We start from the raw sequence: 192,771 nt of genomic DNA on the forward strand, positions 1-192,771 counted from the left end.
TCAATGCCAACAACCTGCCGAACCTGATCTTCCTGCTGGTAGCCGGCGGCGTGTTCAACGCCGTCCTGGTTCCCCAGATCATCAAGGCCAGCAAAGCGCCGGACAGGGGAGCGGACTACATCAGCCGGCTGCTCACGCTGGCTGTCCTGGTGCTTCTCGGCCTGACGCTGCTGGTCACCCTCCTGGCTCCCGGGGTCATTGAGCTGACCACGCAGGGGTATTCAGCCGAACAGAAATCACTCGCGGTCTCCTTCGCATTCTGGTGCCTGCCGCAGATTTTCTTCTACGGCCTGTATGCCCTGCTGACGCAGGTACTGAATGCCAATGGAGCGTTCGGTCCTGCCATGTGGGCACCGATCCTGAACAACATCGTGGCCATTGCCGGCCTGGGCATGTTCATCTGGATCCTCGGGCCCAACGTCACGAATCCCCACACCCTGGACAACTGGGGACCGACCCAGACCTTACTCGTTGCCGGTTTCTCCACCATCGGCGTGGTGGCTCAGACGGCCATCCTGCTGATTCCGGTGTTCCGGCTCCGGCTGGGTCTCCGTCCGAAGTTCGGGTGGCGCGGGGTGGGCCTGGGGCAGGCAGCGAAACTGAGCGTCTGGACGCTGCTGACTGCCGCCGTCGGCCAGCTTGCCTTCCTCTACGTCATGCGCATTGCCACCATTCCGGGTACCGAGCGGCTGCGGCTGGAGCGGGCAGGGGATCCGGCGGCCAACTTCCTCCCGGGCAACGCCGTGCTGGAGGTGGCCAGCCAGCTGTACCTGCTGCCGCATTCCATCATCGCGCTCTCGCTGGCCACCGTCCTCTTCAACCGCATGACCCGCGCCTCCCAGGACGGTGACCGTGCCGGACTGCGCGACGCCCTTTCCCACGGGCTCCGCACCATGGCGGTGGCCACGGTCTTCGGGGCGCTGGCCCTGTTCGCGCTGGCCGGCCCACTGGGCATGTTCTTCTCCGGCGGCAAGGTGCAGGACGGGGTGATGCTGGCCCAAACGCTCACCATCCTGGCCCTCAGCACGCCGTTCATGAGTGCCAATTTCATGATGTCCAGGGTCTTCTACGCCAATGAGGACGCCCGCACGCCGTTCTATATCCAGTTAGTACTGGCGATCGTCAACGTCGTGGCGGCCTTCGCCATCCAATTCCTGCCCTTCGACCAGATCATCTTTGCCATTGCCATCCTCTATACGGGCGGCAACATCCTTTCAGTGGTGGTGAGTGCGTTCTTCCTCCGCCGCTTGCTGGGTCACCTGGACGGTCCACGCGTTGCCAATTCCTACATCCGGATGGGCTATGCAGCGCTCGGCTCCGCCCTCGCCGGTGCCGGCGCCCTGTGGCTCATGGGCAGCTACAGTGCCGACGGTTTCGCCTGGAGCGGCAGGATCGAGGCCCTGGTGACCATCGTCGTCGTCGGGCCTGTGATGCTGGTGGCGTACCTGTTCCTGCTGAAGCTTTTCCGCGTCACGGAACTTCGGGACCTGCTGCAACCGTTTCTCGGCCGTCTCGGCCGGGGATCCGCTGCCGCACCGGCGGAAGCCGCCGGTGGCGCGGCTGCTAGTACCGGGACGGCCGCCGCAGCTGCCCGGGAACGCACGACGCCGGAACGCGCCACGGTTTCGGTGGACACCGGCCTGATCCCCCGGATTTCCGGCGAGTTCGACTCCGCGTCGTTCCGTGCGGGACCGCAGGTTGATGAACCTACACCTCATCCTGAGGCGCAGCCAACCGGTTCCGCGGGGGGATACCTTCCGGCTGAGGAACAGCCCAGCACGGCACGGGGGAGCATCATGCGCGAGGAAATCCCGCTCCCGGGACGCCGGACCTTCCAGGGAACAGCCGGGCGCAACCCGTACTTCAGCAGGCGGTCCGAAAGGAATCGGCGCCGGAAGAAAAGGTGACACCACCGCGGTTTCACTGCGCCTGTCTCACGCGGCCGTCACACACCATCGGCTAGGATCAGAAGCTAACCAGGGTTGTAGTAACAGACCAGAAATTAACCGGCTAACCGGCGTATCCGCTTTGGCATGATCGAGGCGGCGATTCCCCGGACAGTCTAGGAGGAACCCGTGTCCCACCCGATCGATGTTGGATCAGTGCTCGGCGGCCGCTACAAGGTCACCGCTACCGTATTGACCTCACACGACCATGATCTGGTGCTGGACGGTGTTGACCAGGTCCTCAACCGTCCGGTGAGCATCCTGGTTGCGGGTCCCGACAACACGGAGCAGGTGGCCCAGAGCGCCCGCGAGGTTGCCACCGGTGAACGTCCCGGGCATGTGCAGATCCTGGACCTTGGCGTCAGCGAATCCACCACCTACCTGATCACCAACCACACGTCAGCTGCCGACCTCCTTGACCTTGTGGTTGCCTCCAATCCGCCCTACGTGGAACCTTTTTTCACGGACACCCTGGGCAGCGAAATATTCGGTCAGGCCCGTTCACACGAGCCGGAGACATATGACGGCCAGTACGACGAAGAAGAGGTCGAAGCCGGCTACATCAACTACGGCAACCACCAGCCTGCCGTCCAGAACCGCAAACCGTCTTCCCCGCCGGTTGTCCCCGCTGTAGTGCCGCCCCGCGCCGCACCGGTGCGCCCGGCGTCGGCACCCTCCGTTGGCTCCCCCGGATCCGACAAGGCCGGGTCGCGCGGAGCCGGTGCCGGTGCTGCAGCCGCGGCTGGAGCGGCGGGACTCGCTGCCGGAGCGGTAGCGGCCGGCAAGTCATCCCGGGGGCCGTCTACTGCACCGCAGGCGACCACGCCGCAGCAAGCCGTTCCGCAGCAGTCCGGAGCCAATGGCGGGAAGAACACCGAAGCCATCAGCACCCAGGCCCCTGCCGCGGAATCACCCAAAGTCTCCTTGTGGGCAAACAAGGACGACCACTACCCGGAGGAAGAAGCCCCCTCCACCGGGCCGGCCAGGCCCACCCGGGATCGGATGGCCGCCACCTTCCCGGCCTTTGCCGGCCGCGGTGGCGACGACGAAACAGACGACTACTACGACGACGAAGAGCCTCCGGAGCGGGAGCCGCGGTCCATGCGCTGGCTCGTGGGAGGGCTCCTGGCTGCCGTACTGGTGGTGGGTCTGATCTTTGCCGTATCCAACCTTGGCAGCCTGTTCAAGAGCGAACCCCAGAGCAATCCCGCTCCGGGAACTTCCAACAGCTCCACCGAGCCGCAGGCCAGCGGGGAGCCCACGTCCACCCAGACGTCAGCCCCGGTGGCAGGTCCGCCGGCCGTCGAGGGTGTGAACCGACTGGGCAACTTCGATTTTGCCGCGACCTACGACGGCGACCTGACCAAGACGTTCGACGGCAACGCGGCAAGCTACTGGTCTGACATGGAGTTCGCCACGGACAACTGGGGCGGCCTGGCTGCCGATGTTTCCCTCGTGGTGAAGCTGAAGAGTCCGTCGAAGGTTTCATCCATCACGCTCAACCAGCTGGGCGGGTCCGGAGGCAACATCAGCGTCCTGACGAACGACCGTCCCTCCATGGAAGGCGCCAAGCAGGTCGGAACCAACAGCTTCACCTCACCTGACCTGACCATGCCGCTTTCTGAGCCTGTCACGGCGCAGTACGTGATTGTGTCCATCAAGAACTTGCCCAAGCTGGCTGCACCAAAGACCCGCTTCGGCTACGGCCTCCGGCTTGCTGAGATCAAGGTTCAGTAGCAACGGGGTTCAAGTAGCAACACGGTTCAGTGGCATCCTGGTTCAGTGGCATCCTGATGTTTGGAAGACACGTGCCCTGCGGTTCACGCGGGGCCCGGTAATACGGCGTCTCCAGTCCTGCAAGGCGGTACCCTGAGTGGTGGCGCCTTGCTGGTCTACCTCCTTGCCCGGAATATTCAGGTTCAACAATGGGTTGTGCCATGTGGCCGGCCAGCAAAAGCAGGCGCATCGACTAAGGAAGAGGTTCACCGTACAGTGAGCACCGCAGAAAACACCGCGTCCCAGGTACGTGATGTCATCATCGTCGGCTCCGGCCCTGCAGGCTACACGGCCGCAGTCTATACGGCCCGAGCCAACCTGAAGCCGCTGCTGCTTGCCGGTTCCGTCACTGCCGGCGGCGAACTGATGAACACCACCGATGTGGAGAACTATCCCGGGTTCCCCGAGGGCATCATGGGTCCTGACCTTATGGAGAACTTCGAAAAGCAGGCCGCCCGGTTCGGCACGGAGATCCAGTTCGAGGACGTCACTGCCCTGAAGCTCGACGGCGACATCAAGACGGTCACCATCGCGACGGGGGAGACGTTCCAGGCCCGCGCTATTATCCTGTCCACCGGATCGGCGTACCGCGAGCTGGGGCTCCCGAACGAGAAGCGACTTTCAGGCCATGGCGTTAGCTGGTGTGCAACCTGCGATGGTTTCTTTTTCAAGGACCAGGACATCGCAGTCATCGGCGGCGGCGACTCCGCCATGGAGGAAGCACTGTTCCTCACGAAGTTCGCCAAGTCCGTCACGGTGGTTCACCGCCGCGACACCTTGAGGGCTTCCAAGATCATGGCCGACCGCGCCCAGGCCCACGAGAAGATCAACTTCGTGTGGAACACTGGCGTTGAAGATGTACTCGGGGGAGACAAGGTCACCGGCCTGAAGTTGAAGAACCTGGTGGACGGCACCGAATCCGAACTGGCTGTGACCGGCGTCTTCGTTGCCATCGGAAATGATCCCCGCACCGACCTCGTCAAAGACACGCTGGAAATCACCCCCGAGGGCACCATCGCAGTTGAAGGCCGCAGTTCCAGGACGAGCGTGCAGGGTGTGTTCGCCGCCGGCGACGTTGTGGACCCCACGTACCGCCAGGCCATCACTGCCTCCGGCTCGGGCTGCGTTGCAGCCATCGACGTCGAGCACTATCTCGCAGACTTCCACGCCTAACAGCGCACCATTGATCCGAAGGGAAACAACAAGGTAATGAGCAACGCAAAAGACGTAACGGACGCAAGTTTCAGCACGGACGTACTCTCGGCCGACAAGCCGGTCATCGTGGACTTCTGGGCTGAATGGTGCGGTCCCTGCCGCAAACTGGGCCCCATCCTGGACGAGATTTCGGTCGAGTACAGTGAGAAGGTTAATGTTGTCAAGGTAAACGTTGATGACAATCCGGCGATCGCAGCAGAGTACGGCATCACTTCCATTCCCGCCGTCTACCTGTTCCAGGGCGGCGAAGTGAAGAGCACCGTCATCGGCGCCAAGCCCAAGCAGTTCTTCGAGAAGGAATTTGCAGACGTCCTGTCGTAGTTCGTTGACCGTCCGCCATTAGCGGTGGCCATCACCAATACCACGGTGATGGCCACCGCTTTTTTGTTTTCCGGCCTCAGTGTCGTCGGCGAGGCGGCGCGGAGTTGTGGGCCGTTCTCAACCGGGTAGACAAAATGGGGCGGGGAAGAGGGGTCCTGCTGCAGGCGAGATCTCTTTCGGCGCGGCTGCGGCTGCTGGTCAACGCTGACGGGTTGTTTCGACTGTTCCTTTTCTTCAGGACCACTCCACGGTGTCGCTAGCCTTTATCCCTTACCCCGGAGTCGCGGGGCTGCGCCTTTACCACCGGACGTGGCACGGGTGGCCTTCCGGCGAGGATGCCTTCTGGCTGATCTGGAAGTTCCCGCGGCGCCGAATGAGCGACGATCGGAATGTGGCGACTAGGCCGTCACGGGCGATGCTCCGATTGTCGTGGCAGCACTGGATCAATTGAGTCTCCTGCCGAAGGGCGGCCATTTGGCTCGCGGAGGGTAGCGGTGGCTCGCAGAGCCAGGCTGTTTCGCGTGGACTGTTTCACGTGAAACATCGCGACACTGTGAGGGCGACGCCCAGGCGCGTGTGATCCCCGCGCGAGTGATGAGGGTCTCCGCCGTTCAGCTACAGTCGTATTCCAGCAGGACTTTGCACGGCAACCGGGTCAGATCACAAAATGTGTACTCAATGATGTGAAGGCATCTTCCTCTTGGACATCCCGGGCGCGGGCGGATGTTTCACGTGAAACATCCCGCTAGCACGGGGGCGGTGGCTCCGGCGCGAGGCTCGACAGCCCACCTCATTCACGCAGGGGCGGTCTCTCGGCAAGACGCTCCGAGATGACCGTCAGACCACGTATGTGTAAACCGAGCGGTGGCAGCGCATTGCCCAGTTGAACATCCGGCGTGGTGGCGGATGTTTCACGTGAAACCAAGTCGCGTCTTTTCGCTCTACCTGAACCAAGCACACTGAAATGACGCCACAGTGCGGGGCTGGCGACCGACCCATCGATTGTCTTTTTGGTACAGATCCAAGCCTTGCAGGTTCGCTCAGTTTGACCACATCTAGCAATGTCCTCACATTGATGTCTGCGTCAGTCACTACAAGCACCGATTACTCCACCGAAACTCGGCCGAAATTGCCAACTCCGTTGTATTTGATGTGGAGTCAGGTCCAGACATGTGCGAGACTACGAAAAAATGCCGACAAATGGCGGAATTGGTCACAAAGCTGAAATCCCCTGATGCGTCCTGTGGCGACTCTGGCGAGGCAGGGTCTGGCCGACCGCCGAGTCTGTACAGTGGATAGGCTCGGCGTCCCTAGTAGCACCTTCTGGTCACCAGATCCGCTAACAATAGGCGACTACAAGCCTTCGCCACGGCCTAGGATCCGGAATGACATGTCCGTTCGTACCTACTCCCGGGATAGGTCCCTAGACTCAACTGGCGCTCCCGGACGTAGGTATGGATGCCGAGAGTTGTCTGCACGACCAGGAGGAGCACAGCGCCTGCCCTTGCACCGGAATGACAAGGGAATCTGACCGTCCATGGAAGCCCTCGCGGACGTTTCACGTGAAACATCCAGAGTCCTGGGGAGTTGAGCCACCCGTATTCTGTTTTCCCCGCGCCACAGGGCAATGAGTCGATCTGAACGCAGGCCATTGTGAGGGGTGACGGGTCAACGCTTGGCTATCGATCGCCCGGGAGAACAGCGAAGCCCAACTTTTTCCCCCTCGCCCCCTGGAACCATGGATGCTGGCAAATGCTGCGGAAAGAAGGCGGCAACACTGCAGCGCGGTAGCAGCCAGGACCGATTCGAACGGACAGACTCTGAAATTTGCAACGCCAGGGCAGGGCGCCCAAGGCTTGCCGCTCAGCAATTCATGCCCACTTCTCGGACCTCAACGTCGGCGGGTGGGCGTTAGGCATTGGGACTCCTCTGGTAATGACTATGCTCGCGGAGCTCATCCAGCACTCGAGAGAACGGCCTCCAAGCTATCCGGAGCGGCCTCGGATAATCGGGGGTGAGCGGGGTGGATGGGTCCGACTATGTTTCACGTGAAACCCAGACAGCTGATGGGTCTTGGTAACCGATCCGGTTTTCACTGTCATGTGGCGGTGCAGCGCGCGGCGGCCAAGGCCCAGCAGGCGTCGTCGGCAAGCGTCGCTGGAAAAGTATTTGGTAGCTGTCACTGACTTATCACACTAAACCACAGCAGCTGACTCCGACCCCCCTGGCTTCACCCGGAGAAGCTGTGAATCCCTTTGGCCGTAGAAGGCCACGCTTACCGCCCGCCCTACAAAGAAGGCGTATCACCGGACGGCCGGAATGCCCATTCATTCGCATCCCAACCCACCCTAAAGGTACGAATCCAAGAGCACACAGCAGCTACCAGGCCGGTAAAGCGGCTCGCTCTTGGATCAGGCATTGTGATCCGATGGGTCTCCAAGCGCAAATAATCGCGTTGCCGCAAGAATGGACGAGCTCGGCAGTGTGGGGATTGTCTATGCACCGCGCCGTCCGAATGCCTCGACAAGCTTGGGAACCATTAGGCGGCGGCAGCCATCCGACTCCGAACGACCCTGAGGTTGGCCTGCGCTGTCCCTGGACGCGACGAATGGCCCTGTCTCTGAATCGCAGCACTGGGCACGCAGGAGGCCGGTCCAGGCCATTGCTGGGGCAAGGTTGCATGCGGCTGAGGTCGTACCCTTCATCTCCGGGGGAGCGACCCCTGCAGATCGTCGTCCGATCTGCCCACAACTAAGGACCTCTGAGCTGACCGTCGACTGCCTACTCCGACCCGCTGAATTGCACCTTCACTATTGACTCACGCAGCCCCGCCGACCCACGGGAAACCGTTGGTGTAGCTGGCGGGACCAATGTGGGCCACGCCTGATGCGAGGGTGTGACCGCCTTGTCAGCGAGGGCACCTCAGCGAAAACAGTGACCGTGCCAAGCAGTGACATTCCATCTCGTGCGAGGACCGTAATATCTGCTTGGCGGGGCCGACCTCGGCCTATCGTCGCGGGACCCATTCGGCTTCGCTGCAAGGCGCCCTGGTACCCACTCTTCCTGCAGAGTCGATAACGACAGCCACCCGGAGGCCGTTCTCTCATCGATCAGCCCGGAACACAAGACAGTGCGTACGGTCTTTCACCCACGATGATTCGAGTAGTAAGCCAGGGAATTGACCCACCGCTTTGTACGCAAATGACCAAACGAAGGTCGGCAGGTTGGGGGCACGGTCGCTGAGGCAATGGACCTTGATCCGATCTCATCTGTCCCACAAATGGCCGTCCTCGGATCTGCGGTGGAGTTCGCGGCACTGCTACGGGTCACACTACGAGTCACATGGGCCACGCATTTGAAGCACCGGGGGAAGACTTCCGCAGCTCCGAAGGAGGATTTGCCGCCGGCCTGTAGCACTCCTACAAGCAAGTTTTCCCCAGTTGCCGTGGACCTTTCCACACAGGATATCCACAAGCTTATCCACAACCACAATCCGCAGCGCCTGGTTGTGATTCGCACCATGCTCCCCAGCGCAATTCTTCCACTTTCGAAAGTGACGGGAGTCACGGAGTGCACTCAGAGTGAAGCGAACTAAGTCACCCCGAAATCCAAGATCAAATGGGCACAGAAGAAGGCAAATTGGGATGGATTCTCGTGTTTTGCACGTAATCTCGAGTTCCACGCAACCCGCGGTGATGTTTCACGTGAAACAACGGCGGCATATGACATGCCGGGGCATCGCGGCTATTAAAGCTGGGTCGCCGAACCCCGCCGCAGCCGCGACCGGAGTGGCGCTCTATCCACAAAGTTATCCACAGCGATATCCACCGGCTTATGCACCGACTTATGCACCGCCGAACAAACTACACAAGTCACCTAGCGCAGGGCAAGGATAACTAGCGCAGATCGAGGGAAGACTCTTCCACAACGACCGAACCGTGGCACCGACCCCTGACGGGCGTTAACGAAGCTCCAGGGTGGCGACTAATCCTGGTTTGATCTACCGCTGCCAGAAAGGGGATTCCAAAGTACGGCATAGCGATCGAACCGTCGACATGTGCTGCAAGGTGGCTCTTGGATAGCCCCATGTCCCGTCCACACCTCGCCGGGTCTGTGTCCAGGCCTGCAATCTTTTTGAAGTTCCAGGGCCGGAACTACGAGCAGTCGCTCCTCGGACAGGCTTAGCGTTCATTGATCCCAGCAAGCATCAAATTCCCGAGGTTCGGATCGACACTTCCGATTCGACACTTGGTCGCGCCAGGTGGGCCGGCCGCCAATAGATCATCACGACAGGTCCTGTACTCGCTACCCGGAAACCGCAGCGATCCCAGATACAACCAGCGGGCACCAGGCAAGATGCTGTCAACGTCCGCGTACGTCAGCGCCTACCCGCGGGGGAGCCCTGACGGCCTACGGAGGTGCGGACGACACGGGCCAGCCATATGCAGTCCACGGCGTATCAATGGCTTGCAGACTCTCCAGCCACTCCTCATGTCCGGTGTTGGCATCCAGATGGGTCATTCGCCGGTCGCACTACGGCCCCATGCGGGCGAAGGTACGGGTCCATGTACTCGCCGCCGTTCGTTACAGCTCCCGTGCGAGGTATGTCCAGATCAGCACCAGGAATTACTGACCGGCATGCCATCCGCTCGAGAAGACCAGCGAGTGCACGACCATCAGACAGGTATTCGAATGTCGCTTGCTGACGAGCCCTATATGGCTGATGCCCGAAACCGGCCACTGCACGTCCACCCGTCGCCCAAGCTGATCTAATCTTCATCCTCAGTGAGACACTCGGAGATCTAGCATCACCCACCGCCGTGTCCTACCGTTTCACGTGAAACATCCACCGGCCCCTTGTTTGAAGACGCAAAGTGGTGGGCAGTCGGATCTGTATCGCTCCTGATGTGTGACGGCGGGGATCGTGGGACGACTCGGCGAGAGCGGTCTCTCTAGAACCACCTATATGGGCAGGATGCAGCCTTCCGATATGATCCGGCAACCTCGGCCTGACACACAGCAGTTGGTACGAATTTAGCCAAGAAGACCACTGCCCACCTTGGAGTCCGCGACTCAGCCGGCCTGGAGGAACACATCCAGGTGCAACGTGTGGCCATGGATATCCGGATCCACACGGATCCCGAAGCAGGGGGAGCACCTGCGTGCGGAACTGCCGAATGTTGGCGCGTGCGTAACCCGAGATCACTCAAACCCCAATTCCGATCTCCAGCGGCCGCGCCGCCCGTCGCGCCAATTCCTCACACCCGAAGACTGCGTTGGCGTCGTTCCCGTCATCGTTGCAGCCTGCGATATTTGAGCCGCCGTCAACGCGGATGTAGATAGTTTGGCTCAAGAATTTAAATTGGCTCTAGAATCCATAGGTCCCCAGCGGTCTGCGGTCCCGCGCTGTTGAAGCACCCAGTTGCTGCAACTGGATGCGGCTGGTTCGGTTTCACGTGAAACATGACAATCCGCCGTTGGAGACAGGGGACTCAGGATAGGCTCCGTTTCCTTCCAAATGGGAAAGTCCCCGTGGAGTTTCTCCGAGGTCGGCTTGGCCTGCGGAAGACGCCGATAACCCCTACAAGGTGCCGAAAGTGCGCCTCACTGACCACAAGCCAACACATATCCCTTCGACAAAGTCCAGGGGGGCAAATGCATCGACTTTGATCACCGGAGAAACGCCTCCTGAACTTATGCGGCATCACCACGTCAGGATGGGCTCTGTTCCTGCGCGGAACGTGGCAGACCGCCCGTGAACACGGACGCTGGCACACCGCTGACGAATGCACGTTGAACTCACATTTCCGCGGGCCCTAACGCTGTTCATAACCTCAGGCCACAACTACCAAGCGTCTGGCACATCCGCAGGGTCCACGGGGTCCACGTGCGGTCAGCGGGGCGCGATTCTGCCGCCAGCCGGTTGCAGTGCGGCCGATGGAGGCAAATTCGCGACGCTCTGAAGTCTGGGCGCCACAGTGGAGGCACTAGGAGGATCCATGGTCCGCTATGAGCCGTGGCCCACTACTAGGCGCCAAAGGCCCCCACACGGGGTCTCAAAGCACCTGGAACGCTCCTGATGCCTGCCCGTGGGCGCAGGCTGCAACAGGCTGCAGGAGGAACACCATGGTCAGGGAGCGAGCCCGAACTAGGTCCTATCCCAACCCCAAGCCCCAAGTCCGCCAAAAAGTGCCATGGACTCAGGTCAACCAGGCCACAAATCCTGATCCAACCAGACCGAGGGTCAACGATTTACCGGGGGCAAACGAAAGGGCCTGTTTCACGTGAAACAGGCCCGCTCGGATCTCGGAAAGAGTTTAGTTCTCGGCACCAGGGGTGAGCACATCCATGATCCGGTTCAAATCCTCAACGCTGGCGAACTCAATGCTCACCCGCCCCTTCCGGGCACCGAGGGAGATCTTCACGTTGGTATCCAACCGATCCGACAAGGACGACGCCAAGTAGTCCAGTCGTTCATGGCGGGCCCCCGGACGGGGAACATTGTTCTTGGCCGGCGCACCCGGACTCTGGTACAGGGTTACGGCTTCCTCAGTTGCACGAACCGACATTCCCTCGGCAACGATCTTCTGTGCCAGGCGTTCCATCGCTGCTGCATCGGGAAGGGCAAGAAGCGCGCGGGCGTGGCCTGCAGACAGAACGCTCGCAGCCACCCGGCGCTGCACCAACGGCGGGAGCTTAAGTAGTCGCAGCGTATTCGATACCTGCGGGCGGGAACGGCCGATGCGGTCGGCAAGCTGCTCATGCGTTGTACCGAAGTCTTCCAGCAGCTGCTGGTAGGCCGCGGCCTCTTCAAGAGGATTCAGCTGACTGCGGTGGAGGTTTTCGAGCAGCGCGTCCCGAAGCAGGTCATCGTCAGTGGTGTCCCGGACAATTGCGGGGATAGTTTCCAGCCCCGCAGCCTGCACTGCACGCCAGCGGCGTTCACCCATGACGAGCTCAAACGGTTCGCCACCTTCTTCGGTTGAAGTGCGGACCACAATTGGCTGGAGGACGCCTATTTCGCGGACGGAGTGGATCAGCTCCGCCATGTCGTCCTCATCGAAGACGGAGCGGGGCTGTTTGCGGTTCGGATGAATGTCACCGACCGGAATTTCGGCGAACCTGACTCCTGGAACTTCTACCAGTTCCGGTCCGGCGTCAGTGACATCAGTGGAAGCTGTTGAACCAGTCCCATCTGCTCCAAGCTCATCACTGTCAGCTTGCTTGTCCTCGTCCGGCTTGGCTGCAGTTTTCCGGGCTGTAGTCTTCGGCTCAGGCGATGCCATGCCGGCCGTCGATTTCTTTGCGGCAGGGGAAGCAGAGCTCGCCGTATCCTCTTCGATGAGAATCGCTGCAGCAGTAGTAGGCGTCTTCCGGGCTTCCGGAAAAAACAGGTCCACTGGTCGTGAGGGCGCAGCACCATTGCCGGAAGCGTTAGCCGGAGCGGAACTTGGAATGAGTGCGCCAAGACCGCGACCAAGGCCGCGTCGCTTATCGCTCATGGATAAATCCCTCCAATGGAAGAGCCCGGAAGACCCGGCTCTGGCTAGTGCAATTGTTGAAAATTCTAACGTTCAGCGATTTCCGCTGCGGCTTCCAAATAGGAGAGTGCACCGCTGGAGGACGGGTCGTAGGTCATCACAGTCTGCTGGTAACTGGGTGCCTCGGAGATCCTCACGGAGCGCGGCACTACGGCACCGAGGACCTGGTCCGGGAAGTGCTGACGGACCTCGGCAGCCACCTGCGCTGCCAGGTTCGTCCGGCCGTCGTACATGGTGAGAAGGATGGTGGACACAACCAGGTCCGCGTTGAGGTGCTTCTGAATCATCTCGATGTTCTTCAACAACTGGCTGAGTCCTTCCAGCGCGTAGTACTCGCACTGGATGGGAATCAGGACCTCGCTGGCGGCGCAGAAAGCGTTCACGGTCAAAAGCCCGAGGCTTGGCGGGCAGTCAATGAAGATGTAATCCAGCCGGGCCTCGCCGGCCTTCTGGCGTTCCTTGGCATAAACGTCAATCGCACGCCGCAGCCGCTGTTCCCTGGCCACGAGGGAGACAAGCTCAATTTCAGCGCCGGCCAAGTGGATGGTGGCAGGCGCACAAATCAGGTTGTCGATATCCGGGCACGGGGCCACAACGTCCTTCAGGGGGACATCGTTGATCAGGACGTCATAGATGCTGTCGACGTCCGCATGGTGTTCAATGCCCAGAGCGGTGGACGCGTTGCCCTGGGGATCAATGTCTATGACCAGGACATTCAGTCCGGCAGCGGCGAGAGCGGCTGCAATGTTGACCGTGGTGGTTGTCTTGCCAACCCCGCCCTTCTGGTTCGAGACCGTGAAGACGCGGGTCTTCTCCGGTTTCGGAAGCTGCCGGCCGAGCAGCCGTTCGCGGCGTTTGTTTTCGTGCGCCAGTTCGCGGGCGATGGGGCTCGAGTCATCAATGGAGTCCATGATGTTCCCGCTGACCGAATCGGACGTTTCACGTGAAACTGCAGACGACTTGGAGCGGTTCGTAACCGAATTCAGGTGATTCCACGAGTCGGTCGGCGCGATTGAGGGCGCAACCATGGCCCGCGCGGACCCCAGGGACACAAACGGGGGTATCCGCTGTGTGGAGGCTTCGCTACTGGTCACTGTGACACACTCACTCTCATTCGGCTTGTTCTGCCGTTCACTAGCCTAACTGCTTCCCCCAAAAGTCCTGTGGCACCGGGCCAGAGGCTACGCAATCTTTTGCGTCTTATTAACGATGATTCGAACCACAGTGGTGGGTTCCTCGAGGAGATCCTCGCCGACTACCACCACAGACGTCTGAACACCGCCAAGCTTGCGGATGGCCTTGGCAGCCTTCTCTATTTCTTCACCGGCGCTGCGGCCCTTGATCGCCACAACTTCACCCTTCCCCGCGAGCAGGGGGATGGTCAGTCCGGCCAGGTTGGACAACGCGGAAACCGCACGGGCGGTGACGACGTCGGCATTCACCATTCCCACGGCAAGTTCAGCGCGGGTTCGCATCACCGTCACGTTGCTCAGTCCGAGGTCGTCCACGACCTCCTGGAGCCAGATCACCCTGCGTTCCAGGGGTTCGATCAGGGTCAGTTCAAGATCGGGACGCGCGATTGCCAGGCACAGCCCCGGCAATCCGGCGCCGCTCCCCACATCCGCGACGTGGCTGCCCGGGGCAATTTCCCGCTCGATCACAGCGCAATTCAGCACATGACGGCTCCAAAGTCGCGGTATTTCGCGGGGGCCGATCAGGCCCCTCTCAGTCCCCGACGTAGCCAGGTGCTCCACATAGCGCTTGGCCAGGTCCAGGCGATCGCCGAAGATCGCCTCGGCGGCCTTTAGTTCGGCGGGAGTAATGTCAACCATTGTCTGCGTCCCGGCGTCTTCAGTCTGCGGAGACAACGATGTGCCTCCCGGCACCTTCGCCTTCAGATTCGCTGACGAAGCCGAGGTCGGCCACGGCATCGTGGACGATCTTCCGCTCATAAGCGCTCATCGGTTCCAGTGCCACAGCGTTGCCGGACTCCTTCACGGAGGCGACAGCGTCCTCTGCAATCTTCTGCAGGTGGCCCGCGCGCTCCTGGCGGTACCCGTTGATGTCCAACACCAGACGGGAACGGTTCTCCGTGGCGGAAAGGACCGAGAGCCGGGTCAGCTCCTGCAGGGCCTCCAGCACCTCGCCGTCCTGGCCAACCAGGCTTTCAAGTCCCGCGGACTCTTCCTCAGTCACGATGGAAATGTAGGTCCGTCCGTTGCGGACCTCAATGTCGATGTCGCCGTCGATGTCGGCAATGTCCAGCAATTCCTCAAGGTAATCTGCCGCGACGTCGCCTTCTTCTTCCAGCCGGCTCGCGGAAGAACCCTTGCCCGCATCCGGGGTCTCATCCCGGGCGTCATCCTGGTCTTCAACGGACTCGGCGGAAACGGCGTTTTCGGTGCTATCGACAGACATTACTTCTTCTTCCTGTTCTTACGTTGTGGCTGGATGCGCTGGCCCTTGGCCTCGGCGACCGCGGCAGCAGCGGCGGCTTCAGCCTCGACGTCGGCCTTCTTGCCTCCCAGGATGGGCAGGGCCGGAAGGCCCTTGGCGGCGCGGCGCTCGGCGAGGGCCTTGGCGGCGGGGGATCCCGGCGTCGGCATGCGGCGGATGACGAAGAACTGCTGTGCCATGGTCCAGAGGTTGGTGGTGGTCCAGTAGATGAGGACACCGATGGGGAAGTTGATGCCGCCCACGCCAAAGACGATCGGCAGGATGTAGAGCATCATTTTCTGCTGGCGCATGAACGGGCTGGCCATGGCCTCTTCGGACATGTTCTTGGCCATGATCTGCTTCTGCGTGATGAACTGCGAAGCCGTCATGGCAAGGATCATCACGATGGACAAGATCCAGACAGAAGTCAGGTTGCCCTCGCCACCATGCAGCAGCGATGCGGACAGCGTGGCCCCGAAGATGGTGGACTCATCAAACTGAACTACCTGGTCGTGGCTCATCGCCCCGATACCGAGGCCCTTGTCACGGGCCGTGCTGATGCCGGAGAGCACGGTGAACAGTGCGAAGAAGAACGGCATCTGGATCAGCATGGGCAGGCAGGCAGAGAACGGGTTGGTGCCGTGCTTCTTGTACATGGCCATCTGTTCCTGCGCCATGGCCTGGCGGGAAAGCTGGTCGGTCTTGCCCTTGTACTTGTCCTGGAGCTTCTTCAGGTCCGGCTGCAGCAGCTGCATGCCGCGCTGGGCCTTGATCTGCTTGACGAACACGGGAATCAGGGCGGCACGGATCACCAGCACCAGCCCGATGATGGACAGGGTCCACGTCCAGCCGGAAGCCTCCGGCAGGCCGATGCTGCTCAGGCCCTCGTGGAAGCCCACCATGATGATGGAAACAAGCCACTTGAACGGAAACATGATTGTTTCAAAGAAGTCCATACGTTATCCCTATTCGTTAGGCCGCAGTGCGGCCTTCTCCATCAGACTGCGCAGCCAGGTACTTGTCCGGGTTGTTCAGTACAACAATTGTGGGGGTCTGGTGTTCAGGCCAGTGGCGGTGGCCGGCGGGGACGTGGTCCACGCCGCCGGCGTTCCAAGGATGGCAGCGCGCCAGGCGCCGGGCTGCCAGCCAGCTTCCTTTAACGGCGCCATGCACCGTGATCGCTTCGAGGGCGTAGGCCGAGCACGAAGGAAAGAAACGGCATACCTGGCCGTACAAGGGCGAAATCACCTTGCGGTAGGCCATCAGCAGCAGAATGAGAAAGTTGCGGGGCAGGTTCCAGAGGGTCTTGCCCACCAGAACCGCTGCCGGTGTGAAGGAACGGACGACGGCGGCAATGGAGTTACGCACGCGGTGTCCCTTCCTGTGTTGTTTGCCGTGAAACCGCTGACGCGGCCCGAGGAAGGCGGCCGCCGAGCCGTTTCATGGTCGTTTCCAGAGCGGCGTTGTAGTCCGCCAGCAGTTGGTTCCAGCTGGCAGACGAGGCCGCAGGCAGTGCCCGGACCACAATGGCGAACCCGGTACCGTATTCCTGCAACGACAAAGCACCGGCTTCCCTCAGTCTCCTCTTAACGAGGTTCCTGACAACAGCGTTCCCGACACTCTTGGAAACGATGAATCCGATCCGGCTTGGTTCGTCCGCAGCAATAGCTACCGTATATAACACTACGTTCCGGCGTCCATTGCGGACGCCGGAACGTACAGTTGTTGAAAAATCGGTTGAAGTCCTCAGACGGTTCCTGGTGGCTAGCACCGTCAAACTCTCAAAGGGGTGTTGACCGACGAGTCAGTGTATTTAGGCCGACAGCTCGGTGCGGCCCTTGCCACGACGGGCTGCCAGGATGGCACGACCGGCACGGGTACGCATACGAAGGCGGAAGCCGTGCTTCTTGGCTCGACGGCGGTTATTCGGCTGAAAAGTCCGCTTGCTCACGTTAGTTACTCCAGTGGATCAAAGGTGCGCCCACCCGATCAAAAAGGGGAAGAACTGGCCGACGCTAAGTTTTGTATATGCACGCTGCCCTCGGCTCGTAGGACGCAGAACGTCAGAGAGATTCAAATGAGGTCGAAAAGCGGACACAAAGGACTTCACAACGTTAGGCCAAAAAGCGTCCCCTCGTCAAACCGGGGTGGTCCTCACCATCCTGCACCGGCTGTGGTTAACCGCTGCCCACAGCCTGTGGATGAAGTGGCTCACAGACCCCGTTTTAGAACCACAATGGTGTAATTATCCACAAGGCTCAACCCAGCTATCTTCTAGGCTTTTCATCCCCTAGAGTGGCTCAGTAGCCGATTATCCACGCTCTGTGCATAACCCTGTGGATTAAGCCCGAACCAGCCCGCCTGGTTTAGCTTGTGGCTGCAGGTAATGCAGGCAAGCAAGTTTGAGGAACTGATTGATGACAGTAGACGAAGCCAACCACGCGAATACTGTCGGAAGTTCCTGGCGGCGGGTTGTGAGCCTTCTGGAGCAGGACCACCGGGTTTCACCCCGGCAGCGCGGCTTCGTAATCCTCGCCCAGGCGCAGGGCCTGATTGGCTCCACGCTTCTGGTGGCAGTGCCCAACGAACTCACCCGCGAAGTGCTGCAGACCCAGGTCAAGGAAGCCCTTGACGACGCCCTGCACAACGTTTTCTCCGACGACATCCGGTGCGCCATCGACGTCGACACAGATCTGGTGCCCCTGCACACGGAGCCGGAGCCCGCCGTCGAACTTTCCCTGGCCACTGACCCCACCGTGGAACAGAAGCCGCAGCCCATGCTGCCGAGCACGTCCCACGAATTTGGCCGGCTGAACCCGAAGTACGTTTTCGACACGTTCGTGATCGGTTCCTCGAACCGGTTCGCCCACGCCGCCGCCGTCGCCGTTGCCGAGGCGCCGGCAAAGGCCTACAACCCGCTGTTCATCTACGGTGATTCCGGGCTGGGCAAGACGCACCTGCTGCATGCGATCGGTCACTACGCCCGCCGGCTCTACAGCGGCATCCGGGTCCGCTACGTGAACTCCGAGGAATTCACCAACGACTTCATCAACTCCATCCGCGACGATGAGGGCACCAGCTTCAAGACCACCTACCGGAACGTGGACGTCCTGCTGATCGATGACATCCAGTTCCTGGCTGGCAAGGACCGCACGCTGGAGGAGTTCTTCCACACCTTCAACGCGCTCCACAACAACAACAAGCAGGTTGTCATCACCTCCGACCAGCCGCCCAAGCTGCTCGCAGGATTCGAAGACCGAATGAAGTCGCGCTTCGAATGGGGCCTGCTCACCGACATCCAGCCGCCGGAACTGGAAACCCGGATCGCGATCCTCCGCAAGAAGGCCCTCAGCGAGGGCCTCTCCGCACCGGACGACGCTTTGGAATACATCGCGTCCAAGATCTCCAGCAACATCCGCGAACTTGAAGGCGCCCTGATCCGCGTCACCGCCTTCGCCAGCCTGAACCGCCAGCCGGTGGACGTTGCACTCGCTGAAATGGTGCTCAAGGACCTGATCACGGACGACGGAGCACAGGAGATCACGTCGGCGCAGATCCTGACCCAGACGGCCGACTACTTCAAGCTCAGCATGGAGGAACTCTGCAGCAAGTCGCGGACCCGCACCCTGGTGACCGCGCGACAGATCGCCATGTACCTGTGCCGCGAGCTGACGGACATGTCGCTTCCCAAGATCGGGCAGGAGCTCGGCGGCCGGGACCACACCACAGTGATCCACGCAGACCGCAAGATCCGTGAGCTGATGGCCGAGCGCCGTGTGATCTACAACCAGGTTACGGAGCTGACCAACCGCATCAAGCAGCAGCAAAGGGATTCCTAAGCCCGGCTTCCGGCCCGCCTCCTTACCTTATTAACAGGCGCATGTGGATAAGCCTGTGGATAGTTAAGGGGACAACCGCGGTTAATGGGCTTAAAACCCTTAAGGCATCTGTGGATCAGCGAATCGGCCAAAAAAGTTGTCCCCATCCACACCCTGTTTAAAACCTGCTTCGCCCACAACGGATGAACAGGGCTTAACCGCGGGATCGTGCCGTGAAACAGGGTTATCCACAGTTTCCACAGCAGTTATTAACACTACTAATCCCAAAAAATTGAAATTCCCTCAAACAACAATCTCGTTCCCTGGCACACACAGCCTCGGGGCCTCGGCCCGAAAGGGCCAGCGTCCCTGCCGGGGATGGGGAAAACCTCAATCTTCCGGCTAAGCTGTCAGCAGCGCTCCCATCCTTGGGTCTGTCTGTGGTTCAGCAAGCGCGGACCATGCAGGTTCCGGTGTCCGGGGGCAAGGTTTTGTGAACTCCCTGCGGGAGTTCCCGTTCAGAAAATGGCAGCAGCAATGAAAGGCGGCACCCTTCCGTGAAGTTCAGAGTCGAACGGGACGTCCTGGCAGAAGCCGTCACATGGACCGCCCGGTCGTTGTCTCCGCGGCCGCCGGTTCCGGTGCTTTCCGGGCTCCTCCTCAAGGCCGAGGCCGGCACTGTGAGCCTCTCGAGTTTTGACTATGAAACCTCGGCCCGCCTGGAGATCCCGGCTGACATCAGCGTTGAGGGAACCATCCTGGTTTCCGGACGCCTGCTCGCAGACATCTGCCGCAGCCTGCCGTCAGCTCCCGTCGATGTCGAAACCGACGGCAACAAAGTCACCCTCACCTGCCGCCGCAGCAGCTTCCACCTGGCCACCATGCCCGAAGCCGAATACCCTCCGCTGCCGGCGCTGCCCACCATCAGCGGAACAGTCCCGGGTGATTCCTTCGCCCAGGCCGTTTCCCAGGTGATCATCGCTGCGAGCAAGGACGACACCCTGCCGATCCTGACCGGTGTCCGGATGGAAATCGAGGACGACCTCATCACCCTGCTGGCCACCGACCGCTACCGGCTGGCCATGCGCGAAGTACCCTGGAAGCCCGTCACGCCGGGCATCTCCACCAGCGCCCTGGTCAAAGCCAAAACCCTCAACGAAGTTGCGAAAACACTGGGCAACAGCGGCGACATCAACCTCGCACTGGCAGATGACGACAGCCGGCTGATCGGCTTCGAAAGCGGCGGACGCACCACCACCTCCCTGCTGGTGGATGGCGACTACCCGAAAATCCGTTCGCTGTTCCCGGATGCCACCCCGATCCACGCCACTGTGCAGACCCAGGAACTGGTCGAGGCCGTCCGGCGCGTTTCCCTCGTTGCCGAGCGCAACACCCCGGTCCGGCTGGCATTCACCGAAGGCCAGCTCCACCTCGACGCAGGCACCGGTGAAGACGCCCAGGCTTCGGAGGAACTGGAAGCACAGCTGACCGGCGATGAGATCACGGTCGCTTTCAACCCGCACTACCTCATCGAAGGCCTGAGCGTGATTGAAACCAAGTTTGTCCGGTTCTCCTTCACCACCGCGCCCAAGCCGGCCATGATCACCGCCCAGGCTGACGCCGACGGTGAAGACCAGGACGACTACCGATACCTTGTCATGCCGGTGCGCCTGCCCAACTAGGCAGCAGTTGATGTCGTAATGGGCCCCTCAGCGACATCTAACCCGACCCATTTCGGTACACCATCGCAGCCCTCCACCACACCAGCGCAGAAAAGAGATCCTCCCGTGCACATCGGATTAATCGGCCTTGGAAAAATGGGTTTCAACATGCGCGAGAGGCTCCGCAAGGGTGGTGTCGAGGTCACCGGTTTCGACCGCAACCCTGAGGTCACCGACGTCGCCACGGTGGACGACCTCATCGCCGCCGTTCCCGCTCCCCGTGTCATCTGGGTCATGGTTCCGGCCGGTGAAATCACCGATGCCGTGATCACGGAGCTGGGTTCCAAGCTCGACGCCGGGGACCTGGTGATCGACGGCGGAAACTCCCGCTTCACCGAGGACCAGAAGCACGGCGCCGCGCTGGCCGAGAAGGGCATCCGCTTCGCCGACTGCGGCGTATCAGGTGGTGTATGGGGCCTGCAGAACGGTTACGGGCTAATGGCCGGCGGCGACGCCGCCGACATCGAACGGGCGATGCCCGCGTTTGATGCGCTGCGTCCCGAAGGCGACCGGGCGGACAGCTTTGTCCACGTTGGCGGAGTCGGCGCGGGACACTACGCCAAGATGGTGCACAACGGCATCGAGTACGGACTCATGCAGGCGTACGCCGAGGGCTACGAACTGCTGGCGGCGAAGGACATCGTCACCGACCTGCCTGGGACTTTCCGGGCCTGGCAGAAGGGTACGGTTGTGCGTTCCTGGCTGCTGGACCTCATGGTCAAGGCGCTGGATGAGGATCCGGGCCTGGCTTCCATCGACGACTACGTCGAGGATTCCGGGGAAGGCCGCTGGACCGTTGAAGAGGCAATCGCCAATGCGGTTCCGGCACCGGCCATCACTGCGGCGTTGTTTGCGCGCTTCTCCTCCCGCGAGGACAATTCCCCGGCCATGAAGATGGTGTCCGCACTGCGACACCAGTTCGGCGGGCATGCCACCCGTCCGGCCAAGTAACGGCAGTCCGAGCAGTCCGGGAATCCTGAAGACGGCGTGTACCTAGAAAAGCTTTCGCTGACCGATTTTCGCAGTTATGCCCAGGTGGACCTCACCTTCGAACCAGGGGTGACGGTCCTGGTGGGGTACAACGGGATCGGCAAGACCAACCTCATGGAGGCCATCGGGTATCTGGCCACCCTCAGCTCGCACCGGGTCAGTTCGGATGCCCCGCTGTTGCGTTTCGGCACCGAGCGCGCGCTGATCAGGGCCAAGCTGGTCCGCGGCGAGCAGTCCACCGTGCTGGAACTGGAAATCAACGGGAACCGCGCCAACCGCGGACGCATCAACCGCAGCAACCCCGTCCGTGCCCGGGATATCCTCGGCATCTGCCAGACAGTGCTTTTCGCTCCGGAGGACCTCGCACTGGTGAAGGGAGATCCTTCCAGCCGCCGGCGTTTCCTGGACGAATTGCTGGTCAGCCTCGTACCGCGCCACTCCGCCACCCGGACTGACTATGACCGTGTCCTCAAACAACGCAATGCCCTCCTCAAATCCGGCCGGGCCGGGAAGTTCACCTCCGGGCACGAGGCCACCCTCGATGTGTGGGACCAACACATGGCCCGGGCCGGTGCGGAACTGCTGCACGCGCGGCTGGAATTGGTGGAAACGATCCGTCCCCACCTGAAGGCCGCCTACGCCCAGCTGACCGACGGGTCCAAGGAGGCGGACGCGATTTACCGGTCAACGCTCCAGGGCATGATGGACGACGACGGCGCCGGCGCGGCTTACGCTGCGGAACCCGCCGCCGTCGAACGCGTAGAGGACCTCCGGTCACTGACCGTTGACGAACTGGCCGAACGCTACGTTCAGGCTCTTGCGGCGTCCCGCCGCAAGGAGCTGGAAAGGGGCGTTTCCCTCGTTGGTCCGCACCGCGACGACGTCGAACTCATCCTCGGCGAGGCGCCCGCAAAGGGGTACGCATCCCACGGCGAAACGTGGTCCATGTGCCTTTCCCTGCGCCTGGCGTCCTACTATGTGATGCTCGACGACGAACGCACCGGCGGCTCCGCTCCGATCCTGATCCTTGACGATGTGTTCGCTGAGCTCGACGTCCAGCGCCGGCGTAAACTGGCGGCAATAGTATCCGGCGCCGAACAGGTGCTGGTGACTGCTGCCGTCGATGCCGACATTCCGGAAGAATTGGCCGGGCGGCGGGTGAAGGTGGTCCCCGGAGGAATCGATGAGTCGGAATCCCGATGAATAAAGATGCTGGCGGCCTGCAGCCGGGCCGCGATCCTGACGACATCGATGCGCCACAGGCAGCGCTCAACCGGATGCGCGAGGCGGCCGCTGCCCGCGGTGAAATCCGCCGGAAGTACCCGCCGCCCGCAGGCGGAGCGAAAAAGCCAGGACGCAGCGCCGCCGGAACGCGTGGTTTCACCCAGTTCCACGGCACGGGCCGCGACCCGCTGGGCCTTGGCAAGGTGGTGGGACGGCTTGTGGCCGAACGGGGCTGGACCTCCCCGGTTGCGGTCGGGTCCGTAATGGCGGAGTGGAGCACTCTTGTGGGTCCGGAGATTTCGGCGCACTGCACGCCGGAGAGTTTCACCGACACCACCCTGCACGTGCGATGTGATTCCACGGCGTGGGCCACCCAGCTGCGCCTCCTGAGCTTCAGCCTGCTGGAGAAGTTCCGCACGGAACTGGGAGACGGTGTTGTTACCAAGATCCAGGTCCTGGGACCGGCGGCGCCGAGCTGGCGGAAGGGCGGCCGAACGGTCAACGGCCGCGGTCCCCGGGACACGTACGGATAGTTCATGCCGATGGCGGCGGGCACGATGCCCGCCGCCGCTCCCCGCGACTCTTGAAAAATGGCCAAACGGCGTGTAGGGCGCTCTAACGCCCCTTGGCCGTATAGGAACCCAGAGATGGGACCCCTGGAGCCTTGCAGGCGGAGCCAATGGCCAGCCAGCGCCATCTTCCCGCGCGTTTGCGGCCCTGGAATGCGGGATTACGCTCTCCCGCACGGTAGAATCGTGGTAGATAACTGGGCGCCGGTGAAACGTTGACTGAGTCCGTTTTCCGGCGCTTTTCCTGCGGCCGGGGTGCGGTTCCGCCAGTCAACCAAGTAATCGGCGTTATCAGTGACGTGCCTGTTGGCAGGAGCCCCTTCTATCGGAGACGGTGACGGCCGGCCATACGAATACAGAGGAGTCGAAAGCGCCTGTGGCTAACGACAATGCAGATATCCCGGCAGTGGAACCCGCAGCTGAGGATGCCCGTACAACTGACGCGCCGGCGAAGGCAGCCGAACGCAAGGAATACGGTGCGAGCGACATCACCGTCCTTGAAGGACTTGAAGCTGTTCGGAAACGTCCCGGCATGTACATCGGTTCCACGGGACCGCGCGGACTCCACCACCTGGTGTATGAAGTGGTGGACAACTCCGTAGACGAAGCCCTCGCGGGGTACTGCACCCACATCGAGATTGTGCTCCAAGCCGACGGCGGCGTCAAAGTGGTTGACGACGGCCGCGGCATCCCGGTGGACATGCACCCCACCGAGCACAAGCCCACGGTTGAGGTTGTCATGACCATCCTGCACGCCGGCGGAAAGTTCGGCGGCGGCGGATATGCCGTCTCCGGCGGCCTGCACGGCGTGGGTATTTCGGTGGTTAATGCCCTCTCCAGCCGGGTGGATACCGAAGTCCGGCGCCAGGGCCACGTCTGGCGGATGTCCTTCGCCGACGGCGGCAAGCCCCAGGGCAGCCTGGTCCAGGGTGAAGAGACAGACCAGACGGGCACCACCCAGACCTTCTACCCGGACGCAAGCATCTTCGAGAGCACGGATTTCGATTTCGAGACGCTTCGCGCCCGCTTCCAGCAGATGGCGTTCCTCAACAAGGGCCTGCGCATCACGCTGACGGACGAACGCCGCGTTGCCCAGGAGAACTCGGAAGACGAGGATCTGGATCTCGACGCCGTTCCCACCGACGGTGAAGTCGCCGCCGAATTCCGGACGGTTGTGTACCAGTACGACGACGGCCTTCTGGACTACGTGAAGCACCTTAACTCCGGCAAGAAGGTCGACGTTGTCCACGAGGACGTCATCGCCTTCGAAACCGAGGACAAGGAACGAAAGATCGCCCTGGAAATGGCGATGCAGTGGACCAACGCGTATTCCGAGAGCGTCCACACCTATGCCAACACCATCAACACCCACGAGGGCGGCACCCACGAAGAGGGCTTCCGCGCCGCGATGACGTCCCTCATCAACCGCTATGCGCGCGAGAAGAACATCATCAAGGAAAAGGACGACAACCTCACCGGTGATGACATCCGCGAAGGCCTCACCGCCGTTATTTCCGTGAAACTGGCGGAACCGCAGTTTGAAGGCCAGACCAAGACCAAACTCGGCAACTCCGAGGTCAAGGGCTTCGTCCAGCGCGTGGTCACCGACGGCCTGGGCGACTGGCTGGAGCGCAATCCCGGGCCGGCACGCGACGTCATCCGCAAGGCGATTTCCGCAGCACAGGCCCGAATGGCCGCCCGCAAGGCCCGCGACAACGCCCGCCGCAAGAGCCCCCTGGAGTCCTTCGGTATGCCGGGTAAGCTTTCGGACTGCTCTTCCAAGGACCCGGAAAAATGCGAGGTCTACATCGTGGAGGGTGACTCCGCCGGCGGCTCGGCAAAGCGCGGCCGCAACCCGGAGACCCAGGCAATCCTCCCGCTGCGCGGCAAGATCCTGAACGTTGAGCGCGCACGGCTGGACAAGGCCCTCGGCAACAACGAGGTCCAGTCCATGATCACCGCGTTTGGTACAGGCATCGGCGAGGACTTCGACCTCGCGAAGCTGCGCTACCACAAGATCGTCCTCATGGCCGATGCCGACGTCGACGGCCAGCACATCACCACGCTCCTGATGACCCTCCTGTTCCGCTACATGCGCCCGCTGATTGAAAACGGCTACGTGTACCTGGCGCAGCCGCCGCTGTACCGCATCAAATGGTCCAACGCCCCGCACGATTACGTGTACAGCGACCGTGAACGCGACGCACGGCTGGTGGCAGGCCAGGCCGCCGGACGCCGGATTCCGAAGGACAACGGCATCCAGCGCTACAAGGGCCTTGGCGAGATGGACTACACGGAACTGTGGGACACCACCATGGACCCGGACCACCGGACGCTCCTCCAGGTGACCATGGATGATGCCCTCGCTGCGGACCAGATCTTCACCGTGCTGATGGGCGAGGACGTTGAGTCCCGCCGAAACTTCATTCAGCAGAACGCCAAGGATGTCAGGTTCCTGGATATCTAACGACGCTGGTAAGCGCCATAAATATTCTTGGATCGACATATACCTGAAACGGAAAATATAGACTATGAGTGACGAAACACCCGAGGTTCCCGGCGACTCTGCCGGTCCCGTCGAGCCCGTCCTGGAAGGCGACGTGCTGGTCGACCGCGTGGAGCAGGTGGACCTGCAGACGGAAATGCAGCGCTCCTACCTCGACTACGCCATGGCCGTCATTGTCGGCCGCGCGCTGCCGGACGTCCGTGACGGACTCAAGCCCGTGCACCGCCGCGTTCTCTACGCCATGTTCGACGGCGGCTACCGTCCGGACCGCTCCTTCAACAAGTGCGCCCGCGTGGTGGGCGAGGTCATGGGCCAGTACCACCCGCACGGCGACACAGCCATCTACGATGCCCTGGTGCGCCTGATCCAGGACTGGACCATGCGCTACCCGCTGGCGCTCGGGCAGGGCAATTTTGGTTCACCCGGCAATGACGGCGCAGCAGCACCGCGGTACACCGAAACCAAGATGGCCCCGCTCGCCATGGAGATGGTCCGTGACATCGACGAGGAAACCGTCGATTTCCAGGACAACTACGACGGCAAGAACCAGGAACCCACCATCCTGCCGGCGCGCTTCCCCAACCTGCTGGTCAACGGCTCCTCGGGCATCGCCGTCGGCATGGCCACCAACATCCCGCCGCACAACCTCCGCGAGGTTGCGGACGGCGTGCAGTGGTACCTGGCCAACCCGACGGCCAGCCGCGAAGAGCTGCTGGAAGAACTCCTGCTCCGCATCAAGGGACCGGATTTTCCCACCGGGGCAACCATCCTGGGCCACAAGGGCATCGAGGACGCCTACCGGACCGGACGCGGCTCCATCACCATGCGTGCCGTGGTCAATGTGGAGGAACTCCAGGGACGCACCTGCCTGGTGGTCACCGAACTGCCGTACCAGGCCAACCCGGACAACCTGGCCATCAAGATCGCCGAACTCGTCAAGGACGGCAAGATCTCCGGCATAGCCGACCTTCGCGATGAGACGTCAGGCCGTACGGGACAGCGCCTGGTGATCGTGCTCAAGCGCGATGCCGTGGCCAAGGTGGTGCTCAACAACCTCTACAAGCACACCCAGCTGCAGGACAACTTCGCGGCAAACATGCTGGCGATCGTTGACGGTGTGCCGCGGACGCTCAGCCTGGATGCCTTCATCCGCCACTGGGTCACGCACCAGATGGATGTCATTGCACGCCGGACCCGTTACCGTCTGCGCAAGGCGGAAGAAGAAGCCCACATCCTGCGTGCGCTGCTGAAGGCACTGGATGCCCTGGATGAAGTCATTGCCCTCATCCGTGCGTCCAACACCACGGAGGCCGCCCGGGACGGCCTGATGCAGCTGCTGGACATCGACGAGCTGCAGGCCCGGGCCATCCTGGATATGCAGCTGCGCCGGCTTGCCGCCCTGGAACGCCAGAAGATCCAGGACCGCCATGCCGAACTCGAGGCCCTGATCGCGGAGTACAACTCGATCCTGGCCTCTGAAGAGCGCCAGCGGGAGATCATCAGCACCGAGCTTTCCGAAATCGTGGCGAAGCACGGGGATGACCGCCGCACCAAGATCCTGATGGGCTTCGACGGCGACATGTCCATGGAGGACCTGATCCCCGAAGAGGAGATGGTGGTCACGATTACCCGCGGCGGTTACGTCAAGCGCACGCGCAGTGACAACTACCGCTCACAGCAGCGCGGCGGCAAGGGCATTAAAGGTGCCCAGTTGCGCGGGGACGACGTCGTGGAACACTTCTTCGTCACCACAACGCATCACTGGCTGTTGTTCTTCACCAACCTGGGGCGCGTCTACCGTGCCAAGGCCTACGAGCTCGTGGAAGCAGGGCGCGACGCCAAGGGCCAGCACGTGGCCAACCTGCTGGCCTTCCAGCCGGACGAGCACATCGCCCAGGTACTGGACCTCCGCGACTACCAGCACGCCCCCTACCTGGTGCTGGCCACCAAGCGGGGCTTGGTCAAGAAGACCCGCCTGGAGGACTACGACACCAACCGCTCCGCCGGCGTCATTGCCATCAACCTGCGCGACGGCGACGAACTCGTCTCCGCCCAGCTGGTCTCGGAAACCGATGACCTGATGCTGGTTTCACGGATGGGGCAGTCCATCCGCTTCACGGCCACGGACGATGCGCTGCGCCCCATGGGCCGTGCCACCTCCGGCGTGACGGGCATGAAGTTCCGCGAGGACGATGAACTGCTGGCGGCCGACGTCGTCAAGGACGGCTCGTTCGTCTTCATCGTCACCGAGGGCGGTTACGCCAAACGCACCGCGGTGGAGGAGTACCGACTCCAGGGCCGAGGCGGCCTCGGCATCAAGGTTGGAAAGTACCAGGAAGAGCGCGGTCACCTTGTGGGTGCCCTCATCGTCCAGGAAGAGGACGAAGTCCTGGTGGTCATGGAAGGCGGCAAGGTGGTCCGTTCCTCGGTGGCCGGAGTGCCTGCCAAGGGCCGTGACACCATGGGCGTCATCTTCGCCAAGCCGGACAAGAACGACCGCATCATCGAAGTGGCGCGGAACAGTGAACGCGGACTTGAAGGCGAGGAGGCCGAAGCCACCGACCCGGAAAACCCGGCCGAAAGCCCGGCTGCGGCCGGGGATGACGTAACGTTGGCTGAAGGTGCCGGACCAGATAGCGGGTCCGCAGAGGCAGATTCAGCACCGGCCGTGGAATCCGACGAGTCATCGGACGACGTTGAGCTGGACGAAGAAAATACCGGAGGTAACGAGTGAGTAATTCCGACTCATATCCCAAGCCGAACAGCAACACTCCCGGCGGGATCAGGCAGCCGGCGTCCGCTCCGCGCGTGAACGCCCCCGTACGTCCGCAGCAGCGGCCTTCGACGCCGGGTGCCCCGGCGCAGCGCCCGACGGTCCCCGGCCAGCGTCCGGCGCAGGGGCAGCGTCCCGGTGTGCCCGGCCAGGCGCCCCAGGGCCAGCGTCCCGGAGTTCCGGGACAGCGGCCTGGTCCGGCAGGCCAGGGTACCCCTGGCCTGGTGAAGCCGGCACCGAAGGCGAAAGTACGCCGTGCCCGGCTCCTGGTCAGCAAGGTGGACCCCTGGTCCGTGCTGAAGATGGCTTTCCTGCTGTCCGTTGCCCTCGGCATCGTTACGGTCGTTGCGGCGATCGTCCTCTGGACCGTCCTGGATCTGACCGGCATCTTCGACCAGGTGGACAGCCTGCTCGGCACGCTTGCAGGCTCCGAAGGCGGCGGATTCGAGCTGAAGAAGGTTGCTTCCCTGGGGCAGGTGGCTTCCTTTGCGGTCATCATCGCCGTCGTCAACGTGGTGCTCCTGACCGCCCTGTCGATGCTCTCGGCGGTGCTGTACAACATCTCTGCCACCCTGGTGGGCGGCATCGGCGTGACCCTGACGGACGACTAGTCCGCGGAATTTTGCCGGAATTAGCCCGGCAAAATGCCTCGATTTGAGATCGGGCCGGGATGTGCTGTAAAGTCATGTCTCGGCCCGATGAGGCATCGGGGCGTATAGCTCAGGCGGTTAGAGCGCTTCGCTGATAACGAAGAGGTCCCAGGTTCAAGTCCTGGTACGCCCACGGAACCTGCACAGGTTTTGGATATGGTCCGGATAACACCGGACCGGAACGGGGTGCATGTGAAGAAGTTGCTGGTTGTTGCAGTGGCTATCGCAGGCGCGCTGCTCGTCAAGAAGGTGCAGGAATCCGAGGCCCGGAAAACGGTCTGGAGCGATTCGACTGACAGAGTCGAATAGTCCGGTTCCCCGGTACGGACGCTGGTAAGAAGCGTTCCGGAACTAGGGTATGATTGACGGGTTGCTTCTTATGGGGGCATGGCGCAATTGGTAGCGCACCTGCTTTGCAAGCAGGGGGTTCGGGGTTCGAGTCCCCGTGCCTCCACCATAAGGAAGGTCCCGGAACGCGGTAACGCGGTCCGGGACCTTTTGCTTTGCCCATTGTCCCTGGCGGCTGGCGGCGGCACTCCGGCGGCACCATTACTGTTGGAACGGTGAACTTCTTCCTCGCCGCTTTGGGCGTGCTCGGCGTGGCCTCCTCCGGCCCACTCATCGCCGCAACGCTGGGCGCCACCACGGTCAGCGCCCTTGCCATCGCATTCTGGCGGAATGCGATCGGAGCCGCAGCGATGGCCACCCCGGTTCTGGTGTCCAATCCCCGCCAGTTCGGTATGGTGACGGCCCGCGAGTTCCGGTGGTCGGCGCTTGCCGCCGTCGCCCTGGCACTGCACTTCGCCTGTTTCATCACCTCCCTCCGGCTAACGTCCGTAGCGGCGGCCACTGCCCTGGTATGCCTTCAGTCCGGCTGGATCGCTGTCTTCCAGCTGTTCCGGGGCGTACGCCATCGCTGGCAGGTTCTGGTGGGCCTGGGAATGGCCTTCGGCGGCGTCGTGGCCATCACGGGGTTCGACGTGGGCACTTCTCCGGACGCGCTGCTGGGAGACCTCCTGGCGGTGGCAGGCGGTGCCCTGGCAGGCCTTTACACCCTCGCCGGCGGCAAGGCACGCGAGACCATGGGCACGGGAACCTACACCACGCTGTGCTACGGCATGTGCGCGGCCCTGGTGGCGCTGCTGGCACTCTCAACGCAACAGCCGCTGGTGGGATTCGAGTCCGCCGGCTGGCTGGGGATCCTCGCCATCACCATATGCGCCCAACTCGTGGGGCATACGGCCTTCAACCATCTGCTGGCCACCATGAGCCCATTGCTGGTATCCATGATCATCCTGCTGGAAATCCCCGGCGCGGCGTTGCTGGCGGCAGTATTCCTGGACGAGACCTTGCCGGGCGGCACCTACGCGGGGCTGGCACTGATTCTGGTTGGTCTCGCCGTCGTGGTGGCCGGCCAGCGCCGCAGAAAGCCGGCCCGCCCCGGCGAAGCCCGCCTGGCGGAACTGGGAACAGACTGAAGCCCGGTCGGGCCAGCCGAAAGGCCACGTTGATGGCCTGCTGCTGAACCTACTGGCCGCCGCGGCGCACAGGCTGGGCGGAATTCACCGTGTGAATGGCGCGCAGGAGTTTGGCCGGGAAATATACCGAGAAGAACACCACCATGGGCGCCTTGAGGGCCATTTTCTTGACGTTGTGGGCTTTGTAGGTCCGGTCGAAGCGGGTCACGTAGTACCGGTAGTCTCGCGGAGAGTCCTCGAGGCGGCGGGCGGACATGCCGGAGACCATCTGCGGCCAGTACTGCACGCGCAGGTCATGCTCAGCCAGGTGCAGGGACAGGTCGATGTCCTCGTGCATCTCGTCCTTCTCATCCCGGCAGGTTTCGTCGCGGATGGTCTCCCAGGCCGACCGGCGCAGCGCCATGTTGGAGCCGAACAGGAAATGGTATTGGTGCTTGGCCAGCTTGAGCATCAGCTGGCGCATTTTGTCATCCGCCTTGAGGCCGAAGCGGCGCATCGGCATGTCGTAATAGACCACGGGGCCGGTGGCAGCCTGGACGGACGGGTCAAGGAAGGCCTTCTGGACCTGTTCCACCCAGTCCGGTTCCACCACGGAGTCCGCGTCGATCCGGCCAAGTACGTCGCCGGTGGCGTGGTTGAGGCCGAAGTTGCGGGTCGGTATGAGGCCCTGGTGCTCGTCCTGGCTCAGCAGGATGACGGGACTCTCGGGATATTCCTGCTGCATCTGGCGCACGATGTCCGCTGTACGGTCCTTGGACATGTTGTCCACGACGATGATCTCGGCGGCCGGCACGGACTGGTAGATGGCCGCAATCAGGCACTGCCTGATGACGCTTGCCTCGTTGTAAGCCGGTATGACGATGGATACGCGCGGCATAAGCGGAGCGTCGTGCGAGGCATCCTCGGCGGATCTATCGGGTGACATCACCACAAATTTAGCACTCTTGTGTGCCGCAGCCCGGGACGGCGGGTGAAGGTAGGGGAAACAACAGAGGAGTCCCGCACCCTTGGGTGCGGAACTCCTCTGCTCTAGTGCGGTCCGGTGACGGCCGGGTTCTAGCTGTCGGTTGCCTTGGCGGAACCGTTGTTCATGCCGGAGGCGATGTTTTTGACGGCGGTCTTGGCGTCCGTGGCTACCTTGGCTGCCTCGTCCTTGGCATCCTCAGCGCTGTCCGCGGTCTTCGCGGCGGCGTCGTCGGATGCGGCTGCAGCCGAGTCCGCTGCGTCAACAGCCTTGTCGCCGGCGGCAGCCGTGAGGCTCATGTCATTGACGGATGTCGCGTTGACGTCGCTGACGGTCGTGGCAGCCGCGGGGGCGGACGCGGGTGTTACCGGAGCGGGAGTCTTCCAAGGGTCCTCAACGGGCTTGGAAGCCTTCCATGCGGCTACACCGGCGGCGACGGCTGCGGCGATGACGCCGAAAATCAACAGTCCGCGGTGCTTGGGCTTCTGCGGCTTGGCTGCCTCGCCGGTGACAACGCGGGCGGCCTCGGCGGCTGCAGCCTTGAACTGGTGGCCTGCCGCCTGGGCCTGATCCTGGATGGAGTGCACAACGCCGGAATCCGCAAGCCTCTGGGCGACGGCGTCCACGTGGGAAGGTGCGCTTTCCAGAGTGCGGTGAACGGCCTCCGAAGCGTGCCCGATCTGGTCCGAGAGCCTGGGCAGGTATTCCACTACGACGCGGTCGCGGGCATTCAGGATCACCGGGGTGGCCTTGTCCAGCGCCTCGTGGAGACGCGGGGTGGTGCCTTCCACGGCATCGTGGATCTTCGGCGCGAGGTGCGCGAGACCGTCCTGGATGCGCGGCGTCACGGTGGCAACGCCGTCGGCCAGGTTGTGGGCTGCCGATTTGAGCCCTTCCTGGATCTTCGGGGAAGCGGTGTCAATGCCGTGCTGCAGGCGGGGAACCGCCCAGTCCACGGCTGCTTCTACGCGGGGGGCTGCCCAATCCTTGGCGTTCTCTACCGCGCTGCTGACTGACTGCTCCAGGTCACGGGCAATACGATCCGATTTCTTCACAACTACCTCCCGATTAATGTGACGGTTCTGTTGTTAGCCTACGTGGATTGCCCCGCACCGGCTATTCTTGAGGGCCATTTCCGGCTGATTTCACCTAGCGCGGAACTGCCCGGCAGGCCTGATGCGCAATAGCCCGACGTGGAACAATGGGCCTATGACTGCCATCGCAACAGCAAAAGCAACCATCCACACCAGCCTCGGCGACATCGTCGTCAACCTCTTCGGCAACCACGCGCCCAAGACGGTCAAGAACTTCGTTGGCCTGGCCACCGGTGAGCAGGCCTGGACCCACCCCGAAACGGGTGAGGACAAGACCGGAACACCCCTGTACAACGGCACCATCTTCCACCGCATCATCAAGGACTTCATGATCCAGGCCGGCGATCCCCTCGGCCGCGGTGTGGGCGGACCGGGCTACAAGTTCGACGACGAAATCCACCCCGAGCTGACCTTCAACCAGCCGTACAAGCTGGCCATGGCCAACGCCGGCATCCAGATGGGCAAGGGCACCAACGGCTCGCAGTTCTTCATCACCACCATCCCCACCGACTGGCTCCAGGGCAAGCACAGCATCTTCGGTGAAGTTGCTGACGAGGAATCCAAGAAGGTCGTGGACGCTATTGAGGGTGTCCGCACCGGCATGGGCGACCGCCCGGTCGAAGACGTCGTTATCAACAGCATCGACGTTGAGCAGCTCTAACACCCCATGACTTACGGAATTCCGGCGGCCGAGCCGTCCGCGCAGATTCCGGTGTGCCCCAGGCACCCGGACAGGCCTTCCTATGTCCGGTGCCAGCGCTGCGGGCGCCCGGCATGCCCGGAATGCCAGCGGGCGGCCGCCGTCGGATTCCAATGCATTGACTGCGTCAACGAAACAAAACGTACGACGCCGGCGGCCAGGACCGTCTACGGCGGTACCGCCGTTGGCGGCCGGCCCCTGGTGACGTTCGGGATCATTGCCGTCTGCGCGCTTGTCTACGTGCTGCAGTGGATTGTCCCCAACGACGGGATTTACCAGGACTTCGCTTTCGCCTCGGTTTACGCCACCACCGAGTACGGTGTCTTCGAGCCCTGGCGCATGCTGACCTCCGCCTTCCTCCATTCGCAGGGATTCCTCCTCCACATCGTGCTCAACATGTACATGCTGTGGATGTTCGGGCAGGCGCTGGAGCCCTTGCTCGGCAGGCTCCGCTTCCTCGCCCTGTACGTTATATCCGCCATTGGCGGTTCGGTCGGATTCTTCCTCCTGACACCGGCCCTTCCCCCTTCGGGAGTCGTGGGCGCCTCAGGCGCCATCTTTGGACTCTTCGGCGCCATGCTGGTGGTCCAGCGTCACCGCGGCGGCGACACGAAACAACTGTGGGTGCTGATAGCCATCAACGGCGCCATCGGCTTTATCGTCCCGCAGATCGCCTGGCAGGCCCACCTCGGCGGCGCGGTGACCGGTGCTGCCTGCGCCGCGGTCATCGCCTATGCCCCCCGCGGTCCGCGGCAGCGGGTCTGGCAGGCGGCGGGCCTGGTGCTTGTCTTCGGCTTGCTCATTGGCGCCACCTGGCTGAAAGCAGCCGCTGCCTAGACAGCACAGCCGTTCCGTCACAGCCTTCCGTTCCCACCCGTGTGCACTCCGGGTGTGGCTCCGGCATCTGTGCCATCAGAAAACGTCGGCTCTCCTTGGCTGTGCCCTCTGTGCGTTCTCCCTCTCCACAGGGCACCCCCTGTCTTCTTAGGGCAAGCCCCCGCTCCGGGCACACTCCCCATCGTCCCCATGCTTGCGCCCCCACCCGGGCACACCCGCGCCCCGGGCACGCGCCCTGCCCCAGACCCGCGCAGAAGTTTTCCACAGGTCTTATCCACAGTGTGTGTAACTTACATGCTTGTAGTTCAGAACCGCTCCCCCACATAGACCTTGCGAGCTAGGCATTTGCACTGCCGACAGCTTGTTCGGGGTTAGGGGTTGTCCACATCTGTGGATAAAGATGTTCGGCAGGGGTGTGCTTAAGTGGACAACTTTGGCGCTGCAGCAGGTGGGCCAGACCGCCGCAGCGGAGAAAAGCGGCTTCCCAGGCTCAAGTTGCGCCCCAGCTGCGGCCTTCTCAACAGGTTATGCACTCTGTTAATAACTGTCGCGTTCGAAACCGCCGACTGTAATTCCGCGGTGGGAAGCCGGATCTGAGGCATCGCGGCAAATTATCCCCCGTCTTATCCCCACCTGTGGATAACTTCTGGGGATACCGGGGGTTTTAAGTGGATAAGTTCACCGATGGGTGTGCTCTCAAAAGCAGGGAGCGGTTATCCACAGGGAATCCACACTGTTAATAACTTTCAACCCTGTGATGAGCGCGGGCGAGGGTCCGTAGCTGGCCATGACCCGGGGAAGTGCCGCTTTGGTGGTCCAGGATTATCAACAGTGTGGATAAGTTTCCCCACAGGCCGGGATAACTTCGGGGAAGTTAGGTCCAGACGCCGGACGAGCCGCGGCGGTGGCTGTCCACAAGGTGGGTGTCTATTATGCCGACCGCTTCCATGAGCGCGTGCATCGTGGTGGGTCCCACAAAGGCGAAGCCCTTGCCGCGCAGGGCCTTGGAAAGGGCAATGGATTCCGGCGACGTGGTAGGAACCTCCGCATGAGTCCGCGGATTCGGTGTGACCTTCGGCTGGAAGCTCCAGACAAAGTCCACCAGGCCGCCCTCGTTCCGCAGCGCGATGGTGGCGTTGGCATTGGTGATTGCCGCCCTGATCTTCATCCTGTTTCGAACGATGCCGGCATCGAGCATCAGACGCTCCACGTCATCATCAGTAAAGGCCGCAACCGCCTCGGGCTCGAAGTTGTGGAACGCTGAGCGGAAGGCCGGCCTTTTGCGCAGGATCGTTGCCCAGGACAATCCTGCCTGGAAGGCCTCCAGGCTGATGCGCTCGAACATTCCCTGCTCGTCGCGGACGGGCATGCCCCACTCAGTGTCGTAATACTCCTGCAGCATGGCATCCACGGCGGCCCAGGGCGGACGGGCCAGACCGTCGCTGCCGATGATGGTGCCGCGTTCGTCCGGGCTCATGTGGGTTCCTTAGCTTTCGTGCACGATGTTGCTGCCTCCAGCATATTCAGCGGCCCGCGCCGGACATGCCCGGGCGACGGTGCAGTTGATAGCCGAACGAGCACTCTCACATTATGCTGTGGCTCTGATCACAAATTACTGGGAGGTACGTGTGAGGAAAACTAAAATTGCCGTGGCTGGCGTTGCGGGGGTCGTTCTCGGGATGCTGAGCATCCAGGCCCCGGCCGTAGCCGCACCGCCTGTCGACGACGGTTCAAACAATCCCGCCGCGGCAGTCCGGCAGGACAACCGTCCCGGACCGCGGACGAAGGAACTTGTGGAAAGGCGCAAAGCGGCCCTCGACAAGGTGTCCAAGGGGCAGGCGAAGGCCAATGACGACGGCGTGGTCCAGCTGGCGCCGGACAAGTTCGCCGAGGTCGAGACCGCCAAACAGGACAAGATCTTCACAATCCTGGCCGAGTTCGGCGACCAAAGCTCGGGCCGCTACGGTACGGTACCGGGCCCGCTGCACAACAAGATCGCCAAACCGGACCGTTCCGTGGACAACACCACGCTGTGGACCGATGATTTCAGCCCCGCGTACTACGAAGAACTCTTCAACGGCAGCGGCGAATCGATGAAGGGCTACTACGAGGCCGTTTCCAACAACGCGTACTCGGTAACCAACACCGTGACGGACTGGGTCAAGGTGCCCAACAACGGGTCCTTCTATGGCGACAACGCCACTGAGGACACCGGCGGTGCGTGGGCTTTTGTCCGGGACTCCGGCAACGCCTGGTGGGATTCCCAGCTGGCGGCCAGCAAAACACCGGCCGAAATTGACGCGTATCTTGCACAGTTTGATGTGTGGGACCGCTACGACTTCAACAACAACGGCAACTTCGACGAGCCGGACGGCTACATCGACCACTTCCAGGCAGTCCATGCCGGTGAGGGTGAGGAAGGCGGGGGCGGTGCCCTGGGCGAGGACGCGATCTGGTCCCACCGCTGGTATGCCTTCGGTAACCAGTTCGGTTCCACCGGCCCTGACGGAAACCTTGCCGGCGGAACCCGGATCGGTTCCTCGAAGTACTGGCTGGGCGACTACACGACCGAGCCCGAAAACGGCGGAGTGGGCGTCTTCGCGCACGAGTTCGGCCACGACCTGGGACTGCCGGACTTCTACGACACTTCCGGCGCTGCCACCAACAGCACGGCCTTCTGGACCCTCATGAGTTCAGGGTCCTGGCTGGGCCACGGTTCAGCCGCCAACGAAGGAATCGGCACCACCCCTGGCCTGATGGGACCCGAAGAGAAACGCTTCCTGGGTTGGCTGGACCACAATGAGGTCGAGCTCGGCACGAGCGGCGACTTCATCCTGAACCCGTCGCAGCTCCAGGTTGACGGTAAGGACCAGGCAGTCCGGGTCAACCTGCCGGATAAGACCACCACCACCAACTACACGGTTCCCTCCTCGGGGTCCACCGCGTGGTGGACCGGCAGCGCGGACAACCTCAATGGTTCCCTGACCCACGCCGTCCCGGCTCAGTCGCGGGTGACCGTCACGGCGAACGTCTGGTACGACATCGAGGCAAACTACGACTACCTCTACGGTGAATACTCCACAGATGGCGGCAACACCTGGCAGTCCGCCGGGCGTCCGCTCAGCGGATCGGCAGCCTGGGGCCAGGCGCGCTACTCCTATGACGCGGGCGGCCTCGAATCACTCTTCCGCTTCAGGTACCAGACCGACGGCGGCGTCCACAACCCGGGCGCGTTCATCGACGACGTGAAGATTTCGGCCGGAAAGACCGTCATCCTCAGCGACGACGTCGAATCCGGCGCCGGGAAGTGGATCGCCGAAGAGCCGTGGCAGCTGAGCACCGGCTCAGTAACGAAAACCACCCCGCAGTACTACCTCGTGGAGAACCGCGAGTATGTGGGTTTTGACGCCACGCTGGCAGAAGGACCGTACGCCTTCACCAGGGGCATCAGCGCCCCGAACTGGGTGGATTTCTTCAAGTACCAGAACGGCATGCTGGTCTGGTACATCGACGAGTCGTACGCCGACAACAACGTTTCGGCCCACCCCGGTGCCGGCCTGGCGCTGCCGGTGGATGCCCGGCCCACACCCTTCAAGTGGTCCGACGGCACCATGCCGGGCAACAGCCGCCAGCCGTTCGACGCCACCTTCGGACTGGAAGCAACGGATCCGCTGTGCATCGCCAAGGAAGTGCAGTCCGGCACAAAGCGTGATCCGGGCTTCGCCTCACTCGACGCCTGCGCCGTGAGCAGCGCAGCGATCAGTGTCTTCAAGGACATTGACCCGCTGGCTTACTACAGTGCGGACAACCCCTACGGAAGCGTCAAGGTGGCAGGCCACGGCGTGGAGATTTCCGTAACGTCCGACGCCGGTTCCGACCTTGGGATCCGCGTGGTCAACCCGGCCCAGAAATAAGCCAATAAACAAAAAGTCGGACCGGCACAACGTGCCGGTCCGACTTTTTTGTGTGAAAGTTATGAATCAGGAACGCCAGCGGGTGGTCATCAGGAAGCCTGCAATAGCAATACCGAACCCGGCCACGATGTTCCAGGATTCCCATTCCCTGACAGGGAGGGCGCCCTCGCTGATGTAGAAGGTGATAATCCACAGCAGGCCGATGATCATCAGGCCGAACATGACGGGCTTGAACCACACGGCGTTGGGCTTGTAGGCCTGCGATGCAGACGCCGGCTTTTCGGTGTCGGCGTTCCTCTTTCGTGGCTTTGACTCGGGCACGGGTCCTCCTCGTCGGGCTGAATCAAGGGCGGAGCCTTCGGCTTGATATCCTGCAGGAAGGAACATGCCGGCGGGGTTGGCGCCTTTGGTCAGGTCTGAATTCTTACTAGCAGCCAATTCTAGCTGTAGTTCAGAACACACCGGCGCCAGCCCGAGCCGCCAATTGAGGAGACCACGTGGTGTTGCTGGAGAAGGAGACGACCGCTGCCGCGCCGGCACGCGGCGTCGGGGTTCTCCGGAAACTGGTCCAGGTTGTTGGCGAGCTGCTGATCACGGTGGGCGTCATCCTGCTCCTGTTCGTCGCCTGGCAGCTCTGGTGGACCAACGTGGAGTCCGATGCGAAGCAGGGCGAAGCCATTAAGAACTTTGCCCAGGAACTGGGCGGCACCCCGGCTCCCGGAGCGTCCGGCGACCCCGGCACTGCGGCATCCGGCCCCACCGACTTCGGTCCGCCGAAGGTCGCCGAAGCGCCCGGACACGGCCAGACCATTGGCATCATATACATCCCCCGTTTCGGCCCGGACTATACCCGGCCCATCGTCCAGGGAACGTCCACGGACGTCCTGGACACGCTGGGCCTTGGCCATTACAGCGATACCGCGATGCCCGGGGCCACTGGAAATTTCGCGGTGGCCGGCCACCGCCAGACGCACGGTGCCGTGCTGGACAACATCCACACCCTGGTCCCCGGCGACAAGATCTACGTCCAGACCAGGGACGGATTCTACGTCTACGTCTTCCGGAACAACCAGATCGTGCTCCCCTCGGCCACTGACGTGCTGCTCCCTGTGCCCACCCGGCCCGCAGCGCGGCCCACGGAGGCCTACCTGACCATGACCAGCTGCAACCCTCGCTTCGGCTCGGAGGAACGCATCATTGCGTACTCCCTCCTGGAGCGCTGGCAGCCCGCGTCGGCGGGACCGCCGGCTGAAATCGCGGCCCAGGTGGCCAAGGCACTCGGAAAGGGCTGACGCCATGTACGGATGGATATTCCGCCACCTGCCGGGTCCGTTGTGGCTCAGGATTGCGACATCACTGGTGCTGCTTGCCGGCGTGCTGGTATTGATGGTTCAGTTCCTCTTCCCCTGGATGTCACAGTTCACCCAGTTCACCGACTCAACGATTGGTTTAGTAACTCGACAATGAGCACCACCAAGATCCTGGTCGTAGACAACTACGACAGCTTTGTTTACACCCTGGTGGGATACCTCCAGGAGCTCGGCGCCGAGACGACAGTGGTCCGTAACGACGACGTCACGCTCGCCGAGGCAATCGAGATGGCCGAGGCGCGCGACGGCATCCTCATCTCCCCGGGGCCAGGCACCCCCGCGGAGGCCGGCGTCTGCATTGACCTGATCAAATGGTGCGGCAACCACGACAAGCCGATGTTCGGCGTCTGCCTGGGGCACCAGGCCCTGGCCGAGGCCTACGGCGCCACGGTGACGCACGCCCCTGAACTGATGCACGGCAAAACGTCCCTGGTGGAGCATGAAGGAGCCAACGTCTTCGCCGGACTCCCCTCCCCTGTCACGGCCACGCGATACCACTCCCTGGCGGCTGTCCGGGAAACCATCCCGGACATCCTCGAGATCACCGCCCAGACGGCAAACGGCGTCATCATGGGGCTGAAGCACCGGACTGCACCGCTCTGCGGTGTCCAGTTCCATCCGGAGTCCGTCCTCACGGAAGGCGGCTACCAGATGCTGGGCAACTGGCTGGAATCCCTGGGCATGGCGGGAGCGGCCGAACGGGCCGCCAAACTGAGCCCGCTCATCCAGCACTAACCCGCTGGAACTACTTCGCCGGCACTAGCCCCGGTCCCGGTCCCGGTCCGTCTGAGTGGGCGTAGGCGTGGGAGTAGGGGTAGGAGTGGGCGCCGGCGCCTTGGCAACGATCACGCTGATGGTTTTCCCTTGCTCCACCAGGGCGTTGACGGGATCGCTCTGCTCGGTCACCTTGCCCGGTTCAACCTCGGAGTTCTCGACTTCCCGCACTGCGATGTTAAGGCCCAGGTTCTTGAGGGCGGCCTCTGCTTCCGGCTGCGGCAGGCCGCGGAGTTCGGGCATGGCCACCTTGCCGGTGGACACCACGATTTCCACAGTGGTTCCGACGGCCACCGACTCACCAGGAGCGGGCTTGGTGGTGATCACAAGTCCGGCAGGCACCGTGGCGCTGTTAGCCATGGTGGTGCCGGGGGCACCTGCAAGGCCGATCTGGCGCAGGACGTCCCGGGCCGCTGCTTCCGTGCGCCCTGGCAGGTCGTCCGGAATCTTGACGGCGCTTGGACCGTCGGAGATGTTCAGGGTCACCTTGGAATCGGGTTCCATGGAAGTTCCTGCGGCGGGAACCGTGCCGATGGCTGTCCCCTTGGCGACGGCGTCGTGCGGAAGCCTGCTGATGGTCGGGCTGAACCGGGCGTTATAAAGCTTCTGCAGTGCCTCGGTTTCCGTCAATGAAGTCACCGTCGGGACGACGACCTTGGCCACCGGAGGCGGCGGCTGGTTCATCATGTTGTAAAGCCACAGGCCGCCGCCTGCCAGGACCAGCAACGTGAAAATCACCAGGGTGGCGATCCACGTCCGACGGCGGGACTTCTGGCGGGGGGTGCGCTCACGTTCCGGCGGGAATCCAAGCGGAAGATCGATGGACTCCGACGGTTCATAGACCTGGGCGGGAATGGGCTGGTCGTCGCCGAGCGTGTCGTGGACAGGCTGGAGCCGGCCGCCCGGTGAGTCGTCCAGGAAGCTCGCACCGGTCAGCGAATACGGCGCGGCCTGGGCTGTCCGCCCTGCGGCCGGGACCGTGTTGACGGGATCCGTTGAGTCATCGCCCGCCACCTCGGGCACGGGAACACCGTTGCGGGCACTCCTCAGGGCGCGCTGGAAAGCAGCCGCATCCTGGAAACGGTCTGCCCGGTTCTTTTGCAGGGCCTTGGCCAGGACGCTGTCCAGGGCTTCTGAAACATCGGGGTTGAGGCTGCTTGCCGGTTGGGGCAGTTCGCGGACATGCTGGTAAGCGACGGAAACGGGACTGTCACCAATGAAGGGAGGCCGCCCCGTGAGCATTTCGTACAGCAGGCACGCTGCGGAGTAAAGATCGCTGCGGGCGTCCACGGTCTCGCCGCGCGCCTGTTCCGGTGACAGATACTGCGCGGTGCCCACCACCGCCTGTGTCTGCGTCATCGTGGCGGAGGAATCGGCCATGGCGCGGGCAATCCCGAAATCCATGACCTTGATGGTGTCCGAGTCGTCACAGAACATCACGTTTGCCGGCTTGATATCCCGGTGGACGATTCCCGCCCGGTGGCTGTATTCCAGGGCCGAGAGCACGCCAAGGGTGAAATCGATGGCGTGATCGATGCTGACTTCCTTAGCACGGATCAGATCCCGAAGGGTCTTGCCGTCCACGAATTCCATCACGATGTAGGGAACCCGGACAGTGTCCTCGGGGCCGCCCGGGACGGCGTGGTCCCCGGTGTCGTAGATGGCAACGATCGAGGGATGGTTCAGCGCGGCAACAGCCTGGGCTTCGCGCTTGAAGCGCGCCTGGAACTGCGGATCCCGGGCAAGGTCCGGCCGCAGCAGCTTGATGGCCACCGTCCTGCCCAGCCGGGTATCCACCCCGCGATGGACATCTGCCATGCCGCCGCGGCCGATCAGCTCACCGAGTTCGTACCGTCCGTTGAGGACGCGCTGGGTATTCACTGGGAGGCTGTCCTCTCTGTGCGACGGGAGACGGGGTGAGTCCGGCATTGGTGCGCCCTAGTTCGACGTCGAGGTGCTGGGTGTGGACAGGACTTCCTGGGCGAGGTGGTACGTCACCACGGAACCGGGGGACACTTCGCTGCCGGCTCCGGGTTCCGAACGGACGAAGGTCCCGGCCGCTTGTCCGGCGCTTCCGGGCACATCCTCGCCCTTGACCCAGCGCAATCCGGCGTCTTCAATCGCCTTCTGTGTCTGAGCTTCGCTGCTGCCGACGCCGATAGCCGGTACCGCGGAGGGCTTCTGGGTCGGCTCCGGGCCCTTTGAGTACGTGACCGTGATGGTGTCGCCGGGACTTACCCGGCCTGAAGGCTCGATGTTGGTGACCGTTCCCTGCGCTGCGTCGCTGAAGACCGGGTCGCCAACGACTGTCAGGCCCAGGCCAACGAGCTGGCTGCGGACGCTGTTGTACTGCTGGCCCAGGTAGGCGTCCGGAATCAGGTTGATGGTTTCCGGAGTCGACTGCGTGGGAGTGGGCGTCGGGCTCGCGCTCGTGGATGTGGGGCGGGCAGAGGTGGTCGTTGGCGAGGCGCTGCTGGGGCTGGCGCTGGTGGACGTCGCTGAAGACTCGGCCGGGGACGGGGAGAAGATGCCTGCCTGGGTCAGCAGGACACCCACCAGGGCGAAGAGGACGAGCACGATGAGGGCGATGAGCGGCCACGTCCACGGGCTGCGGCCCTTGCGCTGCGGCTCGTCCACGGGTTCGTCGTAGCGGTCCTGTTCCTCTTCCTGCTCCCAGGTGCGTTCGGCAGCCAAGGCGTCTGCGCGCGACAGCGTGTTGCGCGGACCTGTGGCTCCGGCAGCCGCTCCGGCGGCGAGTCCTGCGGCCGCACCGGCGCCCGCGGCGCCGACCACCGGAAGTGCGGAAGTCGTCGTCGTCGATTTGTCCTTTTCGGGGGATTCGATGACCCCGGTGGCGGCGGTGGGAATGTCCACCGGTGCGGTGATCGGCCCCGTGGCCGCTTCGAAAAGCAGCATTCCGGGAACGGCCGCGTGGGCAGCAGCGACATCCCCGTTGCGGATGGCTTCCGCTGCTTCGGACAGCTTGATGGCGTTCGCCGGGCGGTTCTTGGGATCCTTGGCGAGCATGGACATCAGAAGCGCGCGTACCGGCGTCGGCAGTGTTTCCGGCAGCGGCGGCGGCGCATCGTTGACCTGGGCAAGCGCGATGGCGATCTGCGATTCACCGGAGAACGGGCGGTGCCCGGTGAGGCACTCGTAGCCGATGACGCCGAGCGAGTAGATGTCCGAGGCACCCGTGGCGGTCTGGCCGGTTGCCTGTTCCGGTGCAAGGTACTGGGCAGTTCCCATGACCTGTCCGGTCTGGGTCAGCGGAACCTGGTCCGCCAGCCGGGCGATGCCGAAGTCCGTGACCTTGACGCGCCCGTCCGGTGTGATGAGCAGGTTGCCCGGCTTGATGTCCCGGTGCACCAGGCCTTGGGCGTGGGCCACCGAGAGGGCGCGGGCCGTCTGGGCGATCATGGACAGCGTCCGGTCCGGCGAAAGGACCTGTTCGTGTTCAATGATGCTGCTCAGGGGCTGGCCCGGGACCAGCTCCATGACCAGGTAGGCGGAGCCCTCTTCTTCGCCGTAGTCAAAGACGTTGGCGATGCCAACGTGGTTCAGCAGCGCCGTGTGGCGCGCCTCGGCACGGAAGCGCTGGAGGAACCCGGGATCGCCCGTGTACTCCTCTTTGAGCACCTTGATGGCGACAATCCGGCCGAGGATAAGGTCCTTGGCTTTCCAGACTTCTCCCATGCCGCCAATCGCAATACGCGTGGTCAGCTGGAATCTCCCGCCGAGGGTGATTCCTGATGTAGGCCTCACTTATTCAACACCGCCTCAAAAATCTTCTTCGCGTTCGGACTGGTTAGCTGTGCGCCGGTGGTGATGTCCACGCCTTGCATGACGATGGTCACCGACACTTGCGGGTCGTTGGCCGGGGCGAACCCGGTAAACCATGAATTGTTCAAGCCGTCGGTTCCCAGCTCGGCAGTGCCGGTCTTGCCGGCCACCTGAACGCCTGGTACGGCCGCGCCGCGGCCGATGCCTTGGCTGACCACGCTGGTCATCCATTCGGTGATCTGCCGCGAAATTTCCGGGCTGGTGGACGTCCGAAGGACTTCGGGCTGGGGTTCGCTGATAATGCGCAAATCCGGAGACCGCACCGTCTTGATGAGGTTGGGCCGCATCTGGACGCCGCCGTTGGCGATGGCGGACGTCATCAGTGCGATCTGCAGCGGAGTGGCCCGGACATCGCGCTGGCCGATGGCGGACTGGGCCAGCCCTGCCGCGTCCAGTTCCTCCTCCGGGAAGGCCTTCTTGGCGTAGTCCAGCTTCAGCTGGTCGCCGAGGTCCTCGCCGAAACCGAACTTGGCCGCCTGTGCCGCGATCGCCTCCTGGCCCAGGTCCCGGGCGATCTCCGCGAACGGAGTGTTGCAGGACTGCTGGAGGGCGAAGGCGAAGCTCGCCGTGCTCTGGGTGTAGCAGTTGCCGCCGGCGTAGTTCGGCAGCTTGTATTCGATGCCGGGGAAACTCATCTCGGCCGGGTTGGGCAGCTCACTGTCCTTGTTGTACTTGCCGGAGCTGAGCGCCGCGGCGGTGTCCACGAGCTTGAAGACCGAACCCGGTGCCAGGAGGGCGCCGGTGGGACCGCTGACGTTCTGGTTCAGGTTGATCCCGGGGATTTTGTTCAGTTCGTTGAAGTTGGCAGCCTCGGCGTCAGCATCCTGTGTTGCGATCAGGTTGGGATCGTAGGACGGTTTGGACACCATGGCCAGGATGTCACCGGTCTTGGGGTCCGTCACCACGATGGAGCCCCGCTGGCCGTCCGGGATCAGGTCGTAGGCGAGCTTCTGGATCTCGGGGTCCAGGGTGAGTTCCACCGAAGCTCCCTTGGGCTGGTTGCCAAGGAAAAGCTGGCCGACGCGGTCCAGGAAAAGCTGGTCCGAGCTGCCGGCCAACTGCTCGTTAAGGGCACTCTCCAGACCGGTGACACCGTAGTTCTTGGAGAAGTAGCCCGTGATGCCGGCATACAGTTCAGGTTCCGTGTAGGTCCGCTGGAACTTGCAGCTTTCGGAAGCGGCAACTGACTGCGCGATGGGCTTTCCGCCCACGATGATGGCCCCGCGGTCGTTGCAGTAGTTCTGCAGGATGGCGCGCTTGTTCCAGGCGTTGGCCTGCAGTTCGTCGGCACCCACAACCTGCACATAGCTGAGGGCGCCGAAGATCAGCGCGAACATGGCGACCGCGGCAATCCATGAATTCCGGATGGCATGGTTCACAGTTGTTTCACCGCTTCAGTTGGCGCGTCGGGATGGGCGGAGGAAGGTTGCCGTGCTGGCTGTTTTGCCGGACGCGCCGGCGACGGCGGAACAGGCTTCTGCTCGCCGGGTTCGCCGGGCTCTGCGCCGTGCGGCATGGGAGTGGTGTCCACCGGGCCGCGTGCGGTGTGCGAAATCATCAGCAGCAGGCCAACGATGATCCAGTTGGCCAGCAGCGAGGATCCGCCGGCCGCCAGGAAGGGGGTGGTGAGGCCGGTCAGTGGAATCAGGCGCGTGACGCCGCCGATCACCACGAAACACTGCAGGGCGATGGCGAAGGACAGCCCGCACGCAAGCAGCTTCCCGAAGGCGTCCCGCGTGCCCAGTGCTGCCCGGAAGCCCCGCGTGAACAGCAGCAGGTACATCATCACGATGGCGAAGAGGCCGATCAGGCCGAGTTCTTCGCCGAAGGAGGCAATGATCATGTCGCTGTTGGCGAACGGCACCAGGTTAGGCCGCCCTTGGCCGAGGCCGGTGCCCACCAGGCCGCCGTTGGCCATGCCGAACAGGCCCTCGACGATCTGGAGGCTGCCGCCGTACTGCCGTCCATAGACTTCGTCGGTGAAGGCGTTGAGCCACCCGTCGATTCGGAGGCCCACGTGGGAGAAGACCCGGGACGCAATGAAGCCGCCGCCGAGCAGCAGCCCGACGCCGATGATGACCCAACTGATCCGGCTTGTGGCGACGTAGATCATCACAATGAACAGGCCGAAGAACAGAACCGAAGAGCCGAGGTCGCGCTGGAAGATCAGCACTCCGATACTGACCAGCCACGCCGTGATCATGGGGCCCATGTCCTTGAAGCGCGGGAACTGGAGCGGCCCGATCTTGCGGCCGGCCAGGAGGATCAGGTCGCGGTTCGACGATAGATACCCGGCGAAGAATATTGCCAGGGTGATCTTGGCAACCTCGCCCGGCTGGAAGGTCATCGGGCCGATCTTGATCCAGACGCTGGCTCCCAGGATTTCGCCGGCGGAGACGCCCGGCACCAAGGGCAGGATCAGCAGCAGGGCGCTCACGGCAAGGGAAATGTAGGTGAAGCGGCGCAGGATCCGGTGGTCTTTGAGGAACCAGATGACGGCGATGGCGACGCCCATGGCCACCAGCGTCCAGCGGAGCTGGTTGTTGCCGGTGTCTTCGCCCACGCGGTCCAGGCGGTGGATCATGGCCAGGCCTAGGCCGTTCAGCGCCACCACGAGCGGAAGTATTACCGGATCGGCATACTTAGCCCGGATACGCAGCACGATGTGGAAGATGAGGGCGGCTGCCGTGAGGAGGCTGGACTGGAACCAGAAGTCCTGGTCAAAGGCCTTATCCTGGTCAACGCCGACGAGGGCATTGGCGCCGATGCCCACGGCAAGGGCAAGGATCAGGAGTGCCAGCTCGGCGTTCCTGCGCGGCTTGGGGGTGGCCTCAATCTGTGTCACTTGGCCTCCTCACAAGCATTGGGGGACGGGCTGGGACTTGCTGACGGTGCGGTTGTTCCGGGTGGCGCCGCTGTGCCGCCGGGCGCCGGGGCGGCCCCCGAGGCGGAGGAAGTGGCAGTGGCTGTGGGGCTTGCGCATTCGTTTGCCGGTGACGTTGTGCCGGTCAGGTCGAGGTTCTTGACTATCCGCTGCGCGTCGTAGAGGTCGCGTGCAGGAACGGTCTGGCGGACCCGCTGCTGGGAGAACTCGGGGAGGTCCGACATGCGGATCTCCGTGACTGTCTCCAGCGTTGAGAGCTGGATGGGGCCCAGTCGCTGCGAAACGCCGTTATAGATGGCAACGCGCTGGTCGTATTCGCCGATGTAGTAGCGCGTCTGCGTCCAGGCATAGCCAAGCCACAGGCCGACGCCCAGAATGACGAGGAGGGCCGCGGCCGTGGCGATCGTCACCCAGCGGCGCGGCTTGGCGGCGGGCTTGTATTCGTCGGTTTCTTCGCGGTTTTGATCGGACTTGTGGGTGAGTACGGTCGCCGCGCGGCGCGCAACTGTCCGGCCGGCAATCGTGGGAATGGACCCGGATTCTGCTGCCGCGGCGGCCGCACCAACCAGCTCATGCGGTCGGTTGGACAGTTCCTCGCGGAGCACGGCCGCGGACAGGTGTTCGCCCAGATGCGGGTCCGTGCTGGTGGTCGGTTCACCGGGTTTTGAAGCGGGTTCGGAGCCGGCCCCGTCCGCATTGGAAGCGGTGTCGTCCGTCTCTCCGGCGGGCTTCGGCGGTGCGGCATCGGAAGGGCCGGGCTGGCTCTGGGCGTCCGTCTTCGTCGCGTCGACGCTGGCGGCCGGCGGCGGAACGACTTCGACGGCGGCCGTACGGACGTCGTCGGGCGTCTCTTCCACGATTTCAAGCAGGACCACGGTGACGTTGTCAGGCGCGCCGGCCTCGAGCGTGAGGTCTACGAGGGTTTCCACGCATTCGCGCAGGTCCCTGGTTTCGCGGACCGTGCGTTCCACCACGTGCCCGGCAACATAGTTCAACCCGTCGGAGCAGAGCAGCCACCGCTCGCCGGGTTCGACGTCCATGGTGGCAAGATCCAGCTCCGGGCTGGCGTCGACATCGCCCAGGACCCGCATCAGTACGTTCTTGTGCGGGTGGGTTTCCGCTTCCTCGGGGCGTAGCCGGCCTTCGTCGATGAGCCTTTGGACGAACGTGTGGTCCACGCTGATTTGTTTGAATTCGCCGTTGCGCAGCCGGTAGGCCCGGGAGTCGCCGATGTGGGCGAAGTGCAGTTTGCCTTCGGCGAGCAGGAGGGCCGTCACGGTGGTACCCATGCCGGCCAGCTTGGGATTGATGTGGACCAGTTCAGACAGGAGGGAATTCGCGGTCTGTATTTCGTCCGCCAGCACGGTTCCGGCGTCGCCGTCGTAGTGCCCGTGGTCCAGATGGAGCATGTCCAGCACAGTCGCCGCGGAGGCCACATCGCCCCCGGCATGGCCTCCCATGCCGTCGGCCACGATGGCCAGGTGCTTGCCCACATAGGCGGAGTCGTCATTCTTGGCGCGGATGCGTCCCACATCCGAGCGGGCGGCATAGCGCATGATGAGCGGCCGCTTCGGGGTGGGGTCCTTGTCGGCGGGGTTTTCCGGGGCGGCCACGGCTATGGCCTCAATTCGATGACCGTCTTGCCGATTCTCACGGGGACACCGAGCTCCACCGGGAGGGCACGGGTGAGTTGCTGATTGGCCAGGTAGGTGCCGTTTGTCGAGCCAAGATCCTCGATGAACCAGCGGCTGCCTTGCGGGAAGAGCCGGGCGTGCCGGCCCGAAGCATAATCGTCCTCAAGGACCAGGGTGGCCTCCTGGGCGCGGCCCAGCAGAATGGGACTGTCCGCGAGGGGGATCGTGTGGCCTTTGAGCGGGCCTTCCGTGACCACCAGTTGGCGGGCCTGCTGTTTCGCGGGCGGGGGTGCTGTTTCCGCCAGTTCGGGGTGCTTGCGCACCTGACGGGCAGTAGGAGCACCCATTGCCGCTTTCCTGCCGATCATCAGGTCCCTGCGCATGGCGGACACGATGCTGAAGATGAGTACCCACAGCAAGAGGAGGAATCCGAACCGCAGGGCCGTAATGGTCAGTTCGCTCACGGGCGGCCACCGGAGTTGGCGGGCAAAAGGCGGAAGATGATTTTGGTCCGTCCCATCGTGATGGTGGAGCCGTCAGTAAGGTCGACGCTGCCGACGACCTTGTGTCCGTTGACGTAGCTGCCGTTGGTGGATCCCAGGTCTACGGCCTCTGTGGTGCCGTTGGTGGTGCGGATTTCGAGGTGGCGGCGTGAGACCCCGGTGTCGTCCACCAGGATGTCCGCCTCGGACGACCGGCCCAACACGATGGACGGGGCGTTCAGCGAGTAGCGCTGGCCGTCAATGTCCAGGACGGGCTGAAGCCGCACCGGCTGGCGGCTCGGTGCAGCGGGGACGTTGTTCCTGGGCACGGGCGGAGCCGCAGCGGAACCGGACGCCTTCTCCGTTTTCGAATCGATTTCGAAGTCGCCGGCACGGATTTCCTCGTCGCGCCGGAAGGAAATACGGACCGATCCCCGGAGGGTGTACCCCTGGCTCCGGACATGGTTGATGACGACGTCGCAGAGTTCTTCGGCCAGGGGCGTGCCCCATTCCTGCGCCCGCTTAAAATCGTCCTCGCTGAGACGGACGTCAAAAACGTTAGGGGCGAGGGTGCGGCCGGCGGCGATGGTGATGGCCTTGTGGTCCACTTCCCGGCGGAGCCGGCTGGCGATTTCCACAGGCTCAACCTGGGCCCGCGAACCGGTGGAGAAGACACCGCGGACGGCCTTTTCGATGCCGCGCTCGACTTTGTCCAGCATTCCCATGGCACCTCTCCTCTCCTGACGGCTGCGGGGCAGCACTCGTTTCGGAACTCAGTTCACAACATTGCCGGGAGTACGCCGGGGACGGGCACTCCTACATCTGATACTACTGGCCGGGGCTGTGAATGACCTTAATGCACACCGCCGGGGCGGCCAGAATAGTTCACGGCGGCCCGGGCTGGCGCGGGCTGCACCGCATCAGTTCAAGCGTCCAGGCCGAGGCATGTCCGGTGCGACAAATCGTCCGGACAGGGTGGCCGCTCGGCCCGATTGGTGTTTTGCCGCAGTTGTCCGTTATGCTTGATCTCGCTGCTTTTACAGGGCTGGGACTCCGGAAAACCGGGCTTCCTGCCGGGTGAAAGAAGTTGCGCGCGAGTGGCGGAACGGCAGACGCGCTGGCTTCAGGTGCCAGTGTCCGAAAGGGCGTGGGGGTTCAAATCCCCCCTCGCGCACGCAGATGAAGAACCCCGGTCTAAGGACCGGGGTTCTTCTGTTTTAAGGGCCGGGCCCTCCAGCCTGGAATTCAGCCACCGCCACGGGGTTTCCCCGGTTCGGCAAGAGGGCGTCCCCTAAATGACAGTTAACTTCGCTGAAACGGCCGAAGCAGATTCCTGAAACAACTGTTCCATAGTGTCGGTGCCAGACGGCCCGCGGGGGCCGCTTATGTGACCGCCTCCCCGATTTGGAGTAGAAGAATGACAGCTTTCAGTTCGGAAAAAGGCCCGCTGCGCCCATCACGGCGGATGGTGCTGGCAGGATTTTCGTCGGCGGCGCTGGTGGCCCTGACCGGCTGCGGAGGTGAACCGGGCGCCACCGCGCCGGCTTCAGGAGCGGCTTCCGGCGCTGCTGCCGACTTCGGCACCCTCGAGGTCCAGCTTTCGTGGCTGAAGAACGCGGAATTTGCCGGCGAATACTTTGCCGACAGCAAGGGCTATTACAAGGAAGCGGGCTTCAGCGCCGTCAACCTGATCGCCGGAGGCCCGGGAGGGGCGTCGGCGGAGACTATGGTCCTTTCCGGCAAGGCCTTGGTGGGCACGTCGTCGCCCGTGGGGGTTGCTCCGGTTGTCCTCAACGAAGGCGCGCCGCTGAAAATCATCGGCTCCACCTACCAGAAGAACCCGTTCACCATCGTTTCCCTGGCTGCCAACTCGATCACCGCCCCGGAGGACCTGGTCGGCAAGAAGATCGGCGTCCAGGCCGGCGTCAATGAGACGTTGTTCGACGCCTTGCTGGAGGTCAACAAGATTGACCCGTCGAAGGTCACCAAGGTTCCCGTCCAGTACGATCCGCAGCCGCTGCTGAACGGCGACGTCGAAGGCTTCTTCGCCTACCTGACCAATGAAGTGCTCACCCTGGAGCTCGGCGGGCACAAGACGGCGGTCCTGCCCTTTGCGGACAATGGCCTGCCTTTCATTGCCGAGAGCTTCGTGGTCACGGACGAGTCCATCAAGGACAAGAGGCCGGAACTGAAGGCGTTCCTGGCGGCAACTATCAAGGGCTGGAAGGACGCCCTGGCCGATCCGGATGAATCCGCACGGCTGGCCGTTGAGGTCTATGGCAAGGAGCTGGGCCTGACCATGGCCAAGGAGAAGGGCCAGGCCGAGGCCCAGAACACCAAGCTCATAGCCACGCCGGAGACGGACAGCAACGGCCTGTTCACGGTGTCCAAGGAGCTGGTGGACAAGAACATCGAGATCCTCAAGCTCGCCGGCTACGACACCACCGCCGACGCGATCTTTGACCTGAGCCTCCTCGATGAGGTCTATGCCGAGAACCCCGACCTTAAGTAGGACGCATGACTGACGTACGCGCGGAAGCCGTCGCCGGAGGGCTGCTGTCCGGAACCGGCATATCGCTCAGCAGTCTGGGCAAAAGCTTCCGGATGGGCCGGAAGAGCGTGGTGGCGCTGGAGAATGCCAACCTTATGACGTCCAAGGGGACGTTCCTCTCCCTGCTGGGACCTTCCGGCTGCGGCAAGTCCACCATCCTGAGGATCCTCGCCGGCTTGGAGACGCCCACCACCGGTGCAGTGACAGTGGACGGCCACACGCCGGCGGAGCTGCGGACGCGGCACGAACTTGGGATCGCTTTCCAGGATCCGGCGCTGCTGCCCTGGCGGAGCGTGGTGTCCAACATCCGGCTGCCCTTTGAGGTGGCTGGCCTCCCCGTTGATCACGCGATGGTGGATGACCTGGTGGAACTGATCGGGCTGAAGGGTTTCGAGAAGGCCAAACCGGCCCAGCTGTCCGGCGGTATGCGGCAGCGGGTGTCGATTGCACGGGCCCTGGCCCTCAAGCCGTCGGTGCTGCTGCTGGATGAGCCGTTCGGGGCGCTGGATGACATGACCCGGCAGCGGCTGAACCTGGAGCTGCTGAGGATCTGGACGGAGAAGCCCGCCACAACCTTAATGGTCACCCACGGCATTGCCGAGGCCATGTTCCTTTCCGACGTGGTGGCCGTGATGAGCGCCCGTCCCGGCCGGATCAAAGAGATCATCACCGTGGACCTGCCGCGGCCGCGCACCCCGGAGATGATGCGGACACCGGAGTTCCACGCGCTCTGTGATCGGGCCTCCGAACTCCTGTTCGGCGACGCCGGCGCGCCCCTTGAGGAAGAGGAGTCACCATGACGCGGTCTTTCCTGTTAAGTACGACGGCGGTGCGGCCGCTGCCGTCGTGGGCTGCGGCCGTGATGGGGGTGGCGGCCACTATTGCGCTCTGGTGGCTGGCCGCTGCGACCTTGTTATCCGGAGTGGGTGCCGCTGCGGACGGATCCGGCGGAGCCGTGCCGACGCCGCCGGAAGTCCTGGGACAGCTGATGCGGGACGGCGCCGGGTTCTACTGGCCGAACCTTGCAGTGACAATGGCGGAAGCTTCCGCGGGGTACCTGTGGGGGAACGCGGCTGCCCTGCTTCTGTCCGCGAGTGTCCTGGTGCTTCCGTTCCTGGAACGGCTGGTCACCCAGTTGGCGGTGATCAGCTACTGCCTGCCCATCGTTGCCATCGGGCCCTTGGCCTTCATCGTCATCGGCTCGCCCGCACGCGGGGAATCGTCGGGCACGGCGGTGCTGTTGGCCGGGATCTCGGTCTTCTTCACTACCGTGGTGGGTGCCCTGGCGGCGCTCAAGAGCGCGGACCGGGCAAGCTTGGACCTCGTGGCTGTCTACGGCGGGGGCCGGCTGAAGCAGTTGGTGAAGGTGCAGCTCATCTCAGCCCTGCCCGGAATCCTGAACGCTTTGAAGATCGCCGTCCCGGCCGCCGTCCTGGGTGCTGTCCTGGGCGAATACGTGGGCGGCGTTGACCGGGGGATCGGCCCGGCCCTGGTGAATGCACAGCAGAATCTTGAGATTGCCAGGGCGTGGGGTGTTGCCCTGGTGGCGGGACTGCTTGCCGGTGCCGGTTACGGCGTCTTCGCGCTGCTGGCGCGATTCGTGACCCCTTGGTCCTCCGGACGCCAGGCGGGGTCATGAGGCCGGGATCGGCGGCCGGGATGGCTGCACTGAAGGTCGCGGGCCGCGCAGCCGCGGGCCTGGTGGTTTCCCTGGCCGTGGTGCTGCTGCTGTGGGTCGCCCTGCTGAAGGTCTTCAACATCTCGCCGTTCGTCGGCAAGGGCCCGCTGGACGTGTTCAACTTCCTGTTCTCTGTGCCGGCAGCGGAGAACAACCGGCAGGTCATCCTGCAGAACCTCGGCCAGACCATGGTTGACACCTTCCTGGGGTTCGCCGCGGGCCTGGTGGGCGCCGTGGTTATTGCCGGTGTGTTTGTGCTGTTCCGCGGGGTGGAAAACGCCCTGATGCCGGTTGCCATGCTCCTGCGTTCGGTGCCGCTGGTGGCCCTGGCGCCCATCATCATCCTGATCTTCGGCCGGCAGGAACCGGCGGTCGCGGCCATCGGCGGGATCGTGGTGTTGTTCCCCGCCCTCGTCACGATTGTGTTCGGCCTCCGCTCGGCGTCACCGGCCATGCTCGAAGTCATCGATGTCTATGGCGGTTCACGCTGGACCGCCCTGCTGAAGGTCGCCTTGCCGTCGTCACTGCCGGCATTCTTCACCGCCGTGAAAGTGTCGATTCCCGGGGCGATCACGGGCGCGCTGTTGGCGGAGTGGCTCGCCACCGGCAAGGGAATCGGCTACGCCATCATCTCTGCTGTGTCCCGGGCAAGGAACAACGAGGTGTGGGCATCGGTGGTGGTGATCACCCTCGTGTCGATCATCCTCTATACCGTGGTGGCGCTGCTGGAGGAGGCCATGCTGCGGCGGTCTGGCCAGGCTCCATCGACGTCCGGGTGATCCGCCGTCGTCGTCCGTTCCTTGAGGAAGTACACCAGGCCGGCGGCGAGGGTGGAGGCCGCAGCCAGGGCGAACAGTCCCGGGACCACGCTGCCCGTCTGTTCCTTGATGATGCCGAAGCCGAACGGGGCCACGAAGCCGCCCAGGTTTCCGAGCGAGTTGATGATGGCGATGGCCGGGGCGAGGACCAGTGGATGCAGGCCTGACTGGGGGATGGTCCAGAACAGCGGTGATGCGCTCTTGAAGCCCATCGCGGCAACGGCCAGAAACACGAGGGCCAGCACCGGGGTGGCGACGGCCGCCGCGAACGTTCCAACTGCGGCAACGAGCAGGGCAACTACCAGCAACGGGCGCTTGGACTTTGCCCGGTCCTGCCACTTGGCCGCGAAGTACATGGCGAAGACGGCGCAGACCCACGGAATGGCGGACAGGAAGCCGACGCTCAGGTCCGTGGTGCCGGGGATCTGCTTGACGATGCTCGGCAGCCAGAAGGTGTTGGCGTAGATGGACAGCTGGACTGAGAAGTAGATGCCGCAGAGCAGGAGGATCTGCGGATTCAGCAGCATCTTCCAGCGGTTGACCTTTTTATCCGTGCCGCTTTTGCCGGCCTCGCCGTTGGCACTGGTGTGCTGGGCGTCCTCACTGGCAATCGCGCTGATGAGGGCTGATTTCTCCTTGAGGGTCAGCCACTTGGCATCCTCGATCCGGGCGTCGAGGAGGAAGTACACCGTGATGCCGACAACCACGGAGAGCAGTCCTTCGAACCCGAAAAGCCACTGCCAGCCGCGGAATCCCAGCGCGCCGTGGAGGCTGAGCAGTATTCCGGCGATGGGTCCGGACAGTGCCGCGGCAACCGAGGAACCGGCAATAAAAATGGCAGTCGCCTTGCCCCGCTGACCGGCCGGGACCCACCGGGCGAAATAGAAGATGACGGCGGGGAAGAAGCCCGCCTCAGCCGCACCGAGGAGGAACCTCAGAACGTAGAACATCATCTCGTTCTGCACGAAGGCCATCAGGAAGGACACGATGCCCCAGCTGACCATGATGCGGGTGAGCCATATCCTGGCGCCGAACTTCTCCATCATCACGTTGCTGGGCAGTTCAAAGATCGCGTAGGCGATGAAAAACAGGCCCGCCCCGAAACCGTACGCGGCGGCGCCGATTCCAACGTCGGCCTCCAGGTGCTCGTGGGCGTAGCCGATGTTGGAGCGGTTCAGCTGGTTGCAGACGAGCATGACCAGCATGATGGGCAGGACGCGTCGGAAGAACTTCTTGGTGGCAGACGCCAGATCCGTGACAGCGATGTCGACAGACTGCATGGAAAAAATCCTCTGTATCGATGAATTGAGCTCGCTGCGGGAACCGGGAAGCCAGCCCTTTGTGGTCCTCGCCACAGCGTCACCTAGACTTTATTCACCTTCCGCGATGCACGTCCAACACGTTTTTTACATTACTTGATACCCGGAGGGCACTGTCCGGGCACACCGGGGCTCAGGAGCGCGGTCCGACGTCAGCCTTGACCGCAGTGACCGGGCAGCCTGCCTCCAGGATGACCCGCTGGGCAGTGCTGCCCAGGAACAGCTTCCCCACGGGGGAGCGCCGCCGGACTCCGATCACTATCAGCTCAACGTCCTCCTCATAGGAGGCATCGATCATAAACTCCGCTGCGTCAGTACCTTCAGTAGGGCGGAGCGATGCCTGAACGCCCGCTGCCGCTGCCGCGGCCATGGCGTCACGGATGTCAGAGTCCGCCTCCGCGGACCCTTCGCCCGCCACGGGACCCATAATCTGCAGGGCAGTCCTGCGCAGCGCCGCCTCCTCAATGGCGGCACTCAGGGCCGCGCGGCCCTCCTGGCTCGCGACGTATCCCACTGCGACGCTCATGCCTGCACCGCCGTCAGGACGGTACCCGTGGCCACGAACTGCCGCAGGTTGGCGAGCGTAAGTTCCGCCATCGCGGCCCTCGTTTCGTGAGTCCCGCTTCCGAGGTGCGGCAGCAGGACCACGTTGTCCAGGGCGAGGAGGTCTTCGGGGACCTTGGGCTCCTCCGCAAAGACGTCCAGCCCTGCACCGGCCAGCCGCCCGGCGAGCAGGGCAGCCACGAGGGCGTCCTCATCCACCACAGTTCCCCGGGCGATGTTGATCAGGTATCCCTCAGGCCCGATCGCGTCGATGACGTCGGCGTCCACGAGTTTGGCCGAGCCGGGCCCGCCGGCTGCCGCGACAATCAGGACGTCGCAACCGGCAGCGAGTTCGCGCGGTGAGGCCTTGTACTCATAGCTGACCCCTTCCACCGGGTTGCGGCTGTGGTAACTGATGTCGCAGTCGAACCCCTCCAGCCTCCGGGCAATGACCCGTCCAATGCGGCCGAGCCCGAGGATGCCCACCTTCTTGCCGCTGGCCTGGGTGGCCAGCGGGAAGTTGCCCTTGCTGAGCCAGTCACCGCGGCGGACGTAGCGGTCCGCGGCGCTCACCCGGCGCAGGACGTCCAGGTAGAGGGCGATGGCCGTGTCCGCCACGCAGTCGTTGAGGACATCGGGGGTGTTGCTGACCGTGATGCCGCGCCGGGCTGCCTGGTCAACGTCCGTGGTGTCATAGCCGACGCCGAAGTTGATGACACCCCGGAGGTTGGGAAGGGCGGCCATCAGCTCCGGTCCGACGCCGAACTTTCCGGAGGTCACGGCCACCTCGAAGGAACCGCCGTGGAGCTGCAGGAATTGTTCCCGCTCCGGGGTGGAGTCGGGGAGACGCACGGCGTCGTACTCGCTCCGGATGGATTCTTGGACGGATGGCATGAGTGGCCCTACCTGCAGGACGGCGATGTTCTTCATATCTGCACCCTAGGTTTCCGATCCATACGCGTCCAACATGTAAATGGCATTGTTCGATGCCCGAAGTGAATCGATTGAAGTACTCCGGCGGAACCGCGCGGATTTCCGGCAGCAGTGGCGCCCGTCACAGGGCCGGGCGGACGTGCGCCGGCCCCGTCGGGCGCCCCGGGCCGCCGGCAAAAACCTTGTGGAGCCCTGGGACCTCAACTAGCTTGAGTCCAGCGCGGCCCGACACACCTGATCTTGATGGCTGGTTCCACTGGTGCAAGAGCAACCCCTGCCGCAAACACCCCAATTCGGAGGAATCCAATGACGTCTTCTTCAAAGCCCCCATTTCCCGCCTTGCTCAAATGGCCTGCCCTGGCATCCGTCGCGATGCTCGGTCTTAGCGGCTGCTCAGTAGCCAATTCCGACGCCGGCGCCGCCTCCTCGAATACGGTGCGCGTGGTGCTCGGCCAGGAACCGCCCACTTTGGAAGCCTGTGAGTCGAACCTGACCTCCACCGGCGTTGTGGTGCGCTCGAACGTCACCGAACCGCTCATTGAGCGCAACCCGCAGAGCGGCGAACTGGAGCCTAAGCTCGCCACCGAATGGAAAGCCACCACCGATACCGAGTGGACGCTCAAACTGCGAGAAGGCGTGACGTTCCAGGACGGCACGCCGTTCAATGCCGAAGCTGCCGCCTTCACCATCGAAAGGGCGGTCAACTCCAAGCTCGGCTGCAACGTGGAGGGCTATGTCTTCGGCGACGCGGACCTCGCCGTGAAGGCCGTGGATGCCACCACCCTGACTGTGACCACCCCTGAGCCTGACCCCATCCTGCCGCTGCGCCTCTCGTTCCTCGAAGTGGTTCCGACGTCCACGAGCGCCACGGAAAAAGTCCGTGAGCCGATCGGCACGGGTCCGTACAAGATCGAGAAGTGGGACGCCGGCCAGAAGATCACGCTGTCCAGCTGGGACGGCTACTGGGGCGACAAGCCGGCCTACGCCAAGGCTGAGTACCAATGGCGTTCGGAGAGCTCAGTGCGCGCCGCCATGATCACCAGCGGTGAGGCTGACCTTGCCATGGGACTGAGCCCGGACGACAGCATCGGCGACCTGGGAGTGGACTACCCCAACAACGAGACCGTTGCCCTGCGGCTCGACGCCAACGAGGCGCCGCTCAATGACATCCGCATCCGCCAGGCCATCAACTTCGCCATCGACAAGGAGGGAATTGTCAACTCGCTCTACCAGGGCAAGCACCAGGTGGCTGCCCAGCTGGTTCCCGAAGGCATTGTGGGGCATAACGCGGAACTGAAGGGTTGGCCTTTCGACCTGGACAAGGCAAAGTCCCTTGTCGCCGAAGCCAAGGCCGACGGCGTTGATACTTCCGCGCAGATTTCGATGGTAGTCCGCAGCGCACAGTTCCCGAAGATCACTGAACTCGGCCAGGTCCTCCAGGAGCAGCTGAGCCAGGCCGGTCTGAACGTCAAACTGAAGATGCTCGAAACCAGCCAGCACCTGACGTACCAGGTCCGTCCCTTCCCCGAAGATGAGGGCGCGGTGGCCCTGATGACCCAGCATGGCAACCAGGCCGGCGATGCCGCCTTCACAGTGGACCAGTACATGCTGTCCACCGGGGCCCAGAGCTACTTCGGCACCCCCGAGTTCGACGCCATGATCAAGAAGGCGGATGCGGCCTCCGGCGATGAGCGGAAGAAGGACTTTGAGGAGATCTTCGCTTACCAGAACGACAAAGTGGTCCAGTTTGCCCACATCTCGCACCAGACCGGCATCATCGGCAAGGCCAAGTCCGTGAAGTACACGCCCAATTCGTCCAGTGGCGACGAGCTGCGTGTTTCGGAAATGACTCCGGCAAACTAGCGCGGACCTGGAGATAAGGACAGCCATGCTGATCTACTTGAGAAAGCGGATTGTCTCCAGCGCTTTGCCGCTGGTGGTGGTGATTGTTGGTGTGTTCGCGCTGGCCAGGATGACCGGAAACCCGGCCAGCCTGTACCTGCCGCTCAATGCCACTCAACAGATGCGCGACGATTTCACCGCACGCAACGGTCTGGACCAGCCGCTGCTGGTGCAGATGGCCGACTACTTCGCGGGAGTGCTCCGGCTCGATTTCGGGCAGTCATTGCGCACGGGGCAGGATGCCGCAGCCATGGCACTGCGCGCCTTCCCGGCCACCTTGCAGCTGGCCGCCACCACCATGGTGCTGGCTGTGCTGCTGGCGCTGGTGGTCGGCTGCTGGGCTGCGCTGAAGCCGAACGGCATCGCGGACCGTATCTCAAGTTTCGTCTCCATGGCTGCCGCTTCGATCCCGGATTTCTGGCTGGCAATCGTGGGAATCTGGGTCTTCGCAATCACCCTGGGCTGGCTCCCGACATCAGGTGTGTCGGGGGCCGGCGCCTGGGTATTGCCCATCGCCACGTTGCTCCTGCGGCCGTTCGGCGTGCTGGTCCAGATTGTCCGCGGTTCCATGGTCTCCGCCCTCTCGGAGCCCTACATCAAACTGGCCCGCAGCCGCGGAGCCGGCGAACTCCGGGTGGTGACGCACCATGCGCTGCGCAATGCGGCCGCCCCCGCGCTGACGGTGGCCGGCGACCTGACCGTTGGCCTCGTCAACGGCGCCGTGGTGGTGGAGACCATCTTCGGCTGGCCGGGTATTGGAAAGCTCATGATCGATTCGATCCTGCAGCGGGATTTCGCTGTCCTGCAGGCAGCCGTACTGCTCACCGCCGTCGCGATCTTTGCCCTGAACATCCTCATCGACATGGGGTACGCGCTGCTGGACGCGCGCGTCCGTCCCGTCACGGTTAAGGCTTAGGAGTAGCCATGAAGACTTCACTGACCGAGGGTGCGGCGCCGGAGCACGCGGCCGACGAGCACCAGAACGAAAAGAAGGCCGGAAACCAGGACGGAAAACTGAGCCTCTTCCGCCTCCTGCTCAAGGACCGCTTTGCCACCGTCTCTGCGCTGATCCTGGTCTTCATCGGCCTGACCGCCCTCGTGGGCCCTGCGCTGATGGGTGATTTGGCCACCAAGCAGAACCTGCAGTTCGCCAACAAGGCACCATTCACGCTAGCCCACGGCTGGGAGTACTTCCTCGGGAGCGACTCCCTGGGCCGCAGCATGCTGGCCCGCCTGGTCGTAGCCAGCCGGACCACCCTGTCCGTCGCTTTGCCCGCGGTGGCAGTGGCCCTCATCGTTGGCTCCCTGTGGGGGGTGTGGGCCGGCTATCACCGGGGCTGGCGGGAGAACGTGTCCATGCGCATCGCCGACGTGATCATGAGTTTCCCGTCCCTGCTGCTCGCCGTCGTCGTGCTTTATGTGTTCAGCCCCAGCGCAGCGAACATCGTGCTGATCCTGGCCCTCACCCGCATCCCTATATACCTGCGCACGGCACGCGCCGAATCGGCGGAGCTCCAGAGCCGGACATTTGTTGACGCGGCGCGCACGTTCGGCGCCAAACCCAATGCGATCATAGTCCGGCACGTCATTCCCGTGGTGTTGCCGACGCTCCTGACGCTGGCCACCCTCGAGTTCTGCTATGTGATGCTGGCCGAGTCCTCACTAAGCTTCCTGGGCATCGGCATCCAGCCGCCGGACGTCAGCTGGGGCCTGATGGTGTCCCAGGGTCGTCAATACCTGCAGACCGCCTGGTGGTTGTCGATCTTCCCCGGCGTTGCCATCGTGGTCACGACCATTGCCGCCAACGTCCTCGCCGCCTGGCTGCGGATCGCCACCGATCCGGCCCAGCGCTGGCGCCTCGCACTTCCCCGCAAGCGGCTGATCACCCGTATCCCAGCCAAGGAGGCACAGCCGTGAAAACAGCTACCGACCAAGCGCCAATCCAGCGCACCGGCGATGCTGCCGGCACAGCAGCAGGGCAGGCGAAGGCACACGACGTCGTCCTGCAGGTCCGCGACCTTGCCGTGGACATCCGCACACACCGAGGCACCGTGCGCGCCGTCAACAGCGTGGCTTTCGAGGCCCGCGCCGGAGAAACCCTGGCGCTGCTCGGCGAATCAGGGTGCGGAAAATCCATGACAGCCAAGGCACTCGCCGGGATCATGGATCCCGTTTGCGACCTGGCTGACGGCGAGATCGTCCTCAACGGCACCGACCTCGCCGCACTTAGCGCCAGGGAACGGCTCAAGTTTGCCGGGCCCGAGCTGGGCATCGTGTTCCAGGACGCCCTGACTGCCCTGAACCCGGTCTACACGGTGGGCACTCAGCTGGGCGAGGCCTTCCGCATCCACCGGGGGCTCAGCGCCAAGGAAGCGCGGGTTGAAGCGATTGACCTGATGAGGCGCGTCGGAATCCCCGAGCCGGAGTCCAGGGTCAATTCCTACCCGCACCAGTTCTCCGGCGGCATGCGCCAGCGCATTCTCATTGCCATGGCCGTGGCCCTCAACCCGCGCCTGCTGATCGCCGATGAACCCACCACCGCCCTGGACGTCACGGTGCAGGCGCAGATCATGCAGCTTCTGCGGAAGCTCCGCGAGGAGGGCCAAATGGCTGTCATCCTCATTACCCACGACCTTGCGGTGGTGGCCGAGGAAGCCGACTCCGTGGCTGTGATGTACGCCGGCAACGTGGTGGAGAGCGGACCGGTATCGGAAGTTTTCGCCGACCCGCGCCATCCCTACACCAAAGGGCTGCTGGAATCGGTGCCCGTCCACCTGGAGCGGGGCGCCAAGCTGAAGTCGATTGCCGGCAGCCCCCCGGAGCTCCATGACATTCCCGCCGGCTGCGTCTACCAGTCCCGCTGCCCGCTGGTGCAGGACATCTGCCGGGTTGAGCGGCCCGTGCTCCGCCCGGTAGCCGGAGCCCGCACCCCGGATGCCCGCAACCCGGATGCCCGCAACCCGCTCGGCAGCCCCGCCGTCGCCGGCGACCCCGTGAACATTCCGTCCGGCAAGGAGCCACGGCCTGCCCGTACGGCCGCCTGCCACTTCAGCGAGGAGATCAACAATGCCTGAGCCGCTTCTCAAAATTGACGGCCTGACCAAAACGTTCCACGTGGCGAAGAGCGCCAGCGGCAACACCCGGCTCAAGGCCCTGGACGGAATCAGCCTGACAGTAGGCCGGGGGGAGACCCTCGGACTGGTGGGCGAATCCGGCTGCGGCAAATCCACTTTGGCACGGACCCTGATGATGCTGGAAACACCGGACGAAGGCACCGTGAGCTTCGAAGGAACCAACCCCTTCGGGCTCCGCGGGAAGGAACTGCTGGGCTGGCGGCGGCGTGTACAGATGGTCTTCCAGGACCCGTTTGCCTCCTTGAACGCCCGGATGAACGCCGGCGACATCATCGCTGAGCCGTGGGCCACCCACCGGGCCCTCTACCCGACGTCCCGGGAACGCGACGCCAGGGTCCGGGAACTGCTGCACATGGTGGGGCTGCGTCCTTCCGATGCACGCAAATCGCCGCAGGAATTCTCCGGCGGCCAGCGCCAGCGCATCGGCATCGCCCGGGCCCTGGCCTTGAACCCGGACGTCATCATCCTCGACGAGCCGGTCTCGGCCCTGGACCTTTCCGTCCAGGCGCAGGTCCTGAACCTGCTCAATGAGCTCCAGCAGGAACTCGGTGTTTCCTACATCTTCATCTCGCACGACCTGACCGTCGTCCGCCATGTGGCGGACAGGGTCGCCGTGATGTACCTCGGACGGATCATCGAGACCGGGGCCACCGAGGAAGTCTTCGAACACCCCCGGCACCCCTACACGGCGGCCCTGATGTCGGCGTCGCCGAAGCTGGACGTCAGCGGAACCAGGAGGGACAGGATCGTCCTCCAGGGTGAGCTGCCCTCTCCGCTGGATCCGCCGTCGGGCTGCCGCTTCCGGACGCGCTGCTGGAAGGCGCAGGACATCTGCGCTGAAGTATCGCCGGAACCGCAGGTCCTTGCGGCTCCTGACGGCACGAAGCATATTGCCGAATGCCATTTCCCGCTCGATTCCCGCAAGGGCCTGACCGGCGCCGCTGCAACTGCTACTGCTACCTCCGCTGTGCCCGTCCAGTGACGGATCCCGAGTGACAGCTGCCGAGTATGCCGTCATCGCCGGGGTGATCTTCCTGGCCGCATGCCTGCAGGCGTCCAGCGGCTTCGGCATGGGCATGCTGGCGGCGCCGGTGATCGCGATGGTGGATCCGGCACTGCTTCCCGCTACGCTGATCGTCCTTGCGCTGTTGGTGACCGTCATGGTGACCGTGCGGGAACGCCAAAGCCTGGACCTCCGGGGTACTGGCTGGGCCCTGGTGGGCCGGATTCCCGGGAGTTTCCTGGGCGCGTGGCTGGTGGCGGCGCTGTCGAAGGACGGACTGGCCTGGGTGGTGGTGGCCGTGGTGCTTACAGGACTGGTGCTGGCGGGCAGGGGCTGGGCTCCCCGGCCGGCACCGGCCACCCTGATCGCTGCCGGCGCGGCCTCCGGCATCATGGGCACGGCCACTTCGATCGGCGGACCTCCCATGGCATTGGTCTGGCAGGGACATGATGGTCCCAGGCTGCGCGGCACCATGAGCGCCTTCTTTATGGTGGGTTCGACAATTTCGATGGTGATGCTTTGGCTAACCGGTGCCGTCACGGCAGAGATGCTGGCACTGGCGCTATGGATGGTTCCGGCGGCTGTTGGCGGCTACGCCGCATCCCGGTATGTCAACCGGTTCCTCAACCCCGCGCGCCTGAAAGCGATTGCCTTCGGCGCGTCGGCGCTGGGAAGCACCCTGCTGATCGTGCAGCTGGTCCTGTAGCTATCGAGCTGAAACGGGACGCGCCACCAGGTTCACCAGCTCCTCGCCGCGGGCGAGCCGCCCGATGTTGGCTGCAATATCGGCCGCCCTGCGTTCAAACGTGATGCGTGCATGGCCGGAATGGTGCGGGGTCAGCACCGTGTTCAGCAGGGATGCGAAAGGCAGTTCCGCCGGCGGAACGACGCCGTCCGCGGGGGCTCCCCACCAGACGTCCAGGCCGGCCCCGGCGATGCGCCGGTCCTTCAGCGCTGCATACAGCGCCGCCTGGTCAACAACCGGGCCGCGGGCCACGTTGATCAGGAAAGCCGACGGTTTCATGGCAGCCAGTTCAGCCGCCCCGATCATCCCTTCCGTTCCGGAATCCAGCGGTACTGTGACCACCACGACGTCGGACGCGGCCAGGAGCTCATGAAGCTGGTGATCTCCGCCCACCCAGTCGAGCCCCACGCCGTCCGGGAGACCGGCGTCGGGGTTCCGCCGGACAGCGCGCACCTTCATGCCCAGCGCCCCGGCCACGCGGGCCACTTCGGCGCCGATGGACCCGAGGCCCACCAGTCCCAGTGTCAGGTCGGCAAGGACGGGGTGGAACGGAACGTCGTCGGCCGTGGCAATAGTGCGCCACTGCCCCTGGCGGACTTCGCGGTCGGCATCGGCAACCCTGCGCGACAGCATCAGGGTGACCATCAGGACGTGCTCGGCGATGGGCCGCGCGTGGTGGAAGGTGTTGGCCACGATCGCCGACGGTGCCAGGTGCGGGAAGGAAATCTTGTCGTAGCCTGCGCCCGTGACATGGACCAGCCGCACGCGGCCGGCAGCCTCCCCTTCCACGGAGCCGAGGGAGGAGCAAACCACGACGTCGGCGTCCGCCAGGGCGTCCAGCCGCCGTTGGGGAGTCCAAGTCGCCGCCATGTCCCACTGGTGAGTGCCGCCGTCGGCCTTCAACCGGTCCTCGAAGCGGCTGATAATCGGGTCGGTGACCACGATCTTCAGTGATTCACGGCGGTCCGGAGCCTGGCCCCCGGTGGTTACCATCGGGGGCCCTGAAGCTCGTAGGAGGGATGCAGGCGCTGCATGTAGCCGGTGTCGTCCCGGCTCCTGATCCCGCAGTCCAGGTACTGGCGGTGCAGGCGTTCCAGGGCGTCGCGGTCCACCTCGACGCCGAGGCCCGGGCCGGTGGGGACCTGGACGGCGCCGTCCTTGAACGTGAACACACCGCCCGCGATGACGTCCTCCGACGGGTCCTTCCAGGGCCAGTGCGTGTCGCAGGCGTAGTCGAGGTTGGGGGTTGCCGCCGCCAAATGGACCATGGCGGCGAGGCTGATGCCAAGGTGGGAATTGGAGTGCATGGACAGGCCAAGGCCGAAAGTCTCGGTGATGCCGGCCAGGAACTGGGTCCGGCGGAGGCCGCCCCAGAAGTGGTGGTCCGAGAGGATGACGTCCACGGCGCCGGCCGCCACGGCAGGGGCCACATCCGCGAAGCTGACCACGCACATGTTCGTGGCCAGGGGCATGCCGACCTCGCGGCGGACGGCCGCCATGCCTTCGATGCCTGGTGTGGGGTCCTCAAGGTACTCCAGTACGCCGTGCAGTTCCTTGCCCACGCGGATGGAGGTCTCCACCGTCCAGGCGCCGTTGGGATCGATCCGGAGCGGAAGGTCGGGGAACTCCGCACGGAGGGCCTGGATGGCCGCAATCTCTTCTTCCGGTGCGAACACGCCCGCCTTCAGTTTGAGTGCGCTGAAACCGTAGCGGTCCACCATGGTCCGGGCCTGCTGCACAATCCCGGCCGGGTCCAGGGCAGCACCCCAGGCGTCGTCTTCCTGACCGGGGTGGGCCGCCCACTTGTAGAACAGGTACCCGCTGAACTGCACGGAGCCGCGGACGGCGCCGCCCAGGAGGTCGCTGACCGGCCTGCCAAGCAGTTTGCCCTGGATATCCAGCGCTGCGACGTCGAACGCGGACAGCACGCGGTCGGCTGTGCTCGAACCGGTGACCATGCCGCTCATGCCGTGGCCGCCCTGGATGGTGTCCTGCTGCAGTGCCGTGGCGATCCGGCTGCGCAGCACGTTGATGTTGAAAACGTCCGTGCCGGGCACGGCCGCAGCTGCGAGCCGGAGCCGGGCAATGTGGCCGGCATCGCCATAGGTTTCTCCGAAGCCCGATACGCCGGCATCCGTCCGGACCTCCACGATGGCCCGCAGCGCGAACGGCTCGTGAACGCCAACGGTGTTCAGGAGCGGCGGGTCCTTGAAGGCCACCGGCGTGATGGAGACGCCCGTAATCCTGGCCTGGTTGACGTACTGGGCGGGATCGTATGCCTGGTCCACAGCGCTGTGCTCCTTGGGTTGCCTCGGGGGTTGATTTACCTGCTCCGTTCACCGACCATAAGGGGAGTCATCGATCCAAGTCCAAGCTAATTTGCGCACTCAACAATTCAGCAAAGGTATGAATGTTTTCCCTACCGCAGTTAGAGGCGTTCGTGGCCGTCGCTGAAGAGCTCCACTTCGGCGCCGCGGCTGAGCGGCTCAACATGACCCAGCCGCCGCTGAGCCGCCAGATCCAGATGCTCGAGAAGAAGCTGGGAACCCAGCTCTTCGGCCGCACCAGCAGGAAGGTTGAGCTGACCGCCGCGGGTGCCACCCTGCTGCCGAGGGCACGCCAGATCCTGGATATGTGCATCAAGACCGACATGGATGTCCGCCGGGTGTCCTCCGGTGAGGCGGGCGCCATCACAGTGGGCTATACGGCCATCGCCGGCCAGAGCGCACTGCCGCTGATGCTGCGGCGGGCTGCGGAGGGGATGCCGGGAGTGTCCTTTATGCTTCGGGAACTGGTCTCAACGGACCAGATGGACGGTTTGGTGAAGGGCAGCGTGGACATCGGCCTGTTGCGGCCCATCGTCGCCCGGCCGGGTGTGGTGTCCCGGCCGCTCATGCAGGACCGGCTGGTGGTGGCGCTGCCCGAGGGGAGTGCGCTGCTGGGCAACATGGCGCCGCGGCAGGGGGAGCCGCTGCCGCTCGGATCCCTGGACAGGCTGCCGTTGCTGATGTACTCCACCAAGGAGGCCCGGTACTTCCATGACCTGGTGCTGCGGCTGTTCGCCAGCGCCGGCGCCCACGCCAACATCACCCAGTACGCCAGCCAGGTCCCGGCGCTTCTGGCTTTCGTCCAGGCCGGCCTGGGGGTGACGCTTGTCCCCGCCTCGGCCATGGCTTTCGCCCCCGCCGGAGTGGAATTCCGTGAAATTGACGGTCGGCACGGCATCCAGCAGCTGAACCGCGTGGACCTGGAGCTGGCGTGGAACGAAGAAACAGCCAATCCCGCCGTCCTGCGGCTGCTGCGGCTGATCGACACGCCTGAGCGGCCGGCTGACTCCAACGCGTGAGCTCTAACGCGTGAGCGGCAGGCGCTGAACCGCACGCGCCGCCAGCAGCGGCGACACGCGCCCTACTGGCGTCCGGCCCTGAGCCGGCGCCTTGAGTTGGCCAGGTGGCTGCGCATGGCAGCCGACGACGACGGCACGTCTCCTTCCGCGATGGCCGCGTAGATGGATTCGTGCTCGTGGACCACCTGTTCGAAGTGCTCGCGGGCATAGTGTTCGTCACCGGTCATCAGCCGGGTGCGGGGCATCGCGATCATGGTCTGGCCCAGTGATGCCAGGCAGTCCGAGTAGAAGGGGTTTCCGGACGCGGCGGCGATGGCCTTGTGGAATTCGTAGTCGGACTTCATCGCGTGCGCCGGGTGGTCGCCGCTTGCGGTGAACTCTTCCAGTGCGGTCAGGATCGCTTTTAGCTGCCGGTCCGTGCGGTTGCGGGCGGCCAGGGCGGCAGCTTCTGCCTCAACGCCCATCCGGAACTCGAGCAGGTGGAGCCGGTCCTCGAGGCTGGTCACCGGCCGGCCGCCGGAGGAGTGCGGATCACCGGGGCGGGGCGGGGTCAGCGCGAAGCTGCCCCGCCCGCGTTCGGTTTCCACCAGGCCCTCGGCTTGGAGCCGGGTCAGGGCTGCCCGGACCACCGTGCGGCTGACGCCGAACTCGCCGATGAGGGTGTTCTCGCTCGGCAGTTTGTCGCCGGGCTGGATGACGCCGTCAACGATGCGCGTGCGAAGATCGGCGGCGAGGTCCGCGGTCAGGTTCCGGCTCATGCGTTCAAGGTTACGCGCCGAACTCCACGGAATCGGTGGTCCAGGCGCGGGCCTGGTCGCTGAGGGTCACGCCGAGTCCCGGGCGGTCCGGAACCAGCATGCGGCCGTTCTTGGTTTCGAGGCGCTCGTTGAACAGGGGGTCGAGCCAGTCGAAGTGTTCCACCCACGGTTCGCGGGGGTAAGCGGCGGCAAGGTGCAGGTGGATTTCCATGGCGAAGTGCGGTGCGAGGCCCAGGCCCCGCTCGTCCGCCAGGGCGGCCAGGCGCAGGAACTGGGTGATGCCGCCGACGCGGGGTGCGTCGGGCTGGATGATGTCGCAGCCGTTGGCGTTGATCAGGCCCTTGTGCTCGGCCACCGATGCCAGCATCTCGCCGGTGGCGATGGGCGTGTCCAGGACGTTGGCCAGGTGCGCGTGGCCCTCGAAGTCATAGGCGTCCAGCGGCTCTTCGATCCAGATCAGGTTGAATTCCTCCAGCTGCCGGCCCATCCGAAGCGCGGTTGCGCGGTCCCACTGCTGGTTGGCGTCCACCATCAGCGGCACGTCCCAGCCGATGTGTTCGCGGATGCCGGCCACGCGGCGCAGGTCCTCTTTGCTGTCGGGCAGGCCAACCTTGATCTTGATGCCGCCGATGCCGTCGTCGATGGACTGGGTGGCGCGGGCCTTGACCTCATCCAGCGAGGCGTTGAGGAAGCCGCCGGACGTGTTGTAGGTCTGGACGGAGTCGCGGTAGGAACCCAGGAGCTTTGCGAGGGGAAGGCCGGCGCGCTTGGCCTTCAGGTCGTAGAGGGCGATATCGATGGCGGCAAGGGCCTGCGTGGCCACACCGGAGCGGCCCACTGATGCGCCGGTCCAGAGCAGTTTGGTGTAGATCTTGCCGATGTCGTTGGGGTCCTCGCCGATGATCCCCTCGGCCACCTCCTTGGCATGCGCGTACTGGGCGGGGCCGCCGGCCCGCTTGGAGTAGCTGAAGCCGATGCCGCTGTGGCCCTGCTCGGTGGTGATTTCGGCGAACAGGAAGGCCACCTCGGTCATGGGCTTCTGGCGGCCGGTGAACACCTTGGCATCGCTGATCGGCACGGCGAGGGGCAGCCGCGCGGTGGAAAGTTTGACATGGCGGATGAGGTCTACGGTGCTCAAGGGGGCTCCTCGGAATCGGAAGGGGGCTACGTCGCCCGCACTTCTTATGCTACAAGTAAAAAACTTGTAATACAAGTGGATGCGGCGGAAGAAGCGGCCGGCGGCTTAGGCGACCCCCACGCGCGAGTCCTCCTCGACCCCCGGATCTGCGACTCCGAAGTTAGATGTTGAAGCTGGGCCGGAGGCAGCGTCGTCTTGCTATGTCTCGCAACCCGCGCTCGATACCGTGTCATCGCTGAGTCTTGAGAGACACCTCAGCGGAGGCAAGGGACGATCTCGACCTGAAACGCTGGAGCGCCGATATTGACCCCAAAGGCTGGGCTGCCGCCAGAGATCGAGTCAGGTTGGGATCTGAGACTTTCTCCAGCCATTGTCAGAAATGCAGAATCTCACCCTATTCCGGCAGCATTTCGGCTTCCTGCCTGACGTCAGATTGGGGTGTGCGCCAGCCAGACGCTGAGGCTATTAAGTGCATTATCGAACGGAAAAGCCGGAGAAGGAACGTCGGCGGCAGATCCGAGATCTCGGAAAGGTGATGAGCTCAAACTGCTCTTCGGCGCCTAATTCGTGGCTGAGCAGGCGTCGAACACATTGCTGCTCATTCCGTTCCCAAGTCAGCCCTTGCCTTTGAAGCCCATACGTCCATTTTCGCTTCCAGAGACCTGAGGTCGTCCTGGAGGTTTGAGGAAACCTGATTGAAATCCAGCGTTTGCGTAGATTCGCAATTCCGGCCCTCCAGCCCGCAACTGAAGTTGTTGTACATGTTTATGACGGATCGCTGGAGAACGACCGTCTCGAGTCTGAGTTCATTCGGACCCACGAGCCTTATTGCCGCCTCGGACTGGAGCACGCTGCGTAGGGCAGGCTCAGTGTCAGTATGAAGTTTGATGAGATAAGGATCTTCCGATGACTTGTGCGGGAATCCGGCCTGCGCGGCAGCCAAGTTGCTCCACAACGTGTTGGAAAGCTGTTCTATATCTGCGGTGTATTTTGAGTAGGCCTGTTGGCGGTTTGACCGGAGGAATTCTGTTTGAGCTTGAGTACGTGTCGCTTCGCTCTGCCATTGCGTGGCAACAAGGGCCACGGTAGGCCCGACTACCGCGGAAACTAGGGCTGTTGTTGCTGCGATGAGTGCGAGTTTTGTCTGTTTGGAGTCTGAAGGTCCGCTTGCTTCTGCCATCTCTGCAGAATAGTCGGAGTGGGGCTCGCATTTCCCTGGCACGAAGCAATCGCCAAACGCTACCGGGTCAGGGCCGAAGCGCACGCACGACGCTAGCCCTCCCACCATGCGCTGTCTCGCTCGGTAGGATTCCAGTTTTCGGGTCCGCAAGCGTCAGCCGATTCAGTGGTCGCTGGCGTGTATCCTGCTGGCCATACCGTGGTTTCATCGTGGCACGTCCCTGCTGCTCCAGAGCTATCCAAGGTTGCGCCCGTCAGGATCGCCCCGCGCAGATCAGCGTGCGCGAGTTTAATGAGCTCAAGATGAGCATCCGTGAAATCGGCTCCGCGCCCGTCAATGCCTTGCATGTCTGATCCCACGAAAGTCGCGCCCCGAAAATTCCCCGTGGCAAGTGTTGCTTGGCGGAAATCGACGTCCTTGAAGTACGTTCGCTGGGCGCGAGTCCGCGTCAAATTGGCGCGGCGCATGACGGCCTTGAAGACGTTCGACTCATCCAAAGTGCCGTCCGTGAAATTGGAGTCTGAGAAATCGTCCCAGGTCAGAAACTGGTTAGACAGGTTCATACCAGCCAGATCAAGGCCGTTCAAACGCCTGGCCGGCCCCGGATCGTCAGGCTGCGAGCGAACGAAGCGAAGATTCTCGATGCGGATGGCTTGATCGGCAAGTTGCTTGGCTGCTGCTAGTTCGCGCTGCGCCCGACCGTCGTCGATGGATTCCTGCCTGTTTGCGACGATGAGCCCAGACACCGTACCGACTGTTACGCCAACGATCGTGGCGACGAGGATGTCACGTACGATGGTCTCCCGCAACCAGGTCGCAAGTCTCTGCGGCTGGCGCGTTCGCGTTTCACCGGCGGGCGGCGGCGCTGCCTGGCTCATTGGCCAAGACTAACTGCGCCAAGACACGACTTGGCCACCTGGAGCTGTCTTTCCAGAAATGAGTCCGAGGTCGAACAGGGTCGCAACGAGGGCACCTGGCCGTAGAGCCCTCTGCGGGCGAGATTTGTTCGTCGACGCCAGTCAACCCGGCCGGCGCGAGGAAGGCACAAAACCGCCGGAGGACGGTTCTCACACTACTTCTATTCCCGTGCTTCAAACGCCGATAAACGACGTTCGTCAGTCTGGGGCGCCCGGGGATTGGCACTGTTGGAGGGTCAGCGGCCCGAGGCCCTACCCCAGCAACCACGCCACCACCAGCAACGCACCGATGCTCAACAGCGTCGTGCAGAGGATCACGTCGCGGGCCACGGTCATGCCGCGGCCGTAGGGGGAGGCGAAGAGGAACACGTTCTGGGCAGTGGGGAGCGCGGCCATGATCACGCTGGCCAGCAGGTGCTGCCCTTCCAGTCCGAAAACAAAGCGGCCCAGGACCCAAACAACCAGAGGCATCCCGGCAATTTTGAGGAACGTGGCCACCAGTGTTTCAACCCGGCCGTCGTCTTTCTGCAGCGGGGCCCGGCCGGCGAGGGACAGCCCGAAGGCCAGCAGCACCATGGGCACGGCGCCGCCGGCGAGCATGTCAATGGGTTTCTGCAGCAGGTCCGGGGCGGTCCACCCGGTCAGAGCTACGGCTGCGCCGAGCCCCGAGGCGATGATCATCGGATTGGCGAAAGGCGTGACCAGCAACTTCTTCCACGAAACCTTTGATCCTGACACCAGGCCCAGCACCGTGAGGTAGAAGGGGGCCATCACTAGGATCTGCACCAGCAGCACCGGCGCAACATGCTGCGCCGTTCCGACGGCGTAGAGCGACACCGGAATGCCGATGTTGTTCGCGTTGGCGTAGCTGCTGGCCATGGCGCCGACGGCTGTTTCGGCTGCAGGCCGGCGGAAGAACAGGAAACTTGCCAGGCAATAGAGGAGCCCAACTACCGCTGCCGAGAGCAGCGCCAGCGGGGCGTCCGTTCCGAGCGCCGCCCGGATGTCACTGCCGGCAACCACTGTGAACAGCAGCGCCGGGTTGGTCACGTAATAGGCGGTGCGGGTCAGTGCGCCCTGGACTTCCGGTCCCAGGACGCGGAGCCGGGCAGCGAAATAGCCCACGGCAATGACGGCGGAGACGATCAGTATTCCGGAGACAACGCCGCCCAAAAGTGCGCCCTTCTATTCATCTGTAATTGTTGGGTTCCCGCACGGCCGTCTCCCCCTGGCGGGAGGAGGGCTGGCCGTGCGGAAGCTTCAAGTTCGCGCGGACCGCTACCTCACCAGGCAGGGGCGCTTCGGATCGAAGGACCAGCCGTCGACGTAATACTGCATCCCGATGCTGTCGTCCCGGGCGTCCAGCCCGTGCTCCAGGTACAACTGGTGTGCCTTCTCCAGGGCATCGCGGTCCAGCTCGATGCCTAGCCCGGGCGCGTCCGGGACCTCGATGGCGCCGTTCCGGATCTGCAGCGGGTCCTTGGTGAGGCCCTGCCCGTCCTGCCAGATCCAGTGGGTGTCCAGCGCGGTGATCTCGCCGGGGGCTGCTGCACCGGTATGGGTGAACATCGCCAGTGAGATGTCGAAGTGGTTGTTGGAGTGTGAACCCCAGGTGAGCCCGAATTCGTGGCAGAGCTGCGCCACCCGGACCGAACCGTGCATGGTCCAGAAGTGCGGGTCCGCCAGCGGAATATCGACGGCGTTGCTGCGGATCGCGTGGGACATCTCCCGCCAGTCGGTCGCAATCATGTTGGTGGCCGTCTTGAGCCCGGTGGCACGGCGGAATTCCGCCATGACCTCGCGGCCGGAGAAGCGCCCTTCGGCGCCGCAGGGATCCTCGGCATAGGCCACCACGCCCTGCATCCGCTTGCCGAGCCGGATGGCTTCCTCGAGAAGCCAGCCGCCGTTCGGATCAAGGGTGACGCGGGCGTCGGGGAAGCGCTTGGCCAGGGCCGTCACCACGTCCACTTCGTCGTCGCCAGAGAGCACGCCGCCCTTGAGCTTGAAGTCGCTGAAGCCATACCGTTCCTGCGCGGCTTCGGCCAGGGCCACCACCGCAGCAGGTGTCATGGCCTCCTGCCGGCGCAGCCGCTCCCAGCGGTCCGACGGCGCCTCCTCCACCAGGTACGGCAGGTCCGTCCGCCGGCGGTCGCCGATGAAGAAGAGGTAACCAAGCATCGGAACCGAGGAGCGCTGTTGCCCGTCGCCGAGCAGTTCGGCCACCGGTACGCCCAGGAACTGTCCGTGCAGGTCCAGCAGGGCGGATTCGACGGCGGTGACCGCGTGGACGGTGGTCCGAAGGTCGAAGGTCTGGAGCCCGCGGCCGCCGGCGTCGCGGTCCGCGAACTCGGCTGCGATCTCGCGGAGCAGAGAGCGGTAGCGGGCTACCGGCTTGCCCGCGATGAAGGCCCCGGCCTCCTCGATGGTGGTGCGGATCTTCTCCCCGCCGGGAACTTCACCCAGGCCCGAGCGTCCGTCCGAGTCGGTAATGATCACCACATTGCGCGTGAAGAACGGTCCGTGCGCGCCGCTGAGGTTCATCAGCATGCTGTCGTAGCCGGCCACGGGAACTACCTCAACCTTGGCGATGGTGGGCTGGAGGCTCATGCGTTGACCTTATCTTCTGCATCGGCTGCGCTTTCCACGACCCCGTCGATCCGGCGGTTCAGGTGCCAGGGGTTGGCGTCCTGCAGCGGTGCCGGGAGCAGTTCCTGGGGCAGGTTCTGGTAGGCGACCGGCCGCAGGAAGCGGTTGATGGCCAGCGTCCCCACGGAGGTGGTCCTCGTGTCGGATGTTGCGGGGAAGGGGCCGCCGTGGACCATGGCATGGCCCACTTCGACGCCGGTGGGCCAGCCGTTCACGATGATGCGGCCCACCTTCTGTTCGAGGGCCGGCAGCAGCTGCGCCGCCGTCGGGTAGTCCTCCGCGGTGAGCTGCAGGGAAGCGGTGAGCTGGCCCTCGAGCCGGTTGATGGCGTCGATCAGTTCCTCCGCGGTGGTGTAGCGGATCACCAGGCTGGCCGCGCCGAAGATCTCGGCGTGCAGGACGTGGTTGCTGACGAAGTCGGCGATGCCGGTGCCGAAGATGGTGGGGGCCGGTGCGTTTTCGGTGGGACCGGGCGTGCCCTGGCCAACGACGGACACGTTCGCAGCGGAGCCGAGTGCCTCGGCGCCGTCGTTCCACGAGCCGGCGATGCCTGCGGTCAGCATGGTCTGGCCGGCACAGGCGGATACGGCGCGTCCGACGGCGGCAGCGAGTTTGTCGCCTGCCTCGCCGGCCGGGGCGAACAGCAGGCCGGGGGAGGTGCAGAGCTGTCCTGAGCTGCCGGTGACGGCGGTGACGTACTGCTGGGCGAGGGCCTCAACATCACCCTTGAGCGCCCCCGGGAACACAAACACAGGGTTGAGTGAGGACATTTCCGCATAGACCGGGATGGGTTCCGGGCGGGCGGCGGCGGTGCGCATGAGCGCGATGCCGGCGCTTTGGGACCCGGTGAAACCCACGGCCTTGATGGCCGGGTCGGCAACGAGGGCCTGGCCGATGCTGCTGCCGGGTCCGTAGATCAGCGAGAAGACTCCCGGGTGCAGACCCACGTCCTTGACGGCCTTGGCCACGGCCTGGCCCACGAGTTCGCCCGTGCCGGGGTGGGCGTTGTGGGCCTTGAAGACCACGGGGCAGCCGGCGGCGAGGGCGGAGGCGGTGTCTCCTCCCGCCGTCGAGAATGCCAGCGGGAAGTTGCTGGCACCGAAGACGGCGACGGGGCCGAGCGGGATCTGGCGCTGGCGGATGTCGGCGCGGGGGAGCGGCGTGCGTTCCGGCAGGGCCGGATCGATGCGGACGCCGCGGAAATCGCCTTGCCGGACCACGGAGGCGAACAGGCGGAGCTGGCCGGTGGTGCGTGCGCGTTCGCCCTGCAGCCGGGCAGCGGGGAGGCCGGTTTCCTGGCCGGCCCGGATGATGAGTTCGTCGCCGATGGCCTCGATGTTGTCCGCGATGGCTTCGAGGAAGTGTGCGTGCGTCTCGGGATCGAGCGTGCTGAAGGACGGGTAGGCGTCGGCGGCCGCGGCCGTGGCTGCCTTGAGCTGCTCCCCGCTGAGCAGGGTATAGGCGGGTTCAAGCTGCTCGTTGCTGGCGGGGTTGAAACCGAAGGCGGCCTTGCCTTCGCCGACGACGGGTTGCCCGGCGATCAGGGAATGTCCGGTGAGTGTCACGGGGGTTACTCCTTAGGGATGGTGGTTCAGGAGACGGTGGCGATCAGGGCCTTGAGGTCGGCAAGATCCTGCGGCGCCAGGTTCTGCAGCGGCGGGCGGACGCCGCCGGCCGAGCGGCCTATTGCGTCCAGGCCGCCCTTGACGATGGAAACGGAGTAGCCCTTGACCCGGTCGCGGATGTCCAGGTAAGGGATCACAAAGTCGTTGAGCTTTTTGTTCACGGCCACGCGGTCCTGGTTGCGCACGTCCTGGTAGAAGTCCAGGGCGAACTGCGGCACGAAGTTGTACATGGCGCTGGAGTAGGTGCTCATGCCCAGCTGCAGCAGCGGCAGTGCGAAGGTCTCGGCTGTGGGGAGGCCGCCGAGGTAGAACAGGCGGTCGCCGAGCTTGGCGTAGACGCGGGCGTCGTGTTCGAGGTCGCCCACGCCGTCCTTGAAACCGATCAGGTTCTCGTGTCGGTCGGCCAGGGCGGCCACGGTGGTGTCCTTGTAGATCGCGTTGGCCCGGTTGTAGATGATGACGCCGAGTGAGGTGGAGCTGCAGACGGCGCTCACGTGGTCCATCAGGCCGCCCTGGTCCGCTTCCGTCAGGTAGGGCGGAAGCAGCAGGATGCCTTCGGCGCCTGCGGCCTCTGCGGCCTGGGCGTTTTCGATGGCCTGGGCGGTGGAACCGCCGGCTGACGCCAGGACGGGAACAATGCTGCCCACTTCCTCGACGGCGGCGCGGACCACGCGGGCCGATTCGGCGGCCGTGAGGGAGAAGCCTTCGCCCGTGCCGCCGGCGGCGAAGAGCCCGGCCACCGGGTAGCTGGCCTGCCAGGCGAGGTGCTTGCGGTAGTTTTCCTCATCGAACTGCAGGTTCGCATCGAACGAGGTCACCGGGAAGGAGAGCAGCCCGTCTTTGAGAACGCTGGCAAGTTCCTGGGGTGAGTGTTTGGCCACGGTGGGTCCTCCATATCGGCGCCGCATCGGTGCGGCAATTGTTGTCTTCTCCACCAGCCTAGGGAGCCATGTGATGCCTGTCTAAGTTCATTTTTGTATGCATTGATACCCTTCATGCATCGTGTGCAGGGGCGGTGAATCGGGATGGACCGTTCCGCGCGCTGCCTAGTTCTCCTGGAAATCCAAGGTCTGCAAGGCGAGGGCGAGTGCGGGGTTGGCGGAGTTCCGGCTCCAGATGGCGTGCAGTTCCACGGGGTCGTTCACGCTGCTCTCCAGCGGCAGGAACTCGACGCCGTGGACACCCAGCAGCGTCGCCGAATGCGGAACGAAGGCCACCCCGCGTTTGGCGGCTACCAACGACACCATGGTGAGGATCTGGCTGACGGTGTGGACCACGTTGGCGTGCTGGATGGGGATCATCCGGACTACCAGGTCGTAGAAGTAGCGGGCCTGGGTGGAGGAGTGCATGATCAGCGGCTCGTCACGGAGGTCCTTCTCGGTGACGTCCCTGCCGAGGCCGGTCAGCTGATGGCCGGACGGCACCGCCAGCACCATCGCCTCCCGGTACAGCAGGTGCGAATCGAAGACTTCGTTGTCAAAGGGTGGCCGGGCCAGGCCGAGATCAAGTTCGCCGGACTGGAGCCCGGCGATCTGCTCGCCCGTCACGAGTTCCTGGAGGTCTATGTCGACGTCGGGCAGTGTTGCGGCGATCTCCTCCAGCAGCGGGCCAAGAATGCTGAAGCCGCTCGCAGCAGTGAATCCGATCCGAAGCAGCCCGGAACGTCCGGAGGCGATCCGCCTTGCCGTCACAGGTGCCCGGCTGGCCAGGGCCATCAGCCGGCGGGCCTCCTCCAGGAAAGCCCGGCCGGCAGCCGTCAGTTGGACTTTGCGGTTGTCCCGCTCCAGCAGCTCCGCACCCACCGCTTTTTCCAGCTTCTGGATCTGGCGGCTCAGCGGCGGTTGCGTCATGTTGAGGCGTTCCGCGGCCCTGCCGAAGTGGAGCTCCTCAGCGACGGCGATGAATCCTGCCAGCTGGTCAAAGGTAAACATGATGCCTTCCGGGTATCACTCGATGCATATTTGGGCTTAGACATGCATCATAGTGGGTTCCTACACTCGATACAGCCGACCGGCAGTGATCCGGTTCACAAACGCATGGGGCGACAGCCCTGCAGCGCCAACGAGGAGTTCCAATGATGCACTTCCCCACCCGCCGAGCCGTCCTCGGAGCGGCTTCTGCCATAACGCTCTTGGCACTGACCGCCTGCGGCAACGTCGCAGGCAGCGGCAGCGCAGATCCATCCAAATACCCGTCCGGCCCCGTCAACCTCTCCGTCGGCCAGGCTGCCGGCGGCAGCACCGACCTGATCGCCCGCGCCCTCGCCGAAGGCGCCTCCAAAACCCTTGGCCAGCCGATGCCCGTGGTCAACAAGCCCGGTGCAAACGGCGCCCTCGCAACGAAGGAAGTGGCCGGCAAGCCCGCCGATGGCCAGGAGCTGGTCCTGCTGAACGCCTCCCTGATCACCATCACGCCCCTGGCGGTCTCAGCTGACGAAGCCGTGAACATTGACGATCTGGACATCATTGCCGGCCTGTCCCAGGACGACTACGTCCTGGTGGCAAGCCCCGGGTCGGGATTCAAGACCTTCAAAGATGTGACGGATGCCGGCCGCAATGTGACCTTCGGTACCACGGGTGTCGGCACCGGCAGCCAGCTGGCCCAGACCGTGCTCTTCAAGCAGGCCAATGTCACCGGCACTGACATCCCCTTTGACAGCGGCAAGCCCGCCCTGACTGCGGCCCTGGGCAATCAGGTGGAGCTCGCCACCATCCAGCTGGGCGAAGCAATGCCGCAGATCGAAGCCGGAAAGGTCGCCCCGCTCCTGGTTTTCTCTGAAGAGCGCAACACGTTCCTGCCGGACACTCCGACCGCGAAGGAAGCGGGATATGACGTTCCAGTAGCCCAGTACCGGGCCGTCGCCGCTCCCAAGGGCACCCCGCAGGATGTCAAGGACAAGCTGCTTGCCGCATTCCAGGAGGCCTTCACGTCGGACGCCTACAAGGAGTTCAACAAAAAGAACATGCTGACGCCCAAGGAAATCTCGGGTGAGGAAGTGGTCACCGAATGGAAGGCCTACGCAGCGAAGTACAAAGAGCTGGTGGAGAAGTACGACATCAGCCTCAGCGGAAATAAGTGACTCCTGTGAAAGGAACACCCGCAGCACCCGCCGGAGGCAGCAGCGAGACGGCTGCCTCCGGCGGGGACGCCCCCCGCTCTCTTCCCGACGACGTCTTGGATGACCTGACGCCCGAACAGCTTGCGGCCCAATGGGAAGAAGAAAAGCCTCCGGCGGCAGGCGCCCTGGCCAACGCCGCAGCCTCCCTGGTGGTCCTCGGTGTGGGGACGGGCGCGGCCCTTTTGTCGATCGTGATGGGACTGGGCACACCAGCCACCCCGCAGCCTGGCCTCTGGCCGTTCATCATCAGCTGCGTCATGGTGGCCCTCGGGCTCTTCCAGCTGATCGCCGGCCGGCACAACCGGGATGCGGAGAAATTCACCCGGATGTCCAGCGCGCCGCTGACCGGCCTGGTGACCCTCGCCGCCATGGTGGCCCTGATGCCGCTCATCGGATTTGAACTGCCTGCCTTGGTCCTGTGCATCATCTGGATGCGGTTCCTCGGCGGCGAAACCTGGCGCTCCACCCTCGTTGTCAGCGCAAGTGTCGTCATTGCCTTTTATGGGATCTTCGTCCTCGCGCTCAACACCTCCGTTCCCCACCTCTTCTAGGAGACCCCCGTGGATTTTCTAAATCCCGTTATCAACGGATTTGCCGTTGTCCTGGAGCCGACAAACCTCCTGTACTGCCTGATCGGCGTCGTGATCGGCATGCTGATCGGCGTGCTGCCCGGCTTGGGGCCCGCGGCAACCATCGCCATCCTTCTTCCGCTCACCTACAACGTGGAGCCCGTGACAGCCATCATCATGCTGGCCGGCATCTTCTACGGCGCCCAGTACGGCGGCACCATCACCTCCGTGCTGCTCCGGCTTCCCGGTGAGGCGTCCTCGGTGGTTACAGTGTTCGACGGCTACCAGATGGCAAAGCAAGGCAGAGCCGGTACCGCCCTGGGCCTGGCATCGATCGGCTCCTTCGTTGGTGGCACCGCAGCCATTATCGGCCTGACCTTCCTGGCTCCCATCGTTGCCAGCTTCGCCCTGGACTTCGGACCGCCTGAGTACACCGCCCTGGCACTGCTCGGCATCCTCCTCGTGGCAACGATCAGTAACGGATCGAAGGCCAAAGCGCTCATCGCCGCGGCCCTGGGCCTCCTGCTGGCCACTGTCGGCAGGGACATTTTCACTGGTGAAAGCCGCTTTACGTTCGGCAGCCTGCAACTCGCAGATGGCATCGACTTCGTGCCGATCGCGATGGGCATCTTCGGCCTGGGGGAGATCCTCTACAACCTGGAGGAACGGCACCGGGCCGCGAAGGCGCCGTCGAAGGTCACCAACGTCTGGCCCTCCCGGAAGGACCTGAAGCAGGCCTCCGGCGCCATCGGCCGCGGATCCGTCCTCGGCTTCTTCCTGGGCATTCTTCCCGGCGGCGGTGCGACCATCGCCTCCATGGCCTCCTACGCCATGGAGAAAAAGCGCGCCAAACAGCCGGAACGTTTCGGCAAGGGCGCACCTGAGGGTGTCGCCGGACCGGAGACCGCCAACAACGCCGCAGCAACCTCGTCCTTCATCCCGCTGCTGACGCTGGGAATCCCCGCCAACGCCACCATGGCGCTGATGTTCGGTGCCTTGCTGATCCAGGGCGTCACCCCCGGGCCGCAGCTGGTGGAGCAGAACCCCGAGCTCTTCTGGGGCGTCGTGAACTCGATGTACATCGGCAACATCCTGCTGCTGATCATGAGCCTGCCGCTGGTGGGAATCTTCGTGAAGATCCTCCGCGTCCGGGCAGCCATCCTGGCGCCCGTCACCGCCCTGATCACGCTGCTCGGTGCCTACACGATCAACAACAGCATGTTCGATGTAACGCTCGTGGTCGTCTTCGGCATCATCGGCTACCTCATGAAGAAGTTCGGCTTCGAACCGGGCCCGCTGGTCCTGGCCTTTGTGCTGGGCGAACTGCTGGAAAGCTCCATGCGCCGCTCCCTGCTGGTCTTCGGCGGAGACCCCACCGGCTTCTTCGGCCGGCCCATCTCGGCCACCCTGCTGGTGGTATTCGTGCTGGTCGCCGTGCTTCCGGGCCTCAAGTCCCTGCTGGCCAAGCGCAAAGCCTCCGCCGCAGAGCCCGCACCCATCAAAATCAAGGAGAAGGTATGAGCATCATCGTCGGATTCGTTCCCACGCCCGCAGGCGAGGCGGCGCTCACGGCCGGCATCGCCGAGGCCACCCTCCGCAACGAGGACCTGGTGATCGTCAACTCCGCCCGTGAAGGCGCGCTGGTGGACAAGTCCGTGGCGGGTGATGACGTCCTGGCCAACGCCGCCAGGCGCGCGGCGGAAGCCGGTGTCACGGCAAGGGTCATCCAGCCGCCCTACCACCACGACCTCGCCGACGAATTCCTGGACGTGGCGCGCGAAGCGAATGCGTCCCTCATCGTCATTGGCCTGCGGCACCGCTCCCAGGTGGGCAAATTCATCCTGGGCAGCCACGCCCAGCGCATCCTGATGCAGGCCGACCGGCCAGTCCTGGCCGTCAAGGCCGACGGCGCGCACTTCTAAGCCGGCGCTTCCAAGCCGGCTGGGCGCCCGCAGGCCGGTCACCATCCACGGGGGCGGCCGCGACCTTCCACAGGTCCGCGGCCGCCCTTTCCGCACTTTCTACAAAGAATTCATGAGGACACCATGACCATTGTTGTGAACGCGCCCGCCCGGAGCCCGCAGCACCCTGCCCGTCCGCCCCGGCCCGCAGTCCGGGCCCCGGAGCCAATGCCCAACTGGATGAAGCTTTCACGCAAGGACGAGGTGGAAATCTACCGCCACGGCGAGCTCGTGGCGTCCGGCCGGGTGGACATGCTGGCACTTGACGCCAGTGTGTTCTGGGTCGTCCAGAATGACGGCCGGGGCCGCACCATGTTCCTGCACAGCGACGGGTTCACCGTCCTCCGGCTGCCACGGGCGCGCCCCGCAGACTAAGCGGAACCCACTACTTCCGCAGCGCCCCCAGCCCCGAAATCAGTGCCTCCAGGCCCAGGCTGAACGCCACATCGGCAGGCCTTTCGTGGCCCTGTTCCGCCAGGCTCTGCACCGCTGACGTGAAGTTGGGTGTTGATTCCGCCATGCTGCCCGGATCGAAGATGTCCGCCGGTGCCGTGACATCGAAGGCAGAACCGAAAATGAAGGATTCCAGCGCCACGATCGAGGAGATGATGCGCTCTTCAGGGAATCCGGCGCCCCGCAGCCCTGCACTCACCGTCTCGTACATGGCCAGGGTCTGCGGCGCATCCGTCACGGGCAGGACGGCGATAACCGGGATCAGCGGCGTGTGCTTGGAAAAGACGTCCCGGTAGCTCCACGCCCAGCGCCGCACGGCTTCGTCCCAGGGTTCACTGCCGAACGCGGACACGTCCACCAGGGCGGCGAGGTGGTCCTCCACCAGGACCAGCACGTCCCGCTTCGACGCCACGTGGTTGTAAAGAGCCGACGGCGCCACGTCCAGTGAGCGGGCCAGCGCAGCCATGGTGAGGCCGTCGTAGCCGCTCTTCCCGATCAGCCGCAGCGCTGCCGAGGTGATGACCGCCTGGTCCAGCACTGCGGCGGCGGGCCTGCCCGCGCGTCGCTTCGGCGGGGCAGCGGCATCGCGGGTATCCGCGGGGGACTCGATATTTTGGCGGGCGGCTGCCGGCATCGTCGGCCTTTCTGCTGGCGGGGTCCCCAGCATTATTCCACCGACCCTTCCGCGGCCGCGCTGAACCCGCTATAGTTTTGCTAAATGAATGGCATTCATTTAGTGGTACGCATCACTCGCGCGGCCACAGAGAGGACATCATGCTGGAACTTGACCGCGACGTCGTTGTCGTAGGCGCTGGCCCCTCGGGCCTGACCGCAGCCCGCGAGCTGAAGAAGGCCGGCCTCAGCGTCGCCGTGCTGGAAGCGCGGGACCGCGTGGGCGGGCGCACCTGGACGGACACCATTGACGGCGCCATGCTGGAAATCGGAGGCCAGTGGGTCTCTCCGGACCAGACGGTGCTCCTGGAGCTCCTCGACGAGCTGGGCCTGGAGACCTACTCCCGCTACCGCGAAGGCGAGTCCATCTACGTCGGTGCCGACGGCAGGAAGATCCGCTACACCGGGGATTCCTTCCCGGTGGGCACCACCACCGCCGCCGAGATGGACAAGCTCATTGGCCTGCTGGACGGGCTGGCGGCCGAAATCGGCCCCGCCGAACCCTGGGCCCACCCCAAGGCACGCGAACTGGACACCATCTCCTTCCACCACTGGCTCCGCCAGAACTCCCCTGATGAAGAGGCCTGCAACAACATCGGCCTGTTCATCGCCGGCGGCATGCTGACCAAGCCGGCGCACGCATTTTCAGCGCTGCAGGCCGTCCTGATGGCCGCTTCCGCCGGGTCCTTCACCCACCTGACGGACGAAGACTTCATCCTGGACAAGCGGGTTGTGGGAGGCATGCAGCAGGTTTCGCTGCTGCAGGCACGCGAACTGGGTGACGACGTCGTGCTTGACAGTCCGGTGCGCACTATTAACTGGACGGAAGAGCGCGACGGCGGCCCGCGGGTCACCGTGGTGTCGGAGCGGGCCACGGTCAACGCACGCTACGTGATCATGGCGGTGCCGCCGAACCTGTATTCGCGGGTCTCCTTCAATCCGCCGCTGCCGCGCCGCCAGCACCAGATGCACCAGCACCAGTCATTGGGCCTGGTCATCAAGGTTCACGCCGTTTACAACACGCCGTTCTGGCGGGAGCAGGGTCTGTCCGGGACCTGCTTCAGCGCCGGTTCGCTGGTGCAGGAGGTCTACGACAACACCAACCACGGGGATTCCCGCGGCACGCTGGTGGGTTTTGTCTCGGACGAGAAGGCCGACGCCGTGTTCGAGCTCAGTGCCGAAGACCGGCGCCGCGCCATCCTCGAATCGATTGCGGTTTTCCTGGGGGACAAAGCGCTCGAGCCCGAGGTCTACTACGAGTCGGACTGGGGCTCCGAGGAGTGGACCCGCGGCGCCTACGCCTCCAGCTATGATCTCGGCGGCCTGCACCGGTACGGCAAGGACCAGCACCAGCCCGTGGGCCCCATTTACTGGAGCTCGTCGGATCTGGCGGCGGAAGGTTACCAGCACGTCGACGGCGCCATCCGGATGGGCAAACTGACTGCCGCCCGGGTTGTTGCGGCGGCCAGGGTGGGTGTTCCGGCCTAACCCCGGCCGGGGAGCCCGGCGGATCTGAGGTCAGGCGTTGTTCCTGGACCGCGCCCGGGAGGCTGCGATGATCGTCGAAATGCCGATCGCGTCCACTACTGCCAGTACGCCGCACATCCAGTAGAAGCCGTTCAATGCAAGCAGGACGATGCCGGCCACACCGGTCACGACGGCAATGATGACCGGCATGAGGCAGTCCGGCCGCGTTGATTCCGGGTTGGTGCTCGGCGTGGTCATGGTGGCTCCTGGGCTTGGATGCTGGTGCGGATTGGCGGACGGGGCGCTGCGCCGGGTTTCTCCCGCAAGTGTTGCCGTTCGTGTCCCTACCGGCAAATCGTTGAAAGTAAGCAAACTTACTAATAGGCTGGGCTGGCGGGGATCTTCCCCGTTCGAGACGAACGAGGTGAGTGCATGTCTGACACTGAGAACATCAGCAAAGTCACGAAGATCATCAACGATTCCCACATCGGGATGCTGACCACCATCAACGAAGAAGGTGCGCTGGTCAGCCGGCCGCTGGCCGTCCAGGAAGTAAAGGACGACGGCGATATGTGGTTCTTCACGTCATCGCAAACTTCCCAGGTGGCGCACGTCCGCGCCGACCCGCGGGTGAATGTGTCCTTCGGCAAGAACACCGAATGGGTGTCAGTTGCCGGCACCGCCGAGGTTGTCACCGACCGGCAGAAGATCCACGAGATGTGGAACCAGGTGGTTGAAGCCTGGTTCCCGGACGGCCCGGACACCCCTGAGGTTGTCCTGCTGCGCGTCGATTCGGATTCGGCGGAGTACTGGACCAGCCCGGGCGGCAGGGCGGCCACGGTGCTTCAGTGGGTCAAATCCAAGGTGACGCACAGCCGCATGAGCGTCGGCGAAAGCGGGACGGTGGAATTGTAGTCCTCACTGCAGCTGCCGGAGGGCCGCCAGGACCTCCGGCAGCAGCACGTCGTTCCGGCCCCACACCGGGTCCAGGACTTCCACGTACCACGAATCAGCGAGGAGCAGGGCCAGCGTTTCGTTGGTCTCGTCCGCCCAGTCGCGGAGCTGGTCATCGTCCACCGGGTTCTCACTGGACCCGAGCACGGTGACCACCGCATCGCCGTCGAACGTGACCGGAACTGCCGCCGCGCTCACTTCGCCCGGAGCGTGGCCGATGGTGACGAGGTCCGTCCTGGTGGACAGGGCCATGAGTTCGGCGGCGGCCCCGGCGCTGCAGAAGCCGGTGACGTACTGCCTCTGGGCGTGGCCGGCGTCGGCCCGCATGCCGGGCTGGGATTCCTTGGTGAACAGGCCGTTCCTGTTGAGTTCCGCCAGTTCGGCGGCGATGGGCCGGGTCTCCTCGTCGAAGCGGGGCGCAAAAGTGCCCGGCTGGTATTCGCTGCGGGATTCCAGCCACCGCGCGGTCAGCTCCCCGGCTGCTTCGAGCGTTGTTGCCTGCCGCCAGACTCCCCGGTCCGATCGCAACCTGCCGTGCTGGTCTCGTGTGTCCGTGACTAAAGGCTCCATCATGGGATGCTATCGCCGCCGGTGCGGCCTTCCCAACAGCCGCGACACACCGGTTAACGTCCGGGCCCTTTACCGCGCCCGCACCCCGGCAGCGGCTTCCGCCCGGCCCAGGGCATCTTCCAGGCGGACGACGGCGGGAAGGTAGCCGGCCGTTTCGACCGCCCGGACCCGTTCGGCCTCCTTCATCGCCTTGATCAGCGCCGCCGTTTCGGGCCGCCTGACGTCGGTCATGTGCGGAAAGTCAATGCAGCTGGCGGGGTCGAGCTCGTACCGCTGCCATCTGGCCAGCGCCGTCCGGTGCCGTGCCTCCGCGGCTGCCAGCTCCTCACGCTCGGCTGCCTGGTGCAGGCGCCCTGCATGCCAGGCCATCGCGCGGGGACTGTATACATAGGCGGCCACAGCCGTCGTGGCGGCGAGCAACCCCGCAGCAAGGCCCAGCCAAGGCGACGCGAGAGACGGTATGAGCACGGCCGGGAACACGATGACCAGCCCGGCGAAGGCGTCCCAGAAAACGGCGTCTGTTAGCTGCCCGGCGTCGCGCCGGGCGTGGTACCGCGCCGAAAAGACTGCGCCGGCCACACCGCACACCACGACGGCGGCGCATGCTGCCAGCTGCCAGGGCCCCATGGGGACCGAATCCGTAAGGACAGACACCGTTCCACCTCCAACGGAACCCGCCGCGGATGGCTGGTTCCGGTACTTCCATTGGAATCCCGGCGGGTCCTGCCGTCAATGGGTGGGCACGGTAGCCTAGGCACCATGCGACTAAAAATGTGCAGCATCCACGTCAAGGATCCGGCCGCGGCCCACCAGTTCTACACAGAGACGCTTGGTTTTGAAACGCTCATGGCCATGCCCGAATACAACCTGTACATCGTGAAGGATCCCGGCTCCGCCGGGGGCAGTTCGGGATCCGTGGGCCTTTTGCTGGAGCCCAGCGACAATCCCATTGCGTCGACCTACATGAACGGCCTGCACGACGCCGGGATGCCGGCGATCGTGTTCGGGGTTCCCGACGTGCGGGCCGAGCATAAGAGGCTCGCAGCTCTCGGCGTCATCTTCCAGGACGAGCCGACGGAGGGCCCTACCGGAACCTCGGTGGTGCTGGACGACGGCTGCGGAAACTTCGTCCAGCTGCACCAGGACTAGGGGCTAAAGGACTCTGGACCCAACCAGTGCACCGGCTGGTACTGTGGCCGCATGACAGCTGCATTGGTACGGCCCAGGAATGGCAAAATGATCGCCGGCGTCTGCGCCGGCCTCGCAGCCCGGTTCGGCATTTCAAAAGCCCTCGTCCGCATCGGCTTTGTGCTGTTCGGCCTGTTCGGCGTGGGGGAACTGGTCTACATCGCCTTGTGGATCGTTATGCCCAAGGAGTGACTGCCTGCACTGCCTGGGACTGGGCTGAAACGGCGGTCACAGCCGTGACGGCCAGCTTCCGCACGGTCACGTTTCCTCCTTCTGCGAACGCGGACAGCTGACCGAACGCGGCCGGCGAGCCACTGCCCGCCGGGAAGACCAGATCCGTGATGCAGGCTTGGCCGCCCTGGGCGAAGACCCGGGCAGCTGTGTGAGGAATCGGTTTGGCACATAATTGCTGCACCACCGGCCGCGGGAGGTCGCGTCGGGCCGGAGCGTAATTAGTGGTGCGATCTGTCCATATGTTCTCCGTGGGAGCAGAATGGACCCACCTTTACCTTGGTGGTGATGACGTGGGGCTCGCAATCGCGGTTGTTTGCACGCTGCTGCTGTTGGTGGGCCTGGCAATGGTGGTCGCGTGGGGAGGACTCATGGTCAGGGAGCCGTCAGCGCCCGGACCCGAGGTTTCCGCACTGCGCCGCTACCTCTGGTGGGCCAACGTGGCGACGGTGGCCGCCCTCGCATCCGGGATCCTGGTCGCGTGGGCGGGCGGCAGGCTGGCGATGCGCATACTGGCCGCCACCTCGCCGGCGTCGGCCCAGGGGCGACTGACCGAGGCCCAAGCCAACGTGGGATTTCCCACCATTGAGGGCAGCATTGCGTTGCTGTTCTTCGGGGGACTCCCGGCGGGCTTTGCCGCCGCGTTCATCTATGTGCTCATCCGCCGTTGGCTCCCCGCCGGAAGGTGGGCGGGTCCGGTGCTTGGAGTGCTGCTTCTCCTGGTCTTCGGAGCCTCCGTGGAGCCGTTCCGGGCCGACAATATCGACTTTGCGATCGTGGGGCCGGGCTGGCTGTCCGTGGCGCTTTTCTCCGCGCTGGCCGTCCTGCACGGTGCCGTTGTGGCCGCAGTGGCGGGCGCGTTCAGCGGGCGCCTTCCGCTGCCGTCCGGACAGAAGTGGAAGTACTACCTGCCGCTGCTGGCGGCCGTCGTGTTCGTGCCTGCTGGCGTCGTGCTCGGCGTCGGTGCGCTGGTGGTTATAGTGGGGGCCCAGCTGGCTGCAGCAGTCCGGGCCAGGCGCCTGCGTGCCGGCGGCGGGGCGCCTTCGGTCGGCGCGCCAGAGGCCGCCCGCCGTGGAGGGGCGGTTGACTGGGCAGGGCGCGGGGTTCTCGGCGTGGCAGCGGTGGCGGCCTTGCCCCTCTTCGTCACAGCGGTGACGTCGATTGTTTCGCGCTGAGCCGTCCTGCCCGGGAGGCGGCACCGCTGATCGCTGCGGTGAGCGCGGCCAGCACTTCGTCCTGGGCGCCGCCGGCGTCGATGCGGACGAACCCGGGGAACTCCGGAAGGGTGCGGTAACCCTGGCTGAGCGCCGTGAGTTCCTCGAGCGTTTCGCTGTCCGTCCCCCGCAGGAGAATGCGTTCCAGCGCCTGCTCCGGGGCGATATCGAAGTGGATCACCAGGTCCGGTGCGGGGAGACGCCGCAGCAGCCAGCGGAGGAACCGGCCGCGGGGGAGCCCCCGGACGCTGCGCAGCGCAAGCTGGCAGTAGAGGTGGCGGTCCATGACCACCAGGCCGGTAAACCTGCGGGCTCGCGCGTGCGAAACCACAACGTTGAACGTCCGGATCATGGTCTCCAGGGCGTCCGCAAGGCGGGGGCTGAGGGGAATTCCGGAGCGTGCGGACCATTGTGACATGTTGCGGCGGCCGGCGTGGTTGCGCAGCAGCATGGCGCTGCCACCGGCCAGCCGTGCGGCTTCCACGGCTGCGCGCGCGGCGGTGGTCTTTCCGGCACCGTCAATTCCGGTGAGGACTATCAGCAGGGGTGGCTCGTTTCGTTGGTGGCGGGCGGTGGTAATGGTTCAACGAGACGCCGGATCAGATTGTCCCCTCGGAACTTGTTTTCTGTTCGCCGTCCGGATTTCATACGCCGTTAATGGCGGGGTCCTAGCGTGGTTCTTCAGGCACCATCCGCTAGAAGGGATCCATCATGGCCGATATTGCTGCTGTGCTGGGACGGCTCACTCCGGAAGAGCTCGACGAGCTCCGGGAGATCGGTCCCCAGGGCCACCTCACCAGGCGCCTCATTGATGCCCTGGACAGGGCGGCCGGCGGGTCGGGAGCGGGCCGCGGCTATTACGTGCCCACTGGAAGTGTGAGTGCAACGGGCGGACCCCATCTGGTGCTGCGCAGCGACGTATCCGCGTGGCTGTTCGGCGCGAGTCCGCAGATTCCGCACGGACATCAAACGGAAGCAACAGCCGGGTCCACGCAGCCGGAACGTGACTGGTCCGAACTACGTCCCGGGGACAAGGTGGCGATTGTGCGGGGCAACCGGGTCACGGCGTCGGGCATTGTTGACGCCATGACCGAAGACGCCACCACCGTGTGGGTGCTCTTTGAAGGAGTCGCGCCGCGGAGGATGTTCCACCGGGGCGACCCGGACGACCTGCGTCCCGTCCGCTAAGAAGACCTACTCGGCCTTGGCGCGGGCTTTCTTGGCTTCCTTCTTGGCTGCCTCGTCCTTGACGCGCTGAGCTTCGGCGCGGACCGCGGCGTGCGTGGAGCGCTCGGCGACCAGCCAGGCCGGGGGAGCCTGCAGCAGCGCGGTGATTTCCGCCGTCGTGAGCGCTTCTTCGACGCCGCCGCGGGCCAGGCCGCTGATGGAGACGTTCAGTTTCTGCGCCACCACCGGGCGGGGGTGCGGGCCGTTGCGGCGGAGTTCGGCCAGCCACTCCGGCGGGTTGGCCTGGAGCTCGGCGAAATCGGCGCGCGTAATAACCGAATCCTGGAACTCCTGGGGTGTTGCGGGCAGGTAGATGCCAAGCTTCTTGGCAACGGTGGCCGGCTTCATGGACTGGGAGTTTGCAGAGGTCATGCTTCAAGGGTATCCGGAGGGCGGGCCCGCAGCGCCATCCCGCAGCACTGGCGGTACTGTGAACGTGTGTCCGCAGAAGAAGAAGCCCCCCAAGTACCCGCACCTTCCGAACCGGAAAGGCGCGAGCTGCGCTTCGCCTACGTTGCCGGCGTGACGCCGGGCAAATGGATCCGGCGCTGGGAAGAGCGGATGCCGGGCGTTCCCTTGCATTCCTTTATGTCCGACGACGGCGCGCAGCTTACCGTCCTCAGCGACGGTTCCGCAGACCTCAGCTTCGTCCGGCTGCCGGTGGAGCGGGAGGGCCTGAACGTCATTCCCCTGTATGAAGAACAGCCTGTGGTGGTTGCCCCCAAGGGGCATGAGATTTCAGTGTTCGAAGAGGTGGCCCTGGCGGACCTTGCCGCGGAGACGTTCCTGGATGTGGCTGAACTGGGCGGCCCGGAAACCGCCCTGCAGGTGGTTGCCTCCGGCGCGGGGCTCGCGGTCCTGCCGATGTCCGTTGCCCGCCACTTCAACGTCAAGGACACGGTGGCGCGGAAACTCACCGGCGCACCCACCACGCAGATTGCGCTTGCCTGGCCCAGTGAGGCCACGCGTGACGCGGCGGACCCTGCCATGGACGAAGTGATCGAGGAGTTCATCGGGATTGTCCGCGGGCGGACCGCCCAGAGCTCCCGCCAGCCGTCGGCAAAGGTGGAGGCGCCCAAGAAGGAGCCGAAGCCGGACCGGCGGGGGACCGGCGTCAAGAAGCCCAAGGTGGCCCAGCGATATGCCCCCAACCCGGACAAGGGCCGCGGGAAGGGATCGCGCAAGAAGGGTAAACGCTAACGGGCTAACAGCATTAGGCCGCGCAGGCGTCCTTGAGCGCGGTGACGGATTTCGCCGGGACCTGGTCGCCGGCTTCGGCGATCTGCCGCAGGGGAGTGGTGATCTCCGCGGGAACGCCTGCCGTCTCGGCGCCAGCCACAAGGCCACCCAGCAGTTCCTTGTCCTTGACGCTGACCAGCCCGTCCTCCACCAGGGCGCAGACCTGGTCCTTGACCTGGTCGGCGGCTGCGGTGGCAACCTGCGAGGCGCCGTCGTTCACAGCCTTTTCGGCCGCGTCCTGGACCTGGCCGCATCCGGTGAGTACAACTATGAGGGCGGCGGCGGACAGGGCGGCGAGGCTGGATTTCATGCCTCCACCGTAGCAAGCGCAGTTGTGCCGGCGTCCCATCCGGACGCCGGCACAATATCACCCCAGGACTGCGCTGGTTTTTAGTTGCGCTTATTGAAGATGACGTCGACAGCCACTGCGAGGATGATGACCGCGCCCTTGACCATGCCTTGCCAGTAGGCAGCGACGCCGAGGAGGACCAGGCCGCTGGACAACGAGGCGAGGATGAGGACACCGACGATGGTGCGCGGGACGGATCCGAAGCCGCCGCTGAGCCTGGTGCCGCCGATGATCACGGCCGCGATCGCGTCCAGTTCGGCTCCCGGCAGGGCGACGGGAGAAGCCGTCTGGAGCCGTGCGGTCAGCAGGATCCCGGCGATGCCGGCGCAAACTGCGCAGACGATGTAGGCGATGGTCAGGACCCGGTTGACCTTGATGCTGGCCAGGCGGCTGGCTTCGAAGTTTCCGCCGATGGCATAGATGTGGCGGCCGAACCGCGTATGGGCAAGGACGATGTGGGCGGCAATTGCGATGCCGATGAACCAGAACACAATGCTGGACACGCCCATGATCTTCAGGGAGGTCAGGCCGGTGAGCCAGCCCGGGAGGTTGCTGACGGAACCGCCGTCGTTAATCAGCAGCGCCACGGAGGTGAGGATCGTGTACATGCCCAGTGTGACGACGAACGGGTTGACCTTGGCCTTGGAGATGAGGGTGCCGCTGACCAGTCCGACGACGATGGAGGACAGCACGGCCAGCGAGATGGCCGGGAACATGCCCAGGGGGCTGACCAAGCCAACCACCATTCCAGCGACGACGGCCGTGCGCGCCACGGCGAGGTCGAATCCGCCGGTGAGCATCACCACGGTCTGCCCGATGGCGAGGATGCCGATCACCGAGGCGCTGAGGAGGATGTTCCGGATGTTGCCCTCGGACAGGAACTCGGGCCGGACCGCCGCGAAGACCAGCAACAGGACGCCGAAGAAGATGATGAGGCCGTTGCGACGAAGAACCGGACGAAGCTGCTGGGTCCAGTTCGGACGGGACGGTGCTTTGGGCAGCTGCACACCACCCGGCGTGGCCGTGGGTGCCGTGGATTGAATTGTCATTGCTTTGCTCCCTGCTTGAGGTGTTCCTCGGACGCCATGCGGGCCCGGAGAACGGCTTCTTCCGTGGCGTCCTTGCCACTCATTTCAGCCACAACGCGGCCCTCATCAAAGACGAGGACGCGGTGGCTCATACCCTGCAGTTCGGCCTGGTCCGCCGAGACGATAATTACCGCCATGCCCGTTGCCGTCAGTTCCACGATCTGGTCGTAGATTTCGCGCCGTGCGCCGACGTCGACGCCGAGCGTGGGCTCGTCCAGGATCAGCAGCTTCGGTGAAACGGCTGCCCAGCGTGCCAGCAGGGCTTTCTGTTGGTTGCCGCCGCTGAGGGTGACGATCTCCTGGTTGGGGCTGGCCGAACGGACGTCGAATTTGCGGATCAGGTCCAGACCGATCTTCTTCTCGGCCCGGGGGTTCAGGATCCCCAAGCGGCCCAGCCGGTGGGACTTGACCAGGGTGGCGTTTCGCCAGACTGAAAGGGACGGGATCAGTCCGTCCGTTTTCCGGTCGCCGGACACGTAGCCGACGCCGGCCGCTGTGGCCAGGTCGGGCCGGCCGTGCGGGAGCGGCTTGCCATTCAGCGTCATGGTTCCGCGGCCGTTGTCAGCGCCGAAGATGATGCGTGCGATGTTCCGCTGGCCGGCTCCGATGGCACCGGTGATGCCAAGGATTTCACCCGCGTGGACGGTGAGGCTGACATCGCGTGCCCGCTTCCCCGATACGCCGGCAATTTCCAGGACGGCATCGGCGCCGACGGCGGGCAGTTCCGGGAACAGGTCGGTGATCTGGCGGCCCACCAGCAGCGGGATGATCTCGTCCGGCACAGAGTGTTCCTTGTCCAGCTCGCCGGCGTAGGAACCGTCCCGCAGTACCACCACGCGGTCACAGATCCGCGGGATTTCGTCCAGCCGGTGGCTCACATAGAGAACCGGGATGCCCTGGGCCTTGAGTTTGCGGATGACGTCGAACAGTTCGTCCACTTCGTCAGGGTTCAGGGCGGCCGTGGGTTCATCCAGGATAATCAGGGTTCCCGCTTCGCTGGAGGCCTTGAGGATCTCCACCCGCTGGCGTTGGGCCACCGTGAGGTCGCCGGCCAGGGTCTTGAGGGGAAGCTCGATACCGGAGCGGTCCACCAGTTCCTGGGCCCGCCGAAGGGTCTCGCGCTTTCGGATCCAGAACTTCGCGGCCTTGGTGCCCGGCTCCTTGCCCAGCACCAGGTTTTCGGCGACGGTCAGGTTGTCCGCCAGCATGGAGTGCTGGTGGACCGTGGCGATTCCGGCGGCCAGGGCCTCGGACGGTTCCTTGAAGTGCGTGTCCGTGCCGTTGATGACGATGGCGCCGCCGTCCGGGCGGTAGACGCCGGACAGGACCTTGATGAGCGTTGATTTGCCCGCACCGTTTTCGCCGAGCAGCCCGACCACTTCGCCGGCATAGAGGTCGAGGTCGATTCCCTTGAGGGCCGGAACGCCGGCGAAGAGCTTGCGGATGCCCTTGGCCGACACACGGGGTGTTTCAGTTGCGGCAGACACCGGTGTCACCACTCGCCGGGGTACTGGCCAACGTTTTCCTTCGTCACCTTGACTGCGGAAACTTCAACCGTGGGGCGGTCACTGAGGGTGGTCGTGGTGACGGATTCCTTGCGCATGATCTTGACCAGCGTTTCGACGGCGGCCGTGGCGTCCTGCTTTGCGGACACCCACACGGTGCCGTACAGCTCACCGGAGGCGACGGCGGCTGTGCCTTCCATGCTGCCGCCGATGCCGATCACCTTAATGCCGTCCTGGCGGCCCTGCTCCTTGATGACGCGGGCGGCGGCGACAGCCTCCGGATCTGTCTGGGCCAACATGACGTCCACCTTGGGGTGTTTCTGCAGGAGTGTCTGGGTGACCTCAACTGCCTTCGTGGGGTCGAAGTCATTCGATTGCTTGTCGATGATCTTGACGTTGGAGGCCTCCTTGATGCCCTCCATGAGGCCGGCTGACCGTTCGATCTGCGGGGTGGACCCCAGGGTTCCCTCCTGCAGCACCACCTGGCAGGGGTTGATGTCCTTGCAGGCCTGAACCACCAGTTCGCCCTGCATCTTGCCGATGGCGACGTCGTTGAAGCCGACGTGCACGCGTGGGTTGGCGCCCTCCAGCCCGCCGTAGGGAACCTCGAGGGTGCGGTTGCCGGTGATCAGGATGGCATCGGCGTCGGAAGCGGCCTGGGCCACCGAGGCGTTGGCCTTGGGGTCAACGGAAGCGATGACGATGCCCTTGGCGCCGCCCACGAGGAGGCTGTTGATCTGGTCGTTCTGGGTGTTTGCATCGCCTTTCGCATCGGAAAAGGAGGCGTCGACGCCGAGTTTCGCGGCGGCGTCGCGGGCGGCGTTTTGCCAGCCCGTCCAGAAGGTCTGGTTGCCGGCGGGAAGGGCGATGCCGATCTTTTCTTTGGCCCCGCTTCCTGATTCCGTGCCGGCGCCAGCAGCTGAGCAGCCGGCGAGGGCGAGGGCGGCCACGGCGGTGGCGGCGGCGGTTTTGGCGAGTTTGTGCATGTGCTTCTCCTGGGAGTTCTTCGTCGGACTGGCGCGCAGGTGGAGTAACTGGGAAAACCGGAATGTCGTTACGTTCTAATGTCAGGACAAACACGGGGATGAAGAAACTGTAGCGCTCCAATGACGCAGATCACAAGGATTTTCAGAAGACAATTGTTGCGCTCCAATTTTTGGTCGGTGCGCAAAGTTGCCGGGACGTGGCGATCGACGGCGCCGCTCTTGTCCTGGTTACCTGGAGGGGCGGGCCGTGGTGCCCCGGACGATGAGGGCCGGCTCGATCAGCTTGCGCTCCGGCTTGAGGCCGGGATCCTGGATCCGTGCCAGGAGGGTGTTTGCGACATCGACGCCCACAAGGTCGCTCCGGTTGTCCACGGATGTCATGTCCAAGTAGCGCGACTTGGCGAGCGGCGAGTTGTCGTAGCCGATCACGGACAGGTCGTCCGGAACGGCCAGGCCGCGGGCTTTGGCGGCGGCGAATGCGCCGAGGGCCATGGTGTCATTGGCGGCGAACAGGGCGGTTGTCTCGGGGTGGTGGTCCAGAATCCAGCAGGCGGCGGCGTACCCGTCCTCCTCGGAGGTCCCCTGGGACTCGCCGGCAATCCGTACCTCGACGCCGGCCTCAAGGATTCGGCTACGGAAACCTTCGCGGCGGTGGGCGGCGGCACCGCCCGAGCCCGAGAGGTGTCCGATGCGGGTGTGGCCGAGGCTCAGCAGGTGCTCGGCGGCCATGCGGCCGCCGCCGTCGTCATCGTTCGTGATAAGCCCGGCGCCGGCCGGAACCGCGTTCCGCCAGCCGGCGACGACGGCGGGAATCCACGTTCCGGCCATCATGGATTCGCTGGGTTCGGCGGCGATGACGAGCCCCTCCACGTGCATTGCCAAAAGACCGTCGATGGCTTCCGTGACGCGGTTCTCGCCGGGGCGGGAATCCGCAAGGGTGACCTGGTAGCCATGGGGCGATAGGGCGGATTCCATGCCGCGAATGAGGTCCACGAACCAGAGGTTCCGGTAGTCGTCAATGACCAGCCCGATGCTTTTCGTCTGGCTGCTGGCGAGGGTGGTCGCGGCCCGGCTGGGTCGATATCCTAGCTCCGAGATCGCCGTCTGGACCGCCTTCCGGCGCTTCTCGCTGACCTTGCTCGGGTTCTGGAGTACAAGCGACACCAGGGACGGAGAGACGCCGGCAGTCTTGGCGACGTCGTAGATCGTCGGTCGGCGCGACCTGGGAGTGTTCTGCGTCATCTGTAGAGCCTTTCACATCTGATCCGAGGATAACTGTCGAGGCATTGACAGGACATACGTACATGGCTACGCTTTTTCCAGCGACCATTTTTGTAGCGCTACAATTTTCCGGACAGGCGACCGGCCTGGCCGAATTTCAAAGGAGAAATCAATGGCTGAAAGTCTCGGCGTCGCCGTCATCGGTGCAGGCATGGCCGGCAAGGCCCACGCTGCCGCGTACCGCACGGCATCCGCCCTCTACAGCCCCGTACTGCCCCCGGTAAGGCTGGTCTCGATCGGCGACGTCAACGCCGAGTTCGGCTCGTTGGCGGCCCGCCGCTTCGGCTACGAACGCAACGACACCTCATGGCAGGCAATCGCCGAAGCCGATGACATCGACGTCGTCAGCGTGGTCATCGCCAACTCCCTCCATCGCGAAGTGGTGGAAGGCCTGCTCGCCGCCGGCAAACACGTTCTGTGTGAAAAGCCGCTAAGCGACTCCTTGGAGGACGCCCGGGCCATGGCCGACGCGGCCCGCAACGCGAGCTCGATCGCCCGCATCGGCTTCACGTTCCGCCGCACCCCCGGCATCGCCTACATCCGCGACCTCATCCGCACCGGCGTCCTCGGGAAGGTGCTGCACTTCAGCGGCCGCTACTGGACCGACTACGGCTTCAGCCCCTCCGCCCCCATGAGCTGGCGCTACAAGGGCGGACCCGGCTCCGGCGCCCTTGCCGACGTCGGAAGCCACCTGGCCTACGTCTCCGAGTTCCTCTGCGGCGACATCAAGTCCATCAGCGGCGGCCGACTCAGCACGGCGATCGACAAGCGGCCGCTGCCGCTGGGCGCAGTCATCGGGCACGACCACGCTGCTGTCAGCGACACCTTCGAGGCAGTGGAGAACGACGACTACGCAGCATTCAACGCAGAGTTCGAAAGCGGTGCCGGCAGCTTTGAGGTTTCCCGCGTCGCCGCCGGCCACGCCAACAGCCTCAACTTCGAGGTGTTCTGCGAAAACGGCGCCGCTAAGTTCGACCAGCGCCGTCCCTCCGAAATCCAGCTCTTCCTCAACGATGGATCCGGCAACGAGAACGGCTACCGCCAGGTCATCCTCGGCCCGGGCCACCCCTACATCGCCGGCGGCCTCGCCATGGACGCACCCGAGGTAGGCTTCGGCCAGAACGACGCGTTCGGCTACCAGGCCCGCGCATTCCTCGAAGAGGTTGCAGGCCTCAGCGAAGAAGACTCCCTGCCCCGTTGCGCCACCTTCGATGAAGGCGTGCGCAACATGGAACTGCTCGGCGCCGTCACCGAATCCGCGCTCAACAACGGAAAGAAGATCACGCTATGAAACTCGGCGTCTACAACGCGATCCTGCATGACCGGCCGCTTCCCGAGGCCCTGAAGGTCATCGCAGACCTGGGGCTGACCGGCATCGAAATCAACACCGGCGGATTCCTGCCGGCCGTGCACGTCCCCAACATGGACCAGATCCTGGAAAGCGACGCGGCCCGCGACGACTACCTCGCGATCTTCGAGGGGACCGGCGTTTCGATCGCCGGCCTGAATTGCAACGGCAACCCGCTGCACCCGAAGCGTGAGATCGGTGAGAAGCACGCGGAGGACATCCGCCGCTCCATCCGGCTGGCGCACCGGCTGGGGCAGGACCGCGTGGTGACCATGTCCGGCCTGCCTGGCGGCGAGCCGGGAGCCACCACGGTCAACTGGGTGGTCAACGCCTGGAACTCGGCCGCCCTGGACGTGCTCGACTACCAGTGGGGCATCGCTGCCGATTTCTGGAAGGAAACGGACCGCCTCGCCGCGGACCACGGAGTGAAGGTGGCCCTCGAGCTTCACCCGCAGAACATCGTGTTCAACACGGCCGATGTCCGCAAGCTGATCGAGCTCACCGGCGCCACCCATGTGGGCGTCGAACTGGACGCCTCGCACCTGTTCTGGCAGCAGATGGATCCGGTGGCCGTCGTCCGCGAACTCGGTCCGCTGGTCTTCCAGGCCGCTGCCAAGGACGTCCGGGTCAACACGGAGAACGCGGCGCTCTACGGCGTGCTGGACAACAGCTTCCGCCGGCTCTCACCGGAGGAAAACCGCACCAACCTCGGCGGCGACGAGTGGGCCAACGAATGGCCCAAGAACTCCGCCTGGGACTTCGTGGCACTGGGCCGCGGGCACGACACCGCGTACTGGACCGAGTTCCTGCGCGCACTGTACGAGGTGGACCCCGACATGCTGGTCAACATCGAGCACGAGGACACCTCCCTGGGCCGGATTGAGGGCCTCCAGGTGGCAGCCAAGGTCCTGCGGGACGCTGACGCGGCGCTCACGGCGTCACTGCACCTGACGTCCTAAGTACTGGCCTCATGCAAGCCATCGCCCGACGGCCGCCTGAATGACAGGTCGGCCGCCGGGCGATGGCATACTTCTAGGTGACTGGAACCTGGGGGGACACGTGAAGATCGCGCTGTACATTATTTGGGCGCTGTTTGTTGCCGGCGTGGTTTTTTCGCTCATCCACGTGTCGCGGAAGACCAAGCGCCGCGAACAACTCACTGCAAGCTGGCCGAGGGTCCAGGCCTTCGTCACCGGAAGCGTGGCAGGGTGGACCAACGGGGGAGGCGGCGGCAGCCGCAGCCGATGTTTCTACCCCACTTACCAGTTTGCGGATTACCGCGGGACACTCTTTGCCGGCGAATCCGAGGTGTCGTACGCCAACCAGCCCGCTCCTGGCTCGGCCGTGGAAGTGATGTATAACCCCATCAACCCCAACCAATCGTTCCAGGTTTCATCCCAGGACCGGACAGTGATCGGCTGCCTCATCCCGTGTTTCGCGGCGATTGCCGCAGGAGCATTCCTGTTTATCAGCGTCCTCCCGATGAGCTGAGCATGGAATCCATAGAAGCACTGTTCGTGGCGGTACCCGGGTTGTTCTTGGTGGTGGGCCTGATAGTGACCGGGGTCTCCCTGGCCGGGTCCTTCCGGCGGCGGCATGCGCTCCGCGGCTGGGTGCCGGCACAGGCCGTAGTGACTGGAAACCTGCATGGCAGGGACGGCCCCGCCAGCAACGGCACACACCGCTTTGCCCCGTCCTACGAGTTCCAGGACTCCTACGGCCGGCGTTGGCTTGGCCAGTCAGAGGTCTACGGCAGGGACCAGGAAATCATCGGCACGCCCATTCCGGTGCTCTACAACCCGGCGAACCCCGCAGAATCGACGCGGCCGGTCTTTTTTGTCTCCATGGGGAGGCTGGCGACGGGCCTCATCCTCGCCATCTTCGGTGCAGGCGGAGTGGCAATGTTCGCAGGCGTGTTCCTCTAGCACCCGAAATGACTCATGTGAAGTACCTCTGTTGCGAGTTGGCCGCCCGACGGGATAAAGTGTGAGCCGTGTCACCGACAAGTGGCACACGCTTTTGATCTGCGGCGGGAGAGTCCTGCCGGTACGTTCAGCAGGCGCCGTAGGAGCAAATCCTCCCCAGGAATCTCTCAGGCCCACGTACCGCCGCGGCGAGGCAACTCTGGAAAGTAGTCCGGTTATCCGGGCTCACCGACGGTGCAAGCGGCGCCCTGTAACAGCAGGGTCCGCGGAAACTCTCAGGTCAGATACAGAGCGGGGAGGAACCCGAATCATCGTGGCGCCCTGCGCCACCTGAATTATGGAGTTCCTTGTGACCGTTCAGCCATTCCCCCGCACCGCCGCCGCGCCTCCGCGCCCGGGCAACTAAGAAAACCCCGGCCATGGCTGTTGGTGTCTTTGATCTTTTTTCCATCGGGATCGGGCCTTCGAGTTCGCATACGGTGGGTCCGATGCGTGCTGCCGCGGTGTTCGCGGAGGAACTTCGGGCCTCCGGGGACCTTGAGAAAGTGGCCGGGCTGCGGGTGGACCTGTACGGGTCCCTCGCCGCGACCGGGCACGGGCACGGGACCATGACGGCGATCCTGCTGGGGCTGGAGGGCTACCACCCGGAGAAGATCCTCCCGGCCGAAGTGGAGGAGCGCCTCGCTGCGATCGCGGAGACCGGGACCCTGCAGCTGGCCGGCGCCGCAGACGGGCACGGTGTGGGCCTGCCGTACGGGGTGCAGGACATGGTCCTGCGTCCGTTGACCATCCTGCCGCGGCACACCAACGGCATGACGTTTACCGTCACGGACGCGGACGGGCAGGTCCTGCGCGCGGCGACGTTCTTCTCCGTCGGCGGCGGCTTCATTGTCCGTGAGGGCGAGGAGGACGCGGCCCAGCAGGAGCTGGAGGAGTCCAAGAAGGAACTTCCGCTGCCGTTCCGGACCGCGGCGGAGCTGCTGGGCCGGTGCCAGTCCAAGGGCTTGTCCATCGGGGAGATCATGCTGATCAACGAACGCGCCTCCCGGTCCGAGGCGGAGATCCGGGCGGGGCTGCTGCATATCTACTCCGTGATGGAGGAGTGCGTGGCGGTGTCGCTGAAGCGTGAGGGTTTGTTGCCCGGGGGACTGAAGGTCCGCCGCCGCGCCCCGGACTGGCATGAGCGTCTGATGAAGGAGACCCGGGACCAGGACTCCCAGGACCCCGATTACCGGGACCCGAAATACTGGCAGGAGTGGGTGAACCTGATCGCCCTGGCGGTGAATGAGGAGAACGCCTCCGGCGGCCGGGTGGTCACCGCCCCGACAAACGGTGCCGCCGGGATCATCCCGGCGGTGCTGTATTACGCGCTGCATTTCGCACCGGGCATGGAGAAGGCCACCCAGGCTGACCGCGACGACGTTGTGGTGAAGTTCCTGCTGACCGCGGCCGCGGTCGGGGTGCTGTACAAGGAGCAGGCGTCGATTTCAGGGGCTGAGGTGGGCTGCCAGGGCGAGGTGGGCTCGGCGTCGTCGATGGCGGCCGCGGGCCTGGCCGAGGTCATGGGCGGCACGCCGGCGCAGGTGGAGAACGCGGCGGAGATCGCCATGGAGCACAACCTGGGGCTGACGTGTGATCCGATCGGCGGGCTGGTGCAGATTCCGTGCATCGAGCGGAACGCGATCGCTGCGGCGAAGGCCATCAACGCGGCCAAAATGGCGCTCTGGGGCGACGGGACACACCGGGTGTCCCTGGACGAGGTGATCGTGACCATGCGCGAGACCGGCAGGGACATGTCCTCCAAATACAAGGAAACGGCCATGGGCGGCCTCGCCGTCAACGTCGTCGAATGCTGAAGGAAAGAGAACTATGACACTGGCACCAGAAGGCCGGAAGATGCTGCGTATTGAGCAGCGCAACGCGGCCACACCGGTGGAGCGCAAGCCGGAGTGGATCAAGGCCAAGGTCCAGATGGGCCCGGAGTTCGTCCAGCTCAAGAACCTCGTCAAAAAGGAAGGCCTCCACACCGTGTGTGAGGAGGCAGGCTGCCCGAACATCTTCGAGTGCTGGGAAGACAAGGAAGCCACCTTCCTGATCGGCGGCTCCGAGTGCACCCGGCGCTGCGACTTCTGCCAGATCGACACCGGCAAGCCCTCCCCGGTGGACATGTTCGAACCCACCAAGGTGGCCCGCTCGGTCCAGGCCATGCAGCTGCGCTACGCCACCGTCACCGGCGTGGCCCGGGACGACCTCGCCGACGAGGGCGTCTGGCTCTACGCCGAAACGGTCCGCAAGATCCACGAACTGAACCCGGGCACCGGCGTCGAACTCCTGATCCCGGACTTCTCCGGCAAACCCGAGCACATCGAGGCGATCTGCGACTCCAAGCCCGAGGTCTTCGCGCACAACGTCGAGACCGTGCCGCGGATCTTCAAGCGCATCCGCCCCGCGTTCCGGTACGAGCGGTCACTTGACGTCATCACGCAGGGCCGGACCCTGGGCATGGTCACCAAGTCCAACCTGATCCTGGGCATGGGCGAAACCCGCGAGGAAATCTCCGAGGCCCTCCGCGACCTGCACGAGGCCGGCTGCGACCTGATCACCATCACCCAGTACCTGCGCCCGTCCGAACGGCACCTGCCGGTGGACCGCTGGGTCAAGCCGCAGGAATTCGTGGACCTGCAGCAGGAAGCGGACGAGATCGGCTTCCTCGGGGTCATGAGTGGCCCGCTGGTCCGCTCCTCCTACCGTGCCGGCCGGCTCTGGGCCACCGCGATGCGCAAGAAGGGCTGGGAAATCCCGGCCGAACTCGCGCACATCGAAAGCTCCGGCAGCACCCGCCAGGAAGCCAGCTCCCTCATCGCAGCACACGGCTGAGAACCGCTTGATTGAGAACCGCTTGATAGCCAGAGAGGACCAATGATGTTCCCTACCAGAATCGAGATCATCCCTTCCGAGGGAATCGTTGACCGGGTCCGGGCGCACGTGCCCGTGACCACAACGCTCACCGTCACGTGCCTGCCCCACCACGGCATCGAGCGGACCATGCGCGCCGCCGTGCAGCTGAGCGTGCTCGGCTACGACGTCGTCCCGCACCTCGCCGCGCGGAGCCTGCATGACCGCGCCGAGCTCACCGGAATCCTCCGCGACTGCAACGTTGCCGGAATCCGGGAAGTGTTCGTGATCGGCGGCGACCGGAAGCAGCGGGCCGGGACGTACGGGTCCGCCCTCCCGCTGCTCGAAGACATCGCGCAGTATTCCGGCGGCATGATGCGGGCGGGCGTTGCCGGTTACCCGGAGGGACACCCCTCGATCGGCCCGGTGGACCTGCTGGACGCCCTGCTGGCCAAGCAGCACCTGGCCTCGCACGTTGTCACGCAGATGTGCTTCTCCGAGCCGAAAATCCTTGACTACGTGGCCCTCCTGCGCCGCGAAGGGGTGCAGTTGCCCGTCTGGGCCGGCGTGGCGGGGTCCGTCCCGCGGACCAAGCTGGTCTCGCTGGCGACGCAGATCGGCGTCGGAAGTTCCCTGAAGTTCCTCAGCCGCAAAGGCCCGCTGGCGCGCAAGCTCCTGAGCGGTGACCGCTACTCGCCCGAGGGCCTGGTGGCCGGGCTGGAAAGCCAGCCGGAAAACATCGAAGGCATCCATCTGTACAGCTTTAACAACCTTGATCCGGTCCCCGGCGGGCCGGACACGGCGTCAACGTCCGCAGCACTTCAGTCCGCTTTGATCCGAGGAACAGCACGTGACAACTAAGACCCTAACTTCCCACCAGGAGCCGCACCTTGAGCGGCAGCTGAGCAACCGGCACATCCAGCTGATCGCCATTGGCGGCGCCATCGGCACCGGCCTTTTCATGGGCTCGGGAAAAACCATCTCGGCGGCCGGACCGTCCGTCATCTTCGTCTACATGATCATCGGCTTCATGCTGTTCTTCGTGATGCGGGCCATGGGCGAGCTCCTGCTCTCCAACCTGAACTACAAGTCCTTCAGCGACTTCGCCGCGGACCTGCTGGGCCCCTGGGCAGGGTTCTTCACAGGCTGGACCTACTGGTTCTGCTGGGTGATCACGGGGATCGCGGACGTGATCGCCATTGCCGGCTACTCGAAGGAACTCTGGCCGGGGCTGCCGCTGTGGATCCCGGGCCTGGCCACCGTGGCCATCCTCCTGCTCCTGAACCTCGTCACGGTGAAGGCTTTCGGTGAGACCGAGTTCTGGTTCGCGCTGATCAAGATCATCGCCATCGCGGCGCTGATCATCGTGGGCATGTTCATGATTTTCACCGGGTTCCAGTCCGACGCCGGCCCCGCCACCTTCTCGAACCTGTGGAGCCACGGCGGCTTCTTCCCGAACGAGTTCATGGGTTTCGTGGCCGGCTTCCAGATCGCCGTGTTCGCCTTTGTAGGCATTGAGCTGGTGGGCACCACGGCCGCGGAGGCCAAGGATCCGGAGAAGAACCTGCCCAAGGCCATCAACTCCATCCCCATCCGTGTGCTGCTCTTCTATGTGGGCGCCCTCATCATCCTGATGTCCGTCACCCCCTGGACCCAGTTCCAGGCCGGCCACAGCCCGTTCATCGCCATGTTCTCCCTGGCCGGACTGGGTGCCGCGGCCACCGTGGTGAACCTGGTGGTGCTCAGCTCGGCCATGTCCTCTGCCAACTCCGGTATCTACTCCACCTCGCGAATGGTCTACGGCCTGGCCCAGGAAGGCGACGCCCCGTCAGTCTTCAGCCGCCTGTCCAGCCGCAAGGTCCCCCAGAACGCACTGTTCCTCTCCTGCGTCCTGCTGCTCTCCGGCGTCATCCTGATGTACGCGGGCTCGGACATCGGCAAGGCCTTCGACATGGTGACCACCGTCTCCGCCGTCTGCTTTGTGTTCGTGTGGTCCATCATCCTGGCCAGCTACCTCGCCTTCCGCCGGCGCCGCCCGCAGCTGCACGAGGCGTCCAAGTACCGGATGCCCGGCGGCGTCCCCATGGTCTGGGTGGTCTTTGCCTTCTTCGCCTTCGTCCTGTGGGCGCTGACCACCCAGCCGGACACTCTGCTGGCGCTGCTGGTGACGCCGGTGTGGTTCATCCTGCTGGGCGCCGCGTGGCTGGTGCTGCGCCGACGCCCCGCGCACCTCGCCCGCTATGCAACCTTCCAGGCTGAACTCGCCGGGGACATGGAGCCCGGATCAGCCGTCACCCGTGAACTGGGAGACGTGAAGAAATGAGCAACGCCGAGCACGTCCTGACCCTGGACTGTGCCGAGTCACCCGGCATTGTCCATGCGATCTCGGGATTCCTGCTGGACCACGGCTGCGACATCATCGACAACAAGCAGTACGGGGACCGCCAGGAGGGACACTTCTTCATGCGCGTCCACTTCGCCTCGGCGCCGGAGGCCTACAGCACCGAGGAGCTGCGCCGGGACTTCATGCCCCTGGCGGAGAAATGGCAGATGAACTGGCAGCTGGAGCCGCACGGCCGCAAGCGCCGCGTCCTGGTGATGGTGTCCAAAATGGGCCATTGCCTCAACGACCTGCTCTTCCGGGCACGCACCGGCGACATCCCGGTGGAGATCGTCGCCGTCGTCTCCAACCACCGCGACCAGGAGGACCTGGTGCGGTGGCACGGCATCCCGTTCTTCCACCTGCCGGTCACGCAGGACACCAAGCCGGAGGCCGAGGCCCGGCTGATGGAGCTGGTCGACGCATTCGACGTGGAACTCGTGGTGCTGGCCCGCTACATGCAGGTCCTGAGCGACGAGCTCTCGGCAAAGCTGGCGGGACGGACCATCAACATCCACCACTCGTTCCTGCCCAGCTTCAAGGGTGCCAAGCCCTACCACCAGGCTTACGACCGCGGGGTCAAGACCGTGGGCGCGACCGCCCACTACGTCAACGCGGAACTCGACGAGGGCCCGATCATTTCGCAGCAGGTGATCGACGTGGACCACACCTACACCGCCGACGACCTGGTGGCCGTTGGCCGCGACGCCGAATGCGCCGCGCTCCGCAACGCCGTCCGCTGGCACTGCGAAGGCAGGGTCCTGCTGCTCGGCAACCGCACGGTGATCCTGCGGTAGGGCGGCTCCTTCAGAAGTACGACGCCGGCGGGTCACCTCACAAAGGTGGCCTGCCGGCGTCGTACTTTCCTCTTAACTTAACGGCTTAACTTAACGGCGCCGTGACGTCTGACTCGTTCGCTGCTTTCGGGAATGCGGAGACCCCGGGGAGCCTTGTAATAACCGGACGCCGACTACCGGTTGCCTCCTGAGAGGACCTCCCTTTGCCTACTTTTATCCCGTTCACCGTTTGCGCCACTGTTCGCGAAGACCACAAGCGCTCTTTCCGCACGGACATTGAGCGTCTCACCTCCAGCCATCGCGGATGGGCGCCGCTGGACGTCGTGAAGTCCACCAACACCCAGGCGTTCTTGCGAGGTGCGGTACCGAACAGCGCCCACACGGCCACGGATGCGAGCCTGGCCCGCTACCTCCAGGACCGCCTGGTGGCCGACAGCGACATTCACCTGGACCTCACCGTCAGCATCGAGCGGTAAGTTGTACCCGGCTGGATAACAACACGCCGGAAACGAGAACCACCAAGTCCATGCTCCGACTCAAACGCCTTGCAGTCTTCTGCCTTTTTGCCACCTGCGTCATCACCGGGCTCCTGTTCTGGATGCTCCGGCAGTCCGGCACGGCCGGGCCTTGGGACCAGGCGCCACCGCCGCAAGCGGGCGCGAAACTTGCTGTGCTCCCGGACTTCGGCGCCCGCGCCGTGGACATTACCGACAGCACGATGGATGCGGAGTGGCTTGCCCGCACTGCGGCGGAGACCGGCATACCTGCCAGGGCGCTCCAGGCCTACGCGGGTGCGGCGGAGCTCGCCAACTCCGCCGCACCCGCGTGCCGGATCGGGTGGAATACCGTGGCCGCCATCGGTTTTGTGGAGTCCGGACACGGGAGCCACGGCGGCGGAAGTCTGTCCGGCACCGGCCAGGTGAGCGGGCCGATTATCGGGCCCAGCCTCGACGGCGGCAGTTTCGCCGCGATCCCCGACACGGACGACGGCGTCCTCGACGGCGACGCTGTCTGGGACCGCGCCGTGGGACCAATGCAGTTCATTCCCACTACGTGGGACCTGGCAGGGCGGGACGGGAACGGAGACGGAAACGCCGACCCGCTGAACATCGACGACGCCGCACTCAGCGCCGCCGCGTACCTGTGCCAGTGCGGCCGTGACCTCACGACCGCCCGGGGATGGACCGACGCCGTGCTCTCCTACAACCAGTCCGAGTCCTACCTGCGCCAGGTGCGCGAGCAAGCCAACGAGTACGCGGCGCGGTCAGGGGCTGTCGGGTAGGGTTTGCGGCCGGTCCCTTGCTACTTTTCGTGCTGTCGGCGGACCATCTCGGCAATCCAGATGGGCGCGAACGGGGACGTGCAGTTCGGGGGAGTCGGGTAGTCCTTGAGCACCTGCAGGCGCTCACCGATGTCGACTGCACGGGCGCGGTGCGCGGCGTGCTCGATCCCGATCTGCGCCAGGCAGTTGTTCATCGCCCACTGGAGGCGATCCGGGGCGTCTTTCATCTCGGCCTCGATGACGTCGAGCAGGCCCGCGAGGTCGAGGCCCTCCGGCTTTTTCGCCACGCGCTCCGCGGTCAGCGCCCAGCCGGCACTCGCAACCACCGGATCCGGATCAGCGAACCACGCCAGGCGCAGCTCCTCCGAGTGCGGGTTCTTCTTCACCACGTAGTTCACAAGCCAGTCGTGCACCTTTGGCGTGCGTGCCGCGCGGACCATGACGTCCAACTCGTCACGCTCGAATGCCTTCGGGCGGCAGATCAGGATCGCCAGCAGCTTCGCCGCGGTGTCTTCCGTCTCCCAGAGCTGACGCGCGAGGTCCTGTTGCGTCTTCAGCAGCTTCGCCAGCGCGCGCAGTTTAGTGAGGTTCACACCGTGATCGTCACCGTGCTTCTCGTTCACCTCGCGCATGCGCGGATCCTCGAGCGCGGCCAGTTCGGCCATCACCTCAGCCACCGTCGTCTCGGCCACCCCGGCCTCCTGTCCATCACGTGTGAGGTTCAGCCTAGTAGGAAACAACGGACCCAGCCCGCCCTCAAGGCAGAATAGAGGGCATGACCCTTACGACGTTCGCCCTTGTCCGCCATGGCCAGACTGACTGGAATGCGCAGCGCCGCCTGCAAGGATCCACGGATATTCCATTGAACGACGTCGGCCGTGGACAGGCGCGCGACGCCGTCGCCGCCCTGTCCGGCCACGAGTGGGACACCGTCGTGTCCTCGCCGCTGAGCCGCGCGGCGGAAACCGCGGACTTGATCGCCGACGGGCTGGGCCTCAGCGTGGCCCGGCACGTGCCGGAACTGACCGAACGCAGCTTCGGGCCGGCGGAAGGTCTGCAGGCAGGCCCCGAACTGGAAGCCCTCCGCGTTCCCGGCGGATTCCGCGGCGCTGAAAGCGAGGACGAGGCAGCCTCCCGCGGCCTGGCTGCCCTGGAAGCGCTGGCCGACGAGTTCCGCGGCCGCCGCGTCCTGGTGGTTGCCCACGGCACGCTCATCCGAGTAAGCCTCAGCCGCGCAACCGGCCGCACCCTGCAAAGCGTTGACAACGCCGTGCTCAACCTGGCACACCACCATGCTGTTGACGGCTGGCAGCTGGAATACTTCAACGGTGAACTGGTAACGGCCGCCGTCGAAGCCTGACCCGTGACTAGGACTGGTAGTACTCCTCCGTCGGAGTGAACCCCACCCGGTCCACTTTTCGGTGGTAGTGCACTCCTACGATGCCACCCAGGACAGCGCCGAGCAGCGCCAGGGCCGCCACGGCGATGAGGGCAATGATGCCGGTGGTGCTCAGCTGGCCCTGGTTCAAGGTAAAACCAAGGAAGTCATTGAGCGTGGCCAGGGCGTTGAACTGCCCGCCCACAAGGCCGCCGAGGCCGCCAACAACAGCCACGACAACCACAATCGCGGTCACGAGAACAGCCCACAACCACACCATCAGCCCTTGGCCGACGCCGTTGAAGCGAGCCATCCGCCCCGCGACATACCCGCCCAGGAAATACGCGAAGAAGGGGATCACCAGAAGAATGGCGGCACCCGTCACGCCACCCGGCCATGATGAGGACTGGCCGGTTCCCGAGAACAGGTCCCTACCGGTCAGCAGTCCCGCCCTCACAGCCACCACGGCCAGTGCGCCCAGCAGAACTGTCATCGCGGTCGCCGTCAGCCAGCCGAAGAAGGCTGAACCGATCTTGATCCCGCCGAACCGCTCCTCTTCCCGGGCGACCACAACTTCCCGGGTATCGGCCGCCGGGACCGCGGGGGAGAATCCCTCGGGCGAGCCGCCGGCTTCGTCGGCGTACCCGGGGCCACCGCCGTGGGAGGCACTACCGCCGTCGGGGGCGCCAACGTCATCCGGGGCAGCGCCGTCGTACGGTGCAACACCGTCGTAGGGGAGCCCACCGGATGGTTCGGCGCCGCGCCCTTGACCGCCATCAGGATCCCATGGGCTGCCCATCACGCGTCCCCGCTTTCAATGCTCAAACGGTGGGTATGTCCCCAAGGTAACGCACTTCGGGGTGGCCCACGAGAGGCTTTGGACCCGCTTTGGCTGCGCTCACACGTCATACGCGCTCACGCTTCACGCGCGGACTCAGGCAGCCTTGCGGGCTTTGCGGTTGCCGTCCGGATGGGACCGCTCTGACGAGCCCGCGGACGGCCTGCGTCCGGCGGTGACGTAGCCGCCCTGGGCGACTGTGCTGTCGCCGTGCAGGCGTACTCCGTGGCCAATGACGGCGCCCCCTCCGATGCGGGAGTGGCTGCCCACCTGGACCCGGTTGCCAACCACCGCTCCCGGTCCCACGTACACAGCGTCACCGATCACTACCCGGTGGCCGATCCGCGCCCTTCGGTCGATCCAGCTGCCGCCTCCAACCCGGCATCCCCTGCCCACCTGGGCGCCCGCTTCCACATAGGCGGTTGAACTGATGAATGACGACTCGTCCACCTCGGCACCACGGCCGATCAGGCCGCCGCCATTCGGGTGCCGGCGGTAGCTGATGACCTTCCCGGCGTCGTCTTCGACTGTTTCGATTTTCCTGCTCATTACCTTCCTGTCAGTCCGGCGCAACCCGTGGCAACGGACACTTGTTTTAACGCCTGCGGAGCGGCGGGCATTCCAATGACAAAAACGGCATTTGGTCCGATTTTCGGAACATGTGGGCCGCTCCGGTGGTTAATCAGAGAAAGAGCGCAGGCTTCCCACAAGGAGGTGCGTGGTGACCACATATGACAAGGATCTGTCAGGGCGCCGGACACGCGGTGGTGCCGGCAGTGCGGAGTACGCTGCCGGTGTCAGCGACCACCCATGGCACCGGTACGTAGCTTTGGGCGACTCGTTTACCGAGGGATTAGGAGACCCCGACCCCCGGCGTCCCGGCGGAGTGCGGGGGTGGGCCGATCGTGTGGCTGAGGAACTGGGCAACGGCCGGGCGGACTTTGCGTACGCTAACCTCGCCGTGCGCGGCCTGCTGCTGGAGCAGATCCTGGCCCGGCAGGTTGGCCCGGCGCTGGCACTGGATCCGGATCTGATCACCCTTTCCGCCGGTGGCAACGACATGGTCTTCCACGGCAGTGACCCGGACAAGCTGGCGGACAAACTCGACGCCGGCGTCGAGCTCCTCAGTTCTTCCGGCGCCACCCTGGTTCTCTTCACAGGGCCCGACTGGAGGTCAACGCCCGTGCTGGGCCGCAACCGGACGAAGATTGCTGTCTTCAACGAAAACATCCGCGCGATCGCCTCCCGGCGTGACGCCTTGATCGCTGATCTTTGGGGCTTGCGTGAACTCCGCGACCCGCGGATGTGGGATCAGGACAGGCTGCATTTGTCCCCGCTTGGCCACCACGCGGTGGCAATGAGAGTGCTGGATGCCCTTGGTGCGCCGTATGTGCTGGTGCCGCCAGAACCCGGCGGTGAACGCGCAGCCCTGGTGCAGGGCAGTTGGCGGCAGGCACGGGCCGAAGACCTTGAGTGGGCCCGGCGGTATCTGCTGCCGTGGGCTTTGCAGCGGTTCCACAGGCGTGCCCCGGTCAATGAGCCGACGGCGAAGCGGCCGGCTGCGGATCCGGTCAACAGCCCGGGGCAACCTGCCACCGCCATGGAAGCCCAGGCTTGAGCGGAGTACACGCGCAGCTACCAGTGGAGTGTCGTCCCTCCGGTGTCGGCGCCCTGCCATAAACTCACTCAGTGGCAGATTCCAGCACCGACCTCAGCGCGAACACAGGCAGTGCAAACACGGCGGTGATCCCGGTGCTCGAGGGCCAGAGCTGCATTGGCGAGCTGCTTCCGGACTTCAAGGACGTCGTCGGAATGAGCCCGCCCGGATGGGGGCTGACGGACTCCGTCGACTCCGCAGACGGGCAACAGATGCTGTTCTAACCGGCTGCCCCGCCCGGCTGCGCCGGCGTCCGCTCGCCTCTTACGGCTGCAGCGGCAGGAACAGGACCGTGTAGATCCCCAGCAGTGCGAGGACGACGACGCTCGCGGCGACCGCCGCCGTCGAACCCAGATGCGGTTCCATGGTTTCGTGCTTAATGCCCCGAACGGCACGGTCGAAGCGCCGTTTCTGGGTGAGATTAATGGCAGCCGCGGTGACGATTGCACCCCCGACGAGGGTTCCGACGAACCAGCCGTGGTGGGGCAGCCATCGCAGGAAGACGGCCGCGGCAATCACCATGGACAGGGTGGTGCGTCCCCACGCCAGATCGGTGCGTTCCGGCTGAAGCCCGGGATCGCCGTGATAGGCCGTATAGCGCTCGGCGGACACGGTCAGGCCGCCCGGAAGATTACGAACACCACCATGATGGCAGCCACGAGGGCTCCGCCCATGGCCAGCACCGGGGCGATGAAGGGCAGCGGCAGGGGCCTCTTCGACCGCATGGCACGTTCCACGTTCACCCAGCGGAAGAACGAGCCGCCGCTGATCACCAGCGCCAGAACCAGCAGCAGCACCGCGATGGTCTTGCGCAGTTCGGGACCCAGAAGGCCGGCCATAAAGGCCTCGACGGCGACGCCGCCGGCCAGCAGGGCCAGGGAGGTGCGGATCCACGCCAGGAAGGTGCGTTCGTTTGCCAGGGTGAACCGCGGATCGGGCTCGGTGCCGCCGCGGAAGATCCGGGACGTGAGCCGGCCCCTCGCGTCCGGCGGTCCGGCGTGTGAATCGTCTGGCAACATGAATCCCTCCGCATGGCAGGTCGCAGATGCTCCCTTCTCTTCCCTACCACGTTTCCGGTCGGTGTGCCGCACTTTGCCCGCACGCCAAGGCCGGGGTTCCGCCGATTTCAACGGGCCTGATCAGGCCACCCCGGAGAGGTGCGGCGTGGCAACCGTCCGGCGAGCCGCGGCGTGCTTGCGGAAGCCGTCAACCGGAAATCGACGGGGTTCGCAGGCGGCAGGGCCCGCAGCCGGCACCACAGCAGCCGGTGCCTCAGCCTGAGCCGGAACCGAACTGCCGGCCGGACAGAGGTCGTTGATCAGGCCCATTCCCGCGCACTCGCGGACCGCCTCGATGGCCGCCACGGCCGCGGCCTTGTCCCGGTACGCCCCCGAGACAGCCAGCTCGCATCCGTCCGGCGTGGTAAGCCGGAACCTGTACTGCGCCTCTGCGTCAACGAAAAGTTCAAACTTGCCGGCCATAACTAATCCTTCCGGTCTGCGGAACCCGTCCGCCGCGGCTTCGCCGCGAAACAGGGCGAACGCATCGCTGCGAACACCTTCCGCTGGTCTGGTCGAACGATCAGAATTGATCCGTTCATCAAGTGCTTTAAGTCTGTCGTGGCCCCGTGCGGGCTCACAAGACCGATCAAGTTAAGCCCACGTAAAATGCATGCAACGGATCACCCGGCCGGGTCCCGTTCGAGGCCCAGCGCATACAGAGGAGCTCGCTATGACCAAACTGTCAGATCGACCCCACACCGCCCTGATGGTGATCGACGTCCAGAACGGCGTGGTGGCCGATGTGCACCAGCGCGACGCCGTCGTCGCCAACATCGCCACCCTCGTGGACAAGGCCCGCGGCGAAGGAGTGCCGATCGTCTGGGTCCAGCATTCGGATGAACAGCTGGAGAAGGGCAGCCGGGCGTGGGAGTTGGTGCCCGAACTGAAGCGCCGGGAACAGGAACCGCTGGTGCACAAGTCCTTCGCCGACTCCTTTGAGGACACCGACCTGGAAGAAGTGCTGGCCAGGGAGGGCGTGGGAAGGCTGGTGGTGTCCGGCGCCCAGACCGACGAGTGCATCCGGTCCACGATCCACGGGGCCTTTGTCCGCGGCTACGACGTGACGCTCGTGGGTGATGCTCACACCACGGAGGACCAGAGCGAGTGGGGCGCACCAACACCGGACAAGGTCATCGCGCACACGAACCTCTACTGGAAGTACCACACGGCTCCCGGGCGGACGGCGGCGGTCGAGGAAACGAAGGATGTAACCTTCGCAGGCTAGGCGGGCCGCGTCACAGGAACCTTGGCAGAATGGTGACGGCGAAAAGCCTCACGGGGAGGCCGCCGGACTGGACTGGGTGGAGCTGTGATGGAAGTTGACGTTGTTGTAGTGGGCGGAGGAGCGATGGGCTCCGCTGCCGCGTGGCAGCTTGCCCGCCGCGGTCACTCGGTCCGCCTCCTGGAACAGTTCGAACAGGGTCATCACATCGGCGCCTCGCACGGCGCCACCCGCAATTTCAACATGGCCTACGCCGAGGCCGACTACCTGGACCTGGTCACCGAAGCCAAGGACCTCTGGGACGAGCTCGCCGCCGAGTCGGGGATGCAACTGCTGGACCTCGTGGGCCTGGTGAACCACGGCAACGTCCGCCGGCTTCAGGACATCCGCACGGCGCATGCCGAGCGTGGCATTGAAAGCCACTTCATTCCGGCATCGGAGGCTGCGGACCGCTGGCAGGGCATGAACTTCCGGGGCGACGTCCTGGTGGTTCCCGGCTCCGGGCGCGTCCGGGCCGCCGATGCGCTGCTGGCGCTGCGCCGGGCCGCAGAGGCGCACGGCGCCCGCTTTGAATATTCGACGCCGGTCCGGGACATCCGCATCGTAGGCGGCCATCGCGCCGTCGTCGTGACTGACTCCGGCGAGATCAGCGCGCGCCGCGTGGTGGTCACCGCCGGTGCGTGGACCACCAAACTGGTGGGGAACCTGGTCCGGCTCCCGGGACTCGTGGTGACGCAGGAGCAGCCGGCGCACTTCACGCCGCTGGATGACTCGTTGACCTGGCCCAGCTTCAACCACAACCCCGATCCCGATGATCCCCGCGACGCGTACTGGTACAGCCCCGTCTACGGAATGCTCACTCCGGGCGAGGGCATCAAAGCCGGGTGGCACGGCGTGGGACCGGTGACGGACCCTGACGCGCGCAGCTTTACTCCCGAGCCGGTCCAGCTGGAGGCGCTGGTGCGGTATGTCCGGGAGTGGCTGCCGGGAGTGGATGCGGCTTCAGCGGTTCCGATCAGCTGCACGTACACCAGCACGGCCACTGAGGACTTCGTGCTGGACCGCTTTGGCCCGGTGGTGGTGGGCGCCGGCTTCTCCGGCCACGGGTTCAAGTTCACCCCGGCGGTCGGCCGGGTGCTGGCAGACCTGACCGACGGCGGCAGTGGAGGCACGCCTCGGCTCCCGGCACGCTTCGCTGCCAGCCGTTAGGCTGCCGCAACCCCACCCTGCCGTCCGGCAGGACGGATTGTCCGGGAGCGGGTAGCGTTGGATCACATGTGCAACGGTCGACTGGTTCTCTGCGTCCTCGCGGTGCTGTCCGTCGTCGCCGCCGGTTTCCTGGCCTTGGCGTTGCCAGCAAGCGCCGCGCCCTGCCCGGACAAAGAGCCTCCGGCCGCTTCCGGCCGGGTCTGCGATTCCGGGGGGCCGCCTTCCCCGCCCCCCACAGCTCCGGCACCTGCCGGTCCAGTCCAGGGCGGCGCCGGCTCAGCCGAAACGCCGCCTTTAGTCACTGGCTCCGTCACTGACCCCGGCGTGGCCAACGTGCCGGCACAGGAAACCGTGTCCGGGGAGGGCGCGGCTCCAGCTCCTTCAGCGTCGGCGGGAACGCCGTCGGCCGGCACCGTCACACCGCCGGGAGTAGCGGCGTTCCCGTCCCGCTCAGCCCGGACCCTGACGGCCGCACCGCCGGATTCCGGCGCGGCCGGGTCCGGTCCCATGGCCGGATACCTGGTGGCGATCGGGGGCGGAATGCTCCTGCTCTCTTCGGTCTTTGGTTTCATGCGGTTCCGCCCTGCTGCACGGTGAGCTTTCAGCTCCCGTTCAGCCGGCTCGGATAGGCTGGCGGCGCAAGGCCGTTGACTGCGGGCGCCATCCGGGGCTGGTGTTGACGGTGCGTCCGGCCAATGAGGGGTATGAACCGTGCCGCAAAAGCCTGAACTGAAGCGGGGCCAGCCATGATGCCCGCAAACGCCGTGGACGAGCTCACCGGGATCGCAGGCTTCGCAGCGCGCGGCATCGACGCGCTGGGGGAGTGGGGCGTGGGGCTGTTCACCTTTGCCGAAACCATCATCCCGCCCATCCCGAGCGAGGTCATCCTGCCGCTGGCGGGCTTCCTCACCAGGCAGGGGACCATGAGCCTGGTCCTGGTGTTCGTTACCAGCACGCTGGGAGCGTATGCCGGTGCCTTGCTGCTGTACTGGCTGGGGGCAAAACTCGGTTTGGAGAGGGCCATCAACGGGCTGTCCAGGCTTCCGCTGATGGACCGCGAGGACTTTGAAAAGGCCGCGGACTGGTTCCAGCGCCACGGCAGGTCGGCAGTCTTCTTCGGCCGGTTCCTGCCGGGGGTGCGCAGCCTGATTTCCCTGCCTGCCGGCGCGGAGAAGATGAACCTGGCCACGTTCAGCGTCTTCACGATTGCCGGGAGCGGGCTCTGGAACGCCCTGCTGATCGGCCTCGGTGTGCTCCTCGGAGCGCAGTACCGGCTCATTGAGGAATACTCCAAGTACCTCAATTACGCCGTCTATGCCGCGCTGGCCGCCACCATCGCCTGGCTGTCCGTCCGCGCTTACCGCCGCCAGCGGGAACGCGTGGGCCAGAACGAACGCTAGGGAGCGGCTGGAATGACCAAGGAAACGCACGGCCGGATCGTCGTCGTCGGCTCCCTGAATGCCGACCTGACCATCTACTGCGAACGGCTCCCGCAGCCGGGCGAGACGGTCCACGGCACCGGGTTCGCCGTCAATCCCGGCGGGAAGAGCGCCAACCAGGCCGTGGCGGCCAGCCTGCTGGGCGGGGCAGTCAGCCTGATCGGTGCCGTGGGGGACGACTCCAACGGCGAAATGCTCCTCGCCTCCGCTGCCGGCGCCGGAGTGGACATTTCGCACGTGCGCACCTCGCAGTCCGCGGCCACGGGAGTGGCCGTCATTGCCGTGGATGCGCAGGGCGAGAACAACATCATCATTTCCGCCGGGGCCAACGGAACACTCGCTCCCGCCGACGTCGCGGCGTCCGCGGACGCGTTCGACGGCGCCTCCGTGGTCTGCCTCTGCCTCGAGGTCAGCCTCGACACCGTGGAAGCCGCCGCCCGGACAGGGCACGACGCCGGCGCTACAGTGCTGCTGAACCTTTCGCCTTACGGCGAGATCCCGCAGAGCCTGGCGGACCTGACCGACGTCCTCCTGATTAACGCGCACGAGGCGTCGTTGCTTCTCGGGTCCGGGGAGATCCCTGATGCCGAAGCGGACGGCGCCGCGTGGGACCAGGTCCGGGAGCGTTTCGCCGAGCGCGGGCTGGAGCGGGTGCTGGTCACCCTGGGCGCAAATGGCTCGGTGGTCCTGGACTCGACGGCCGCCCGCGCGGACCGGGTGACCCGGATCGCGCCGGTGACGGTCCATGCGGTGGACACCACCGGCGCCGGCGACGCCTTCACCGGCGCCGTGGCCGCACGGCTTGCCGCCGGGGGGCCGCTGGCCGAAGCAGCTGCCTTCGCCTCCGTGGCGGCGGCACTCGCCGTCACCCGGAAAGGCACGCAGGCCGCCTACGCCGAGGTCGCCGATGTGGAGCGGATGCGGGGGCGCGGGTAGGGCGGCGCCAGCGTCAGCCTGGTTGGCGTCTGTCCAGCGCGGTGCGGCGGTACCAGTCGCTGGATAGCTTCGTGTGCTTGCTGCTGTTGGCACAGTTCCGGTTGCTGCAGTGCGACGGGGTTTGGTCCTGCGACGCTCTTGCATCCGGCCGAGGGTGCCGGACCAACACCACAGCTGATCCGCAGGCGGCACATACGAGGAAGGATCGCATGCTATGCACCGAATCCTGGCTCGGCCGATACTCCGTTTCGGCTGAAGACGATCTTGCCGTCGACTTCGAGCATGCCTTGATGGCTTCTGACTTTCATTCTTCCCCCTGAACTAGTCTGCCATTTAGAGTACGGCGCTTTAACCGGGTTCAGCCCCCCTCCTACTCCCCGTGGACCTCCGCCTGCCTTTCTTCCGACCGGTCCAGGTAGGCCAGCAGCAGCTCGGCGGCGAGGTCCAACTCGTCCGCCTCCAGTGCCTCGCAGATCTCCTCGTTGTCCTTGAGGTAGCCGCTGTAGAAGTGGGCGTCCAGTGTGGCCTTGTGAAAGAACAGCCGCATCTCGGCCAGGACCTGGGACATGATGGTGTTCAGCCGGCGGCTTCCCGCCAGGGCGACGATCGCCCCGTGAAAGTGCTGGTTGGCGGTACCCAGCCCCTCGTCGTCGTTCGCCGCTGCGGCGAGCTTGCCTTCCTCAACTGCCGCCCGCACGGCGGCCACCGCCTCCGGACTGCCCCCGCCGCGGATGGCGCTGACTTCGATCGTCCGGCGGACGGTGTAGACGTCGTGGATATCGCCGGGCTCAAGGCTGGCCACAAAAACGCCGCGGTTGGGGTGCCGGACCACCAGCCGTTCGCTGGCGAGCTCGGCAAAGGCCTCGCGCACCGTGTTGCGGGAGACGCCGAGGTCCTCGGCAATGGTGGATTCGGTCAGCCGGGTGCCCGGGAGCAGGATTCCTTCGGCCAACTGCAGGCGCAGTTCATCGGCCACCCTGTCCGCCACCGAGGGCATCGCGACGCGCAGGCGGGCTGCCGCGGCTGATCCTGCCGAGGCTCCTGTTCCTGCTGCGCCGGAGGTGCCTCGGATTGCTGCTTCTGAAGTGGCCATACTCCAGAATTTACACGATCGTCACATCGTTGAATCGAAGGATTGTTGAACAATCGCTGAATTTGATGCATCCTAGTAGGAGCAACTCAATGAGACGAGGATCACAATGTTGTACATGGACCTGAACAGCGACGTAGGCGAGTCCTTCGGCCGCTGGACTCTGGGCGACGACACGGCAATGTTCCAATCCGTGTCCAGTGCCAACGTGGCCTGCGGTTTCCATGCCGGCGATCCCACGGTCATCCGGCGCACCTGCCGCGAAGCCATACAGGCCGGCGTGATGATCGGCGCCCACGTGGGCTACCGCGACCTCTCCGGCTTCGGCCGCCGCTTTGTGGACATCGACCCCAGCGAACTGGCTGACGACATCGTTTACCAGATCGGCGCGCTGCAGGCGCTGGCCGCCACCGAAGGTGCCCGCGTCCGCTACGTGAAGCCGCACGGCGGCCTCTACAACGCGATCGTCTCCCACACCGCCCAGGCACGCGCCGTCGTCGACGCCGTCAAATCGATCGACGCCGGACTGCCCATCCTGGGGCTGCCCGGCTCGGAGGTGCTGCGGCTGGCCGAAGCCGCCGGACTCCGCGCCGTTTCCGAAGCCTTCGCCGACCGCGCCTACAACCCCGACGGCACGCTCGTCTCCCGCTCGCTCCCCGGAGCCGTCCTGCATGACCCGGCCCAGGTGGCCGAACACGTCCTGCGCATGGCCGCCGACTCCGCCATCCGCGCCGTGGACGGCTCCATCCTGAAAATCAATGCAGACAGCATCTGTGTTCATGGCGATTCCCCCGGGGCCGTTGCCATGGCTGTCGCAGTCAGGGCTGCGCTTTCCGACGCCGGCATCACTATCAAAGCGTTCGCTTAAGCCGCGTTCGCCTCAACCGAGTTCGCCTCAACCCGTCACCCTTTGAAGGAAAAGCCATGACCACACACCACACGGCCGCCCGCTCCGGCCGAAAGATCCCGCCCGGAGCCCTGAAGGCCTACGTCGCCAGCCTCACCGGCACCTCGCTGGAGTACTACGACTTCGCCATCTACTCGGTGGCCTCAGCCCTGGTCTTCCCCAAGATCTTCTTCCCGGGCAATGACGAGTTCGTAGGACTCCTGCTCTCCTTCTCCGCCTTCGCCGTGGGCTACCTGGCACGCCCCATCGGCGGCGTGATCTTCGGCCGCCTGGGCGACAAGATCGGCCGCAAGCACGTCTTGGTGGTCACCCTGATGCTGATCGGCATCGCCACGGTACTCATCGGCCTGCTTCCGGACTACTCCGTGATCGGCGTGGCAGCCCCCACCATCCTGGTGCTCCTGCGCCTGGCCCAGGGCATCGGCGTCGGCGGCGAATGGGGCGGGGCCGTCCTGCTCTCCAGCGAATTCGGCGACGCCAACAAGCGCGGCTTCTGGTCCTCCGCAGCCCAGATCGGCCCGCCCGCCGGCAACCTGATGGCCAACGGCGTCCTTGCACTCCTGGCTGCAACCCTCAGCACCGAAGCCTTCCTCTCCTGGGGCTGGCGCGTAGCCTTCCTGGCCTCCGCACTGCTGGTTGTCTTCGGCCTGGTCATCCGCCTCAAGCTTGAGGAAACCCCGGTGTTCAAGGCCATCGCGGCCCACGGCGAACAGCCCAAGGCACCCATCACCGAGGTGTTCCGCAAGGAACCCCGCGCCCTCGTGGCAGCCGCCCTCTCCCGCGTCTGCCCCGACATCCTCTACGCACTGTTCACCGTATTCGTGGCCGTCTACGCCACCAAGGAACTCGGCATGACCACGGGCAACGTCCTCACCGCCATCCTGATCGGTTCCGCTTTCCAGCTGTTCCTGATCCCGCTGGCCGGCGCCGTCACGGACCGCTTCAACCGCCGCCTGGTCTACGGCATCGCCGCAGTGGGCACCGCCCTCTACATCCCGCTGTTCTTCCTCATGATCGAGGGCAAGTCCGTGCTGATGCTCACCATCGGCGTGGTGATCGGCCTGGCCTTCCACGCCTTCATGTACGGCCCGCAGGCCGCCTACATCACCGAGCAGTTCCCGGCCCGGCTGCGCTACGCCGGCAGCTCGCTGGCCTACACCCTGGCCGGCGTGATCGGCGGCGCCGTGGCACCGCTGATCTTCACCGCCCTCTACGCGGCCTCCGGCGACTGGTACCTGATCGCGGCCTACCTCCTGGTGGCCTCAGCCGTGACCGTCATTGGCCTGGCCCTCGGCCGGAACCCGCAGACCGCTGAAGAAGAGCGCCTCCTGGCGGACGCCGCCTCCCTCGCCTAAGCGGCGGGCGTCCCTTTTCAGCAGCATTTTCGAGGCACCGGCAACGATGAAAGCAGCAGCAATGGAAACCCTGACCGTGCACAAGGTCCTCTCGGTGCGGCCCGTGGGAACGCGGGCGGTGCTCGCGGAGCTCACCGGAACGCAGGACGTTCTCGCCCTGCAGACCCTGCTCCTCGAATCACCCCTGCCGGGCCAGCTGGACGTGCTGGCGGCCGCGCAGACCGTGATGGTCCGCGCGGATTCGCCGGCGGCCGCCCGCCGCATGGCTGCGCTCCTGCTGGAACTGGATCTCACCGCTCCGGTAAAACAGGACGGCGGCCTAGTGCTCATCGATACCGTGTACGACGGCGAGGATCTCGCCGAAGTGGGGCGGCTCACCGGCCTGGGAACGGACGGCGTCATCGAAGCCCACTCCAGCCAGGTGTGGACGGTGGCTTTCGCCGGGTTCGCGCCGGGTTTCGGCTACATGGTGGGGGAGAACCAAGTGCTGGAAGTTCCGCGCCGCAGCTCGCCCCGCACCGCCGTTCCCGCGGGATCGGTGGCGCTGGCAGGCAACTATTCAGCGGTGTACCCGCGCAGGTCCCCGGGCGGCTGGCAGCTGATCGGCCGCACCGGGGCCCGCATGTGGGACCTCAACCGGGCCGAACCCGCACTGGCCAGCCCGGGACACCGCGTCCGGTTCCGGGCCGTCCGCGATGTTGTGACCATGGCGCCGGAGCGCGCTGCTTCCGAGACGGCGCCGGCCGCCGGGGACGTGGCGCAGGAATCTGCTGCCGGGCTCCGGATTGTTTCACCCGGGCTGCAGAGCCTCATCCAGGACCTTGGCCGGCACGGCCACTCCGCGCTGGGCGTCTCCGCCGCCGGTGCGCTGGACCGGGCCTCGCTGCGGCGGGCCAACCGGCTGGTGGGCAACAGCCCGGCCGCCGCGGCCATCGAAACGGTGGCCGGCGGACTCAGGGTCCAGGCCGTCGGGGACCAGGTCCTGGCTGTTGCCGGCGCGCCGTCGGCACTCACTATTGACCCGCCGTCGGACGCTGAATCCGAGGCTGCCTCCGGCAAGCCCGGGCGCCGGCGCACCGTTCCCATGGCCACCCCGTTTGCCCTGCTCGACGGCGAAATCCTGACCGTTGGTGCGCCGGAGGCCGGCTTCCGCAGCTACCTCGCCGTCCGCGGCGGGGTGGACGCCCCGGCGGTGCTGGGCAGCCGTTCCACTGACACCATGTCCGGCATCGGCCCCGCGCCGCTTGCTGCGGGCCAGCTGCTGGCAGCAGGCGACGTCACCGATTCCGGCGTCGTCGGCAGCCCCGAACTCCAGCCGGACTTTCCCGGTACCGGCGTCACGGTGCTCGATATTGTGCCCGGCCCGCGGGCCGACTGGTTCGATGAGGCCGCCCTTGACTCCCTGTGCGGGCAGGACTGGGTGGTGAAGCCGCAGTCCAACCGTGTGGGCATGCGGCTGGACGGCACGCCGCTCCAACGCAGCCGGCAGGGTGAACTGCCCAGCGAAGGCACCGTGGCGGGAGCCATCCAGGTCCCTCCGGAAGGCCTTCCTGTGCTCTTCCTGGCGGACCATCCCATCACGGGCGGCTACCCCGTAATCGGCGTGGTGGTGGACCACCAGCTGGATTTGGCCGCCCAGGTGCCGATCGGCGGCAGCATCCGCTTCCGCCGCGTTGCGCAACCTTCTCCTGAACAGACGTCCGCTGAACCGGCTTCCTCCGTACCGACGTCCCCCGAACAAACTTCCCCAGAAAAGTGAGTAACTGATGCGCAAGGTCCTGATTGCCAACCGTGGTGAGATCGCCGTCCGGATTGCCCGAGCCTGCGATGACGCGGGGCTGGAATCCGTCGCCGTCTATGCGGACATCGATGCCGATGCCATGCACGTCGGCGCTGCCGGTGAGGCCTTCAGCCTGGGCGGTAACTCCCCGGCGGACACCTACCTGAACATCGCCAAGCTGCTCGATGCGGCAGCGACATCCGGTGCGGACGCCGTCCATCCCGGCTACGGCTTCCTGTCCGAGAACGCCGATTTCGCCCAGGCCGTACTGGACGCCGGCCTCACCTGGATCGGGCCTGCTCCGGAGGCCATCCGGCAGCTCGGAAACAAGATCACGGCCCGCGAGATCGCCGTCCGTGCGGGGGCGCCGCTGGTGGCCGGCAGTGACGGGCCTGTGGACTCAGCGGCGGAAGCCCGCGCCTTCGCTGAGCAGCACGGCCTGCCCCTCGCCATCAAGGCGGCCTTCGGCGGCGGCGGCCGCGGGCTGAAGGTGGTCCGCGCCCTGGACGAAGTGGAGGAAGCCTTCGACTCCGCCGTCCGCGAGGCTGTGGCCGCCTTCGGCCGCGGCGAATGCTTCGTGGAGCGCTACCTGGACCGCCCGCGCCACGTCGAGGCGCAGGTCCTTGCGGACACGCACGGCAACGTGGTGGTGGTCGGAACCCGCGACTGTTCCCTGCAGCGCCGGCACCAGAAGCTCGTGGAGGAAGCGCCCGCACCGTTCCTCAGCGACGGCCAGCGCCAGCAGATCTACGACGCCGCCAAGGCAGTCTGCCGCGAAGCCGGCTATTCCGGCGCCGGGACGGTGGAGTTCCTGGTTGCCGCTGACGGCACAGTCGCCTTCCTGGAAGTCAACACCCGGTTGCAGGTGGAGCACCCCATCACCGAGGAAACCACCGGGATCGACCTGGTCCAGGAGCAGTTCCGGATTGCTGCCGGGGAAACCCTGCGCATCACTGCGGACCCGGAGCCCCGCGGCCACTCCTTCGAATTCCGGCTCAACGCCGAGGATGTGGGACGCGGCTTCCTGCCCTCGCCAGGCACCATCGATGAATTCCACGGCGCCACCGGTCCGGGCATCCGCCTGGACACCGGCGTCCGCTCGGGGTCCTTCGTGGCGCCGCAGTTCGACTCGCTGCTCGCCAAGCTGATCGTCACCGGCGCGGACCGCCAGCAGGCTCTGCGCCGGGCCCGCCGCGCCCTCGCCGAGATGGAGATCACCGGCGTGGCCACCGTGCTGCCGTTCCACCGCGCGGTGCTGGAATCGCCGGACTTCACGTCCGAGACCGGCCTGGGCATCCACACCCGCTGGATCGAAACCGACTTCGCGGACCGGATCCCGGCGGACCCCGGCTACAGCACCACCGCACCCGACGGCGCACGCCGCACCATCACTGTGGATGTGGACGGCCGCCGCCTGGCAGTGGGTCTCCCGGCGGACCTGCTGGAAGGCTGGGCCCGCGCAGGCGGAGCGCTGCCGGCCGGCGTTTCGGCAATTTCCGACGGCGGCCCTGCCGGGTCGGGCGCCGAGGCCGCCGAGGCCGCCGAGCCCGGCGAGCTCCGCGCGGACATGGCCGGAACCGTCGTCAAGTGGCTCGTGGAGCCGGGCGCCGAAGTGTCGGCAGGGGACGCCGTCGTCGTTCTTGAAGCGATGAAGATGGAAACCCAGGTGGCGGCGCACCGCGACGGAACCGTCACGGACCTCCGCACCCAAGCTGGCGGCGTGGTCACTGCGGGAGCGGTGCTGGCGCTGATCGGGTAGGCCGCCCGAGGGAGAATGCGGTGGTGCGGGACGGGTCCCAGGTGAACACCCGCAGACGCTGGACGCGGCACCGGGAGGCGGCCATGATGAAAACATGCGCGGTAGCCGGTTCATCGGCGCCGGTTGCGGCTGGGCTCCGCGCACTGGAGGCGCATTGGCATGTCACACAAAACCGGGCCCGTGAGGCGCGCTCCGGACGGCGGGAAATTTGAGCCGGACGGGCAGTTCGTGGCCGCTTACTATGCCCATGTCGCCGCCGAGGACCTCCAGAACTACTCGCCGGAAACTCTCCGCAGCAGGGCGATGCACCACCTGACGGTGGCGACGTCGCGCGCGCCGGGGGAGGCCGCCGTCGGAATCTTCAACGAACCCGATGCGCGCGTCATCGAGGTGGCCGCTGACGACACGCCTTACCTGGTTCAGTCCCTCACGGCAGTGCTTACGCGCGACGACGCCACGATCCGCCTGCTGGTGCATCCGATGTTTGAGGTGCTGCGCGATCCCCTCTCCAACGTGCTGCTGGAGGTACGGCCCGGGCGCACGAGGGAAGGGCTCAGTGCCGAGCCGGTTCACGGAGACGGCGGAAATGCCGACGCGCCGGCCGGAGTTCCTGGCGCACCGGAGCGTACTCCCGAGGCATGGGTGGCGGTGGAAATCGGCAGGATGCCGGACGAGCCCTCTAAAGAAGCGCTGGTCGAAAGGCTGAAATCGGTGCTTGCCGATGTCCGTGCCTGTGCCGAAGACGCGGCGGAAATGGAGCGCAGGTTTGCTGACGCCGTCGATGCCGCGGCGGACGTTCCGCCGGCAATGGTTCCGCCGGCCGCGCAGCTTCGCGAGCTTCTGGGCTGGCTGGGGGACGGCAATTTTGTCCTGCTCGGCTACTGCGAGTATGAACTCACGACGGCGGGCGGCCAGGAGATCACGCCGCGCCCCGGCTCTGCGCTCGGCTTGCTTCGGCGCCCGACGGCGGCCGGCGTCCACCGTGGACAAGCAGGGGAGGTGCGGATGCCGTGGCCCCACTCGTGCACCCTTGCGACGTCGGACCTCCGGTCCACCGTTCTGCGTGCCTCTTATTTGGACGAACTGCGCGTGCAGGTCCTGGACGGGGAGGGTACACCCACCGGGGAACGGCGGTTCGTGGGCCTGTTCACTCCGGGCGCGGCCCATCAGTCCGTGCGGCGGATTCCGGTGATCCGCGAAAAAGCCCGCACGGTCCGGGAACGACTCGGACTTCAGCCAAGGTCGCACCGGGCCAAGGACCTCGTGGCGGTTCTCGAGTCCTTCCCGCGGGACGAGCTCTTCCATGTTGGCATCGAGGACCTCACCAGCCTGGCATCCGAGATCCTGCGGGCCGAGGAACTCCGCCGTATACGCCTCTTCCTCCGCCCGGACAGCTTCGGCAGGTTCATGTCCGCGCTCGTCTTCTTTCCCCGCCGGCGGTACAGCACAGCGGTCAGGCTGCTGATGGAGCAGGAACTCAAAACCGCCTTCAACGCTGACGCCATCGACTTTGAAGTCCGGCTCACCGATTCCCCGATGGCCCGGATTTTCTTCCGGATCCTGCTGACGGGTACTGCCGCCTCCGGGCCGGACGTCACGTGGCCAAACATCGACCCTGCGCAGCTGGAACGGCGCCTGATTTCAGCCACCCGTTCGTGGACGGACGGGCTGGATGAGGTGATCCGGGAGCAGTTCCCGGCTGCAGAGGCCGCCCGGCTCACCGCCCTCTGGACCGACGCCTTCCCGCCAAGCTACCGGGCAGACCATGAGGCGGAAACCGCGCTTCAAGACATCATCAATTTCGAATCCTTCGACCTGGACGGCGCAGGCGGGCGGTCCCCGGGCGACCCGTTGCTCACCGTGGATTGGCCGGCAGGAAGTTCTGCGCCGGGCAAGGACGCCAGGCTCCGCCTTTACTTCACCCGGCCGCGCAGCCTCACCCAGATCCTGCCGCTCCTGCACAACCTGGGGCTCGATGTCCTGGACCAAAGGCCGTTTGAGATCCGGCGCGGAACAGGCCCGGCCCTTTTCCTCTACGATCTGGGCGTGAACTATCCCGCCGGTGTAGACCCGGCGGCCACGAGCGGGCTGCTCGCAGACGCGTTCGGCGCCGCCATGCGCGGAGACGTCGAGTCGGACCGGATCAACACCCTGGTCATCCGCGAGGGCGTCGACTGGCGGCAGGCCTCCATCCTGCGGAGCTACGCGAAATACCTCCAGCAGCTGGGGAGCGCCAACTCCTACGGCTTCATTGCGGACACCCTCACCGCCAACGTGCGGGCAACGCATGCGTTGCTGGCCCTGTTCCACGCCAGGTTCGACCCCGAACTGGATGCCCAGCGCAGGTTCCGGGACACCGCGGCCGCCCGGGCCGAGCTGCTGTCGGCAATTGACGAGATCCCGGTCCTCGACGGCGACCGGATGCTGCGTACGTTCATGAACCTGGTGGAATCCACGTTGCGCACCAACTTCTTCCAGAACAAGCCGCACCTCAGTTTCAAACTGAATCCGGCGGCCATCTCCATCGCCCCGCTGCCCCGGCCGAAATACGAGATCTGGGTCTATTCGCCGCGGGTGGAAGGCGTCCACCTCCGGTTCGGGGAACTTGCCCGCGGCGGCCTGCGCTGGTCCGACCGGAGCGAGGATTTCCGGACGGAGGTCCTGGGCCTGGTCAAGGCACAAAACGTGAAAAACTCCGTCATCGTTCCCACCGGTGCCAAGGGCGGTTTCTACCCGAAGCGGTTGCCGGACCCCGCCGCCAACCGGGACGCCTGGCTCGCCGAAGGGCTGGAGTGCTACCGAACCTTCATCAGGGGACTGCTGGACCTGACCGACAACCTGGTCACGTCAGCGCGCGGTCAGGCAGTGGTGGCTCCGCACAACGTGGTGCGGCACGACGGTGACGACTACTACCTCGTGGTGGCCGCGGACAAGGGCACCGCTTCATTTTCCGATGCAGCCAACACCGTGGCCCTGGAGTACGGGTTCTGGCTGGGGGACGCCTTCGCCTCCGGCGGGTCGGTGGGGTACGACCACAAGGAGATGGGCATTACCGCGCGCGGTGCATGGGAATCAGTGACGCACCATTTCCGCGAGCTCGGCATGGACCCGCAGCGCGAGGAGTTCACCGTGGCGGGCATCGGGGACATGAGCGGCGACGTTTTCGGGAACGGGATGCTGCTTTCGCCGCACATCAGGCTTGTGGCGGCCTTTGACCACCGGCACATCTTCCTCGATCCGGCGCCCGACGCCGTAGCCTCCATTGAAGAACGACGCCGGCTCTTCAGCCTGCCGCGCTCCTCCTGGGAGGACTACGATGAATCCCTCATCAGCGAGGGCGGCGGCGTCCACTCCCGGCGCGCCAAGGCCATCACCATCACCGAGCAGGTCCGGACCTGCCTTGGCCTGGACTCCGGAACAGCGGCGCTCCCGCCCCATGCCCTGCTTCAGGCCATCCTCCGGGCGCCCGTTGACCTGCTCTACAACGGCGGCATCGGTACCTACATCAAGGCGTCCTCGGAGAGCCACGCAGACGTGGGCGACAAAGCGAACGATCCGATCAGGATCAACGGCAGCGAACTGCGCGCCCGGGTGGTTGCCGAAGGCGGAAACCTCGGCGTGACCCAGCGCGGCCGCATCGAAGCTGCGCTCGCCGGTGTGCTGCTGAACACCGATGCCATCGACAACTCGGCGGGGGTGGACTGCTCCGACCACGAGGTCAACATCAAAATTTTCATGGACCGGATGATCGCCACCGGGCGGATGCCGGCTGCGGAACGCACCGCTTTCCTGCAGTCCCTGGTGGACGACGTGGCGCGTCTGGTCCTGGCCAACAACGCCGACCAGAACGTCCTCCTGTTCAACGACCGGCATCTGGTCCTCGAATGGAGCCCCGGCTTCCAAAGAACTGTGGACTGGGTGGAAACCGCCGCGGGCCTGGACCGGGAACTGGAGGCTTTGCCGAGCACTGAACAGCTTGAGGAACGGGTGCGGCAGGGGCGGGGGCTGACCACCCCGGAACTTGCCGTCCTTGCCGCCTACGCGAAGGTGGAGCTGGCCAGGGAACTCACCGCCAGCGACCTCGCCGACGACCCCTGGTTCAAACGGGTCCTGCGCGGCTACTTCCCGCCCCGGCTCGCTGAGCGTTTCGATGCGGACCTTGATTCACATCCCTTGCGCAAACAGATCGTGTGCACCGTGGTGGCGAACGACATGATCAACCTGGGCGGAATCACCTACGCCTTCCGCGCCATTGAAGAAACCACGGCCACGCCCGCGGCGGTGGCGAGGGCCTTCGTGGTGGCCCGCGAGGCCTATGACCTGCCATGGATTACGCGCAAGCTGGCGGACCTGCCGCCGGAGTTTCCGAGCGAACACTCCGCCGGTGTGGCCATCCACATGCGCCGGGTCCTGGACCGGGCAACCCGCTGGTACGTCACTCATGACCACCGGGACCAGCCCGTGACCGAGGCGCTGGCGCGGATCATGCCCACCATGGATCTGCTGCGGACACGAACCGCCGAGTACCTGCGCGGCTCCGACCTTGACCGCGTGCAGGAGCGCCTTGCCCACTGGGACGCCGTCCGGCTCCCGCATGACCTGGGGGCACGGGCAGCGGACATGCTGGAGAGCTTCGGGCTGCTGGACATCTCACTCGTTTCCGAGCAGACGGCCGAGCCCATCGAGGTGACTGCCGACCTCTACTACGCGGTCTTCCAGCGCATCGGTGCCGCCAGCCTGCTGCTGCGCATCACCGATCTCCCCCGCCAGAGCCGGTGGGAAACCCTTGCCCGGGCGGCCCTGCGGGACGACGTCTATTCCGCAGTGGCCGACATGACCATCTCCGTGATGCAGATGACCCCGGTGAGTGATCCCGGCCAGTCCGATTCGGTGGAACGCATTGTTGCCTGGGAGCGCGGGCACCAGGAGCAGCTGGCCAGGATCAAGGACACCCTTGCCGAGGTAACCAAACCCGGGCAGGTGGACATCGCCTCGATCTCCGTGGCGCTGAAACTGCTCCGGACCCTGGTGCGGCAATAGCACCAGTGCGCATCTCCGTCAGGCCGACTCGCGGACCACCAGCTCCGTGGGAATGGTGATCGCCGCGGGGCGCTCGCCGTCGATGACCGCCAGGAGCAGCCGCACCATTTCCGCGCTGATCCGTTCGAACGGCTGCCGGACCGTGGTCAGCGTGGGGATTGTGGTGGCGGAAACCTTAATGTCATCGAACCCGGCAACGGCCACGTCCTCCGGGATGCGGCGGCCGGCCTCCTTGAGGACTTCGATCGCACCGAGCGCCATGAGGTCGTTCGCCGCGAAGACGGCGTCGACATCGGGGGAGCGGTTCAGGATTTCCCGCATGCCTTTCGCCCCGCTTTCGCGGCTGTAGTCGCCGAAGGCGATCAGGTCCTCGTCGACGGCGGTGCCCTGGTGTTCGCGGTAGGCCTCCAGCCGCCGGATGCCGCCGGAGGTGTCCTGCGGTCCGGCGATGGTGGCAATCCGCTTGCGGCCGCCGTCGCTCAGGTGCCGGAGGACGTCGAGGGCTCCTTCGTAATCGTCGGCGGCGACGTAGCCCATCTTCTTTTCGAAACCGAGCGGAACACCACACGCAATCGCGGGGATGCGGGCGCTGACGATCTCGGAGATGATGCCCTTCCTGGTGGCGTGGGAGGACACCAGCAGCACGCCGTCCACGTGCCCGGCGGTGAGGAATTCGGTGGCCCGGCGCTGTTCGTCGTCAGTGCCGGCCATGATCAGCACCAGCGGGATGTCGTGCACAGCAAGCGCATCGGCGGCGCCGCGCATCAGCACGGCGAAGTTCGGGTCCTCGAACAGGCGGTCGTGCGATTCGGTGAGCAGGAACGCCACCGAGTTGGCCCGGTTGGTGGCCAGGCTCCTGGCGTGCGGGTTGACCCGGTATCCGGTCTTCTTGATGGCGGCATTGACGGCCGCCAGCGCCGGGGGACTGACCCAGTGGCCGCCGTTGAGGACCCGTGAAACCGTGCCGCGTGAGACGCCCGCTTCCCGGGCGACGTCGTCGATCTTGGGGCGGTTCTTGGCGGGGGGCTGAGACATGGCTAAAGCCTATCCGGGGCTAAGCCTTCACCGCACCGGCGGCCAGGTCGACCCGCCAGTAGCGCTGAAGGAGCAGGAACATGATGACAAGCGGAACGATGGACAGCAGGGCGCCCGCGAGCACCAGGGTGTACAGGGCCGGGGCGGAGGCACCCTGGTTGAGTAGGCCGTTCAGGCCCACGGTGATGGGGAAGAGGTGATCGTCCCCCAGCATGATGTACGGCAGCATGAAGTTGTTCCAGATGGCCACGAACTGGAACAGGAAGATGGTCACCAGGCCCGGCAGCATCATGGGCATGGCGATCCGGTTGAAGATGTACATTTCCTTGGCACCTTCGGTCCGGGCGGCCTCGATGACATCGCCCGGCACCGAGGCCGCGGCATAAATGCGGGCCAGGTAGATGCCGTAGGGGCTGATGATCTGGGGGAGCAGCACGGACCAGTAGGTGTTGGTCAGTCCGGCCTGGGCGAGCATCAGGTACTGCGGGATGGCCAGGATGACGCCCGGCACCAGCACGCCCATGAGCAGCACTTTGAAGATTCCGGCCTTGCCGGGGAAGTCGAACTTGGCCAGCACGTAGCCGGACAGGGCGGAGATCCAGGTGGAGACGATGGCGCCGACGCCGGCGTAGAGGGCCGTGTTGAGCATCCACCGCCAGAACAGGCCGTCGCGGTAGGCGGTGAGTTCAACGATGTTGTCCCAGAGGTGCGTGCTGGGGGCGAGCGTGAACGTTGAGAACAGCTCCGTGCCGCTCTTGCTGGCCGCGGCGAGGACCCACAGCACAGGGAACAGGCAGTACAGGGCGCCCAGGATGAGGATGCCGGTGGACAGGAAGCTGGGCTTTTCGCGGAGTTCCTTGGCGTTGGCGGCCTTGCTCCCGGCGGGTTTGGTGCGAATGGCGGTGGTGGTCACGGTCAGTTCTCCTGTCCGAAGGCCCGCTTCTGCACCACGCGCAGGAACAGGAAGGAAATGGCGAAAGTGGCAAGGGCAATGACGATGCTGGTCGCGGCTGCCGAGAAGACGTCGTTGCGGGTGAACGCGTCACGGTAAACGAGCATGAGCGGGGACCAGCTCGTGGAGAGGCTGTTGGCCAGCGGGCGCAGCGTGGTGGGTTCGGCGAAGACCTGCAGGGTGGCGATCATGGAGAACAGGGCAGTCATGACCAGGGCGGGGGCGATGATGGGGATCTTGATCCGCAGGGCGGTCTGGACCTCGGAGCAGCCGTCCAGCTTGGCTGCCTCGTAAATTTCGGAAGGAACCGCCTTGAGCGAGGTGTACATCACGATCATGTTGAAGCCCACGCCGCCCCAGAGCGCGATGTTGCAGATGGCGAACGTCACCAGGTTGGGGTCCAGCAGGGATGGAAGCTCCACACCCAACTGCCGGGCCACGAAGTGGAACGGGCTGACGCCGGGCAGGTAGAGGAACCCCCACAGCAGCGAGCTGATCACGGCGGGAACCGCGTAGGGCAGGAAGATGGCGGTCCGGGAGAAGTTCCCGGCCCGGGTCCGCCGGGAGTCCAGCAGCAACGCGAAAAGCAGGGCGAATCCGAGCATCAGGGGAATGAGGATGACGCCGTACAGCAGCACCCGCAGGACGCTGGCCGTGAACTCCGGATCGGTGAGGGCGCTGACGTAGTTGTCCAGCCCGGCGAAGACCTGGGTCTGCGAGTTCTTGCCCAGGCCCAGTCCGCTGACCTTCTTCTTCTGAAAGCTCAGGAACAGTGTGTAGACGATCGGAGCCGCCATGAAGACGAGAAAGAGGATGATGCCGGGGGCGAGCATCGCGTAAGGCACGAGCACCCGGGACTTGAAGTTCTTAGCCCGCCGGGGGGATCCGGGCGCTGCGGTCTTCGCCGCAGGGCCGGTCCTGGTCACGGTCATTGCCACGGGTGCACTTCCTTGCGTAGATGTCGGTGAGGCTTGCTTCGTTGAATTGAGAACGTTCCTGGGGTCCGGGAGGGCGCCGCGGCGCCCTCCCGGATGGTGTGGCCGGGTAACTGGCTACTTGACGGTGAAGCCGGTCTTCTTCAAGTCGTCCACCGTCACCTGCTGCATGCTCTTCACGGCATCGAGGAAGGCGCCCTTCTGCTTCGACTGGGCCGCCTTCGCGAACTGGTCGTTGTAGGCGTTGAACGTGACATTGACGTTGGGGCCGTAGGTGAAGGACCCTACGTTCTGCGCTGCGTCGCCAACAACTTTGTAGAAGTCGGGCTGGTTGCTGAAGAACTCAGGTGCCTTGGTCAGGGCGGATTCCGCCCCGGCGGAGTCTGCCGGGTAGATCCCGGTTTCGGTCACCAGGGCCTTGACGGCCTCGGAGTCGGTGTTGAGCCAGGTGGCGAATTTCGCTGCGGCGTCCACGTTCTTGGACTGCGAGGTCACAGCGGTGGAGGAACCGCCCCAGTTGCCGGTGGCGGGGTTGGCGGCATCCCACTGCGGCATGGGTGCGGCCTTCCACTGGCCCGCTGTGGCTCCGGCGTTGCCGGCCAGTACGCCCGGGCCCCAGGCGGCGCTGAGCCAGCCCACCTGCTTGCCGGTGTTCAGCGCGGTGTTCCACTCGGGCGTGTACATCGGCTTGTTGTCGATCACGCCGTCCTGGACCAGTCCGCCCCAGTACCCGGCGACCCTCCGGGTGGGATCTTCGTCCACCTTGACGCTCCAGGCGTCACCGTCGATGCCCCACCAGGAGGCTCCGGCCTGCTGTGCCATGCCGGTGAACCAGCCGGCGTCGTTGGAGGAGAAGGTTCCCAGGTACGCCTCGGCGTCGGAAGCATGGACCGCCTTGGCGGCTTCCGCGTATTCGTCCCAGGTCTTGGGGACGGACAGGCCGAGCTTTTCGAACACGTCAGCGCGGTAGTAAAACACCATGGGACCGGTGTCCTGCGGGACGGAGTACAGCGCTTCGCTGCCCAGTGTGACGGAATTCCACACGCCCTCGGGGAAGTGGCTCTTGGTCTCGTTGGCTTCGGTGCCGGACAGGTCTGCCAGCGCATCTGCCGCTACCAGGGTGGGGATCTTCTGGTATTCGGCCTGGATGAGGTCCGGGGCGCCGCTGCCGGCCTTCACCGCGGTGAGCAGCTTGGTGACAGCGGGGTCGCCGCCGTCCTGCTTGTTCACGGTGACGTGGATGTTCGGGTTCTTCTGGTTCCAAAGGTCCACCACCTTGTCCAGGTTCGGCGCCCAGGCCCAGTACGTGAGCTCCACTTTCTGGTTGGGATCGCTTGCGGCTGATTCTGCCGTTGAACCTGTTCCTGCTCCGCCCGAGCAACCTGCGGTGAGCATGGCGGCCGCCGCGAGCATGGCTATGGCGCCTGCACGAAATGACTTGCGCATTTCGTCCTCCTTGTCGAAAAGCTTGATGGGTCTGCCTGAATTATCACCCTCATCCGAACCAAGGCCGCATGACTGTGAGCGGTTCCAGTAATCCACAGATTTGTGAGCTATGTCAATGCCTAGATGGCTCTAGCGTCCAAACTTGACCCTGTGATAAAACTGGGACCGCACACAGTTCTAAGGAGACCAGGAAATGACCGACGTCCTACACCGCACCGCGCCCCGGAGCGCGCCGGGCCCGTGGCTGCAGCGCCCGGCCGGGCTCTGCTACGGCGGGGACTACAACCCCGAACAGTGGCCGCGGGAGGTCTGGGCCGAAGACATTGCACTGATGAAGGAGGCCGGGATCAACCTGGTCAGCATCGGCATCTTCTCGTGGGTCCTCCTGGAACCCCGCGAGGGCGAGTATGACTTCGAATGGCTGGACCACCTGATGGGCCTGCTCGCCGACGCCGGCATCAGCGTGGACCTGGGCACGCCCACCGCTGCGCCTCCGGCCTGGTTCTGGAAAAAGTATCCGCAGGCCCGCCCCGTCACCCGCGAGGGCGTCGCGCTGGGCAGCGGATCCCGCGGCATGGCCAGCCCCAGCTCGCCCGAATACCTGAGTGCCGCCACCAACATCACCGAACAGCTCGCCCGTCGGTACGGCTCCCACCCCGCGCTGGTGCTGTGGCATGTGCACAACGAATACGGCGCGCCGGTCAGCGAGTCCTACGACGACTACTCCGTTGCAGCATTTCGCGAATGGCTGCAGGCCCGGTACCGCACGCTCGACGGCCTCAACCAGGCCTGGGGCACCCTGTTCTGGGGCCAGAAATACGGCGAATGGGACGAGGTCGACGCGCCGCGGCTCGCCGCCAGCGTCAGCAACCAGGCCCAGCGGCTGGACTTCCGCCGGTTCACCTCGGACGCGCTGCTCAAATGCTTCATCGCGGAGCGGGACGTGATCCGCAGATACACCCCGGACGTGCCCGTGACCACGAATTTCATGGCCACCAACTGCCTGGCAGCGGATTACTGGAAGTGGAGCCGCGAGGTGGACATCGTGTCCAACGACCACTACCTGGCGGCCGAGCGCACGGACAACCACGTCCTGCTCTCGATGGACGCCGACCTCACGCGCTCGCTGGCCGGCAACCGGCCCTGGATGCTGATGGAGCACTCCACCGGCGCCGTGAACTGGCAGGGACGCAACATCGCCAAGCGCCCCGGCGAACTGGCCCGCAACAGCCTTTCCCACCTTGCCCGCGGCGCGGACGCTGTGATGTTCTTCCAGTTCCGCGCGTCCCGCTACGGTGCGGAAAAATTCCACTCCGCCATGCTTCCCCACGCAGGCACGGGCACCCGGATCTGGCGCGAAGTCCTGGACCTCGGCGATGACCTGAAGAAGCTTGCGGCTGTGAAAGGCTCCACCGTTCAGGCGCGTGTCGCCATACTCTGGGACGTGGAATCGTTCTGGGCCCAGGACCTGGAGTGGCGCCCCAGCAGCGACCTCAACCATCGTGAGCGCATCGAGGCCTACTACTCGGTGCTGTGGGAACACGGGATCACCACCGACTTTGCCCATCCGGAAGCTGACCTCTCCGGCTACGACCTCGTCCTCGCCCCTGCCCTCTACCTGGTTGGAGACCAAGCGGCGGCGAACCTGCGGGGATATGTCGACGGCGGCGGACACCTGCTGGTCTCCTACTTCTCCGGCGTCGTCGACTCCAACGACACTGTCCCGCCCGGCGCCTCGCCCGCCGGCCTCCGGGATGTCCTGGGCCTCGAAGTCCACGAGTTCCTGCCCCTCCGCGCCGGCGAAAAAGCCAATCTCAGCAACGGGAGCGCCGGCGTGGTGTGGGCGGAAGACATCCATCCCGCCACGGCAACCGTGGTGGCCAGCTACCTTGACGGCCCGGCCGCCTCGGGCCCGGCCATCACCCGCAACGCCTTTGGCGGCGGCACGGCCTGGTACGTCTCCACCAAGCTCGACGGCGCGGACCTCGCCGCCGTCGTGCTTGACGCCGTCCGCACCGCGGGACTGGAGCTTCCCCCGGAACTGCCTGCGGGCCTGGAAGTGGTCACGCGGAGCAGCTCCACGGATAGCTTCACGTTCCTCATCAACCACTCCGACGCAGACGCCGAATATCCGGCAGCCGGGCATGACCTGCTGAGCGGAGAGCCGTCCGCGCCCACCGCCGTCATTCCCGGCGGCACCGTGCGCGTCATCCAGACCTGAAAGGACCAACGAATGAACTACCCCACCGCCGAAGTGCTCGAGGTGAAAGTCGACACCGCCCGGCAGCTCGAGGAACGGCTCAATGCAGCCGTCCGGAACCTGCAGCTCGTGGCCGCGCACACCCGCAACCGCGGGATCCTGGTGACCCGGCTCGACCCCGGCCACTACACGGTCTCGCTCAGTGAACACGTGCCGTTCGGGCTGACCCGCGAGCAGAGCCGGTAGGACGCGACGGACGCACCAAAACAACCGGACACACCAACGGAGGACGGGCTTGCGGCCCGTCCTCCGTTGGTGGCTCCTGGACTGACTGGCCGGGTTAGCGGACCGCGGGTTCTTTCAGGGGCTCATCCAAGGTCATCAGCGTCAGTCGTGTCGACTGCAGCACGGTGCCCAGCAGCGAGCGGGCCGAGAGGAGGAGGCTGCTGACCTCGGGGCAGGAGAGTTCGTAGAACAGCCGGCCATCCTGGCGCGAGGGGGCAATCAGGCGCTGGCGGCGGAGTACGCCAAGGTGCTGCGAGAGGTTCGAGGGCTCCAGGCCCGTTTCGTCGCGCAGCCGGCTGACAGCCACCGGGCCGTCGGAGAGTATCTCCAGGACCCGGATCCGCGCGGGGTGGCCCATGGATTTGAAGAGTTCGGCCTTTACCTCACTCAGGACCACGCCTGCGGGCAGATCGTCCTTCATCGGGGCCTCGCTTCCTAATGTCCGTCATCCGGCGCCAACCATAACGCCTGTTCAACGAATCCAGCCTATGACAGACAGAAAGGTCTGTCTCCTTACCGCGCGAATCGGCGCGAGTCGCATCTATATCGTAGCCCCGGCTGCAAAGGGATGATCGCTGGATTTAGTAGGCGGGCACCCCTTGCGCGGACGGCTTGTGTAGTTCAGACTTTCATGAATTCATCAATTCGGGCCGGCCGATCACAAGCGCCCGGCCACACATGGATGGATTCAGGCTGCTTCCGCTGACAACGGCGTCACCGGGAGTGGCATGATCCCAAGGTCCAGGAGGGTTCAATGGCAGGCATGTTCGAACTATTCGCCGACGCGGACACATCCTTTAGATTTCGGCTGACGGCCCCGGACGGAACAGTCATGGCGCTTTCCAAGCCCTTCCCGGACAAACGGGCGGCCGTCGCCGGGATTGCCGCTGTGCGCGAGTACGCAGGAACGGGCTTTGTCACCGAAATCCCGGCGCCGGAGCCGCAGCGTTCCCGGGTATCGTCCGCTGCACGTGCCTTCGGCGGCCGCGCGGCACGCCGCAAACGGCAGGTTCTGCTCCGGTGGCGGCAATCGCTCAGGCCGGCAGCCGTTGTCGCCGATTTCCCCGCTTGGTGAATCCCATGGCCGCGCGGAAAGTCCACCAGGCGAACTCCGGCGCCCCTGCGGCGGCGGACTGCATTGCCGGGACGTTCCGATATGACGCGGCGACCGGCAGGCTCGACTGGTCCGACGAGGTGTACATCATCCACGGCTACGGCCGCGGGGAAATTGTGCCAACCCTCGACCTGTTTCTCTCGCACAAGCATCCGGACGACCGGAACCGCAGCCGCGACATCATCACGCAGGTCCGGCTCACTGGCGGCAGATTCTTCAGTTTTGACAGGCTCATCGACGCCCGCCTGCGGGAGCACCGGATCCTGACAACGGGGGAGGGGATCCTTGACCAGGGCGGCGGGCTGAACCATATTGCCGGTTTCGTCATAGACCTCACCAGCACGCTGCGGCATGAGACTGAACAGTTCGCCAGGGCTGCCGTCACGGCGGCCAATGCGAGCCGCAGCACCATCGAGCAGGCCAAGGGGATCCTGATGGGAGCCCTGCATATCGGCGCGGACGAGGCCTTCAACCTGCTCGTCAGCCACAGCCAGCACACCAACATCAAACTGGCGAGGGCCGCATCTGACCTTGTGGACCTGGCCAACACAGCCAAGGACCCCGCACTTCTGGACAGCTTTATTAAGGCGCTTCGCCGCGGACCTGTGCGGCGCCGGCCCGGAGCCGTGGGCGTGCACGGCCACCCGCAAGGACGCCCGCAGCACTCCATGTAAAATTTCTTCTAACATGACTGCCGAAGACGCCAACCGTTCCTCCCTGCTGCCCGCCCGGGCACTGGCGGGCCGGGATGACCCCGTAGACCGCATCCTTGCCGCCGCGTATGACCTCTTTTCCCGCCGCGGGATCCGCGACGTGGGCACCAACGAACTCATCAGCCGGTCCGGTGTCGCGAAAGCAACCTTCTACCGGCATTTCCCGTCCAAGGATGCCCTGGTCCTGGCCTTTTTGGCTCTCCGGGACCAGGTGTGGACCGTGGACCTCATCGTCTCCGAAGCCCGCCGTCGCGGCAACACCCCCGAGGAACGGTTGCTCGCCGTTTTCGATGTTTTCGGCGACTGGTTCCTGCGCGACGACTTCGAGGCGTGCACCTTCATCAACGTCCTGCTCGAGATGGGCCCCGAACATCCGCTGGGAAAGGCGAGCATCGGTTATTTGAGCCGGATCCGCGGACACATCCAGGCGCTGGCCGAGGAAGCCGGGCTGAGCCGCACCGAAGAATTCGCGCGGTCCTGGCACATCCTGATGAAGGGCTCGATCATTTCGGCCACCGAAGGGGACTTCCTGGCGTCAAAGCGGGCCCAGCAGATGGCCGGCTGGCTCATCGAGCACCACCGCAGCTAAGCGGTTACGCGTCGTGGCCGGCTGCGCCGCGAACAGGTGTGTCGCGCAGCGGGCGCCGGGCCAGCCACGCGGCCACGATCGCGCCGGAGATGTTGTGCCAGAGCGAGAACACGGCGGAGGGCAGTGCGGCCAGCGGGCTGAAGTGCGCGGTTGCAAGGGTGGCAGCGAGTCCGGAGTTCTGCATCCCCACTTCGAAAGCCAGCGCCCGGCGGGCCTTGTCGTCCAGGCGGCCGAGCTTCCCGGCCAGGTAGCCCAGGCCCAGGCCGAAACCGTTGTGCAGCACCACAGCGAGGAACACGATGCCGCCCGCGGCAACAATCTTGCTGGCACTTCCGGCCACAACGATCGCAACGATCAGGGAAATTACGACGGCGGACGCCCAGGGGAGCGCCGGCAGCACCTTCGCGACGAGCTTCTTGAGGAACAGGCGCGCCACGAGGCCGGCGACCACCGGCAGGAGGACTGTCTTGACGATGTCCAGGACCATGGCGCCTGCGTCGATCTGCAGGAACGATCCAGCCAGGAACAGCACCAGCAGGGGAGTGACGATCGGAGCGATCAGAGTGGAGACGGACGCCACGGCCACCGAGAGGGCCACGTCGCCCTTGGCGAGGAAGGCCATGACGTTGGACGCGGTTCCGGACGGCGCGCAGCCCACCAGGATGAGGCCCACGGCCAGTTCCGGCGGGAGGTTGAGCGCCACGGCAATCAGCCAGCCGGCGCCCGGCATGATCACGTAGTGGGCAACGATGCCCAGCACCACGGCCCATGGCCGCTTGACCACGGAGGCGAAGTCCGGCGGGGTGAGCGTCAGGCCCATGCAGAACATGATGATCCCCAGCAAGTAGGGAACGCTGGGGCCCATGGGCTTGAAGGCGCCGGGCATCAGGAATCCCGCAATGCCGGCGATGACCACCAGCAGCGGGAAGACCGTGACTGCGATACGGGCGATTTTCGCCTCGGCGGCCAACGCCGGATTCAGCAGGGTGGCATCAGCTTCAGCGTTGGCTGCAGTTTTTTCGTGGGTCTTGGTTGCCTCAAGCATCTAATAATGCTCACATCCGGACGGCTGCTCCGGCGAGTTCATGACCAGACGTCTGACATTTGTTGCGCACCCGGCGCTTGGATTCCGACCGCCCTGGCACCCTGCTACTGCGGAGGCGGGCTGCTGTAATCGGCGATGTGCGCCGTTGCTGCGTGCTCGCGGATCTCCGCGACCGCGGAAGCGGCCGCAGCGCTGTCCCGGTAGATTCCCGAGACGGCCAGGACGTTGCCTGCGCCGCTGACGAGCCTGATGCGGACGCCGCCTTGTTCCGCGGCGACGAGTTCGAATTTTCCTGCCATGCTGGCCCTCCCCCAAGGTGGTGCGCCTGCCAGGTATCCGCAGGCCGCTTCCTTACCAACAATAGATGACAACTCTTGTCACATAAATTACACAACGCCTCGTGTCATAGGCGGAGGTCCGGCCGAGTGAATTTCGGCGCACCGCCGGAACCGCCTAGTGCCCGGCGTTGAGCTTCCCGGCCAGCCGCTCGCGCATCTGCGTGCTCGCGGAGTTCAGGCCGATCAGCTCCACTTCCCGGCCGTGCCTGCGGTACTTCTCGGTGACGGCGTCGAGGACGGCGATGGTGGAGGCATCCCACAGGTGGGAGGCGTGGAGGTCGATGATGACCCGGTCCACCGTGGGCCCGGCATCGCGGGCATATTCGAACTGGGTGTAGAGGTCGTTGGAGGAGGCGAAGAACAGCTCACCGTCCACCGTGTACGTCGCCACCGTCTCGCCGTTGAGCTCGATCTCGGTCCGTTCAACCGTGGCAAAATGGGCCACCCGCCGGGCGAACATGGCCATGGCCGCCAGGACTCCAACCCCGACACCGATGGCGAGGTTGTGCGTGGCAACCACGGTGCCCACGGTGATCAGCATGACGGCGGTCTCGGACTTGGGCATGCGCTTGAGCGTCTTCGGGGCGATGGAGTGCCAGTCGAACGTGATGGCGGAGACGAAGATCATCACGGCAACGAGCGCCGCCATGGGGATCAGGCCCACAATGTCACCCAGCGTCACCACCAGGACCAGCAGGAAGACGCCGGCAAGGAACGTTGAGACGCGGCTGCGGGCGCCGGACCCCTTGACGTTGATCATGGTCTGGCCGATCACGGCGCAGCCGCCCATGCCGCCCAGGAAACCGGTGACGATGTTGGCCACGCCCTGTCCCCAGGATTCGCGGGTTTTGTTGGAGCGGGTGTCCGTGATGTCGTCAACGAGTTTGGCCGTCATGAGGGATTCCAGCAGGCCCACCAGGGCCATGGACAGGGCGAAGGGGGCGAGGATCTGGAAGGTCTCCAGCGTCAGCGGCACGTTGGGCAGGAAGAATGTGGGCAGGCTTTCGGGAAGCTGGCCTTTGTCCTGGACGGCGGGAACGTCGACATTGGCCAGCACTGCAAAAAGCGTGAGGACGACGATGGCCACCAGCGGTGACGGGACGGCTGAAGTGAGCCGCGGGAGGGCAACGACGATCACCAGGCCCGCTGCCACCAGGGGATAGACCAGCCACGGAACGTTGATCAGCTCGGGCAGCTGGGCCATGAAGACGAGGATGGCCAGCGCGTTGACGAACCCCACCATCACCGAGCGCGGAATGAAGCGCATGAGCTTGGTGACGCCAAGGAGCGCCAGCAGGATCTGGAAGACCCCGGCCAGGATCACAGCGGCGATCAGGTAGTCCAGGCCGTGGCTGCGCATCAGCGGGGCGATCACCAGGGCAACCGCACCGGTGGCCGCGGAAATCATGGCGGGCCGGCCGCCCACGAACGAGATGGTGACGGCCATGGTGAAGGACGCAAACAACCCGATCCTCGGATCCACGCCGGCAATGATGGAGAACGCAATGGCTTCGGGGATGAGGGCCAGCGCCACCACCAGCCCGGCCAGGGCTTCAGTCTTGAGCCGGCGCGGGGAACGGAGCGTAGCCCGGACGGACTGGAGTTGTTCGGGCTTCATGGGTTCCTAGAGCTTGGTCTGGCGGTAGCGCTCGATCTGTTTCAGCCGCCGCAGGAGGCTGTCGCGCCGGGGGTGCGGAACGACGTCGGGTGCCTCCGCGGTGAGGTCGATGTGTTTGGTGCCGTACTGCCACAGCAGCAGGTCATCCAGCAGCCGGTCCGGGCCGGGGGAGTACCTGTGGTCCAGGGCCTTGCGGACTTCGGTGATCCGGTTGGCGCTGAGCAGCCCTGCCAGTTGCACCGTCTGGTTGAGGCCGTGGGCCGCCATGAGTTCGGCTGCCCAGCCCCAGTCATCATCCACTTTACGGTCAACGTGCGGCAGGAGCGTCCGCCAGACGTCGCGGATCCGGTTCGGCGTGAGCTGCGCGGCACCCTCCCCGTCGGTATCCCAGTAGCCGCGGACTTCCTCGTAGCGTTCGTGCAGGTCTGCAAAGGCCCCTTCCACTGTTTCCAGCATTGCCGCCGTCGCGGTGAACTGCCGGTCGAAGTGCGGGGTCCAGGCGCGGGGATCCTCGGCCTTGAAACGGATGTCGTGCTCGATCTCGCTCCACGCATGCGCAAAAACCGTGCGGATCTGGCACTCAAAGAAGTAGCTGCCGTTGGGCTGGAGATCCGGGTTGAATACCTGCTGGTACTCCTTCACCGCCTCATTCTGGATAGTCCGCAGGATCAGGTGGCGGCTGGAGTAGCCGTAGGTGCCGGACTCGATGGAGCCGATGTCCTTTTCGCGGTCGCCGCGGCAGTCGAAGAGCTGGCGCTGCCGCTTGATCAGGTTGGCCACCACGGCGTTCTCCGCCGGCAGCTTGGTAATGACGCGCACGCCCACCATGTCATTGAGGGTCCGGAACGGATCGGGGAACTTCAGCACGGGCGGCCCGCCCGGTTCCAGCGGCTTCTCCGTGCGGGAAATCTTTTCCTTGAAGGACTCCACTGTTTTGGTTCGCCCCGTGACGAACAGGGGTGTCACCTCGGTGTCCTTGAGCATGCTGCGGAGCGTGAGCAGGACTTCCCGGGTAACCAGCTTCAGGGCAGGGCGGACGCGTTCGTAGAGCTCCACGTTTTCCTGCACGGATTCGCGCAGGCCTGCGTCCAGGCGGTCCCAGTTGGTAGCCATGGTTCCAGCTTACGGGTGGGCGCGGACAGCCGGGGCGGGACACCCTTACGGCTGTTCCGTCCTTGGCGCCGGGCACCTGGCGGACGCCGCCGTCGAACGCGCTGGCACAAAGGTGTCCGGCACCCAAGGTAGGCTCGGCACATGGCTGATGTGCGGCGTCGGACCCTGCTTTCGCGGGGCCCTGCTTGGCGCCGCCGCAGCAGTGACACTGGGGGCACTGTCCGCTTCCTGTTCGTCGGGCCCGAAGGAGGACGCAGTGAAGCGGCACAAGTACCAATACGGCGATGACCCCAGCCAGTGGGGTGAACTCTTCCTGCCGGAAGCCTCTGGCACCCGCGGCGTGGTGGTGGTCATTCACGGCGGCTACTGGCGCTCGCAGTACGGTGCCGAACTGGGCGAACCGCTGGCCAGGGACCTTGCCATGCACGGAATGCCGGCCTGGAACCTGGAGTACCGGCGCGCCGGAAACGGCGGCGGCTGGCCCCACACCTTCGAGGACGTGCTGGCGGGCATCGACAAACTGAGGGACGTCGCCGGGATCCACGGGCTGGGCCTCGAAAAAGTCGTGGCACTGGGCCACTCGGCCGGCGGACACCTGGCCGTCTGGGCGGCCGGCCGGTCCCGGCTCGGGCAGCTCGGCGCACCGGACCCTGACCGCCAGCTGCAACGGAAGAACGACGACGGCGCCGTGCACCTTACCGGGGTGGTCAGCCAGGCCGGCCTGCTGAACCTGTCCGCTGCCGAAAAACTGAACCTCAGCAACGGCGCGGTCAGCAACCTTCTCGGCGGTTCGCCGGAAAGATACCCCAAACGGCATAAGTACGCGGACCCGATGAGCGCGATTCCGCTGTGTATTCCCGTCTACGCCGTCCACGGCAGCGACGACGACGATGTCCCGGTGAGCCAGTCCACGTCCTATGCAGGCGCGGCCAAAGCCGCAGGTGCGCCTATCCAGCTGCTTAACGTTCCGGGCGACCACTTCTCCCTGATCGACCCCAAGGCGCCGGCCTACCGGAAGTGCCGGGACCTGGTGCAGGAACTCCTGGGCTGACCCGTCACCAGGCCATCCCGTTTGGCCGGCTCCGTTTGGCCCGGGGCAGAGTGCTTGCCTAGACTGGACGAAGGTGAGCCGGGAAGTCTGGTCGGCGTAGTTTTGTCGACTCAACTTTTAGGACTTCCCCATGAGCCAAACACCCCCGCCCGCGTCCGGCGCCAAACCGCGCACCATCCTTGGCTACGGCAGCTACGCGGAGTCACTGCGCATCGGCGAGATCCTGCGCAAGGAGACGGTAGGCGGCGCTCTGCTGGTGGCCGCGGCCGTCATCGCCTTGATCTGGGCCAACTCACCCGTGTCCGACAGTTACTTCGCGTTGCGGGACTTCCGGATCGGCTACGAGCCCTGGCACCTCGAACTGAGCCTCGGCGCCTGGGCCGCCGACGGACTGCTGGCCATTTTCTTCTTCCTGGTGGGCCTCGAACTCAAGCGTGAGTTCGTGGCGGGCGATCTCCGCCAGCTCAACAAATCGATTGTGCCCGTGGCGGCCGCAGCCGGCGGGGTCATTGTCCCGGCCCTGATCTACACGGCAGTCAACATCTACAGCCCGGAAACCCTGCGCGGGTGGGCCATTCCCACCGCAACGGACATCGCGTTCGCCGTGGCGGTCCTGGCCATTATCGGCTCACACCTGCCCAGCGCCCTGCGTATTTTCCTGCTCACCCTGGCAGTGGTGGACGACCTCATCGCCATCAGCATCATCGCCTTCTTCTATTCGAGCGACATCCAGGCTGCGCCGTTGCTGCTCGCCCTCCTCCCGCTGGCGCTCTACGCCTTCCTTGCCCAGAAGTACCGCCGCTTCTTCGGCGCCCACTTCATGGCCGCCTGGGCCATCCTCCTGCCGCTCGGAATAGCCACCTGGGCACTGGTCCACGCCTCCGGCATCCACGCCACGGTGGCCGGCGTACTGCTGGGGTTCGCCGTGCCGGTCCTCCGCTCCAAGGCCAGCGGAGGCCCCGAAGCAGGCCCCGGCCTCGCGGAAATCTTCGAACACCGTTTCCGTCCCATCTCCGCGGGCGTGGCCGTTCCCATCTTCGCCTTCTTCTCCGCCGGCGTGGCCGTGGGCGGCTGGGAAGGCCTGGGATCCGCCCTTGCCGACCCCGTGGCCATCGGCATCATCATGGCCCTCGTCCTGGGTAAGCCCATCGGCATCATGGGCACCACCTGGATCCTCACCAAGGCCACCAGGGCGAGGCTGGACTCATCCTTCAAGTGGATCGACGTCTTTGGCGTCTCGCTTCTGGCCGGCATCGGCTTCACCGTGTCCCTGCTGGTCGCGGAACTCAGCTTCGGCCACGGCAGCCTGCATGACGACCACGCCAAAGTGGGCATCCTGGCAGCATCGTTTATCGCCGCGATCCTGGCCACCGTGGTGCTGCGGACCAGAAACCACCAGTACCGCGCGGCGGAGGAACGGGAAAAGGTTGACTCGGACCACGACGGCATCCCGGACGTCTACGAACACGAGAACCAGGCCTGACGGCCCGCGAACCCCTTGCTGCGCCATACCCCTATGGGTATGGTCTTGTTAAGGGCCGTACCGCCGTCGAGGAGGAAACCATGGACGTTGTTGTCATCGATACCCCGCAGCTGGGGGACCGGAGCTACCTGGTGCACGACGGCACGGTGGGGCTGGTCATCGATCCGCAGCGGGACACGGACCGCGTGGAAGCTGCCGCCCGTGAAGCGGGCGTGACCATCACCCACGTCGCCGAAACCCACCTTCACAACGACTACGTCACCGGCGGCCTGGAGCTGGCCAAAACCCACGGTGCCACGTACCTGGTCAACGCCGCGGACCCGGTCCAGTTCGAGCGTGAGCCCATCGCCGACGGGCAGGCGGTCCGGGTGGGGTCCCTGACCGTGAGGGCCGTGGCCACTCCGGGCCACACCCATACTCACCTGTCCTTCATCGTGGACGACGGCGACAAGCAGGCAGTCTTCTCAGGCGGGAGCCTGCTTTACGGTTCCGTGGGCCGGACTGACCTGGTGGCCGCGTCGGACACGGTGGGCCTGACGCGTGACCAGTACGCTTCCGTACGCCGGCTCGTCGCCGAGGCACGGAACGATGCAGCGCTCTTCCCCACCCACGGCTTCGGGTCGTTCTGTTCCTCCGGCCCGGCCACCGGCGCCGGTTCCTCCACGGTCGGTGAGCAGCTCACCGCCAACCACGCCCTGACGGATCCGGACGAGGACCACTTCGTCCAGGAGCTCATCGCCAACCTCTCCGCGTATCCGGCGTACTACGCGCACATGGGGGCCATGAACGCCAAGGGCCCGGGACCCGCGGACCTCACCGTCCCGGAGTCGGTGGACCCCGCCGAGCTCACGCGCCGCCTGGACGAGGGCGAATGGGTGGTGGACCTCCGCCGCCGCGTGGCGTTTGCCAGCAACCACCTCAAAGGCAGTGTCAGCTTCGAATACGGCAGCGGCTCCAACTTCACCACGTACCTGGGCTGGGTCCTGCCCTGGGATGAGAAGCTCACGCTCGTGGGATCGCAAGAGGACGTTGAGAAAGCCATCCGCGACCTCTCCCGCATCGGCATCGATTCGCCGGATGCCGCCGTCGGAACCGAACCCCATGCATTGGCGCCGGATGCCGCCGTCGCCTCCTACCCGCGCGTCGGCTGGGACGGCCTGCTGGCGGGCCGCGCTGACGGTGACACGGTTCTTGATGTACGGCGCACGGACGAGTTTGCCGCGTCCCACGTGGCCGGTGCCGTCAACGTCCCTGTCCATCAGCTCCTGACGCGCATGGACGAAGTTCCGGCCGGAAAGCTGTGGGTCCACTGCGGGACCGGCTACCGCGCCAGCGTTGCAGCCAGCCTGTTGCAGCGCGCGGGGCGGGACGTGGTCCACCTGGACGCGAAGTTCGAGAATGCCGAGGCGGCCGGAGTCGCATTGGACAGGGCGCCTGCGGCGTAATCCCTTCCACGTGATTACGCACCCGTGATCACGGGTGCGTAATCAGGAGCGCGCCCGGCCCGTTCTCTGGCAGAGTATGACCATGCTCACAGTTATTGGCGAAGGCCTGGTCGACGTTGTCCAACGCTCCACGGGAATCGAGGCCCACGTGGGCGGCAGCCCGCTCAACGTGGCAGTGGGGCTGGCGCGGCTGGACCACCCCGTGCAGTTCATCGGCCGGTTCGGGCGTGACGCCTATGGCGAGTCCGTGGCCGCGCACCTGAAATCCAGTTCGGTGATGGTGCCGCAGGGCCCGGATGCCCTGCCAACCAGCGTGGCCACCGCTTTGATCGACGACGACGGCGCCGCCACCTACACGTTCGACCTCGCCTGGGAGCTTCCCGGCCTCGCGGACCGGCTGCCGTTCATGCTCCAGGGCACCACCCTGGTTCACACCGGTTCCATTGCCACCATGCTGGCGCCGGGCGCCGCGGAGGTGCTTGCCGCCGTCGAGCACGCGCACCCCTCTGCCACCATCAGCTTCGACCCCAACTGCCGCCCCAGCATCATCACAGACGTCGACTATGCCCGCCGGCAGGTGGAAAAGTTCGTTACCCTCGCGGACGTGGTGAAGGCATCCGATGAGGACCTCGAATGGCTCTACCCCGACGTGGACGTCCTCGACTCGGCCCGGCGGTGGCTCTCCCTGGGTGGCCCCGAAGGGCCTGCCCTGGTGGTGGTGACCCGCGGGGCAGCCGGTCCCTGGGGCATCACCGCCGCAGGTGAAGCTGAGTTCGCCGCCCCCAAGGTGGAGGTGGCGGACACAGTGGGCGCAGGGGATTCCTTCATGGCCGCGCTGCTTTCCGGGCTGGTGGACCGCCGCCTGGACGGTGCTCAGAACCGGAAGGAGCTGCGTGAACTGCCCGCCGAATCCCTCCGCGAACTGCTGGCCCATGCAGCGTGGGCGGCCGCCGTCACCGTGTCCCGGCCGGGAGCCAACCCGCCCACGAGGGCAGAGCTGAACCACTTCGAACTCGAAAGCTTGGAGCGCGACGCGGCGCTCGCCGGCGACGACCTGAGGAACGCCGACTCCGCCAGCAACTGAAAGGCCAGCAGATGCCCCGCCACGATTCCCCGACCCTGCACGTCACCAGCGAGTCCTACCGGGACGGCCAGACACTGCCGCCCGCCCAGCGCAGCGGCAAGATGCGCGCTGGCGGCCAGGACGAATCACCGCAGCTGAGCTGGAGCGGCGCTCCGGCCGGAACCAAGGGCTACGCGGTCACGCTGTTCGACCCCGATGCCCCGGGCCGCGGCGGCTTCTGGCACTGGGCCGTCCTGGACCTTCCCGCGGCCGTCACGTCGCTTCCGGCCGGCGCAGGTGCCGAGGGCGGCCGGCTCCTTCCGGAAGGTGCACTGCAGCTGAAGAACGACGGCGGTTTCCACGGCTACCTGGGGGCCGCGCCTCCGCCCGGGCACGGACCGCACCGCTACATCATCACGGTCTACGCGCTCGACGTGGAGCACCTTGGGCTCGATGCGGGGGTTAGTCCGGGCAAGCTGGAATCAAAACTGGCCCCGCACGTGCTGGGCCGCGGGACGCTGACGGGCATCTTCGAGCGCTGAACCGCGGAGACCGCTGAGCCTGCCAGCGAAAGGGCCCGCCGCCGGGCCGACGTAGACTGGCAGTATGCGGCTGGTAGCAAGTGACATTGACGGAACGATCCTCGGACATGACGGAAAGATCAGTGACCGGACAATCCGCGCCTTCCACGCCTGCCGTGACGCCGGCGTCGAACTGGTGTTCGTGACCGGACGCCCGCCGCGCTGGCTGCACCCGCTGGAGGACCAGCTGGGACACGCCGGAACCGTGATCTGCTCCAACGGCGCCGTGGTGTGGGACCTCGAGGAGGCCCGCCTGGTTTCCGCCCGCGCCCTTGCCCTGGAAGCGGTCTTCGAGACCCGCCGCATCATCAAGCAGCTGCGGCCGTCCGCCCTGTTCGCCGCGGAGACACTCACGGGCTTCCACCTGGAACCGGGCTTCATCGAAAATGACTCCAGCGAACTCCTGTCCGAGTTCACCCCGGCCCCGCTCGCCAGTACCCTCACCGCTGACGACGCGGTGGTGAAATTCCTGGCAATCGTCCGGGAAGGCACCGCCGACCACTTCCTGGCCGAAGTGTCACCCGCAGTGGCCCACCTCGCGTCAGCCACCCACTCGGCCCCCACCGTGGCCATGCTGGAGCTCGCCCTGCCGGGCGTCAACAAGGCCGTGACCCTGGCCGAATACGCCGCCACCCTGGGGATTGACGCGGCTGACGTGGTGGCCTTCGGGGACATGCCCAACGACATCGAGATGCTGCGCTGGGCCGGCAACGGCTACGCCATGGCCAGCGGCCACCCGGAGGCCATCCGTGCCGCCGGGCAGCAGGCGCCGCACTTCGACGACGACGGCGTGGCGCAGATCCTGGAAGCCAAACTGGCCGAACTCGGCGTGAAGCACGCCTAGGCAGCCGCCTGGAATGACCGAGTCCCGACCTTTCTTCTCCGCCGGAAGCGCCTCCGCGCGTATTGCGATGGCGCACCGCGGATTTTCCCCGGACGGACTCGAGAATTCGATGGCAGCGTTCCGCGCCGCCGTCGAACTCGGCTACCGCTATCTGGAAATGGACGTCCACACCACCGCCGACGGCGTTCTCCTGGTGTTCCATGACCCCTCGCTGGACCGCGTGACGGACGGGCAGGGGCGCATTGCCAGGCTTCCTGCAGGAACAGTGGCGCAGGCCCGGATCGGCGGGTTAGAACCCATCCCGCTCTTCGAGGAGCTGGTGCGCACCTTCCCGGAGGTGCGGCTGAACCTGGACATCAAGGACTGGAATTCCGTGCCCAGCCTGGCAGCCGCGATTGAGCAGCATGGTGTCCACGACCAGGTGCTGATTGCGAGCTTCTCGGACCGCCGGCGCCGCGCCGTGGTCAAACGGTTGAGCCGGCCGGTCGCAGCGTCGGCCGGAATTGTGTCCAACACGCTTTTCACGGTGCTCGGGCCCGTGCTTCCGGCCCCGGCCATCCGGTGGGCGCTGCGGGGCGTCCACGCGCTCCAGGTCCCGGTCAGCTACGGCGCCGTCCGGGTGGTGACGCCGGGCTTTGTCCGCCGCGCCCACCGGCACGGCCTCCAGGTCCATGTGTGGACCATCAACGACCCCGCGGAGATGCACCGGCTTCTGGACCTTGGCGTTGACGGTATCGTCACGGACCGGGCGGACCTCCTCAAGAACGTTCTCCAGGACCGGGGGGAGTGGGACTAGCCGCCCTGGTGTGACGCCCGCTGTGCGTCGAGCACCGCGGCGAATTCATCTGCGGGGAGCGGCCGCCCGAAGTAATAGCCCTGGGCGCTGACGCAACCGATGCTGGCCAGGTGCTGCGCCTGCTCGGCCGTCTCCACCCCTTCCCAGACCGCTTCGAGGCCGCACGCCCGGATCAGCTGGAGGATTGCGGCTATCAGGTCCGGCTGGGCGGGATCGGTTCCCAGGTCCTTCAGGAGGGACCGGTCCACTTTGACCTTGTCCACCGGAAGCCTGCGCAGGTAGCTGATGGAGGAGTAGCCCGTGCCGAAGTCGTCGATTTCCAGCCCGACGCCCAGCTTCCGCAGGCTGTTCAGGGAATACCTGTCCAGTTCGTTGCCGCTGACGATCGCACCTTCGGTCAGTTCGAGGACGAGCAGTTCCGGGCTGAGTCCCGCCCCGGTGAGGGCGTCCCGGACCTCTTCGATGAACTCGAGGCGCTGAAGGTCCGCGGCGGCGATATTGATCCGCATGGAGAAGTCGTCCCCGGCGCGGGCTTCGGCCCGCCACACGCGGAGCTGTTCGACGGCGGTGCGGAGGACCCATCCGCCCAGCTCGGAGATGAGGCCGGCATCTTCCGCGAGAGGAATGAATTCATCCGGCATCACCATGCCGCGGGAGGGGTGTTGCCAGCGGACCAGCGCCTCCGCGCCCTCGATCCTCCCTGAAGCCAGCTCAACCACGGGCTGGTAGTAGAGCACCAGCTGGGAGCCGGAAATGGCCGCCCGCAGGTCCTCCAGGAGCTGGCTCCGCAACTGGCGGGCGTGCAGCATGGCGGGTTCGAAAACCTTGAGCCTATTGCGCCCGGCGGCCTTGGAAGCGTACATGGCCACGTCGGCTTCCATGAGCAGCTGTTCCGCGCTCTGTCCGGCCCCGCCGATGCACAGTCCCATGCTGGCGCCACACTGGACGGCGTCGTTCTCAAGCTCCACCTGGCTGTCCAGGGCGGCGAGGACGCGGTTGCCCACACTCGCGGCGCGGGCGAGGGTGGTAGACGGCATCAGAACGGCGAATTCATCGCCGCCCAGGCGGGCCACCGTGTCCGTGTCCCGGACGGAAGCTCGGATGCGCTCGCCGACGGCGGCCAGCACCTGGTCCCCGGCGGCGTGGCCCAAGGAGTCGTTGATGCCCTTGAAGGCATCAAGGTCCAGCAGGAGGACGGCGGGCGGCAGGTCGCCCAGCTCGGCCTCCGCGAGGGCATCGTTGAGGGCGCTGACCAGGGCTATGCGGTTCGCCAGGCCGGTCAGCGAGTCCGTCAGCGCCATCCTCTGCATTTCCAGATGTGCTTCGTTGAGCAGCCGGGTGCGCAGTTCCACCCGTTGTTCAAGTTCCTGGTACATGATCTGGAGATCTTCGGCGAGAAGGTTGGTGCCCATGATGACGGCATCCAGCTCGTCCCTGGCGGGGGATACTTCGATCCTGGAGTGGAGCTCTCCTGCGGCAAGGCGGACAATTCCGTCCAGCAGCTTGCCAAGACGCGGATCGCCGTCAGTGAACATGGGCGGTTTCCTTCAGCCACTCGAGGGCCTCAGGCTCGGACGTAAAGTACCTGGCCGGCCCGGACTTGAAGTCGCCGCCAAGAATGAAATGCGCCAGGATCCGGTCCACGGGCGTCCGGCCCAGCAGTGCCCAGGCGGCCACTGAGCCCACGTTGCTGAAGACCGCCCTCGCGGCCCTGCTGACGGACGCAACGTCCGTGACATCCATCAGCACAGCCAGGACGGAGCCGGGCTGCGGGGTTTGAAGGCCAGCGGCCAGCAGACGGGCCGAGTGCTCATCGAGGTGCTCGTCCCGGGGGAGCACGATCCGGACGATTTGCTGTTGTATCAATTCAAGCGGCTTAGGCATTCATCCCCCGAACATATGAAAGGAGCCGTTTGGCCTCTCTCGCACCACCGACCTCCGGCGAGGCTTGGGACTAAAAATACACTGTCCATCCGCTTCCGGAGTGCGCTAGCCTACACCGGCCGTAAACGCGCGGACCTGGGCGCTCCGTTCGGAGGCGGCCGCATTGTCAAAGAGGGCGGCTGCGTCCTCCAGCCTCTGCAGCCCTTCGTCGCGCTCACCGTTGGCAAGGAGGGATTTCCCCAGCAGGAATGAGGCCTCACCCGCCGTCTGGGTGGCCAGGATTCCGGCTTCGGTGCAGAGCGGCCTAAGCATGTCGATTGCGGTGGCCATGTCGCCCGTCAGGAAATGCCAGTGCGCGCGGACAAAGGACATCTCCAGGAGGTCGCGGTCGCTGCCTCCTACGACTTCGGTGGCGAGTTCGGCCCGCTCAATGCAGCGAAGCGTGGCAGGTTCGGTGAGCTCAGCCTCCAGGCGCATCACCGCCGACGCGCGGTTGAACCTGGCCCAGAGATCCACGTCCTTCGACGGTGAAAGACTCTCTGCCGCCATGTCGTGGTATCGGCCGCCGTCCGTCACCCTGCCGGTAAGGAACGCCACGTTTCCTATCACCCAGTAGGCCTTGCCGGCAGTGTCCTCGTCCACGAGCTCGGTCAGGAGGCCCTCCAGCAGGAGGCACTGCTCCCACGCTTCGTCGAGCCGGCGGCTTTCGGCAAGGGCGGCGATGAGCGCCCGCTGCGCCTGGATGTGGAGGTAAACGTATTCGGGATTACCGGCGACAAGTTGGGCGGCAGAGGTGGCCGCGGAAACGGCGTCGGGGAGTCGCCCCAGCCCCTGCTGCGACAGCGCCAGGAGTATGAAGGCCCGTGCACCAAGGGCAGGTTCCGCGGTGGAGAGCGGGTGGCCGGCCAAGTACGTGATCAGCTCCATGCATTCCTGGATCTTCCCCATGTCCTTGAGGCATTCGGCCTGGAAAAGCGTCATATTCCACCAGGCGGTCTGATCCCCCTCAAGAAGAGCCAGCTCCGCTGCTCTGCGTGCCTCGTCTCGGGCCCTTGAGTACTCGCGGCCTTTCCAGCTGGCGCGGGCCTGCAGCTCCGCGACCACATGCGGCAACAATTTCCGTGGATTCGGCATTTCCCAATTATCCCCCGGAAAGGATCAGCACATCGCACTTGCCGTTAAGTTTCCCGCTGTTACTGGCAATCAATTGATCTTGGGACCGTATACTGACGCTCGTAATGAGTTTTTGCGCCTAATTGATTGAAAGGACCGCGGATGAAGAAGATTGCCGCAACATTCTTGCTCACCGGCGTCCTGGCTGTCGCAGGTTTTGCTGCGCCCGCCACGGCCGCTCCCAAGTCGGATACTACCGTCAGCACTTCAAGCAAGGCGCCCACCACGCAGGCACACATCGGCTGGTGGCCGGACTAAGCTGGTCGCGCTCATGCTGCCCCCGGATTTCGCATCCGGGGGCAGTCTTGTTTTAAGGGCCGGAAACGGGCAGCTGCACGGTGATGGTGGTTCCTGCGCCCAGTTCCGAACTGACGGCCAGGAATCCCCGGTGCGCTTTGATGATGTCGTAGGCAATGGCGAGTCCCAGGCCGCTGCCGGGGACGGCGGTGGACGTTGCGTTGGACGCCCGGAAAAACCGGGTAAATAGATGCGGGATTTCTTCCTCCGGGATTCCTACGCCCGTGTCGCGTACATGCACATTTACGCCGGGCTCGCCGTCAGTCATTGGCTCAAAGCGGCAGCTGACAACAATCCGGCCTCCGCGCGGCGTAAATTTGATGGCATTTGAAACAAGATTCGTAAACACCTGCTCCAGCTGAACTTCATCGGCGATTATTTCGGCGTCGCAGTCACAGGGCTCCAGCAAGATAGTCACATCCCCCAGTTCCGCGAGCGGACGGAGCGCCACGGTCACGATCTGGAGGGTGTGCCCCAGCTGGACGGGCCCCGGATGGAGGGTGGCGCCGTCGTAATCCTGGCGCGAAACGGTGAGCATATCCTCGATCAGCCGGCGGAGGCGCTCGGAGTTCCTGACGATAATGTCCAGCATCCGGTCCACCTCGGCAGGTACCGGCCCGCCCACACCGTCCTGGATCATGTCCAGGTAGGCGGAGATCGACGTCAGCGGGGTCCGCAGCTCATGGTTCACGGTGGCCAGGAAATCGGTTTTCGCCTGGTCGAGCTGCCGCAGCTGCTTGACCACCTGCTGCTGTGCGCTCATCAGGTGGCTCTGGATGAGCCCGTAGGCAACATTGCCGGCGACGTGCTGAATGAGAGAGATTTCGGTGCGCGTCCAGACCCGGGGTTCTTCCAGTTGCGCAATCCAGATAACACCGAGCGTTGCCTTTCCCTCGCCCACGGGCACGAAGGCGGAGGCCCACGGGCGCATATGTGCGGACCACGCCGCCAGCTCCTGGTCGTCAGGGCGCCACTCGTGGAAACGGTGGTCGTCGACGGCGAGCACTTCGGCGTCCGCCCACAGCCGGTCCGCAACGCGGTGTGCCGCGGATTCCTGGATGCCCAGACCCTTCGGCAAGGGGGCAAGGCCGGGGCGGTGCCACTCGGCAGCGATGCGGGGAACGCGGTCGTCGTCGAAGGTGGTGAACAGGACGCGGTCGGCGCCGAAGGTCTCCCCGAACCCGGTCACCAGGTATTCCGAAATCTGGTGCGGGTCGTGGGTCCCGCGCACGGCGGCGGACACCCCGCGGAGCTTTTCGCGCAGCCGTTCGGCGCTTTGCCGGGCTTCGGAGCGCTGCGCAGCCCGGCTGATCAGGACGTCCGCCCGGTGGACCAGTTCTGCCGGGGCGGCGGGCTTGGCGATGTAGTCCGCCATGCCCAGTGTCCGGACGATTTCAGCCTCGGACTCGTCTGCCAGGTCGATCAGAAGGAGCAGCGGCGCATCCACCGGTAATCCTGCCAACGAATGATCCGCGACGACGATGCTGGGATGGTGCTCTTCCAGCAGCGCAGCCAGGCCGTCGGGGCTGGACGCCGTGGAGACGCGGAACCCGGCGGCTGCCAGGGCAGCGGCCGTAGCCGACAGCCGGGTGCTGTCCGGGTCCGCCACGATGGCTGTGCGTGGTACGAGTGATTTCTCCGCCGCCTGAATTACCACACTGCCCCCTTCGGTCCCCGGTTGAGTACATTGTAGGGTGACATCAGTCGCATGCATTCCGTGTGTGCCGGCCCTGGCGGAAGGAAGGCTGGATATGTCCGGAAATCCCGAGGTGGGCACTGGCGCGGACTTGACGCTCGGAGCCGACGGAGTTGTCCGGCTGACGTGGCCGCGGGACGCCGTAATAACCGGTCCGGACGCCGAGCGTGCCATGCTCAGGGTCAACCAGTTGTGTGGTGAGGATCGGCATCCCATGCTGGTAGACATGGCCACCACCGCTGATGTGACCCGCGGTGCCCGTGCAGTGTTCGGGCGGCCGTGCCAGGCCTCCCGGATTGCATTGCTGGGCGCCTCGCCGGTGGACCGGGTCCTGGCGAATTTCTTCCTGGGGATCAACTCGGTGCCGTGCCCCACGAAGTTCTTCACGTCTGAACGTGATGCCCTCACCTGGCTTGCCTTGACCTGATTCATGAGGCGTTAACGTGGTGCCCCTATATTTGGACAATGCTCGCCGCCCTAAAAAAATACCTGATGGTCCCCAAGCTTGTGCGGTTGTCCGCGGGCGCACCGAAGGACCACCACATTGCCTGGGACAGGTTCTGGTCCGGAGTGAAAACCACCGGGGCCGCCGGCGACGTCCTGTGGGACTCCGGCAGCGACCACGAGATGCAGGGCTACCTTGGCAGGCTGCGCCTGCACCTGGACCCGGGGCTTCCGGTGGTGGACATCGGCTGCGGCAACGGCAGCTTTACCCGGCAACTCGCCAGGCATTTCCCGCATGCGGTGGGCGTGGACGTCTCCGACCATGCCGTCCGGCGTGCCCGCACCGAATCGACCGGGCTGGCGAACGTTTCCTACGCCGTCCGTGACATGACTGCTCCCGGCGCCGGCGGCTGGCTCGGGGAAGAACTTCATACGCTTGGCGGGGGCGGGGCGCCGGGAGCCGGGGCGAATGTCTTCATCCGCGGCGTCCTGCACGTCCTGAGGGAGCGGGACCGCTCTGCCCTGGCCGAAAACGTTCGTGCCATCACGGGGATGAACGGCCGCGTCTTCCTCGCCGAAACAGACTTCCGGGGAAACGCGATCGATTACGTGTCACACCTTGGCGCGACGCTCAGGTCCATCCCGGCGCCTCTCGAAGGAGCCATTCGCGGGCTGCCGATGCCGGGACGCTTTGGCCCCAAAGAGCGGGGCCTGACGTTCCCGGCCAGCCGTTGGAAACTGATCGAGGACGGCCCGGCGACAATCGAGACCATGCCCTTGTCCGATCCCGCCCGGGCCGACCTCATCCCCGGCTATTTTGCGGTGCTGCGGGCGCGGAGCCAGGAGTAGGTCCTGCCGCCGCTAGCCGCGGCCCATGCTGGTGGTGGGGTCGCCGCCCGCCTCGGACGGATCCGCGCGCAGGTCCCCCGGCTCCGGCTCGGGGAGGCCGCCGGGTCCGGGTGTGTCACGTAAGCGGTCGGTGCCCACATCGGGGCCCTCACCCGGTTCCGGAGTCTCACCAGGTGCCGGTGCTTGATGCGGATCACCTAGCGGCGGGGTGTCGTCCGGGCGGGTCTGGGGCCTCTCCGGCGGCGTTCCCGGCGGGTTGTCCCCCGGATCCACGGTGTCCGCGGCATTGGAGCCCTCACTGATGGAGGAATGAACCCGGATATCCTCGTGAGGGTCGCCGGGATCCGGCGCATGCCCGTCGTCGGTTCTGGGCGCCGTGCCCGCCAAGTCTTCAACGGCGTTCTTGGCAGCCTCTTCGATGCTGTCTCCGATACCCATCGATCTGCTCCTCACTCTTCCGTCGGCACTCGCTTACCGGCACTTGCTGTTGGCAGGAATCGATAAGCGGTGCTGCTGACTCTCCAGATTTATCAGCATGCTTATGAATAGTCCAGAGTCCGACGGCGGACCGGTAGGCCGTTTGTAGAAGTTTCCGGTTAGTGACCGCGGTGGAAAAGGCCCGAAATCCTGCTGTGCTTCTGATTAGCGGCGCGGCCGTGGATCCGGGGAACGGACTTGCCGGCAGTCCTGCCGTGGATGCCTGCAGCCCGGGTGGACTTGGGACCTGCCGCCCTGGCGTTCATCCGGGTTTCGCTGTCCGACTTGTTCGGCTTCAGATCGAGGTGCTTCATGAACTTTTGCATGACGCGGTCCAGAAGATTTGCCATGACAAGAATCTCCAATCTGTTCTGGCGGGCCTTTGCGGGCCCTGTTCTTTCAGCTTTGCACCGCGGCCGAGGCACCCGCAAGGGCCCGTCAGGTCCCGAGCTCCATCATCAGGGCCGGCAGCTCATCGGCCAGTTCCCGGGCGAGGTAGCCCAGGCCCCCGAGCCGGCTCGCCAGCCTGTCGCCGGCGGCGGCATGGAGGTGGGTGCCCCAGCACGTGGCCTGCGCATCCGATGTTCCGCGGGCCCTTAGTCCTGCGATGGCACCGGCCAGGATGTCACCGCTGCCGGAGGTGCCCAGCCCGCCGTATCCAGTGGTGATTTCCCAGACCCGGACATCGCCGGTGCCGTCGGGGTCCTCGGCGATGACACCCTGGCAGCTCACCACTGCACGGTAACGCCCGGCTATTTCCGCGACGTCCTGATGCAGGTCCTCCACGTCCCGCCCCAGCAGGATTCCGGACTCGGTGATGTTCGGCGTCAGGATGAGCCGCCCGGCCCACGGTCCGAGGTCATCGACGAGCTCCGGGAGGCAGCCTAAAGCGTAGGCATCCAGGACCATCGCCGGCCTGTCCTCGCCAGCGCGCCCGGGTTCCAGTTTCAGCAGCTCCCGCAGGAGCGACTCTGTTTCGCCCATGTCGTCCAGCCCCGGTCCCACCAGGACTGCCGCCGCCTTGCCCAGCTCGTCGGCCAGTGCGGATACCCCGTTCCCTTTGACGGCGCCGTCGTCCGTTTCAGCGAGCCCCACCACCCCTGACTCCGGCAGCGCCACGGCCACCTGCACCGCCGTCGAACCCGCCACCGCCAAGGTGAGCCGGCCCGCGCCGGCGCGCAAGGCGGCGGTGCCGGCCAGGAGTGCGGCACCCGGAGTTTTGCGTGCGCCGCCAATGACGAGCACGGACCCGCGGTCGTCCTTGCCGGACCCGCCGCCCGGCAGCTGCCAGCCGCGCAGGAGGGTGGGAGTGACGGGCTCGGCTGCCGGTTTAGGCCGGGTGGACATTGGCGTCTCCCGCGTGTTCTGTCACCGGAACACCTTCGCTGACCAGATGGTCGGCCATGTTGAAGCTCTCCAGGATCCAGGGGCCGGTCCCGTTCGGTCGGACGAACCGGGTGAGGGAGGCGTTGAGGACGGTGGACGTCGCGGCAATGTCCAGAACCTCCGGTTCGGTGAGCCCTTCCAGGATGTAGCGGAACAACAGGATCAGGGCGTCGTGGCACACCAGCACCACCCGGTCAGCGCCCGGCTGACGTTCGAGGTCAACCAGCAGGGAGCGAAGGCGAAGCACGACGTCGGCCCAGGACTCGCCGCCGGGCGGCCGGTAGTAGAACTTGCCCAGCCACCGCCGACGCGCCGCCTCCTCCGGAAGCCGGGCTTCCACGCCCGCGGAGGTCAGCATGTCCAGGATGCCCAGTTCCCTGTCGCGAAGCCGTTCGTCGATGAGGATCGCTGCCGGCCAGCCGCCGGTTTTCACGGCGAGTTCGGCCGTCTGGCGGGCGCGGACGTAAGGCGAGGACCACACTGCAGCGGCGCGCTGCTCATCGGGAAAATCAGCGAACAACCGGCCGAGTGCCAGCGCCTGTTCGCGTCCCGTGGCCGATAGTTCCACGTCGGCATCCCGTGCCGGCACCTCGATGACATGGGCTCCGGACTGTCTGGCCATTGTGGCGGCCACGTTGCCCTCGCTCTCGCCGTGACGCACCAGCAGAAGCTCGGTCAATCCCGTACTCATGGAACCCCTTCCTGAAGGACGTCGGTCATCGGATTGCAGCATTGCTACCCCCTTGGTCCGGGCCCGTTCCCCAGGCCGTCATCGCGCACTCATCGGCTGTCGATAGCTAAGGAAAGCCCACGTTACTACTGCCGGTGCGTCCTTGTCGCGGCATCCGGGGAAGGCTAGGCTGGCCACCCATCAGCTTTCACGCCTTCCCATTCCCCTGAAGAACGGACGAAACCATGAGCAGCTATCACCCCGAGAACGACCCCTCGAATCCGGACCGGCCCGGCCGGGACGACGCAGAAGAGTCGGGCATGACGCGCAAGGATCCCGGAGCCACTGCGAACCCTGACCCGTTGGAAGGCAACATCACAGGCCTGGAGCCCGGAGGAGGAGTTCCGCCCGGCGAAACTCCTCCCGCGGAGGACTCCATGAGCGCGGACCAGGGGCACGGGGAATAACGGAGTCGCCGCCGCTACGGGCTATCCTCGACGGATGAAGGGTGCCGTATCAACAGACGTCGAGGCCGGAGGCCTTCGTGGACGGATGTACGTCTCGCGGGCCGTATCAGGCGCCCGGCCCGGATCGCCGGATCAGCCTGGATCCGCAGCGGAAGCCCCCACGGTCGTCCTCATTCATGGGATTGGCGTCTCGCACCGTTACCTTGCCCGGCTGCACCAGGTCCTGGCAGCGACTGTGGACACCATTTCGATCGACCTCCCCGGTTTCGGCTCATCGCCGCGCCCGGACCGCCAGTTGTCGGTCGCGGACCAGGGAGCGTTCATCCATGAGGTGCTGGACGGCGCCGGGGTGGGAGCGCGCGTCCTGGTGGGCCATTCCATGGGGGCACAATTCGTCCTGGAAGCGGCCCTGCAGCGGCCGGAGCAGGTGCCGCATGTGGTGCTGATGGGACCTGTGGTGGACGTCAGGAACCGCACGGTACTCCGCCAGATGGTTGCGCTGACCAGGGATGCGCTCCTGTTTGAAACGCCGGGCTCGAACGCCGTGGTGTTCAGTGATTACCTGCGCTGCGGCCCTGGCTGGTACTTCAAACAGCTGCAGGTCATGATGGACTACCGGACCGAAGAGCGGATCCGGGAGCTGGGCACGCCAGTAATGATTCTTCGCGGCGCCAGGGACCCCATCGCAACCGGCGAATGGTGCCGGATCCTTGCCCGCCGGGCACCGGCGGGCACGTTGGCGGAGGTCCCCGGCTGCGGGCACGTGGTCCAGCACACCGGCACGGACCAGGTGGCCGAGGCCGTTAGCGGCTTTGCCGGCCTCCCCGGTTCCGAAGCCCCGGAACAGGCCTTGCGCCGCCACTAGCCCCGACCGGACCTGTCAGCGCCGGCCCGGTCGCATTGCCTGGCTGGGCCTTCCGTTCCTGCGCGTTCTTTACAGCCCAGGCAAGCGCTTTCCGGCCGATGCTGGCAGTATGGACCCATGCGCATTCTCATCGCTCCGGACAAGTTCAAAGGGTCATTGACCGCTGCCCAGGCAGCCAGCGCCATTGCCGAGGGGGCGCTGCGCGTCTACCCGGATGCGGTGGCCACGCAGTTTCCGGTGGCCGACGGCGGGGAAGGCACCCTCGAGGCCGCCGTCGCGGCGGGCTACGAAGAGCGGCTGAATGCCGTCGTCGGACCCATCCTGGCGCCTATCGGCGCGGCTTGGGCCCTCCGCAAGGACGCTTTTGGCGGTACCACCGCCGTCATCGAAACCGCACAGGCATCCGGGTTGGCGCACATGGAGCCCACGCCGGCGAATGCCCTGCGGGCCCACAGCTACGGCTGCGGCCAGCTGATCGCCGCAGCGTTGGACGCCGGAGCCACGGAAATCGTGCTGGGCGTGGGCGGATCGGCAATGACCGACGGAGGCAGCGGCGCTTTGCGCGCTTTGGGCCTGAAGCCGCTGGACGCCGCCGGTAACGTGGTTCCCCTGGGCGGCGGTTCCCTGGCGGACGTTGCGGGCGTTGACGTTTCCGGCCTGGACCCCCGGCTGGCCGCCGTGAAGTTCCGGATTGCCGTGGACGTCCAGAACCCGCTGTTCGGTAGCGACGGAGCGGCGCACGTCTTCGGCCCGCAGAAGGGGGCCGACGCTGACGCCGTGGAACTGCTGGACGCCGGGCTCCGCAACTGGGCATCCGTTCTTCGGCAGGCCACGGGACGCGACGTCAACGTTCCCGGAGCCGGTGCGGCCGGCGGGTTCCCGGCGTCGTTCCTTGCCTTCAGCGGCGCCACCCTCGAAGGCGGCTTCGCGCTGGTGGCGGGCCTGACCGGCCTTGCCGGCCAGCTGGCTGAAGCTGACCTGGTGATCACCGGTGAAGGGTCCATGGATTCGCAGTCGCTGACAGGCAAGGCCCCGATTGCCCTGGCGGATGCGGCGCGCGAGCGGGGCATCCCGGTGATTGTGGTGGCCGGCCGCATCCTGGTCACGCCGGAGGACCTCGCCGAGCACGGAGTGGTGGCCGCCGCCCAGCTGCTGGACGTCGCAGCCAGCCCGGAAGACGCCGTCGCCAATGCTGCCAAGTACCTCGCCTGGGCTACCAGCCAGGTCCTCGAAGGGGCCTGACGCCGGGCGCGCCGCCGGATAGCCGCTAGGCGCCCGTCTCGTAATGCGGTTCCGCCACAGGCTTGGACTCGGGCGATCCCCGTTCGCGCAGGTAGACGGAGGCGCCCACCAGCACGGCGACAGCCAGGAATTCGCTCTGCCAGTTTTGGAAGGACTCGAACCAGAACCGGCTGGTGGCGAGGTAGCCGAGCAGCGTCACGCCCGGCTGCCCGTGGCTTTGCTGTTCCTCGCTGTACTCTTCGCTGCCGCCAACGGCATGGAGGGTGAAGGAGGCGAGGAAAAGCAGCAAGAACATGCTGGACAGGGAGTGCTCATATAGCTTGAGCACAAGCCCGCCGCGGCGCACCGGCCATGGCGTGGCTGCCTTCACGATTGCGTCCCGCGGGTCCTGGTCCTGCGGCGCGGTGCGGCCCATCGGTTTTGATTCTGAGGAGCCCTTCTGGAAAAGGAAGACCGTCAGAATGACGTACATGCCCATCTGCAGGAATTCTGATTCCCAGTTCTCAAAGGTGGCCTCAAGGAACGCCCCGGTACCAAGGTACTCGGCGATGGTCACCGCCGGCTGGCCGTGGGCCATCTGGTCTTCGCTGTAGTCGCTGGCCCCGCTGATGATCATGCCGCCGAAAAACACCACAAAAAGGCCGATGTTGGCCAGCAGCAGCCCGTGTTCCTTAGCCCACTTCTTCATGGCGCCTCCCGGAGAGTTTGATTGAATCAGGCATGCACCACGCCGCCCTGTCGGCTAGCCCCTTGATGCCCGTTTGTGGAGCAGGATCGGCACGAAAACAAGCAGCACGATCATGACTGCGAGGAGGCCTCCGCCTGCGAGGAGGCCGGCCTCCCGTCCGGCGGTCACATCGAACACAAGCGACGCCGTTCCGGCGCTGAGGAGCGCGACGCCGGCCAGGGCCACTTTGGCGATCCGGTCGGCACTGGAAACGAGCGTCTGCTTTAGCTGCTTGCGGAAAAGCCGGCGGTGAACGCTCACCGGAAGGAGGATGACTGCTGTGATGAGGGCGGCGAGTACCACATTGCTCAGGTAGAGCCCCACCTGGTAGTCGTCCAGTCTCTCGAAGCGTTCCTGGAAGGGAATGGTCAGGAGGAAGCCTGCCAGGATCTGGACGCCTGTCTGCAGTACCCGGAGCTCCTGGAGTAGTTCTCCCCAGTTGCGGTCCATCTGCTGGTTGACGGTCTCGTTCCTGCCGTCGCCAGACACCGCATCGCGTTCTGACATGGGCTCACCTCCGGGCTTGGCACGCTGCGCGCACCACTGACTTTCAACCTAGGCTTGAAGCCTCCTGCAAGCAATACTAAGTTTGCTGACTAAATTGTCCAAAACGGTGGACTTGCCCTGTCCGCTGGGATAGTTTCGAAGGGCCGGTTACGCACCGGACGCAGGAAAAACCGAGAAGTTAGCGAGGTGGAGAATGACCGACAACAAGCAGGACCACCAGCCGCAGGACCCCAGGACGGGCTACCACGAGGGGCCGTTCCCGGAACAGGTGCAGGAACAGCCGGGGCTCACGGCGCCCATGGAGCCGCAACCGGATCATGGCGAGGAAAGCTACGAGGGAAGCAACGCGCTCACAGGCAAGGCGGCGCTCATCACCGGGGGCGACTCCGGCATCGGCAGGGCCGTGGCCATTGCGTTCGCCCGCGAGGGGGCCGATGTCGCCATCTCCTACCTCCCTGAAGAGGAAGCCGATGCCCAGGACACAGCGGCGTGGGTCCGGAAGGCCGGGCAGCGGGCGCTGTTGCTGCCGGGCGATGGGCGGAGTGAAGAGTTCAGCACCAAAATCGTGGAGGACACGTTAGCGGAGTTCGGCCACCTGGACGTGGTGGTACTGAACGCGGCCTACCAAAAGAACCGCGATAGCTTTGAGACGCTTCCCACCGAGGAATTCGACCGCGTTTTCAAAACCAACCTCTACTCGCTGCTGTGGACGGCCAGGGCCGCGGTGCCGCACCTTAAAGCAGGGGCGTCCATCATCACCACTGCCTCGATCCAGGCCTTCAACCCGTCGCCGGGCCTCATCGACTACGCCATGACCAAGGGCGCCCAGGTGGCGTTCACTAAGGCGCTGGCCCAGGAACTCGGGCCCAAGGGCATCCGGGTCAACGCCGTTGCCCCTGGCCCCATCTGGACACCGCTGATTCCAGCCACGGAATGGCCCGAGAAACTGCCGAAGTTCGGTCAGGACACTCCTTTGGGCCGGGCGGGACAGCCCGCGGAGCTCGCGGCCGCCTACGTCCTGCTCGCCTCTGATCATGGGTCCTACATTTCCGGAGCGGTGCTTCCGGTGACAGGCGGGAAGGGTCTCTGATCCGCCCGGAATTTCCCAACAGATGCGACCAGCAGGAGGAATGACATGACGCAGGAGAACCAAGGAACACCCATCGAGGAAGAGGGCGGTTATGGAACGCCCACGGTCGAGCAGGAAATGGGCGGTGCCGACGCGAAGAGGTTCGCCCAGCCGCGCGAGGAAGAGGCATTCGACGCAGCGGGTTTGAGCCAGGACAGCCCGGACGGCGAAACCTACCCTGCCGGGGCGCCCGACCTCAGCCAGTTCGGCGCCGAAGACCAGGACAGTGCGGGAGAACCCGGAGCGGGACGCTTCGGAGGAACGGAGGACCAGATGAACGCAGAAAATGAAAGCGCGGACCCCGGCTTTGAGTCGGCAGCCGAAAGCGACGCAGCAGTGCCGTCCGCGGAAGCAGAAATGGACGAGTCCAACACGGAGGACCCCGATTCCGGGCGTCCGTTCTCCTCGGAACCGAACCAGGACGCGGCAGGAATCCCTGACGGCAGCGGCACTGACCTGCCTGACAGCAAGGCCCCCAAGGACCGCGACGACGATACGTTCGACGCCGGGTAGGTCCACGTAATCCAAGGCCGGGTTTACAGGCGGGCGGGCGGCTCTCGAAAGCTGCCCGCCCGCCGTCGGCTATCGCCGCTTTTTCGGAGACCGCTTGGCGGCGGCGCTGATCGCGGCCTTGGCCGCCGGGGGCAGTCCTGCCTGTTCGGTCTCCGGTTCAGCCACGCTCCCGCGGGCCTTCGCGATCGCCGTCATGCCGTGGTAGATCACCAGTGCGGCGGCGGAGCCCAGGGCGATGCCGGTGAACGTTAGTTCGCCGATGGTCCAGGTGTAGTCGGCGATGCCGATGATCAGGGCCACCGCTGCGGTGGTCAGGTTGACCGGGTTGGAGAAATTGACCTTGTTCTGGACCCAGATCTTGACACCCAGGATGCCGATCATTCCGTACAGCATGGTGGCCGCACCGCCCAGCACTCCGGAGGGAACCGTGGCGATCAGTTCACCGAATTTCGGGGAGAAGCTGAGGATGATCGCGAAGATGCCGGCCACCCAGTAGGCCGCCGTCGAGTACACCTTCGTGGCGGCCATGACACCAATGTTTTCGGCGTAGGTGGTGGTTCCTGAACCGCCGCCGAAGCCGGCCAGCACGGTGGCGGCGCCGTCCGCCATCAGGGCGCGGCCGGAGACGCCGTCGAGGTTCTGGCCGGTCATGGCGGAGACGGACTTCACGTGGCCGATGTTCTCGGCCACCAGCACGAGAACCACGGGGATGAAGAGCCCAACGACGCCCAGATGGAATTCAGGGGTCTGGAAGTGAGGCAGGCCCACCCAGGCGGCTGCGTCCATCTTGGAGTAGTCCACTTCGCCGCGGAGCATGGCCACAAGGTAACCCACCAGCACACCCACCAGGATGCTGAGGCGGCCCAGGATGCCTTTGAACAGCACGCTCACCAGGATGATGGTAGCCAGCGTGATCACCGCGGTGACCGGGGCGGCGTCGAAGTTGTTTTTGGCTGCCGGGGCCAGGTTCAGTCCGATGAGTGCCACGATGGCGCCGGTGACGATAGGCGGCATGAGCCGGTTGATCCAGCCGGCTCCGAATTTCTGCACCACGGCGCCGATGATTGCCAGCCCGGCGCCGGCGAGCACCACTCCGCCCAGTGCGCCGGGGATCCCAAACTGTTGCTGGGAGGCCATGATGGGAGCGATGAACGCAAAGCTCGAGCCGAGGTAGCTGGGCACCCTGCCCTGGGTGATCACCAGGAAGAGCAGGGTTCCGATGCCGGAGAAGAACAGTGTGGTGGCCGGCGGCATACCGGTGATGATGGGCACCAGGAAGGTGGCGCCGAACATGGCCACCACGTGCTGCATTCCCACTCCGATGGTCAGCGGCCAGGTGAGGCGTTCACCGGGGGCCACCACCTCGCCGGGGCGGACCGACTTTCCGTTGCCGTGAAGCTTCCATTTGGTACCAAGCATGCTCATGGCCGGGAGCCTTTCAAAGAAGTATGTGTCGGGAGGGGGAAGGAATCTTCCGGAGCAACATTACCGCGCAGGCCCTGCGGTGCGCCCGGCCTGCGGGTGTTCAGGCAGGCGCGCATTGCCGCGGCTGTGTGGAACGTCACGCACAGTCACGGGAAGAGGAACTATTCAGTTGAAGTTGCAACTATGGAACGAGAACCGCCAGCCGCCTCCGGGTGAGCGGGCCCATCGAAAGGTATGCAGATGACAATTGCCCACGAAGAAGCAGTGATCGACGCAGCCGCAGTGGACGCGATTTTCGCTGAGGCCCGTACGGCCAACGCATTCACCGGAGAAGTCACGGATGAGCAGGCCCGCGCCATCTACGAACTGACCAAGTTCGGTCCCACGGCTTTTAACTCCCAGCCGCTGCGCGTGACCTATGTCCGGTCCGCTGAAGCCCGCGCCCAGCTCGTGGAGACCCTCTCGGCGGGCAACCGCGCCAAGACGGCGACCGCCCCGCTTGTTGCAGTCCTCAGCTACGACACGGCGTGGCAGGACCAGTGGGACAAGTTCCTGCCCAGCTACAACGCCCCCAAGGCCATGTACGATGCGTCGCCGGATCTCGCGGCCAGCACGGGCAACAACAACGCCCACCTGCAGGCCGGCTACTTCATCCTGGCAGTGCGTTCCCTCGGTTTCTCGGCAGGCCCCATGACCGGCGCCGACTTCGCCGCAATTGATGCGGCGTTCTTCCCCGCCGGGGACCAGAAGAGCTTCCTAGTGGTCAACATCGGCCAGCCCGGCCCGGACGCCTGGGGCGAAGCAAAGCCGAAGTTCGCTTACGCGGACGTCGTACGCACGGTCTAGGCGTCGTACGCACCGTCTAGCCGTCGTACGCACGGTCTAGCCGTCGTACGCACGGTCTAGCCGTCGTACGCACCGTCTGACGCTCTCTCACTTAATGCACCTTAGAGGCCGACGCTCTCTCACTTTCCTAAAGAAAGTGAGAGAGCGTCGCTGTTTTTCCGGCATTAAGTGAGAGAGCGTTGGGTCAGGCGATGACCGCGTCAACCAGGGCCTTGGCTTCGGCCTGGACCTGCTTGAGGTGGTCGGCGCCCTTGAATGACTCTGCGTAGATCTTGTAGACGTCCTCGGTGCCGGACGGGCGGGCGGCGAACCAAGCATTCTCGGTGACCACCTTCAGGCCGCCGATCGAAGCGCCGTTGCCCGGAGCCTCAGTGAGCTTGGCCGTGATCGTTTCGCCGGCGAGCTCGGTGGCGGTGACGTCCGACGGCGACAGCTTCCCGAGCGCTGCTTTCTGTTCGCGGGTGGCTGCGGCGTCGATCCGGGCGTACACGGGATCGCCGAACTGGTCGGTGAGGCCCTTGTAGAGCTGCGAGGGCGACTTGCCGGTGACAGCCGTGATCTCCGAGGCCAGCAGGGCCAGCAGGATACCGTCCTTGTCCGTGGTCCACACGCTGCCGTCCATCTTGTTGAAGGAAGCGCCGGCGGATTCCTCGCCGCCGAACGCGCCCTCGCCGGAGAGCAGGCCGGGAACGAACCATTTGAAGCCCACCGGAACCTCAACGAGCTTGCGGCCCAGGCTCTCGGCCACGCGGTCGATGATGGAGGAGGACACGAGCGTCTTGCCGATCACCGACGCCGGGTTCCAGCCCGTGCGGTGGCGGTAGAGGTAGTCGATGGCGACGGCGAGGTAGTGGTTCGGGTTCATCAGGCCGCCGTCGGGCGTAACGATGCCGTGGCGGTCAGCGTCGGCGTCGTTGCCTGTGGCGACATCGAACGTTGCGCCGCTGGACATGCGGTTGATCAGCGAGGCCATGGCGGACGGCGAGGAGCAGTCCATCCGGATCTTCTCGTCCCAGTCCAGGGTCATGAAAGCCCACTGCGGATCAACGGTGGGGTTCACCACGGTGAGGTTCAGGTGGTGGCGTTCGCCGATCTCACCCCAGTAGTCAACCGAAGCGCCGCCCATGGGGTCGGCGCCGATCCGGACGCCGGCCTCGCGGATGGCGTTGAGGTCCAGGACGGACGGGAGATCGTCCACGTAGCTGCTCAGGAAGTCGAACTTGCCGGTGGTCTCAGCCGCCAGGGCATCCGCTACCGGAATGCGCTTGACGCCGCGGAGTCCGTTCTCGAGGAGTTCGTTGGCACGGTTGGCGATCCAGCCGGTGGCGTCGGTGTCCGCGGGTCCGCCGTGCGGCGGGTTGTATTTGAAGCCGCCGTCACCGGGCGGGTTGTGGCTCGGAGTGACCACGATGCCGTCCGCCTGCGGTGCGCCGGCTGGGGCGTTCCGGTTGTGGGTAAGGATGGCGTGGCTAAGCGCAGGCGTGGGCGTGTAGCCGTGGCGGGCGTCGATCAGTACGTTCACGCCGTTGGCTGCCAGAACCTCGAGCGCGGAGTTCTGCGCCGGTTCGCTGAGGCCGTGCGTATCCTTTGCCATGTACAGCGGGCCGGTGATGCCCTGGCCGGCACGGTATTCCACGATCGCCTGGGTAATGGCCACGATATGGGGCTCGTTGAAAGAAGCCTTCAGGCTGGACCCCCGGTGCCCGGAGGTGCCGAACGCAACGCGCTGGCCCGGATCGCTCAGATCGGGGGAAACATCGTAGTACGCATCCAGGAGCGCAGTGAGGTCAACAAGGTCTTGGGGTTGGGCAACTGTGCCCGCGCGGCTAGCCATTGCACCAGCATGCCAGACGACGGCGGGGCGCAACACGGTTTGTCCGGAATCCGGCCCCTATGACGCCGAATTTCATCCGGCATTTACCTATTTATTCCTTTTTGCATTTATTGGGGGACAGTAATTGGCCGTGGAAAAGCGAGTAGTGGCGCCAAAAGTACCTATATACCGGCTGTCCGCAGGCTGCTAATTTTCTAAACAAATTACGACGGCGGTTCTCTCCGCCGCCGTCAGCGTTGCAGGGAATCCAGTTGCGGGGAATCGAGCTGCGGCGAACCAAGGAGGACAGTCCATGGCAGCAGGCGACGGAGCGTCAGAGCAGTCACGGCTGGCGGCGGAGCGCATCGCCCGGCTCAAGCGCCAGTTGGACCATGCCGAACGCGCCTCCGATCCCTGGGGCGCCGGAGGGGAGGGGGAGCGCCGCACCGCGAGCCTGCTGGGCGAACTGACCCCGCAGGGCTGGTTCCTGTTGCACGACGTTCACTGGCCCGGCCGGCCGCTGGCCAACCTTGACCACGTGCTGGTGGGACCGGGCGGCGTGGTGGTGGTGGATGCAAAGAACTGGTCCGGCACCGTTGAGGTCAGGGACGGCGTCCTCAGGCAGAACGGCTATTCACGGAACCCCGCGGTGGACGGCGCCCTGGGACAGGCGGCCGCTGTGGCTGCGTTGCTCGACGCGCCCCACCGGCACCTGGTCCGCTCCATCATCTGCCTCACCGGCCAGCCTGACTTCGAAGACGTGACGGGCTCCGGCGTCGCCGTGCTGGGCATCAACCTTGTGGTTGCGCGGGTGGCAGCGCTCCCGGCAGCACTGGATCAGCCGACGGTGGTTGGCCTGTACTCCCGTCTGGGGCAGCAGCTGACTCAACCGCAGTCGCCTGCAACCCGAAACTACCCTTCCGTCCCGGCACGACCGCAGCCTCACAACAGAACGCAGTCCAACACCTGGCCGCAGCCGCGCAACCCGCAACGGCCGCACAACTCGCCACAGCCGCACAACCCGCAACGGCCGAATATCCGGCCGCCGCACCCGGGTGCCCGCTCGAACAACGGCGCGATGTATCCGCCGCCGCTTCCCAGCCGCTACCACGGTTCAGCTTCCGGCAGCGTCACGCGCGGCTCCGCTCCCATGCACCTGGGGAGGTCGGCGCAGGCCCGCGCACGACAAATGGCGGCCGGTTTGTGGAGCCTGCTGCTCCTGGGGACCGTGGTGTTCTCACTCACGGTGCCGCTCTGGGCCCCGTAGCCCTGAAGGCCGATTTATCAGATGGTGTATCACGGGCCCACACCTCGGCGCGGCGCGTTGATACGCTGGTTCTAGCCACAAAAAAGGGGATTTCCCATGACGAACCAGCCTGCCTCCGGCGATGAGGGGACGCCGGACGGCTACCAGCCGCCGTCGTATATTCCACCGCGGGGGTCACAGCCAGTGCCTCCCGGAGTTCCCTACGGCCAGCCGCCGCAGTATGGCCAGCCGCCCGCGTACGGTCAGCAGCCTGGACCGTACGGCACCGCCTACGGGCAGCCCTCCTACTACGGCACGCCTACGGCACGCCCTACGGCGCACCGCCCGAGCCCAAGGGGCTCAGCATCGCGAGCCTGTGCTGCGGCATCGCGGTTTTCCTCGGGCTGGGCATTTTCATCCTGCCGCAGATTGCCGCCGTGGTCTTGGGCCATCTGGCACTGCTCCGGGAGCCCGCCGGCCGCGGGCTCGCCATTGCCGGCCTGGTCCTCGGCTACCTCGGCCTGGCGCTGACGGCGATTGTGCTCACGTTCGCCTTTGCGGCGATCTTCGCCGCCGCGAACGCCGGGTACGGCTACTAGAGGTACGGCCACAGGCAGGGGACGGTCTCAGCCTGTCAACGCCTGGACCAGCCGGACTGGTGCGGGCGGCGGACGGTTATGCCGGCCGCGTGGCGGGGGTGTTCATCCGGTCAGCGTACGCCGCCCATGAGCTTCCTGATGGCCGGCGAGGCCGCCGCGAGGCCGACGGCGAGCACCATGGCGGTGCCGCCGATGCCGATGAAGTACGGCAGTTCGTCGGCCGGGTTGTACAGCCCGGACAGGATGCCGGCCAGTGTGGTGCCGAGGGAAACCGAAAGGAAGAACAGGGCCACCATCTGCGTGTGGAATGCCTGCGGGGCCAGTTTGGTGGTGACGGACAGCCCGATGGGGGAGAGGAAGAGCTCAGCCAGGGTGAAGAGGAACAGGATGCCGACCAGGGCCAGGAGGGGCGTCTTGCCGCTGCCGGCGAGCGGGATGAAAGCCAGGAAGGCGAGCCCCATCACGAACAGGCCGATGGAGAACTTCAGGGCCGAGCCCGGCTGCTTGTTGCCGAGGCGGGTCCACAGCGCTGCCATGACGCCGGCGAAAATGATGATGAACACCGGGTTGATGGACTGCACCCAGGCGGCCGGCATTTCCCAGCCGAACACGTTCCGGTCCAGTTTCTCCTCCGAGTACACGGCAATGAAGGTGAACTGCTGCTGGAAGAGCGCCCAGAATGCCGCGGAGGCGATGTACAGCGGGATAAAGGCCACTACGCGCTTGCGCTCGGTGCCCGTCACCTTACTGCTGGAGAAGATCAGGCCGAAGTACAGCAGGGAAGCGCCGATGGCCGCGTACGCCATGGACATGGCCAGGTTTTCAGCATTGACCGCTCCAGTGGCCAGGAGAACCGCCACCACGGCGGCAATGCCCAGGAAGATCAACCGGTAGCGTGTGCGTTGGTTTGCCGGGAGCGGGTTGGGCACGTGGTGCGCTTCGTCGGGAAGTTTCTTGCGTCCCAGGGCGTAGATGCCCAGGCCAAGGGCCATGCCGACGGCGGCAGCGCCGAAGCCCCAGTGGAACCCCTGGCTTTCCTGCAGCCAGCCGGTGACCAGCGGGCCGATCAGCGCGCCGGCGTTGATGCCCATGTAGAAGATGGAGAAGCCGGCGTCGCGGCGTTCGTCCTTCTCCCCGTACAGGGTGCCCACCAGTGCGGTGGCGTTGGCTTTCAGGCCGCCGGAGCCGACGCCCACCAGCACCAGGCCGGCAATGAGTCCCGGAACGCCGGGCACCAGCGCCAGGGCAATGTGGCCGGCCATGATCAGGACGGCCGAGCCGAACAGGACGCGTTCCGAACCGAAGAGCCGGTCAGCCAGCCACGCGCCGAGGATGGTGGAGAGATAGACTCCGCCGCCGTAGGCGCCCACCAGGCCGGCGGCCAGGCCCTGTTCGATTTCGAGGCCGCCCTGCGCGGCCGTGAAGTACATGTAGTAGAGGAGGATGCCCTGCATCCCGTAGAAGGAGAAGCGTTCCCACATTTCTACGGAGAAGAGGCTGGCCAGCATCTTTGGGTGGCCGAAAAATGACGTGTCGCCCGGCGTTGTGGCGGGGCGGTCGGATAAATGAGTGGTGCTCATTTACTTAAGGGTGGCACCGGACCGCGCGATTGTCACATTCCCGCCGGCAGCAAGCAAGGCAGACGCGCCGTCCTGCCTGCGGTCAGAACCCTGCGGTCAGAACCCCGCAGTAAGAACCCCGCGGCTAGAACCCTGCGGTCAGAACCCCAACTGGGCCGCCACTCGCAGCAGGAGCGCCTCGGATCCCATTGGCCCCACCAGTTGGATTCCCATGGGCAGGCCGGCGCCGGGCGGGCCTTCCGTCCAGTGCACGGGGACGCTGATGGCGGGCAGCCCGCACACATTGACCATGCTGGACCACGGCGCGAATTCGCATTGCTTCCGGTAGTCGCCGTCGGCGTCGCCTGCCCATTCCGAGGCGGGCCAGTAGCCGTCCCCGTGGGAGGCTCCCGTGAACCAGCCCACGGGCCGTGGCGTCTGGGCCAGCGCCGGCATCAGCATGAGATCCCATTGCGCATACTGGGAGACCGTGTCGCGCTCGAACTGCCGCAGGAAGCCCAGGGCCTCGTTCAGTTTTGACGCACTCCGTTGCTGCGCCCGCCGCCGGAACGTGCGGGTGAGCGGGGTCAGCAACGCTTCGCGCTGCGGCACAATCCGGGCGCTCCCGACGCCGGCCGTCCATGCTGTGGTGAACGCATCCGGATAACGGTTGTCGTACCTTACGGTTGCCTCGGCGGTGGAATGGCCCGCGGCCTCGAGCAGGCGGACGCCCTCATTGAGCGCATCGAGTGCTTCCGGGTCCGGCGTAAACGGAAAAATAGCCTGCCAGGGGCTGTCCAGGCTCACCCCGATCCTCAATTGGCCGGGCGGCCGGGACAAGGACGCGAGGTACCCGCCCGAGGCGGGATTTTCCGGGCCTGCACCCTGCCCGGCCACCAGCGCGTCAAGCATCAGGGCGGCATCCTCTGCCGATCGCGCCAGCGGGCCGGCCACCACCAGCCGGGCGGGGTCCCCGGTGCTTTCGCCCGCCGGGACGAGGCCGCGCCCCGGTTTCAGGCCCACCAGCCCGCAGGCCGCCGCCGGGATCCGGATCGAGCCGCCGCCGTCGGACCCGGGAGCGAACGGAACAAGGCCGGCGGCGACGGCCGCCGCGCTTCCGCCCGAGGAGCCGCCCGAGCTGCGGCTCAGCGCATGCGGATTGCGCGACGGCGGTGCGATCAAGTTTTCGCTGTAGGCGGTCAGGCCGAACTCCGGAACCTGCGTCTTGCCCAGCGAAATGGCACCGGCACCCTTCAACGCCGCCGCCAGTGCGCCGTCCGTGGGAGCCGGTTTATGGTCCAGGGCCGCGCTGCCGTGGGTGGTCACCACCCCCGCCACATCGGTCAGGTCCTTGAAGGCCACCGGCATGCCGTGCAGCAGCGGAAGCTCCGGCGGGTGCGTGTCCAGCGGGCGCCTGTGAGGCGGGCGGGAGTGCGGCGAACGGGCGTACAGCGCATCGGCGGCCGCGGCATCCGCCAGCGCCTGTTCCGCGGTCACCGTGATGAACGCGCCCAGGCCGGGATTGCGTGCCGTTATCCGGCCAAGGAAGTGCTCCGTCACTTCCCGGGCGGAGAGCCCGCCCGAGTGCAGCGCATCGCGGAGCTCCACCGCGGACAATTCGTGGATGTCAGCCAAGGAAACGGGCCTCCAGCCGCTCTTCTGCGGCGGCGGCGCCACCTTCCCCCGCGCGGGTGACGCGGTACGCGGCCTTGCCGCGGACTTCGGTGACCGCCTCCACAAGGTCCGTCCCGAAGTAAACCAGCCCCACGCCGTCGTCCGTGCAGTGCGTTTCGCCGAGCGTGCCGTCGGCCACAAGCCGGTGCACCAGCGGGCGGCGCTGGTCCTCGGAGTCGTAGTGCACGCCGTTGGCATATGGCAGGAACGCCAGCGCGTTGGTCACGGGACGCAGCTGCGGGCCGAACGAATCCGTGGTGCCGCCCTGGTACCAGCAGATGGACCCGGCCGAAACTCCGGCGAGGACCACACCGCGTTCCCACACCCGCCGCAGGATTTCGTCGAGGCCGTGCGCCCGCCACACGGCAAGCAGGTTCACCACCGACCCCCCGTTGACCCACACCACGTCCTGCTCCAGGAGGTGCGCCTCCGGATCGTCGATGCTGGGCATGGTGAAAAGGTTGAGGTGGCTGAAATCGAAACCCGCGATCCTCGCCGCCTGGTCCATCTCCGCGTTGAACGAGCGCTGGTCTCCCGCTGCCGTGCCTATATGCGTGACGCGCGGTGCCCGTCCCGTAACGCCGGAAAGTTCGACGGCGTGGTGCAGCAATGCGTCAAACTCCAGCCGTGAACGCCGGCCGGCCTTATACCCGCCGGACGTTGCCAGGATTGTTGGCTGTTGAGCTGCCATCGACGATTCTCCTTTGCGGTCCCCTTGAAGCGTAACGTGCCCCCGATTCGGGGTGGCCGCCCCGGCGGGGGATACGCTGGAGGCAGACCTTCATTTTCCGGAGAGGACTTCCATGAGCGACTTCGAAACCGTCACCGTGACCGACATTCCAGCTGACGCCAGGATCCTGGACGTGCGGGAGGACTACGAATGGTCGGCGGGGCACGCGGAGGGTGCGCTGCACATTCCGCTGGACCAGCTGCCGGGCCGCCTCGGCGAACTGGAGCCGGACGAGGACCTTTACGTCATTTGCCGTACCGGCGGCCGCTCGTTCCGTGCGGCCAAGTGGCTCGTGGGGCAGGGCTATTCCGCCTTCAATGTGGCTGGCGGAATGGACCAATGGCTCGAAACGGGCCTGCCGCTCGTTTCGGACAACGGCCTCAAGCCGGTCATCCTCTAAGAGGTGCCGCTTCCTCCTGGCGGCACCAACCGCCCCGCCGGGCCCATCCGCCTGCGCGGCACCAACCGCCCCGCCGGGCGGCCCTGAAGTTATTTGAGAAGGACAGTCCATGCCCGCGTTGCCCGTCACCTACACCTTCCTCGGCCCGGAGGGCACGTTCACCGAGGCCGCGCTGATGCAGGTGCCGGGTGCCGCCGAGGCCGTCCGCATCCCCTCCTCCAACGTGAACACGGCGCTGGACAAGGTGCGCGACGGGTCCGCTGGTGCTGCCATGGTGCCCATTGAAAATTCCGTGGAGGGCGGCGTCACGGCCACCCTGGACGCCATCGCCTCCGGCCAGGAGCTGAGGATCATCCGTGAGGCGCTGGTGCCCATCAGCTTCGTCCTGGTTGCCCGCCCCGGCGTGGAAATCCCGGATATCCGCCGGATCTCCACCCACGGCCACGCCTGGGCCCAGTGCAGGCTCTGGGTGGAAGCTAACATGCCCAACGTGGAATACATCCCGGCGTCCTCCACCGCGGCCGGGGCCATGGGGCTGCTGGACGAGGACGGGGCCCACTACGACGCAGCCATTTGCGCCCCGATCGTGGCCACTGAGCAGCCCGGGCTCCGCGTTCTGGCGGAGAACATCGGGGACAATCCGGGGGCGGTGACGCGCTTTGTCCTGGTCAGCCGGCCGGGCGCCCTTCCGCACCGCACCGGCGCGGACAAGACCACCGTGGTGGTTCCGCTGCCGGAGGACCGGCCCGGCGCGCTGATGGAGATCCTGGACCAGTTCGCCACTCGCGGCGTGAACCTGAGCCGCATCGAATCACGCCCCACCGGGCAGTACCTTGGCCATTACTTCTTTAGCATCGACGCCGACGGACACGTGGAGGACGCCCGCGTTTCCGACGCGCTGGCGGGGCTGCACCGGATCAGCCCGGCTACCCGCTTCCTGGGCTCCTACGCGCGGGCCGACGCGCAGAGCCCTGAGGTGGCACCGCATACCTCCGACGAAGCATTCCACGCCGCACATGAATGGGTGTCGGGGATACTCAAAGGGGCATCGATCGAGCCGTTTCATGCCCCGCAAGGTTCGCCCACAGCTTAGGCAAATGCCCCTCGGGGTACTTCCCCGCCTGCACGGCAGTGCGTATGCTTGCCTGATCCATTGGGGAAGACCTCTACCGGAAGGAGCGGGTCATGTCAGGATCCAGCAGCGACAACGACGGCCAGGGAATGATTGTCAATCCCAAGCCCACTGCGGATAACCAGGATTGGGACGGCGACGATGCCGACAGGGCGGATCGCCTGCGCTTCGAAGAGGAGCAAGCCATGATCCGCGAGCAGTCCGAGGCCCGCGCGGCGGCAAAAGCCGCAGCGGAGGCTGAGGAGAAGAAAGCCAGCGCCTGAGTCCGGCCTACTGCTTGCGTGCGGACACTTCCCCTGCGGGCGTTTCGGCGCCTTTGCTTTCCGGAACCCGAACCAACAGCGATCCCGGCTGCACCTGGACGGTGACGTCGGTGGCCTCTCCGGAGGGGTCGCCGTCCACCTGGGTGGCCACCGGCTCGGCGCATTTGATGACGATCTTGCCGGAGCGGTAGTAGCTCATCACCGGCAGGTTCCTTTTGTGTTTGAACATGATCTTTGTGTACATCGCGATCCACCCGATGGCGCTTCGCGGGCTCATCACCACCACGTCCAGCATTCCGTCGTCGATCATTGCCTGCGGGATGAAGTCGATGCCCCCGGGAATGAGTCCGCAGTTCGCGAACAGCACGCTGCGGATCTTCCGGGACTGTTCCGGCTGGTCGTCCAGGGCGATGGACACTTTCTTGCGCCGCCCGGGCAAGTGCCTGACACCGGCCTCGGTATAGGCCAGCCAGCCCACTGCCTTTTTCAGCCCGTCGTTGGTGTCCCCGACGACTTCGGCATCCATGCCCATGCCCGCGATCACCAGGAATGCATGCTCTGAGGACGCGCCGGTCCGCGAATTCCTGATGCCCATGCGGGCCGTGTCGATGTGCCGCTGGTGTCCAAAGAGGGCGGTCTGGATGCTGCCGTGGACGTCGTTGACGTCCAGGTGGATGTTCCTGGCCAGCAGGTTTCCGGTACCCAGCGGGATCAGTCCCATGGGTACGTTCGTGTGGGCCAGTTTCTCAGCCACCACGCGTACGGTGCCGTCCCCGCCGCCCACCAGGACGACGTCGGCCCCGCTCGCGAGTGCTGCCTCAGCCTGTGAATATCCGGGGTCCTCCGCCGTGGTCTCGAAAAAGGCGGGGGCTTCCCAGCCGGCGGACAGGCAGGCGCGCTGGATCAGGGCGCGGGCCTCGTCCGACTTCGCCTTGACCGGATTCATCACCACGGCCACCTTCTGTTGGACCATGCCCGGATGGTGCGTGTCCTCCTGGACCGCGCTGCGCGTGTGGAGCGCCTTGAGCCGCCGCACGCCCCACCAGCTGGAGACCGCGAAAGCCAGGGCCGCAGCCAGGATGAGGTAGAGCAGCCAATCGTTCATGGTGCTCCAACACTATCCCGCGGCGACTATCCAGCGGCGACGCGCAGCGCCACCGCGTCATGGCGGGCGCATTCGATACTCTTGTCTGGTGATCGACGTAAAAGACCTCAGCGAAAATCCGGACAAGTTCCGTGCCAGCCAGCGCGCCCGCGGCGCCGACGAGTCCGTGGTGGATGCGATCATCTCGGCTGACGCAGCACGGCGGGCGGCATTGATCCGCTTCGAAAACCTCCGCGCCGAGCAGAACGCCTTCGGCAAGAAGGTGGCCCAGGCCAAGGGCGAGGAAAAGCAGGCCCTGCTGGCAGAGGTCAAGGTGCTGGCCGCATCGGTCAAGGCCGCATCGGCTGAGGCCGACGTTGCCCAGGCCCAGCAGGAGGAGCTCCTCCGCGCCATCCCCAACCTGATTGTGGACGGCGTTCCGGAAGGCGGCGAGGACGACTACATTGTGGTCAAGACCGTCGGTGAACCCCGGGAATTCCCTGATTTTGAGCCGAAGGACCACTTGGAAATCGGTGAGCTGATCGGCGCCATCGACATGGAGCGCGGCGCCAAGGTGTCCGGTTCACGCTTCTACTTCCTCCGCGGCGTGGGCGCCCGGCTGGAGATGGCGCTCCTGCAGATGGCCATGGAGCAGGCCATCGACGCGGGCTTCGTCCCCATGATCACCCCCACGCTGGTCCGCCCGGAAACGATGCAGGGCACCGGATTCGACGTCAAGCACGACGCCGAGATCTACCGCCTCGCCGAAGACGACCTTTACCTGGTGGGCACCTCGGAGGTTGCCCTGGCCGGGTACCACGCGGACGAGATCCTGGACCTCTCCGCCGGCCCCATCCGCTATGCGGGCCAGAGCTCCTGCTACCGCCGCGAGGCGGGGTCGCACGGCAAGGACACCCGCGGAATCATCCGGGTCCACCAGTTCAACAAGGTGGAAATGTTCATCTACACCACGGTGGAAGAGGCAGCCGCCGAGCATGAGCGCCTCCTCGCGTGGGAAGAGGAGATGCTGGCCAAGTGCGAGCTCCCCTACCGCGTCATCGACACTGCCGCCGGTGACCTCGGCAACTCGGCCGCCCGGAAGTTCGACTGCGAAGCCTGGGTGCCCACGCAGGGCGCCTATCGCGAACTGACGTCCACCTCGAACTGCACCACGTTCCAGGCACGCCGCCTGAACATCCGTGAACGGGTGCTGAACGAGGACGGCGCACCCAAGGGGACACGCGCCGTCGCCACCCTGAACGGCACGCTGGCCACCACCCGGTGGATCGTGGCCATCCTGGAGCACCACCAGAACGAGGACGGCTCGGTGAACGTCCCCCGGGCGCTCCAGAAGTACCTCGGCGGCCTGGAAGTGCTGCCGGTCCTGTAGCTTCATGGCCCAGGACCCGCCGGTTCGGGGCCGCTTGAGAACTGTGCCGGGAACCGGATGACCAGCCGGTAAACACCCACAGTGTGGACAAGCTGTGGGTGTTTACCACAAGTTAACACTGGCTGTGGCGTGCGTCCTAGCGTGTGTCCGGGGGCGTCTGCTGTACTAGGTGGATGACAACATTGACTGAAACCTCAGTCGCTGGCAACGACGACCAGCGAAACAACGGCAAGAACGACCCCGCCCAGAAGCTCATGGTGGCCCTGGACGTCGACGGCACGCTGGTCAACCACGACGGCCACATGTCGGCTCCCGTGCGCGAGGCGGCCCAGGCGGTAGTGGCCGCGGGCCATGAGGTCCTGATCGCCACCGGCCGGTCGCTGAATGCCACCCTGCCCATCATCGAGCAGATCGGGATCGATACCGGCTACGCGGTGTGCTGCAACGGCGGCGTGACCCTTAGGCTGGATCCGGCCCACCCCGACGGCTACGAGGTCATCCGCAAGGCCACGTTCGATCCGGGCCCGGCGCTCCGTGCCCTCCGCAAGCGGCTTCCCATGGCCAAGTACGCGCTGGAGGACGAGGACGGCAACTTCCTGTCCACCGAGCGCTTCCAGGATGCAAGTTTCGGCGTGGAGGCAATCGGCGTGGACTTCCAGACCATGCTTGAGGCCACGGCAGTGCGAGTGGTGGTGTTCAGCTCCGACAATACGTCCGAGGAATTCAACGAAGCCATCAAGCACATCGGACTCTCCGGTGTCACGTACTCGGTTGGCTGGACCGCCTGGTTGGACATCGCAGCCGAGGGCGTCACGAAGGCCAGCGCCCTGGAGCACCTCCGCGGGCATCTGAGCATCGAGTCGCACCTCACCGTGGCGATCGGCGACGGCCGCAACGACATCGAGATGCTCACCTGGGCCGGCCGTGGCGTCGCCATGGGCCAGGCTCCCGACGAAGTGATTGCGGCCGCGGACGAGGTCACCATGTCAGTTCACGACGACGGCGCCGCCCACATTCTCCGCAGCCTCCTTTCCTAGGGGGCTGGGTAGCTCAGCGAACCTCGAGGATCAGCTGGAGCAGCCGCGCCGCCGCCGGACGGGCAGCATGTTCCTCGTTCCACTGCGCCCGGGCCACGGCCTTGCTGACGGCCTGCGTGGTGATGCCAAGCGCCTGGGCAACTGCCTTTTGCTGGCCCCGCACTCCGGGCGTCAGCAGGTCCAGGACCCGCCACTCAGCCGCGCTGCGGTCGTGCACAATATGGCCGAGGAGCTTCAGGACTGCCTCTGCCTCCGCAGCGAGATCGGCTAGGGGACCGTCAACCGCAACGGGTACACGTTCCTTGCCGTTCCGCAGGCGGTCCACCGCCCGGCGGGCATAAATGAGGCCGTGTCCTGTGGCGTCCTTGACCTGGTTCGGCAGCGGCTCATTCACCGGCCCCACTCCGATCCCCACAAACCAGCTGCCGCAGCGGAGGGCGGTCAGGGCTGCCTCCACGGCCTGCTGTGGGAACTCAACAATGCCCTGCACTTCATCCTCAACGGAGCGATCGAAATCGAGGCGCGCGGGGATATGCCGCAGGTCCTTGAGCAACTGCGGCACCCGGTCACCGTCGCGCCGGCTGTCCGTTTGATTGATGGTCAGCGTGAACATTCTGCGTACACCCTACCCGGTGGTCCGGATCATGGAAGTGTCCGGGATCGAGGCCTAATCAAGCCGTGTGGCCGAGCTGATTGGGACGGGCGGAAGCGCCTGCAACCCCGCAGGTCCGGACCGGTAAATGCCGGTTTCCGCCATGGCCCGCAGGATTTCAGTGACCAGCCGGTCCGGGGTCCGGGCTGTGCTGAACGTGAAAAACCCCGGGCGGGATGCCTGCACCCCGCCCGCGAGTGCCGTGGCTACGCCGTGGAACACCACGGCGTAGCGTCCGCTGACGCCTAGCGAGGTCTTTCCGCGTCTGTCCTGGGTCCTGAGCAGGCCGTCAGCCGCGACGCCGGCCGGGGCCTCGACCGTCCGCAAGGACGAGGGGTCGATGTCCTCCCAGAAGATGGCGCGGGCTGTGTGTTTCTGGGCGTACCCGTACAACAGGCCGCGGTCGAACACCAGGACCCTGCGGAAACTCCAGAAAAGGGTCAGGCCCCACAGCACCAGGCCTGTCAGGGCGCTCGTCGCCAGGAAGAGCGGCATGTCCGAGAAGAGCGCCGGGGAGCTTCCGGTCTTGGGCCGTCCGGTGACTTCGGCTATGGCGCCGTAAACGAATCCGACCAGGAGGAGGACCGGCAGCCACTTCCAGGCTATGGACAAGGAGAGCTCGCTGTGCCGCAACTGGCCAAGGCTGTCTGCATGGAGCCGTTCAGCGCGGCGAACCAGCCAGCTTCGCCCCGCGTTAGCCACGCCGGCCCCGCCCCTCGTAGAGGCCCGGCAGCTGATTGTGCCGTGCCGTGGCCGCCTCTGCCGCGGCCCGTGTGACGTCCGGGGAGATGGGCGGTGGGGGTACCGGAAACCTCCGGTCAAGGGTGATGTGGCGGGTTTTCGGGCCGTCCCCCGTCGGGCCGGATCCACCTGCCGCCGCCAGGAGAATGACAAGGATGACGATAGGAAACAGCACCATCCTGGCAAACATGACCCACCCGGCACGCCAGAGTCCCGGGCGTCCCCCAGAGTCGAACCGCACAAGGACGGTGCAGGTTGCCAGTGATCCCAAGGAAAGGCCGGCGGCGCAACAGAAACCGTACAGCCAAGGCACCGCGATCCAGACGGTGACGGCTGCTGGGGCCGCCTGGCCCGCCGTGCCCATGATGGAACCTGCGACGGCTGCGGCCGCCACCGCCGCGATCGCAGCCACCAGGCTGAAATCCACCGCCCATGAACAGAACGCCTGCCAGCCGGTGGCTTCGACCACCGGAATGCCGTTCCCCAGGGTTCTTGTCCGTTTGCGCGCACTCTCCATAAGCGCAGGATCTGCGTAGAATCCCGTTCCTGCCGCTCCCTGCGTTCCTGCCACGGTGGTCCCACTTCCTGCTTCGAATCAACCCTTAGAACTTACCCGCTACCGAAACCCTGGCGCGATGGGCAGTGCAGCCCATCGGTTTCCGCACCCTGGTTTGCCGGGATCCTGCCGCAAAAGTTGCCTGTGCGGCCGTCATCTGTTGCGATGGAGCAACGGCCGCCGCGGCGGCGAATGCAACGTGAGGATGATCATGGCCAGCAGCGTGCAGGACGAACTCGGGCTCGTGGACCGCTGGTGGCGCGCGGCCAACTACCTTTCGGTGGGCCAGATCTACCTCCGTTCCAACCCGTTGCTGCGGGAACCCCTCCAAGCGGGGGACACCAAGTCCCGGCTCCTGGGCCACTGGGGAACCACCCCGGGCCTCAACTTCGTCTACGCCCACCTCAACCGGGTTATCCGGCGGGACCGGCAGGAGATGCTCTTCATCGCCGGTCCGGGTCACGGCGGCCCCGCGGTGGTGGCCAACGCCTGGCTGGAGGGAACCTACTCGGAGATCTACAGCAACGTGGGTAACGACGAGCCGGGGCTTGCCGAGCTTTTCCGCCAGTTCTCCTACCCGGGCGGCATCCCCAGCCACGCCGCTCCGGAGACTCCGGGCTCCATCAGCGAGGGCGGCGAACTCGGCTACTCCCTCGCGCACGCCTACGGGTCCGTCTTCGACAATCCGAAGCTGATTACCGCCGTCGTCATCGGTGACGGCGAGGCCGAAACCGGGCCGCTGGCGGCCAGTTGGCACTCACACAATTTCCTGGACCCCGTGGCCGACGGCGCAGTGCTGCCCATCCTGCACCTGAACGGCTACAAGATCGCCAATCCCACGGTCCTGGCCCGGATGCCGGAAGCCCAGCTGGAACAGTTGCTCCGGGGCTACGGCCACAAGCCCCATTTCGTCACCGTAAAGGACGCTGACGACGTCGAGGGGGCGCACCGCGACTTTGCCGCCGTGCTGGACACCTGCCTCGCCGAAATCCACGCCATCCAGGCGGAGCGCCGCAACGGCGCGGTGTCGCCAGCTGACGCGAGTGCCGCCCAGTGGCCCATGATTGTGCTGCGTTCACCCAAGGGCTGGACCGGCCCGAAGATAGTGGACGGCAAGCAGGTGGAGGGCACGTGGCGCAGTCATCAGGTGCCGCTGTCCGAGGTCCGCACCAACCCTGAGCACCTGGCCCAGCTGGGCGAGTGGCTCGAGTCCTACCGGCCCGACGAACTCTTCGATGAGCACGGCCGGCTCCGGCCCGACGTCGCGGAAAACGCTCCTGCAGGGGAGCTGCGGATGAGCGACACGCCCTACGCGAACGGCGGCATTCTGCTGCGCGACCTCAAGCTGCCGGACTACCGCAAGCACGCCGTCGAGGTGCAGCAGCCGGGAGTGGAGCGGGTCAGTGCCATGCTCACCCTGGGCTCTTGGATGCGGGACGTTATCTCGCAGAACCCGGAGACTTTCCGGCTTTTCGGCCCCGACGAGACCGCGTCCAACCGCCTGCAGGACGTCTACGACGTCACGGACAAGGTGTGGCAGTACCGGATCGACGACGTCGACGAGCACCTTGCGCGCGCCGGCCGCGTGATGGAGGTGCTCAGCGAGCACCTGTGCCAGGGCTGGCTGGAAGGGTATCTCCTGACCGGACGGCATGGCGTGTTCAGCTGTTACGAGGCCTTCATCCACATCGTGGACTCCATGTTCAACCAGCACGCCAAGTGGCTGAAGGTCCACCGGGAGCTCGCCTGGCGCCAGCCGGTGGCCTCGTTGAACTACGTGCTTTCCTCGCACGTCTGGCAGCAGGACCACAACGGATTCTCACACCAGGATCCGGGCTTCATCGACCACGCCGTGAACAAGAAGGCGGAGGTCATCCGGGTGTACCTGCCGCCGGATGCCAACACGCTGCTGTCCGTGATGGAGCACTGCCTGTCTTCCCGGGACTACGTCAACATCGTGGTCAGCGGCAAGCAGCCATCCCCCACCTGGCTGGGACCTGCCGACGCCGCGCACCACTGCCAGCGGGGACTGGGCATCTGGGAGTTCGCCGGATCGGAAGTCCCCGGCGAAGAGCCGGACGTGGTCCTGGCCTGCGCCGGGGACGTTCCCACCGTCGAAACCGTCGCAGCCGCCCAACTGCTCAAGGAGGGTGCGCCCGGGCTGAAGATCCGCGTGGTCAACGTAGTGGACCTGATGCGGCTGCAGGACGCCAGCGAGCATCCGCACGGACTCACCTCACGCGACTTCGACGGCATTTTCACGGCGGACAAGCCGATCATCTTCGCCTACCACGGCTACCCGTCCCTGATCCATCGTCTGGCGTACCGGCGGACCAACCAGGAAGGCCTGCACGTCCGCGGCTACAAGGAGGAGGGCACCACCACGACGGCGTTCGACATGGCCATGCTCAACGGTATCGACCGTTTCCAGCTGGCCATCGACGCCATTGACCGGGTTCCCGGATTGGCGGAGCGGCACTCCCTGCTGCGCCAGTCCTTGCAGGACCGTCGGATCAGGGCCCACAACCACACGCGCACCCACGGTGAGGACCAGGAGGAAATCCGGGACTGGACGCTGAACGGCGGGTAGTCCCGGTCCGGGAGTTTTTGTCCAGATATGGCGACTTCGCCGGGGGTTATCTCCAATTATCTGGACAAAAACTCAGGGGGCCGGACGCACCGGCTGGCTACCCCCGCAGGGCCGCGAGCTGGCCGAACACGTGGATCCAGCCTTCGCTCAGGGCTGCGGCGGCATGGTCCACTGGCGGCGTGAAAGTCTGGCCGAGGCGGACGGCGCGGGCAGTAAGGGAGGCGATGACGGCGTCGAACATGTCATCAGAGGCGGCCAGGACCTCCCGGTTTCCGGCCAGGTCCAGCCAGGGCGCGGCCGTGGTGAGGCTGTCCAGGATGACGCCCAGCCTCTCAGCCTCCGGGATGCCGCGTCCTTTGTAGCCGCGGGCGTGGATTCCCCAGAGTTTCAGCGAAGCTGCGGGATAGACCTCCGCCAGCCTGCCGGAGCCGTCCCTGGCCTGCGGCCCGTGATCCCGTGCGATCTTGGCCTGGATGACCGCGCAACGCATGGCGGGGTGGGCCAGCCGGTCCGCAGATACGCTGAGCGGGATCAGCCCCGTTTCGCGGGTGACGAACCGGTCTGTGTCCCGGTAGGCCAGCAGCCGGCGGCCCTCGATCCCGTCGTGGTCCAGCACTGGATGCGCGTCGAAGTTCAGGTGCCCGGCAAGGAAGGGAAGGAAGGCGTCAGGCCAGCCCACCGGGCAGTCGATGCCCGTCATGTCCGTGCCGCCGAACAGGTCCACGATCTCCTCGTCGGTGACGTTCAGGGCCAAGTGAATCAGCCGCGCACCGCCGTCCGTCCACTCGATCACCGCCGCCGCGGTTTTCCTGGTGGCCGCGGCGAGGTCCACGCCCAAGGTTTTCACGGGTCAGACCGCGCGGTAGCGGAGTGCGCCGGGAAGTTCGCCCTGGCTATCCAGGCCTTCCCCGGAGGCGAACTTTGCCCAGACGGACCGGAGGGCGCGGCCCTGTGCGTTGATCTCGTCCCAGGAGGCCCCCGCGACGAGTCCGGCCGCCGCCCATGTCCGTTGGTCGCCGAACAGCAGCGGCAGGTCAACAGTGTGGGCAGCCCCGAAGAAGTTTCCCGGCGCCGCCCAGGTCAGCACGTAGCTGTAGGCTTTTCCGCCTGCCCGGGCGTGCCGCCGGGCGAACTTTCGGGCGGACCGGCCGTACACGGCTTCGGTCACGGCCCGGCTGATGGCGTTGACGGCGGCGGTCCCCACGACCGGAACCCTGGCAAGACGGCTGGCGACGGGGTTGCCCGGCAGGAACATGCGCGCTTCATCGGCGGTGTGGCCGATCAGGACGTCGATCCCAGGAGCGGTCGCGTTCCATGCGGCTTCAATCTCGTGTTCCGGCGGCAGGGGTGCGTGCCCGTACTGCGTGCCGAATGGCATTGCCGCTTTCAGCCCGAACTTTCGGGCCACCTGCGAAACACGCCCTTCAACGGCCACCACATCCATCGCCGGGGTTTCTTCGGTGACATGTTCAGCCGCCACGCCCATGGCGGCGCTCATCTTCTGCCGGCCCCGGGTAATCCCCAGGGGTGCGCTTTGAATGATGGCGCGCCGGAACAGCGACGGCGCCTCCGGCGTCGCCATCAGGTGAGCAACAGCGTCGCCGCCTGCTGACTGGCCGAAGGCGGTCACGCGTTCCGGATCGCCGCCGAAGGCGCCGATATTTCGCTGCACCCAGCGGAACGCTTCCAGCTGGTCCAGCAGGCCGAGGTTTGCCGGCCGGCCCGTTCCGGTTGCGAGATAGCCGAACAGGCCCAGGCGGTACGTCACCGACACTACGATGACCCGGTTCTCGGCGACCAGCGTCCGGGGGTCGAAAATGGCCAGGTCCCCGGAGCCGGACGTGTAGGAACCGCCATGGAGCCACACCATGACGGGTACGCGCTCGCCGTCGGCCAGGCCGGCCGGAATGGTGATGGAGAGCCGCTGGCAGTCCTCGCTGCCGGGCAGTTCGCCGTAGCGGGTTCCCAGGATCTCATCCAGGAACGGGACCGGACCCTGCGGGCACGCGGGGGCGGGGGAGGTGGCTGCAAAGGCCTCCGTCCAGCCGGGTGCACTTGCCGGCGGCTGGAAGCGCCCCGCCGTCGCGTACGGGATTCCCGTGGCACGCACAACGTCACCGTCCCGCCACCCGGTGACCGGCCCGCACGGAGGACAGAAGCGCGGGGGACTAAAGGCAGGAGCGGCGTTCATAAGGCAACGATTTCACGGATTCCTGGCACACCCCTGAAAACGACGACGGCGGGCGCCTGGTTCCCGTGAGCCCCACCGGAGCGCGAACGGACACTTGAGGCCCAGGAATCCGCAGATTCCAGGGCCTCAAGTGTCCGTTCGCGCTAAGTGTGCGAGGGTGGTGTTGCTAGTGTGCTGCCGGAACGTAGCGCTTGATGGAGGCTTCCAGCTCGGCCTCGGCAGCGGCGCGGTCGCCCCAGCCTTCGGCCTTGACCCACTTGCCCGGCTCCAGGTCCTTGTAACGGGTGAAGAAGTGCTCGATTTCCCTGATCAGGAATTCGCTGACATCGCTGACCTCTTTGATGTGGTCGAAGCGGGCGTCGGTGGGCACGCAGAGAACCTTGGCATCCCCGCCGCCGTCGTCCGTCATGTTGAAGACGCCGATGGGGCGGGCCTCGACGATGACGCCCGGGTGCAGATCGAAGTCCTGCAGGAGCACCAGTGCGTCCAGCGGGTCGCCGTCTTCACCGAGGGTGTTCTCAAAGAAACCGTAGTGGGTGGGGTACTGCATGGAAGTGAACAGGACTCGGTCCAGGCGGACGCGGCCGGTCTCGTGATCGACTTCGTACTTGACGCGTGATCCCTTGGGGATCTCGATGGTCACGTCATGCTTCATGGAATGCTCCTCGACTTCAGGGTGTTCGCGGCACACAAAAAGACCAGCAAAAGGAGTGTCGGTGCCGCCGACTACTATTGAGGATATAGCGATAGGCCCAGGTTTCATGAACTAGTGGGGACATTTCAGGACTATAAGGACCAACAGCAGCATGAAACGCATGATGAGCCGCGCGGCCAGCCATCCCTGGATTGCGATCATCAGGCGGCAACTGCCGCTGGCGCTGCTGACCCTCCTGGTGGTGGCGCTCGCCGTCCCGGCGGCCGTGCTGGTCGCCCCTGCCTTCACAGGTCAGGGTCCCGACCCCAAAACCGCCGCGTCCGCTGTTCCGGCGTGGCAGCAGGTTCCCCGGGACCTTTCCCTGCCGCAGGGCATTTCACCGCTCAAGGACTCGGCGCCTGTCCCGTGGCCGGACACACTCACCGCCCAGCTCAACGCAACACTCCAGGCCGACGGCGGCGGGTCGTTTACGGGCGTGGTGCAGGACGCCGCCACCGGCCAGGTGCTGTTTGACCGGGACGGCTCGCAAGCCAGGGTGCCCGCCTCCAACATGAAGCTCCTGACTGCCGCTGCGGCTGTCCGCGCCATCGGACCGGACCAGCGCTTCAGCACCAGGGTGGTGGCCGGCGCTGAAGCCGGGTCCGTGGTCCTGGCCGGCGGCGGCGACGTCCTGCTCGGCGCGGGGGAGTCATCCCGCGACACGGTCATGGGCCACGCCGGACTGGCCACCCTGGCCCGGCTCACGGTCCAGTCCCTGCAGGAACAGGGCGTCAAGGGGCCGGTGCAGGTGCGGCTGGATGATTCTTTGTTCACCGGTCCGGCACTGAACCCCACCTGGAGCCCGGAGGATGTGGCCGCCGGCGAGACCGCGCCCCTGTTTCCGCTGGCCCTCAACTCGGCCCGGTACGATGCCGCCGTGATCACCGGACCGCGTCCGCAGGACGCCGCCATGAGCGCGGCAGAGGCGTTCTCCTCCCAGCTCACGGCGGCGGGCGCCGCCGCCGGGCTGCCGGTGACGCCCGGCGTCGTGCGCGGTAAGGCACCGGAGGTGGAAAAACAGGAGGTGGAAAAACAGGAGGTGGAAGAACAGGAGGCCGAAAAGCCGGACGCCACAGGAGGTGACGCCGCAGATGGCGCTGCCGGGGCAGTGAACCCCGGCACGGTGCTGGCCGAAGTGCAGTCCGCCACGCTCCGCCAGCAGGTGGACCTGATGCTGCAGACCTCGGACAACTACCTGGCCGAAGTGCTGGGCCGGATGGCGGCCATCGCCGCAGGGCAGCCCGGCAGCAACGACGGCGCCACCGCCACTGTCTTCAAGCAGGTGCAGGACCTGGGAATCCCCACCGAGGGCCTGCGCGTGGCGGACGTCTCCGGCCTGTCCCTGGGCAACCAGGTGTCGGCGGGCCAGCTGTCTGAAGTTGTCAGGGCCATCACCTCGGGATCCGAACCCAGCCTGCGCGCCGCCATCGGCGGCTTTCCGGTGGCCGGCCTCACCGGAACGCTGGGCAGCAGGTACACCGACCCGTCCACGGAACGCGGCGCGGGGCTGGTGCGGGCCAAGACCGGAACCCTGAACTCCGTGATTGCCCTTAGCGGCTATGTTGTGGACGCCGACGGCCGCCTGCTGGTGTTCTCCTTCATAGGGAACGGACTGCAGCCGGGAGCGGCGGGCAACAGGGCGGCGCTGGACCGCACGGCGTCGGCCCTGGCATCCTGCGGCTGCCGCTAGCCGGCGCCTGAACCGGCACCGGCGCCTGAACCGGCACCGGCGCCCGAACCGGCACCGTCGCCTGAGCCGGCGTCCGCCGCCGAGCTCAGCTGAACGGCTGCCCCAGGCGCAGCTTCCGCGGCGGTGCCAAACGAGGCGGTGCCCAGCAGGGCGGCCATCACCACGGCGGACAGGACGGACCTCCAGCTGTTGCTATTGCCCAGGCTCAGCGGCGGGATAGGACGGTAGGCAATCATCGGACTCTCTTCGGTGGTGTGGGCTTCTGTACTAACTCTGGCCCCGAACATTTGCGTTCTTCTGTTCCCGTCCTGTGCACTGCCTGTGCGTTGCAAGGGTGCCGTGCCCGTTCGCCGGTCAGCGAACTTAAGGCGCAACCGCGGGGTGCTGTGATGTGATGGACGCTATGGAGTCAACTGCAGGTGATTCATCAGAACAGGCCCAGGCACTGATCAACTGGGAGCTCGCAGCGTCAACAGCCGCGCGCCTGGCTCCGGCGGGCCCTTCGCTGGGGTCCGCCGAAATCGGGGCGGCCGTGGAGAACCTGCGCCTCATGGCGGACATTTCCGTGCCGCACGTCCACGACATCACCGGACTCGAGGCGGCACGCGACCTCCGGGATTCCTCCGTGCTGGTGGTGGACCGCGCCTCCTGGGCCAAGGCCAACACGCAAAGCTTTGCCGTCATGCTGAAACCGGCCATGGAAAAGATGCTGGCGGGCCGGCGGGGATCCCTGAGCCCCGGTGCGGCGTCCGTCAGCGGAGCCATCACCGGAAGCCAGCTCGGCGCTGTGCTCGCGTTCCTGTCCAGCAAGGTCCTGGGCCAGTACGATCCCTTCTCGGCGCTCGCCGAAGGCTCCTCCGCCCCCGCCGCCGGCCGCCTCCTGCTGGTGGCGCCGAACATTGTCCAGGTGGAGCGCGAACTCAACGTTGCCCCCGAAGATTTCCGGCTGTGGGTCTGCCTTCATGAACAGACCCACCGGGTGCAGTTCGCCGCCGCACCTTGGCTGCGCCACCACATGCTCAGCGAAATCGACACCCTCAGCGAACACCTGCTGGGCAACGTCGACACCCTCCTCGAGCGTGCGTCGGCCGCGGCGCGTTCGCTCAAGGACCGCACCGCCGCCGGAACCGCTCCGGGGCGCGGCGCCATCCTGGACCTCTTGCAGGACCCGGAGGAGAAAGCCTCCCTCTCGCACCTGACTGCCGTGATGAGCCTGCTGGAGGGCCACGCCAACGTGGTGATGGACGCCGTGGATTCCAGCATTGTCCCGTCCGTCAAGACCATCCGGCAACGCTTCAATGCCCGCGGCAAGGACCGGGGAGTCCTGGAGAAGTTCATCCGCAACCTCCTGGGCCTCGATGCCAAGATGCGTCAGTACACGGACGGCGCCAAATTCGTCCGTGCCGTGGTGGATGTTGCCGGCATGGAGGGCTTCAACCGCGTGTGGGAATCGGCCGGGAACCTGCCTACCGAGCCGGAAATCCATGACGCCAAGCTCTGGCTCGAGCGGATGGGCCTCTAGTTGTCCCAGCACGCCAGCGGACGACGGCGGCCCGGCCGTCTGTCGCCCGTCGTCGGCACGGCGCGCAAAATGGTGCAGAACGCCCTGGCCGACGCCGGCTACCCGGAACAGGTGCTCGTCGCCTGCAGCGGCGGCCCGGATTCGCTGGCCCTCGCGGCCGTTGCGTCCTACTTCGGCCGCCGCGGCCATGTGGACGGCCACCCCGTGTCGGTGGGCGCCGTCGTCGTCGACCATCAACTGCAGCCCGGCTCCGCCGGCGTTGCCGCCCACACCGCCGATGTCCTCCGGGACCTGGGGCTCTCTCCCGTTGAAGTGCGGCGGGTTGACGTCGCCTCCACCGGGATCGGTCCCGAAGCCGCGGCACGGGACGCCCGCCATGCCGCCCTGGAGGAGGCTGCCGCAGAGGCCGGTGGCGCCGTCATCCTCCTCGGCCACACCTTGGACGACCAGGCGGAACAGGTTCTGCTCGGCCTGGCACGGGGCTCCGGAACACGATCGCTGGCCGGAATGCGGCCGGCCCGCGGACTCCTGCTCCGGCCCTTCCTGGGCCTCCGCCGCGCGGACACCCTGGAAATCTGCGCCGTCGAAGGACTGGACCCGTGGCACGACCCCAGCAACGCCGACCCGTCTTTTGCCCGGTCCAGGACGCGGGTGGAGGTCCTTCCCATGCTGGAGCAAAAACTCGGTCCCGGCGTCGCGGAGTCCCTCGCCCGGACGGCAGCCATCCTGCAGCTGGATGCGGACTACCTCGAGGACGTGGCCAACACCACGTATGGGCAACTTGCCGAACAATCCAGCGAAGAAGTCAGCCTTCCCGAAGCAGCGCTGCGTGAGCTGGCGCCCGCCATCCGGTTCCGGGTGATCGCCAAGGCGGCCGCCGCTGTCGGAGGTCAGCAGCCGAGCTATCAGCGGCTGCTCGCAGCGGAGGCGCTCCTGCGCCGGCAAGGTTCAGCCGGTCCCGTGGAACTTCCCGGCGGTGTGAGTGCCTACCGGCTTTCGCTGGCCCAAATCCTTGCCGGCGAAGGGCGGAACCGGCCGGACCGGGAGCGGGGTGCCGACAGCGGCGGTCCCCGCGAAGCCGCCCGCTGTGGGAAGCTAGTATTCCGGCTTCACAAGCCGCCCCAAAAATAGTCGCACCCGCATCTACACAGGAGCCATTGGTGGATTCAAACGACGTCCAGGCAGACCTCAAGCACGTTCTCTACACCAAGGATCAGATCCAGCAGCGGATTACCGAGCTCGCTGCGCAGATCGACAAGGACTACGAAGGCCGGGAGCTCCTCATCGTCGGCGTTCTGAAGGGCGCGGTCATGGTCATGGCAGACCTGGCGCGGGCACTTCATAGCCACGTTTCCATGGACTGGATGGCAGTGTCCTCCTACGGTTCCGGGACCCAGTCTTCCGGTGTTGTGCGCATCCTCAAGGACCTCGACACGGACCTCATGGGCAAGGACGTCCTGATCGTCGAGGACATCATCGATTCCGGACTCACGCTGTCCTGGCTCAAGACCAACCTGGAATCCCGCGGCACCGCCTCGGTGGAAATCTGCACGGCCTTCCGGAAGCCCACGGCTGCCAAGGTCCAGATCGACGTCAAGTACGTCGGCTACGACATCCCGAACGAATTCGTGGTGGGCTACGGCCTCGACTACGCCGAGAAGTACCGCAACCTGGACTTCGTGGGCACGCTGGCTCCCCACGTCTACGAATAGGCGCCATCCCCGGGACGCTTCCCGGCCGGCTGGGCCCCGCAACGGGCCGCGGCCCTCTACCGCTACGCCTAGAGGGAACTTTTGCCCTGCATCGTGCGTGATTGACTCCGAACGGTGTATAGCTAGAAGCTGACGCAGCACCACACGCGCGCAGACCAGTCGCCGTGCAGCACTACCAGGAGGGACGGGGCCAGCCCCCGATCAGATGAAAGCTAAGAGTTTCTTCAAGGGCCCGGGCATCTGGATCGTTGTTGTGGTCGGAATGCTCCTGCTGGCCTTTGCCACGCTCGCTCCCGGCGGAGCAACCCGGATTGACACGAAGCCGGGCCTCGAGCTCCTCGCGGACAGCGGCAAGGTGGAACAGGCCAAGATCTTCGATGCGGAGAACCGCGTGGATCTTGTCCTCAAGGACAACCTGGTCATCGACGGGCAGGACAAGGGCAAGAACGTCCAGTTCTTCTACGTCAACGCCCGCGCCGTGGATGTGGTCAAGGCCGTCACCGACGCCGACCCCTCGAGCGGCTACACCGATCAGCCGATCGAAAACAACTGGTTCTCCGGGCTGTTCTCCCTCCTGATTCCCGTGCTGCTGCTGGGCGTCCTCTTCTGGTTCCTGCTTTCCCGCATGCAGGGTGGCGGATCCAAGATCATGCAGTTCGGCAAGTCCAAGGCCAAGCTGGTCAACAAGGACATGCCCCAGGTGACCTTCAGCGACGTTGCCGGCGCCGACGAAGCCGTGGAGGAACTCCAGGAAATCAAGGAATTCCTCCAGGAACCGGCCAAGTTCCAGGCCGTGGGAGCCAAGATCCCCAAGGGCGTGCTGCTCTACGGTCCTCCGGGTACCGGCAAGACCCTGCTGGCCCGCGCCGTCGCCGGCGAAGCAGGCGTGCCGTTCTTCTCCATCTCGGGTTCTGACTTCGTTGAAATGTTCGTCGGCGTGGGTGCCTCCCGTGTCCGCGACCTCTTCGAGCAGGCCAAGGCCAGCTCGCCGGCCATCATCTTCGTCGACGAAATCGACGCCGTGGGCCGTCACCGCGGCGCCGGCATCGGCGGCGGCAACGACGAACGCGAGCAGACCCTCAACCAGCTGCTGGTTGAGATGGACGGTTTCGACGTCAAGACCAACGTCATCCTGATCGCCGCCACCAACCGTCCGGACGTCCTTGACCCGGCCCTGCTGCGCCCGGGCCGCTTCGACCGCCAGATCACCGTTGAAGCCCCGGACCTCGTGGGCCGAGACCAGATCCTGCAGGTCCACGCCAAGGGCAAGCCGATGGCTCCCGGCGTCGACCTCAAGGCCGTTGCCAAGAAGACCCCCGGCTACACCGGCGCGGACCTGGCAAACGTCCTGAACGAAGCTGCCCTCCTCACGGCCCGGTCCAACGCCAACCTGATTGACGACCGCGCCCTCGATGAAGCCATCGACCGCGTGATGGCCGGCCCGCAGAAGCGCAGCCGCGTCATGAAGGAGCACGAGCGCAAGATCACGGCCTACCACGAAGGCGGACACGCCCTGGTGGCTGCCGCGCTGCGGAACTCAGCTCCGGTCACCAAGATCACCATCCTGCCCCGCGGCCGCGCCCTGGGCTACACCATGGTGGTTCCGGAGAACGACAAGTACTCCATCACCCGCAACGAATTGCTGGACCAGATGGCCTATGCCATGGGCGGCCGCGTGGCTGAGGAAATCGTCTTCCACGATCCGTCCACCGGCGCCTCCAACGACATCGAAAAGGCCACCGGAACGGCCCGCAAGATGGTCACGGAGTTCGGCATGAGCGAACGCGTCGGTGCCGTCCGCCTCGGCCAGGGCGGCGGCGAGCCGTTCCTTGGCCGCGACGCCGGCCACGAGCGCAACTACTCGGACCAGATCGCCTACATCGTGGACGAGGAAGTGCGCCGCCTGATCGACCAGGCGCACGACGAGGCCTACGCAATCCTCACCGAAAACCGCGACATCCTGGACTCCCTGGCCCTGGAACTCCTTGAGCGGGAAACCCTCAACCAAGCGGAGATTGCGCACGTCTTCCGGGACATCCGCAAGCGTGACTTCCGTGAAGTGTGGCTCTCCAAGGAAAGCCGGCCGGTGCAGACCGCCGGCCCCGTGGAGTCCCGGCAGGAACGGGCCGAACGTGAAGCCCAGGAAGAAGCCAAGGAAGCCCGGCTGGAGGAGCCGCTGGACGCCCG

184 protein-coding genes, 3 tRNA genes and 1 riboswitch (1 of these 188 cut by a window edge) are annotated in these 192,771 nt (G+C 65.3%); of the genes, 103 read left to right on the forward strand and 84 right to left on the reverse strand.

Annotation, left to right across the window (positions count from 1 at the left end; translation table 11 throughout):
• From murJ to trxA, 4 genes are all read left to right on the forward strand, one after another.
• A protein-coding gene (gene murJ / locus WMN78_RS11495; RefSeq protein WP_340533853.1) for a murein biosynthesis integral membrane protein MurJ crosses the window boundary here: on the forward strand, positions 1–1,907 show its 3' portion. Its footprint begins 151 nt before the window's first position; only the last 1,907 of its 2,058 coding nucleotides appear in the window; its start codon lies beyond the left edge, outside the window; the stop codon is at positions 1,905–1,907.
• Positions 1,908–2,075: 168 nt separating this feature from the next.
• Positions 2,076–3,683 (forward strand): ABC transporter substrate-binding protein, encoded by a 1,608-nt coding sequence (locus tag WMN78_RS11500; RefSeq protein ID WP_340533854.1) that lies wholly within the window; start codon positions 2,076–2,078, stop codon positions 3,681–3,683.
• A 255-nt stretch (positions 3,684–3,938) separates the two neighbouring features.
• Complete coding sequence (trxB, locus tag WMN78_RS11505) at positions 3,939–4,895, forward strand: thioredoxin-disulfide reductase (protein WP_340533855.1); 957 nt, start codon at positions 3,939–3,941, stop codon at positions 4,893–4,895.
• A 36-nt stretch (positions 4,896–4,931) separates the two neighbouring features.
• Positions 4,932–5,258, forward strand: a complete 327-nt coding sequence (gene trxA, locus WMN78_RS11510) for a thioredoxin (RefSeq protein WP_137324561.1) — start codon at positions 4,932–4,934, stop codon at positions 5,256–5,258.
• Positions 5,259–11,575: 6,317 nt separating this feature from the next.
• On the opposite strand, the gene WMN78_RS11515 is transcribed toward trxA, so the two are convergent.
• From WMN78_RS11515 to rpmH, 8 genes are all read right to left on the reverse strand, one after another.
• Positions 11,576–12,760: a ParB/RepB/Spo0J family partition protein gene (locus tag WMN78_RS11515; RefSeq protein ID WP_340533856.1), complete on the reverse strand. Its 1,185-nt coding sequence runs from the start codon at positions 12,758–12,760 to the stop codon at positions 11,576–11,578.
• A gap of 65 nt (positions 12,761–12,825) precedes the next feature.
• Positions 12,826–13,893 (reverse strand): ParA family protein, encoded by a 1,068-nt coding sequence (locus WMN78_RS11520; RefSeq protein WP_340533857.1) that lies wholly within the window; start codon positions 13,891–13,893, stop codon positions 12,826–12,828.
• Positions 13,894–13,980: 87 nt separating this feature from the next.
• Complete coding sequence (gene rsmG, locus WMN78_RS11525; RefSeq protein ID WP_340533858.1) at positions 13,981–14,631, reverse strand: 16S rRNA (guanine(527)-N(7))-methyltransferase RsmG; 651 nt, start codon at positions 14,629–14,631, stop codon at positions 13,981–13,983.
• A gap of 19 nt (positions 14,632–14,650) precedes the next feature.
• Positions 14,651–15,217: a protein jag gene (locus WMN78_RS11530; RefSeq protein WP_340533859.1), complete on the reverse strand. Its 567-nt coding sequence runs from the start codon at positions 15,215–15,217 to the stop codon at positions 14,651–14,653.
• Positions 15,217–16,191, reverse strand: coding sequence for a membrane protein insertase YidC (gene yidC, locus WMN78_RS11535; protein ID WP_317781493.1), 975 nt, complete (start codon positions 16,189–16,191; stop codon positions 15,217–15,219). Before yidC ends, WMN78_RS11530 begins: the two co-directional genes overlap by 1 nt.
• Positions 16,192–16,207: 16 nt before the next feature.
• The gene (gene yidD, locus WMN78_RS11540; RefSeq protein ID WP_340533860.1) at positions 16,208–16,603 is read right to left on the reverse strand and encodes a membrane protein insertion efficiency factor YidD; all 396 of its coding nucleotides are present in this window, start codon (positions 16,601–16,603) and stop codon (positions 16,208–16,210) included.
• Complete coding sequence (rnpA, locus tag WMN78_RS11545) at positions 16,596–17,006, reverse strand: ribonuclease P protein component (protein WP_340533861.1); 411 nt, start codon at positions 17,004–17,006, stop codon at positions 16,596–16,598. The genes yidD and rnpA overlap by 8 nt, the downstream gene beginning before the upstream one ends.
• Positions 17,007–17,048: 42 nt before the next feature.
• On the reverse strand, positions 17,049–17,186 hold the full coding sequence (rpmH, locus tag WMN78_RS11550; RefSeq protein ID WP_003800212.1) for a 50S ribosomal protein L34: 138 nt from the start codon (positions 17,184–17,186) through the stop codon (positions 17,049–17,051).
• A 466-nt stretch (positions 17,187–17,652) separates the two neighbouring features.
• Between rpmH and dnaA the strand changes: the two genes are divergently transcribed.
• The 12 genes from dnaA to WMN78_RS11610 all read left to right on the forward strand — a co-directional run bounded on the left by dnaA (position 17,653) and on the right by WMN78_RS11610 (position 30,964).
• Complete coding sequence (gene dnaA, locus WMN78_RS11555) at positions 17,653–19,074, forward strand: chromosomal replication initiator protein DnaA (RefSeq protein WP_043479795.1); 1,422 nt, start codon at positions 17,653–17,655, stop codon at positions 19,072–19,074.
• Between the two features lie 536 nt (positions 19,075–19,610).
• Positions 19,611–20,735 (forward strand): DNA polymerase III subunit beta, encoded by a 1,125-nt coding sequence (dnaN, locus tag WMN78_RS11560; RefSeq protein ID WP_305942923.1) that lies wholly within the window; start codon positions 19,611–19,613, stop codon positions 20,733–20,735.
• 105 nt (positions 20,736–20,840) lie between these two features.
• The gene (gene gnd / locus WMN78_RS11565) at positions 20,841–21,725 is read left to right on the forward strand and encodes a phosphogluconate dehydrogenase (NAD(+)-dependent, decarboxylating) (RefSeq protein ID WP_340533862.1); all 885 of its coding nucleotides are present in this window, start codon (positions 20,841–20,843) and stop codon (positions 21,723–21,725) included.
• Between the two features lie 36 nt (positions 21,726–21,761).
• Positions 21,762–22,967, forward strand: coding sequence for a DNA replication/repair protein RecF (gene recF / locus WMN78_RS11570; RefSeq protein ID WP_340533863.1), 1,206 nt, complete (start codon positions 21,762–21,764; stop codon positions 22,965–22,967).
• A complete protein-coding gene (locus WMN78_RS11575; RefSeq protein WP_340533864.1) occupies positions 22,964–23,521 on the forward strand; it encodes a DUF721 domain-containing protein in 558 nt (185 codons plus the stop codon). The genes recF and WMN78_RS11575 overlap by 4 nt, the downstream gene beginning before the upstream one ends.
• Before the next feature lie 412 nt (positions 23,522–23,933).
• A complete protein-coding gene (gene gyrB, locus WMN78_RS11580; RefSeq protein WP_340533865.1) occupies positions 23,934–26,024 on the forward strand; it encodes a DNA topoisomerase (ATP-hydrolyzing) subunit B in 2,091 nt (696 codons plus the stop codon).
• 64 nt (positions 26,025–26,088) lie between these two features.
• Positions 26,089–28,797: a DNA gyrase subunit A gene (gyrA, locus tag WMN78_RS11585; RefSeq protein WP_340533866.1), complete on the forward strand. Its 2,709-nt coding sequence runs from the start codon at positions 26,089–26,091 to the stop codon at positions 28,795–28,797.
• Positions 28,794–29,447 (forward strand): DUF3566 domain-containing protein, encoded by a 654-nt coding sequence (locus tag WMN78_RS11590; protein ID WP_340533867.1) that lies wholly within the window; start codon positions 28,794–28,796, stop codon positions 29,445–29,447. The genes gyrA and WMN78_RS11590 overlap by 4 nt, the downstream gene beginning before the upstream one ends.
• 98 nt (positions 29,448–29,545) lie before the next feature.
• Positions 29,546–29,619, forward strand: a tRNA-Ile gene (locus WMN78_RS11595).
• Positions 29,620–29,642: 23 nt separating this feature from the next.
• Positions 29,643–29,795, forward strand: coding sequence for a DLW-39 family protein (locus tag WMN78_RS11600; protein ID WP_340533868.1), 153 nt, complete (start codon positions 29,643–29,645; stop codon positions 29,793–29,795).
• Positions 29,796–29,867: 72 nt separating this feature from the next.
• Positions 29,868–29,943: transfer RNA gene (locus WMN78_RS11605), tRNA-Ala, on the forward strand.
• Between the two features lie 106 nt (positions 29,944–30,049).
• The gene (locus WMN78_RS11610; protein ID WP_340534018.1) at positions 30,050–30,964 is read left to right on the forward strand and encodes a DMT family transporter; all 915 of its coding nucleotides are present in this window, start codon (positions 30,050–30,052) and stop codon (positions 30,962–30,964) included.
• A 49-nt stretch (positions 30,965–31,013) separates the two neighbouring features.
• On the opposite strand, the gene WMN78_RS11615 is transcribed toward WMN78_RS11610, so the two are convergent.
• Positions 31,014–31,889 carry a glycosyltransferase family 2 protein gene (locus WMN78_RS11615; protein ID WP_340533869.1) on the reverse strand — a complete coding sequence of 292 codons (876 nt, stop codon included), beginning with the start codon at positions 31,887–31,889 and terminating at the stop codon, positions 31,014–31,016.
• 131 nt (positions 31,890–32,020) lie between these two features.
• Entirely contained in the window at positions 32,021–32,983 is a 963-nt protein-coding gene (locus WMN78_RS11620; protein ID WP_340533870.1) for a hypothetical protein, read from the reverse strand.
• Positions 32,984–33,137: 154 nt separating this feature from the next.
• On the opposite strand from WMN78_RS11620, the gene WMN78_RS11625 reads away from it, so the two are divergent.
• Together WMN78_RS11625 and WMN78_RS11630 are read left to right on the forward strand one after the other, a co-directional pair.
• Positions 33,138–33,683 carry a peptidylprolyl isomerase gene (locus tag WMN78_RS11625; protein WP_028271893.1) on the forward strand — a complete coding sequence of 182 codons (546 nt, stop codon included), beginning with the start codon at positions 33,138–33,140 and terminating at the stop codon, positions 33,681–33,683.
• A 6-nt stretch (positions 33,684–33,689) separates the two neighbouring features.
• The gene (locus tag WMN78_RS11630) at positions 33,690–34,559 is read left to right on the forward strand and encodes a rhomboid family intramembrane serine protease (protein ID WP_340533871.1); all 870 of its coding nucleotides are present in this window, start codon (positions 33,690–33,692) and stop codon (positions 34,557–34,559) included.
• 874 nt (positions 34,560–35,433) lie between these two features.
• Here WMN78_RS11630 and WMN78_RS11635 read toward each other — a convergent pair.
• The gene (locus WMN78_RS11635) at positions 35,434–36,036 is read right to left on the reverse strand and encodes a DNA-3-methyladenine glycosylase I (protein ID WP_340533872.1); all 603 of its coding nucleotides are present in this window, start codon (positions 36,034–36,036) and stop codon (positions 35,434–35,436) included.
• A 151-nt stretch (positions 36,037–36,187) separates the two neighbouring features.
• Here WMN78_RS11635 and WMN78_RS11640 point away from each other — a divergent pair, with 151 nt between their 5' ends.
• The gene (locus WMN78_RS11640; protein ID WP_340533873.1) at positions 36,188–38,473 is read left to right on the forward strand and encodes an immune inhibitor A domain-containing protein; all 2,286 of its coding nucleotides are present in this window, start codon (positions 36,188–36,190) and stop codon (positions 38,471–38,473) included.
• A 66-nt stretch (positions 38,474–38,539) separates the two neighbouring features.
• On the opposite strand, the gene WMN78_RS11645 is transcribed toward WMN78_RS11640, so the two are convergent.
• The gene (locus WMN78_RS11645) at positions 38,540–38,794 is read right to left on the reverse strand and encodes a cell division protein CrgA (RefSeq protein WP_340533874.1); all 255 of its coding nucleotides are present in this window, start codon (positions 38,792–38,794) and stop codon (positions 38,540–38,542) included.
• Positions 38,795–38,970: 176 nt separating this feature from the next.
• Between WMN78_RS11645 and WMN78_RS11650 the strand changes: the two genes are divergently transcribed.
• Positions 38,971–39,765: a class E sortase gene (locus tag WMN78_RS11650; RefSeq protein WP_340533875.1), complete on the forward strand. Its 795-nt coding sequence runs from the start codon at positions 38,971–38,973 to the stop codon at positions 39,763–39,765.
• Positions 39,766–39,936: 171 nt separating this feature from the next.
• Complete coding sequence (locus tag WMN78_RS11655; RefSeq protein WP_340533876.1) at positions 39,937–40,578, forward strand: aminodeoxychorismate/anthranilate synthase component II; 642 nt, start codon at positions 39,937–39,939, stop codon at positions 40,576–40,578.
• A 24-nt stretch (positions 40,579–40,602) separates the two neighbouring features.
• Here the strand turns inward: WMN78_RS11655 and pknB are convergent, their stop codons facing one another.
• Genes pknB through WMN78_RS11690 form a run of 7 tightly spaced genes read right to left on the reverse strand, consistent with a single transcriptional unit; the run spans position 40,603 to position 50,185 of the window.
• Positions 40,603–42,546: a Stk1 family PASTA domain-containing Ser/Thr kinase gene (gene pknB, locus WMN78_RS11660; RefSeq protein WP_340533877.1), complete on the reverse strand. Its 1,944-nt coding sequence runs from the start codon at positions 42,544–42,546 to the stop codon at positions 40,603–40,605.
• A 9-nt stretch (positions 42,547–42,555) separates the two neighbouring features.
• Positions 42,556–44,382: a protein kinase domain-containing protein gene (locus WMN78_RS11665; RefSeq protein ID WP_340533878.1), complete on the reverse strand. Its 1,827-nt coding sequence runs from the start codon at positions 44,380–44,382 to the stop codon at positions 42,556–42,558.
• Entirely contained in the window at positions 44,379–45,839 is a 1,461-nt protein-coding gene (locus WMN78_RS11670; protein ID WP_340533879.1) for a penicillin-binding protein 2, read from the reverse strand. The genes WMN78_RS11665 and WMN78_RS11670 overlap by 4 nt, the downstream gene beginning before the upstream one ends.
• Positions 45,836–47,305 carry an FtsW/RodA/SpoVE family cell cycle protein gene (locus WMN78_RS11675; protein WP_340533880.1) on the reverse strand — a complete coding sequence of 490 codons (1,470 nt, stop codon included), beginning with the start codon at positions 47,303–47,305 and terminating at the stop codon, positions 45,836–45,838. Before WMN78_RS11675 ends, WMN78_RS11670 begins: the two co-directional genes overlap by 4 nt.
• Positions 47,302–48,957 carry a protein phosphatase 2C domain-containing protein gene (locus WMN78_RS11680; protein WP_425341146.1) on the reverse strand — a complete coding sequence of 552 codons (1,656 nt, stop codon included), beginning with the start codon at positions 48,955–48,957 and terminating at the stop codon, positions 47,302–47,304. The genes WMN78_RS11675 and WMN78_RS11680 overlap by 4 nt, the downstream gene beginning before the upstream one ends.
• A gap of 2 nt (positions 48,958–48,959) precedes the next feature.
• Positions 48,960–49,442 (reverse strand): FHA domain-containing protein FhaB/FipA, encoded by a 483-nt coding sequence (locus WMN78_RS11685; protein WP_011689896.1) that lies wholly within the window; start codon positions 49,440–49,442, stop codon positions 48,960–48,962.
• Positions 49,439–50,185: a DUF3662 and FHA domain-containing protein gene (locus tag WMN78_RS11690; RefSeq protein WP_340533881.1), complete on the reverse strand. Its 747-nt coding sequence runs from the start codon at positions 50,183–50,185 to the stop codon at positions 49,439–49,441. Before WMN78_RS11690 ends, WMN78_RS11685 begins: the two co-directional genes overlap by 4 nt.
• A gap of 366 nt (positions 50,186–50,551) precedes the next feature.
• On the opposite strand from WMN78_RS11690, the gene WMN78_RS11695 reads away from it, so the two are divergent.
• The 5 genes from WMN78_RS11695 to WMN78_RS11715 all read left to right on the forward strand — a co-directional run bounded on the left by WMN78_RS11695 (position 50,552) and on the right by WMN78_RS11715 (position 54,468).
• Positions 50,552–50,634 (forward strand) — tRNA-Leu (locus tag WMN78_RS11695).
• A gap of 243 nt (positions 50,635–50,877) precedes the next feature.
• Positions 50,878–51,972 carry an ABC transporter substrate-binding protein gene (locus tag WMN78_RS11700; protein WP_340533882.1) on the forward strand — a complete coding sequence of 365 codons (1,095 nt, stop codon included), beginning with the start codon at positions 50,878–50,880 and terminating at the stop codon, positions 51,970–51,972.
• Positions 51,973–51,977: 5 nt separating this feature from the next.
• Positions 51,978–52,811, forward strand: coding sequence for an ABC transporter ATP-binding protein (locus WMN78_RS11705; protein WP_340533883.1), 834 nt, complete (start codon positions 51,978–51,980; stop codon positions 52,809–52,811).
• The gene (locus tag WMN78_RS11710) at positions 52,808–53,650 is read left to right on the forward strand and encodes an ABC transporter permease (protein WP_340533884.1); all 843 of its coding nucleotides are present in this window, start codon (positions 52,808–52,810) and stop codon (positions 53,648–53,650) included. The genes WMN78_RS11705 and WMN78_RS11710 overlap by 4 nt, the downstream gene beginning before the upstream one ends.
• Positions 53,647–54,468: an ABC transporter permease gene (locus WMN78_RS11715; protein ID WP_340533885.1), complete on the forward strand. Its 822-nt coding sequence runs from the start codon at positions 53,647–53,649 to the stop codon at positions 54,466–54,468. Before WMN78_RS11710 ends, WMN78_RS11715 begins: the two co-directional genes overlap by 4 nt.
• Here WMN78_RS11715 and WMN78_RS11720 read toward each other — a convergent pair.
• From WMN78_RS11720 to WMN78_RS11730, 3 genes are all read right to left on the reverse strand, one after another.
• Positions 54,396–55,787: an MFS transporter gene (locus WMN78_RS11720; RefSeq protein WP_340533886.1), complete on the reverse strand. Its 1,392-nt coding sequence runs from the start codon at positions 55,785–55,787 to the stop codon at positions 54,396–54,398. The genes WMN78_RS11715 and WMN78_RS11720 overlap by 73 nt on opposite strands.
• Before the next feature lie 172 nt (positions 55,788–55,959).
• Complete coding sequence (locus WMN78_RS11725; protein WP_340533887.1) at positions 55,960–56,352, reverse strand: universal stress protein; 393 nt, start codon at positions 56,350–56,352, stop codon at positions 55,960–55,962.
• Positions 56,349–57,299, reverse strand: coding sequence for a 2-hydroxyacid dehydrogenase (locus WMN78_RS11730; protein ID WP_340533888.1), 951 nt, complete (start codon positions 57,297–57,299; stop codon positions 56,349–56,351). The genes WMN78_RS11725 and WMN78_RS11730 overlap by 4 nt, the downstream gene beginning before the upstream one ends.
• Positions 57,300–57,608: 309 nt before the next feature.
• On the opposite strand from WMN78_RS11730, the gene WMN78_RS11735 reads away from it, so the two are divergent.
• Genes WMN78_RS11735 through WMN78_RS11760 form a run of 6 tightly spaced genes read left to right on the forward strand, consistent with a single transcriptional unit; the run spans position 57,609 to position 64,047 of the window.
• Positions 57,609–59,165, forward strand: coding sequence for an ABC transporter substrate-binding protein (locus WMN78_RS11735; RefSeq protein ID WP_340533889.1), 1,557 nt, complete (start codon positions 57,609–57,611; stop codon positions 59,163–59,165).
• 25 nt (positions 59,166–59,190) lie between these two features.
• Complete coding sequence (locus WMN78_RS11740; RefSeq protein ID WP_340533890.1) at positions 59,191–60,120, forward strand: ABC transporter permease; 930 nt, start codon at positions 59,191–59,193, stop codon at positions 60,118–60,120.
• 8 nt (positions 60,121–60,128) lie between these two features.
• The gene (locus WMN78_RS11745) at positions 60,129–61,121 is read left to right on the forward strand and encodes an ABC transporter permease (RefSeq protein ID WP_340533891.1); all 993 of its coding nucleotides are present in this window, start codon (positions 60,129–60,131) and stop codon (positions 61,119–61,121) included.
• Positions 61,118–62,278 carry an ABC transporter ATP-binding protein gene (locus WMN78_RS11750; protein WP_340533892.1) on the forward strand — a complete coding sequence of 387 codons (1,161 nt, stop codon included), beginning with the start codon at positions 61,118–61,120 and terminating at the stop codon, positions 62,276–62,278. Before WMN78_RS11745 ends, WMN78_RS11750 begins: the two co-directional genes overlap by 4 nt.
• On the forward strand, positions 62,271–63,320 hold the full coding sequence (locus tag WMN78_RS11755; RefSeq protein ID WP_340533893.1) for an oligopeptide/dipeptide ABC transporter ATP-binding protein: 1,050 nt from the start codon (positions 62,271–62,273) through the stop codon (positions 63,318–63,320). The genes WMN78_RS11750 and WMN78_RS11755 overlap by 8 nt, the downstream gene beginning before the upstream one ends.
• Positions 63,321–63,330: 10 nt before the next feature.
• Positions 63,331–64,047, forward strand: coding sequence for a sulfite exporter TauE/SafE family protein (locus WMN78_RS11760; protein WP_317781457.1), 717 nt, complete (start codon positions 63,331–63,333; stop codon positions 64,045–64,047).
• Here the strand turns inward: WMN78_RS11760 and WMN78_RS11765 are convergent, their stop codons facing one another.
• Entirely contained in the window at positions 64,048–65,079 is a 1,032-nt protein-coding gene (locus WMN78_RS11765) for a 2-hydroxyacid dehydrogenase (protein WP_340533894.1), read from the reverse strand.
• Positions 65,073–66,374 (reverse strand): glucarate dehydratase family protein, encoded by a 1,302-nt coding sequence (locus WMN78_RS11770; RefSeq protein ID WP_340533895.1) that lies wholly within the window; start codon positions 66,372–66,374, stop codon positions 65,073–65,075. Before WMN78_RS11770 ends, WMN78_RS11765 begins: the two co-directional genes overlap by 7 nt.
• A gap of 122 nt (positions 66,375–66,496) precedes the next feature.
• Here WMN78_RS11770 and WMN78_RS11775 point away from each other — a divergent pair, with 122 nt between their 5' ends.
• Entirely contained in the window at positions 66,497–67,432 is a 936-nt protein-coding gene (locus tag WMN78_RS11775; RefSeq protein ID WP_340533896.1) for a LysR family transcriptional regulator, read from the forward strand.
• A 62-nt stretch (positions 67,433–67,494) separates the two neighbouring features.
• Here WMN78_RS11775 and WMN78_RS11780 read toward each other — a convergent pair whose 3' ends face one another.
• The 9 genes from WMN78_RS11780 to WMN78_RS11820 form a co-directional block, all read right to left on the reverse strand.
• Positions 67,495–68,190 (reverse strand): FadR/GntR family transcriptional regulator, encoded by a 696-nt coding sequence (locus WMN78_RS11780; RefSeq protein ID WP_340533897.1) that lies wholly within the window; start codon positions 68,188–68,190, stop codon positions 67,495–67,497.
• Positions 68,191–68,200: 10 nt separating this feature from the next.
• Positions 68,201–69,328, reverse strand: coding sequence for an L-talarate/galactarate dehydratase (locus WMN78_RS11785; protein ID WP_340533898.1), 1,128 nt, complete (start codon positions 69,326–69,328; stop codon positions 68,201–68,203).
• Between the two features lie 598 nt (positions 69,329–69,926).
• A complete protein-coding gene (locus WMN78_RS11790) occupies positions 69,927–70,508 on the reverse strand; it encodes a hypothetical protein (protein WP_340533899.1) in 582 nt (193 codons plus the stop codon).
• 92 nt (positions 70,509–70,600) lie between these two features.
• Complete coding sequence (locus WMN78_RS11795; protein ID WP_340533900.1) at positions 70,601–71,386, reverse strand: pentapeptide repeat-containing protein; 786 nt, start codon at positions 71,384–71,386, stop codon at positions 70,601–70,603.
• Positions 71,387–71,677: 291 nt separating this feature from the next.
• Positions 71,678–72,598, reverse strand: coding sequence for an AEC family transporter (locus WMN78_RS11800; protein WP_340533901.1), 921 nt, complete (start codon positions 72,596–72,598; stop codon positions 71,678–71,680).
• A 105-nt stretch (positions 72,599–72,703) separates the two neighbouring features.
• Positions 72,704–74,032 carry an enolase C-terminal domain-like protein gene (locus tag WMN78_RS11805; RefSeq protein WP_340533902.1) on the reverse strand — a complete coding sequence of 443 codons (1,329 nt, stop codon included), beginning with the start codon at positions 74,030–74,032 and terminating at the stop codon, positions 72,704–72,706.
• A complete protein-coding gene (locus WMN78_RS11810; protein ID WP_340533903.1) occupies positions 74,029–75,636 on the reverse strand; it encodes an aldehyde dehydrogenase (NADP(+)) in 1,608 nt (535 codons plus the stop codon). The genes WMN78_RS11805 and WMN78_RS11810 overlap by 4 nt, the downstream gene beginning before the upstream one ends.
• A 26-nt stretch (positions 75,637–75,662) precedes the next feature.
• Positions 75,663–76,577 carry a 5-dehydro-4-deoxyglucarate dehydratase gene (gene kdgD, locus WMN78_RS11815; RefSeq protein ID WP_340533904.1) on the reverse strand — a complete coding sequence of 305 codons (915 nt, stop codon included), beginning with the start codon at positions 76,575–76,577 and terminating at the stop codon, positions 75,663–75,665.
• A gap of 165 nt (positions 76,578–76,742) precedes the next feature.
• On the reverse strand, positions 76,743–77,627 hold the full coding sequence (locus tag WMN78_RS11820) for a LysR family transcriptional regulator (RefSeq protein ID WP_340533905.1): 885 nt from the start codon (positions 77,625–77,627) through the stop codon (positions 76,743–76,745).
• Positions 77,628–77,770: 143 nt separating this feature from the next.
• Here WMN78_RS11820 and WMN78_RS11825 point away from each other — a divergent pair, with 143 nt between their 5' ends.
• The 5 genes from WMN78_RS11825 to WMN78_RS11845 all read left to right on the forward strand — a co-directional run bounded on the left by WMN78_RS11825 (position 77,771) and on the right by WMN78_RS11845 (position 81,719).
• Positions 77,771–78,775 (forward strand): tripartite tricarboxylate transporter substrate binding protein, encoded by a 1,005-nt coding sequence (locus WMN78_RS11825; protein ID WP_340533906.1) that lies wholly within the window; start codon positions 77,771–77,773, stop codon positions 78,773–78,775.
• A 5-nt stretch (positions 78,776–78,780) separates the two neighbouring features.
• On the forward strand, positions 78,781–79,365 hold the full coding sequence (locus WMN78_RS11830; protein WP_340534020.1) for a tripartite tricarboxylate transporter TctB family protein: 585 nt from the start codon (positions 78,781–78,783) through the stop codon (positions 79,363–79,365).
• A gap of 9 nt (positions 79,366–79,374) precedes the next feature.
• Positions 79,375–80,904: a tripartite tricarboxylate transporter permease gene (locus WMN78_RS11835; protein WP_340533907.1), complete on the forward strand. Its 1,530-nt coding sequence runs from the start codon at positions 79,375–79,377 to the stop codon at positions 80,902–80,904.
• Entirely contained in the window at positions 80,901–81,305 is a 405-nt protein-coding gene (locus WMN78_RS11840; protein WP_340533908.1) for a universal stress protein, read from the forward strand. Before WMN78_RS11835 ends, WMN78_RS11840 begins: the two co-directional genes overlap by 4 nt.
• Before the next feature lie 123 nt (positions 81,306–81,428).
• A complete protein-coding gene (locus tag WMN78_RS11845) occupies positions 81,429–81,719 on the forward strand; it encodes a hypothetical protein (RefSeq protein ID WP_340533909.1) in 291 nt (96 codons plus the stop codon).
• Between the two features lie 10 nt (positions 81,720–81,729).
• On the opposite strand, the gene WMN78_RS11850 is transcribed toward WMN78_RS11845, so the two are convergent.
• Positions 81,730–82,431, reverse strand: coding sequence for a TetR/AcrR family transcriptional regulator (locus WMN78_RS11850; protein ID WP_425341147.1), 702 nt, complete (start codon positions 82,429–82,431; stop codon positions 81,730–81,732).
• Between the two features lie 140 nt (positions 82,432–82,571).
• On the opposite strand from WMN78_RS11850, the gene WMN78_RS11855 reads away from it, so the two are divergent.
• Complete coding sequence (locus WMN78_RS11855) at positions 82,572–83,957, forward strand: NAD(P)/FAD-dependent oxidoreductase (RefSeq protein WP_340533911.1); 1,386 nt, start codon at positions 82,572–82,574, stop codon at positions 83,955–83,957.
• Positions 83,958–83,987: 30 nt separating this feature from the next.
• Here WMN78_RS11855 and WMN78_RS11860 read toward each other — a convergent pair whose 3' ends face one another.
• Positions 83,988–84,194, reverse strand: a complete 207-nt coding sequence (locus WMN78_RS11860; RefSeq protein WP_340533912.1) for a hypothetical protein — start codon at positions 84,192–84,194, stop codon at positions 83,988–83,990.
• A gap of 174 nt (positions 84,195–84,368) precedes the next feature.
• Between WMN78_RS11860 and WMN78_RS11865 the strand changes: the two genes are divergently transcribed.
• Positions 84,369–84,851 (forward strand): pyridoxamine 5'-phosphate oxidase family protein, encoded by a 483-nt coding sequence (locus WMN78_RS11865; RefSeq protein WP_340533913.1) that lies wholly within the window; start codon positions 84,369–84,371, stop codon positions 84,849–84,851.
• Positions 84,852–84,854: 3 nt separating this feature from the next.
• Here the strand turns inward: WMN78_RS11865 and WMN78_RS11870 are convergent, their stop codons facing one another.
• Together WMN78_RS11870 and WMN78_RS11875 are read right to left on the reverse strand one after the other, a co-directional pair.
• Positions 84,855–85,463 carry a DUF6919 domain-containing protein gene (locus WMN78_RS11870; RefSeq protein WP_425341148.1) on the reverse strand — a complete coding sequence of 203 codons (609 nt, stop codon included), beginning with the start codon at positions 85,461–85,463 and terminating at the stop codon, positions 84,855–84,857.
• Positions 85,464–85,529: 66 nt separating this feature from the next.
• Positions 85,530–86,114 (reverse strand): hypothetical protein, encoded by a 585-nt coding sequence (locus WMN78_RS11875; protein WP_340533914.1) that lies wholly within the window; start codon positions 86,112–86,114, stop codon positions 85,530–85,532.
• A gap of 105 nt (positions 86,115–86,219) precedes the next feature.
• Here WMN78_RS11875 and WMN78_RS11880 point away from each other — a divergent pair, with 105 nt between their 5' ends.
• Together WMN78_RS11880 and WMN78_RS11885 are read left to right on the forward strand one after the other, a co-directional pair.
• Positions 86,220–86,609, forward strand: coding sequence for a VOC family protein (locus WMN78_RS11880; protein WP_340533915.1), 390 nt, complete (start codon positions 86,220–86,222; stop codon positions 86,607–86,609).
• Between the two features lie 51 nt (positions 86,610–86,660).
• Positions 86,661–86,840 carry a PspC domain-containing protein gene (locus WMN78_RS11885; RefSeq protein ID WP_214952027.1) on the forward strand — a complete coding sequence of 60 codons (180 nt, stop codon included), beginning with the start codon at positions 86,661–86,663 and terminating at the stop codon, positions 86,838–86,840.
• Here WMN78_RS11885 and WMN78_RS11890 read toward each other — a convergent pair.
• Positions 86,824–87,066: a GH32 C-terminal domain-containing protein gene (locus tag WMN78_RS11890; RefSeq protein WP_340533916.1), complete on the reverse strand. Its 243-nt coding sequence runs from the start codon at positions 87,064–87,066 to the stop codon at positions 86,824–86,826. The two genes, WMN78_RS11885 and WMN78_RS11890, sit on opposite strands and share 17 nt — an antisense overlap.
• Positions 87,067–87,130: 64 nt before the next feature.
• Here WMN78_RS11890 and WMN78_RS11895 point away from each other — a divergent pair, with 64 nt between their 5' ends.
• A complete protein-coding gene (locus WMN78_RS11895; protein ID WP_340533917.1) occupies positions 87,131–88,054 on the forward strand; it encodes a hypothetical protein in 924 nt (307 codons plus the stop codon).
• Here the strand turns inward: WMN78_RS11895 and WMN78_RS11900 are convergent.
• The gene (locus tag WMN78_RS11900) at positions 88,023–88,637 is read right to left on the reverse strand and encodes a thymidylate kinase (protein WP_340534022.1); all 615 of its coding nucleotides are present in this window, start codon (positions 88,635–88,637) and stop codon (positions 88,023–88,025) included. The genes WMN78_RS11895 and WMN78_RS11900 overlap by 32 nt on opposite strands.
• Positions 88,638–88,804: 167 nt before the next feature.
• Between WMN78_RS11900 and WMN78_RS11905 the strand changes: the two genes are divergently transcribed.
• Positions 88,805–89,281 (forward strand): hypothetical protein, encoded by a 477-nt coding sequence (locus WMN78_RS11905; protein WP_340533918.1) that lies wholly within the window; start codon positions 88,805–88,807, stop codon positions 89,279–89,281.
• Between the two features lie 6 nt (positions 89,282–89,287).
• Here the strand turns inward: WMN78_RS11905 and WMN78_RS11910 are convergent, their stop codons facing one another.
• Positions 89,288–89,692, reverse strand: a complete 405-nt coding sequence (locus tag WMN78_RS11910) for a DUF5997 family protein (protein ID WP_340533919.1) — start codon at positions 89,690–89,692, stop codon at positions 89,288–89,290.
• A gap of 66 nt (positions 89,693–89,758) precedes the next feature.
• Here WMN78_RS11910 and WMN78_RS11915 point away from each other — a divergent pair, with 66 nt between their 5' ends.
• Positions 89,759–90,520 carry a LysR family transcriptional regulator substrate-binding protein gene (locus WMN78_RS11915; protein WP_340533920.1) on the forward strand — a complete coding sequence of 254 codons (762 nt, stop codon included), beginning with the start codon at positions 89,759–89,761 and terminating at the stop codon, positions 90,518–90,520.
• Positions 90,521–90,533: 13 nt separating this feature from the next.
• Here WMN78_RS11915 and WMN78_RS11920 read toward each other — a convergent pair whose 3' ends face one another.
• From WMN78_RS11920 to WMN78_RS11940, 5 genes are all read right to left on the reverse strand, one after another.
• Positions 90,534–90,869 carry a hypothetical protein gene (locus WMN78_RS11920; protein ID WP_340533921.1) on the reverse strand — a complete coding sequence of 112 codons (336 nt, stop codon included), beginning with the start codon at positions 90,867–90,869 and terminating at the stop codon, positions 90,534–90,536.
• Between the two features lie 80 nt (positions 90,870–90,949).
• Entirely contained in the window at positions 90,950–91,957 is a 1,008-nt protein-coding gene (locus WMN78_RS11925) for an ABC transporter permease (protein WP_340533922.1), read from the reverse strand.
• Complete coding sequence (locus WMN78_RS11930; protein WP_340533923.1) at positions 91,954–93,483, reverse strand: sugar ABC transporter ATP-binding protein; 1,530 nt, start codon at positions 93,481–93,483, stop codon at positions 91,954–91,956. Before WMN78_RS11930 ends, WMN78_RS11925 begins: the two co-directional genes overlap by 4 nt.
• Before the next feature lie 5 nt (positions 93,484–93,488).
• Positions 93,489–94,487 carry a sugar ABC transporter substrate-binding protein gene (locus tag WMN78_RS11935; RefSeq protein ID WP_340533924.1) on the reverse strand — a complete coding sequence of 333 codons (999 nt, stop codon included), beginning with the start codon at positions 94,485–94,487 and terminating at the stop codon, positions 93,489–93,491.
• Positions 94,488–94,715: 228 nt separating this feature from the next.
• A complete protein-coding gene (locus WMN78_RS11940) occupies positions 94,716–95,729 on the reverse strand; it encodes a LacI family DNA-binding transcriptional regulator (protein ID WP_340533925.1) in 1,014 nt (337 codons plus the stop codon).
• A gap of 151 nt (positions 95,730–95,880) precedes the next feature.
• Between WMN78_RS11940 and WMN78_RS11945 the strand changes: the two genes are divergently transcribed.
• The 11 genes from WMN78_RS11945 (at position 95,881) to WMN78_RS11995 (ending at position 106,395) form a co-directional block, all read left to right on the forward strand.
• A complete protein-coding gene (locus tag WMN78_RS11945) occupies positions 95,881–97,059 on the forward strand; it encodes a Gfo/Idh/MocA family oxidoreductase (RefSeq protein ID WP_340533926.1) in 1,179 nt (392 codons plus the stop codon).
• The gene (locus tag WMN78_RS11950; protein WP_340533927.1) at positions 97,056–98,075 is read left to right on the forward strand and encodes a sugar phosphate isomerase/epimerase; all 1,020 of its coding nucleotides are present in this window, start codon (positions 97,056–97,058) and stop codon (positions 98,073–98,075) included. Before WMN78_RS11945 ends, WMN78_RS11950 begins: the two co-directional genes overlap by 4 nt.
• A gap of 100 nt (positions 98,076–98,175) precedes the next feature.
• Entirely contained in the window at positions 98,176–98,607 is a 432-nt protein-coding gene (locus WMN78_RS11955) for a DUF3592 domain-containing protein (protein WP_340533928.1), read from the forward strand.
• A gap of 2 nt (positions 98,608–98,609) precedes the next feature.
• Positions 98,610–99,041, forward strand: coding sequence for a DUF3592 domain-containing protein (locus WMN78_RS11960; protein ID WP_340533929.1), 432 nt, complete (start codon positions 98,610–98,612; stop codon positions 99,039–99,041).
• A 95-nt stretch (positions 99,042–99,136) separates the two neighbouring features.
• Positions 99,137–99,234, forward strand: a riboswitch (glycine riboswitch).
• Positions 99,235–99,460: 226 nt separating this feature from the next.
• Positions 99,461–100,897 carry an L-serine ammonia-lyase gene (locus WMN78_RS11965; RefSeq protein WP_340533930.1) on the forward strand — a complete coding sequence of 479 codons (1,437 nt, stop codon included), beginning with the start codon at positions 99,461–99,463 and terminating at the stop codon, positions 100,895–100,897.
• A gap of 13 nt (positions 100,898–100,910) precedes the next feature.
• Positions 100,911–101,918 (forward strand): lipoyl synthase, encoded by a 1,008-nt coding sequence (gene lipA / locus WMN78_RS11970; protein WP_340533931.1) that lies wholly within the window; start codon positions 100,911–100,913, stop codon positions 101,916–101,918.
• A gap of 42 nt (positions 101,919–101,960) precedes the next feature.
• Entirely contained in the window at positions 101,961–102,797 is an 837-nt protein-coding gene (locus tag WMN78_RS11975) for a methylenetetrahydrofolate reductase (protein ID WP_340533932.1), read from the forward strand.
• Complete coding sequence (gene cycA, locus WMN78_RS11980) at positions 102,787–104,259, forward strand: D-serine/D-alanine/glycine transporter (RefSeq protein WP_340533933.1); 1,473 nt, start codon at positions 102,787–102,789, stop codon at positions 104,257–104,259. The genes WMN78_RS11975 and cycA overlap by 11 nt, the downstream gene beginning before the upstream one ends.
• The gene (gene purU / locus WMN78_RS11985) at positions 104,256–105,113 is read left to right on the forward strand and encodes a formyltetrahydrofolate deformylase (protein ID WP_340533934.1); all 858 of its coding nucleotides are present in this window, start codon (positions 104,256–104,258) and stop codon (positions 105,111–105,113) included. Before cycA ends, purU begins: the two co-directional genes overlap by 4 nt.
• A gap of 203 nt (positions 105,114–105,316) precedes the next feature.
• Positions 105,317–105,589, forward strand: coding sequence for a hypothetical protein (locus WMN78_RS11990; RefSeq protein WP_340533935.1), 273 nt, complete (start codon positions 105,317–105,319; stop codon positions 105,587–105,589).
• A gap of 50 nt (positions 105,590–105,639) precedes the next feature.
• Complete coding sequence (locus WMN78_RS11995; RefSeq protein ID WP_340533936.1) at positions 105,640–106,395, forward strand: lytic transglycosylase domain-containing protein; 756 nt, start codon at positions 105,640–105,642, stop codon at positions 106,393–106,395.
• Between the two features lie 20 nt (positions 106,396–106,415).
• On the opposite strand, the gene WMN78_RS12000 is transcribed toward WMN78_RS11995, so the two are convergent.
• Complete coding sequence (locus tag WMN78_RS12000) at positions 106,416–107,087, reverse strand: DNA alkylation repair protein (RefSeq protein WP_340533937.1); 672 nt, start codon at positions 107,085–107,087, stop codon at positions 106,416–106,418.
• A gap of 83 nt (positions 107,088–107,170) precedes the next feature.
• On the opposite strand from WMN78_RS12000, the gene WMN78_RS12005 reads away from it, so the two are divergent.
• Complete coding sequence (locus WMN78_RS12005; RefSeq protein ID WP_340533938.1) at positions 107,171–107,755, forward strand: histidine phosphatase family protein; 585 nt, start codon at positions 107,171–107,173, stop codon at positions 107,753–107,755.
• 7 nt (positions 107,756–107,762) lie between these two features.
• On the opposite strand, the gene WMN78_RS12010 is transcribed toward WMN78_RS12005, so the two are convergent.
• Together WMN78_RS12010 and WMN78_RS12015 are read right to left on the reverse strand one after the other, a co-directional pair.
• Complete coding sequence (locus WMN78_RS12010) at positions 107,763–108,572, reverse strand: hypothetical protein (RefSeq protein WP_340533939.1); 810 nt, start codon at positions 108,570–108,572, stop codon at positions 107,763–107,765.
• A gap of 135 nt (positions 108,573–108,707) precedes the next feature.
• Positions 108,708–109,160, reverse strand: coding sequence for a DapH/DapD/GlmU-related protein (locus WMN78_RS12015; protein ID WP_340533940.1), 453 nt, complete (start codon positions 109,158–109,160; stop codon positions 108,708–108,710).
• Between the two features lie 172 nt (positions 109,161–109,332).
• Here WMN78_RS12015 and WMN78_RS12020 point away from each other — a divergent pair, with 172 nt between their 5' ends.
• Together WMN78_RS12020 and WMN78_RS12025 are read left to right on the forward strand one after the other, a co-directional pair.
• Complete coding sequence (locus WMN78_RS12020; RefSeq protein WP_340533941.1) at positions 109,333–110,229, forward strand: SGNH/GDSL hydrolase family protein; 897 nt, start codon at positions 109,333–109,335, stop codon at positions 110,227–110,229.
• A 71-nt stretch (positions 110,230–110,300) separates the two neighbouring features.
• On the forward strand, positions 110,301–110,492 hold the full coding sequence (locus tag WMN78_RS12025) for a hypothetical protein (RefSeq protein ID WP_340533942.1): 192 nt from the start codon (positions 110,301–110,303) through the stop codon (positions 110,490–110,492).
• A 40-nt stretch (positions 110,493–110,532) separates the two neighbouring features.
• Here WMN78_RS12025 and WMN78_RS12030 read toward each other — a convergent pair whose 3' ends face one another.
• The 3 genes from WMN78_RS12030 to WMN78_RS12040 all read right to left on the reverse strand — a co-directional run bounded on the left by WMN78_RS12030 (position 110,533) and on the right by WMN78_RS12040 (position 111,749).
• Positions 110,533–110,880 (reverse strand): DUF202 domain-containing protein, encoded by a 348-nt coding sequence (locus WMN78_RS12030; protein WP_340533943.1) that lies wholly within the window; start codon positions 110,878–110,880, stop codon positions 110,533–110,535.
• 2 nt (positions 110,881–110,882) lie between these two features.
• A complete protein-coding gene (locus WMN78_RS12035; protein ID WP_340533944.1) occupies positions 110,883–111,287 on the reverse strand; it encodes a YidH family protein in 405 nt (134 codons plus the stop codon).
• Between the two features lie 120 nt (positions 111,288–111,407).
• Entirely contained in the window at positions 111,408–111,749 is a 342-nt protein-coding gene (locus tag WMN78_RS12040) for a DUF1508 domain-containing protein (protein WP_340533945.1), read from the reverse strand.
• A gap of 250 nt (positions 111,750–111,999) precedes the next feature.
• Between WMN78_RS12040 and WMN78_RS12045 the strand changes: the two genes are divergently transcribed.
• The 5 genes from WMN78_RS12045 to WMN78_RS12065 all read left to right on the forward strand — a co-directional run bounded on the left by WMN78_RS12045 (position 112,000) and on the right by WMN78_RS12065 (position 116,135).
• Positions 112,000–112,554 carry a cysteine hydrolase family protein gene (locus WMN78_RS12045; protein WP_340533946.1) on the forward strand — a complete coding sequence of 185 codons (555 nt, stop codon included), beginning with the start codon at positions 112,000–112,002 and terminating at the stop codon, positions 112,552–112,554.
• A gap of 87 nt (positions 112,555–112,641) precedes the next feature.
• The gene (locus tag WMN78_RS12050; protein ID WP_340533947.1) at positions 112,642–113,760 is read left to right on the forward strand and encodes an FAD-dependent oxidoreductase; all 1,119 of its coding nucleotides are present in this window, start codon (positions 112,642–112,644) and stop codon (positions 113,758–113,760) included.
• Positions 113,761–113,826: 66 nt separating this feature from the next.
• The gene (locus WMN78_RS12055) at positions 113,827–114,357 is read left to right on the forward strand and encodes a hypothetical protein (RefSeq protein WP_340533948.1); all 531 of its coding nucleotides are present in this window, start codon (positions 113,827–113,829) and stop codon (positions 114,355–114,357) included.
• Positions 114,358–114,506: 149 nt separating this feature from the next.
• Positions 114,507–115,160 carry a DedA family protein gene (locus tag WMN78_RS12060; protein WP_340533949.1) on the forward strand — a complete coding sequence of 218 codons (654 nt, stop codon included), beginning with the start codon at positions 114,507–114,509 and terminating at the stop codon, positions 115,158–115,160.
• Positions 115,161–115,172: 12 nt separating this feature from the next.
• Positions 115,173–116,135 (forward strand): ribokinase, encoded by a 963-nt coding sequence (locus WMN78_RS12065; RefSeq protein WP_340533950.1) that lies wholly within the window; start codon positions 115,173–115,175, stop codon positions 116,133–116,135.
• A 370-nt stretch (positions 116,136–116,505) separates the two neighbouring features.
• Here the strand turns inward: WMN78_RS12065 and WMN78_RS12070 are convergent, their stop codons facing one another.
• Complete coding sequence (locus tag WMN78_RS12070; protein WP_340534023.1) at positions 116,506–117,132, reverse strand: GntR family transcriptional regulator; 627 nt, start codon at positions 117,130–117,132, stop codon at positions 116,506–116,508.
• Between the two features lie 202 nt (positions 117,133–117,334).
• Here WMN78_RS12070 and WMN78_RS12075 point away from each other — a divergent pair, with 202 nt between their 5' ends.
• The 5 genes from WMN78_RS12075 (at position 117,335) to WMN78_RS12095 (ending at position 128,066) form a co-directional block, all read left to right on the forward strand.
• Positions 117,335–118,093 carry a 5-oxoprolinase subunit PxpA gene (locus tag WMN78_RS12075; RefSeq protein ID WP_340533951.1) on the forward strand — a complete coding sequence of 253 codons (759 nt, stop codon included), beginning with the start codon at positions 117,335–117,337 and terminating at the stop codon, positions 118,091–118,093.
• A gap of 56 nt (positions 118,094–118,149) precedes the next feature.
• A complete protein-coding gene (locus WMN78_RS12080) occupies positions 118,150–119,487 on the forward strand; it encodes an MFS transporter (protein WP_340533952.1) in 1,338 nt (445 codons plus the stop codon).
• A 46-nt stretch (positions 119,488–119,533) separates the two neighbouring features.
• Positions 119,534–121,246, forward strand: a complete 1,713-nt coding sequence (locus WMN78_RS12085; protein ID WP_340533953.1) for a 5-oxoprolinase/urea amidolyase family protein — start codon at positions 119,534–119,536, stop codon at positions 121,244–121,246.
• Between the two features lie 7 nt (positions 121,247–121,253).
• Positions 121,254–123,026 carry a biotin carboxylase N-terminal domain-containing protein gene (locus WMN78_RS12090; protein ID WP_340533954.1) on the forward strand — a complete coding sequence of 591 codons (1,773 nt, stop codon included), beginning with the start codon at positions 121,254–121,256 and terminating at the stop codon, positions 123,024–123,026.
• Between the two features lie 159 nt (positions 123,027–123,185).
• Entirely contained in the window at positions 123,186–128,066 is a 4,881-nt protein-coding gene (locus tag WMN78_RS12095) for an NAD-glutamate dehydrogenase (protein WP_340533955.1), read from the forward strand.
• A gap of 18 nt (positions 128,067–128,084) precedes the next feature.
• Here WMN78_RS12095 and WMN78_RS12100 read toward each other — a convergent pair whose 3' ends face one another.
• The 4 genes from WMN78_RS12100 to WMN78_RS12115 form a co-directional block, all read right to left on the reverse strand.
• Positions 128,085–129,101 (reverse strand): LacI family DNA-binding transcriptional regulator, encoded by a 1,017-nt coding sequence (locus tag WMN78_RS12100; RefSeq protein WP_340533956.1) that lies wholly within the window; start codon positions 129,099–129,101, stop codon positions 128,085–128,087.
• A gap of 19 nt (positions 129,102–129,120) precedes the next feature.
• Positions 129,121–130,014: a carbohydrate ABC transporter permease gene (locus WMN78_RS12105; protein ID WP_340533957.1), complete on the reverse strand. Its 894-nt coding sequence runs from the start codon at positions 130,012–130,014 to the stop codon at positions 129,121–129,123.
• Between the two features lie 2 nt (positions 130,015–130,016).
• Positions 130,017–130,985, reverse strand: a complete 969-nt coding sequence (locus WMN78_RS12110) for a sugar ABC transporter permease (RefSeq protein WP_340534024.1) — start codon at positions 130,983–130,985, stop codon at positions 130,017–130,019.
• A gap of 120 nt (positions 130,986–131,105) precedes the next feature.
• Positions 131,106–132,434 carry an ABC transporter substrate-binding protein gene (locus WMN78_RS12115; protein WP_340533958.1) on the reverse strand — a complete coding sequence of 443 codons (1,329 nt, stop codon included), beginning with the start codon at positions 132,432–132,434 and terminating at the stop codon, positions 131,106–131,108.
• Positions 132,435–132,627: 193 nt separating this feature from the next.
• On the opposite strand from WMN78_RS12115, the gene WMN78_RS12120 reads away from it, so the two are divergent.
• Both WMN78_RS12120 and WMN78_RS12125 read left to right on the forward strand, forming a co-directional pair.
• Positions 132,628–134,655 carry a beta-galactosidase gene (locus WMN78_RS12120; RefSeq protein WP_340533959.1) on the forward strand — a complete coding sequence of 676 codons (2,028 nt, stop codon included), beginning with the start codon at positions 132,628–132,630 and terminating at the stop codon, positions 134,653–134,655.
• A 12-nt stretch (positions 134,656–134,667) separates the two neighbouring features.
• On the forward strand, positions 134,668–134,880 hold the full coding sequence (locus WMN78_RS12125) for a hypothetical protein (protein ID WP_340533960.1): 213 nt from the start codon (positions 134,668–134,670) through the stop codon (positions 134,878–134,880).
• Between the two features lie 94 nt (positions 134,881–134,974).
• On the opposite strand, the gene WMN78_RS12130 is transcribed toward WMN78_RS12125, so the two are convergent.
• Positions 134,975–135,340, reverse strand: coding sequence for a metalloregulator ArsR/SmtB family transcription factor (locus WMN78_RS12130; protein ID WP_340533961.1), 366 nt, complete (start codon positions 135,338–135,340; stop codon positions 134,975–134,977).
• Between the two features lie 333 nt (positions 135,341–135,673).
• Between WMN78_RS12130 and WMN78_RS12135 the strand changes: the two genes are divergently transcribed.
• From WMN78_RS12135 to WMN78_RS12145, 3 genes are read left to right on the forward strand one after another with little or no spacing between them, the layout of a single operon-like run.
• On the forward strand, positions 135,674–135,994 hold the full coding sequence (locus tag WMN78_RS12135) for a YegP family protein (RefSeq protein ID WP_340533962.1): 321 nt from the start codon (positions 135,674–135,676) through the stop codon (positions 135,992–135,994).
• A gap of 5 nt (positions 135,995–135,999) precedes the next feature.
• On the forward strand, positions 136,000–136,707 hold the full coding sequence (locus WMN78_RS12140; protein WP_340533963.1) for a PAS and ANTAR domain-containing protein: 708 nt from the start codon (positions 136,000–136,002) through the stop codon (positions 136,705–136,707).
• Between the two features lie 13 nt (positions 136,708–136,720).
• Complete coding sequence (locus tag WMN78_RS12145) at positions 136,721–137,335, forward strand: helix-turn-helix domain-containing protein (RefSeq protein WP_340533964.1); 615 nt, start codon at positions 136,721–136,723, stop codon at positions 137,333–137,335.
• 4 nt (positions 137,336–137,339) lie between these two features.
• Here the strand turns inward: WMN78_RS12145 and WMN78_RS12150 are convergent, their stop codons facing one another.
• The 4 genes from WMN78_RS12150 to WMN78_RS12165 all read right to left on the reverse strand — a co-directional run bounded on the left by WMN78_RS12150 (position 137,340) and on the right by WMN78_RS12165 (position 141,449).
• Entirely contained in the window at positions 137,340–138,380 is a 1,041-nt protein-coding gene (locus WMN78_RS12150; RefSeq protein ID WP_340533965.1) for a bile acid:sodium symporter family protein, read from the reverse strand.
• A gap of 104 nt (positions 138,381–138,484) precedes the next feature.
• Entirely contained in the window at positions 138,485–138,679 is a 195-nt protein-coding gene (locus WMN78_RS12155; protein ID WP_340533966.1) for a DUF1508 domain-containing protein, read from the reverse strand.
• Between the two features lie 154 nt (positions 138,680–138,833).
• Positions 138,834–140,336 (reverse strand): SulP family inorganic anion transporter, encoded by a 1,503-nt coding sequence (locus WMN78_RS12160; RefSeq protein ID WP_340533967.1) that lies wholly within the window; start codon positions 140,334–140,336, stop codon positions 138,834–138,836.
• Between the two features lie 6 nt (positions 140,337–140,342).
• The gene (locus tag WMN78_RS12165) at positions 140,343–141,449 is read right to left on the reverse strand and encodes a RelA/SpoT domain-containing protein (protein WP_340533968.1); all 1,107 of its coding nucleotides are present in this window, start codon (positions 141,447–141,449) and stop codon (positions 140,343–140,345) included.
• Between the two features lie 256 nt (positions 141,450–141,705).
• Here WMN78_RS12165 and WMN78_RS12170 point away from each other — a divergent pair, with 256 nt between their 5' ends.
• The 7 genes from WMN78_RS12170 (at position 141,706) to WMN78_RS12200 (ending at position 148,712) form a co-directional block, all read left to right on the forward strand.
• The gene (locus WMN78_RS12170; RefSeq protein ID WP_340533969.1) at positions 141,706–142,500 is read left to right on the forward strand and encodes an alpha/beta hydrolase; all 795 of its coding nucleotides are present in this window, start codon (positions 141,706–141,708) and stop codon (positions 142,498–142,500) included.
• 130 nt (positions 142,501–142,630) lie between these two features.
• Entirely contained in the window at positions 142,631–143,983 is a 1,353-nt protein-coding gene (nhaA, locus tag WMN78_RS12175) for a Na+/H+ antiporter NhaA (protein ID WP_340533970.1), read from the forward strand.
• 80 nt (positions 143,984–144,063) lie between these two features.
• A complete protein-coding gene (locus WMN78_RS12180; RefSeq protein ID WP_340533971.1) occupies positions 144,064–145,428 on the forward strand; it encodes an MBL fold metallo-hydrolase in 1,365 nt (454 codons plus the stop codon).
• Positions 145,429–145,510: 82 nt separating this feature from the next.
• A complete protein-coding gene (locus WMN78_RS12185; RefSeq protein ID WP_340533972.1) occupies positions 145,511–146,512 on the forward strand; it encodes a carbohydrate kinase in 1,002 nt (333 codons plus the stop codon).
• 11 nt (positions 146,513–146,523) lie between these two features.
• Positions 146,524–147,033 carry a YbhB/YbcL family Raf kinase inhibitor-like protein gene (locus WMN78_RS12190; RefSeq protein WP_340533973.1) on the forward strand — a complete coding sequence of 170 codons (510 nt, stop codon included), beginning with the start codon at positions 146,524–146,526 and terminating at the stop codon, positions 147,031–147,033.
• Between the two features lie 64 nt (positions 147,034–147,097).
• Positions 147,098–147,916: an HAD family hydrolase gene (locus WMN78_RS12195; protein WP_340533974.1), complete on the forward strand. Its 819-nt coding sequence runs from the start codon at positions 147,098–147,100 to the stop codon at positions 147,914–147,916.
• Between the two features lie 13 nt (positions 147,917–147,929).
• Positions 147,930–148,712, forward strand: coding sequence for a glycerophosphodiester phosphodiesterase (locus WMN78_RS12200; RefSeq protein WP_340533975.1), 783 nt, complete (start codon positions 147,930–147,932; stop codon positions 148,710–148,712).
• On the opposite strand, the gene WMN78_RS12205 is transcribed toward WMN78_RS12200, so the two are convergent.
• The 3 genes from WMN78_RS12205 to WMN78_RS12215 all read right to left on the reverse strand — a co-directional run bounded on the left by WMN78_RS12205 (position 148,709) and on the right by WMN78_RS12215 (position 151,577).
• A complete protein-coding gene (locus WMN78_RS12205) occupies positions 148,709–150,247 on the reverse strand; it encodes a putative bifunctional diguanylate cyclase/phosphodiesterase (protein ID WP_340533976.1) in 1,539 nt (512 codons plus the stop codon). The genes WMN78_RS12200 and WMN78_RS12205 overlap by 4 nt on opposite strands.
• Positions 150,237–150,578, reverse strand: a complete 342-nt coding sequence (locus WMN78_RS12210) for an STAS/SEC14 domain-containing protein (RefSeq protein WP_340533977.1) — start codon at positions 150,576–150,578, stop codon at positions 150,237–150,239. Before WMN78_RS12210 ends, WMN78_RS12205 begins: the two co-directional genes overlap by 11 nt.
• Positions 150,579–150,701: 123 nt before the next feature.
• Positions 150,702–151,577, reverse strand: coding sequence for a hypothetical protein (locus WMN78_RS12215; RefSeq protein WP_340533978.1), 876 nt, complete (start codon positions 151,575–151,577; stop codon positions 150,702–150,704).
• 294 nt (positions 151,578–151,871) lie between these two features.
• Here WMN78_RS12215 and WMN78_RS12220 point away from each other — a divergent pair, with 294 nt between their 5' ends.
• Positions 151,872–152,027 (forward strand): hypothetical protein, encoded by a 156-nt coding sequence (locus tag WMN78_RS12220; protein WP_156037087.1) that lies wholly within the window; start codon positions 151,872–151,874, stop codon positions 152,025–152,027.
• Between the two features lie 52 nt (positions 152,028–152,079).
• Here the strand turns inward: WMN78_RS12220 and WMN78_RS12225 are convergent, their stop codons facing one another.
• Positions 152,080–153,723, reverse strand: a complete 1,644-nt coding sequence (locus WMN78_RS12225; RefSeq protein ID WP_340533979.1) for an ATP-binding protein — start codon at positions 153,721–153,723, stop codon at positions 152,080–152,082.
• 94 nt (positions 153,724–153,817) lie between these two features.
• Here WMN78_RS12225 and WMN78_RS12230 point away from each other — a divergent pair, with 94 nt between their 5' ends.
• Together WMN78_RS12230 and WMN78_RS12235 are read left to right on the forward strand one after the other, a co-directional pair.
• Entirely contained in the window at positions 153,818–154,189 is a 372-nt protein-coding gene (locus WMN78_RS12230; protein WP_340533980.1) for an STAS/SEC14 domain-containing protein, read from the forward strand.
• Between the two features lie 38 nt (positions 154,190–154,227).
• Positions 154,228–155,055, forward strand: coding sequence for a class I SAM-dependent methyltransferase (locus WMN78_RS12235; protein WP_340533981.1), 828 nt, complete (start codon positions 154,228–154,230; stop codon positions 155,053–155,055).
• A gap of 12 nt (positions 155,056–155,067) precedes the next feature.
• On the opposite strand, the gene WMN78_RS12240 is transcribed toward WMN78_RS12235, so the two are convergent.
• The 4 genes from WMN78_RS12240 to WMN78_RS12255 all read right to left on the reverse strand — a co-directional run bounded on the left by WMN78_RS12240 (position 155,068) and on the right by WMN78_RS12255 (position 157,609).
• On the reverse strand, positions 155,068–155,493 hold the full coding sequence (locus WMN78_RS12240) for a hypothetical protein (protein ID WP_340533982.1): 426 nt from the start codon (positions 155,491–155,493) through the stop codon (positions 155,068–155,070).
• 158 nt (positions 155,494–155,651) lie between these two features.
• Positions 155,652–155,882: a hypothetical protein gene (locus WMN78_RS12245; RefSeq protein ID WP_340533983.1), complete on the reverse strand. Its 231-nt coding sequence runs from the start codon at positions 155,880–155,882 to the stop codon at positions 155,652–155,654.
• Between the two features lie 88 nt (positions 155,883–155,970).
• Entirely contained in the window at positions 155,971–156,879 is a 909-nt protein-coding gene (locus WMN78_RS12250) for an ADP-dependent NAD(P)H-hydrate dehydratase (RefSeq protein WP_340533984.1), read from the reverse strand.
• Entirely contained in the window at positions 156,863–157,609 is a 747-nt protein-coding gene (locus WMN78_RS12255; protein WP_340533985.1) for a histidine phosphatase family protein, read from the reverse strand. The genes WMN78_RS12250 and WMN78_RS12255 overlap by 17 nt, the downstream gene beginning before the upstream one ends.
• A 224-nt stretch (positions 157,610–157,833) precedes the next feature.
• Here WMN78_RS12255 and WMN78_RS12260 point away from each other — a divergent pair, with 224 nt between their 5' ends.
• The 3 genes from WMN78_RS12260 (at position 157,834) to WMN78_RS12270 (ending at position 160,162) form a co-directional block, all read left to right on the forward strand.
• The gene (locus WMN78_RS12260; RefSeq protein ID WP_340533986.1) at positions 157,834–158,055 is read left to right on the forward strand and encodes a DUF6480 family protein; all 222 of its coding nucleotides are present in this window, start codon (positions 157,834–157,836) and stop codon (positions 158,053–158,055) included.
• A gap of 34 nt (positions 158,056–158,089) precedes the next feature.
• Positions 158,090–158,920 (forward strand): alpha/beta hydrolase, encoded by an 831-nt coding sequence (locus tag WMN78_RS12265; protein ID WP_340533987.1) that lies wholly within the window; start codon positions 158,090–158,092, stop codon positions 158,918–158,920.
• A gap of 117 nt (positions 158,921–159,037) precedes the next feature.
• Positions 159,038–160,162: a glycerate kinase gene (locus WMN78_RS12270; protein ID WP_340533988.1), complete on the forward strand. Its 1,125-nt coding sequence runs from the start codon at positions 159,038–159,040 to the stop codon at positions 160,160–160,162.
• Between the two features lie 25 nt (positions 160,163–160,187).
• Here the strand turns inward: WMN78_RS12270 and WMN78_RS12275 are convergent, their stop codons facing one another.
• A complete protein-coding gene (locus WMN78_RS12275) occupies positions 160,188–160,850 on the reverse strand; it encodes a DUF6766 family protein (RefSeq protein ID WP_340533989.1) in 663 nt (220 codons plus the stop codon).
• A 54-nt stretch (positions 160,851–160,904) separates the two neighbouring features.
• Positions 160,905–161,396 (reverse strand): DUF6328 family protein, encoded by a 492-nt coding sequence (locus WMN78_RS12280; RefSeq protein ID WP_340533990.1) that lies wholly within the window; start codon positions 161,394–161,396, stop codon positions 160,905–160,907.
• Positions 161,397–161,589: 193 nt separating this feature from the next.
• Between WMN78_RS12280 and WMN78_RS12285 the strand changes: the two genes are divergently transcribed.
• Positions 161,590–162,486 (forward strand): SDR family oxidoreductase, encoded by an 897-nt coding sequence (locus WMN78_RS12285; protein WP_340533991.1) that lies wholly within the window; start codon positions 161,590–161,592, stop codon positions 162,484–162,486.
• A 45-nt stretch (positions 162,487–162,531) separates the two neighbouring features.
• Complete coding sequence (locus WMN78_RS12290) at positions 162,532–163,038, forward strand: hypothetical protein (RefSeq protein ID WP_340533992.1); 507 nt, start codon at positions 162,532–162,534, stop codon at positions 163,036–163,038.
• A gap of 69 nt (positions 163,039–163,107) precedes the next feature.
• Here WMN78_RS12290 and WMN78_RS12295 read toward each other — a convergent pair whose 3' ends face one another.
• Positions 163,108–164,463 (reverse strand): uracil-xanthine permease family protein, encoded by a 1,356-nt coding sequence (locus WMN78_RS12295; RefSeq protein ID WP_340533993.1) that lies wholly within the window; start codon positions 164,461–164,463, stop codon positions 163,108–163,110.
• Between the two features lie 240 nt (positions 164,464–164,703).
• Between WMN78_RS12295 and WMN78_RS12300 the strand changes: the two genes are divergently transcribed.
• Positions 164,704–165,309 carry a malonic semialdehyde reductase gene (locus WMN78_RS12300; protein WP_340533994.1) on the forward strand — a complete coding sequence of 202 codons (606 nt, stop codon included), beginning with the start codon at positions 164,704–164,706 and terminating at the stop codon, positions 165,307–165,309.
• A gap of 184 nt (positions 165,310–165,493) precedes the next feature.
• On the opposite strand, the gene pgm is transcribed toward WMN78_RS12300, so the two are convergent.
• The gene (gene pgm, locus WMN78_RS12305) at positions 165,494–167,143 is read right to left on the reverse strand and encodes a phosphoglucomutase (alpha-D-glucose-1,6-bisphosphate-dependent) (RefSeq protein ID WP_340533995.1); all 1,650 of its coding nucleotides are present in this window, start codon (positions 167,141–167,143) and stop codon (positions 165,494–165,496) included.
• Between the two features lie 292 nt (positions 167,144–167,435).
• On the opposite strand from pgm, the gene WMN78_RS12310 reads away from it, so the two are divergent.
• Entirely contained in the window at positions 167,436–168,389 is a 954-nt protein-coding gene (locus WMN78_RS12310) for an NERD domain-containing protein (protein WP_340533996.1), read from the forward strand.
• 398 nt (positions 168,390–168,787) lie between these two features.
• Entirely contained in the window at positions 168,788–168,967 is a 180-nt protein-coding gene (locus WMN78_RS12315; protein WP_340534025.1) for a DUF4190 domain-containing protein, read from the forward strand.
• A gap of 110 nt (positions 168,968–169,077) precedes the next feature.
• Here WMN78_RS12315 and WMN78_RS12320 read toward each other — a convergent pair whose 3' ends face one another.
• The 3 genes from WMN78_RS12320 to WMN78_RS12330 all read right to left on the reverse strand — a co-directional run bounded on the left by WMN78_RS12320 (position 169,078) and on the right by WMN78_RS12330 (position 172,891).
• Positions 169,078–170,547 carry a peptide MFS transporter gene (locus tag WMN78_RS12320; RefSeq protein ID WP_340533997.1) on the reverse strand — a complete coding sequence of 490 codons (1,470 nt, stop codon included), beginning with the start codon at positions 170,545–170,547 and terminating at the stop codon, positions 169,078–169,080.
• A 138-nt stretch (positions 170,548–170,685) separates the two neighbouring features.
• Positions 170,686–172,161 (reverse strand): amidase, encoded by a 1,476-nt coding sequence (locus WMN78_RS12325; RefSeq protein ID WP_340533998.1) that lies wholly within the window; start codon positions 172,159–172,161, stop codon positions 170,686–170,688.
• Positions 172,154–172,891 (reverse strand): peptidase E, encoded by a 738-nt coding sequence (locus WMN78_RS12330; protein ID WP_340533999.1) that lies wholly within the window; start codon positions 172,889–172,891, stop codon positions 172,154–172,156. Before WMN78_RS12330 ends, WMN78_RS12325 begins: the two co-directional genes overlap by 8 nt.
• Before the next feature lie 112 nt (positions 172,892–173,003).
• Here WMN78_RS12330 and WMN78_RS12335 point away from each other — a divergent pair, with 112 nt between their 5' ends.
• From WMN78_RS12335 to WMN78_RS12345, 3 genes are all read left to right on the forward strand, one after another.
• The gene (locus WMN78_RS12335) at positions 173,004–173,330 is read left to right on the forward strand and encodes a rhodanese-like domain-containing protein (RefSeq protein WP_340534000.1); all 327 of its coding nucleotides are present in this window, start codon (positions 173,004–173,006) and stop codon (positions 173,328–173,330) included.
• 109 nt (positions 173,331–173,439) lie between these two features.
• Positions 173,440–174,423 (forward strand): prephenate dehydratase, encoded by a 984-nt coding sequence (pheA, locus tag WMN78_RS12340; protein WP_340534001.1) that lies wholly within the window; start codon positions 173,440–173,442, stop codon positions 174,421–174,423.
• 92 nt (positions 174,424–174,515) lie between these two features.
• Positions 174,516–174,725, forward strand: a complete 210-nt coding sequence (locus WMN78_RS12345) for a hypothetical protein (RefSeq protein WP_043429215.1) — start codon at positions 174,516–174,518, stop codon at positions 174,723–174,725.
• A gap of 7 nt (positions 174,726–174,732) precedes the next feature.
• Here WMN78_RS12345 and WMN78_RS12350 read toward each other — a convergent pair whose 3' ends face one another.
• The gene (locus tag WMN78_RS12350) at positions 174,733–175,830 is read right to left on the reverse strand and encodes a diacylglycerol/lipid kinase family protein (RefSeq protein WP_340534002.1); all 1,098 of its coding nucleotides are present in this window, start codon (positions 175,828–175,830) and stop codon (positions 174,733–174,735) included.
• 88 nt (positions 175,831–175,918) lie between these two features.
• Between WMN78_RS12350 and serS the strand changes: the two genes are divergently transcribed.
• Together serS and WMN78_RS12360 are read left to right on the forward strand one after the other, a co-directional pair.
• Entirely contained in the window at positions 175,919–177,199 is a 1,281-nt protein-coding gene (gene serS, locus WMN78_RS12355; protein WP_340534003.1) for a serine--tRNA ligase, read from the forward strand.
• Positions 177,200–177,372: 173 nt separating this feature from the next.
• Entirely contained in the window at positions 177,373–178,236 is an 864-nt protein-coding gene (locus tag WMN78_RS12360; RefSeq protein ID WP_340534004.1) for an HAD family hydrolase, read from the forward strand.
• Between the two features lie 13 nt (positions 178,237–178,249).
• Here the strand turns inward: WMN78_RS12360 and WMN78_RS12365 are convergent, their stop codons facing one another.
• From WMN78_RS12365 to WMN78_RS12375, 3 genes are read right to left on the reverse strand one after another with little or no spacing between them, the layout of a single operon-like run.
• Complete coding sequence (locus WMN78_RS12365; RefSeq protein WP_340534005.1) at positions 178,250–178,849, reverse strand: hypothetical protein; 600 nt, start codon at positions 178,847–178,849, stop codon at positions 178,250–178,252.
• A gap of 54 nt (positions 178,850–178,903) precedes the next feature.
• Positions 178,904–179,590 (reverse strand): hypothetical protein, encoded by a 687-nt coding sequence (locus WMN78_RS12370; protein WP_340534006.1) that lies wholly within the window; start codon positions 179,588–179,590, stop codon positions 178,904–178,906.
• Positions 179,583–180,200, reverse strand: coding sequence for a hypothetical protein (locus WMN78_RS12375; protein WP_340534007.1), 618 nt, complete (start codon positions 180,198–180,200; stop codon positions 179,583–179,585). The genes WMN78_RS12370 and WMN78_RS12375 overlap by 8 nt, the downstream gene beginning before the upstream one ends.
• Positions 180,201–180,396: 196 nt before the next feature.
• Here WMN78_RS12375 and WMN78_RS12380 point away from each other — a divergent pair, with 196 nt between their 5' ends.
• Positions 180,397–182,775 carry a phosphoketolase family protein gene (locus tag WMN78_RS12380; protein WP_340534008.1) on the forward strand — a complete coding sequence of 793 codons (2,379 nt, stop codon included), beginning with the start codon at positions 180,397–180,399 and terminating at the stop codon, positions 182,773–182,775.
• A gap of 97 nt (positions 182,776–182,872) precedes the next feature.
• Here WMN78_RS12380 and WMN78_RS12385 read toward each other — a convergent pair whose 3' ends face one another.
• The 3 genes from WMN78_RS12385 to WMN78_RS12395 form a co-directional block, all read right to left on the reverse strand.
• A complete protein-coding gene (locus WMN78_RS12385; protein WP_340534009.1) occupies positions 182,873–183,622 on the reverse strand; it encodes a DUF429 domain-containing protein in 750 nt (249 codons plus the stop codon).
• Positions 183,623–183,625: 3 nt separating this feature from the next.
• On the reverse strand, positions 183,626–184,966 hold the full coding sequence (locus tag WMN78_RS12390) for a carboxylesterase family protein (protein ID WP_340534010.1): 1,341 nt from the start codon (positions 184,964–184,966) through the stop codon (positions 183,626–183,628).
• Positions 184,967–185,132: 166 nt separating this feature from the next.
• On the reverse strand, positions 185,133–185,621 hold the full coding sequence (locus WMN78_RS12395) for an inorganic diphosphatase (RefSeq protein ID WP_340534011.1): 489 nt from the start codon (positions 185,619–185,621) through the stop codon (positions 185,133–185,135).
• Positions 185,622–185,772: 151 nt separating this feature from the next.
• Here WMN78_RS12395 and dacB point away from each other — a divergent pair, with 151 nt between their 5' ends.
• Positions 185,773–187,350, forward strand: coding sequence for a D-alanyl-D-alanine carboxypeptidase/D-alanyl-D-alanine endopeptidase (dacB, locus tag WMN78_RS12400; protein ID WP_340534012.1), 1,578 nt, complete (start codon positions 185,773–185,775; stop codon positions 187,348–187,350).
• Here the strand turns inward: dacB and WMN78_RS12405 are convergent.
• Entirely contained in the window at positions 187,347–187,586 is a 240-nt protein-coding gene (locus WMN78_RS12405; protein ID WP_340534013.1) for a hypothetical protein, read from the reverse strand. The two genes, dacB and WMN78_RS12405, sit on opposite strands and share 4 nt — an antisense overlap.
• A gap of 167 nt (positions 187,587–187,753) precedes the next feature.
• Between WMN78_RS12405 and WMN78_RS12410 the strand changes: the two genes are divergently transcribed.
• The 4 genes from WMN78_RS12410 to ftsH all read left to right on the forward strand — a co-directional run.
• On the forward strand, positions 187,754–188,872 hold the full coding sequence (locus tag WMN78_RS12410) for a zinc-dependent metalloprotease (protein WP_340534014.1): 1,119 nt from the start codon (positions 187,754–187,756) through the stop codon (positions 188,870–188,872).
• 69 nt (positions 188,873–188,941) lie between these two features.
• Positions 188,942–190,003 (forward strand): tRNA lysidine(34) synthetase TilS, encoded by a 1,062-nt coding sequence (gene tilS / locus WMN78_RS12415; protein ID WP_340534015.1) that lies wholly within the window; start codon positions 188,942–188,944, stop codon positions 190,001–190,003.
• A 29-nt stretch (positions 190,004–190,032) separates the two neighbouring features.
• The gene (gene hpt / locus WMN78_RS12420) at positions 190,033–190,584 is read left to right on the forward strand and encodes a hypoxanthine phosphoribosyltransferase (protein ID WP_011690021.1); all 552 of its coding nucleotides are present in this window, start codon (positions 190,033–190,035) and stop codon (positions 190,582–190,584) included.
• A 205-nt stretch (positions 190,585–190,789) separates the two neighbouring features.
• Positions 190,790–192,771, forward strand: a 1,982-nt coding sequence (gene ftsH / locus WMN78_RS12425) for an ATP-dependent zinc metalloprotease FtsH (protein WP_340534016.1), incomplete at its 3' end; no start/stop codon positions are given.

This window comes from Arthrobacter oryzae (genome assembly GCF_037911235.1).
Taxonomy (GTDB): domain Bacteria; phylum Actinomycetota; class Actinomycetes; order Actinomycetales; family Micrococcaceae; genus Arthrobacter; species Arthrobacter oryzae_E.

What these genes read in the sequence shown, in the direction of transcription:
- trxA (WP_137324561.1), top strand. Translation starts at nt 4,932, where the DNA reads ATGAGCAACGCAAAAGACGTAACGGACGCAAGTTTCAGCACGGACGTA.
- WMN78_RS11515 (WP_340533856.1), bottom strand. Translation starts at nt 12,760, where the DNA reads ATGAGCGATAAGCGACGCGGCCTTGGTCGCGGTCTTGGCGCACTCATT.
- rsmG (WP_340533858.1), bottom strand. Translation starts at nt 14,631, where the DNA reads ATGGTTGACATTACTCCCGCCGAACTAAAGGCCGCCGAGGCGATCTTC.
- WMN78_RS11530 (WP_340533859.1), bottom strand. Translation starts at nt 15,217, where the DNA reads ATGTCTGTCGATAGCACCGAAAACGCCGTTTCCGCCGAGTCCGTTGAA.
- yidC (WP_317781493.1), bottom strand. Translation starts at nt 16,191, where the DNA reads ATGGACTTCTTTGAAACAATCATGTTTCCGTTCAAGTGGCTTGTTTCC.
- dnaA (WP_043479795.1), top strand. Translation starts at nt 17,653, where the DNA reads ATGACAGTAGACGAAGCCAACCACGCGAATACTGTCGGAAGTTCCTGG.
- WMN78_RS11575 (WP_340533864.1), top strand. Translation starts at nt 22,964, where the DNA reads ATGAATAAAGATGCTGGCGGCCTGCAGCCGGGCCGCGATCCTGACGAC.
- gyrA (WP_340533866.1), top strand. Translation starts at nt 26,089, where the DNA reads ATGAGTGACGAAACACCCGAGGTTCCCGGCGACTCTGCCGGTCCCGTC.
- WMN78_RS11600 (WP_340533868.1), top strand. Translation starts at nt 29,643, where the DNA reads ATGGTCCGGATAACACCGGACCGGAACGGGGTGCATGTGAAGAAGTTG.
- WMN78_RS11615 (WP_340533869.1), bottom strand. Translation starts at nt 31,889, where the DNA reads ATGTCACCCGATAGATCCGCCGAGGATGCCTCGCACGACGCTCCGCTT.
- WMN78_RS11625 (WP_028271893.1), top strand. Translation starts at nt 33,138, where the DNA reads ATGACTGCCATCGCAACAGCAAAAGCAACCATCCACACCAGCCTCGGC.
- WMN78_RS11630 (WP_340533871.1), top strand. Translation starts at nt 33,690, where the DNA reads ATGACTTACGGAATTCCGGCGGCCGAGCCGTCCGCGCAGATTCCGGTG.
- WMN78_RS11635 (WP_340533872.1), bottom strand. Translation starts at nt 36,036, where the DNA reads ATGAGCCCGGACGAACGCGGCACCATCATCGGCAGCGACGGTCTGGCC.
- WMN78_RS11655 (WP_340533876.1), top strand. Translation starts at nt 39,937, where the DNA reads ATGAGCACCACCAAGATCCTGGTCGTAGACAACTACGACAGCTTTGTT.
- pknB (WP_340533877.1), bottom strand. Translation starts at nt 42,546, where the DNA reads ATGCCGGACTCACCCCGTCTCCCGTCGCACAGAGAGGACAGCCTCCCA.
- WMN78_RS11690 (WP_340533881.1), bottom strand. Translation starts at nt 50,185, where the DNA reads ATGGGAATGCTGGACAAAGTCGAGCGCGGCATCGAAAAGGCCGTCCGC.
- WMN78_RS11700 (WP_340533882.1), top strand. Translation starts at nt 50,878, where the DNA reads ATGACAGCTTTCAGTTCGGAAAAAGGCCCGCTGCGCCCATCACGGCGG.
- WMN78_RS11705 (WP_340533883.1), top strand. Translation starts at nt 51,978, where the DNA reads ATGACTGACGTACGCGCGGAAGCCGTCGCCGGAGGGCTGCTGTCCGGA.
- WMN78_RS11710 (WP_340533884.1), top strand. Translation starts at nt 52,808, where the DNA reads ATGACGCGGTCTTTCCTGTTAAGTACGACGGCGGTGCGGCCGCTGCCG.
- WMN78_RS11715 (WP_340533885.1), top strand. Translation starts at nt 53,647, where the DNA reads ATGAGGCCGGGATCGGCGGCCGGGATGGCTGCACTGAAGGTCGCGGGC.
- WMN78_RS11720 (WP_340533886.1), bottom strand. Translation starts at nt 55,787, where the DNA reads ATGCAGTCTGTCGACATCGCTGTCACGGATCTGGCGTCTGCCACCAAG.
- WMN78_RS11725 (WP_340533887.1), bottom strand. Translation starts at nt 56,352, where the DNA reads ATGAGCGTCGCAGTGGGATACGTCGCGAGCCAGGAGGGCCGCGCGGCC.
- WMN78_RS11730 (WP_340533888.1), bottom strand. Translation starts at nt 57,299, where the DNA reads ATGAAGAACATCGCCGTCCTGCAGGTAGGGCCACTCATGCCATCCGTC.
- WMN78_RS11735 (WP_340533889.1), top strand. Translation starts at nt 57,609, where the DNA reads ATGACGTCTTCTTCAAAGCCCCCATTTCCCGCCTTGCTCAAATGGCCT.
- WMN78_RS11740 (WP_340533890.1), top strand. Translation starts at nt 59,191, where the DNA reads ATGCTGATCTACTTGAGAAAGCGGATTGTCTCCAGCGCTTTGCCGCTG.
- WMN78_RS11745 (WP_340533891.1), top strand. Translation starts at nt 60,129, where the DNA reads ATGAAGACTTCACTGACCGAGGGTGCGGCGCCGGAGCACGCGGCCGAC.
- WMN78_RS11755 (WP_340533893.1), top strand. Translation starts at nt 62,271, where the DNA reads ATGCCTGAGCCGCTTCTCAAAATTGACGGCCTGACCAAAACGTTCCAC.
- WMN78_RS11765 (WP_340533894.1), bottom strand. Translation starts at nt 65,079, where the DNA reads ATGGTAACCACCGGGGGCCAGGCTCCGGACCGCCGTGAATCACTGAAG.
- WMN78_RS11775 (WP_340533896.1), top strand. Translation starts at nt 66,497, where the DNA reads ATGTTTTCCCTACCGCAGTTAGAGGCGTTCGTGGCCGTCGCTGAAGAG.
- WMN78_RS11780 (WP_340533897.1), bottom strand. Translation starts at nt 68,190, where the DNA reads ATGAGCCGGAACCTGACCGCGGACCTCGCCGCCGATCTTCGCACGCGC.
- WMN78_RS11790 (WP_340533899.1), bottom strand. Translation starts at nt 70,508, where the DNA reads ATGGCAGAAGCAAGCGGACCTTCAGACTCCAAACAGACAAAACTCGCA.
- WMN78_RS11795 (WP_340533900.1), bottom strand. Translation starts at nt 71,386, where the DNA reads ATGAGCCAGGCAGCGCCGCCGCCCGCCGGTGAAACGCGAACGCGCCAG.
- WMN78_RS11805 (WP_340533902.1), bottom strand. Translation starts at nt 74,032, where the DNA reads ATGAGCCTCCAGCCCACCATCGCCAAGGTTGAGGTAGTTCCCGTGGCC.
- WMN78_RS11820 (WP_340533905.1), bottom strand. Translation starts at nt 77,627, where the DNA reads ATGTTTACCTTTGACCAGCTGGCAGGATTCATCGCCGTCGCTGAGGAG.
- WMN78_RS11825 (WP_340533906.1), top strand. Translation starts at nt 77,771, where the DNA reads ATGATGCACTTCCCCACCCGCCGAGCCGTCCTCGGAGCGGCTTCTGCC.
- WMN78_RS11840 (WP_340533908.1), top strand. Translation starts at nt 80,901, where the DNA reads ATGAGCATCATCGTCGGATTCGTTCCCACGCCCGCAGGCGAGGCGGCG.
- WMN78_RS11845 (WP_340533909.1), top strand. Translation starts at nt 81,429, where the DNA reads ATGACCATTGTTGTGAACGCGCCCGCCCGGAGCCCGCAGCACCCTGCC.
- WMN78_RS11850 (WP_425341147.1), bottom strand. Translation starts at nt 82,431, where the DNA reads ATGCCGGCAGCCGCCCGCCAAAATATCGAGTCCCCCGCGGATACCCGC.
- WMN78_RS11855 (WP_340533911.1), top strand. Translation starts at nt 82,572, where the DNA reads ATGCTGGAACTTGACCGCGACGTCGTTGTCGTAGGCGCTGGCCCCTCG.
- WMN78_RS11860 (WP_340533912.1), bottom strand. Translation starts at nt 84,194, where the DNA reads ATGACCACGCCGAGCACCAACCCGGAATCAACGCGGCCGGACTGCCTC.
- WMN78_RS11865 (WP_340533913.1), top strand. Translation starts at nt 84,369, where the DNA reads ATGTCTGACACTGAGAACATCAGCAAAGTCACGAAGATCATCAACGAT.
- WMN78_RS11870 (WP_425341148.1), bottom strand. Translation starts at nt 85,463, where the DNA reads ATGATGGAGCCTTTAGTCACGGACACACGAGACCAGCACGGCAGGTTG.
- WMN78_RS11880 (WP_340533915.1), top strand. Translation starts at nt 86,220, where the DNA reads ATGCGACTAAAAATGTGCAGCATCCACGTCAAGGATCCGGCCGCGGCC.
- WMN78_RS11885 (WP_214952027.1), top strand. Translation starts at nt 86,661, where the DNA reads ATGACAGCTGCATTGGTACGGCCCAGGAATGGCAAAATGATCGCCGGC.
- WMN78_RS11905 (WP_340533918.1), top strand. Translation starts at nt 88,805, where the DNA reads ATGGCCGATATTGCTGCTGTGCTGGGACGGCTCACTCCGGAAGAGCTC.
- WMN78_RS11910 (WP_340533919.1), bottom strand. Translation starts at nt 89,692, where the DNA reads ATGACCTCTGCAAACTCCCAGTCCATGAAGCCGGCCACCGTTGCCAAG.
- WMN78_RS11920 (WP_340533921.1), bottom strand. Translation starts at nt 90,869, where the DNA reads ATGAAATCCAGCCTCGCCGCCCTGTCCGCCGCCGCCCTCATAGTTGTA.
- WMN78_RS11925 (WP_340533922.1), bottom strand. Translation starts at nt 91,957, where the DNA reads ATGACAATTCAATCCACGGCACCCACGGCCACGCCGGGTGGTGTGCAG.
- WMN78_RS11935 (WP_340533924.1), bottom strand. Translation starts at nt 94,487, where the DNA reads ATGCACAAACTCGCCAAAACCGCCGCCGCCACCGCCGTGGCCGCCCTC.
- WMN78_RS11940 (WP_340533925.1), bottom strand. Translation starts at nt 95,729, where the DNA reads ATGACGCAGAACACTCCCAGGTCGCGCCGACCGACGATCTACGACGTC.
- WMN78_RS11945 (WP_340533926.1), top strand. Translation starts at nt 95,881, where the DNA reads ATGGCTGAAAGTCTCGGCGTCGCCGTCATCGGTGCAGGCATGGCCGGC.
- WMN78_RS11950 (WP_340533927.1), top strand. Translation starts at nt 97,056, where the DNA reads ATGAAACTCGGCGTCTACAACGCGATCCTGCATGACCGGCCGCTTCCC.
- WMN78_RS11960 (WP_340533929.1), top strand. Translation starts at nt 98,610, where the DNA reads ATGGAATCCATAGAAGCACTGTTCGTGGCGGTACCCGGGTTGTTCTTG.
- WMN78_RS11965 (WP_340533930.1), top strand. Translation starts at nt 99,461, where the DNA reads ATGGCTGTTGGTGTCTTTGATCTTTTTTCCATCGGGATCGGGCCTTCG.
- lipA (WP_340533931.1), top strand. Translation starts at nt 100,911, where the DNA reads ATGACACTGGCACCAGAAGGCCGGAAGATGCTGCGTATTGAGCAGCGC.
- WMN78_RS11975 (WP_340533932.1), top strand. Translation starts at nt 101,961, where the DNA reads ATGATGTTCCCTACCAGAATCGAGATCATCCCTTCCGAGGGAATCGTT.
- purU (WP_340533934.1), top strand. Translation starts at nt 104,256, where the DNA reads ATGAGCAACGCCGAGCACGTCCTGACCCTGGACTGTGCCGAGTCACCC.
- WMN78_RS11995 (WP_340533936.1), top strand. Translation starts at nt 105,640, where the DNA reads ATGCTCCGACTCAAACGCCTTGCAGTCTTCTGCCTTTTTGCCACCTGC.
- WMN78_RS12005 (WP_340533938.1), top strand. Translation starts at nt 107,171, where the DNA reads ATGACCCTTACGACGTTCGCCCTTGTCCGCCATGGCCAGACTGACTGG.
- WMN78_RS12010 (WP_340533939.1), bottom strand. Translation starts at nt 108,572, where the DNA reads ATGGGCAGCCCATGGGATCCTGATGGCGGTCAAGGGCGCGGCGCCGAA.
- WMN78_RS12015 (WP_340533940.1), bottom strand. Translation starts at nt 109,160, where the DNA reads ATGAGCAGGAAAATCGAAACAGTCGAAGACGACGCCGGGAAGGTCATC.
- WMN78_RS12035 (WP_340533944.1), bottom strand. Translation starts at nt 111,287, where the DNA reads ATGTTGCCAGACGATTCACACGCCGGACCGCCGGACGCGAGGGGCCGG.
- WMN78_RS12040 (WP_340533945.1), bottom strand. Translation starts at nt 111,749, where the DNA reads ATGGCCGGCAAGTTTGAACTTTTCGTTGACGCAGAGGCGCAGTACAGG.
- WMN78_RS12045 (WP_340533946.1), top strand. Translation starts at nt 112,000, where the DNA reads ATGACCAAACTGTCAGATCGACCCCACACCGCCCTGATGGTGATCGAC.
- WMN78_RS12050 (WP_340533947.1), top strand. Translation starts at nt 112,642, where the DNA reads ATGGAAGTTGACGTTGTTGTAGTGGGCGGAGGAGCGATGGGCTCCGCT.
- WMN78_RS12055 (WP_340533948.1), top strand. Translation starts at nt 113,827, where the DNA reads ATGTGCAACGGTCGACTGGTTCTCTGCGTCCTCGCGGTGCTGTCCGTC.
- WMN78_RS12060 (WP_340533949.1), top strand. Translation starts at nt 114,507, where the DNA reads ATGATGCCCGCAAACGCCGTGGACGAGCTCACCGGGATCGCAGGCTTC.
- WMN78_RS12065 (WP_340533950.1), top strand. Translation starts at nt 115,173, where the DNA reads ATGACCAAGGAAACGCACGGCCGGATCGTCGTCGTCGGCTCCCTGAAT.
- WMN78_RS12070 (WP_340534023.1), bottom strand. Translation starts at nt 117,132, where the DNA reads ATGCCCTCGGTGGCGGACAGGGTGGCCGATGAACTGCGCCTGCAGTTG.
- WMN78_RS12075 (WP_340533951.1), top strand. Translation starts at nt 117,335, where the DNA reads ATGTTGTACATGGACCTGAACAGCGACGTAGGCGAGTCCTTCGGCCGC.
- WMN78_RS12080 (WP_340533952.1), top strand. Translation starts at nt 118,150, where the DNA reads ATGACCACACACCACACGGCCGCCCGCTCCGGCCGAAAGATCCCGCCC.
- WMN78_RS12085 (WP_340533953.1), top strand. Translation starts at nt 119,534, where the DNA reads ATGAAAGCAGCAGCAATGGAAACCCTGACCGTGCACAAGGTCCTCTCG.
- WMN78_RS12090 (WP_340533954.1), top strand. Translation starts at nt 121,254, where the DNA reads ATGCGCAAGGTCCTGATTGCCAACCGTGGTGAGATCGCCGTCCGGATT.
- WMN78_RS12095 (WP_340533955.1), top strand. Translation starts at nt 123,186, where the DNA reads ATGTCACACAAAACCGGGCCCGTGAGGCGCGCTCCGGACGGCGGGAAA.
- WMN78_RS12100 (WP_340533956.1), bottom strand. Translation starts at nt 129,101, where the DNA reads ATGTCTCAGCCCCCCGCCAAGAACCGCCCCAAGATCGACGACGTCGCC.
- WMN78_RS12110 (WP_340534024.1), bottom strand. Translation starts at nt 130,985, where the DNA reads ATGACCGTGACCAGGACCGGCCCTGCGGCGAAGACCGCAGCGCCCGGA.
- WMN78_RS12115 (WP_340533958.1), bottom strand. Translation starts at nt 132,434, where the DNA reads ATGCGCAAGTCATTTCGTGCAGGCGCCATAGCCATGCTCGCGGCGGCC.
- WMN78_RS12120 (WP_340533959.1), top strand. Translation starts at nt 132,628, where the DNA reads ATGACCGACGTCCTACACCGCACCGCGCCCCGGAGCGCGCCGGGCCCG.
- WMN78_RS12125 (WP_340533960.1), top strand. Translation starts at nt 134,668, where the DNA reads ATGAACTACCCCACCGCCGAAGTGCTCGAGGTGAAAGTCGACACCGCC.
- WMN78_RS12130 (WP_340533961.1), bottom strand. Translation starts at nt 135,340, where the DNA reads ATGAAGGACGATCTGCCCGCAGGCGTGGTCCTGAGTGAGGTAAAGGCC.
- WMN78_RS12135 (WP_340533962.1), top strand. Translation starts at nt 135,674, where the DNA reads ATGGCAGGCATGTTCGAACTATTCGCCGACGCGGACACATCCTTTAGA.
- WMN78_RS12140 (WP_340533963.1), top strand. Translation starts at nt 136,000, where the DNA reads ATGGCCGCGCGGAAAGTCCACCAGGCGAACTCCGGCGCCCCTGCGGCG.
- WMN78_RS12145 (WP_340533964.1), top strand. Translation starts at nt 136,721, where the DNA reads ATGACTGCCGAAGACGCCAACCGTTCCTCCCTGCTGCCCGCCCGGGCA.
- WMN78_RS12150 (WP_340533965.1), bottom strand. Translation starts at nt 138,380, where the DNA reads ATGCTTGAGGCAACCAAGACCCACGAAAAAACTGCAGCCAACGCTGAA.
- WMN78_RS12155 (WP_340533966.1), bottom strand. Translation starts at nt 138,679, where the DNA reads ATGGCAGGAAAATTCGAACTCGTCGCCGCGGAACAAGGCGGCGTCCGC.
- WMN78_RS12160 (WP_340533967.1), bottom strand. Translation starts at nt 140,336, where the DNA reads ATGAAGCCCGAACAACTCCAGTCCGTCCGGGCTACGCTCCGTTCCCCG.
- WMN78_RS12165 (WP_340533968.1), bottom strand. Translation starts at nt 141,449, where the DNA reads ATGGCTACCAACTGGGACCGCCTGGACGCAGGCCTGCGCGAATCCGTG.
- nhaA (WP_340533970.1), top strand. Translation starts at nt 142,631, where the DNA reads ATGAGCCAAACACCCCCGCCCGCGTCCGGCGCCAAACCGCGCACCATC.
- WMN78_RS12180 (WP_340533971.1), top strand. Translation starts at nt 144,064, where the DNA reads ATGGACGTTGTTGTCATCGATACCCCGCAGCTGGGGGACCGGAGCTAC.
- WMN78_RS12185 (WP_340533972.1), top strand. Translation starts at nt 145,511, where the DNA reads ATGCTCACAGTTATTGGCGAAGGCCTGGTCGACGTTGTCCAACGCTCC.
- WMN78_RS12190 (WP_340533973.1), top strand. Translation starts at nt 146,524, where the DNA reads ATGCCCCGCCACGATTCCCCGACCCTGCACGTCACCAGCGAGTCCTAC.
- WMN78_RS12195 (WP_340533974.1), top strand. Translation starts at nt 147,098, where the DNA reads ATGCGGCTGGTAGCAAGTGACATTGACGGAACGATCCTCGGACATGAC.
- WMN78_RS12200 (WP_340533975.1), top strand. Translation starts at nt 147,930, where the DNA reads ATGACCGAGTCCCGACCTTTCTTCTCCGCCGGAAGCGCCTCCGCGCGT.
- WMN78_RS12205 (WP_340533976.1), bottom strand. Translation starts at nt 150,247, where the DNA reads ATGTTCACTGACGGCGATCCGCGTCTTGGCAAGCTGCTGGACGGAATT.
- WMN78_RS12215 (WP_340533978.1), bottom strand. Translation starts at nt 151,577, where the DNA reads ATGACGCTTTTCCAGGCCGAATGCCTCAAGGACATGGGGAAGATCCAG.
- WMN78_RS12220 (WP_156037087.1), top strand. Translation starts at nt 151,872, where the DNA reads ATGAAGAAGATTGCCGCAACATTCTTGCTCACCGGCGTCCTGGCTGTC.
- WMN78_RS12230 (WP_340533980.1), top strand. Translation starts at nt 153,818, where the DNA reads ATGTCCGGAAATCCCGAGGTGGGCACTGGCGCGGACTTGACGCTCGGA.
- WMN78_RS12235 (WP_340533981.1), top strand. Translation starts at nt 154,228, where the DNA reads ATGCTCGCCGCCCTAAAAAAATACCTGATGGTCCCCAAGCTTGTGCGG.
- WMN78_RS12240 (WP_340533982.1), bottom strand. Translation starts at nt 155,493, where the DNA reads ATGGGTATCGGAGACAGCATCGAAGAGGCTGCCAAGAACGCCGTTGAA.
- WMN78_RS12245 (WP_340533983.1), bottom strand. Translation starts at nt 155,882, where the DNA reads ATGGCAAATCTTCTGGACCGCGTCATGCAAAAGTTCATGAAGCACCTC.
- WMN78_RS12250 (WP_340533984.1), bottom strand. Translation starts at nt 156,879, where the DNA reads ATGTCCACCCGGCCTAAACCGGCAGCCGAGCCCGTCACTCCCACCCTC.
- WMN78_RS12255 (WP_340533985.1), bottom strand. Translation starts at nt 157,609, where the DNA reads ATGAGTACGGGATTGACCGAGCTTCTGCTGGTGCGTCACGGCGAGAGC.
- WMN78_RS12260 (WP_340533986.1), top strand. Translation starts at nt 157,834, where the DNA reads ATGAGCAGCTATCACCCCGAGAACGACCCCTCGAATCCGGACCGGCCC.
- WMN78_RS12265 (WP_340533987.1), top strand. Translation starts at nt 158,090, where the DNA reads ATGAAGGGTGCCGTATCAACAGACGTCGAGGCCGGAGGCCTTCGTGGA.
- WMN78_RS12270 (WP_340533988.1), top strand. Translation starts at nt 159,038, where the DNA reads ATGCGCATTCTCATCGCTCCGGACAAGTTCAAAGGGTCATTGACCGCT.
- WMN78_RS12275 (WP_340533989.1), bottom strand. Translation starts at nt 160,850, where the DNA reads ATGAAGAAGTGGGCTAAGGAACACGGGCTGCTGCTGGCCAACATCGGC.
- WMN78_RS12280 (WP_340533990.1), bottom strand. Translation starts at nt 161,396, where the DNA reads ATGTCAGAACGCGATGCGGTGTCTGGCGACGGCAGGAACGAGACCGTC.
- WMN78_RS12285 (WP_340533991.1), top strand. Translation starts at nt 161,590, where the DNA reads ATGACCGACAACAAGCAGGACCACCAGCCGCAGGACCCCAGGACGGGC.
- WMN78_RS12290 (WP_340533992.1), top strand. Translation starts at nt 162,532, where the DNA reads ATGACGCAGGAGAACCAAGGAACACCCATCGAGGAAGAGGGCGGTTAT.
- WMN78_RS12295 (WP_340533993.1), bottom strand. Translation starts at nt 164,463, where the DNA reads ATGAGCATGCTTGGTACCAAATGGAAGCTTCACGGCAACGGAAAGTCG.
- WMN78_RS12300 (WP_340533994.1), top strand. Translation starts at nt 164,704, where the DNA reads ATGACAATTGCCCACGAAGAAGCAGTGATCGACGCAGCCGCAGTGGAC.
- pgm (WP_340533995.1), bottom strand. Translation starts at nt 167,143, where the DNA reads ATGGCTAGCCGCGCGGGCACAGTTGCCCAACCCCAAGACCTTGTTGAC.
- WMN78_RS12310 (WP_340533996.1), top strand. Translation starts at nt 167,436, where the DNA reads ATGGCAGCAGGCGACGGAGCGTCAGAGCAGTCACGGCTGGCGGCGGAG.
- WMN78_RS12320 (WP_340533997.1), bottom strand. Translation starts at nt 170,547, where the DNA reads ATGAGCACCACTCATTTATCCGACCGCCCCGCCACAACGCCGGGCGAC.
- WMN78_RS12330 (WP_340533999.1), bottom strand. Translation starts at nt 172,891, where the DNA reads ATGGCAGCTCAACAGCCAACAATCCTGGCAACGTCCGGCGGGTATAAG.
- WMN78_RS12335 (WP_340534000.1), top strand. Translation starts at nt 173,004, where the DNA reads ATGAGCGACTTCGAAACCGTCACCGTGACCGACATTCCAGCTGACGCC.
- pheA (WP_340534001.1), top strand. Translation starts at nt 173,440, where the DNA reads ATGCCCGCGTTGCCCGTCACCTACACCTTCCTCGGCCCGGAGGGCACG.
- WMN78_RS12345 (WP_043429215.1), top strand. Translation starts at nt 174,516, where the DNA reads ATGTCAGGATCCAGCAGCGACAACGACGGCCAGGGAATGATTGTCAAT.
- WMN78_RS12350 (WP_340534002.1), bottom strand. Translation starts at nt 175,830, where the DNA reads ATGAACGATTGGCTGCTCTACCTCATCCTGGCTGCGGCCCTGGCTTTC.
- WMN78_RS12360 (WP_340534004.1), top strand. Translation starts at nt 177,373, where the DNA reads ATGACAACATTGACTGAAACCTCAGTCGCTGGCAACGACGACCAGCGA.
- WMN78_RS12365 (WP_340534005.1), bottom strand. Translation starts at nt 178,849, where the DNA reads ATGTTCACGCTGACCATCAATCAAACGGACAGCCGGCGCGACGGTGAC.
- WMN78_RS12380 (WP_340534008.1), top strand. Translation starts at nt 180,397, where the DNA reads ATGGCCAGCAGCGTGCAGGACGAACTCGGGCTCGTGGACCGCTGGTGG.
- WMN78_RS12390 (WP_340534010.1), bottom strand. Translation starts at nt 184,966, where the DNA reads ATGAACGCCGCTCCTGCCTTTAGTCCCCCGCGCTTCTGTCCTCCGTGC.
- WMN78_RS12395 (WP_340534011.1), bottom strand. Translation starts at nt 185,621, where the DNA reads ATGAAGCATGACGTGACCATCGAGATCCCCAAGGGATCACGCGTCAAG.
- dacB (WP_340534012.1), top strand. Translation starts at nt 185,773, where the DNA reads ATGAAACGCATGATGAGCCGCGCGGCCAGCCATCCCTGGATTGCGATC.
- WMN78_RS12405 (WP_340534013.1), bottom strand. Translation starts at nt 187,586, where the DNA reads ATGATTGCCTACCGTCCTATCCCGCCGCTGAGCCTGGGCAATAGCAAC.
- WMN78_RS12410 (WP_340534014.1), top strand. Translation starts at nt 187,754, where the DNA reads ATGGAGTCAACTGCAGGTGATTCATCAGAACAGGCCCAGGCACTGATC.
- tilS (WP_340534015.1), top strand. Translation starts at nt 188,942, where the DNA reads ATGGTGCAGAACGCCCTGGCCGACGCCGGCTACCCGGAACAGGTGCTC.